Source organism: Streptomyces sp. R-74717, assembly GCF_047305335.1.
GTDB classification, from domain to species: Bacteria; Actinomycetota; Actinomycetes; order Streptomycetales; family Streptomycetaceae; genus Streptomyces; species Streptomyces atratus.
The window spans coordinates 9,097,861-9,326,958 of the sequence record NZ_CP102361.1 but is presented as its reverse complement, the minus strand read 5'-3'; the positions used below and the strand labels follow the sequence as shown (position 1 = coordinate 9,326,958).

Genomic DNA, 229,098 nt, shown 5'->3' with positions numbered 1-229,098 from the left:
CTGGCCCTGCGGGCGCTCCTGGAGCGGGCGACGGCCGACAGGCTCCCGGAGGCGGAGCCGGCTGCGGTCCTTCTTTCCGGCGGAATCGACAGCTCCCTCGTCACCGCGCTGGCGGCGAAACTCCACAGCCATCCGGTACACACGTACTCGATCAGCTTCGGCGACGAACTCCCCAACGAGCTGGGCTACTCGGGCCTGGTGGCCGCCCACTGCCATACCCGCCACCGGGTCCTGAACGTGTCGGGAAAGACGGTCGCCTCACGGCTCGCGGAGGCGGCTGCGCTCCTGGACAGTCCGGTGGGCGATCCGTTGACGGTCCCGAACCTGTTGCTCGCGGAGGCCGTGGCGGCGGACGGCTCCTCGGTGGTACTCAACGGCGAGGGAGGCGACCCCGTGTTCGGCGGCCCGAAGAACCTCCCGATGCTGGTGCAGGAGATGCACCGTGAACCGGGGGCGCCCTGGGACGAGGACCGGGCGACGGCGTATCTGCGCTCGTACCGCAAGTGCTGGACAGACCTCCCGACGCTACTGACCGCGCAGACGCTCGACGCGCTGCGGGACGCCCCGCGCCCCCAGCGGTTCGTGGAGCCGTATCTGACTCCGGGCGCCGACAGCCCGCACCGCATGGGCCATCTCCTCAACCAGCTCCTGCACTGCAATCTGCGGACCAAGGGCGCGCACCACATCCTGACAAAGGTGGAGCGCCTGACGGCGTCGCAAGGCATCGAGGGCCGGGCGCCGCTCTTCGACCGGCGGGTCGTCGATCACGCGTTCGCGACGCCGCCGACGTACAAACTCCGTGGCTCGGCCGAAAAGTGGATCCTCAAGGAGGCCGTGCGCGACCTCCTCCCCGACACGGTCGTCGACCGCCCGAAGAGCGGGATGCGGGTGCCGGTGCAGCAGTGGCTGACGGGTCCTCTGCGCGATCTCGGGAACGATCTGCTGCTGAGCCGGCAGTCGGCCGGCCGAGGCCTGTTCCGCCCGGACACGGTCCGCACCTGGATGAAGGGCGAGGGCACGCTCCTGCCCCGTCAGGGCGGCAAGCTGTGGCTGGTGCTGACGCTGGAACTGTGGCTGCGATCGTACGCGTTGTGAGGAACGAGCAGCAGGAAGCGACGAGCGGGAAGCAACGATGAACACTGAACTCACCGACCCTCGCACGGGCCGTTCCCGCGGCACGGCGCCCGTCTCCCGCGAGCCCGAGGTGGCTGTGGCCGTGGCGGCGGCCCGTACGGCACTGGGCACGTGGAGCGCCCTGACCCCCAGGGACCGGGCGCGACGCCTGGACCGGCTGGCGACGCTGATCGAGGTCGGCGCGGCGGAGTACGCGGCTCGTGAGCGGGCCGGGACGGGCAAGCCGGATGCGGAGACGGCCGGCGAGATCGAGCAGGTGGCGGATCTGTTCCGCTTCTACGCGACGGCAGCACGGACCCGGACGGCCCCGGCGGCGGGCCGGCTGGTGTCCGGGCACGAGAGCTGGGTCCGCTGGGAGCCGATGGGCGTGGTCGGGGTGATCGTCCCCTGGAACTACCCGCTGATGATGGCGGCCTGGCGCTGCGCCCCGGCACTCGCCGCGGGCAACACGGTGGTGGTGAAGCCGGCGGAGACCACTCCGGACACTCTGGAACTGCTGGCGGAACACGCCGCGCGGACCCTGGGCGAGGGCGTGCTCCAGTCGCTTCCGGGAGACCGGCGGACGGGTCGGCTGCTGGTCGAGTCCCCGGTCGACATGGTCGCGTTCACAGGCAGCGGCCGGGCGGGCGTGGATGTGGCGGCGCGGGCGGGGACGCGCCGGATCAGCCTGGAGCTGGGCGGCAACGCCCCGGCCGTCGTTCTCCCGGACGCCCCGGCGGACACGTATGCGTCGCTCGCGGAAGCAGCCACGTACAACGCGGGCCAGAGCTGCGCGGCGCCGGCCCGGGTCATCACGCTCACGGAGAACTACGAGTCGACGGTGGCCCACCTGACCGAGGCGATGGGTGCCCGGCTGGCAGGCCGCGACTTCGGCCCGCTGAACAACCCGGACCAGGTGGCGCGTTACGACTCCCTGATCGCCTCCTCGTCGGCGAAGCGACAAGTGGCGGCGGACATCGCCGCCCCGCCCGGCGAGGAGAACGGCCACTGGCGCGCGGCACTTCTCCTTGCGGATCTCCCGCACGACGACCCGACGGTCACCGAGGAAGTCTTCGGCCCGCTCCTCACGGTCCAGCACGCGGACACCGTGGAGGCGGCTCTGGCCCTGGCGAACAGTGTCCCGCAGGCCCTGGCGGCCAGTGTCTGGACAACCGGTCTCGGCACGGGCCTCGATCTTGCGGCCCGCCTCGACGCGGGCGAGGCCTGGCTCAACTGCCATCTGGTGCAGACGGCGGAGCTCCCGCACGGCGGGCGTGGCTCGTCCGGCCACGGCACGGACCTGAGCGCGCTGGCACTCCAGGAGTACCAACGGCCCAAGACAGTGACGGTACGGCTGGCGCCCGGCATACGCGAGAGCTGAGGTGGAGGGCCACCGGACGACGGCGGGCGCGGGGCGTCGTATGTGATGCGGTCGTGGGCGGACATCTTGCGGTGTTTCAACGAACGGGTCCTTCAGTGATCGGTGGTGGAGTGGGATTGGCGGCGGTGCCTTCGGTGCTGAGCAGCGCGAGTGTCGAGGCGGGGCCGAGGCCCAGGGTCGTGCGGCGCTCGTCGGCGCGGTCGCCGGTGAGCGCGGCGCGGATCCCGGCCAGGGATGCGGCGCCGCAGGGACCGGAGGACACGCAGGGGCAGCGAGGTCACCGGCCGCACGAGAGCTGTCCTCGTCCGTGACGGCGATCGCGGGTGCGGTGCACCGCCCAGAACGCGCCCAACGCCTTGAACGCGGACAGGACCAGACGGGATGACTCGTCCTTGACGAAGACGCGAGCCACGCCCAACTCCACTGCGAAAGCGGGGAGTTCTTTCAGTGGAGTGGGAGCGTATCCGGGCAGGGATGTGTGGAAATATCGCACCTCGGAGGGTGGAGGGGCACAGGTCCAGGCCCGGGCGGCGGGGCGCGCGAACCACGGCAGCGTACGAAGGAGCGAAGGGTTCTCAGGCACACAACCAGCCTGTGACCTCACCCTCCCCTCGGTCCAGCGAATGTTTCCGACGCATATTCGTCAGAGAAGCCGACCAATGTATGGGCCGTCGACGCGGAAGACCGGTTCACCGATGTGCGATCTCCCCCGCGGACAGCGGGCTCGCAGCGTCTTCACCGCGGTGAGGCGCGGCCGCGGCGCGCACCCCGGAATCGAGGCCTGCCGACATGCCCTCCGGCAGGTGGTCACTGCGCGGACTGGCCGTGAAGCACACGTCGCGACCGGCTCCGTAGATTGCAGTTGACGCCCGGCATGGAGCGAACAGGCGCACGCGGCGCTGACGTCTGCCTGACTCGGTGACTACGTATACCCGCTGCCCGGATCCTGGTTTCCAGGTTCTGACCGAACGCGAGTGACGCCTGAAGTCGCTGCCGATGAGGGCCGGTTCAAATGACGTCGGGCCCAGGTAGGCCGCCGCGGGACGATGACGTAACCTCGGAGCCCGCTCAGCGGCTCTCTGCCGGAAGGGAGAAAGCTGCCGGGCACGTCGGGCAAACAGCCCTCGGGGGTCCCAGCGCCGCTGATACCCCGGTGAACAAGACGCGCAACTTACCGGCGTCCCGGGACTGCGGCGTCTGACGCCATTGCGTCAGGAGTTCTTCGAGCCGGTCGGCGCCCGTCGCCCCTGCAGCGGACCGGATCAGAATCGCGTCAAGGTCGCCGGGCCAGGCCCCCTACCCGCCGCTCACGGCCGATGCTGATCAGCGGCACCCGTCGCCCGGCCACGCAGGAAAGACCCGTGACCGGGTGCGAGTGCGGCGTGAGGAGGCGCGTGCCGTGACGGAATCGGACAGAAGACGGGGAAGGCTCAAGGTCTTCCTCGGGGCGGCCCCCGGCGTCGGCAAGACCTACCGGATGCTCGACGAGGGACACCGCAGAGCACAGCGGGGAACCGATGTCGTGGCGGCCTTCGTGGAATGCCATCAGAGACCGCTCACCGAGGAGCGGCTCGACGGCCTGGAGGTCCTCCCCCGTGTCGCACGCTCCCACCGGGGCGGAGAATTCAGCGAGATGGACCTCGACGCGGTCCTGCGCCGACGTCCTCAGGTGGCGCTCGTCGACGAACTCGCTCACACCAATGTGCCCGGCAGCCGGCACGCCAAGCGCTGGCAGGACATCGAGGAACTCCTCACCGCCGGCATCGATGTCGTCACCGCCGTCAGCATCCAGCACCTGGAGTCCCTCAACGACGTCGTCGAGAGGATCACCGATGTACCGCAGCGGGAGACCGTCCCCGACGAGGTGGTGCGCCGCGCCGGTCAGATCGAACTCGTCGACATGCCGGCCGAGGCGCTGCGCCGCCGGATGGCGCACGGGAACATCTACGCACCGGAGAAGATCGACGCCGCCCTGTCCAATTACTTCCGTCCCGGAAACCTCACCGCATTACGGGAGTTGGCCCTGCTGTGGGTGGCGGGACACGTCGACGAAGCGCTGCAGAAGTACCGCTTTGAACATGGCATAGAGCGCGTCTGGGAAACGCGCGAGCGGGTCGTGGTGGCGCTCACGGGTGGGGCCGAGGGCGAGACACTCATCCGCCGCGCGGCCCGGATCGCCGACCGTAGCGCAGGCGGTGACCTGCTGGCCGTGCACATCGTGCGCAGCGACGGTCTGACCGGCGGTGCCTCATCGGCTTCACTGGCCCGCCAACGGGCACTCGTCGAGAGCCTCGGTGGCAGCTATCACTCCGTCGTGGGCGACGACGTGGCCACTGCACTCACTGAGTTCGCACAGGCCGAGAACGCCACGCAGCTGGTACTGGGTACCAGCAGGCGGCGGCGCCTGGAGCGGCTCCTCACCGGCCGCGGCATCGGCGAAACGATCGTCGAACTGTCGCAGGACATCGACGTGCACATGGTCACCCACGAGCGTGCCGGCGGAGGTCGGCTCCTGCCCTCGCGGCGGCGCACCCTGCCGACCGCGCGGCTGATCGCGGGGCCGGTGTCGGGCCTGGTTCTTCCGGTGGCTCTGACGTTCCTGCTGGACAGCACCCGAGACAGCCTCAACCTGACGAGTGAGGCGCTGCTGTTCCTCGTGGTGGTGGTCGGGGTGGCCTGTGTCGGCGGAGTGGTGTCCGCGCTCGTCGCATCGGTGACGGCGTCCCTGCTGCTCAATTACTGGTTCATACCGCCGATCGGTGAGTTCACCATCTCCGAGCCCAACAACATCCTGGCGCTCCTGGTGTTCGCGATCGTCGCAGCCACCGTGGCCGCGATCGTCGACCGATCGCTGCGGCTGTCGCGCCGCGCCGCCCGGGCCACGGCCGAGGCGGAGACACTGTCCTCGCTGGCCGGGTCCATCGTCCGCGGGGACCAAGCGATCCCGGCGCTGCTCGAACGTACAAGAGAGACGTTCTCCATGACCTCCGCCGAGCTGCTCCCTCAGCCGGCGACGGACGACGACGCCATCCACGTACCCGTCGGTCCCGACGCCCATCTGGTACTGCGGGGCCGCAGCCTGCCCGCATCCGAGCTGCGTGTTCTGACGGCCTTCACCGCGCATGTCGCCGCGGCCCTCGAACGCGCACGCCTCGCCGAGGCCGCCGCCGAGATAGAACCCGTGAAGGCTGCCGACCGGATGCGTACAGCGCTGCTCGCCGCCGTCAGCCATGATCTGCGCACCCCGCTGGCGGCCGGCTGGGCCGCCATCAGCTCCCTGCGCAGCACCGAGGTCGACTTCAGCGACGAGGACCGGGCTGAGCTGCTGGCGACGGCCGAGGAGTCCATGGCCCGGCTGAACCGGCTGGTGGACAACCTTCTCGACATGAGCCGGCTCCAGGCGGGGGCCCTCACCCTGAATCTGAGGGCCACCACCCTCGACGAAGTGCTCCCGGCAGCTCTGGACTCGCTGCCCGGCGACCCGACGGACGTGAAGGTCCGGATCTCCGAGGACGTGCCCGCTGTTCTGGCAGATCCGCCCTTGTTGGAACGCATCATCGCCAATCTCGTCGGGAACGCGGTCCGTTACACCCCGCCGGACCGCTCGGTCGTGATCACCGCGAGCGCACTGGCCGAACGGGTCGAGTTCCGCGTCATCGACCGCGGACCCGGTCTGCCGGTCACCGACCGTGAGCAGGCCTTCGTGCCCTTCCAGAGACTGGGCGACACCGACAACACGACCGGGGTCGGGCTCGGCCTCGCGCTCGCCCGGGGCCTGGCCGAGGCGATGGGCGGCGCCCTTGCGCCGGAAGACACTCCCGGCGGGGGCCTGACCATGACTCTGTCGCTTCCCGCCGCCGTACGGAAGCTCTCGTGAAGCGCGTGCTCGTGGTCGACAACGAACCCAGGATGCTCAGTGTCCTGAGCACTGCGCTCCGGGCCCGCGGCTACTCGGTTTCCACCGCACCGGATGCCGGAACCGCCCTGCGCCTCGCCGCAGGGCGCCCGGTCGACGCGGTACTCCTCGACCTGGCCCTGCCCGACCTCGACGGCCTCGACGTCATCCGCTCCCTGCGGGCCTGGAGCTCGGTGCCCGAAGGCGGAACAGCCAACACTGGGCAGGCCGCGTGTGCGAGAGAGTAGCGCGCCACGGACGGGCGCAGCGCGCGGTGCAGCCATCGGCGCGATCCTGTGCCGACAGCCAGGAGGTCGTCGGCCCGGCCGGCGGTCTCCACCAGCGCCCGTCCCGGTGAACCACGCACGACCAGAGATTGCAACGGGACATCAGGACCGGCGCTGCCGAAAGCGGCGTCGAGCGCGATGAGCAGCTGCTCTCCCGTCGATCTGCGGCGCTCGGCCAGCTGCGGAGGGCAGGGCAAGCGGGGGGCGTTGCTCGCCGATCGCGCGTCGGCATCGAAGAAACAGCGCAGGTGAGGGTTGGCGGTCCCTTACGACCCGGGCAGCACGTCCTCTCGGCGCATCCCGTACGCCGGTCCGACTCGCCTGCCGGGTGTCAGCCGCCCTTCCACTCCGTGTTCTGTCGGTGAAGTGACGACAGGGCAATGCAGGCGGTCGGACCGGCCCGCCGGCCGACCGACCGACGCGAGAAGTCGTCGTCAGAATCGGTCCGGGAACTTGATGGCCAGCACCAGGTACCCCAGGAGGCTCACAGCGACAATCAGACCGATGATGTTCTCAGTGGTCACGGCTGCTCCCAAGGGACGGACGGCTGATGCAGGACATATCAGCTCCTTCACGGTCGGCGGTCGTCGGGAGCGATACGGACATGGGTGCGCGCGGTTCAGAGACCGACGTCGCGGCCGTTGATGTCGGCGAGGGATTCACGGCGGACCAGTAGCCGCGCACGGCCGTCTTGGACGGCGACCACCGGTGGGCGGCCGACCGCGTTGTAACTGGACGCCATGGAGAGGTGGTAGGCGCCCGCGACCGGAATGGCGACCAGGTCGCCCGGGCGGATGTCACCCGGCATGGCCACATCGGCGGCGAGCACATCGCCCGCCTCGCAATGCCGGCCGACGACGGTCGCCGTGCAGGGCTCGGCCGTCGAGCGACGGCCGATGAGCCGGGGGGCGTAGCGGACGCCGTACAACGCGGGCCGCGGGTTGTCGCTCATTCCGCCGTCCACGGCGACGAAGATCCGGTCTCCGGTGCTCTTGACGGCCAGCACCCGGTAGAGCGCCACGCCTGCGGGCCCGACCAGCGCACGGCCGGGCTCGACGGTGAGCCGGGGCACGGGGATGCCGGCCGTAGCGCAGCTCGTAGCCAGTTCGCGGCGGATGCGGGCACCGAGGGACGGTATGTCGAGCGCGGTCTCCCCCGGCCGGTAGGCGACCGCGTGCCCGCCGCCCAGGTCCAACTCCGGCAGGACGATTCCGTGCTGGTGGCGGATCTGGGCAAGCAGCCCGACCACCCGTCGCAGCGCAGTCAGGTAGGGCTTGACCGTGGTGATCTGCGAGCCGATGTGGCAGTGCAGTCCGACCAGTTCCAGTCGCGGCTGGTCGAGTATCCGGGCGATGGCGTGCTGGGCGCTCCCGTCGGTGATCGACAGCCCGAACTTCTGGTCGTCGGTGCCTGTGCGGATCGCGGCGTGGCTGCCCGCGCTCACGCCCGGAACCACGCGCACCAGCACCTTCTGGCGGCCGTCGGCCGGGATGAGCGCGGACAGCCGGGCGATCTCCCACGCGCTGTCGATGACGATCCGTCCGACGCCCAGGCGCAGTGCGGCGCTCAGGTCGTCCGGACTCTTGGCGTTGCCGTGCAGCACGATGCGCTCGGGCGGGAAGCCGGTGGTGACGGCGAGTTCCAGCTCGCCCGCGGAACAGACGTCCAGGCCGAGGCCCTCCTCCTGCACCCAGTGCAGGAGGGCGCGGCACAGGAACGCCTTCGCCGCGTAGACGACATCGGTGTCCGGGAAGGCCCGCAGATAGGTGCGGCAGCGTTCCCGCACCTCGCCCTCGTCGAGGAGATAGACCGGGTACCGAACCGCTCGGCCGCCTCGACGAGGGAGACGCCTCCCACCTCGACATCGCCGCGGGAGGCGAGCCGCGCCGAAGCGGGCCAGACGGACAGACTTGCGGCGTTGCTCGGCGGCACGGAGACTACGTGCGGCATGGTCGGTGCCGGCGCCGGAGCCGACAGGCCGGGCAGTGTTGTGGTCATGGTGTTCCCTCAGCCGATCAAGAGGTTGATGCAGGAGACAACAACTCTGTGCCGGTCGCACGGACAACATCGACCGCTCGCAGATCCCAGGCCGGCCGGTACGCGCGCTGCGGCGCAGGGACCGGACGGCGGGTGAACTTCACAGCGGGTGAGGCACTGGGCCCGGGGGCAGCGAGTAGCGGGTCGACGACGAGGCCGGCAACCCCCAAGGGCGCGACGAGGGCACGTACCGCCGGCGCGGAGAGCCGGATCCAGGTCTGCCGCTGTCCCAGAGTGAGGGTCAGTCGCCGCTCGTTGGTGAAGGCGACTGCGGTGCGGACGCCAAGGGGCGTACGGAAGAGGCGGGCACAGTAGCCTACGGGCCCCGGCCGGACCGGAATGAACAACGCTCCGGTCCGGTTCGATTGAAGGGGGTCGGGGTCCTCGGCACGCTGGTTGTCGTTCATGACACTCCTCATGGAGACGGGTACATCACCCCGGACTACTGGCAAGCCGGGGCGTACCAGTGACGCTATGCCCGCTGCTGCCGGGCCGGACGTCTCCGTTAGCGGCCCCTTGATCCCGCAGACCCGACCCTTGACGCGCGATTGACGACGGACACTCGTACGGCCCCGTTCGACGCTGTGCCGGACATCGCGGTCGGTCTGGCGGCGCAGGCCCGGCATTCGGTGGCGCACCTGCTGTTTCGTCCCCTGCCGGCGCCCTCGGCACTACCGGGGAGCGTGGGCGACAGGCACCATGGCGTCGGTGCTCCCGGAGCAAGGGCCGACAGGTCGTCATCCGCTGCGGCCAGGATGCTCCCCGATGCGTATGTCCACGTCGGGCTGTTTGAGGCAGCTCCAGAAGGCGTGGTCAGGTTCAGGGGACGGCCGCATGGGGCGCGGGTGGCCCGCGGTGCAGGCCGGCCAGGTCACGGCGTGGCCCGTCACGTCTCACCGCTCCTCCAGGACGAGATCCTGCACCTGGTCGGCGAGCCATCGGGGGGCCTCATTGCGGCCTGTCTGCGGGCCGGATGTACGTCTACCCCTCCCGGGCCGGGCCGTCGCAGCCCGGGCCCGGGAACTGAAGGTGATCGCCCTCACCGACGACGACCACCTGGCACAGATCCACCACACCGCCCGGCTGGCCGAGACCGCCACCAGCCCGCACATCGTGATCGACCATGTGTGTCGGCAGCTCGTGGGACTGCTCAGGTTGAGTGGCTGCCGCTTCGAGTACGGCACCCTCGTCGGACGGCCGCCCCGTCTGGAGGAGGAGGGCACCATTGCCTGGGACCACCGGCGCTGGAACGCCGACCGCGAAGGTCTGCCCCGCGAGGAGTTGGAACTGCGGGTCTTCCACAACGGACGCTTCCACGGCCGGTTCATGCTCCGGCCCGCGCCCGGGGCGGCACCCCCACTCGCCGCGCGTCTGGTCGCGGTGACCCTGGCCAACCTGGTCGGGGCGGAACTCGGCACGGCCGGCCACGCCCACGCTCGACGGCACGGAGCCGCGGGCCGAGCCGATGTCCCTGCTGCGGGTCAGCCCGCACTGCTGACGCCCAGCCACAACTCGTTGGACGCCGACCGCAAGAGGCGACGACCAGAAGCGCTCCAGATCTGTCATCGGCCCGCAATCGCGACAACGAGCAGCGTCACCGAGAGCAGCACGACGAGGGCGCCCCCGGCGATGAATGCGCGTTCAGGACCCAAGCGTTCCCGCCCGTGGACGACGACGTTTCGCGGGTCGGCCGGATCGTAGGAGACAAGTACGTTGTCACCGTCCTTGAACGGGCGCCGCCGGGTGGGGGGAACGGGACAGACGACTTCCATCACCCTGTCGTTGTCCGTCACGAACTGGAGGAGCGGGTGCAGTGGGGCCGACTCCTCACGGACCTCTCCCGAGTGTCGCTTGACCAGCGCCTGGACACGCACGCCGGTCTCTCTCACCCGCCGTGCCTGACGCAAGCCATAGGCCCCCACAAGGACGGCGAGCATGCCGCCGAACGCGGCGATCCCCGTAAGTACGGCCACGGCCCCCACGTCCACGTCACACCCCCACGCCGGTGTATGTCTCGCCTCGGCCGCCCTCGCATCGGCACCCCCACATTCTGGTCACATCAGCCTGGCCAGATCGTGGTTGAGTTCGACGACATTGACGCGTTCCTGACCCAGAAAGCCGAGAACACGTCCCTGGACATGGTGGGCGACCAGCCTCTTGACCTCGGCGGGGGCGAGGTGGCGGGCCTTCGCGACGCGGTCGACCTGTTCGTAGGCGTACGCCGGGGAGATCGCCGGGTCGAGCCCGGAGCCGCTGGCGGTGACGGCGTCCGCGGGGACGGACGCGGGCGGGACCCCGTCGAAGGCGGCGACGGCGGCACGGCGGTCCCTGACGGTCTTGATCAGGTCGGTGTTGTTCGGGCCCAGATTGGAGGCGCCGGAGATCACGGGGTCGTAGCCGCCGGCGGACGGGCGAGGCTGGAACCACTTGGGGTCGGGGCGCAGCGGCTCCTTCGCGTCCTGGGGATTCTTCTTCGGCAGGGCGAAGTTCTGGCCGATCAGACTGGAGGCCACCGGCGTGCCGTTCGTCGTCAGCAGGGAGCCGTTGGCCTGGTAGGAGAGACCGGCCTGGGCGATGCCGGTGACGAGCAGTGGATAGGCGATGCCGGTGATCACGGTGAACGCCAGCAGCATCCGCAAGGCGGTCAGATGGTGCTGGAGTACGGGGGGAAGGTGGGTGCGCACCGTGGGATCGCCTTCTTCTCTCTCGGGCCGTCTGTCAGCGCAGGCCGGGGATGAACTGAATGAAGAGGTCGAGCAGCTTGATGCCCACAAAGGGCAGTACCAGCCCGCCGAGCCCGTACATCCAGATGTTGCGGCTGAGCAGTGTCGCGGCGGAGGACGGCCGGTAGCGCACGCCGCGCAGCGCGAGCGGGATCAGCGCGATGATGATCAGCGCGTTGAAGACGATCGCGGAGGCGATCGCCGAGGTCGGGCTGTGCAGGCGCATGATGTTGAGCTTGTCCAGGCCCGGGTAGACCATCGCGAACATCGCCGGGATGATCGCGAAGTACTTCGCGACGTCGTTGGCGATCGAGAAGGTCGTCAGCGCGCCGCGGGTCATCAGCAGCTGCTTGCCGATCTCGACGATCTCGATGAGCTTGGTCGGGTTGGAGTCCAGGTCCACCATGTTCCCGGCCTCCTTGGCGGCCGAGGTACCGGTGTTCATCGCCACGCCGACGTCCGCCTGGGCCAGCGCGGGCGCGTCGTTCGTGCCGTCGCCGGTCATCGCGACCAGCTTGCCGCCCTGTTGTTCGCGGCAGATCAGGGTCATCTTGTCCTCGGGGGTGGCCTCGGCCAGGAAGTCGTCCACCCCTGCTTCCTGGGCGATGGCGCGCGCGGTAAGCGGGTTGTCGCCGGTGATCATGACGGTTTTGATGCCCATGCGGCGCAGTTCGTCGAAGCGTTCGCGCATGCCTTCCTTGACGACGTCCTTGAGGTGGATGACGCCGAGGACGCGGGCGCCGGGCGCGTCGCCGTGCCGGGTCACCTCGCCGACGACCAGCGGGGTGCCGCCGCTCGCGGAGATGCCGTCGACGATGGCGCCGACCTCTGCCGTGGGGTGGCCGCCGTTGTCACGGACCCAACGCATCACTGCCGTCGCCGCTCCCTTGCGCAAAGACAGGTTCTCCGGAGGATCGTTGAGGTCGACACCGCTCATCCGGCTCTGAGCGGTGAAGGGTACGAACTGTGCCTGGGCCAGTTCTCCTTCACTGCGTCCGCGCAGCGCGTACTGCTGCTTGGCGAGGACGACGATCGAGCGACCCTCGGGCGTCTCGTCGGCGATCGACGACAGCTGGGAGGCGTCCGCGAGCTCCTCGACACTCACCCCGTCCACCGGCAGGAACTCGGCGGCCTGGCGGTTGCCGAGGGTGATGGTGCCGGTCTTGTCGAGCAGGAGGGTATTGACGTCGCCCGCGGCCTCCACCGCGCGCCCGGACATCGCCAGCACGTTGCGCTGCACGAGCCGGTCCATGCCCGCGATGCCGATCGCCGACAGCAGCGCGCCGATCGTCGTGGGGATCAGGGCCACCACGAGGGCGACGAGGATGACGATGGGCTGCTCGGCCCCCGCGAAGATGGCGAAGGGCTGCAGAGTCGCCACCGCGACCAGAAAGATGATCGTGAGGGATGCCAGCAGGATGTTGAGCGCGATCTCGTTCGGCGTCTTCTGCCGCGCGGCCCCCTCCACGAGGGCGATCATCCGGTCGATAAAGGTCTCCCCCGGCTTCGAGGTGATTTTCACGACGATCCGGTCCGAGAGCACCTTGGTGCCTCCGGTGACCGCCGACCGGTCGCCGCCCGACTCACGGATCACCGGCGCGGACTCGCCCGTGATGGCCGATTCGTCGACGCTCGCGATGCCCTCGACCACATCGCCGTCGCCGGGGATGGTCTGCCCGGCCTCGACGACGACGTGATCGCCCAGACGGAGGCCGACGCCCGGAACCTCCTCCTCTGCGACGTCGGTCGCGCCGGGCCGCCAGCCGCTGAGACGGCGGGCCATTGTCGTCGTCTTGGAGCGGCGCAGAGTCTCCGCCTGGGCCTTGCCGCGCCCCTCGGCCACGGCTTCGGCAAGATTGGCGAAGACCGACGTCAGCCAGAGCCATGCCGTGATCACCCAGGCGAAGACACTGGGCGCCCTGATGGCCGACAGCGTGGTCAGCACCGCCCCGACCTCCACCACGAACATGACGGGGTTGTGGACCATCGAGCGCGGATCCAGCTTGCGCAGGGCGTCGGGGAAGGACGTCAGAAGCTGCTTGGGATCGAGCAGTCCGCCCGAGACCCGGTGCTGCTGACGCCCGGCGCGCGGCGGGGTGGGAGCGGGATTGGTGGTCGTGGACATCAGCGCAGACCCTCCGCGAGGGGGCCGAGTGCGAGCGCGGGAAAGTACGTCAGACCGACAACGATGAGGATCACTCCGGTCAACAGCCCGACGAACTGCGGCCGGTGAGTGGGCAGGGTGCCCGCGGTGACCGGAACGGGCTGCTGCCCGGCGAGCGAGCCGGCGAGCGCGAGGACGAACACCATCGGCAGGAACCGGCCGACCAGCATGACCACACCGAGTGTGGTGTTGTACCAGACGGTATTCACGCTCAACCCCGCGAACGCCGAGCCGTTGTTGTTCGCAGCCGACGCGAAGGCGTACAGGACCTCGGAGAATCCGTGCGGCCCGGGATTGAGCATGGCGGCCCTCTCCCCCGGGAGTGCCATCGCCAGCCCCGCACCGACCAGCGCGAGTGCGGGCGTGGTCAGGATGTAGAGCGAGGCGAACTTCATCTCCCGGCCCCGGAGCTTCTTGCCCAGGTACTCGGGCGTACGGCCGACCATCAGTCCAGCGACGAAGACCGCGACGATCGCCAGGATCAGGATCCCGTAGAGCCCGGAGCCGGTGCCGCCGGGCGCGATCTCCCCCAGCATCATGTTGAAGATCGTCATTCCGCCGCCGCCCGGCGTGTACGAGTCGTGGAAGGAGTTGACCGCTCCGCACGACGTAAGGGTGGTGGACACGGCGAACAGAGCCGAGGCCCAGATCCCGAACCGCGTCTCCTTGCCCTCCATCATTCCGCCGGCCGCGTGACCGGCCGTGCTGCTGACGCTGTGCAGTTCGTTGGCGGTCACGACGGCGACCGATGCGCCCCAGATCAATGCCATCACGGCAACAATCGCGTAGCCCTGTCGGTTGTCGCCGACCATCGTCCCGAAGGTCCGCGGCAGCGAGAACGCGATGACCAGCAGAAGGTAGATCTCGATCAGGTTGGTGAAGGCGTTGGGGTTCTCGAAGGGGTGCGCGGAATTCGCGTTGTAGAAACCACCGCCGTTGGTGCCAAGCTCCTTGATGGCCTCCTGGGAGGCGACGGGGCCCCCGGTCACCCCCTGGTGCCCGCCTGCGATGGTGGTGATGTCGTGGATTCCATGGAAATTCTGAACGGAACCGGCGGCCACCAGAACGATCGCGAAGACGAACGCAAGGGGCAACAGAACGCGAAGCACAATCCGTGTCAGGTCCACCCAGAAATTCCCGACGCGATCGGTCTTCTTCCTGCTGAAGCCCCGGATCAGCGCGGCCACGACGGCAATACCCACGGCCGCGGAGACGAAGTTCTGCACCGCGAGGCCCGCCATCTGGACCAGATGGCCCATGGTCGACTCGCCGGAATACGACTGCCAGTTGGTATTGGTGACGAAGGATGCCGCGGTGTTGAACGACTGGTCCGTGGTGACCGGCTTCATTCCCAGGGACAGCAGGAGATGGTTCTGCAGGCGCAGAAATGCGTACAGGAACAGTACCGACACTGCGGAGAAGGCCAGGATGCTGCGCAGGTAGACCGACCACTTCTGGTCGGCGTCGCCGTTCACTCCGCCTGCCCGGTAGATCAGGCGTTCGGCCCGCCAATGGCGATCGGTGGTCAGGACGCGGGCCATGTAGCCGCCCAGCGGGCGAAACGAGAGACCTAGCGCGACCACCAGGGCGAGTACCTGGAGCCATCCCGCGAGGGTGTCGTTCATCCGGGCTTACTCCTAGAACTTCTCGGGGAAGATCAGGCAGATGACCAGGTAGATCACGAGGCACGCGGCAACGATCAAGCCGACGATGTTTTCCACGCTCACAGGCGTCCGACCCCCTTGGCGGCCAGGCCGATGAGGACGAACACCACTACCGTGAGGCCGATGGACGCGACGTCCGGCATGCGCGAGGCACCCCGCAGAGTCATCAGGGGCAGGCTTGTTCAGCCCTCCCGGTTGGAATAGGGGGGTTGATCTGGAATACGAGGTTGAATCGTTTCTGACGCTATATCAGTTGACTTCGAGAATGCCCTGCCGCCCTGTGCGCCGATGGGATGACGGTGGAGTGCGGGGATTCACTCGACGCGGCCCGATGTCGCGCTGCCGCCGGGCGCGGAACTGGGAAGAGTGAGCATCGCCGAGAAGGCGGGGCCCTCAGTGGTCGTCTCCAGGGTCCCGTCCATGGCCTCGGCCAAGTCGCGCGACAGCCGCAGAGCCAGGCTGTCGGCCCTGGTACCCGGAGCCCCGGAGGCCGCAGCGCCCAGTTCCGGACCTCGGACGGGCACGCCGTCCTCCACCCGAATCCTCACGCGGCCGGCCCGGACCTCGGCGGTGAAGACGGGGGGCCGGTCCGGCGGACTGTGACGCAATGCGTCGGCCCCCAGGGCGGTCAGGGCGCGGGTGAGGAGAGCAGCGTCCGCGATCACATCGGGCAGCTGTTCCGGCAGATGTAGAACGATCGAATGGCCGCCGGGCCCGAGGTCGTCCAAGGCAGCGCCCAGCACCTCGTTGAGGTCGACCGGGCGGAGGTAGAGATCGAGTGCCCCGGCGTGCAGACGACTCACATCGTCGAGATCGGTGACCAACTGCGCCGCACGGTGCACCGCCGCGCGGGCAGCGTCCAACAACTGCGCCTCCTCCCGGGCAGGCGCGCCGGCGCGTCGACGCCGCAAGCGCACGAGCGCCGCTTCAGCGGTGTGCAGCGGAGCACGCAGATCGCGGCCTGCCGCGAGAAGCAGGGATGCCCGGGTGCGTTCGGCGTCGGCGAAGGTGTCCGTGCCGCCGGAACGCCCGGCGATCCGCCCTCGGGCATGGGCCAGCCCCAATTCGGCGGCGCATGCGGCGAGGACGCGCTGGTCCTCCGTGCTCAGTCCCGAGCCGCGAGCAGCCAGCGTGAGATTTTCGTCGACGGGGCTTTCCACATCCGCCTCGTAGGGCTTCTCCGGCGGCCGCTCCCCGGCGCTGGCGACCACGTACCAGCGGGGCACGGGGGATGCCTCCGGATCCCTTTCGAGCAGGCTGATCGCACTGAGGCCGAAGTTCTCCCGGATCTGCTCCACCAGTGCCGTCAGATCCTGGCCACGCATCATGGCTGCGGCCAGGCGGCTCAACGCCCTCGCCTCCGATGTCGCGCGTACGGCCTGGTACGTACGCTGTGCAGCCGTTCCCGCTGCCGTGCCGACGAGAGCGGCTGTGGCGATGAAGACCACGAGCGCGGTGATCTCGTCCGGTCGCTCAATGGCCAGCGAGTGCACCGGTGCGGTGAAGTAGTAATCGGCGAGCAGTGCTGCGGCAACCGCGGCGAACAGCGCCGGGTGGAGCCCGCCGACCAGGGCGACCACGACGACGGCGAGCAGATAGATCACCAGGTCGCTGGAGAGGTCGAGATGGCCACGCAACGCGGTCAGCAGGAGCGTCAGTACGGGCAGCAGCATCACGGCGCCGGCCAGCGCGGCCCAGTACCGTCTTGGGCCCGTGCCACGGATCGGATGCGGAATCCTCACCACAGCAGACCCTGCTGCCTCCCTATGGGTGACGATGTGCGCGTCAATGGGGCCGGACCCCTTGATCGTCCGCTCTCCCACACCCGCTCTCAGGAGGGAGGCGAGACGACCGTGCCGACTCGCGCCCAGCACGATCTGGGTGACGTTCTCCGCCTCGGCGAACTGGAGCAAGGCGTCGACAATGTCCTCGCCGGAGGTCTGGTGGTAGGTGCCGCCGAGCGATTCCACAAGGGTGCGCTGGGTGTCCAGTGCCGCCGGGTCGTCACGGGTGAGCCCGTCCTCCGGGACCACGTGGAGGGCCAGCAATTCGGTGCCGGGGGTACGAGCGCTGATCCGCGCGGCACGGCGGATGAGGGTCGCGCCCTCCGGCCCGCCGCTCAGGGACACCAGGATGCGCTCCCGGGTCTCCCAGGGAGCGACGATGCCGTGTTCCGCGCGGTAGCGCTGCAGCCCCTCCTCCACCCGGTCGGCGAGCCACAGCAGGGCGATTTCGCGCAGGGCGGTGAGGTTGCCGACCCGGAAGTAGTGGGTGAGGGCGGACTCGATGCGGTCCGGCGGATAGATGTCGCCATGGACCATGCGGCGGCGGAGCACCTCCGGTGGCAGGTCGACCAGTTCGATCTGGTCGGCCCGGCGGGCCACCTCGTCGGGCAGGGTCTCCCGCTGAGCGACCCCCGTGATCTGCCGTACCACGTCGTTGAGGGATTCCAGGTGCTGGACGTTGAGCGTGGTGACGACGTCGATGCCGGCGGCCAGGAGCTCCTCCACGTCCTGCCATCGCTTGGCGTTGCGCGTCCCCGGAACGTTGGAGTGGGCCAGCTCGTCGACCAGCGTGACCTGGGGACTGCGGGCCAGCACCGCGTCGAGATCCATCTCGGTGAAGAGCGCACCGCGGTGGCTCAACGTACGCCGGGCAATCGTCTCCAGACCGTCGGCCATGGCCGCTGTCGGCCGACGCCCATGCGGCTCGACGAAGCCGACGACCACATCCGCGCCCCGTGAACGCAGCCGCTGCCCCTCGGCAAGCATCGTGTACGTCTTCCCGACCCCGGGGGCGGCCCCGAGGTAGATCCGCAACCGTCCACGTGCCACCGGCGGACTCCTGCCCAGGTCACCCCCATGTCGTGCTCACGCCCTTCCATGGTGCGCCCCTCACAGCCGTTCCACTCGACGACACCGGCCCGGAGCCCTCAAGGGCACCCGCGGGGTGTATCGCGTCCTCGGCGGACTGCGATGACTCGTGCAGGCCGCACAGGCGAGATCCAGTCCTCGGATCTCAGATCCTGCCGCCAGGATGCTTGCCGCGAGCGACGCCGGTGGTGATTCTCGGACATCAACGGTGCCCGGTGAGCCATTCGTTGCTCAGCTACTGGAGCCGCCATTCATCGGGAGCAGCGAGCCGGCCCAGCGGGGCGATGTCGCTGAGGCCCTTGTGCGGGTCGTCGTCAGCGAGTCGGGTGAAAATGCCCGCGCCGCCCGTGGGCCCTGAGGCCAGCGAATTCACGGTGACCTCGGTGCAGCGTTCTCATGCGCCGGAGGACGGTCGTGGTGGGCGAGCGGACACGTTTCTCCTCGGTGCGGGGCAGCCCTCGGCTGTGGATCACTCCTTGCGTACGCTGATGCGGCCGTCTCCTTGATGGCCGGAACCGTTCGCTTCGCCATACGCCAGGAGCACACCGATGGCCACCCCCGCCCACGTTCCTACGAGTCGCCTGCGCGCGTGGATGCTGGAGGGCTTGTCCGACATGGCCGGGCACCAGCAGGGGCCGCATGCCAAGCCTGTGCCCGCACACAAGGGGCAGCGGTGGTGGCGGGTGATGTGCCTGACCGGCGTCGACTACTTCTCCACGCTGGGCTATCAGCCGGGCATCGCCGCCCTTGCGGCCGGGCTGCTGTCCCCCGTGGCCACCATCGTGCTCGTGATCGTCACTCTGGCGGGCGCGCTGCCGGTCTACCGGCGGGTAGCCGAGGAGAGCCCGCGGGGCGAGGGATCGATCGCGATGCTGGAGCGGCTGCTGTCGTTCTGGAAGGGCAAGCTGTTCGTCCTGACGCTGCTCGGCTTCGCTGCCACGGACTTCCTGATCACCATCACGCTGTCGGCGGCGGACGCCTCCACCCACCTGGTGGAGAACCCACACCTGACCGATGCGCTGCACGACAAGCAGATGCTGATCACGTTGCTGCTGGTCGCACTGCTCGGGGCGGTGTTCCTCAAGGGCTTCCTGGAGGCCATCGGCGTCGCCGTCGTCCTGGTCGGGATCTACCTGACCCTCAACGTCGTCGTCGTGGTGGTGGGGCTGTGGCACGTCGCCACCGCCGCTCACGTGGTCACCGACTGGACCGACGCCCTGACCACCGAGCACGGCAACGTGCTCGCCATGGTCGGCGTCGCGCTGCTGGTCTTCCCGAAGCTGGCCCTCGGCCTGTCCGGCTTCGAGACCGGCGTGGCGGTCATGCCGCACGTCCAGGGCGACCCCGACGACACCGAGGAGAAGCCCACCGGCCGTATCCGGGGTACGAAGAAGCTGCTGACCACCGCCGCGGTGATCATGAGCGTGTTCCTGGTCGCCACCAGTTTCATCACCACCGTGCTCATCCCGGAGAAGGAGTTCGAGTCGGGCGGCCGGGCCAACGGCCGCGCACTCGCGTATCTGGCGCACGAGTACCTCGGAAACGTCTTCGGCACGGTCTACGACGTCTCCACCATCGCCATCCTGTGGTTCGCCGGCGCCTCCGCCATGGCCGGCCTGCTCAACCTGATGCCCCGCTACCTGCCCCGGTACGGCATGGCCCCGCACTGGGCGCGCGCCGTGCGCCCGATGGTGATCGTGTTCACCCTGGTGGCATTCCTGGTCACATGGATCTTCGACGCCGACGTCGACGCCCAGGGTGGCGCCTACGCCACCGGCGTCCTCGTGCTGATCAGCTCCGCCGCCATCGCCGTCACCATCGCCGCGCGCAAGGCCGGCCAGCGCCACTGGACCATCGCCTTTGCCGTCATCTCGGCGATCTTCCTCTACACCACCGTGGTGAACGTCATCGAGCGCCCGGACGGCGTGAAGATCGGTGCCTGCTTCATCGCCGGGATCATCCTCGTCTCACTGCTTTCACGGCTCGCTCGCGCCTTCGAGCTGCGGGTCACCAACGTGACCATGGACGACGTGGCGGAGCGTTTCGTGCGGGACGTCGCCAGTCGCAGGATCCGGTTCATCGCCAATGAGCCCGACAACCGTGACATCGCCGAGTACCGCGACAAGATCGAGCAGATCCGTCATGACAACGACGTCCCGGCCCAGGAGGACTTCGTCTTCGTCGAGGTCACAGTGCTCGACCCCTCGGAGTTCGAAGCGGGCCTGAACGTACACGGCGAAGTCCTGCACGGCCGCTACCGCGTCCTGACCCTGGAGAGTTCCTCCGTCCCCAACGCCCTGGCTGCCCTGCTCCTGCACGTCCGCGACACCACCGGCTGCACGCCGCACATCTACTTCGAATGGACCGAGGGCAACCCCTTCACCAACTTCCTGCGCTTCTTCCTCTTCGGCCAGGGCGAGGTAGCCCCCGTCACCCGCGAGGTCCTCCGCGAGGCCGAACCCGACCGGGCCCGCCGCCCCCGTGTCCACGTCGGATGAGCCCGGCGAGCGCTGCGCGGCAAGGCGGACCGGGCCTTCGACGCACCGGAGCCACCACCCGGAGCGCGGTCACCGCTCAGTGTCCAGCACCTGCCGCATCCGCGATGTCTCCGGTGTTCGCAGTCGATCAGGTTCTCGCACGTGTCGATCCGCACCGAGGTGAACGCCTCGATCTGCGCGGGCATTCACACCCACATGGGCCCTGTGCCAGTCGTGCTGGATCGCCCCTTGGTAGTGCACGGGCCTCCCGTGCGGGACCAGCAGAGCCGCCGTGACCTGACCGCCCAGCATTCCGGCCATGCTGCCGAAACCGACGACGGCCGACACCACTGCGCGTGTGGCCACGGGCACACGGTCGGGAAGCACCGCGGCGAGGATCCCGCCGGCGCCGGTCACCGACACCTTCGCGACTCACCAGGCCACGCTGATCGTAAGCACGGCGTCGGCCATCGCCGTGGCCAACAGCGCGAGTGCGCCGATGAACGCTCCAGCCAGCAGGTAGGGGGCCCGCTTACCGAGCCGGCTGCGCGTGCGGTCCGAGAAAGCCCCCAAGCGGGCTGGGCGAGGGTCGATGTCTTCCAGGTGGCGAGCCAGCAGAACGGTCGGGACCGAGCCCCAGACGAGGAACCCCCCGAACTGCGCGAGGCCGAGCGAACTGGCAAGCCTGCGGTCCACCCGCGGCTTCGGCGCGGACGCGGTGGCTTCGATGGCGGGTGATGGGTGCGACATGGGCGTCCCTCTCCGTCAGCGGCGGGAGTGCCATCCGTGATGGGACGTGGTTTCTACCACGAAGTTGACCGACTGGTAACAATTGTTGGCCAGGCGGTTACAAAGTCAGGACTGCTAGCCTCAAGATCTGGAAATCGGGGGATCCACGGGAAGGGCGGCACCGGTGCCACACATCAGCGGCACACCGAACCGCAGGGGTATCCAACGCCGTGAGCAGATCCTGGACGCGGCTCAGGACGAGTTCGGCGATGTCGGCTTCGGTGCCACCACGCTGAGGTCTCTGGCCAAGCGTCTCGGTATGACGCATGCGGGGATCTTGCGGCATTACTCCTCGAAGGAGGACGTTCTTCTCGCGCTCCTTCGGCGGACGGACGCCCGTGCCCCCCTTCCGACGCCGGCCGCGGGGGCTGCCCCGCGCGTGGTGCTGGAGGAGCTGGCCGCCGACGCACTGCACGGCGACCGGAGCCTGGGCCGGCTGTATCTGAAGCTGCTCGGGGAGGCACGCTCAGCCGATCATGCCGCCCGCTCCTACGTCCGGGAGCGGCTGCGGGCCAGGGAGGAACTGTTCACGGCAGCCGGGCTCGGGCGGGCGTCCGAGCCCGGCGCGGCCTTGGACGGCCTTCAGGTACTCCACGCCTATCTTCCCGAGCGGGTCTCGCCCGCTGACGTGGTGCGGATCCATGGCGATCTACTGGACCGCATGGCACCGACGACTCCCGATCCGGCCGCTTGGATCCCCCGGGCCGGCATCGCGCCTACGGCACCGTCGCAAGGGGCAGCGGCGCGGACGCAGGGCCTGGACCGGGTGGACGAGATCCTGGACGCAGCGGCTCTGGCGTTCGCCCGGCACGGCTACCACGGCACGAGCCTTCGCTCCGTCGCCGCGAGCCTGGACCTGGCCCACGGCACGCTGTTGTACTACTTCGACTCCAAGGAAGCCCTTCTGGGTGCGGTCCTCAACCGTTTCGGCCGCGAGGCGGACAAGGCATACATCACGCCCGTCACGGCGTACGACAAGGTGGCAAACGTCTACCGGCGGGCCGCATACAACGAGACCGTTCCCGAGCCGGTTTCCCTCTACTCCGCGCTCCTGTGCGAGGCGACCAGCCCCGGCCACCCCGCACACACCTACTTCGCCGACCGGTACACGCGCGTGCTGGACACCCTCACCGCCGAACTCCGCTCGCTCCAGAGGCAGGGCTTCGTCCGCGGGGACGCGGACCTGGCGACGGAGGCCGCGTGGTTCACCGCCCTGTGGGACGGACTCCAGCTCCACACGCCGTACACGGGCGAGGGGCATATCCCGCAGACGCTCCTGCACGCGCTGAACGATCTCATCGCCGACAGCGTCTCGCCCGGCGACCGCTCAGCCTTGCTCACCGTCGGCACCTGACCAAGGTGCCGACGACAGAGGCTGTCGCCGAGGCGGCAAACGGCGCCCGGACCTGAGGCTTCTGCGCGGCGATGCCGTCAGTCCGGCCGGCCGGTTTCGAGCCGGGCCAGCGGGCTCCAGGACAAAGACGTCTTGATGCCGGACAGCGGCCCAGCTGTGGATCCCCGGTCAGGTAGGGAATCCCCGGCTGTGGGCGCTGCCTCGCTATGGTTGCGGCGCAGACGGGGAGCCTGCGTTGGGGGAAGCCTGTTCTACCCCTCAATGCCGGCGAAAGGCCGACGGATCCCACGTGAATCCCGAGGCGCCCTCGCCTGCGCTCCCGCCAGTCAGTCAGAATTGAGGACCGACGGCCCATCCTGGTGCGTGCCGTACTGTCAGGCGACGCGGAGGATGCTCTTGCCGTGGGTCGCACCCGCGGCGAGCCGCACCCGCCACGCGACAGTCCCGCCCAGCGCCTGGCCCCCCGGCCGCCGCACGTGGGGAAGCCCCAACGCATCCGCGCGCTCACTGCCGCCATCCGGCACAACGATCGGCTTCCACAGCTGTGCCGGGATCAGGGGAGGGAGGGCGCTGTTTCGGCACAGTGGCCGCCTGTGCGTGGGTCAGGATGTCGTCTCGTGGCTGAGCTGGCGCTCGAGGCTGTGTGTCAGGTGCTCCGCCATGGCTTCCGCGGCGCGATCGGCCTTTCTGCGCAGAATGGCGCGTACGACTCGTTCGTGTTCCGCCAGCGTCGGGTCCTCGGTCATATTGACGTTGGTGAGCCGAAAGACGTGCAGATGCGAGTGGAGCCGCTCCACCGCGTCCGCGAGCAACGGCCGATGCGATGCCTGGGCGATTGCGTCGTGGAACCGCTGGTCCAGAGCGGCGAAGTCACGGTAGTCCGCGTACCGGCCGGTCGGCCCCGGATGCGCCCGCATCTCCTCCACGATCCGTTCGATGGCGTCGAGCTGTTCCTCGGTCGCGTTGGTCGCGGCCAGCGCTGTGGCCCTCGGTTCCAGCAGCAGACGCATCTCGAAGAGTTCTTCAAGCCCCTGGCGGGTCAGCAACTCGGTCGCGCGGTATCCCGAAAGAGATCGCTTCACCACCAGACCGTCGGCCTCGAGCCGGGCCAGGGCTTCGCGCACCGGCGTCGGCGACACGCCGAGGGTACGCGAGAGGGCTTCGATGCCGACCCGGGCACCTGGTGCGATCTCGTGGTCCATGACCCTGGCCTTGACGTCCTCGTAGACGCTGTCCGAGAGCACCTGCCGGGCAGGAGGCGAGCCCTGTTTCCCGCTCGGCTCCCCGGCGTTGCCTGCGGAACGGTCGGGCGGCGGCATCCACTCTCCTGCTGCTCGAGGCTTGTCGGGACACTCGCAGTTTAGCGAGGTGACGACGGAGCCCGGGATTGGTCCGTTGATCCAGCCCTGGTCGCGTACGGCCGGGTCCCGCACATGGTGGTGAGCGTCAACGACGATCGGTACGGTCATATGGCGCTCCCTGTACGCGGTTCGCCGCAGCTCCGGTCGGGCGACGGGCTCAGCGGGAGCGGTACGTTCGCGGGGAGCAGCCCGTCGGCGCGAAGGTCCTCCCACAGAGAGGCCGGCAGGGAGCGCTGGAACTGCCCCACCGCATCCTCCACCTCCTGTGCGCTGCGCAGGCCGAGCAGCACGGACGCGACGGCTCGGTGGGGTGGCCCAGGGGAAAGCGTGCCGCGACCGCCCGAAGGGGTACCCCGTGCCTCTCGCAGACCCGCTGCAGGGACAGCGCACGCTCCAGCATGTCCGGCGCGGCCGCCCGGTAGCCGTAGGTCGCTCCCCGTCCGGGCGCTGCGAGCAGTCCTGAATTGAAGACGCCTCCTGCCACCACCGAGACGCCCCGCTCTGCGGCGAGCGGCAGCAGTTCCTGGAGACCACTCTGCTCCAGGAGTGTGTAGCAACCGGCGAGCAGCACGACGTCGATGTCGGTCTCCCGTACGAAGCGGGCCGGCACGGAGGGCTGGTTCATGCCCAGCCCGATGGCCTTCCCGCTGAGAGGCCCGGCACGCTCGCCTTGGAAGAGTGGCCGTCCCGGATCACCACGGGGTCGCCGAAGCGCTCATGGAAGTGGAGGTACGCAGCGGAGAAGTCGGGACCGGGGCTCATCGCGTCCGGGCAGTCCAGCCTCCGGGAGGTCGGGAGGCGGATGCCGCAGGTGTCCGCAGCGACGACCCGCGCGGTGGTGTCCGAAGGCAAGGCGATTCCTGTTCGGTAGGGCGTACGGGAAGAGACGCAGAGTCCGGTCGATCACTCCATGAAGAACACCTGCTCCATCGATGCCCACCGCTCTCCGGGCGCCGCCTCCTCGACGGGCTCCTGGCACGGGTCGGTGAGCCGCCACCAGGCTTGCGTCGCCCTGTCCGCGGCCATGAGGGCGAGGTCGGCGGCCAGATCGTTGCCGTGGTACTCGAAGTAGCTGAACAGCCTGTCACCGAGAAAGTGGATCGAGTAGTTCGCGATGTGACAGGCCCGTAGCCGGTCCAGCACCGGCTGCGGAACATCGCGGTGCAGCTCGCGGTATGCGTCGAGCTTCTCCGGGCGGACCCGGATCACCTGTGCCACACGCTTCATCCGGCATCCTCCGTCACGGTCACGGCGGAGATCGCGCGGTCGTGGATGATGCGGATGATCCGGCCGCTCATCCCTTCGTAGTCGCGGTCGTTGGCGACCTCCCCGCGGATGCGGTGATCGGCCATCACGATGACACGGTCCGCCAGTGTGATCATCTCCGCCAGGTCGCTGCTGATCAGCAGGATGGGCAGGCCATCGCGAGCCAGCTCCCACAAGAGCTCGTGAAAGGAGTGCTTGGTACGGACATCGACGCCCACGGTCGGCTCGTCGACGATGAGCAGGCGGGTGTCGGCTGCGAGCCACTTCGCCAGACTCACCTTCTGCTGGTTGCCTCCGGACAGTTCGCCGGCGTTCTGCCCGAGCCCGGAAATGCGGATGCCCAGGCGCTCGACCAGAGCCTGCGCCACATCCCGCTCCTCGCGGGCGGAGACGAATCCGAGGGCCTTGGCAAGTCTCGTCCACACCGTCACAGTGATGTTCCGCTGGATGGGCTGCTCCAGGAAGACGCCCTCCTCCTTGCGGTTCTCGGTCAGGTAGCCGATGCCGAACCGGTGGAGCGCCTGGCGCGGCGACCTGATCCGGGCCGGCTTGCCGTGCACCCGGATCTCACCGCTGGTACACCGGTCCAGGCCCAGCACCGCCCTCACGAGTTCGCTGCGTCCGGCGCCGACCAGACCGTACAGACCGACGATCTCACCGGGACGCACATCCAACGAGATGTCCTCGTGTCCGTCGGCGGTGGAGAGCCGGTCGAGCGAGAGCACCGGGGCGGCGGTGGTATCGACGGCACGGGGCTCCATGTCCGTCGCGGCATGGGCCCGGCCCACCATCAGGCTGACCACGTCGTCGTACGTGTGATCCGGGAGCGGCGAGGACTCGAGGACGGACCTGCCGTCGCGAAGCACGGTGACGGTGTCGCAGATGGCGAAGACCTCTTCGAGTTTGTGGCTCACGAAGACGACGCAGGTGCCCCTGGCCGTCAGCCGCCGAATCACGTCGAACAGCCGCTCCGCCTCCTGCGGGGAGAGTGAAGCGGTCGGCTCGTCGAGGAGCAGCACCTTGCTCTCGGTGTGGAGCGCCTTCGCGATCTCCACCAACTGCTGTTGTGCCACCGATAGTTCACGGACAGGCCGGTGTGGATCGATGTCCACGCCCAGTTCCGCCAGGCAGCCCAGTGCGGGGGCCGTCATCGCGTCATGGTCGACGATCCCGCGGCGCGAGGGAGGGCTCTGCAGCGTGATGTTCTCCGCGACCGAGAAGCCGGGGATGAGATTGCGCTCCTGGTGGACGACACCGATGCCGGTACGGGTCGCCTCCAGCGGAGAGCGCAGCTGGACCTCCTTGCCGAGCCAGGTCAGACGGCCGCCGTCGGGGGTGTGCACACCGGTCAGCACCTTGATCAGGGTGGACTTGCCTGCGCCGTTCTCACCCAGCAGGGCGTGTACCGAGCCCGCCGTCAGGCGTAGTCCGACGCTGTCCAGAGCCCGTACTCCGGGAAAGACTTTGACGATGTCCTGGCATTCGAGAAGGACGTCGCTCATCGCGCACCTCCCGCGGTCGGCAGGGCGCCGCCCGTCTCGCGGCCGGTGTCCACGGGAGACGGTGGGATGTCAACGGGCGCCGGTGGGATACGCCCTTGTGCCTTGCCCCTCTTCTCAAGATGCGTCTGGTGCATTCGCCCACCGACCACGGTGCCCAGTACAACCAGGCCGATGAGGAAGTTCACCCAGCTCGGGTCGAGCGAGAACTGGGCCCGCGCAGCGTCGATCAGCCGCATCACAAAGGCCGCAAGCACCGTGCCGAACACCGCGACGGAGCCGCCGTTGAGAGCGACACCGCCGATGATGGGCGCGGCGAAACTCGGCAGCAGCCAGTCGCCGCCGACGCTGCGGTTGACACCCGGCAGTGAGGCTGTCGCAGTCAGCGCGGCCACGCCGACCAGCAGGCCCGACACGGTGTGGGCGAGCACGATCTGCCGGTCGGTGGAGATGCCGGACAGTCTGGCCGCCAGCGGGTTGCCGCCGGCAGCAAGCAGGCGACGTCCCGCGGTGGTGCGGTACATGAACGCTGCGAGCAGGGCAGCCGAGGCCAGCGCGACGAGAAACACCAGCGGAGTGTTCAACGGAGCTGCTCTGCCGAGGTCCTTGAGGGTCTCGGAATAACCGTCGACCGTGCGGGTGCCGGCCAGTCGGTACTGGGCCCCCAGCAGGATCGTCATCGTGCCGAGCGTGACGATGAAGCCGTTGATCCGCGTCGCCACGATGAACAGGCCGGTCGCCAGGCCGATGACCGTCGCCGTCAGCACGCCCACCGTCGCGGCGATCGGCGCCGGCACACCGCTGTCGGCCATCAGCACGCCCATCAGACAAGCGCTGAAGCCGCCCAGGGCACCGACCGCGAGGTTGAGCTGTCCCACACACAACGCGACCATCTGGGCGAGGCCGATCAGGATCGGCGTGGCCAGGTACTGCAGGAAGGTACGCACGGAAGGGCCGTCGAAGAAGGAACCCGAGGAGGCCACGCCCAGGGCGATGTACCCGGCCAGCACGACGCAGAGCAGAGTCATCGTCGTCGAGCGGGAGAACTGACGCAGGGCCGCGCCGGTCCGGGCTCCCCCATCGTTGATCTTGATCATGTGGAGCGCACCACCTTGCGATAGGACACGACAGTGCGCACGCGGTCGGCCGACAGGGCCAGCAGCAGAACGCAGCCGAGGTAGATGTTCAGGCTCTCGAGGCCGACACCCAGCAGGTCGAGGCCCTTGCGGATCACGCCGACCAGGGAGGTTCCCAGCAGAGCGCCGATCACCGAGACGACGCCGCCGGTGAGCAGGGTCCCACCGAGCACCGCGCCGAGGAACGACGGCAGCATGAAGTCGTCACCGATGGACGCGCGGAATGTTCCGGTGCCGACGGCGGCCATGAAGCCGGCGAGCGCGGCGAGCATTCCCGATATGGCGTGCGCGAGGATGACGCGACGGCTCGTGGGAATGCCGGACAGTTCAGCCGCCGCCGGGTTGGCACCGGTAAGCAGCAGTTCCCGGCCGAGACGGGTGCAGCCGTACAGGAAGCCGAGGCCGGCCAGCGCCAGCACGGTGAACTGAATCATCTGCGGCACGGCGGGAGAGCCGCACACCGGGCCGACGCAGATGTCGGCCAGCGAGTAGGAGCGCAGTTCGGCCAGCCCCGGCGGCCTGGTGGTGAACGCCGCGTTCTCCGTCAGAGCCGAGTACAGCAGCGAGACCAGACCCAGCAGCGCGAAGTCCATGGCCAGGGTCACCACGAAAGAGCTCACACCGGTGCGGGCGATGATCCAGCCGGTCAGGGCGCCGATGGCGGCTCCGGCGAAGAGGCACAGCAGCAGGCCGAGTGGCAGCGAGAGGCCCAGCCGGTCGTAGCCGAGCCCCGCGAACAGGGCTCCGAAAGCGGCCATGCGGCCGACGGCGAGGTTCATGTGCCCGACGGAAAGGACCACCATTTGGGCCAGGGCGACCACGGTCAGGGTCGCGATGTCCCGCAGCAGTGGGAAGAGGACGAGCCGCTCGTCCAGGAAGGCGGGACGCAGCACGCCGAACAGAGCGCACAGGATGACGATGAGCACGAGCAGACCAAGCCGTTGGTTCACCCGGAACGGCGGCTTGTGCGCCGAGCGCGGCGCGGTTGGCGGCGCAGTGGTGTCCACGTCGTCGTCGGGCGGAGCCATGGGTGGCTTCACGACACCCTCCTGTTGTCGATGGAGTCCATGTCCCAGTCGATGCCGATGCCCGGCTCGTCGGGTGCGACGGCCATGCCGTCGCGGACCGTCAGTTCGGTCCGCGTCACGGCGCGCAGCTGCGGGATGTACTCGACGAACTTTCCGTTGGGTACCGCGGCAACAAGACTCACGTGCAGTTCCATCAGGAAGTGCGGGCACACCATGACGTTGTGGCTTTCCGACATGTGAGCGACCTTCAGCCACGGCGTGATCCCGCCGATTCGAGCGGCGTCCACCTGCACGATGGACGCGGCCCCGGTCTCGAGGTAGTTGCGGAACTGCATGATCGAGTACATGGATTCACCGACGGCTATCGGAATCCTCGTTGCGCGCGCCAGGCGGGCGTGGCCGCTGATGTCGTCGGCCGGCATGGGCTCCTCGAGCCAGTACGGGTCATAGGGCTCCAGAGCGGACGCCAGTTGGAGGGCCGAGGAGACGGTCTGTGACTGGTTGGCATCGGTCATGATGTGCAACGACGGGCCCACGGCCTCGCGCACGGCGCGCAGTCGCTCGGCGTCCTCGGAGACGTGCGGCTTGCCCACCTTGATCTTGACGCCCGCCCATCCGGCCTGCTGTGCCTGAAGCGCCGACTCGACCAGGTCGTCGGTGCTCAGGTGGAGCCAACCGCCCTCGGTGTCGTACACCGGCACCTCGCGGCGATGGCCGCCCGCCAGCCGCCACAGCGGTTCGCCCGCGCGCTTGCAGCGCAGGTCCCACAGGGCCGTGTCCACGGCGGCGAGCGCCAGGGAGGTAATGGCTCCGGTGGTGGTCGCCCTGGTCGTGGCGAACAGCCGTTGCCACAGCGCCTCGACGTTGCGGGCGTCCTCACCTGCGAGGAGGGGCAGCAAATGCTCCCGCAGCAGGTTCAGGACGGATGTTCCCCCGGTGCCGATCGTGTAGGCGTAGCCGGTTCCCTGGAGACCATCCGCCGTTGTGATCTCTACCAGGATCGTCTCCTGCTTGACGAAGGCCTGCACAGCGTCGGTGCGGTCCTTCTCGACGGCGATATCGGCCAGCAGGGCCGTGGCGGTCGTGATGATGCTCATCGTGCGAGGTCCGATTTCTGTAGTGCGTGCGGCAGATGTCAGTTGCAGTCGAGGAGCTCTTCGGCGAACTCCTTCTTGAGCTGCTCGGTCTTCGCCTTCCGGTCCTTGTCGTAGTCGCCGGCATTGGCCTTGGTGACGACGAAGGAGCCGGAGTCCACGATCTGCCCGGGGTTGCGCATGGTGCACTGTCCGGTCTGCAGCAGTGCCAGCGCCCACGCTCCGACATCGGCCTGGCCCACCGGGTTCTGCACCACGGTCGCGGCGACCGAGCCCTGCCCGATCGAGTTGAGGATCTTGGCATCGTCGTCTATGGCGACGACCTTTGCCGCCGAACCCGTGCTCTTGACCGCGTCGGCGGCGGCCACCGCCGGGTTGTAGGCGGTGGCGACGATGCCCTGGATCTGGTTGCCCTTGGCCGCGAGCAGGTCCGAGACCGCCTTCTGCGCGGTCTGGAGGTCCTTGTCGATGTCAGTGATGGTCTGGAGCAGTTTGATCTTGCCGCCCGACTCGGCCACCGCCTTGGCGACGCCCTTGATCCGCAACTGTGTGTTCGCGTCGACGTTGTTGCCGGTGAGGTGCACCAGCGTTCCCTTGCCGCCCATGGCGTCGACGGCAGCGCGGGCCGCCTTGTACGCGGCGAGCTCGACGTCCGTCGACAGGCAGAAGTCGGCCTCGTTCTTGCCACCGGCCGGACATGAGCCCAGCGAGGCCACCGTGAGACCCTGCGACTTGAGGTCCGCGAAGGTGGTGTTGATGTCGGTCGGCGAGACCCCGAACACGCCGAAAGCGTTGTAACCGCGCGCGGCGAGCGTGGACAGCAGGTTGTTCTGCTTCTGCTGGTCCCACTCGGCGGTCTCGTCGAAGGTCACACCTCCGAGGCGGTACGTCTTCCGGGCGATGGCCCCTGCCGTCTTCCAGGGTTGGAAGTAGGGGTGGGCGCCACCGGGCACGAGTGCCACCCTGGTACCGGATCCGTCGGCGAGCTCGGCTGTACCGGCACCGGCCTTGACAGAGGCTCGGGTCCCGTCGCCAGTGGGCTCGTCCGAGGTCTTCACGGTGCACGCAACGGAGCTCGCCGTCAGAACAACGACGGCGAGAACGCCCGGCAGAACAGTTCTGGTCCGGAGACGCATCTTCTCCACCCCCTGATAATCAAATAGGAAATTTATGAGGGTGATGGTTGACCAGCGATGGTGCCCAGTCAAGACCCGTGGCGCGATTCATCTCCCGGATGAGCCTTGGCGCCGATGGAGGGGAGGTGGGGCCAGGAACCCTCAAGTCGCAAAACCCCAGGTTGAATGCTGATTCTCTGGAGTGGACGCGACGGGCGGCCGCGGCTCGGTGCTGTCTGTAGAGGGCCTACAGGTCAGACACATCGCTTGGCCGGGCAGGGGCAAGATCATATAGGAAATCCTGTCGAAGTCATTGACAGGACGTGCCCATGCCACTGCACTTCTGCCAGACGCCGCCTCAAGGCCCCCGGTACCGCCGCCCAGAAGGAGCCGCACGCCCATGTCCCGTCGCACACCTTCCCAGCCCCCCGCCGAAGAAGCGGGCGGTATGTCGCGTCGCGGCGTACTGCGCACGGCGGCATCGCTGGGTACTCTCTTCGCGCTGTCCTCGCTGCCGGAGTTCACCACGAACGCTGCCGCGGTGACGCGGCCGGCAGAGCTGTCGCTGGTGCCGGAACGCGACGCAATGTTGCTCTGGTACACCAAGCCGGGCGCGGAGAACCGGAGCATCGAGGAAGGACTGCCGATCGGGAACGGTCGGCTGGGTGCTCTCGTCACCGGCGCCCCGTCCCGTGACGCGTTGATCCTGGCGGATGCGACGCTGTGGACCGGTCATGCCAACGCCGCGCTGCAGTCGGACGGGCAGTTCCCGTACGACACGGGGGACTTCGGTACGTTCGGGATGCTGGCCAAGGCCTTTCTCGAGATTCCGGCACACACGGTCGGCGCCGTCAGCGGTTACCGCCGCACGCTGGACATGAGCAACGGCCTGGTGACCGCGTCCTACCGGCTCGGTGGTGTGACGTACCGGCGTGAGGTGTTCGCCAGCCATCCGGACGACGTGATCGTTGTGCGGCTGTCGCAGAGCGGCGGCGGCTTCTACACCGGGTCCATGACACTGTCGGGGACCCGCGGCGAGACCGTGACGGTGGATGCGGTTGCCGCGGAGGCGTCGTTCTCGGCGGCGCTGCCGAACGACCTGAAGTACGCGACGGTCGTGAAAGCTGTCGGCAAGGACGGCACCGTCTCGGCGGCCGGTACGGAGGTGACGTTCAGCAACTGCACCGAGGTGCTGCTGATCATCTCGGGTGGCACCAACTACAAGGCCGACGCGTCCCAGTTGTACAAGGACACCTCGCTCGTGCCCCTGGACACGGCACGGGCCAAGGCGTCGGCGGCGGCTGTCGCCGGCACGGCGTTGCTGGCCACGCATGTATCCGATTTTCGGCGCCTCCAACAGCACATGACGGTGAACCTGGGCACGTCGTCAGCCGCGCAGCGAGCGATGGACACGCCTGCTCGGCTTGCTGCCCGCGCGGCGGCCGGTTCCGCACCGGACCCGGAGCTGGAGGCGACCTACCTGCAGTTCGGCCGCTATCTGACGATCTGCGGCTCCCGCAGCAGTCTCCCCACCAACCTTCAGGGCTTGTGGATCGACAGCAACACTCCGTCCTGGATGAGCGACTACCACAGCGACATCAACGTCCAGATGAACTACTGGCTGCCGGACCGGGCGGGCCTGTCCGGGTGCTTCGACGCGTTCACCGACTACTGCGTTGCTCAGCTGCCCGGCTGGCAGGCCGCTACCAAGAACCTCTTCCAGGACTCCCGCAACCGATTCCGCAACACCTCCGGCAAGGTGGCCGGCTGGACCCTGGCGATTTCCACGAACATCTGGGGCGGAAACGGCTGGTGGTGGCACCCGGCGGGCAACGCATGGGTGTGCAACTCCCTCTACGAGCACTACGAGTACACCCAGGACACGGCCCACCTGGCCAGGATCTACCCCCTGCTCAAGGGCGCCTGTGAGTTCTGGGAGTCGCGGTTGATCACCATGGCCGTGTCCGACCCCGCGACCGGCGGCACGCGACAGGTCCTCGTCGACGATCACGACTGGTCTCCCGAGCACGGACCCGAGAACGCCCGGGGCATCACCTACGCCCAGGAGCTGGTCTGGCAGCTGTTCCAGAACTACCGGTCCACCGCGGCTCTACTGGGCAAGGACTCCGCCTACGCCTCCACCGTCTCCGCGCTTCAGGACCGGCTGTACATGCCCGAGGTCAGCGCCACCAGTGGCCGGCTCGAGGAGTGGATGAGCGACGACAACCTCGGCGAGACCACCCACCGCCACCTGTCACCGCTCATCGGCCTCTTCCCCGGTGACCGCATCGCCGTCGAGCACTCGCCGACGGCCCTCGTCTCGGGCGCCACCAAGCTGCTGGAGGCACGCGGCATGGCCAGCTTCGGCTGGGGAAGTGCCTGGCGGGCCATGTGCTGGGCGAAGCTGAAGCATCCGGACAAGGCATACCAGCTCGTCCTCGACGTGCTGAAGCCGTCGGTGAACTTCAGCCACGGCAGCGCGATCAACATGTTCAACATGTACAGCTTCGGCAGCAGTTCTGTCTTCCAGATCGATGGCAACTACGGCACACCAGTGGCGATGATCCAGATGCTGGTGCAGTCCCGTCCCGGACGGGTGGAGCTGCTGCCGGCCCTGCCGCGGGCCTGGGCCGCCGCCGGGTCCGTCACGGGAATCGGGGTGCGCGGCGGCTTCATGCTCGACATGCAATGGAAGAACGGCCAGGTCACCCGCGCGACCCTGCGGGGAGCCGCGGGCAGGTCCACCGTGGTCGTCTTCGGTGACTGGAGCAGCCGTATCACGATCCCCTCCGCCGGATCCGTGGCGGTCGCGCCGCCTGCCCAGCACACCGTCTTCCAACTGGTCAACCGCAAGACGGGCAAGGCGGTCGACGTCTCGGGTGCCTCCACCACCAGCGGCACCGGCCTGATCCAGTACACCCGGAGCTCGGCCGTGAACCAGCAGTTCCGGTTCATCCCCGTCGGCGAGGGACTGTACGAGATCTACACCATCCACGGCAGCACACCCCTGGTCTGGTCCGTCTCGGGCGGCACCGCGGCGGCCGGCGCAAAGATCGTCCAATGGACGCCCGAACACGGCACCAGTCAGCAGTGGAAGATCACCGACGCCGGCGACGGCTGCGTCACCATCACCTGCTCCCGCAGCGGCCTGGTTCTCGGCGTCACCGGGGATTCCACGGCCGACGGCGCGACGGTCGAGCAGCAGGCGGCCAACGGGGGAAAGGGCCAGCAATGGCGCCGTATAGGCAGGTGACCCGCAAGGAACGAGCCGGTGACCACCGTTCCGACTTGTATCGGAGCACAGGGGCGGGTCTGTCAGGCGCGCGGTGGTGGCCGTGATCAGGCGCAGGGGCGTGTTCGAGGTGAACGAGGCGTACCAACACGAGCTGTAGCAGTCCTCTCCGCCCAAGCCGGCGATCCACGGCCGAGCCCGGAGGGATCGGGCCGAATCCAGGCCCGTCGTGCCCAGCCCCCGCACCTGTTGGCGGCAAGTTCCGGCTCGGCATCGTGACCCTTGTCCTTCTCGGAAACGCCCTTCTGCGGGAGGGGCTCGGCGATGGCCATTCTGCAGGCCGGTGGCCATCACCTTGGTACTCGCACCGGGCATTCACCCCGGCCTGCACGGCTGGAAGTAGTGGTGTGCGCCTCCCGGCACAAGGGCGACCTCGGCGCCCTCGACATCACCCGACTCGGCTTCCCCACCGCTGGGTTCGCTCGTGGAGGCGACGGTGGGGCGTCGGACCGTTCACCCGAGCTCTTCAGGGTGCAGGCCGACGAAGCCGTGGCGAGGACCGGCACGGCGAGGACGCAACGAAGCAGGCGTCCGGAAAGAGCTGCTTCATCGCTGAACCACGCTGCAAATTAGATAGGATTTCTCACGCAGATGCCGTGTTGACTCGATCCCTGCGTCAAGGGTCTGAGCGTCACCGATGGCGAATGAACCGGCTCCAGCACCCCAGATTGCGTATGCGAGAGGCGATCCAGGCCTCCGACTCACTGTCTACAGATTTACAAGAGTGCATAGTTGTCCAGTTTTGAGGGGCTTCAAGTGCATGGGGACAGAGCCGCCCAGGCCACCTTGCGGCGAGCTCGGGCCACGTCGGAGCGGGGGCTGTCGCACCCGTTGACTTCCTTGCGGCGACCTCAGAATCATATAGATATCCCTATCAGGAGGTAGGCGTGACACGTTCCTTCAAGACGTTACTGGTCAGCGTTCTGACTGCGGTGAGTTTGTTGACCGCAGGGGTCTTCAGTGCTGCTGCCACAACGCAGAACGATCCCCCGCCGGCCGGCAGCGAGCCGCGAAACCTCGCCTTCGGTGCCCCCGCGACGCAGAGCAGCACCGCGTACGGCGGGGCGGCCGAGCGGGCCACGGACGGCAACCACAACGGCGCTTACGGAGCGAACTCGATTTCGCACACGGCGCTGGAGACACAGCCCTGGTGGCAGACCGATCTCGGTAAGTCGCGGAAGCTCAACAAGGTGGTCGTGTGGAATCGCTCCGACTGCTGCACCGACCGGTTGTCGAACTTCTGGGTGTTGGTGTCCGACAAGCCCATCAAGGCTGGAGGGCTCGACGAGGCTCGCGCACAGGAGGGCGTGAGCTCATGGAAGGTGGGCACGATGAACGGCCCGTCGGCCGACGTCACACTCAACCGTCCGGCCCGCTACGTACGCGTACAGCTCGAGGGCACCGACTACCTTGCGCTTGCCGAGGTCCAGGCGTTCGGCAACCAGGTGATCACGCCGTCCAAGGGGGCACAGGAGTGGGTGCAGCGCAATAACTTCGGCATGTTCATGCACTTCAACATGTCGACGTATGACAACACACAGTGGGCGGACCCCAACGCTTCGCCGGCCAAGTTCAACCCCACCGACCTGGACCCCGATCAGTGGGCGAAGTCCATGAAGTCGGCCGGCATGAAGTTCGGTGTACTCACCGCCAAGCATCACGACGGATTCAGCCTGTGGGACACGGCCTACTCCGATCACGACATCGCGGGCAGCCCATACCGGGGCGGCAAGGGCGACATCGTCCGCGAGTACGTCGACGCCATGCACGCCAATGGTCTGAAAGTGGGTCTGTACTTCTCCATCTGGGACCGGCACAACGGCAACAGCAGCGAGCTGATCGAGAACCAGTTGCGTGAGCTGCTCACCGAGTACGGCCAGATCGACTATCTGTGGTTCGACGGCTGGGGCTGGCAGGTTCCGTACTCCGAGGTTCCCTACCAGCCTGTACGGAACGTGATCCATGAGGTTTCGCCGCACACCGTCGTGGCCAACAACGACCACCTGGGCACGCTGCAGACGACGGACGTCATCGTCTACGAGGTTCCCGTCCAAGGCATGCCTCCGGCCACCAATGCGCGTCCCACCGACAGCAGCGACACACTGGACACGAACCGCACCTGGTTCCACACCACATCCACAGGGCAACCGCGTTCGGCCCAGGAGATCGTCGACAACCTGCACAAGGCCAATGCCGGCAACTCCCTCTTCCTGCTGAACGTCGGTCCTGACCTCAGCGGTCGGATACCCCAGAACTACGTCGACCGGCTGAAGGAGATCGGCAGTCTGCAGTAGCCGATGCCAGCAAGGACTCCCTCTGCGGTCAATGCCCGGGAGAGTCGCCGGCCGTGGGCTTGGAGTGCGTGACTCCGGGCCCACAGCGCATCGTCAGGCGCACGGTTACCGCTCTCGCGCCATCCGGCCTGCCGGAGCAGGTCGCCCCCGCCCGGTTTCGGACCGGACGGGGGCGCCTTTGTCGTACGCGGACGTCACGGAACTCACAGAGCCACGGACATCACGGAGCGAAGAGGTGCCCTGCGGCGACCGCCGAGGCCACCGTTCCTCCGGCCACCACAGCCGAGGCCGCGAGCAGTGGAACCCTCGGCGTCCACGTCCGCAGCGTCCGGGAGCGGGAGACACGGTCCAGCAGTGCGTCCCGGCCACGCAGCACGATCAGGCCGACGCCGGTGAGTGTCAGCGCCATGCCGAGGCCGAAGGCGACGACCATCGCGAGAGCGATGCCGACCTTGCCGGTCAGCAGGCCGGTGAGCAGGACGAGGAAGGCGGACGGCGAAGGCAGCAGCCCGCCCGACGCGCCGAGTAGCACGAGGCCTCGCCAGGTGAGGAGGGACGGGGCATCCGGGATGTGATGGCTGTGCCCGTGATCGTGGCCGTGGTCATGCCTGTGGTCATGCCCGTGCTCGTGATCGTGATCAGGCCCGTGATGGGGTTGGTGGTGCCTCCGGTGGCGCAGATGCCTCCGCAGCAGGCTCACCCCCACCCCGGCCACCACCAGCGCCGCGATCAGCTGGAGCCACCCCGTCAGCGCCGCTATGTCCGGCGTGCTGTTCGCCGCCAGCCACCAGCCGACCGCCAGGGCGGCGACCGAGAACGTGTGCATCACGGCGACGATCCCGCCCAGCCACACCGCGTCGCGCGGCCTGCCCCTGCCGCCCACCAGATACCCGGCGGCCAGCGACTTCCCGTGCCCCGGCGCGCAGGCGTGGAGCGCGCCCACGGCCGCGGCCACGAGCAGAGCCAGCGGGAGGGCCGAGCCGTGGTCCAGCAGTGACGTCAGGTCGGTTGTCCAGGCCCCCCACCCCGAAGCGGCCGGTGAGGCCACGGCGGTCCCCGCGGCAACCGGTTTCAGGGTCAGCGTCCGCGTCGGCTCCTGTGCCGTGTGCAGCCCGCCGGAGCCCGTGCCTGTCACCGACAGTGTCCGGTACGCCGGGTCGACGTCCGTCAGCGCCGTAACCGTCAGTTCGATGCGGTCCACCTGCCGAGGGCAGACGAAGCGAAGCTTCACGCCGTCCGCCCGGTCCACACGGCACGGGCGGCCGTCCTGGCGTACGACGATGTGCGAGCGCAGATAGCCTGCCTCGTCGCCGCCGGACTCGTTCTTCAGGACGGCGATGTCGTCCCTCTGCGCGGACCAGGTCGCGTCGACGGCGGTGCCCGCCGCCTCGATCTTCACGACGGGAGGGGTTCCGAAGGGGTGCGCCTGCGCCGTCCCCGCGCTGCCCAGGAGCAGCGCGAGGACGGCGGCCAGCAGGAGCAGCACCCCGTTGCGAGGTGATCGCACGGTGGTGCCTCCCCTCTACTTCCGGCGTGCGGCGAGAGCGTGGACTGTGCCGTCGTCCGTGAGGGCGAAGACCCAGTCACCGCTCACGGAGAGGGCCGAGGCCACTCCCGCGCCGAGGTCGTACGAGGCGGCCTGCTTCCCGCTTGCCCGGTCCAGGACGAGCAGGCGACCGTCCCACGTCCCGACGTACACATGGGACTTCGTCACCAGCGGGTGCATCGTCGGCGAACCGGCACCCGCCGAACAGCCCATGGCGACCCGCCACTTGTCGTCCAGCGGGCTCTCCCCCGCCAGATAGCCGGACTTGGTCTCCCACACCGGCTTCGACGGATCGGTCGCGCTCGTGTCATAGGCGCGTACGACACCGTCCCGGCCCGCGACATAGGCGATGTCGCCCCACACGGCCGGACTGGTGAGCGGAGCGCGCCCCGGCTCGCAGGTGCTGCCGCCGCCCAGCTTGGACTCCCAGGTCACCGCGCCCGTCTTCGGGTCGTGCCCGCGGACGCCGTACGCCGTGAACGTCACCAGCTTCGCCTCGCCCGTGGCCGGGTCGGTCAGGACGGGCGAGGAGTGGCTGTCGATGTCGCCCGCGGTGTCCTTCACCCACAGCTGGGTGCAGGTCGCGAGGTCCATGGCGATGACGGTGTTGCTCGACATGGAGTGCAGGTAGGCGGTGTTGGAGCCGGGTTCACGGATCACCGTGCTGTGTGCCTGTCCCCAGGAGAACGCGGCGCCGAAGCCGCCGGGCAGCATCCCTCCGGTCGCGGCGTCCCGGCAGCGGACCGTGTAGGCGTCCTGGTAGACGGCGACCGAGCGGTGGTCCGTGCCCGCCAGCGCGAAGACGCTGACCGGTCCGCCGGCGCGGCCGTAGCGGCGCACGGTGTCCCCGTGGGTCTCCTCGCGGTCGATCGACTGCCAGACGATGCGGCCGCTCGCCGCGTCGAGCGCGTAGATCCGGCCGACGCCGGTGGTCAGATAGACCTTGCCGCCGTGGAGCGTCGGCGCCGACTCGGCGTCGCCGTCCAGGTACGTACGCCACAGCTCACGCCCGGAGGCGATGTCGTACGCGAGCATCATGCTGTACGGGGAGTCGAAGGCGCGGGACGAGACGATGAGCTTGCCGTCCGCAACCACCGAGCCGTTGAGGTTGAACTGCTCGCCGGTGTGGCGCGCCCACTTGAGGTCGAGCTGCGCGCCCGGCTCGTCGCCGCTCGCGGACCGCCCGGCCTCGTCGCCGCCCTGCCGCAGCCAGTCCTGCCCGGTCCTGGGCTTCGCGAGCTCGGAGTCGCGCACGATCTCGAAGGTGTTCTTCACAACGGGGAACTGCTTGCCCCGGGTGTCGTACGCGACCGACTCGGCGGTGTACGTGCCGGGCCGCAGCCCGTGCAGTGTGCCGCTCGCGCGCGTCCAGGCGCCGCGTGCGTCGGGGCAGGGCTCCGGCGTGCCGCCGGGCGGGGTGTAGCAGTTCTCGATGCCGGGGCGGGACGCCCCCTTGTCGAAGCGCACGTCCTGACGCTTCACCAGGTGCCCTCGGCTGTTGCGGACGGTCAGCACCGCCTTGGCGGGCGTGCGGCCGTCGTCCTCCGCGTACACCTCGACGGGCACTGCGGCCTTGGCGCCGTGCACGCTGCCCTGCGCGGGGCTGACCAGCGCGGCGTCGTCATCGATGGTGAACTGCCGGTGGATGCCGGTCACATGGCCGGTGTCCTCGTTGCGCGGCGTGCGCGGATCGTCCGTGATCGCGCTGAAGTCGAGGACCTTGTAGTCGGGACGGGCACCGTCGATCCCGTACGTGCCCTGGTTGTTGATTTCGACGGACCGTTTGAAGGCGCCGCGCCGGAACTCGGCCTGCTGGTTGTGACCGGCGGCGACCATCCGTACGTCGTACTTGGCGAGCTCGTCGATCGTCGGCTGCATACCGGCGCCCGGGCCCCACTGGGTGAACAGGGAGCGGTGGGCGAAGACGAACACCTGCTTGCCGACCGCATGCAGGGCGAGGTCCTGGCGCAGCCACTCCAGCTGCGACTTCAGCCCGCTCGCGTCGTAGTTGTCCTCGAGGACGACGATGTGGCGGCCGTTACGGTCGAAGCTGTACCACTCGGGGGCGAGGTTGCGGCGGTAGTACTCCATGCTGCCGGCGTATCCCTGGGAGGTCGCCGTGCCGCCGAAGTCATGGTTGCCCATCACCGGATAGAAGGGGTGACCGAGCCGCCCCTCCTCGAGGCCCGTGCTGAACATGTCGTACCCGCCCTGGCGGCGCGGCTCGGCCGCGTAGTCCGTCACGGTCAGGTCACCGGTCGCGATCTGCATCGTCGCGCCGTCGACCTCGGACATCGCCTGGACCTGGCCGGTCCACTGGGGCAGGGCGCCCCGGGCCTGGGCGTCGGAGGTGTTGCTGACCTCGGGGTCGGAGTTCATGACCCACTTCTCGGTGGGGTTCGAGGCGTTGCGGTCGGGTACGAGCGCGAAGTCGACGTCCCTGCCGCCGGTCTCGGGGACCTTGTGGAAGAACTGCGGGATGTAGTCCTTGCGCAGCGCCGGCGTGTATCCGTCGGGCGAGACGATGCTGACGAGGTCGGTCTCGCGCCGCTTCGGGTCGATCTGCAGGCTGTACGAACCGTCCGCGCCGGTCGTGGTCCACACGGCACCGTCGGTGACGTCGATGCCGGGCATGGGCTGCTCGCCCTTGTCCCGCTCGCCGTTGCCGTTGCGGTCCTTGAAGACGGTGCCCTCGACGGTGACGGTGTCGACCGGATCCGCGCTGTCGTCGGCGAAGGCCGCCTGGGGCGCGAGGAAGGACAGTGCGACGGCTCCGGCGGTCGCCAGCTGCCAGCGCCGCCGGGTGCGGCGCAGTCCGCGGACGAGGGGCGGCAGTCGCCAGGCGGCGAGCAACAGAACGACACCGGCGGCCGTGACGAGCGCGACGGTGAGCCAGGGGAACGACGGCAGGGCGTGCGCGCCGCGGACGTCGACGAGCGGGGTGGCAGCAGAGGCGTCGACCGCCGTGCCGTCGAATTCGACGACGACCTGGGTCAGTCCGCCCTTGTCGATGAGCGGGCTCAGGTCGAGCGCGTCGACGTGACAGCTCCACGCCAGCTCGATGACGACACCGCCGGGCACGCCGCCGTTGTCGCCGGGTACGCCCGAGCCGGTGGCCGGGCAGGGGGCCGAGAGCAGCCCGGCCGCCCAGGCGCCGGCCTGCTCGGGAGCCACGACGGCGTTGTGCACGATGAGGCGGCCGCTGGTGACGTTGTCACCGGGCGCGACCACGAGTTCCGCATGCTCGCGCGTGACATGCGCGGACGCGGCCTGGGCGCCGATGCCCAGCACGAGAAACAGCAGCGCGAGGGCGAGCCCGGCTGCTCTGCATATGTGTTTCATAAAGCGGACGTTAATGATCCGCTGTTCGGTTACCGGTCGGTCCTGGGCGACTTCACAAAGCCGCCCGGAAGTGTTCAGCGTCCCGTTCATGGCTGTTGGGTCACGCGGGGCTCTTGAGGCATGCCATCGGCGCGCGCCGTCCGCGGACCGCGCGCACGGGCGCCGGCCAACCGGAATTCGCTGGATCAGTACGGCCCGCACTGGGCCGGTTCCTTCACGGTGACGGGCAACGGCTGCCGACGCAGCGTCCTCGACCTGCTCAACGCCGCCCAGGACAGCTGGCGCGGGCCGTGCGTCGCGCGCATGCCACCGCACCACCGTTGCGCGAGCACGGCATCGGGGAGCCTGGGATTGCCCCGTATCCGCAGGCAGTTCACGGGCGCTGGCGTCGCGGCAGCGATACGGCTGCCCCGTGCATGTGAAGGGCCGTTTCGCGCAGTACGCGGCGCGACGCGGCTGAGGCGTCGCGCGCGACGCCCGTACCGTGGCTGCACCACGACACGCGCTCAGGTTGACCGACACACGGCACAGCGACCGACGGACGGGATCGAGGACTGAGGAGCGTCAGGCGATCGGCGGCCCGTGGGGCGCGGAAATGACTCAAGGGGGCGACCATCGCTCGGCCCCGGCCGCGCTGGTGCCGGCCTCCCCCCGCGCTGGCCCACGCCGCTCCGTCACCGCATCGCCGGCCGGCTCGACGCCGCAACCGCGAACTGCGCCGAAGCACAAACAGCATTCGACGAATGCCTCGACTTCCCGGCCGACTGCCGGCAAGCTCCCGACCCCGTCCGGCGCCCCTTCGACCAGGCGTTCTTCGACAAGATCTGCACCACCAACACCGACGGCGTCCCGCACAGAGAAAGCCGGTCCCTTCGCCGTCCTCCTCAACGAGGAGAACGGCGAAGCGCCCGGCGCTACGTAACGACGACCAGCCCCGGACTCAAACACCCGACCGCATACGAGCAGACGCGGGTTTGACCATGAAGCGTTGGGTGGGGCCGACCGGATTCGAACCGGCGTCTTCCTACATGCCGTGAAGGCGCGACGACCACTGCGCTACAGCCCCACCCTGCTCGTGATCCTAGAAGCCGTCTGCGCTCCGTGCTTCCGGATTATCCGAGGGGGTGTTCTCTGACCAGCGGCTTGGCTCGCCGGGGCGCGGACCAGCATGCCGCTGAGGATCGGCGGCCGGCGCCTGTGCGCTCAGCGCGCGACTGAACAGGGCAGCATGCGGCGGCTCCGGGCTCCGGGTCTTCTGCCCGGAGTCCTGTCGGCGGTCTGCACGCCGCGGCCCGTGGCCCGTCGATGGGGCCGATCGGGATGTGCCAGGCCCCCGGAGTGGATATCCGGGGGCCTGGCGGTGCCTGTCGCCGGATCAGGCGGCGGTGATGTTCTCCGCCTGCGGGCCCTTCTGGCCCTGGGTGATGTCGAAGGTGACGGCCTGGCCTTCCTGGAGCTCACGGAAGCCGGTGGAGTTGATGTTGGAGTAGTGCGCGAAGACGTCGGGGCCGCCGCCGTCCTGAGCGATGAAGCCGAAGCCCTTTTCCGAGTTGAACCACTTGACGGTTCCGCTGGCCATGCCGGTGCCTCTCAGTCGATAGTCGGATCCGCACCGCGCGGACCCGGAGGTGATCGCCCTGGTTCTCAGGCACTGCACAGCAAAGTGCCCGCGCCGGAGCGCGGGCAGGTACTGCGAACCACGACATCTGCCGGTGACACTACATGGCGAGACCGCCCATCACCAGAGAGCAATGAGTCATCAGCGATCCTGAGTTCAGAATGTCCGCCGACAGTCACGAAGTATTCCGGGCCCTGCCCGCGCACATGAAAAGTCGCGCGGCAGGAACGGGCTTGCTCCGAGCCGGAGGCCATTCCGGTGCCAGGTTCGTGTTGACCCCCTGCTACGCCTCGGTCGGCTCGTGGAGTGATGCGTCGGCCGGCCCCTGACAGAAGCCGGTGAACCGCACTTTCAGGCCCTCTCGCTGTGGGGAACAGCAGAAGGGGCCGGCTGATGCTGCTGCCTCGGGTGGGAGTGGGGCGAGCCGGACCATGCGCCAAGGGTCGTTGTCGCGGCGGGCCCGGATCGTCACGGCGTCGCCGTCGCGGCTGGCCCGGACGGTGATGTGATGTCCGTTCCAGTCGGGCACGGGGGCCAGGGACCAGTCGGATTGGCCGCGGGTGACGACGGCGCCGAGGTGTGGGACGCCGTCCGTCATTTCCACGCCGGCCTTGATCCACGTCTGCTCGTCCACACGGACCATGAGGCCGGCTTGGTCGTAGAGGGTTTCGAAGTCGGCGACGAAGGTCACTTCGATGGCACTGGTGTCCGGCAGGGTGGTCAGCAGCGCGTGCCCGTCGTCCCGAATGAAGCCGTAACTGGTGGTGCGCCAGAAGTCACTGCGGTTCCGGGTGGTGACCAGCAGTCCGGCACTGTCGCTGACGGCGTCCAGGGGAGGGTTGAGCCAGGTCGCGTCGTCCCAGCCAATGGTGTGCTGGTTGCTCATGTGTCTGCTCCGTTGTGCGGGCGAGGCGGTCAGCCGGTGTTCTGCGGCGGCGAGGAGCGCGGCCGCCCGGTACCAGGCCGCGTACGCGGAGGACTCGTCGCAGCAGCCGGCACATGGGCCGTGCGGTCGATCCCGCCGGGTACCGGCAAGGACACAGCCACTGCCGGATCCTGCGCGTGAGAACACGCCGACTGCCGGTCGGTGAGGTCGTGCTGCTCAGGGGTGCATCCTCGCACCCCTGAGGACTTTGTCCACCACATTGCGCGGTCCGTAGACGGCCATCCCCACCAGATCGAGCTGGTCCTTGCCCACGGCCCGTACAGCTGCCCGGTTGTCCCGGTCGTTGCCTGTGCTGAACAGATCCGAGATGAACACGGCTCTCGGCAGCGAGCGGGACAGCGCACGACCGTGCGCAGTGGTCAGCGTCTCCTTCGTCCCCTGGAAGACCAGTACGGGCTGGCGGAACATCGGCAGATACGTAGTGTCGTCGGCGTCCATGTACGGCTCGCCGATCACCTCCGGGGATGCCGTGCCGAGCCCGCTGACCACGAAGGCGGTCACATTCAGCCGCTGCCAGGGCTCCAGGTCGTCGCGCAGCAGTACGGCGATCTTCGTGTCGAAGCGGACAGCCACGCTCTCATCGCCCGCACCGGTCTCGCCCCGGACCCCGGTCTCCGTCTCGGTCTCATCCTTGGTTCTCATGCTTCGAGACTCCAGGGTTCTGCCTTCTCCGTCTTGTACGTTCTTTGCATGATGCCCCGGCAGGAAATCTCCGCTTGGCGCCCGCCGGTCACGGGTGTCGTGGAGGTCTTCCACGCCCACTTCACCGAGCACGCGTACCCCATGCACGTCCACGACGCCTGGACCCTGCTGATTGTCGACGACGGCGCGGTCCGCTACGACCTGGACCGCCACGAGCGCGCCACCCCGAACGACACCGTGAGCCTGCTCCCGCCGCAGGTCCCGCACAACGGCTCACCTGCCACCCCTCACGGCTTCCGCAAGCGCGTTCTCTATCTCGACATGTCGCAGCTGGACGAGCGCTTCATCGGTCCGGCGGTGGACGGCCCGGACCTCACCGATTACGTCCTGCGCAGACGCGTCGGACAGCTGCACACAGCCCTCACCGACCGGGGCGACGAGTTCGAGGCGGAGAGCCGTCTGGCCCTCATCAGCGAGCGCCTGCGCGAGCACCTGCGCCCCAGGCTGGCCGTCGGCAGAGCGGGGCCCGACCGCGGTGTCGCCCAGGACCTGCGCGACCTCCTCGACGAGCGATTGCTCGAAGCCATCACCCTGGCCGAAGCCGCACGCCTGGTCCACGCCCACCCCACACATCTCGTGCGTGCCTTCAGCGCCGCCTTCGGCATCGCACCCCACCAGTACATGACGTCCCGCCGCGTCGACCTGGCCCGCCGTCTGCTGCTCGACGGGCAGGCGCCGGGCAAGGTAGCAACCGCCACCGGCTTCTACGACCAGTCCCACCTCACCCGGCACTTCAAGCGGGTCTTGGGCATCACCCCAGGCCAGTACGCCCATACCGGGGCAGCCAGTTGAGCAGGGGCCGCCCGCACGGGCCTTGGCCCCGGATCTTGGACACCCGAGACGTGGATCTTGATGATCTGAGAACGGACATGTCGTGCCGGCGGAGCCGCTTACGCCGCTGAAGGCGGACAACGTGGCCTGCGCAAGAAGGTTTACGAGTTGGAGGAGGAACGTCGCGAGTACGGCGAGCGCGTCATCCACAGGAAGACTGGCCGGGCCATGCGCCAGGTCGGCCTGGCCGGTCTGCGGCTGCGGCGCAGGCACCGCACTACCGTCGCAGACCGGCCACCCATGCCTTTCACAGCACCGTTACCGTTGCCGTGATTCGGCTCCGGCTCCTCTCGTAACCCGTAGGACAGCCCTCAGGCCTTCGGCTGGGTGAAGCGGATGCTGTTGCCGAAGGGGTCGCGAAGGCCACAGTCGGTTCCGTACGGACGATCGGTGGGCTCCTCGGTGAACTCGACGCCCCGGCCCACCAGCGTCTCGTACGTCTTGCGGCAGTCGTCCGTGCTGAAGATGAGCGAGCCGCCCATCACTCCCTTGGTCACCAGCTCGCGGACCTGCTGCGCCGTCTCCTCGGACATCGCCGGGGCACCCGGCCTCTCCAGCAGGATCTGGCGCTCCGGGTGACCCGGGACGCTGACGGTCAGCCAGCGCATGAAGCCCAGATCGACGTCGGCGCTGACCTCCAGACCAAGCTTTCCGACGTAGAAGTCAAGGGCCTCGTCCTGGTCGAGGACGTATATCTGCGAGTGCGTAATGGCGTTGAACATGCGCATCACGCTACCGGGCGAGCCGGACGAAAACTTATCCAAAACTGCTCGATGGACGGACGGTGCGGGCAGTGCGGACGCTCAAGGACTCGGCCGCATCCACGCCATCGTGAAGCACGTCGGTACGCTCGTGGCCGCCGCTTCCTTACGGTACGTCCTCGGTGACCGGCCGACGATGTCGCGGAATGTGCGGCTGAAGGTTCCCGGGCTGCCGAAGCCGACTTGGAAGCAGATGTCCGTCACACTCCGGTCGGTCTCCCGCAACAGGAACATCGCACGCTCGACACGGCGACGCTGCAGGTAGCGGTGCGGCGTCTCGCCGAACGTGGCCCGGAAGGTGCGCGTGAAGTGCGCCTGGGACACATGGGCGATCCGGGCCAGGGCCGGGACGTCCAGCGGCTGCGCGTAGGCGCGGTCCATCGCATCCCGCGCCCGAAGCATGCGGCGGTTGGTCTCCTCTGCTGCGCGGCTCACGGCGCCATCACACCACGGCTCACCGCCGTTCCCACAGCTCATCCGCCACGATCCACGACGGCATCCCCACACCGGACGGAACGCTCGACGCCCCTGCCGGACATGGCCATCATGGCCGATCCACCTCATGGTGTCAGCCGTTGTATGCCTCAACGCACAAGCTCGGGATCTTCTCCCTTGGGCAATTCGCGCATGCTTCGAAGCGGTGACAGGAGGTACGGGATAATGCTCAACGTCATGCCGGCGGCACCGATCCACAATGTAGCTTTTGCTCCGAACACAGCGCCCGAAGCTCCCCCCAGAAGCCCGCCGAGCGGAATACCGCCCCAGGACACGAACCGGGCTGTCGCGCTCATCCGGCCCAAGAGCCGATCTGGTGTGAGGGTCTGTTGGAAGCTTGATTGAGCCACAAAGCGGATGACTCCGCCCAGAGAGAGGGACGCGAGTCCGAGCGCAGCCACATACACGCTCCGCCCCGGATGCACCAACGGCATCAGGACTGTCAGCGGACAGGTGACAAGTGGTGCGAGCCAGATGACCCGACCCTGCCCGACCCGCTTCGAGACCCGGGTTGCCGACAGCGCGCCCAGCAGGGCACCACAGCCCATTCCCGACAGAATGAGGCCGATGCCGAAGGACTCGAGGTTCATCTCCCTCTCCAAGAAGACCAGCAACATGGTTTGATACATGACCAGGAAGAGGTTGAATATCGCATCCCCCAGGATGATTGCACGCAGGACGGGATGCTTGAGAACAAATTTCAACCCCTCTTTGATCTCTCGGAACAGTTGAGGGTGCTCACTCGACTCCGGCTTCTGTTCGCATTTGCGGATACCGGTCGCGAGCAGACCCGACATCGCCATCCCGACCGAACTCACCAAAAGCGTTACAGGGGCTCCGAGCCAGCCGACGAGCGGCCCTGCCATCACTGGTCCACTGATACTGGTTACCGAGCGTATCGCCGAGAGTTTTGAGTTTCCTTCAACGAGATTGCCGCGTCCCACCAGGTGCGGCAGATAACTCACGTACGCGACCTCGAAGAAGACTGTCAGCACTCCATGAACCAACGCGACTGCGTAGAGCCACCAGATCGTCAGAAACTCCGACCACCACGCCACCGGTATCGTCAAGAGGGCCACCGCCCTCGCGAGATCGGTGCTGATCATCACTGATCGTTTCTGTATACGGTCCACCCACGCGCCTGCCGGTAGTCCGACCAGGAGTGAGCCTGCCGTGGTCATGGCGGCCAGTAATCCAACCTGGAACTCGTCAGCATTCAATGCCACGATCGCAACGAGAGGCAAAGCAAGAAATATTACGCGATCGCCCAACTGACCGAGCGCGGTGGCGGCAAACAGCCGCCCGAAGTCCGGATCGCGCAGGAGCCCGAGTCGGAAGCGTATTGACATTCGAGTCACCTACTGTCGAATTTGAAATGTGGCTCCACTGGCTTCAACGGCTACGGCTGGTCGACCACGAACTCGTAGGCCACTTCCCGGCGCACGTCCGGAATGACGATGTCGGCGGTTTCCACCGGACGTCCGCCGGTGTCGTAGATGGTCCGCTCGATCTGGAGCACCAGGTCCCCGACGCTGATCCCCAGTAGGTTCGCCTGTGCCTGGGTGGCACGAGCCGGGCGCGGCAGCTCGACCACGGTCTCGATGTCCACGCCGATGGAGCGCATGCGCTCAACCACCCCCTTTCCCGCGAGGGGGCCCGTCTCGGGCAGTACGATCGGCGTTCCGTCCGTGATGGCCATCGGCTCCCAGGATTCGGAGAGCTGGACGGGTTGGCCGTCGGCAAGGAACTCGTAGTGCGTGTTGACGCAGAGGTCTCCGGGGCTGATGGCGAGCCGCTCGGCGATTGCCTCAGGAGCGGGGACCCGCGTCTGGCTGTGCGAATCCCAGGCGCTGGCCTTGCCCCGCTCCTTCATACCGGCGAGGGAGGGGGAGCCGTCCCGGCGTTCGCGTTGCCGCGAGCGGACCATCCGCAGGCGCTCGCGCGGCATGCGGACGTAGGTGCCCGAACCCGCGCGTCCTTCGAGGAGGCCCTTGATGATCAAGCGGTCCATGGCCCTCTGCGTGACGTTGCGCCCGACCCCGTACTCCTCGGCGAGCTGCGCCCGGGACGGCAGGCGCTCCCCGATCTCCCACTCTCCGGCGAGAATCCGTGCGCGCAGTGCGTCGGCTACTGCAAGGTACGGCGCCTCTCGGGGCATTGGTGACCCTCCGGTTGCTCTGCTGCGCGGCAGCTGGTGATTCCAGGCGGCGTTGGCAAGCTACTGCACCAGGTGAAAGCTGCTGGAGTAGAAATACGCTCGGTGCTCAAGCGGCTGCGGAGGTTCGTGTGAACCCAGTTGCTGCCGCTGCTCGACGCGATCCCGCCGGTTCGCGGCCGAGTCGGGCATCCCCGCCAGAGACCGGAGTGGAAGCGCCGCTCGTGCGGCGCCGGAGCCCACGGCCCGCGGGTCTACGACTGGGCCCGCGCGGAGCACCGCCCCTGGCACGGGCCCGACCGAGCGCACCGGGTCCTGGCCCGCCGGAGCATCATCTGCCCCCACGAGATCGCCCACCGCATCGCCTATGCCCCGCCCCTGGCCAATGCCCCCTTTGACGCGCCCCCGGCGGCGTGCTGGTTGTCAATCGGTCGACCGGGAGATGGGCTCGGGGCGCTCCGCGGCCCAGGAGGCGAGGATGCGTAGGCCGTCTGGGAGGGGGTGCCGGGTTTGGCGGTACAGACGACGAGTTGCGGGTCGGGGTCGGTGACGCAGGTGAGGGCTTCCCAGTCGAGCATCAGCTCGCCGGCGACGGGTAGTGCAGGACCTTGTTGCCCCTGCTTCGGGTGGCGATGTGGTGGTCTCCCCACCAACGGCGGAAGTCGTCGTCCCTCATGGACAGTTCACCGACGAGGTCGGCCATGCGCTCAGAGGTCTTTTTCTCCCGGTGTTTCATCCCGTGGATTGCGTTTCGTCCTGGGATGAAACACCGGGAGAAAAAGACCTCTTATACGACGGCAACGCGCTCACCACGGACGATCCCCCTCCAGCGTGATCAACTTCGAGGATCCTCCCACGCCGCCCGCCAACGTGACAGTGCCTCAGAGACTGTGGTTCCCCACAGGAGGCATGGGGCCGGGGGTGCTGGACGCCGACGCTTGTGCCCCGCACGGTCGCGCGCGTCCCACCGCGCCGCTCCTGCCTTCGGCGCCCCGCACTCACGTAGAGGACAGGAACTGGCGGCCGATGGTTGTGCCGAGTGAAGAACTTGAAGCCAACTGCATCCCCATCCTCGACAAGGTAACCAGGTGCGCGAGCCGTTGCGCTTCCCAGTCTTCGAGGCTTCTGGCCGGCAGAACTTCAGGTGGTGCCCATCCATTCATGGCATAGGCAAGCCCGGCGGCGTCACCGAACGCCTTCGATGTTCCCGCCGCGGTGTGGGGTCGGACAGTGCCCGCGGCGTCGCCGAGCAACACCGCGTGATCGGCGACCATGCGGTAGGGCGAGAGATCAAATACTGGCTGCATGAAGACATGGGACAGGCGCACGAGGGCGGCGAACTGCGGCGGGAGCGAGTCGGCCGCCAGGGCGAAGAGCTCAGCGGTGATCTCCGGCGTCAACTCGCCCGGCGGAAGAAAATTGGCGAATCTCTTTCCGGAACTACCGGTGAGGAGTCTCGGGAGATTTTTCTGGGCTGTATTCACGTACCATACCCAATTGACGCGTCGTGAACCTTCCTCACACTCTCCGTTGGGGCCCGGTACCAGATAGCAAAGCAGCTGCATGCCGCTCGCGCCGAAGAACGTGAATCGGCCCGAGAGAAGTTCAAGAAGATCGTCGGGAAGATCGGACTCGGGTTCCAGCCCGCGCCACGCGACATAGCCGGCGTAGGTGGTTTCAGTAGAAGGATCGAGCAGTGTGCGTGTGGCGGAGCCGATCCCGTCGGCGCCGACGAGGAAGTTGCCATGTGCGGTATACCCGTTGGCAAAGGTGGCTGTGACGTCGTGACCTTCGACTTGTACGCTCTTGAGGGAACTGTCCAGGCGGTAGCACACGTTCGTGAGTGGCTCCCGTAGTGCGCGGTAGAGAGTGTCCCATGCGGTCATCAATTGCGGGGCGACGTAGCGTGTGGCTTTGCCATGGATATGTAGTTGCTGGCGTTCGTACAGTTCCACGCTCACCGATCGCGCCGTTACTCCCAGACGGGTCAACAGCGCCTCGACCTCCGGCTGCATGACGATTCCGGCGCCGCGGGGTTGTGTCCTGCCGGCGGAACGCTCGTACACGGCGACCTCCGCGCCGATGGACCGCAGTTCGTGTGCGGCCGCCAAGCCGCCGACGGATCCGCCGATGACCAGTGCCTTGAACGCGGTCTTCTCACGCATGGTAAACACCAGATCCCTCTGAATCGTGCCAAGTTCGGTAGACAGGGCGGGCGGTCACCTCAGGGGACGGGAACAGCGTCGCTGGGGTGCCGTTCGGAATGAATGGGGCCGTCGATTACCGAAAGCGCTCGCCCGCTGCGGCCGTGCCGTACGGCGATGAGCTCGGCCGCGATGGACACGGCGGTCTCCTGCGGCGTGGACGCGCCCAGGTCGAGGCCCATGGGCGAACGCAACCTGGCCAGTGCGGCGGGTGGCACACCGGCCTCACGAAGGTCTCGGACGCGAGCCGCCTGCGTTCGACGGGAGCCGAGTGCACCCACGTAGGCAAACGGTCTGCGCAGTGCCTCGACGAGCAGGGGCACATCGAACTTCGGGTCGTGGGTCATGACGCACACCACTGTTCGGCGATCGGTTTCCGCGGCCGCCAGGTATCTGTGTGGCCAGTCGACCACCACTTCGTGGGCGGAAGGGAATCGCTCCGGCGTGGTGAAAGTCGGGCGTGCGTCGCACACCGTGACGCGGTACCCGAGAAACGCCGCGATCTCGGCCACAGCGGCGGCGTGGTCATTGGCGCCGAAAACCAGCAGCCGAGGGCGGGGCGACCATGACTCGATCAGAACACGGGTCTCCCGTGGATCAGTGGAGTCGCCCGTGCCGTACACCCCCACCCTGGTGTCGTCGAGGCCCAGCATCATGCGGGCATCGGCCAAAACAACGTCATCCAGGCCTGGTTGTCCGGTATTCCCCAGGTGCCGGTCTTCCAGCAATACGATCGTTCGTCCAATCTGGCCGTCGGCACCGGTCATCACCCGTGCCACGACGGCCGGCCGCTCGGCTCCCACAGCCCGGTGCCCGGCAGCAAGGACACGAGCCGTTTCCCCCTCCACAGCCTGCACGAAGACATCGATCTCTCCCCCGCAGGTCAGTCCGGCGGCGAACGCGTCGTCGTCGGAGTATCCGAAGCTTGCGAGCTGCGGCTGCCCCGAGGACAGCGTCTCTCGCGCCAGTTCGTACACCGCTCCTTCGACGCAGCCTCCCGAGACACTGCCCACAACCGTGCCATCGGCGTGCACACACAGGGCCGCCCCCGGCTGCAAGGGCGCGCTGCCTCGTACAGACACGACGCTGGCGACGGCGTAGGGGGCACCGGACGCGTGCCACTCGAGCAGACGTGGGGCCAGTTGTCGCATGGAAGTTCTCCCGATGGGCTGTCAGGTTCGGGCAGTTAGCTCGGCGGTGGGCGTCAGGCCCAGGAACACGCGGCCGTTGGCTTCGAGCGTCGCGGCGTCGATTCCGTTGTCCAGGAGGAAGCCGACAGGGTCCGGCTGGGCCATCTCGAAGGGGTAGTCGCTTCCGCACAGGATCCGGTCCGGCGAGGCGTGGGAGCGGAGCAGCCTCAGTACCTCGGGGTCATGGGTGATCGTGTCGAAGTAGAGCTGAGTGAACGATTCGGCCGGCGGGCGGCTGCTTCCCTGACGTACATCGTCGCGTGATCGCCACCCGTGTCCCCACCGCCCGATCAGGGACGGCGAGCAGCCTCCGCCGTGGACGAAGCAGATCCGCAGGTTCGGCAGTTCCTCCATGACGCCGTCCAGGAGCACCGACGCCACGGCGGTCGTGGTCTCCACCGGGTTGCCAATCAGGTTGACCAGATAGTGGTGCTCCCACTCGGGCCGCGGCAACTGCATGGGGTGGACCAGCACGGCGAGACCGAGCTCCGCGGCGACAGCGAGCACCTCGCGCATGACGCCGTCGCCGTAGGACCTGCCCTGCACGAGAGGCGGGACGGCGACGCCGGCGACGCCCTCCGTCTTCGCCAGTCGCGTCAGCTCCCGTCGGGCGGCATCCACGTCGTCCAGGCGCACCAGTCCGAGTCCGACGAGTGTTCCGTCGGTGGTGGCCACGGCCTGGGCGAGCTGTTCGTTGTAGGAGGCGATGTAGTCGTCCGCCTCGGCGGGCGCGTGGACGGGGAAGGCGAAGGGTGGTGCCGAGATGACGCGGGTACCGACGCCGGCCTTCACGGTGTCGGCGACGATGGTTTCGATGTCGGTCATCGCCGCGGTCGGGAACGTCAACCGGATGTCTCCGAGGAAGAGTTCACCGTCGCGGTCATTCATGCCTCCGAGCGGATTCCCCGGCGGCAGGGCTAGCAGTTCGCGCGGCAGCCAGTGCGCGTGGACATCGATGATTCCCGCGCGAATGTCACCGGTTACAGCCATCTTCTTCTCCTCGACCGTCCTCCACGGGGGACGGCTGATCACGGGTGCCGCGGTCTCCCGCGGCACGCGGAGTTGTCAGGTAGTGGTTCGCTGCTGCTCCTTTGGCAGCGCGAGTGATCGCGCGTCGGATGGGTTCGTAGCCGGTGCACCGGCAGATGTTCGAACCGACCAGACCTTCGACGCGCTCCGGATCGTCACCGATGGTGGGGTCGGACTCCAGCGCCCCGGCGGCCACCATGAGGAAACCCGGTGTGCAGAAGCCGCACTGCAGGGCATGTTCCGCGGAAAAGGCCCGCTGGAGCGGATGTGGCTCGCCGTCGGGTCCCGAGAGCCCTTCCACGGTGCGCACCGAACTGCCTTCGCACTGCACGGCGAACATGAGGCATGATCGGACGGCCTCCCCGTCCACCAGCACGGTGCACGCCCCGCAGATCCCGTGTTCGCAACCGAGGTGCGTGCCCGTGAGGCCGCAGTCCTCCCGCAGCACGTCGGCGAGGATGCGCCGTGGCTCCACGTCGAGTGGGTAGTCCTGGCCGTTCACGGTGAGGGTGATCTTCATCAGTGGCCTTCCTTGAGCGCGGCCACCCGCGATCGTTGGTCTGCGGCCGCTTCGCTCAGCGTTCTGCCGACCAGGACCGCGATGGCTTGCCGCTTGTACTCGACATCGGCGAACGGCTCGGCCAAGGGCGCGGCGTCCTGTTCCGCGGCGATCCGGCCGGCCTGAGCGAACGGGTGGTTGTCGGGAAGCCGGTACCCCGTCGGGGGTGAGCCGACCTCGGCGCCGATCAGCGTTTGCTCGGCGGCGCGGGCCCGCACGGGCCTGTCGGCTGAGTTGACCAGTCCGATCCTCGCCTCGCTGATCACCCCGTCCCGCACGGTCAACGTCGCCGCGACGGCCACCTGGGCGAAGCAGAAGTGCGTGCGCCGGTGCTCGATGAAACCGACCCCGGTGTCGTCGCCGAGCAACGGGAGGCGCACAGAGGTGATGAGTTCCTGCGGTCGGCGCGCGGTCTGGTACGGACCGTGGAAGTAGTCACCGGCCGCGACTTCGCGCACCCCCTCGGGGCCCCGCAGTTCGACGACGGCATCAAGGGCGACGCCGATGGCACACCACTCCGAGGCGGGGTGTGCCCAGCCGAAGCTGCCCGCCATGGTTCCGCGGGAGCGGATGGGCGGATGGGCGATGTTGACGACGGCGCGGGAGAGCAGTGTGCCGAGCGGGCCCGGGACAGCCTCTGCCGACTCGAAGACCCGGTGGCGGATCAGGGCGCCGACGCGCAGCGTGCTGTCGTCCACGCCCATGTGGTCGAGCTCGGCGATGCGATTGATGTCGACCACCAGTTCTGGGCGGATGCGCTGAAGGTGCATCTCCAGGATGAGGCTCTGTCCGCCGGCGAGCACCTGGGCCTTCCGCCCGGCGTCGCCGAGTGCGTCAACGGCCTCCTGCACCGTGCGCGGCACGACGTAGTCGAAGGCAGCGGGCTTCACCGGACCTCCCCCTCGAATTTCGGGGCGTGGGCCGCTCGCCACACCACGTCCGGGGTGAGCGGCATCTGCAGTAGGTCGGGGTCGGCGATGTGCAGCGCGTCGGCCACGGCGTTGACGATCGCGGCCGGAGTCCCGATACAGCCCGACTCTCCCGCCCCTTTCGCGCCCAGTGGCGTGCTGGGACTGGGTGTGCAGGTGTCTTTGAGCTCGATGGGCGGGACCTCGGTGTACGTCGGCAGCAGATAGTCCAGCAGGCCGTTGGCCAGCGCGGGCACGCCGTTTTCGTCGAACGTGAGGCCTTCGTACAGCGCCTGGCCAATGCCCTGCAGGGCCGACCCGAAGGCCTGCCCGTGCACCACCATGGGGTTGAGTACCACTCCGCAGTCGTCCACCGCCACCACCTGCAGTACGTTCACGGTGCCCAGTTCCGGATCGACCTCGGTCACGGCGGCGTGGGCACCGAACGGGAATGCCATGCCCGACTCGAACCGGTCGTCCACCCGCAGCGGCCCGGTGGCCTTCACCAGTTCACCCAGGTCCATGGCCGCCGAGCCGTCGCTGGCGGCATGCACCGCGCCGTCGGACCAGGCCACCTCGTCCACCGGCATCTCCCACAGCGTCGCCGCCCGCCCCCGGGCCTCCTCGATGAGGAGGGTCGAGGCGTGCTGCAACAGCGCCCCCACCACCTGTGCCGAACGGCTTGCGAAGGAGCCCAGTCCTTCGGGCTGTTCGTCCGTGTCTCCCTCCACGAGCCGCACCCGCCCCTCGTCCACGCCGAGGGACTTGGCGACCAGTGCGGGGAAGACCGTCTCGTGGCCCTGGCCGCTGGGGGCCGCGCCGCACCGGGCAGTGACGGTGCCGTCCTCGTATACCTCGATGCTGCCGAACTCGTGCAGTCCGCCCGGTTCACCTCCGGAGCGTTCCACGTAACAGGACAGGCCGATCCCCAGCGGCAGGGCGTCCGGGTCGCTGCGGCGCCGGGCCTGTTCGGCACGCCACTTGTCGTAGTCGAGCGTCTCAAGGGCCAGGTCGAGGGCGGCGGCGTAGTTCCCGCTGTCGTAGCGCCGGCCGGTGGGTGTGTCGTACGGGAAGGCCTCGGGCGGGATGAAATTGCGTCGCCGCAGTTCGGCCGGGTCCATGCCCAGTCGGCGGGCCAGTACGTCCATCGACCGTTCGAGCGCGATCGCCGCTTCGGGCCGACCGGCGCCCCGATAGGGGTACGTCAGCATCGTGTTGGTGAGCACGGAACGGAGGGTCGCATGGACGCGGGGAGTGGTGTACGGACCCGTCGCCATCCAGGCCGTCTGCATCGGCAGCCCGACCCCGAGGTGCGGATAGGCACCGACGTCGGCATCAATCTTCAACTCGTAGGCGAGCAGCCGTCCTTCGGCGTCGGCGGCGAGCCGGACCTGCTGGTCCTGCCCCCGGCCCCGGGTCGCGACCAGCATGGACTCCAGACGGTCCTCGATCCATCGGACGGGCCGTCCGAGCTTCACCGCCAAATAGGCGACCACGACGAACTCCGGGAACGCCGCGCTCTTCGACCCGAAGGCGCCCCCGGTGTCCGGCACCACCACGCGCACCCGGTCGACCGACCAACCGAGCAGTGCGGCCAGTTCCCGGCGCAGCCGATGGGGCATCTGGTGCCCCGCCCAAACCGTCAGCCGGTCTCCCTCGGGCACGGCGAGGATCGTCCTGCACTCCATGGGACTGGGCATCAGTAGTTGCTGGCGGTACCGGCCCTCCACCACAGCCGCCGCCTCCTGCCAGACGGAGTCCTCGATCGGCTCGCCGGTTTCCCCCTGCAGAGCGATGTTGCTCAGGCCGTCGAAAAGACGAACAGAGTCGCCCGATGCGGCGGACGTCGTCACCACCGCAGGCAGCGGATCGATCCGGAAGGTGACCTCGGCAGCCCCGTCCTCGGCCCGGTAGCGGTCCTCGCCCAATACCACTGCCAGCGCCTCGCCCGGGTACCGAACCCGGTCCTTCACGAGCGCCGGCCACTCTCGGCCCGCCACGGCCTCCTCCGTGGACAGCTTCGCAAGCAACGTGTGCGGCACCGGAGGCAGGTCTTGCAGGTGGACGGCCGCCTGCACGCACGGGGGCATCTCCGCGAGGTCCGCAGCAGACCAGACCCCCACCACGCCGGGCACCTCCCGCGCGGCGGCGCAATCCAGCTCACGCAGCGTGCCGTGGGCAACTTTGCTTCTCACGAACACAGCGTCCAGGCAACCCGGCACTTCGATATCGGCGACGTAGCGACCTCGGCCGGTGAGCAGCCGTTTGTCCTCGCGCCTTGTCCATTGCTCCACGACTACACCTCTGCTGCTCCACGACCACACCTCTGCGCATTGCGTGTTGTTGCGGGGATCCACCACGTGTTCGCCATACGCATAGGGGATGCGTCAGATCGAGTAAGAACCGAAGCTCGTCCCCGGTCGATCTCCTTGACGACCTGGGACATGTGCGAGCGCCACTGCCATCGCGACTCGCACTTTGACTGACGAAATGAACATAGCCGCCCGAAGGCGCGCACGCAGAGCAGCACAGAGGCTGTGCGCTGCGGGAACAGACCTTGTGCACTGTGGTGCACGGGCGGCGGATCGTGCCGGTGATCCTCACTTCGGGCGTTTGGAGTGCGTCTTCCGCAAACATCCGGGGCCCGGATCGCATCCTTTATTCGCCGGTATTCATGCTGGTTCGGTGCGTACCTGGCGGCAATGCCCGCCATCGCGCACTGGAGGACTTTGACCGCTCGCTGAATGTGGAATCGCAGGGCGTCTGCTGTGATTCCCCTGGCCTTTTATCTACCCTTTCATCTCTGGCAGAGATGACCGTTATCACAGGCTGGCTTTGTTCACTTCCAGCGACAGCGTTTGTCGATCTGTTTCAGCAGCAGTTGGTGCTCGGCGTCGCGGTGGGTGTTCACGAGAAATGAAATGACGGCACTGCGGCTTGGCGTGTCGGCGTACAGGTCAACTTGCCCAACCGATTACGGCTGAACGTGCTGTGTGCGCCCCAATGCGTCGGCGGTTGTCCGGACGACAGTGGTGGGAAGAGGTGCCCCTTCACGTCCGTACTCCGGTGGTACTCACCACCGCAGTCACACTCGTAGGTTCCACTGCCCGGAACCACTTCGGCCGGATGCCGCGACACCCTGTCCTCACTCGCGCCTTCCTGCCCACGACGATGGCGGCCGGACCGCGACCGGGTAATCCACCTGCCGAGGGTTTGCTCGGGCGATGCCGGCACAGGATGCAACGGGCAGACACGCCCCGGCATACGAGCGGGGCGGGCTTGAGCTGTGGGGATAGCAGTGGGTGACTGTTCGAGATGCGTGGGTGCCGGGGCGCTGTTTCGCTGATGAGGCCCGCTCTTCCCGACAGATCCAGGAGTGATCATGAGCGTTGCAGGTGAATCCGGCCGTGCCCAGCAGATGCGTGCCAAGGCGCAGGAGATGAAGGACGAGGCCGCACGCACCTCGGACCCGAAGGAGCGTAAGCGGCTGACGGACCAGGCCCGCCGACTGCAGGAGCAGAGCGAGCAGGAGGGCCGCGGCGGCAACCAGAACATGGACCCCATGTAACCGGCCCCGCTAAACACACCGGCCGGTGTTCTCCGGCGCTCTGATCGCCGGAGAACACCGGCCGGACCATGTGTCACTGTGAACGATCTGACCTGCCGGAGCGCTACGGTTCGTCGAAAGGCAGCGCACGAGCGGCGTCGCAGTTCTGGTACGCGCTGTCGTCGCCATGAAGTTGGCGAGCGTTCCGTTGCTCGTACGCCAAGAGGTGGTCACCGCAAGATCCGGTGACCACCTCCGGCGCGTGGCGGATTTTACTCGCAGGTGCCCGCGAACGTCCCGCGCGTCACCACGTCCGTCGCAGCGGCCGTGGTGTCCAGCCAGACGATCCGCTGTCCGTCACCGAGCGACGGGGCCAGCTGCGAACCGGAGGAGCAGGAAGCGAGGCTGAAGTTGTTCAGCCCGGCCAGCACGTCCGCCGTCGTGGAGACCTTTACCTTGGTCGGACCGTTCCAGGCGCCGAGAACGCCCCAGATGTCGTACGTCGAGTAGGCGAAGTACTCGTCGCTGACCGAGAACTGAGCGACGTACAGACTCTTCGGGTAGGTCAGGCTCTTCATCTGGGTCACGTCTGCGGCCGGCGTCGATCCGATGGTGGTGCTCGGGATCAGGAACCCGCCGCTGATGCGGTAGAAGACGCGGTCCGAGGTGAGCTGGATGTCCGAGATGCTGTTGAACAGGAAGCCGGGGATCCGCTTGTTCTGGGTCGTCCCTGTGGCGATGTCGTAGACGTACAGGTACGTCCCGTCGCCGCTGGCCCAGGCGATGGTGCCATTCTTCATGGCGAGGCGCGAGGCCTTGGTGCCGGCGTCGGGCGTCACGTTGACCGTCGTGCCGTCGGCCTTCAGGAGCATGACGTCCTGCTCGCCGTCGGCAGTGGTGCTGATGTAGGCGAGGGCGCCGTTCTCGGTGACCGGCTCGGTCTCGTCGGCGTCCGGGGTGTCGACCAGCTTCTTGATCGCGCCTTGACCCTTCTCTCCGGCCTGGTAGATGCCGACACCGGCGGCGGAGATCCGGGTGAAGACGACACGCTCGTCGTCGAGGGACGGGTCCATCAGGTAGGCGTCCGACTGCGCCAGCTCGTGCTGGGGCTTCTTGCCGAAGCGGCCGACCGTGATACCGAAGGCGGCGCTGCCCTGGCCCCAGGCGATCGCGTCACCGTGGCCAACGGCGTAGACATCGCCACTGATCAGGGCGGCCTGCTCGTCGATGCCGCTGTAGACCTCGTAGGCGGGCAGGACATCGGCGCCGATGGTGGTGCCGTCGTGGGTGCCGGACTTCTGCTCCCAGCCCCGCTCGATGCCGTGGTCGTCGAAGGCCCGGCCGATGGCGTCGAGGTCGGCCGCGGCGACCTTCAGGGACTTCGCGGCCAGGGTAACCGCGTTGCGCATGTCGGTGAAGCCGGACAGCGGGGTGAGGAGTTCTGGGCCGCCCGGTACATGATGCGGTCGGCGGGGCCGGCGTCGATGTTCTTGCGGATGTCCCACAGCGCGCCACCGACGATGGTGGAGTTGGAGTGCACGCCGCCGTTGTCGATGTCGAGCGTGATGGGCTCGTAGTCCGTCTGCGCGTTGCGGCCGTCGTCGAGGTCGCGCAGCGCGCACTCCTCCAGCGGCTTCGTGCCGTTGCAGAGGTATTCACCGATGAGGCCGGACGTCGGGTCGCTCATCGTGACGCCCTTGTCGGCGGTCTCCATGGCGTTGCCGAAGTAGTCGGAGATCGCCTCGTTGAGGGCGCCCGACTGGTTCAGGTAGATGAGCCCGGCGGAGTGCTCGGTGACGCCGTGGGTCATCTCGTGGCCGACCACGTCCAGGCCCACGGACAGCGGCACGCCTTCCATGTGGCCGTAGACCATCTTGGAGCCGTCCCAGAAGGCGTTGGCGTAGTCCTTGCCGTTGTTCGCGACGTTGACGACGGAATAGATCGTGCCGCCCTTGCCGTCGACACCGTCACGGCCGAGCTTGTCCTTGAGGTATTCGTAGACCTTCGCGGCGTTCAGGTGTGCGTCGACTGCGCCGGAGGACGTGTTGGTGGCTTCGAACCGGTCGTTCGCGGAGGTAGCCAGGGGAATGTCCTCGGTGACCGGACCGCCCGCCACGAGCGAGTAGCTCTTGCGCTGGGCGTCATACGTGCGTATCTGGCCGCCGGTCCGCGCGTACATGTCCCGGGTGGAGTCGACGAGCGTGTAAGACCCGCCCGCCTCCTTGTTGATGTCCAGCTCCGCCTCGGAGCCGTCCACGCGCGCACCCCTGCCCTTGGCCGGCGCGGCGTCCGCGGCGTCGATGTTGTTGTATGAGAGGGCGATGCCGCCGATGTTGGCGTCGGCGTACACCTCCTGGCGCACCAGGCTGCCGTCGGCCTGGGCACCCGTGACGGTGAAGTGCCAGACCAGCTTGCCGCCTCGGGCGTCCGGCAGGACGCTCAGACCGTGCCCCTCGGTCTTGGCGTCCTTGACCCGCGACAGCTTTCCGTCGAGGGAGAACATCCGCTTCTCGGCGGTGGCCTCGGAAACGCTCGGCGTGGCGGAGACCGACAGGTCCGTGTACAGGGTGCCTGTGGCGGAGGTGACGCTCTGACCGCCGTCCGCCGCCTCGGTCTGCACGGCGTACTCGGCGCCGAAGACCGGCACCCCGTTGCGCTTCTGCTGGAAGCGGACGGACGACTGCTTGCCGTCCTAGGTGGCCATGGTCGCGGCTGTTCCGGGACGCTCCAGCCAGTCGCGCTCGACGACGCCCCGGATGGCGACCCCGCGCCGCATCAGTACGTCTTCGATCTCGTCGTGGTTGTCCTCGAAGGTGATCAACGCGTGATAATCACGCAGCGGAATCATGCTGCATACCTCGATGGTGGCCTGATCCTGCATCAGCAGCAGCCTGCGCCGGATCGCTGCCGCCCCCGACAGCACCTCGATGGGCGCTCCCGAGGCGTGGGCCTGAGCGGAACGGTGCCGTTCGGCCAGGGTCGTCACGAGCGACTCGACGCGATGCAAGGCCGCCCGACGGGATTCGCAGCAACGGGCCGAGAGCGAGCACGGGCGAGGAGGCCCGATGGCGCAGAACGGCGCCGCCGGCAGGCCGGGCGCTGGCGAGACCGCGTTCCACCAGGACATCGAGGGCACGCGCGACCTCCTCGACGCGCCCCGTCGACTCGCCCGCGAGCGAGGCGGGTTCACTGTCGGGCCGGTCGACAAGGAGCCGGTACACGGCGTCCTCCAACGGCTCCAGACCGAGGAACGTGAGCAGGGATACCTCTGCCGCATCCAGCACGACGCCGGACGGGCGAGGGCCTTCGGCGCTCAGTGCCGTCCCTCGACGCAGCCGCACCCGGAACGACCGGACGCCCGCACCGGACACACGCCGCGACACCGGAGTGCCCCGGCCCCTGCCGCACCGTCCACCACTGGACCGCCCCCTTGCCGTTGCACCGCCATTACCCAGATGAACACATTTTATCCGGCTGACCGCGTGCGATGGTGCAGCACAGCAACACAGCGGGCCGGCCGTGGTGTTGTCCGAAGAGTCTGGCGAGCCCGGACGCCACGTCGAAGCGCGCCACGATCAGTGACGTGCGGCGGCTGGAGCCCTCCTCCTCCGGGCACAGCAGGCGGGTACGGCCAGGAACGACGTCACGATTCTCGACCTCCTCGACCTGGCCAACGGAGTCGCGGGCGGCACTGAGCAGGGGGCAGAAACGGAGCGACGGGCCGGCCACCTGCTCGACGTCATGGTCACCGGCGTACGCCCCGCGTCGCCAGCACCTGGGCTGCGTCAAAACAGACGTGACGACGGTCCGGCCCATGACCGGCGGGCATCCCGGACGCTGCGGGAGGCTGGGACACCCGATCAGAGCATCGGTGAACTGGTGAAATTCGAGGTGTCACCGCCAGTCGTACGGGCCGTCCATGGTGACAGGCTCCACCATCGAGTCAACCGGGAGGGACGGATAACCGATGGCGCAGGACGTACAGGAAGCCGCGTCGGCCGAGCCGGTGGCCACCAAGCGCATCAGTGCCGGTGTGAGGCTCATGGGCTGGCTGACAACCACGGACCACAAGGTCATCGGCAATCTCTACATGGTCACCGCGTTCGGGTTCTTCCTGCTGGCCGGAGTGATGGCCATGCTCATACGAGCGGAGCTGGCCCGGCCAGGACTTCAGATCGTCAGCGCAGAACAGTACAACCAGCTGTTCACCATCCACGGCACCATCATGATGCTGCTGTTCGCCACGCCAATGTTCGGCGGCTTCGCGAACGCCATCATGCCGCTTCAGATCGGCGCGCCCGACGTCGCTTTCCCCCGCCTCAACGCGCTCACCTACTGGCTCTTCCTCTTCGGCGGAATCATCGTGGTGTCCGGCTTCGTGGTGCCCGGCGGCGCGGCACACTTCGGCTGGTTCGCCTACGCTCCGCTGAACAGTGCCGTCTTCTCGCCCGGTGCCGGCGGAGACCTCTGGACCATGGGCCTGGTGCTGTCGGGGATCAGTACGACCCTGGCATCAGTCAATTTCATCACTACGATCGTCTGTCTGCGCGCCCCGGGTATGACCATGTTCCGGATGCCGATCTTCACCTGGAACATTCTGTTTACCTCGATCCTCGCACTGCTCGCGTTTCCGGTGCTCGCTGCCACCCTGCTCGCCCTCGAGGCCGACCGGAAGTTCGGGGCGCATGTTTTCGACTCCGCGAATGGCGGGGCGCTGCTGTGGCAGCACCTGTTCTGGTTCTTCGGCCATCCCGAGGTCTACATTGTCGCGTTGCCCTTCTTCGGAGTGGTGAGCGAGATCATTCCGACGTTCAGCCGGAAGCCGATGTTCGGGTATTTCGGAATGGTGATGGCAACGATCAGCATCACCATGCTCTCGGCGGTTGTCTGGGCCCACCACATGTTCGTGACGGGAGCCGTTCTCCTGCCCTTCTTCTCCGCCATGTCGTTCATCATCGCCGTGCCCACCGGTGTCAAGTTCTTCAACTGGATCGGCACCATGTGGCACGGCAGTCTCTCCTTCGAGACACCCATGCTCTGGGCGATCGGCTTCCTCGTGACTTTTCTCCTCGGCGGCCTCAGTGGAGTGCTGATCGCCTCACCGCCGCTGGACTTCCATCTCACCGATTCGTACTTCATCGTCGCCCACCTCCATTACGTGCTCTTCGGAACAGTGGTCTTCGCGATGTTCGGCGGCTTCTACTTCTGGTGGCCCAAGTTGACCGGACGTATGCTGGACGAACGCATCGGACGTCTTCATTTCTGGACCTTGTTCGTCGGCTTTCAGCTGACCTTCCTGGTACAGCACTGGCTGGGTGAGGCCGGAATGCCCAGGCGTTACGCCGACTATCTCGCGGTGGACGGCTTCACCGTGCTCAATACGATCTCGTCCGTCGGCTCCTTTCTGCTGGGCCTGTCGACACTGCCATTCCTGTACAACGTGTGGCACACCAGCCGTTTCGCGCCGAAGGTCGAGGTGGACGACCCGTGGGGGTTCGGCCGTTCCCTGGAGTGGGCGACCTCCTGCCCGCCACCGAGGCACAATTTCCGGGCTTTGCCTCGCGTACGTTCCGACTCGCCGGCCTTCGACCTGCACCACCCCCTCGCGCCGGAGAAGCCGGGCCTCGGCCGAGGCGGGTCCCACTCCACATCGGGCGCCGCAGAGGAGTCGGGCGAATGAAGACCGAGGCCGTTCTCTTCGCCGGAGTCGTGGGGTTCTTTCTCGTGACCGATGTTCTCTACGCCGTGTGGTCCCGGGACCCGACAGGCACGACGGCTCTTACCATCTCGTTCCTCATGGCGTCGCTGGTCACGTTCTTCTTCGCCACCAACTACCGGAGGAAGGGACTGCGCCCCGAGGACCGCGGGGACGGGCACATCCATGAGCGGTCCGGTCCGGTGGACTTCTTTTCCCCGCACAGCATCTGGCCGTCGCTGACAGCCACGGGGATGGCCGTGCTCGCTCTCGGTGTGGTGTTCGGTCTGTGGCTCTTCCTGATCGGGCTGGGCGTGGTCCTGTCAGGGGTGTTCGGAATGGTCTTCCAATACGCGCGCGCCCAGGACTGAGGACGGTTCTCAGTCCTCTGGCTCGCGGACCGGCTCCGGCGGCGCGGTCCGCTCGGCGATCCGGGACCGTTGCTCGTCCGTGGCGGGCAGTTCCACACGGTCCCCGTAGTACCAGCCGCTCAGTACGGACCGAAGCCGTCGCCGACGCGAGATCGGGCCCTCCGCGGGGAGCTCCAGGGGCGTCGGGACATCACGCATCAGGATGCGGTAGCGGGCTGTCGGGCTCAGGCCGCGGTGGCTCTCCGAGAGGTCGCCGTTCATCGACTGGGTCACCTGGCCGGTCTCCTCACCTTCGGTCAGTCGGCGGCGGTCCCGCATCTGAAGGGCCAGGCAGAGGCGTTTGGTCAGCGCGAAGGCCAGGAGCGGACCGGTGATCAGCGCAATTCTGAGGATCCAGGTCATGGCCTCGACCGAAACCCTGAACGAGAAGGCGACGACGTCGTTGCCGCCGGCGACCAGGAGAACGGCGTAGAAGACGATGGCCGCCGCACCGAGCCCCGTACGGGTCGGCCGGTTGCGCGGCCGATCGCACAGATGGTGTTCCCTGCGGTCGCCCGTCACCCATTTCTCGAAGAAGGGATAGAGGAACAGCACTGTGAAGACCACGCCTGGCAGCACGATCGCCGGAATGAACACATTCCACATGATGGTGTGGCCCGCGATGTCGGTCTCCCATGGCGGCATCAGCCGGAGCGCGCCCTCCAGGAACCCGACATACCAGTCCGGCTGTGCGTTACCGGAAACCTGGTCGCCGCGGTAGGGGCCGTAGTTCCATACGGGGTTGATCTGGGCGAGGGCGCCCAACAAGGTCAGTACGCCGAACACCATGAGGAAGAAACCTGTGGTCTTCGCGGTGAAGTGAGGAAACGCCGGTGACCCGACGGCGTTCTCATTGGTCTTCCCCTGACCTGCCCAGTGCGTGTGTTTGAGGTAGACCACCAGGATGAGATGAGCGGTGATCAGCGCCACGATCAGGCCGGGCACGAGCAGGACATGCACGGGATACAGACGGGGGATCACGTCATTGCCCGGAAACTGTCCGCCGAAGACGAACAGCTCCAAATACGTTCCGACGACAGGGATCGACCCCACAATGGTGGCCGCCGTCCTCAGGCCCGTACCGGACAGCAGGTCGTCGGGCAGCGAGTAGCCCGCGAATCCCTCGAGGAGCGCGAGTACGAACAGTGTCACGCCCACGATCCAGTTGGCCTCCCGCGGTTTGCGGAAGGCGCCGGTGAAGAAGATCCGCAGCATATGGACGGCGATCGCGGCGACGAACACCAGTGCCGCCCAGTGGTGGACCTGACGGATCAGCAGGCCCCCGCGCACGGCGAAGCTGATATCGAGGGTGGTGGTGTAGGCCTGCGTCATCCTCACGCCCCGAAGGGGCGCATAGGAACCGGTGTAGACGCTCTCCATCATGCTCGGGTCGAAGAACAGCGTGAGGTACACGCCGGTGAGGAGCAGGACCACAAAGGAGTAGAGGGCGATCTCGCCGAGGAGAAAAGACCAGTGGTCGGGAAAGGCCTTGCGCAGCAACTGCCTGGCCGGCTCGCTGATGGGCAGGCGCGCATCCATCGCACCGTATCCACTGACCGCCGCCTGCCCGGCCCGGGCCTTCAGCTGCGCCTTACGCCTCCGCAGGGGCATGCACCACTCTCCCGTCGGTCTTCCTTCCACCCCCCGCACCCATTGTCACGGTTCGCCCTTTATGGGTAACGCATTACTCGAAGGGACTACGCAGAATCGCGGGATCGGCACCTGATCGGCCGACTTGGTCCTGACGTGCAGGGTGGAGCCGGGCTGGTGCGTCGGGCCCGCCCGCGAGCGATGTGCGGGATCCCGCCGACGCAAGGGGTGATGCGCGTTGCCCCGTCGCCCTCGACGGCATGACTCCGTTCACCCAACCGGCGATCTCCACAGGCAGTTGGCGGAACTCTGAAACGTCGGCGACTTCCTCCTCAGCCGGCCGTCTCCGCGCACATCCGGTCCGCGTCATACCCCCCACGACGGGAACCCTCAGAGCCCCGGCGCCCACGGCCGCCACACCGCCGGTCTTCCGCGAGCGGGATGCGAGGTGTGCGCCACCGGCGTGCAGTGACCCGCAGTCCGTCCGATTCCGGATTACCCATGCGAGGCGCCAGGCCGCAGCCCGTCGGCGCGGCGACTGCACGGCCGCCCCACACGTAATGAAGATCGCCACGAGATCGACGCCGAGCCGTCGCGCATCCGCCATCGGCCGGCGCCGTCGCCGCGGACCTGCGGCGCACCGAACCGCGAGCCATACGCAAGGAAGCCGACCTCCTGGCCCACGCCGTCGGCGTGGCCGCCGTCAGCCGACCCGGGACACACAGGGACAGGGGACGATCTGTCCCCCTGTCCCGCCGTCCATGTCCGATACGGGTACCGGCGAATTCCGCGTACCGCTCGCCAACGGCAGAGGGCTGTCGAGCGGGACATCCCAGAGCTGCCCGAACTCATCCTGCACAACAGCCCCATCCACCGCTGGATCCGTCCGGTCTGCGCGGTCGCGCGGGGCAAGCCCGCATGCGACTGTGAAGGACTGCGCCTGATGACTTGCCAGCACGTCGAGCACATGCACTCCAACGCACCCGTCCACACCTGGCCGATCGGCTGACCAGTCCCCCGCCGAGGCGTCAGGCGCGCGCCTTACGGGCCGACATCCATGCGTAGACCAGGACACCCGCGAAGAGAAACAGCACGCCCTGGTAAACGGCTGCGTAGCCGGAGCCCGCCAGGAGCCACATGGAGAATCCAAAGGCGGCGAGCGCGAGCACGGCGTCACGGGCGAGGCGAGCCGGGCGGACCCGGTCACGCTGTCCCGAGACGAGGAAGTACAGCTGGGCCGCCGTCGTCAGAAGGTACGGGACGGTCGCGGTGAAGGTCGTGACCAGCACCAGGATCTCGAACACCCGGGCCGTCCCGGCCATGTAGTTGTAGACAGTCAGCAGCGAGGCGAGCACAACCGTGACAGTCACGCCGAAGGTCGACACGCCACGCCGCTTCACCGCGAAGCGCGCCGGAAACAGGCCGTCGCGGGCGGCGGCGTACGCGGTCTGGGCGCTCAGCAGCGTCCAGCCGTTGAGCGCGCCCACGATCGACACCAGCGCCGCGCAGGCGACCGCCGTGCCGCCCCATGTGCCGCCGAACATGGCGTTGACGGCGTCGGTGAAGGGGGCGCTGGAGGTGAGCAGCTTGTCGTGCGCGACGGTACCGAAGACGGCGAGTGTGCCCAGCAGGTACACCAGCGCCGCGCCGAGCGTGCCGAGGACGGTCGCCCGCCCGACGTTGCGCCGCGGGTTACGCACCTCACCCGCGCTGACCGCCGCCGACTCGACGCCGAGGTAGCTGAAGAGCAGGATCGCGGCGGACGCGGAGACCGCGCCGAGGGCGCCACCGTCCGTGGCCTGGAAGGGACCGAGGTTGTCCGGGTCGAAGAAGAACAGCCCGCCGATCGCGACCAGCAGCAAAGGAACGAACTTCAGCACGGTGGAGACGAGCTGCACCGCGCCGACGTAACGGGTCCCCGCGAGGTTGGCGAGAGCCGGCAGCCACTGCACGACGAGTGCGGCGGTCATCATCAGCCACGGCGAGCCGTGCAGGGGCAGCAGCACGTCCAGGTAGCCCACGGCGGTGACGGCGAGCGCCGCGTTGCTCACCCAGGAGGTGATCCAGTACGACCAGGCGGCCAGGAAGCCCGCGAAATCGCCGAAGGCCTCGCGCACGTAGACGTACGGCCCGCCGGTGCGCGGGTCGCGCTGTGCGAGCCGCCCGAAGACGAGCGCGAGCGCGATGGCGCCGACGGTGAGCACGCCGAAGGCGACGAGGCTGATGGTGCCGTACGGGGCGACGGACACCGGGAGCAGAAAGATGCCGCCGCCGATGATGTTGCCCATGACCAGTGCGGTGGCGACCGGAAGCCCGAAACGCCGGGCGTGCCGACTGCCCCCTTCCCGCTCCGGGGACGGAAGGTGCTCCGTCCGGGCTGCGCCGGGACCTTGGGCCGGAGCGGGGCCGTCCGGGGCCGGAGCCGATGGCGAGACGGTTCCGGTGTCGTGCATGGGGTGGTGCGCCTTTCATCGTGCTGGGTACCGTCGTCTGCTCCGCGAGGCAGCGCCACGGCCCCCGGCCCGTGCAGCGGCGGCCCAGCGTGCGGGCGCACGCCTGCTGCGGAAACCGCCGGGGGAAGCTTCCATGCTCGGTTATCGGACACCGCACAACAAATCGCCGGTGAATGTTCACCGAGGTACTGGCCGCGACCGAAAATCGGACGGAACTGAGCCCGCGCGACCGCGCATCCTTCTCCGCACCGCCGGAATGAATCGCACCAAGGAGCTGCGATCGGCGCGCACGCTGGTCGAGCACCGTATTCCCGTAGCCGCCGAGGCACTGGCGTCATCTGCCACCGACCTGCGTTCCCTGGGCGAGGCGCCTGCAGCGTTCTGGCCCCCGGGGACGACCGGCAGCCGACTCGCGGGCCTCCGGCGGTGACTCCGGACGGGCCGCCCCAGCAGAACCGGTTCGAGGCTCCGTGTCGAGAGCTCGGTGTCAGGCGTCTTCACGGTAGAGGTCGCAGAGCAGGGCGACGGCGGCGTGCGTAGCAGGGTGGGGGTCATGCCGGCGCCAGATGAGGTGGACGGGCACGGGGTCGGCGTCACGCAGGGGCCGGTAGGTGATGCCGTCACGGCGGTACTGGGTGGCGGTGGCCTGTGGCGTGACGCCGACGCAACGGCCGGTGGCGATGGCGGCCAGCCAGTCGTCGATGTCCTGGGTGTACTCCACGACGGGGCGGAAACCTTCGGGCCACAGGTCCAGGGTGGTTGTGCCGGTGCGGCGGTCGACGACGAGGGTGCGCTCGCGGATTTCCCCGAGCCGGACACTGCGACGCCTGGCCCATGGGTCGTCTGAGGCCAGGGCCACACAGCGGCGCTCCTGGCCGACAAGGGCGTGGGCATAACAGCGGGTGTCGATGACGGTGCGGACGACGGCCAGGTCGCACAGGCCCTCGGCCAGGCCACCGGTAGGGGTGTTGTGGCGGATCAGGTGCAGTTCGACATCGGGGCGGCGGTCGTGCCAGCGCCGCTGGAACTCGGTGGTGTGGCGGCCCATTGCCGACCATGCGTGGCCGACGCGCAGGCGGGTGTGGCCAGTGGTGGCCAGGCGCACCAGTTCATCGGCGCCGGCGAGCAGGTGGCGGGCGCCGGCAAGTACCTGTACGCCGGCGGTGGTGGGGGTGACCGTACGGCTGGTGCGGTGCAGCAGCCGTACGCCGAGGATTCGCTCCAGCGCAATCAGGGTGCGGGAGACCGCGGCCTGGGAGACACCGAGCTCGATCGCTGCATCGGTGAAGCTGCCTGTGTCGACGATGGTGACCAGGCAGCGCAGGTGCCGCAGCTCAAGCGCCGTTCGACCATCCATGCGCCAAGTGTATAGATGGTGCGTCCAATGCATTTTGCGTATGCATCGCCGCGGCAGATGGTCGTGTCATGACAACCGATGCTCGTACGGAAATGACAGCCGGGGCCGTACCTCCGATGGCCCCGCCCCGGCTGTCCGGGATCGCCCTGATGCTGGGAAGCGGTCTGTCCAATCAGGTCGGAGCGTCGGTGGCCGCCCTAGCCTTCCCGGTCCTTGGACCGGTAGGCGTTGTGGCGGTGCGCCAGTGGGTGGCCGCCGCAGTGCTGCTGGGCGCGGGCCGGCCGAAGCTGCGGTCATTCACCACCGCGCAATGGCGGCCTGTGCTGGGCCTGGCGGCGGTGTTCGCCGCCATGAACCTCACGTTGTACATGGCGATCGACCGGATCGGTCTCGGTCTCGCGGTCACCTTGGAGTTCCTCGGCCCGCTCACCGTGGCACTGGCCGGCTCCCGCCGCCGTACCAATCTGGTCTGCGCCCTCGCCGTCGCCGCGGCCGTGGTGGTCCTCACGCGCCCCCGGCCGAGCACCGACTACCTCGGCATAGGTCTGGCCCTGCTCGCCGCCGTCTGCTGGGGCTGTTACATCCTGCTCAACCGCACCGTGGGCGAGCGCCTGCCAGGTCTGCAGGGCTCGGCCGCGGCCGCGGCCGTCTCCGGCCTGCTCTACCTGCCAGTAGGCGTCGCAGTCCTGTGGCTCCACCGCCCCACGGCCCCTGCTCTGCTGTGCGCGCTGACCGCCGGAGTGCTGTCCTCCGCCGTGCCGTTCCTGGCTGACCTGCTCGCGCTGCGCCGGATCCCGGCCCACTTTTTCGGGATCTTCATGAGCGTCAACCCGGTGTCCGCCGCCCTGGTCGGCCTGCTCGTGCTGGGCCAGCACATCGACATGGCATCGTGGCTGGCCATCGCCGTGATCGTGACCGCCAACGCCCTCGCCGTGGGCACAGTCGCTCAGCACCCCAAGGAGAAGGAGGCCCCATAAAGGTACTCACCGATCACCCCCACCCGGAGCCTGCCTCGTTCAACGCCGCCATCAAGGACACCACCATCGGGGGCCGAGGATTCCGAGAAAATAGAACTCGTCCACCGCCGGCTGGCCGACGAAGTGGTCGACACCACCATCGGCATCAAGGTCGTCGGCGGCCTTTTCGAAAGGCGAACCCGCATCGTCCAAGTCGACCAGGATGGCGCACCGCCCGCTCGCGCCCGTGGCCACGGCGGCCGCCCCGAGCGCGACTCTGGGACATGAAACCCAGCCCGCCTGTCAGTCGGCTTCAACGGTGAGCGTCCGGTGCAGTGCGGCGAGGCCCTCGGTGTAGATGCCGTGGAACAGGGCGATGGCCTCGTCGTCGCTGATGGCGTTTGGAATGAAGGTGCCGGACCACTCCACGCGGGCCGTGTCCTGTCCGGGCACGTCGTGCACGGTGAGGGTGGAGCGGTATCCGATGACAGGGAAGCGGGCCCGGAGGATGGAGCAGCTGTAGGTGCGGGCCTCGTCGTCGAAGGATTCGAGACGCTCGACGATGACGCCGCCGCCTTCGTTGGCAAGGGTGCGGACTCGTCCGCCCTCGCTGAGTTCGCTGGTGGGGATGTAGGGCAGCCAGTCGGGAAGCGAGTCGAAGCCGCCGATGAGCTGCCGGATGCGGTCAGGCGATACGGGAATGTCGATGGATGCGGTGGTTGTGGCCACGGGATTCTCCTGGAGAACTGATTCAGGGGAAGAAGTCAGGCGGCGGGTACGGGCGCGGAGTCTGCGATCAGCTTCTCCTCGCGCAGGGCCGTCCAGAAGGCAGCCGGGATCGTCTCGTCGAGAGCCGCGAGGTCTTCCGCGATGCGGCTGGGCTTCCTGGCGCCGGGGACCGCAGCAGCCGTCGCCGGGTGGGCAAGGGAGAACTGCAGTGCGGCAGCCCTGACCTCGATCCCGTGTCGCTCGGCGAGTGCCTGGAAGACGACCTGACGAACTGTTCCCTCCGGGGTGCCGAGCGACGCCTCGGCGAGCTTGAAGAGGATGTTCTCCTTGCCCGACACCTTCTTGAACGCGTTGATCAGCTGCTCGGTGACCTTCTTCTCCGCCCGCGCCCCGATCCGGTGCACTGTGGAGATCAGCAGTTCCACCAGCGTGTCGGTGATCTCCCGCTCCCGCTCGTGCAGCAGGGCGGCCAGCAAGGTCACCCGCAGCGGCACCGGGTGCGTCCGCAGGTGGGAAGGCAATTCCACTGCGGCCCGCGCCCGCCAGCCAGCCACGACCTTCGGCGCGACGTCGATGAACAGATCTGGCGGCAGACCGATCGCCCGCACCGCCAGGAGCTTGTCGATCTCGGTGAGCATCGTCTCCAGGCTCACGTTGCCCGGCGCTTCCTTGATCTTCCCCAGCACCGGCAGCGCATCCACGCCCTCTGTGCCACCGCCGGTTCCGGCGGCGTCGTCCTGGTCGGTGCCGGCGGTCACCAGAGCCACCAGCCGCTCGATACTCTCCGCGGTCAGCCGCGAGGAGATCTGCGCGGTCAGCGACTCCTCGGCCGACCTCAGGGCGGCCGGCAGCCGGGGCGAGCCGGTCTCACCGGCCCGCCGTGGGCGGCTCAATGCTCTCCTCGCGACAGCGGGCCAACAGTTCCACCCGGACCGGCTCGGGCCTGCGTTCCTTGTGCGCGACGTGCTCGGCCAGATACGCCGTCAGCTTCTCCGCGTCCGCGACGCTGCACTCACGGAAACCGAGGTGTCCCCGGATCTGCGCGCGGTGGTACTCGACCGTACGGCCCGTCCAGTCGTAGGAATCCAGCTCCGAGGCGGGAACCTGCACCTGCCGGGCGACGAACTCCACGGCCTCACCGGGCAGCTCTGCCCGATTCCGGGGAAACCGGCCGTACTGCGTGTAAAACTTCAGCACACGGCGAAGCCCAGTCGCGTCACACCGCGCTTGCCGGAGACGAGCCCCTGCTCGTCCTTCAGCAGCGTCCAGTGCTCGACTAACTCGTCCAGGTCCAACGGGGTACGGGCCACAGTTGTCGATCGTCCTCGCGGGGCTTCACACACCGCAGCCGTACGGCCCCGAGCTCACCCACACGGGTGACGCCCTCGCAAGATCACCGCCGTTTGAGGCTGGTGACAGGTTCTTACCGGCACCCCCGGTTCGGTGGAACCACCGGTAGGAGAGGCCATCCGGTCGCCCCGTCCGGGACTTCAGGAACGGAAGCCGATAACGCCAAAGCCCGGCCGTCCCACCGCGTGCCGCATCCAGCCGAGACACTGCATAACGGCCTCCACAACTTCAGGCTCCAGCGGTGGCGCCTGGCCCGACTCGTCGACCGCCCGCTTGGTGGCCTCGAACTGCTCCAGCGCCTGTGCGATGTGATCGGGCGTCCACTCACCGCAGCCCGGTATGAATGTGTACGGCAGAGGATCGGGCAGGTCGCTGTAGCTGAAGGCCTCGACAGACACGGCGGTGACGTCCAGAGCATTCAGGCCCTCGTCGACCACCGACAGCCAGTCACCCCGGTGCGGCGTAAAACAGTTGTTGTCCAGGAACGAGCCGGTGAGCGAGCACAGCCGCTTGTAGGCGTAGCCGTACTGGAAGGCGTGGTCCTTGTTCTCGTTGAAGGGCCCGCCGTTGATGACCGCGCGCAGTGCCTCGTATGCCGTGGGGGCGCCTTCCTCGATTGCGTGGCTGAAATAGTCGTCGTCGCGTGCCAGGTCGTCCCCGAAGCTGTTGCGGATCACCTCCAGCAACTGGTCATCGCGGGATCCGACCAAGGCACGCGTAGCGGCCACGTCGAGCAGGTAGACGCTCAGAGAAGAACTCATGGGACGAACCTAAGGGAAGCCTCTGACACTGCTACGCGCGGCCGCTGACGGGCGCAGGGACCACGGCATCGCAGCTCGGCAACGCCGACCAGGCTGAACGGTGGGGCCAACCCGCTACCCGAGCGTATGACGGCCCTATGTCACGGTCGACTCAGGCGTCTGCCGGGTGCAGTCCAAACTCGTTCACCTCACGCAGCTTCCACGTGTAGCCGACCTTGCGTTTCACGACTGCCTCCGGTTCTGGCTCTCCAGAGCGGCGGCGACGGTGCTGTCGAGGTGTCGCCGCAAAGTGCGGGTGCGGAAGTCCGAGCTGACACAGGTGTAGATCGAGGTTGTGCTCGCGTGGTCGTGGCCGACTTGTTCTTGGACGAACCGCGGGTCCCAACCGTCCTCGGTCAGATGCGTGACGTAGGACCTGCGGAAGGAGTGGAAGTCCAACCCTTCGTCCAAGCCCAGGGCCTGACGGTAGGCGATGAAGCGGGAGTTGAGTCGCTGACAGCCGATGCGCAGCCCGCGCTCCGAGGGCCAAGCCGCGGGGTTGCCCTCGGCACCGAACAGCGGTCGGACCTCGGTGAACCACTCGTCCAGGACGTCGGGAGTCCAGTCCCACACGGTCAGCACGGAACGGCGCTTGGGAGGTGAGCCCTTCTTGGCCTTGCCGAAGCGGACCCGGCATAGGCCGAATTCGCCGGACTCGGCTCCGTGCGGGTTGCGGCCGAAGTCGGCGGCGTCCAGCATCCGCGTCTCATTCCGCCGTGTGCCGAAGGCGTACGCGGTCTTGAACAGGGTCGCGTCACGGAAGGCTGGAAGCCAGCCCTTGCGGCCGAAGGCCCGGATGCGGGCGACCTCGTCGTCGCAGTGGGCGAAGAAGGCGTGCAGCTCAGCCTTGGTGAAGGCCCGCTTCTTCGCGTCGGCCTCGTTGTCCTGGACGTGGACGGCGGTGTTCCACTCGTGCACGACCTGGATCGGGTGGGAACCGAACCGCTCTTCGCAGGTGGTGGCCCACTCGTAGAGGGGATCGGTGGCGAAGTGGCAGAAGGCGCGGACGGCTTCGGAGTACGAGCGGATCGTCGATCGCTTCAGGTCACGCAGTGAGCGCAGGTCACCAAGCCATTCGTCGACCATCGCCGGTGTCCACTGCCACGGGAAGGCGTTCACGTAGGCGGCGAACGCCTTCACCGTGTTCTCCCGGCCCTCGACCGTTGAGCGGGCCAGGTTCCGCGCGAGCTGCTGGTTGGCGAATCCGCCCGACATCGCTGTGAACACCTGCTCTTCCGGCCGCAGCAGCGCGACCCCATCTGCCAGGTGCAGCGTCGCCGCCCCCGGCGCGGTCCCTCTGAACCTCACCTGCTACCACTCTCCGTCACTCGCATCTGATGCGAGGAAACTGCATCAGATGCGAGCCGGAGCTGAAACCGCAGGCCATCCACCCCCCACGAGTGACAAGGGCTCGCCACCGCCCCTCACCAAGCACTACGGTCACAGTCCACCCAGACGTCCGACGCCGCTGGTCAGCTGCATAGCCGCACATCGCATCGGACACGACGCGCATACCGTCGCCAGTTCGCATCCGATGCAGTTGGCGGCGCTTGGAACATCGGAACGAAAACCGGCGCTAAGGATCTGTCGGCCCTGATGGGCGGCTGACGGGGCGTCGGCCGTGGGACCGGTCTGAAGTTGTCCCGCAGATAGCGCCCTATTATCTGCGGGACGGCCGATCCCGACCTGCGGGAACGGCTCGGAGGCCGTGCGTGAAGCGGCCCCGTTATCTGCGGCAAGAGGGGAAGCGGTGCCGACACTCGTACGACTGCCCGCCGGGAAGGGGCGGGGCTGACCGTACGGAGCGCGGCGGACGCGTTCCTCGATTCGCTCGGCAACGCGAACACGGTCCGCAACTACGGGATCGGGGTCGGCAAGACCGCCGAACAGCTCGGAGGCCCGCCCGCTCGCTCGCCACGATCGCGGACGACGAGATCGGCGGCGCCCTCGAACAACTGTGGGGCGAAGCGGCGGTCAACACCTGGAACGCCCGCCGGGCGTCGGTGCTGTCGTGGCTGGGCTGGTGCAGCGAGCACGGGTACGACGGCCCGAAGGTGCCGGCGTTCGCGAACCAGATGACCCCGCCGGACTCCGAGACCCCGGCCCGCTCGAAGATGGCCATCGACCGGCTGATCGCCCGCCGCGACGTCCACCTCCGGGAGAAGACTCTGTGGCGGATGCTGTACGAGACCTGCGGGCGGTCGGAGGAGATCCTCGGCGTCAACATTGAGGAGCTGGACCTCGCGGGGCGACGCCCCGGTGAAGGCCAAGGGCGCGAAGCCGCGCACCCGCCGCCGCGGCGCGATGCGCGAGGACTTCGTGCTGGAGACCGTCTACTGGGACGCGGGCACCGCCCGACTGCTGCCCCGCCTGCTCACGGGCCGTACGCGCGGGCCGGTGTTCGTCACCCACCGCAGGCCGGGCCCCGGCAAAGTCGTCAGCCCGCGCGACGTGTGCCCCGACACCGGGCTGGTCCGGCTGTCATACGGGCAGGCCCGCATGCTGCTGGACGAGCACACCGCCCTCGGCGGCGAGAGCGGCACCGGCTGGGACCTCCATGAGTGGAGACATTCCGGGCTCACGCACCTCGGCGAGGGCGGGGCGAGCCTGCTGATGCTGATGGCGAAGTCCCGGCACAAGAAGCCGGAGAACGTACGGCGCTACTTCCATCCCTCGGCGGAGGCGATCGCCGAGGTCACCAGCCTGCTCGCGCCGGGTGGCAGCAGGCGCTGAGGGCGATCACGGCCGCTACTGGTACCCGGGTGTGTCGTTGACAGGGGGTCCATCATCTGCTCGGAGGCATCTGATGACCAATCCGTTCAGTTCCTGGGTAGGCACGCTGGCGCCCAGGGTGGGGATTCCGGTGTCGATCCTGGTCCAGTCCGCTGTGGCGGGGACCGTCGAGGATCTGATCACCGAGCATGCCGACGACCTGTTCGCGGTCCTCGAAGCGCGTGGAGAGGCGGCCTGGAAGGAGGGGTGCCGGTAAGAACCGTGTCGCCGATCCTGCTGGTTAATTCCATGCTGGCTACGTAGGTGACAACGGAGAGCGTTTGTCGACAGATGTGGAGAGCGGCTGCTGAGCCCGAGGCGCCAAAATGTTGCCGAGTTTTGAGAGCGCCCGTGCGTCGTGTCGCCCTGAACACCTGCTCGCGGCGACGGGGGAAGCCTGAAATGGGGGATCGCGGGGCCGGGTGGGTTGGCTGTCAGTCCCCGGCCCTAGAGTCCGATGCATGATCCGTCGCACCCCTGCCCGCCCCGTGGACGTGGAAAAGCTCTTCCCTGAGCTGGCCCCCTTCCGCCGTGAGTCCGTCCGCCTTCACCCGCGCGCCGGCTCTCCTTCCTGCTACGACAGTTCCGTTGGAGGGCCACTGCTGTGGCCTGTGGCAGAGCCATGGCCGGTCTGCATAGAGGAGCACTTCGACCCCGACACCGTGAGCGAGCTCCAGGCTGCCGTGCCCATGGTTCCCATCGTCCAGGTCCGCCAGGCCGACGCACCCGGAGTCCCCTTCCCAGAGGGAACCGACCTGCTGCAGGTGCTGTGGTGCCCTTATGCTCACGGCGAGTACTGCTACCCCCTGCCGCAGGTGCACTGGAGGGACTCTGGTGCCATCAAAGACATACTGCCGACTCCGGAGCCGGTGGAAGCCCTCCCGAAGGACTGGTATCCGGACCCGTGTGTGGTCCACCCGGAGCAGGTGACCGAGTACCCCAGCTGGGACCTTTCCCGGGACACGCATGACGCGTTGCAGGCCCGTTTCGAGGAGTTGAAGGCAACGACCGGCCTGTACTACTCGTATCACTTGGCTGAGGCGCCCGGGATCAAGCTGGGCGGCTACCCTGGCTGGACACAGGAACCCTGCTGGCCCGACTGCGAAGCCTGCGGTGGCCGCATGGAGCACTTGCTGACCGTCGCGAGCGAGGAATTCGACGGAGAGTCCTGGCGTACGTGGCTGCCGGTGGAGGACAGAACCGACAGCGGTTGGACAGAAGCCGCGGACAATCCCGCGGGCCTGTGCCTCGGCGACGTCGGAGGCGTGTACATCTTCGAGTGCCGAACCTGCCCGGACCGCCCCATCGGGCACTGGTTCGACTGCTCGTGACTGGCAGAGGACCGCAACCAGGCGCCCGCCCCCACACACTGCGGTCTCCGTACCGACGGACGGTATAACAACTCGACAAAGTCAAGCATCAGGACGCTCTTAAAAGTCACGGACATCGACATCCAGCGGGACATGGTGCTCTCGTCACTCACCGACACCCGCTCTCGGCTATCACCAACATAGCCATCCGTGCCGTCCGGTGTGATGGCTCGTTGGCCAGGGTGGCGACCGTTTTGCCGTTCCGGTTGCGGGCGGGGTGCTGGATGTCGATGCAGTCGCAGCCTTGGCCGCAGGTGCCGGAGCTGACCGCGCAGGTGGCTCGCGCGGTCGCAGCCCGTGGGCCGTATCCGCTGGCGATGCGGGTCCGCGATGAGCTGGGCGAGCTGTTCCCGGACACCGCGTTCGCCGAGGCGTTCGCAGAGCAGGGGCGGCCGGGCTGGTCGCCGGGCCAGCTCGCTCTGGTGACGGTGCTGCAGTTCGTAGAGAATCTCACCGACCGCGCGGCGGCGCATCGCGTCCGCTACGGCATGGACTTCAAGTACGCGCTGGGCCTGGAGCTGGACGATCCCGGCGTTCGACGCCTCGGTCCTGTCGGAGTTCCGCGCCCGTCTGGTGGAGCACAGCCTGGAGGAGAAGGCACTCGAACTCCTGCTGTCCTCGCTGAGGGACCGGGGCCTGGTGAAGGCCGGTGGCAAGCAGCGCACCGACTCCACCCGGGTCTTGGCCGCGGTCCGGGACCTGAACCGGCTGGAGCCGGCCGGGGAGACGCTGCGGGCCGCGCTGGAGGCTCTGGCCTGTGCCGCCCCAAACTGGCTGGCCGATGCGGTGCCGGTTCGGGAGTGGGCCGAACGGTACGGGCCGCGAACCGACTCGTGGCACCCGCCCGCCTCGAAGACCAAGCGCGCGGAGATGGCCCTGGTCTACGGCCGGGACGGATTCGCACTCCTGGAGGCGGTCCACTCGCCGGCCGCGCCGGTGTGGCTGCGCGATCTGCCGGCGTTACGGGTTCTGCGCACGGTGTGGATGCAGAACTACCACCGCACCGTCACCGCAGCAGGGACGGAGGTGAAGCGGCGGGATAGCGAGGATCTCCCGCCCGGCAGGCTCCGCCTCGCCTCTCCCTACGACACCGACGCACGCTACGGCCTCAAGCAAGGCTCCTGGTGGACCGGGTACAAGGTCCACATCAGCGAGACCTGCGACGATCTGGTGCCTGAGCGGGCCGACGGCGAACCCGCGCCCCGGATCGTCATCAACATCGCCACCACCGACGCCACGGTCACCGACGCGGAGATGACCGAACCGATCCACCAGATGCTGGCCGCCCGTGACCTGTTGCCGGCCGAGCACTTCCTCGACTCCGGCTACCCGTCGGCCGAACTCATCGTCGCAGTGAAACGCAACTTCGGCGTCGCCCTGGTCACCCCAGTGCTGCTGAACAGCTCGCCCCAGGCCCGCGCCGGTGCCGGATTCGATCGGACGGCCTTCACCATCGACTGGGACAAGCGCCAGGCCGTCTGCCCGCGCGGGAGCACCAGCACCTGGTGGAGCCCCGCCAGCCAGCGCGGGACGCCGGCCATCGTCGTCAAGTTCGACAAGCAGACCTGCCAGGCCTGCCCCGTCCGTGACCAGTGCACCCGCTCCAGGACCGGAGGCCGCTCGCTCTCCCTCCAGCCTCGCGAACGGCAAGAAGCCCTCGACCAGGCCCGCGCCGAACAGAGCCAGCGAGCAGTGGCGCACCAAATACGGCACCCGCGCCGGCATCGAAGGCACCATCCACCAGGCCGTCGCGGTCACCGGCATGAGACGCGCCCGCTACCGCGGCCTGCCCAAGACACACCTCGAACACGCCTTCTCCGCGGTCGCGCTGAACCTGCTCCGTCTCGACGCCTGGTGGAACGGCCACCCGCTCGACCGCACCCGGACCGGGCACCTCGCCCGCCTCGACCTCTCCCTCGCCGCATAACCCGGAATTGGCCAGCAGGATCGGTGACTCGGGTCTTATCGGCACCCCGAGACCCCGCGAGTTCACGAAAACTGAAGGAGTTTCAGAGGGAACCCGCGGGTCCGTTGTCCCGGTGTTAGGGGATTCACCCGTGCGTTCGTGGTGAAGTCGCGGGCTCATGAGGACCTCTCAAAACGACCAGGGTTGCGTCATTTCCCCACTTGTTCCGGTGTTCAACGCACTGGAGAATTCCACCGAGCATCGCGTGCAGGGGCTCAGGCGGTGCCCTCGTCCGGCTTGTCGAGGAGGGCCGACTCCTCCTCGGTCAGGCGCAGGCTTCCGGCGGCGATGTTCTCTGCGAGGTGTGCCGGGTTCGTGGTGCCGGGAATGGCCAGCACGTGCGGACCGCGGTGGAGGGTCCAGGCGAGCCGTACCTGGGCCGGCGTCGCATTGTGGGCGCGGGCGACGGAGTGGACGCGCGCGTCGTGCTCCTGGACTGCGGCTGCCTCGCGCCGCAGTCCGGAGACGGCGAAGTACGGGACGAAGGCGATGCCCTGCTCCCGGCACAGGTCCACCAGCCCGCTCTCGTCGGCGCGGCGCCAGTCCAGTCCGTAGGAGTTCTGCACGCAGACCACGGGCGCGATCATCAGGGCTTCGGCCACATGCTTCGGGCGGATGTTCGAGAGCCCGAGGTGCCGGATCAGGCCCGCCTGGCGCAGCTCGGCGAGGGCGCCGAAGTGCTCGGTGATCGAGGCCGTATCGGGGCCGTTGCGGCGCAGGTTCACCACGTCCAGGTGGTCTCGGCCGAGCTGGCGCAGGTTCTCCTCGACCTGGCCGCGCAGCTGGTCGGGGCGGGCCATAGTCAGCCACTCGCCGGAGGGATCGCGCGCCGGGCCGACCTTGGTCACCACGACCACGTCGCCGTACCAGGATGAGAGGGCGCGGTTGATCAGCTCGTTCGCGGACCGCAGTGGCGAGAAGTAGAAGGCGGCCGTGTCGATGTGGTTGACACCCTGCTCGAACGCGCTGTGCAGCAGGCCGACGGCGACATCGCGGTCGATCGGCGTGCCGTCGGAGTTCCCCATCATGCCGTTGCCCGTCAGCCGCATCGCGCCGTAGCCGATGCGATTCACCTCCAGGTCCCCGAGCTTCCAGGTCCCTGCTGCCGTCGCTGCGCTCACCGTGCTCCTTCGCCCGTCGGTTCGTCAGGTCCTGGAGTATGGGGCCGTCACGGTGTGCTGCGACAGGTCAACGGGCTGGGCGAAACGTCACATCCCTATCGGGAACTAACCATCGCTGGAAAGCCGTTGGACCTGTCGAGAGGGCGTCGGTCAGGACGAAGTTTCAGGCCTTGTGCTGCTGTCCTGGCGAGGCGGCAGACGATGGTGGCTGCGTTCAGCGCGGCCGGGCAAGGCGATCACCACCCCGCCGGTCGGATGCGGCTCAGACCAGAGAGACGGAACGCGGCCTGCCCGCGAGCAGAGGGTGGGGAATCGAGGCAAGCAGGTCTGTCCCGTGCCTGAGTACAGGGTGGGGATTTTCAAATAGCCCCATCAGGGCTGGTCTCCAGAGGCCGTTCCAGGAGATCGCGGGCAGAGTTCGCGTAGCGGATCGCGGTCTTTTCGTCCAGGCCGAACAGCGGCGGATGGAGCCAGCCGGAGGCCGGCCGGTGGGCAGGGGCCGGGTCGGGGTGGCGTGGGCGGCCCCTGCGTCGGCCCTGCTTGCCTCTCGGAGGGCCGGGCTGCCGCGGGCGGTGAAGGTTGGTGAAGAACAGCTGATGGTGCCGAATCCTCTCCAAGTAGGCTGCCAACACGGTGACTTGGTCCTTGGCGTCCTGGCTCACCTGATGCCAGCACAGACGGCAGTACCCCTTCTTCAACCGCACTATTCGATGGCAGCCGCTGCACTCGGCGGGTTCGTCGTTGCGGCGGAAACTCTGGCAGGCGCCACAGGTGCGGCCGGGCAGCACGCCCCAGCCGAAGCAGGTCGGACAGCTGGCTGGCGGTTTGCACTCGCCCGCCGGCAGAACGTAAGCCATCACGTCGGCGGCAGGGATCGGCCGTCCCGGCGCCCCGGCACCACCACCGGGGCCGCACCGGCAGCAGCGGCGGCCTGCTGGCCGGCCTCCCCACCGGGACGCTGAACTTTCTCCGGCTCAGGGATCAGCAGGTCGCCGATCTCACAGCCGAGCACGACGCAGATGACGTCCAGGTCGTCGAGTTTGAGGGAGACCGGCCGGCCCGACCACAGCCCAGACATCTTCCCGGCTGAGATCACCAACCCGTGCTCGGCCAGGCTCCGCTGGAGTTCGGACGCCTTCCAGATACCCTTGTTCTCGGCCGTCAGCCGCAGATTCCACCTCATTGGATCAGCCCTTGCAGCCGCTTCGCGGCCCGCTCGGCCCCGGCAACCCAGGCGTCCTCGACCCGGGTGCGCTGGACATGGACGTATCGCATCGTCGTAGCGATCCACGAATGTCCTAAAACCCCCTGGATTGAGATGAGATCGAGACCGTTCTCATAGAGCTGGGACGCGCAGAAGTGCCGCAGGACATGCGGGGTGAGCAGGTCCGTCCAGCCCGGCAGATGGGCCTTGACCGCGTCGGCGAGGCCGTTGCGCAAGGCGTCGTCGCCGACCCGGCGGGCGGTTCCGTCGGCGTTCTTGCGCTCAGAGGGGAACAGCGGGGCGCCGGGGCGGGTGTGGTCGTCGTCGAACTGGCCCCAGACGTCCTCAATGAACCACCGCAGGGTGCGGTCCGCCCCGTTGATCAGCGGCACCATCCGCTCGCGTGGCCCGAAGCCGCGGGCACCCTTGCCGTGGCGGACGTGGAGCTTGCCGAACCGGCCCAGGTTCCACTTGATGTCCGACAGGTCGAGCTTGCGGGCCTCGCTCACCCGCAGCCCCACCTCGGACATCAGCTTTGAGGCGGCATAGTTCCGAGCGGTCGGGGCGAACTTCCGGCACGTGGCCAGCCCGCCAGCCCAGCCGGTGAACAACTGCCGGGCCTCCGGCTCGGTCGGCGGGATCCGCAGCTGGGCATCCTTGGAGCCGCGAGGCCGGTTCATCTCGTCGATCGGGCACCCGACCACGCGCCCGGTCATCCGGTGGATCTCGATCTTGTACCGCAGCTCCAGGAACAGGAAGTACGTGCTCAGCGCCTGCGAGCGAGCCAGTCGGGTGCCGCTGGGCGAGCCTCGCAGCACCTTCCCGAAATACGCGTCGGCGTCGGCTGACTCCATCTCCCACAGTGGCCGCCGAACCAGGACCGGATCTGCTCCAGGCGCCCGACGTCCCCGCGGCTCGTGCCGTCCCCAGCCCGGCCGAGGCTCGTGCGAGGACGGACCCGGCCAGCACATCGGTCTCGAACTGCTCCAGTTCCTCCGTCGAGACCGGCGCCCGGATCTCGCGCAGGTCCCATACGACCGCCAACGCCAACCCGAGCCTCCTCGCCTTCAGCCCGACTGCACACCAGTCGGGCACGGTGAGAACGCTTCAAGAATCCCGAAGTTACGTCACTCGATGACGAGACACCTGGACGTGGAAGAACCCCCTGGCCACGGGGGCGGGGACGCAGCGGAGGTCAGAGGAACTCACGGGATGTCGCACAAACACAAGGCGTTCGGCGGGAACGTGCAGTTCCTGTCCGCCCCGGACGGCACCCCGCTGTGGGTCTCCGAGGTCGAACCCGGCTCCACCACCGACATCACCGCCGCCCGCATCCACGCCCTGCCCGCACTATGCAAAGCCGCAGCCGGCGGCCTGCCCACCCTGGCCGACAAGGGCTGCATCGGTGCCGGGATCGGCATCCTCGTCCCGGTCCGGCGCCCGAAGAACCGCTCCGAGCGGGCCTGTACGCGGACACGCAAACCACGAACAGCCTGATCAGAGGCATGCGTGCACTCGGCGAACGCGCCGCTGCCGAACTCACGCAGCGCTGGCGGCCCCTGCAGCACGTCACCATCAGCCCCAGCCGGATCGGCGACATCGCTCGCGCCGCCCTTGTCCTCAACGGAATTGGGAAATGATCACCGCTGAGAAAACGTCACTCAAACCTCGACGTTCCGGGGAGGAGATCAGCAGAAGGCGGTCGACGTCCTTGAACGCGGTACGCAGGGTGTCCGGGGCGTCGTAGTCACCGAAGCGTATCCGGACCCCGCGGGAGGCAAGGTGCGCGGTGCGGTCCGAGGTGCGCACGGCGACAACCACGTGGTCGGCGGGGCACCGGGCCGGCAGCTGGTCGATGACCAGGACGCATCACGTCCTTCCGCCCCGACAAGCCGGCATCTGAACGCTGCGCCTTCGATCCGCGGCAGCCACCCGCTGTTTCCGATCGACGAAACCGGTTGTCAGCCGGCACCTGTCCAGTGTTCTGCGGCCGAGTGGATCCGTCAGTCGCAGGAGCCCGCACGCTGTGGTGGCCACGGTCGATGAACAGCATCTCCAAGGCCCCGTGCCTTCAGGTCGAGTTCACCGAGATCGACTACATCGAACTCGTCTTGCGACCTCCGCCCCGAGGTGCGGGCTACCTGACATCCTTGTGCCAGCATGCCGTTGCCACGAAGAAGTTCATGCTGATGAAGACGGAGCCCTTGAAGGACTGGTCGGAGCAGAATCGTGATTAGCACTTCCACGAAGCGATGCGCAGCGGATGGGCACGCTTGCGTCCGCCTGCCCTGACATTTCTCCTGACGGGCCTGGTAACGGAAGAGGCCCCTCTCGCCAGGAAGGACATGACGCAGTTTGTATGCAGTTCGTCAAACCCGGACGGGGACCTGAGCCTCTCCTGTTGGGAGGACCCCTCGACTTTGGACGAGGACGAGCAGGCCGAAGTATCCCGGCAGATGGCCGATGCAACCCGATATGCCGCGCACTACGGACTGCTTCCACTCCAAACCAACGACGACGTAATCACACTCTTGGTGGCGGCCAACGTCATCCACGAGATCCCCGACGCGGATGGTGTGCTGCGCCTGCACCCTGCGCACCCCTTGCCCGCGCCATCGACGGGGACCCACACGACGCCCGCCAGGCCGTCCAACTGCTTCTGAACGAAGGCGACTTCACCACCAGTCTCGACATCACGGACCTGCCCCCGCACAAGGTGTTCCGCTTGCGGTGCGACTGGACACAGTTCGACACCACCCACATCCGTATCCAAGGAATGACTGACGAAGGGCAAATGCAAGTCACCCTCCCGACCGACTTCCTGGGCCCAGAGGACGAGCCTGCACCCCGGGAGTAGCGCACCACCAGGTCGCGACGTGTGGTCCGGGCCGGGACGCACATGCCCAGACGATACGGCTGGCGTGGCATGCCCCGGGTACGCGCGGGACGATCGATGGACATGTGGGAGGTCTGCCGGTCCAGCCCGCCCCAGGGGTGCGCGAAGGATGCTCAAGCCGTCCGGCCATCAGCTGCATCGGCTTCCGCCGACCAACCATGCGGTGAGTGGATCCGCCCCACCAGCAGCAAAACCACCAGAACTACGACCTGGCCATACACCTGACAAAGCCCTGGTCTGTCCGGCAGGCCGCGGACACATCAAAAAAATGAGCTGATCCCTCAGCTTCCCAGCACTGCTTGCATCACACGCTTGGCGATCGGTCCGCCCAGCCGTCCGCCCGAGATGTCCGAGCGGGAGATGTCCATGTCCGTCGGGTCGATGAAGACCGCAACCGCCACCGACGCACCGTCGGCCTTCTTGCCGTACGAGACGAACCAGCCGTACGGCACCTCGTCATTCACGTTCACACCGCGCTGCGCCGTGCCGGTCTTGCCACCGACCGTGACACCGTCGATCAGGGCACGTTGGGCGCTGCCCTCCTTGGCGGTGAATTCCATCATTTCCTGGACCTTCTTCGCCGTCTCCTCGGAGACGGCCTGGCTCTTGAGCTTCGGTTCGTGCCTCTCCAGGGTCGACAGGTCGGGGCCGCGCAGCTCTTCGACGATGTACGGCTGCATCAGTTTGCCGTCGTTGGCGAGGGCGGCGGTCACCATGGCCATCTGCATCGGGGTGCTGGTGAGGCTGCCCTGGCCCATACCCGTCAGCGCGGTCCCGGGCTTGTCCAGTTGGCTCGGGTAGAGGCTTTTGGTGGCGAGCATGTCGCCGAACTCGTCGGAGTAGACATCGGCGTTGAAGCCGAACTTCTCCGCTGTCTCGCGCATCTTGTCCGCGCCGACCTTCGAGGCCGCGTCGAGGAAGACGTTGTTGCAGGAGTACTGCATGGCGGTCTTCATGGACGCCTTGTTGCAGACCGCGTCGCCGGCTTCACTGCTGATCTTGTTCGAGGAGAGTGGCAGAGGGTACGGGGAAACGGCCTCGGACGCCGCGTCGACGTCGGTGACCACGCCGTTCTCCAGAGCGGCTGCCGCCGTGAGGATCTTGAAGGTGGAGCCGGGCGGGAAGGTCTCGCGCAGCGGACGGTTGGCCAGGGGCTTACTCTTGTCGTCGACGAGGTCCTGGAACCTGTCGCCCTCCTTGAACGAATTCCCGGCGAAGACGGACGGGTCGTAGGAAGGGGTGGAGACCAGCGCGAGGACCTTTCCGGTGCGCGGGTCGAGGGCGACGACCGCGCCGCGGGCACCGAGGTCGGTCAGCCCCTTGTAGCCCGCCTTCTGCGCCTTCGGGTCGATCGTAGTGATCACATCGCCGCCGCGGCGCTGCTCGCCGGTGAGAACGTCTTTGGCGTGCCGGAAGGCAAACCGGTCGTCCTGGCCGCTGAGCACGCTGTCGTACGTCTTCTCCAGCAGGGACATGCCCTGTGCCTGTGAGGCGTACCCGGTTACCGGAGCGTACATCGCGCCCTGCTTGAAGGTCCGCTGGTACTTGAAGTCCGTGCCCGAGACCGCCTTCGAACCGGTAATCGGGTCACCGCCCACGATGATGTCGCCGCGCGGGCTGGCGAACTGAGCGATCTTCACCCGGCGATTGTGCTCGTCAGTGGCAAGAGCATCGCTCTGGAAATACTGGAGCCAGTTCGCCCGGAGCAGCAAGGCCAGCACCAGCAGCCCACAGAAGACGGCTATGTGCCGCAACGGCCTGTTCATCGTTCTCCCGCTTCCCGAACCATTTGATCTTCAGTTATGGAGATGCACCTGCGGGCCGCGTGGTTGCACTGAGGCACCTCCGCTGCTCGTGTCCCCGGACCACGCGGCTCCGGCAGCTCCGTAATGCGCCGACCGCTGCAAAGGACGTTCCAGAGGCAATCCGGCATCAGGCGTCGAGACCGAACTGCTCGGAGTTCACCGGCCGGAAACCCTGTTCGTCGAGGAGACGGTGGTCCTGGCCGGCCGGGGGGACGTGACGGCGGTCGTCGCCCGGCAGCTGACCGTAGACTTGGCCCGGCTGCGGCCGGACCTGGGCCGCGTGCCGGACCGCGTCGGGCCGGCTGCGGCACCGGTCGCCGCCGACGGCGGATCCGCTGCGCGGGCCTTAGCCCCGCCGAGATCAGGCGCCGGCCAGCAGCACCTCCAGCGCCACAGCCGTATCAGGATGGCGACCGGCCAGTGCCGCGCCTGACGGGCCGGGGTCCACCGTCTCCCACGTCCCGTCACAGCCCAGCAGGCTCGCCACCGCGTCGCACGCCGCGGGATGGGCAGCGAGCAGCGTGCAACCGCGGCTGGCGTCCGCGCGCCGCGCCGTATGCACGGCTTCCAGCTGCGCCCGCCACGGCGGTACCCACTCGTCCAGCGCTGCGAGCCGGCCGGGGAAGATCCGCCCGGCCTCACGGATCAGCAGCGGGGCCAGCTCGGCGCCGCCCGATCGCAGGGTGGTGATCAGGGTCGGCAGCCAAGGCAGGAGCACCGGGTCCGGCAGCCGTCCGAACGCGTTCGAGACTGCCTCCACCACAAAGTCGGTGAGGCCCGGGACGGGCTCCAGGGCGTGTACGAAGCCGCTGAGGTAGCGCGGATAGGCAGGTACCACCAAGGGGTTGCCGAGCAGTTCGTCGCACCTGGCCCGAAGGTCCGCGCGAGAGAGGTGCCCGAGCTGTACCTGAGCCGCCCACAGCAGCGCCGTCTTCGACGGGTCCTGTGGATGCGACTGGACGACGGCCAGCTCGAGTTGGGCCCGGTCGCAGCCCAGTGACAGCGCCAGACTCTCCATGCTGAACAGGAAGCCCAGCATCGCCGCCACTTGGCGGACTGTGGCGTCGTCGTCGGTGAACGCCGTCGGCAGCAGGGTGCAGTAGTGCGCGTATCCGGTCTTGACGAAGGACTCGATCCACGGCGGCAACACCGGCTCGCTGGTGCGGTAGTACGCCAGCAACCGCCGCACCCGGCGCAGCACCTCCGGTGCTCCGTCCACGCTGCGTTCGGCCGACAGTACCTCCAGGGCGCGTGTGCCCAGCTCGTCGGCGAGGCGGCGGCTGCACAGGTACAGCGTCGCGTCCTCGACGGCTTCCAGGACGGTTGCCGCGGTGGCGTGCGGGCCGTACGCCGTACGGCGCAGTCGCTGCTCCAGGACCTGCTCGATGCTGACGCCCTCGTAGCCGAGCTCGATGAGCGCACGTTGATGAGTGCCCAGCGCCAGGTCCCACGACTCCTGAATCGGCCGCTCCCCCAGTCTCCGCTCGCCCGTGATCGGCCGAGCCGCGCCCTGCGGCATCAGGAAGCGCAGCATCCACAGCACGTCGGAACACCGCTCCAGTTCCGGCTCGGAGGCGATATCCAGCAGCGCCCGTTGCACGCCGCGCTGCTGGAGCTTCAGGTTCAAGGGCGCGAGCCGGTCGTGCACGTCGCGGGCCAGGGGTGGCAGCGCGTCGTAGCCGACCTGGCCGACCCGGTCGCCGCCCATCATGATCTCCACGAGGCGGCGTACGTCGCGCCGGCCGGGCACGGTGTCCTTCTCGATGCAGGTGATGGCCGCATCCTGGAAGTCGTACGGCGTGGGCCTGGCCCGGTCACGCATCCCGGCCAGCAGGATCGACGTCTCGAACACCGCGATGGCATCGGCGGTGGAGGCGAGGTAGCCGCCTCGGCGCGCGGCGCGCACGATCTCCACCGACCAGCCGAGAAGTTCGGTCTCGTCCAGCCGGTCCAGGACGGGCGGTTGCTGAAGGAAGCCGGTCAGCTTGTCCGAGGGCTCGACCGCCGGTACGAGAGCCGCCGCGGCCGCGGACTTCTTGGCCCTCGTTTTCTTCGCACCCGCCTGTCCCGCCAGGCGGTACGGCTCCACGCGCGTGCGCCTGACGTTCTTCGCCCAGACCGTCGCGGCGATCGAAACCGAGCCGGCGGCCAGGCCGAACTGTGCCTCGATCGCCGCGTGGCTGGACGGAATCAAGCCGTGCTGCCACTTGGTGGCGCTCCGCGGGCTGATCTCGAAGGTGTCGGTGCCGTGGACGCCGAACTCACCGACGCGACTGGCCGCGTGGAAGGCGCCGCAGATGTAGAGGCAGTCCGCAGGATCGGTGCCGGTCGCGGACAGGTGCTCGCGCATCCTGGTCCACATGTAGCGCTCCCGGTCCTCGTCCACGTGCACCCGATGGGGGTCGCCGGGTGCGAGGCGCCGGAAGAGGCTGCCGATCAGCAGCATGACCTGGCGGTAGGTGTCGTGGTCGCTGTCGCCGAGCGGCAGTTCGACATACTGGTGCCACCATTCCGACCAGTGCCGCACCCTGCCGTGGCGCAGCAGGTGTTCCTCCAGTTCGGCGAAGCGCGGCCGCAGGTCGCCGATCTCCACGCCGACCGCGTCGCCGTGCAGCGCTGCCTCCTCCTCGGCGTGCGGTGCGTCCGGATCGGCTGGGTCGTCGGCGTGCGTTTCGCGCGCGTCCCACTGAAAGACGTGGTCCGAGGAACGGTCGACGAGGACCAGTTCTACGCCCGGCGTGTCCAGTGCGTAGGCGATCGCCTGGTATTCGGCCGAAGCCTCGGTGATCGGTGCGACCACCGACAGCGGGGACCACTCGGCCGGGAAGCCGTCGACCTCGGTCGCGAACGCCTGGAGGGCCACCGGGAGCTTGCAGTTGCGCAGTTCGGTCAGGAGCGGCGCCATGTCCTCGCACAGCTCCAGGTACACGACCTTCGGTTGTTTCTCGCGCAGGCGGCGGGCCATCGCAACCGCTGAGGCGGGCGAGTGGTGGCAGACCGGGAAGATCTCCAGTGGCTCACTCACCGCGCGATCGACGTCGTCGACGATTCCGAGGAGGATGCCCTGCAGGGCGTCGGGTCCGTCGGCGAACGTCGCGGCGGCCTCCTGCAGCTGCCCGCGCAGTGCTTCGAAGGGCCCCTCGTGCGTGCTGCTCATGACAGGGTGGCGATCGCGTCGCGGCCGCCCTCCAGGAATTCCGGCCAGGATCCGCCCTCTTCCGTACTGCGCGGCTCGACGACGCCGTGCAGGTACTTGTTGAGGATGGCAAGGTCCTCGGGCTCGCGCCGGGCCAGCGACCCGACGAGCGAGGAAGCCAGCGTACGGGCGGTCAGGGCGCGCTCGCCGAAGAAGTTGCTGTGCAGGATCGCGTCCTCGAGCACGCCGATCTGTTCGGCGGAGGACAGCGCGGACTCCAGTTTCTCGTCGTCGCTGCCGGCCGCGGCCGCCGAGGCGCGCAGGTCGGCGAAGCTCTGCAGCAGCACGTCGAGCAGCGTCGGCGGCACGTCCAGCTCGATCTGGTGGCGACGCAGCAGTTCCTCAGTGCGGAAGCGGACGATCTCCGCCTCGCTCTTCTTGTTCGTCACCACCGGGATACGGACGAAGTTGAAGCGGCGCTTGAGCGCCGAGGACAGGTCGTTGACGCCCCGGTCACGGCTGTTGGCGGTGGCGATGACCGAGAAGCCGGGCTTGGCGAACACGATGTTGTCGCTGTCCAGTTCCGGGACCGAGATGTACTTCTCGGACAGGATCGAGATCAGCGCGTCCTGGACGTCGCTGGTGGAGCGGGTGAGTTCTTCGAAACGGCCTATCGCGCCGGCCTCCATCGCGGTCATGATCGGCGAGGGAATCATCGACTCCCGCGACTGGCCCTTGGCGATGACCATGGACACGTTCCAGGAGTACTTGATGTGGTCCTCGGTGGTGCCGGCTGTGCCCTGCACGACCAGCGTGGAGTTGCGGGAGATCGCGGCGGACAGCAGCTCGGCCAGCCAGCTCTTGCCGGTGCCGGGGTCGCCGATGAGCAGAAGCCCGCGGTCGGAGGCCAGCGTGACGATGGAGCGCTCGACGAAACTGCGGTCGCCGTACCACTTCTGCGGGATTTCCCGGTCCAGGCCGTCGGAGCGCTCGGAGCCCAGGATGAACAGGCGGACCATCTTCGGGGACAGACGCCAGGAGAAGGGCTTGGGGTTGTCGTCGATGGACTCCAGCCAGTCCAGTTCCTCGGCGTACTTGATCTCGGCAGGGGCGCGCAACAAGTCGGACATAACAGGGCCTTTCTAAGCGAGAAACGTCTTGAGCTCGTGGACGAGCTTGCGGATGTGGCCCGAGAGCACCGGCGTGCCGAGGGCCTTGAAGCGTTCACGGAACCAGGGGTTGACCTCCTGGCGGCCGGAGCTGGTGACCGAACCGACGGGGATGAACTTCACTCCGGAGCGGTGGACGGCCTCGATGCCCTCGAACAGCGGCTGGGAGCGATCGAACTCGTAGAAGTCGGAGATCCACACCATCACGGTGTCTTTGGGGTCGGTGATCTTCGGACGGGCCATGGCCATCGCGACGGGACCGTCGTTGCCGCCGCCGAGGTTGGTGCGTAGCAGGGCCTCGAACGGGTCGTTCACCCAGGGCGTCAGGTCAATGGCACGCGTGTCGTACGCAATCAGGTGGACGTCCACCTTCGGCAGCCCGGCGAAGATCGACGCCAGGATGGTGCAGTTCACCATCGAGTCGACCATCGAGCCCGACTGGTCCACGACGACGATCAGCCGCTGGGGCGTCGTCCTGCGGGCGGTGTGCCGGTAGTAGAGGCGGTCGACGTACAGCCGCTCCTCCTCCGGGCTCCAGTTGGTGAGGTTCTTCCAGATCGTGCGGTCGAGGTCGAGGTTGCGGAACACCCGCTTGGGCGGGACGGAGCGGTCCAGGGCGCCTACCGTGGCTTTTTCCACCTGGGTGCGCAGCACTTCGGCGACCTCGTCGACGAAACGGCGAATCAGGGCCCTGGCGTTGGCCAGGGCAACGCCCGAGAGGTTGCTCTTGTCCCGCAGCAGCTGTTCGATCAGTGACATGCTCGGGGTCAGCTGCGCGGAGAGCTTGGGGTCGGCCAGCACTTCGCGCAGGTGCATCCGCTTGACGAGGTCGGCCTCGATGGCGCCGAGTTCCGGACCTATTGTTGGAATCAACCGGCCGAGATCGGGCGTCGTGCCCAGGCCGCCGATGCCGGTCGGGCTGACGCCCGGTCCTGCGGCGCCTCTCCCGGCCCCACCGCCGGCGCGGCCGCCACGCAGCTCGCCGGGCTTGCAGCCCAGCGCACGCTCCAGCCAGCCGGCGTCGGACTGCCAGCGCGCCAGCTGTCCAGCGGTGACCGTGCCGGAGCCGGGGGCGAAGACATTGAGCAGCACCTTCGACACCAGTGCCGCGCGCCGTACTTCGGCGGCCCGGTCGCGTGCACCTTCGTCGTCGGGCTCGGGCGCCATCAGACCGTCGAACTCGGCAGCCAGCCCCGGGTGGCGCTGCACGATCGAGTCGACGGATGCCTGCGGGTCCAGCAGCGCGGACGGCAGACCGAGTTCATCGACGACGGCGAGGCTCGCCGATTCCAGCGAGGCCTGCTCCTCGTGGTCGAAGAGGCGGGCGAGGAGGCGCCAGTACAGGACCTGACGGCGGTTGTCGTGGGAGTCCGCCTCCGGACTCTGTGAGGTCGCGTACCCGGCCGGTTGTTCGGTCGTGTGCTCCGTCATTTCCGCAGCAACCTCCCCGCGCGCTCCCGCAGCACGGCCACGGCGTCGGTGGCGGCCTTCTCGGCCTTGACACCGGCCTTGTCGGTCGTTCCCCCGGCCCATCCCCCGGCGTGGATCGCAACAGCCTTCTTCCGTACGGTCGTCTCGACGGCCAGAGGCTGGACGCGATAGGTCCCGGCGTCCCAGCGGAGCAGCCCGATGCAGGCACCGGACGCCGCGACGGCGTCGGGTGTGAGCGGTCCGGCGGTCGGAATGCGGTCGGTGTCGACAGCGAGAGGGTGTCCGGCGACGGTGAACGTCAGTGTGTCGTCGTCCTTCTGGGCGGTGTAGCCCTCCAGGAACACGGGTACGGCGATGCGCGCCGGGTGCCGGTCCAGGGGTGCGGTCGCCGCGTCGGTGGCAGTGGGCAGGGCAACGCGGGCAGTCGCGAAGGCGTCGGCGGGCTCGCTCGGGCGCGCATGCTCGTCGCTCCAGACCAGGTCGCCCTCGGCGGTGACCGGCATGCCGACGAGATCCATTGAGCGGCCCTCGCCGGCGGCCGCCAGAAGCGACATGTGGGGGCGAAGCAGCTGCCAGACGCCGGCTCCGACGACCGTGTCGGGCTTCGGCACCGACACGCCGGCACGCATCAGGCGGGGCGCGGCGCCGTCCGCGGGCTCGAACACCGCGTGGACCTGGGCCTGTGCAGCGGTCGCGTGTTCCTGCAAGTCGACGCCGAGGGGCAGCAGGCGGCCGGTGGCCGTACCGGTCATGGGCACGTCGGCCGCACCGGGCAGCGTCAGCAGCATCGCACGCGACCACAGGTCGGCCCAGCGGCGTGCCGGGATCCTCTCCAGGGCCGCGCCCGGGCAGGATGCAGCGAGTTCGGCGGAGAAACCGTCGAGGAGCGTCGCCAGGCGGCGCAGGGCCCGGTCCGGAAGCATCACGGAGACGACTTGCGCCGACCCGGAGACCACGTCGTGGTCGATGCCCTGCCACCCGGAGCGCGCCAGATCCGACAGCCAGGAGCGGGCGGCGGCGAGCAGGTTCGCCGCTTGCTGCCCGCCGGGCGCCGGGACGGTCTCCTCGCTGCCGGGCCGGCCGGTCGCCTCCTCGACGCGGGTCATCAATGCGTCGTGGACGGAGCCGAGCAGTGCAGTACGGGCAGCGGCGAGGGCGACGAAGTGGTCTTCACTCGCGGCTCCGTCTGCCGCCTTCTCGGCCGCCTCGGCGACTCTGGCGGCCAGCGGCGTCCCCTCGACGGCGCGGGCGAGCTCTGTCAGGCCGGCGGCCTGGGCCGGTTGGGGACGGAGCAGGCCGGCGGCGAGAGCCCGGTCAAAGGCGTCGACGGCCGTCAGGGCTTCGTCGAGCCCGGCAATGGTTTCGCAGAGCAGGTCGGCGCGCATCATGCCACCGCCCTGGTCGGCGGGAACCACTGCATCTCCGGCAACGGTGCGGTGTTCGGGGCGAGTTCCAGGTAGGCCAGGTGACGCAGGAACCTGCTGAAGACCGGTGCGGCAGCCTTGGTGTCCCCCTGCGGTGGACGTGTGTTGCTCATGTCGGCGGCGATGGTCTGCGCGCTCGGTTCCCCGTCCACGATCTCGACCCTCAGGTAGCGGGCGACGCGCTCGGCGCCGTACTGCAGCACCGCCTCGTTGATCAGGGCCCGGATGTGATTGCAGAACGAGCCCCGTGCGCCGCCGCAGGGCCGGTTGTTGTTGGTGCTGCAAGCGAACGCGTAAGTGCCGGCCGCAACCGACGAGACGTAGACCCGCTCAATGTCCGAGCCGCTGGACACCACGCCCTGCAAGCGTCCGTCGGCCAGCTCCACGAACGGAACCTTGGCAAGCTTGCGCGGCCGTGCGGGCGCTATCACCCGTGCTGTGCTCGACCTCTCCCAGTCTGACAACGCACCATCTCCTATGCACCAAGAGGACTTCCGCGCCACAACGGCGGGACACGACTGAACCTACTTGCGACCACTGACAACGCCGATCGCAGACGCACAGCCGCGTCACGCACCGCTCCCGGAACTGGCAACAAGGCCACGGAATGAGGCGGATATCCGGTGGTGGTTCTCCGGGTACGGACAGGAGGTGACCGGGATCCGACGGCGGGAACCGATGACGACAGCACAGGTTGGCAGTTCCTGTGCGCGCCGCGTCGTGAACCGAAACCCGGATGGCCGCCTCCTGCCGACTCGGCGGTCAGCGCTGAACCTGTCTCCGGAATCTCGGCGTGCGCTCCACACGCCCCTGCGACGGGGATGTCGGCACGCCCAAGCCGCGAAGACCACTACCGACCTCGACCACATGCGAAACCAAAGCATGGCTGGCCGCCGGCGCTGGCACGTGCGCTGGGCCCCGCCGCACGCCTCCTGGCTCAACCAGGTCGAACTGCTCTTTTCCGCATTGGCCCGCCGGTCCTGCGGCACGGAGACTTCGCCGGCCGTGACGACCTCATCGACGTAGATGGACACCTACGTGATCGCGCACGACACCGTCGCCAAGCCCTACCGCTGGACCTACGGGGAACTCCTGCCAAAGCCGCATGAAACCCGCAGCAGTCGGTCGGAATCCGCACCGTGCGCTGAAGGATTCGAGGTGCGGCTCGTAGGCGACGTTGACGAATCCAACCAGCTGACCTCCGCGGCGCGCGGCGGTCCAAGCGAGGTCACAGGCCGGCAGAGGTGCGAAGGAGCCGGCCTGTGACCCGGCCAAGAGGCGCTGAACAACTCGTTGAGCTCGTCATCCGTAAGCATGGGACGCACCGCCAACACTCGTGAAGCAGACGCCGGCGACGTCGTAGAGCCGACGTTGCGGTAACTCCCGCAGATCGGGCCGGGCGTGGCCTGGAATTCCTTCTCGCAGCGGAAGCGCCGGCGGTGCTTCACGATGTCGTCGCCCGGCTTGACCACGGTGTCGGCACTTCCGCGCCGCGGGCAGTGCGCCGGGGGCGACGGCCCGCTCGGGCGCACGATCCTCAGACCGTGAACGAGGGGTGCCGGAATGCACCGAGTGGAACGCTCTGCGGGAACGCCGTTGGGTACGGCAGAGTGTGAACATGGGCACCGACACGCTGACGACTGGCTGATCACAGGATTCGCATTCGGGAGTACCGACCGCTCTGACCAGCCGCTCACACCACTCCGCCGAAGGCCGGATCACCAGCCAGGCCCTGCCGCTACCCCGCCCGCCAACCCAAGCACTCATCCACCAAATGAAGCCCTTGATCAATCACAAATACGAACCGAGTAACTGAGTTGGCAGGTTTCGTCAGTTGTTACGCTCAGCCCCCAGCTGACCAGGCGGTTGTCTCGTACTGACCGTGCTCCAGGAAGTACCGCATCTCCTCCGGCGTGCCGTCGACTGCATCCTCTGCGGGTCTGTCAAACGCACGGCCCTGTCTCACATTCGGTGGTGACGGAGGGTGAAATCAGCCGAGGAGGATGCGGTGACGGAGGAAGTCGAATCCTGCTCTGCCGTACACCTGCCTCGCAATCAGCTTCGTTTTGGCGTTCACACCCTCGGTCGGACCGTTGTTGTACGGAAGCGTGAGCCCCGCCACGGCCGCGTCGTGGTCTTGCTCGAGGCCGGTGAGGAAGGGTGCCAGCTCGGGTAGCTGGCCTTCCGGACGTCGGCGATCCAGGCGTCGAGGTCGCCTCCGCAGCGCTCGCCCATGAGCTGGGCGAAGTCGTGCACGAGTTGGGCCAGGGCGGTCATCTCGGGGCAGGCCGCGATGAGTTCACCCAGATGCTTACGCCGCCTGTCGGACAGATTCCCGGGCCGGCTCGCGATCCAGGAGGTGAGGCGGCGCGGGGAGGACATGATCCGGTCGCTCTCGTGGCGGCCCTGGTCGAGGTACTTGTGCAGGAGGTTGAGACCGCAGGTGCAGCCGAGAGCACGCATCTTCTCGAAGAGGTGCTCGACCGGGACCCCAGACTCCTCGGTACGGATCCAGCTCATGACAGGCCACACCGTCCGGCAAGGCGAACGTTGGTTGATGCGGCAATAGCACAGACGATCGCCACGTTCTGCGTCCCTGGCAGCGATCTCGCTGACGGCCTCCTGCGCCACACGCCAACTGCTTGACAACGACGATTGGGAAAAAGTCACAACAACAGTGCCTGAGCGGTTCAGTTGGCCACAACGGCCAACTGAACCGCTCAGATGCTTGTCGTCATTCCTCACACGCGGGTGCAGGGCTGCGAGGTCCCTACGCCCGCATCGAGCGAGGCGTCAACGCCTCAGCACTCACGCAGACCGGGGGCGGGATCCTGGCCCGTGCTCACGTCCACCGCCGGAACATTGCCCCACGCGCCGTTGTCGAGCTGCGTCCAGTACCAGATGTCGTTACCTCCCGGGTGGGGGTCGCCATGTCCCCAGCACTGGAACCAGCTGAAGGTACCGACAAGTGTGCCGCGAGTGGCGGAACGGTAGGAGCGGTCGGCGTACCCCTTCGCCCCTGCCTTGTTACCGCAGTACAGCCTGCCGTCGGAGCGAACCCCGCACTCGGCGGCATGGGCGGCGTTGGGTACGGACAGCGCAAGCAGGGCGCCTACGGCGAAAGCGCTCAGGACGGCGGTCATGCGTCGAGTAATCATGATCGACTTAACGGTCAAAGCGGAACGAAGTCACGCCGACCTGTGCAGACATCACCCCAAGGCGCGCCGGGGAACACAGACGTCGCACATCGGACTGAGCGTCGAGCACCCGGCCGACCAACTGAACTCTGAGTGGCCAACCGTCGCGCGAAGAACTCCTCACAGAATGATCCTGGAGGCCGGTGCTGTTGTTCGCCGGTGCTACGACGTCGGGCCTGCCGCAAAGTATGCCGGTCGCTTCGGGGATGCCGAGTTGGCGATGCAGCCCGGCGCCGGGCACTGTTCCTGGCTCGACGATCCCGTGTGGTTCACGCGGACACTGCGGCGTTTCCCGGCTGACGGCGTCGAGGAGCGGCGTCGCGGCCGCCGTCGCCCCGTCGCTGCGGATCGTGCCGGCCACGGCGGTCGCTCGTGCGCGGGTCTCAGGGGTCAGGGCCGTCCTGAGCGCGGCCGACAGGGACTCGACGGTCGGAGCCGGACCGTCGCGTGCCGCACCGATGCCCAGGTCGGCCACCCGCCTGGCGAAATACGGCTGGTCCCCGCTTGGGGTACCACCACCTCAGGCACGCCGGCCCAGGTGGCCGTCGTCGTCGTACCCGCGCCGCCGTGCATGACAGCGGCCGACCGGCGGAACTGTGCCTGATGGTTGACCTCACCGACGACGAAGCACTCGTCCTGGTCGTCGATCAGGGCCAGGTCGGCCCAGCCGCGGGAGACGACCGCGCGGCGGCCCTGCGCTCGGATCGCCTTGATGGCCACCCGGCAACGTCCTCCGGATCTCGCATGGGAATGCTGCCGAAGCCCACGTACACCGGTGGTGTGCCGGCATCCAGAAACGCCACCAACTCTGCGGGTAGCGGGCGTTCGTCCGGCAGGACCGACGCGCCGGTCTGCACCACGCCGAGGTCCGCCGACTGCTGCCACGGGGCCAGGCTCGGGTCCGTGGCCAGCCACGGGTGGTCGGTGAGGACGTGGTCGCGGACGTTGTCCAATGGCGGCAGGCCGATCGACGCCCGGTGGGTGTTGATCGCCTCGCCGAACACCGCGTGCGCGTCCTGGGCGTCCCGGCCCCACAACACTCGGTTGTGCATACGCTGAGACTGGCAAGGAGTGAGTGCTCCCCTTGCCCTTTATCGTCCGCAGCGGACGGGCAACCTCCTCGCGAAGCCGCGGCTCGCCGCGTACGGCGGTGGTGTCGGCCCAGGAGGATCTCCCATGCGCCACGCGCCGCCTCAAGAACTCCTGTCGCAGTGAGTTCGGGCGTCGTCGGCAGATCAGTACGCATCCCAGGGTGAGGAACGCTTCGTGGATGTCGTCGCGTCTCTCCCAGCGGACCCGCGTGCTGCGGAACCAGTGCAGGCGAGCGAACGCCCGCTCCGCAACCCAGCGTTGGGTGCCCGGGCCGGAACCATGCTCGGCGCCTTCGATCCACACTGCGTGGGCTTCGTGGCTGCGCGTACCGCTCCCCCGCCGCCGGGGCGGCTGAGACCCACACGCGCAGCCCGCCCCGAATCGCGGAGAAGGGGCGTGGAGCAGACGCACGGCGAGGCCGGCGCCCAGTGGGGTTGGTCCCAGGCACCGGCCCATCGCCACCCGGAGGGCTACTCGATGACGAGCTCGACCGGGATGTTGCCGCGGGTCGCGTTGGAGTAGGGGCAGACCTGGTGGGCCTGCTCGACCAGCTTGCGGCCGGTGGCCTCGTCGACGGCCTCGGGCAGCTCCACGCGCAGCGTGACCGCGAGACCGAATCCCTCAGCCTGCTTGCCGATTCTGACCTCACCGGTCACGGCGGCGTCACTGACGTCGATCTTGGCCTGACGGCCGACGAGCCCCAGAGCACTGGCGAAGCAGGCGGCATAACCGGCGGCGAACAGCTGCTCCGGGTTTGTTCCCTGGCCGCTGCCGCCCATCTCCACCGGGATGGCCAGCTGCAGATCCAGCTTGCCGTCGGGGGTGACGGCGCGGCCCTCGCGGCCGTGGGTGGCGGTGGCGACGGCGGTGTAGAGCGCTTCCATGAAAGCGATTTCCTCTCGAAAGTCATGTCCCAGCGGCACTGTCCCGGCCGCTTCCACTCCAGGAAAGCACACAATTAAATTGTGCACAATCTAATGGTGCGCAGGGTTATGCTGGATTCATGACCTCCATGTCCAGCCCGAGCCTCGAGGCCCCGTCCGAGGCCGACTACCTGCGCCTCGACCAGCAGATCTGCTTTTCCTTGAACGCCGCGTCCCGCGCCTTCGGCAGCGTCTACCGCGTACTCCTCAAGGACCTCGGGCTCACCTATCCCCAGTACCTGGTGATGCTGGCACTCTGGGAGCACGGTGCGCTGCCGGTGAAGACGCTGGGAGAGCACCTGCGGCTCGACTCCGGCACGCTGTCACCGCTGCTGAAGCGGTTGGAGGCGGCGGGCCAGGTACGGCGCGAGCGCAGCGCCCAGGACGAGCGGTCGGTGCACATCCACCTCACGGACGAGGGCACGGCACTGCGCGAGCGGGCGCTGGCCGTGCCACGCCGGATCGCCGCGGCAACCGGCTTCGACCTCGACGAGATCAGCAACCTGCGAGCCCGCCTCAACCGACTCACGACAGCCCTGGACACGGCAGCACTGGAGGAGAACCCGAACTGCGCCGACGCGGTGTCCGAGAAGTAGCGTCGCTCGCCAGACGTGGGCGGTTCTGCAGAGGGTCGCGGGAAGCTGGGAAGGCGTCCCGACTGCCCCGCCGACGAACAGACCGTCGCCAACGCCTTCCACGCCGACGGCACTTGATCCTCCAAGCGAGGGCCCTCGAAGAGCTGGGTCTTGTAATCGATGGCGGTGCCGGCGCCCAGACCGGTGACGAAGTCGATGTCGCGGGAGGACGCGATTGCGGTGAGCCCCGCGCCCAGGGCAGCGGCGATCTGTACGGCGAACGGGCCGACCCCTCCGGCGCCACCCTGGATGCGCATTCACCATCCCTACGACGGTGGTGCCGGCGTCTTTCTCTCTGCTTCTGAAGGACGGGACCGGATTCGCAACGGCACGCCGACTGGCTCTCCAGCCATCCGTTCGGTCTCTGACGACTCTCCGAACGATCATCGCCCTTGCCCATGTACCGGTCCCCGGTTCAGACGACCACCCGTCGAAAGCAGATGAACACCGCGGCTTCCCCGACGAAGGCGTGGAAGTGTCCGAGCTCACCGAAGGGCAATGGCGACGACATCCAGCGGCAAAAAAGGGGTGCCTTAAAGGAGCAGGCGGAGCAAATGCGCGCAGGCGCCCTGTTCGCTCGGATGGCGGGCGATGACCTCGTACGTACCCCGTTCGTACACACCGGTCTCCCACGCCCCGTCGGACGCCTGTCGCAAGAACAGAAAGTCCGTGGGGGTGGGGACCGGTTCGTGAACGCCCTCGATGCGGTAGTAGCCGTCGGCCACTCCCGCCTCGCTCAGCACCGCGTGCAGTTCCCGGCGTTCCACGCTGAATCTACGCGGCGGCGGACTTGAGGTAGTCATGCTCCAGCAGCCACTTGACGTTCAGCCGCTGCCCCTGGCCCGGGTCGAGGAAGACCGCGTCGAGCTTGATCTGCTGACCACCCCCCGGCTGCTCGAACCACGGGGCGATACTGCCCTGCCAAACCCAGAAAGGCTTGGCCACCTTGTAGACGCGGTAGTCGCAAGCGACTTCTGCTTCACGGGTGTTGAGGTTCTGCGGTGGCAGCGCGCGCTCTGCGTAGGCGTCACCAGCGGGTGCCAGGTAGCTGCCGTACTCAGAACCGAAGCGGTCCAGACGCTGGCCCGTGCGCAGCTTGGTCGGTTCCTTGTCGATCTGGCCGTTGACCTGACCGAAGCCGTCGTTGGGCGGGTACTTCCAGCTGCCGGAGTCGGCGGGCCCTTCCCAGTACTTCTTCAGAAAGGCCTGCGGGGACAGGACTCCGGTGCGCTTGTACCCGTTCAGAAGCGGGCCCACAGGGGCCAGTCGCCTGTTCGGGAGCCACTTGGGGCCGAGCCGGGCGTCACCGCGGAACTCACCTGTGCAGGGATCGTGCTGGACTACGGACGCAGGCGTCCAGCCCTCCGGCTTCGCTGAGGCGCTCGCGGCGGGGGCCGTGACCAGCCCGGCAGTGATGCCAAGCACAGCAAGTACGTTGCGCATGCGGTTCATTCAGAAGTCCCCTCGGGTGCTGTTGATCAATTACGTAGCTGACAAAGAGTAGCCTTCCACTTACTCAGAGCGTCCATCCTGTGCCTTTTTTGGACACGAACAGCGCAGCATCCCGGCCTGGTTCTGTTCGGGGCGGCCGGATGCAGAGACGTCTGACGCGCACGGTGTCAGTGGCGTTGGCGATGCCTCCGGCGCGAACGGCTTTCTCGATTCCCTCGGGCGTGAGCCGTGCGGGCTGCGGGCATTCCGGGGCCGTCGCCATGCCCGAAGGGCAGATCGCGACCGTCACGCTTCACGCCTGATCAGCCACCCGAGTGGCTCTGAGCGTCGCCATCCGCTGACACCCGACTCCGCGGCACCAATGTGGCGCCAACGCGGTCCAGCATGCGACGAGGTCCGGAACAGGCGTCGCCGCAAAGCCCGTCCGGACCTCGTGGCGTGCTTTCAGGCAGCCGCGGAACCGCCGCTGTACCCACGGTGTTTGGCCGGGCGGCAGCGGCGCGTGTAGTAGGCATAGGTCAGCACCAGGACGAGCGGACCCCACAGCATCCCGGGGGCGATGCAGAGGCGGGCCAGTGTCTGCCAGCCGCCACTGCTGTACCCGGCGGCGTCACCCACACCGAACCAGCTCAGCAGCACGGGTGCCCAGAACGCGGTCGCGCCCAGGCCGCCGAGGGTGGCGGGGATGATCGCCGCAAAGGGAGCGATCCGCTTCCCGCCGATGAACGGCAGCCATGCGGGGGCGACCTCGCCCCATCCCCGCACCAATCCGAAGGACAGCAGCGCCAACCCCTCCGTGATCAAGCTGAGCCCGAAGACGTAGGGGACGGACACCCACAACGACGACGGCATCGCACCGTCCACGTCCAGCCCCATCTCGAAGCCGAAGGCGAACGGCAACCGCCACAGGCACTGGGGCAGCAGTAGCAAAGGGATCGCATGGGCGGTGATGGAAGCCCATTGTGGGACCGGCCGTTCGGTGCCGTGCGCAGTCGTGGTCGGGCGAGGTTCGTCGATCGCTGTCATGGCATCAGCCTCTTCGGTCCTCGGCGGCTGGCCATCCTCCCCGAGGTGGTACCGCCGTCTGCACGGGGGAGCCTTGAGTCAGCCTTCGGGATGATGCGTCGGCGGGAGGAGGCGCGCGGTCCCCCTGCCGTGTTCACTCCGGGCTCGGAGCCAGGCGCGTACGGCAGTGCGAAGCCGACGGTCCGGGCGACGCCACGGAGCGGCGGTGATCCGCGGAGGAGGGCGTCGCCGGTGTCCGACGCTCAGGGCCTCTCGGGTGGCTGATCAGGCGTGAAGCGTGACGGTCGCGATCTGCCCTCCGGGCATGGCGACGGCCCCGGAATGATCACGCGGTGTATGCCAGTGCGACACCAACCGTCGGCGGAGCCGGCGCCGAGATGTGATTTCGCTGGTCTGCACTCACCAATCAGGACACCGTCCAAGTCGACTTCCCGGCATGGATGGCTACCAGTCCGCCACGGAATCGGTTCGGAACGCTGGTGGGGCGGCGAAGGTCATCACCTGCAGTGCGGCCGCGCCCGACGCCATCCACGCCGAATGGGACCAGCCGGCGGGCATTCCCAACACCTCGTGCGGTGTCGACCCGAGCAGCAACCGGGTATCCGTCGATATATACGACGGTGCGCCCACCGCCGATCAGGTGCCCGGATCGAAAGAGCCGCCGCTGCCCACGGAGACGCGGTGCGGCGATCCTCATCGGCAGTCGGTTGCCCTCCCGCGCATGGCAACCGCCTAGTGCAGCCTCCAGGTGAACTTGCCGCCACCCACCCACCGAACCTCGCCCGGGTCGTCGAGATCGTGGACCCTGATGCCTGCGGCCGAGGCGGCGTGGAGCACATCCGTCATCGATGTTGCGGCGCTGACGACCTCCCCGTCGATCTCCACAAGGCGGAAGGGCGGATCACCTGGCCGGACTCCCAGCACGGTGATCCGAGGCGTCGAGATACGAGGGCTCGCACTTTCGGTCATGCGCAGATCCGTTCCACGCCACGGTCGGCAGTATGCCCGGCGGCAGGATAGGTAACGTGACTCCACGTGACATCACCCCCGCGGCCGATCCGGCTGCCCGTCGGAGGGCAGATCCGCCGGCAGCAGTCCGCAACCGGGCCCAGCAGCACGCATCAAGACCTGCTATCTATTCACCTGTCCCGGAACGCTGCCGGGACAGCGGGGCAGGCCGGTCACAGCAAGGAACTCGGTGCGCGATCGGGCGTCGGTGCAACAGGCCCCAAAGGGTGGAGGTCATGGTGGTGGTGCCGCTGGCCTGGACGCCGCGCAGGGGCATGCAGGCGTGCTCGGCTTGGATCACGACACCGACACCTTTAGGTCCCACTGGGGCTGGAACTGATTGCTCCAGCCTTTGACCACTCAGTGCCTGCCGAGTTCGGGGACCGATTGAGCGAGGTCTGCTCAAAGCCGGCGGCCGGGCCCCCACGGACTCCGCCCAGCTGAATAACGTCGAAGCGTTGAGCCCTTCGGCCTCGTACGCAGGGAAGTCGCCATCGGGCCGTGCGAGCGGCGGCGTCTCGGCCCGCGGGGTTCGGTCCGTCGGTCTCCGTGCCTCCTTGGACAGGTGTCCTGCATCGAGTGATTGCCGGAAATCACTCGGCGTGCTGCTGGGATGCCGACAGGACACACGGCGGCGAGCACTTCGGCGCGTCATGGAGAAGCCAGACCATCGTCAGGGGAAACTTTCGCCATGACCAATGCGATGAAAGCAGTCCTTGAGGGCGGCCCCGACGATCTCCCTGAGCGGATCGTTTCCGTCACTACGCCCGGAGTCGACCTCAAGATCCCGTTCCGTGGTGGATACGAGCATTTCAAGGCGACGACACGTCACCAGGAAACTGACGAGGGCCAATTGCCTGTCTACGAATGGTGGGAACGCACGGAAGTCCCAGGATGAGGGTTGTCCCGTAACTGCCCTGGGCGTTCCGTCCTGCCGCAGCCTGAGCGTTCTCGTTGTCGGCTGCCTTGCCGAGCCGGGATGCCATCGCCGGTCCCGGCCTTTCACGGGCAGCCCGGCTCCCCACAAGCGACGAGTCGACACGCCCGCGGGCGCGCGCTTGCCATGTCGCCGACGGCGTCGTAGCTCACGTACTCGGAACCGCAGAAGCAGTACGCGCCGGCGCGCCACGCCACAGCCGCGTCGACACGCGCGGCATGCCTCCCGCCACCTGACACCTCAAATGCCGTGGAGACCGGGCAGAGCTCGTGGGTCGAGCTGCCTGCTCCTCCCCCAGTCCGCTGACCTCCAGCACGTCATCACGCGACACGCACAGGCAAGCGCACGCGGCAGGGCACGAGCATCTCCAAGCAGCACCAGATTCCCGCACACCCCGTCCCGCCGACGTCCCACGGACTGTTCGACACGCGTTCGGGGAACGTCACTCGTTCATCGCTGTCCCACGGTGCTGCTCCCAGAAGCAGCACAGGACATCCGAGAGCCCTCGCCAGGAGGGACAGCAGGGGAGCTGAGATCAATGGCCAGGAGCGCACCGACAGCACGCCCGGTCTGCCTGATGTGTCGCCGCTCGCGTCAGCCCAAGGGTGTCCGGCAGTCCGTGCGGCCGACGCGAGCGCGCGTCAAAAGGGCGGCCGACGGGACTGGTCGAGTGGGACCGGCCGGCGGGTGCGAGTCAGCGAGGTGCTGGGGTGCGGGCTGCGGGCTGCGGGCTGCCGTCACGCGAAAGGGGCTTGCCCAGCAGTCACGCGCTACAGCGGCTGGCGACATCCGCCAGGCGCCGGAGCTCGGCGGCAGAGAGTTTCGGCTTCCCGCCGGACCGGCCGGTCGACGTCGCATCCATAGCCACGGGCGAATTCGGCCAAGTGCCGGGAAGGCACCCGGTCGGCCATCTCGGCAGGGGTGGCTGTACGTGCCTCGACTCGTCATCGCGCACTTCACCCTGATAGCGGAAGCGCTCACCCACACACCCCTGCGGCAGTCGGCATGAGTACCGGCACGCTCGCCTGTCTGCACTAACCCGGGGCGCGCAGCGAACCTCCCACCGCGAAGCTGTGGGCATACGCGTTCCCGCCGTCCCCTCGGCGAAAGACAAAGAAGGTTTTCCCGTGCGTCTGTACCGGATCGCACTGTGGGTCACGGCCCCTGTGGCCGTTCCCCTCATGGCGGCACCGCCCGGAGTGACGACGGCCCATGCCGTCGGCACGACACCGGAAGGCCCCCTTGCCGTATGGCGGGCCGAAGCAGTTCCGGATTCGGCTGTCGAATCCGGGCTGCCGTTCCCGGCCCTCGGCGCGAGGTCAGTGGCATTCCCCCGAGCGGCGCCTCGGCCCGCTGTCGTGTTGCGTACCCAGTGGCGGGCCGACGAGACCAAGCGCGACCCACATGCCCATTACGCGCAAAGAGTGACGGCGGTCTTCATCCATCACACCGACACCCCCAACGGCTACGACTGCGCCGACGTCCCGCGTACCCTGCGCAATCTGTATACGGGCCAGACCCGTGACCGGAGATGGGGAGACCTCGGCTACAACTTCCTGGTCGACAAATGCGGCACCATCTACGAAGGCCGCGCCGGCGGTACCGACCGCCCCGTCGTCGGCTCCCACACCCTCGGGTTCAACCAGGGCACCACGGGGGTTGCGGCGATCGGCACCTTCGGACGAGGCACTCCCGTACCCGCAGCCATGGAGCACGCGATCGCAGCCCTCGCCGCCTGGAAGCTCGGCTTGAACGGCATCGACCCCACCAGCAAGGTGCGGCTCACGTCCACGAACGACAAGAGCCGCTACACCAAGGGAACTTCGGCCGAATTCGACGCTATCTCCGGCCATCGCGACGGCTATGCCACCGACTGCCCCGGAGATGCACTGTTCGCGCGACTCCCCGCAATCCGAAAGATTGCTGCCGGCCTCCAGGGCAAGACCCCACGAGCACCCTCTGGTGTCGCCCTGCCCGCGGGCTTGCGGAGCCTCCAACAAACCAATCATTGACGCCCCAGCAGGACAATTAAACCTGGGGCGTATCCCCCCTTGGCATCGCAGACAACTCGGCCGGGGCGAACGAGCCCGGGGCGGCTATGCGGCCGCCCTCATTCCGAAGCGGACGCAGCACTCCATGTTGGGGTTCAGATCTCACGGGCAGCCCTGCACATCGATCCGGGCAACTTGCGGATCCCTTTGACCGCCTCTCACACGGACGTGCGGCCCAGGCTCCGGTTTTCGCCTGCGCCTTTCACTCCTGTCGACGAGTCGTGACGTAACGGTTGAGTGGGCCACGAGCTCGTGGGCGGCGGCGCGGGCGCCGCCCGGACCCTCGTCACGTTCCTACAGTTTCGAATCCCGGTCGACCACCTTCAGAACAGGCCGTCGCAACGAATCGGGAGCTGAGGCTCACGGCCCATGGCTCCGAGGCGTACGCCGCGCAAGAGGGCCGTCCCCCCGAAGCGAAGACTCTGACTCTGAAGGAGACGCACCGATGGTTACCAGCGACCTTGTTCTCGTCACGGGAGCCGGTGGCGGCACAGGCGGTGTGAGCCGCACCGTCCTCGACTTGCTCCTGGCCCAAGGAGTGTCGGTACGCGCGATGGTGCACCGCAACCACCACCGCGCGGATGAACTGCGCGCACTCGGCGCCGAGGTAGTCGTCGGCGACCTCACCCGGCCCGCCGATGTCACGGACGCCCTCGACGGTGCCGGCCGGATGTACTTCAGCATGAGCGTGTCGCCGGACTACCTGCTGGCGGCGACCGTGGTGGCCACCGTCGCACGCGAGCACGGCGATCTCGACTGCTTGGTGGACGTGTCGCAGATGACGGTGGCCCAGATGACCGCCACCAGTACCACCGAGTCCCACCAGCAGCGGCTGCACTGGCTCTCCGAGCAGGTGCTCAACTGGTCGGGCCTGCCAGTGGTACACGTGCGGCCCACGATGTTCCTCGACAACCCGCTCTTCACCACGCTCGCCGCGCACTCGATCCGGGAGAACGGCACGCTCGCCCTGCCGTTCGGCACCGGCCGCACGTCACCGGTGTCGGCGGGCGACGTGGCACGGGTGGTCGCGACCATGCTGCACGACCCGGCCCCGCACCTGGGTCATGTCTACGAGTTGACCGGGCCGCGCACGCTGGACATGAACGGCGTAGCAGAGGAGTTCTCCCGGGCGCTGGGCCGCCCGGTGTCCTATGCGGACGTCCCGCTGGACCAGCGGATCACTGCGGTGCTCGCAAAGGCAGGACTTTCGCCGCACGCCGAGCAGCACATCGAGACCATGGCCCGGTTGCACCAGAAGAACCGTTACGACCGCACGACCCACGATGTCGAACGCATCACCGGTCAACCGGCACAGACGATCGAGTCGTTCGTCGCCGCGCGCCGGGACTTCTACCTCGGCTGAGCCGACCCCGGGCCCGTGGAGCGAGCCGACGGAATCGCCGTCCGTGCGGACACGCCTCACAGACAGCTCGACGAATGCCCCCAAAAAAGAAGGGTGGGGCCCCATGACAGAGACACGCGTGCTTCCGGTCCCGCCGTGTCCGCCGCGGACGTGCCCCCCGCTCGACGCCTTTCTGCCCAGCCACGACCATCACGGCGACGACCTGGACACCGCCGGACGCGCTCTGCCGCCGACCGCGGACATCGTTTTCACGACTCCCGTCGACATCCGTAAGCTCGGGGGCAGCGCCCGCGGCCTGGCCCCGGAGTCGACCACTCAACTCTCAGCCCCGGGCCGCGCCACGATCGATGTCACCGCTATCCCCGCCGCCACGGCTCGCCCCTGTGCCGACCGCTCGCCGGGGCCGTGACCGTCTCCGCGCACCCATGCGGGGCGACTTTCGACAAGAGCATGGGCGTCGGGCCTCGTGTCCGACACCGGCCTCTGCCGGGATATGCGCTCCCCCAGCGGGCCAGGGTCATCAGTGCGGGATGCAGCCGCCGTCCGTGCTCCGTAAGCTGGTGGACGGCGTCGGGGCGGCCGGACTTCACGCCTGCCCGCTACACGCAGCAAATCCGCGCCGCGATCGCGGCGGCCATCGACATCGACAGCTGGCCTTGACTCTCGGCGTCACGCCGGGCGCCGGACCGGCTGCTCAGCGACGCAGCGCTACTGATGCCCCTGACACGGAGCCGCTCATGACCACACCGCGGGACCTGTTGATCGCCGCCATGGACATGGCGGCCAGTCGCCCTCTGGAGCGAGGCAATCTGTCGCTTGCGCTCGCTGGAGCCGAGGTGATCGACCTCCTGAGCGCCCAGGCCGTCAGACTGGACGGCGACCAGATCGTGCCGAGCCACCCACCGGCAATGGCTGATCGCCTGTTGGATGAGGCCGCGTCGGCGCTCGTCCAGCAAGCGCCGTACGAGTCGCTCGAGGACTGGCTGTGGCGCAGAGGCCGCGGCCTGTCCACGGCCTATCTGGACGCCCTTGAGGCGGAAGGACAGCTCACTCGGCAACGCCGCCCCCGCTGGATGCCCTCCCGAGCCAGTCGGCTGGTGCTGGTCGATTCACCCGCTCGCCGCGAGGCGGCCGACCGCTGGACATCGGATGAGCCCGTACTCGCCGCCCTCGCAGCGGCCATCGGAATCCGTGACAAGCCAATTGGCGACTCCCCGAGCGTGGCCGACGAAGCGGTGGCTACGGTGCTCGCCGCCGTTGATGACGCATTGAGGGATCTGGAGTTCCAACGGCAACGGCGAGCCCTCGACGAGGCGGCCTTCGACAACGTCTGGCGAGGCGAATAACGAAGGCACCGCGCGATGTCGCAGGCTGTCTGGGGACGGCGCCCGGACGTATCACGTCGGTCGGCGGCACCACCGGCCGGTCCAGCTCATCCGGCACCAGCAAACTGTTTACTCACCATGTGCTCCTCGTACTGAAGCAGGAGGAGCCATCTGGGAACTCGGAATCCGGCTGGCCCTAGGGCTGAGTGACAGCGGGCAGTCCCCGGCGGCGCGGAGCACCCCGGAGACACATCACGGCCGGTGAAGTGCGTGTTTCACCGGCCGTGGTGTGTCCGTGGGCACAGCCCGGAACGGTCAGGCCCGGGTGGCTCAGATCGTGTCGTACCGCCTGCCCGGGCTCGGGAACAGGTCCATCCCCGACGGGCACTCCTCGGCCGTCTTCGTCAGGCCGAGCACCTTGCTCACGCCGCTGCCCCCACCGCAGGGGACTTCCTCGGCCGAGTCGTCCATGCAGTCGCCCTTCACCAACTGTCCGCCGCCGGCGCCGGCATCACCGGGGTGGTCGCCGGACAGATTGCGGCCGCAGATGGTCTTGCTGGGGATACCGTCACCGGCACCGCCGGAGCCGAGGGAGACCTTCACCGAGATGATCACATCCGTCCCGCGATGGGCACTGAATGGACTCGGAGAAGAAGGCACCGTCCTTGACTTCGGGAGCCTTGATCGTCGCCTTGGGTTCGTCGCAGTCGACACCCTGGTAGTCGTCCTTCGACTCGCTGTGGTCAGGCCTGGCACAGTCACCGACCTTCCAGCCCCTGGCCTCGTGACCATCACTGAATAACTGGCTGCAGGCAGTGGTGGCTCACTTCGCCACCCTGCCGCGCCTGGTGCGTCTCGCGTCGAGGAGCGCGCGGACGCGTGGACTGGCCGGAAGGATCACGCGCGCGGCAGGGCACCACGGCTGCGACGATCTGCCGGCGGACTGCGCCGGAGCGGTCGCGGACTTCCGTGAGCTTCTGGACCGGCACCTGCGGTCACGGCCGGCGCCGACTACCTTGGGGCCTTCATCGCTCTGCTCGTGGTCGAGGAGCAGTGCTGTGCCAGTGTGTTCAGCATCGCGGGCGAATACACGTCCGCGAACCTCCCCGTTCTGCGGTAAGCCACGGCCCTCACCGGCCGATGACTTCCGCGGCTGGGACGGAACGCTGACCTGGCGTTCCCTTGAACGCGACCTGACCATCTCGGCGGAGCACCGCCCCCCGGGGTCACGTCCGTCTGACCTGGGGCATTCACGACCGGCTGCCCTCCGAGGAATGGCACTTCAAGACCACCACGGTGCACGCGGCAGGCAAGGACGTGCGAAACCTCGCCACGGATATACACACGTTCCTCGCGGGCGTCGAACACTGAGTGTCACAGTGGCTGAGTGAAGCGCTCACCGGCCGGCTACGGCGCTCTCCGCGCAGTTCCGGAGCCTTGCAGGCTGATCGGCGGTTGCGGCGCTGCCTCCGGCTGCACGGTGGGGTCGCCATCGCAGTCGGGTAAGTGACTCAAGGATCTCACTGACGGTGCAGACCGCAGGGCGACCCAGGAAGCCGACTGGCAACTTCCCGTCACTCAGCGCCCACGCCGTCCACGTTCCACTCCGGCGGCAGGGCCTCTTCGCAGAAGACGCAGACGAAGTCCTCCTCCCGCACGATGTTGAGCTGTCGGCAGGACGGACAACGCCGGAACAATACCTCGTGGGTAAAGCCGGGCGGGCCAGCGATCCCGGCCCGCTCCAGAGCCTCGGCGACGGCCGGCCACGAGCTGATGTCCGGGCAGTAGCCGGTCGACTGGTTGCTGATCTCGTCGACCGCCCACCGCCCGGAATCCTCACGGAAGCTCACTTCACCGGCACTCAGCACCGCTTCTCCGCCACCACATGCCACGTGCTCGCTGCGCCGCGGCGCCAAGCGCAGGATCCCGGCGGCGTCTACGACGAAGGTGAACGGTTCAGCAAGCTCCTCCACCGTCCGCTCCGAGGCCCATGCGTCGAAGTCCGCCGACGCGCGCATGCTCCGGCCCTCGCCTCCGTTCCGGACCAGTGCTTTCAAGTCTGCAGGTCCCACATATCGATAGCTCCGCCCCCGTGTGTTCATGCTGGCCAACCTAGCCACACTCCGAGACCAGGGCGTGGATGAGGCGGAGTCCTGGCAGGGCCGGCGGAGGCACTGGCGATTCCCAGCAGCGTCGACGGAGCCGTGACCCACCGCATTTCCGGGGCCGGGACTCACTCGCTGCTCATCCGGAGGAGACGGCGGGGTCGCCTCCAGACAGAACGCGACTGCCGACAGGACTTTCGCCCGCAACAGAGGAAGGGCCGCTGCAACGCTCTGCGACTCCGGCTTCAGGCCGTCTGCCGCGCCGGTGCCACGTTGTGCCGCCCGGTCGCAGGGTCCTGCCGGCAAAGGAAGGCCGTGTACGGTGCGCGGCTGTTCCGGCTGGGCTGGCAGCACCTCGCCGTCCGGCTCTACTATGGCCTGGCAGAAGAATCCAGACTGGAACCCCGGCCCGATTCCGGCGGGCCGGGGTTCTGCGTCAGGCGAGTGAATCGATCACCGGCCTTTGTAGTGGTGCTCGGTTACCGGCCACCGTGATGGTGCTCGATCACCGGTCTCAGTCGTCGCCGCCGAAGTCGCCGCCGCCGAAGTCGTCGCCGCCGAAGTCGTCGCCGCCGTAGCCGCCGCCGTGGTGGCGCTCGATCACTCGGAAGCTGCCCACGACTCCGTTGTGGACCTTCACGCCGCCCCGGACACGGCCCGGGTGGACGCCGTCGCTGGAGCTCCAGGGACCGACGGTCGCCAGCGGGGCGCCGTTGTCGCAGGTCGCGCCACGGAAGACCTCGACGGTCCGGCGGCTGTCGTTGCGGATGTTGAGGGTCTTGGAACCGAGACCGCTGACCACCGTGATGCAGCCGCCGCCTTCGGCGGTGTAGGTGCGCTCGTTGATGTGGATGCGGCCCCTGAAGTGTTCCCGGTGACCCTTGTTCTCGTAGCCACCACCCTTGTTCTCGTAGCCACCACCACCCTTGCCCTCGTTGCCCTTGCCCTCGCCGCCCTTGCCGGCGTCGCCGCCTTCGAGGGCCGAAACGGGGGCGGCCTGCTGGACGACCGGGGCTGCCTGGGCCGGCTCGGAGGAGGCGGCCGAGGCGTAGGTGATGCCGGTGGCGGCCAGGGCCGCGGCGGCCGCGAGAGCGGCGGTAACGACGGTGGAACGCGTAACCATGTCACTTCTCCTGTCTCAGAGAGGCCGGCTGAGCAGCTGGCCCGTGATTGAACGTACTAACGGCCCCCATAGCTGTCATATCGGACACGTTGAAAGGGTTGAGGCCGGAGCGCCAATCGGGGTACACGAGACACCCATATGCTATTTCCATTTAATCTGATGAAACATCAATTGCTCCCATATATGGGCTAGTTGATGCGCCGTTAGCCTGTCCGGGCGACTTATTGATGCCCGCTCACCCTTTGGTGACAGCGTGTCTTTGTTGACACGGCCCGGGCCGGAGGTAGATGCCGTCGTCCTGAATGCCCGTCATTCATGGTCTCACCTGCCCTGACCTGCAGTGACCGTCCGTCGAGCCATTGTCGGCCACGGCGTGCAGCCGGTCGAGGCGGAGGGGCGCCGTGCGGCCCGGCTCCGGGCCTCCCGGATGTACCCGTGATCGTGCTCACCGTCCTGGGGCACGACGACACCCAGGCCCCGCTGTGGTCCGCGCAGACACTGCGCCAGATCAACGAAGCCAAGACCACACTGCACGCGCAGCCGGCTGTGTCAGTCCCGCACGGTGGGCGCCGGATCCTCGACGACGCCGGGCGCAGCCGACGCCACAGGGAGCGCCAGGACTTCGTTGCTCCAGGCGATCAATGACCTGCCGGGCAAGACCGCGTGACGGCTGATGGGCGCCGGCCCGCCCCTGTCCCTCCTCGTCATCGCCGAGCTCAACCACGTCCGGGGTGCAGCCCTGCCGGGCGCACTGCTGGGCGTCCTCCATCGCCACTCGGAGTCACAGATCCAGCCCTGTGGTATTGCGGCGTGCTCCTCGAACGGGACGCGCAGGGTGTTGAGTTCAGGCTGTTCCTGAACCCAGTACAGCCTGGTCGCGGAGACATCGCCCGGTGGGCACCACAACAGCATTACGCCTCCCCGTGCCCGCCACCCGTCCTTCGCCGTCATCTCTCGGCTGCAACGCTGTTCTCCCGGGCGACCCAGCAGTCGAAGTCCTCCACCAGGGGCCAGGTCGACCGGCTTGAGTCGAATCTGTGCCCGCTCATCCATCCACCGGATTTCGAAGTCGGCCACTGTCCCCTCGGCCGGCCATCGGGTGGAGGCCGGGCGATGTCCGGGATGCTGTCCGTGCTCGCCGAGCTCCAGCGCGAGCTGATCGTGGCGAAGGAGTGCACCGTCCGACCGAACGCGTGGAACTGCCAGTCGGCACCGGCATCGGTGAGTTCCGCCGCCGGCGCGACAACGTCTTCCGATGGCGCGAACGGGTCGTCCCAGCCGTGGTACACCGCGACCCTGCAGTCGATCTTCCGCGGAGTCAGTCCTGGCGGCGGGGTCAGCATGCCGTGGAAGGCGGCTGTCCCCGTAACGGGTGCACCTGTCCGGGCCACGTCGAGCACGCATAGTCCGCCGAAGCAGAACCCGATGGCCGCGATGCGGGAGACGTCCACCTCGGGCAGCCCTGCGATGGTGGCGACCACGGCGGACAACCGTTCCACCAGCATGTCAGTGTCCTCCAGGAACGGCCGCATCAGCGCGTCGAATTCCTGTCGCGAGGAGCCGCTGACGCCCTTCCTGGAATGGAGAGATCCATGACGAACGCCTGGTATCCCCCGGGGCAGTACGCGTTCGGACATCTCGGCGAGTACGTCGCTGCGGCCCTCCGCCCCGTGGCACACCATGACCGTCGGTACGGACCGGGGAGAGGGCCTCCCAGCGGAAAATGGGGCGTCCGACGCCGGCCCCTGGAGCGGGGGCCGGGCCGGGCCCGTCCGTCAGCCGACGTTCACATCGACGCAGGCATAGAAGGCGTTGGCGGTGTCCGCGATGTTCCGGATCGCGAGGGCCTTCTGCTTGCCCGTCAGGCCGAAGTTCACCTGGTGGGTGACTGTGGCACCGGGCTGCGCACCATTGTCGTTGAATTCGGCGATCTTCTGACCGCCGGCGAAGTACTGCCACGTGGTTGTGGCGTGCCGGGCTGTCAGCAATGCCGCGTAGTTAAGCGGTTCCGGGCGCTTGCAAGGGGTGTTGACCTGCGGACTCGCCGGATGGTCGAGGCGATGTCGCCCAGGCGGAGACCAGTTCGTACGTGTCCTTGGCGGTTCTGCGGAGCATGCCGTCCTTCACCCACGTCGAGAGCTGCGTCCATAGGCTTTTGATGTTGGGGCAGTTGATTGCTTGAGCGATCTCGTGGGATCGCCACGGGCGGTCCGGGGCGGTCCGCAGGAGATCCAGGACGAGGGTCTTGCGGCCCGGATTAACGGGAGGCCGGTCGGGCTCGGGTGGCGGCAGGACGGCCTGGTGGACCGCGATGTCCAGCGAGACGATGTCCTGGCTGACGGCGGGGCGGGGGTCAGCGGAGTTGCCGGGGTAGCGCGTCATGGGGCACTTCACCTTGCGGGCGCTGACGCGTGCGCGCCGAGGCGGCAGTAGATCAGAGAGCACGGCGTGCCCGATCAGCCCCGGGTCGTCGATGCGGTCAAGGGCCGGCAGGATGCCTCGCGTCGATGTCACCTGGTCACGGGCGGTTTCGAGGGCGACGGTGAAACTGGCGCGGTCGGGGTCGATGCCGGGAACTGACTCGACGGCTTCCGTCATCGCCCGTCGGAGGGCCTGATAGGCAGTCAGGATCGCCCAGAGTTCCTGTTCGAGGCCGAAGGGGTCGCAGGAACGCAGAACTCGACCGCGCAGGAGCGTGTGCCGAAGTGCGTAGAAGGCCGACTCGATCTCCCAGCGTTCGTGGTAGAGCCGTACGAGCGCGGCGGCCGGGTCGCTATGGGGGTCGAGCAGGGTGGTGGCCAGGCGGTAGCGGTCGTGGATGCGCTGGCCGTCGCGGGTGGTCACGGTGATGTCCGCTTCGATGACCCGGAGCTGGAGCCCGCCGAGGCGGGTGAGGTAGGAGCCGTCAGGCAGGACGGCGATCACAGCGGGCTTGCGGTTCGAACCGAGGCGGGCCAGGAGCTGGGCACCGGTCTTGGCCACGGCTGTATAGAAGTTGTTGCCGTCGAAGCCCCGGTCGACCAACAGGAGCATCGTCGGAGTCAGCAGGTGCATGAGCCGGGCGGCATGGGTCGACTCCCCGGTGCTGGTGGGGCCGAAGACCGCGCCGAGCAGGCCACGCGTCCCCGTCTCGACCAGGGCGGTCAGCCGCAGGGCGGGATAGCCCGAGATGCCCCAGCGGTGCTTCGACTTGCCGAACAGGTTCCGGATACGCGGCTGGTCAGGGGCCTTGAGCGAGCTGCATCCGTCGAAGGCGACCGTCCGCCATGAGCGGTAGCACGTGCCGTGGGTCCCAGGGCGGGCGAGCGGCCCGGACACCGCTTCGAACAGCGCCTTCAACGGTGCCGGCCCCAGGCGGCGACGCAGGTCGCGCAAGGCCTTCTCGGAGGGACGGTGCAGCGTGAGTCCGTGCAGACCCGCGGTGAGCTTGCCCCACACCCGCATGTATCCCAGCGACGGGAACAGCGCCAGCGCGAGGAGGAAGTAGATGCCGACCCGGGAGGGAAGATGCCGCAGGCGGCGATGCCCTGATCTGGTCTCTTCCAATACGGCGTCGGCGAGCTCGAAGGGGACGTGCTGAGTCAGCTCGCCGAGGTGTCCCGGTGCGAAGGGTCCGGCAGCGCAGGTGATGGCATGGGTGAGCGTGGTGGTGGCACACTGATCGGGCAACGGGACCTCTCGTGCAGGAAGACCTTGGACGGCTTCTCTGCTTTACCGGAGGTCCCGTTCTCATGTCTGGTGAATCCGCAGGTCAACACCCCTTGCAGGCGCCCGGAACCGCTTAACTACGCGGCATTGGGGCTGTCAGGACCCATTGGAAGGACGTGGTCCGGCTCACGGGGGTGGCCTTCCACCCCTTGGAGTCGTCGTCGAGTTCGGCGAACCGGCTGTTGCCACAGCTGCAGCTGGTCAGTCCCTTGGGACCTTCCACGCTCTGCGGCTCGTATTTGATGTCACCGCAGCTCACGGTCCCGGCGGCACATTGAGCCCGGCGGCTTGGAGGTGGCGAGATGTATCCGTGGGCGCCGGCGGAACCGGCCGGAAGGCTCAGGGCCAGTACGGGTGCGAGTGGGGCACCGATGGCTGCGGCCGTCTTCCTTTTCGCGTGCATGCTTCTTCTTCACATGAGGCGTCGCTGCACACGGTCAGGCTATGGGGGCCCGGCAGTGGCAGGCCGGCCTCTCCACTGTGGGGGCCAAGAGGCGCGAAGGGCGCGGCAAGATCCACCGCCACGTATGCCCTGAAGTTGCAGGCGTCCGGAAGGTGGCCTTGCACTTGGACTGGACCATACCCACCGACGCGTCCACGTCAAGGGTGCCGAATTCGGCCGGAGTTGACGACGCAAGCGACTTCCGGTCAGCGCTCACCGGGCCCAACTGGCCATACCCTCGGGGTTCACGCCGAGATCACATGCGACAGGAGAGATCATGACCGCACGTCCCCCCGTTCCGCCGTTCACGCGCGAGTCGGCGGTCGAGAAGGTCAGGCTGGCCGAGGACGCCTGGAACTCCCGGACGCCCGAGAAGGTGGCACTCGCCTACACCGAGGACTCCCGGTGGCGAAATCGCGCCGAATGGGTTACCGGGCGCGACGAAATCGTCGCCTTCCTGGCCCGGAAATGGGCCAGGGAGCTCGACTACCGGCTCATCAAGGAGCTCTGGGCATTCGACGGCAACCGGATCGCGGTGCGGTTCGCGTACGAGTGCCATGACGACTCGGGCAACTGGTACCGCTCGTACGGCAACGAGAACTGGGAGTTCGACGCGAACGGGCTCATGAGTGCCCGGCACGCGTCCATCAACGACGTGCCGATCCGGGAATCCGACAGGAAGTACCACTGGCCGCTGGGCCGCCGGCCGGACGGTCACCCCGGACTGAGCGACCTCGCCCTCTGACGAGCCGACCAGGCGGGGCAGTCGGCCGCAGGCGGCAGTAAAAAGCCACGGACGGCAGAAAGGGGCGGCCGTTGCGGGATATGCGCGCACTCCATCGGGCGCCCCTTCCCGCCGTTGTGGCGCGATTCAGCCTGCGTCCGGAGCCGGAACAAGGCCGTCCTTGACCAGCCCCTCCAGGACCGCCGCACCCAGGGCCTGCACCGCGGACTGCGGGCGGACCATCACCGTGAACTCCTTGATCAGGCCCGCCTCGTCGAACTGCAGCAGGTCGATGCCATGTATCTGCTTGCCGTTCACATTCGCCCGGAAGAGCAGAATCTCGGACGGGACCTGCACCCCGTCCGTGCTGATCTCGGCCGATCCGTCGAAGTGGCCGATGTAGCGGAATCCCTCGAACGTACGCAGCAGGACCCCGAACAGCCCAAGCACCATGGGCCGCCCTTCGAACGGAGTGAACTTCACCGGGCTGTAGAGCCGAACGTCCTCGGTGAACAGGCCGCCCAGTGCGGCGAGATCGCGCTTTTCGACGGCGGCGCGGAAACGGTCCGCGGTCTCGGCAGACATCATCAGCCTCCATAATCAAGAATCTGACTACTCAACTTTATGAGTATCATGAAGGGGCAGGCAGCGAAAAGGGAAGGGGCGGGGCCATGGCCTTGCGGCATGCGGTGCTGGCGGCACTGCTGGACGGGGAGTACAGCGGGTATCAGCTGGCCAAGGTGTTCGATGTCGGCGTGGCGAACTTCTGGCACGCACTGCCTCAGCAGCTGTACGCCGAACTGGCCAAGCTGGAGAAGGACGGGCTGGTCGCCGGCCGGCAGGTGGTGCAGGAGACCCGGCCCAACAAGCGGCTGTTCCATGTCACCGACGCCGGGATGGCCGAGCTGGAGCAATTCGCCGCGGCCAGTGCGAAGCCGGGGTTCATCCGCGATGACCTGGTCGTCAAGGTCCAGGCCTCCGATCACATCGGAAGCGGTCCGGTCATCGATCAGCTGGACGAACGGGCGGCCGCCGCCTCGGCCAAGGTCGAGCTCTTCGGCAACCTGCTGCGGCAACTGCGCGGCGAGATGGACGAGGACGAGTTTCTGCTCAGGGGCGAGCGAATCGGACCATATCTGACCTGTCTGCGGGGCCTCGCCTTCGAGGAGGAGAACAGGGACTGGTGCCTCCGGATCGCCGCCCTCCTGCGCCGACGACAGGCTGTCGCAACGAAGAGCGACGGCGCCTAGCCGGTACCAGGCTGTTCCGACCCCACCGCTTGTCCGTCGTTACGTCGGTGGACGGCGCACTCTCCGGCCTCGCCGTGCCGGAATCACGGCGCCTCCGAGACGGCGATCCATGCCCTGCAGGCCGCCATCGACGACCTGCGACATCCGTCGGCGACCGGCGTCCAGCTGCATATCGGCGGCACAAGCGGAAGCTGGTACGGCACTTCTGGGGTCGCCGACCAGCGCAGCGGAAGGACGATCCGGCCCGGCGATCGGGTCCGGATCGGCAAGGCGTTCTTCGCGACCGTCGTCCTGCAACTCGTCCATGAGCACCGGGTCGAGCCGCCCACACCTGTTCAGCTCTTCCTCCCCGGGCTGCTTCCTGCCGAATATCCGGATATCCGCATCTCTCACCTGCTGATGCACACCAGCGGTCTGCCGAGCGAGAGCGGACCCGATGTCATCGACACGAGCACGCCTGAGCTGATCCTGGCCCACCGATACGACCGCCGGACACCGGACCGGCTCCTGGCGACCGTCACCCGGACGAAGCGGCTGAAGCCGCACTCCGCGTCCTCGTCGCTGCAGGTCCTCTGGTACCTGCTGACGGTGCCAGAGCGCGCTGCCCCGATGAACCAGCTGTCTCAACTGATGGGGTCCTCCACCGCCCGGACCACCAAGGTCGTCGACCGGCTCTGCGAGGCGGGCCTGCTGGAGCGGCGGGCCTCGTGCTCCGACCACAGAGTGACCTGTGCCGCCCTGACTCCCGTCGGACTGTCCGCCGCGGCCGACGCCTCCTCGGCGCTGGCTGCCGCCCTGCGTCGTCGCGTGGCGGCAGCAGGAGTCGGCACGGATCGTTTCGCCGCCCTCGCGGCGGACATCGCCCTGCTAGACCCGGCACCGGGACCGCGCACCGCGGGCCCCGGGCCTGACTGCCCCGGCGTCTGAGCGGCTACCGGGCCCTGGCTCTCTCAGTGGCGCATCACCACCCCGTCACAGCGTCGATCCGCTCGCGCAACAGGTCGGCGTGGCCGATGTGGCGCGCGTACTCCGAGATCATGTGGACGTGGACCATGCGCAGTGAGTACACCTCGTCGGCATGGGTGAAGGTGTCGTCCAACGAGGCATCGGCAACGATTTCGTCCGCCAGTCGGCATTCCTCGACGAGGCGCGCGTAGTCCTCGGCAGCGCGGGCCGGGTCCAGGTCCTCGAAGTCCGCGTCCTTGCCCTTCTCGGGGTCGTACATGGGGTCGAGCATCTGACCGGCGAACCGCTGCCGGAACCAAACGCGTTCGACCTTCGCCATGTGGCGGATCAGTCCGAGAAGTGTGAGATTCGACGGCGATACCGTCTGTTCGGCGAGCTGCGCCCCGTTCAGGCCGGCGCACTTGTGCAACAGGGTGCTGCGGAACCAGGCGAGATAGCCCGTGAGCATCTCCCGCTCACCGGCCACGAGTGAACCGGGCGTGCGTTTCACATCAGGTGCTGTCCATGTCATCCCATGATCTTGCCTTGTGCGCGCCGGATCGGGACAGGGTTTTCACATGCCGTCCGTGGGCTCCGTCGGCCAGGTGGTCGTGGTGGATGTGGTGATGCCGACGGCCACTCCGAGCACCAGGAACAGGACGAGCAGCCCTTCCCCGCCCCGCTCGTCGGCGAGTGATTTGTACGCCGTCGGCGCATACGGCGTCACCCCACGTCGGGCCGGAAGGGAGCGGCCAGCAATCGGCCACGGGCCGATCGGGTGTCCCGGCCCAGGTCCAGGAGCTCCGGCGGAAGGAAGCTCGGGGCCTGGGCCGGCCGCCCGGTTGGCGAGCAGACATGCGAGCAGGCCCGCGAGCAGACCACGCGAGAATCGTCTCCGTGCACCCGCACGCGCCGACTCAGGCGCTCCCGACAGTCGTGCCGCGTGCGCCGGACCGGCCCGCCCCCGGGGGTTCTAGGAGGTTTCTGCGCAGCGCAGCCACCAATTCCTCGTCAGCACCCAGGAGTTCGGCGGTGTATTCGCGGACGGAGCCGTGGGTCGCGGCGAGATCCGCCAGGAACAACCGCATGATGTCGGCGGGCGCCCGGCCGTAACCGGGCCAGACCGGGTCCTGGTCGGCGTGGTCCGCCCGCCAGTCGGCCAGGAGCCGTTCGGTGGCGAGCTCGGTGAGGGTGAAGTCGGCGACGATGTCGCCCTCGGCCACACCGAGCAGGGACAGAACGAGTGCGGCAAGCAGCCCGGTGCGGTCCTTGCCCGATGCGCAGTGGAAGACGACGGGGCCGCTGTCCTCGGCCGCGAGTACGTCCAGGGCCCGGCGGAGCTCGGCAACTCCGTCGTGGGCGACCTCCGTGTACCGGTCCGCCAGGAAGCGTCCGGTCTCCACATCCGGGCCCAGTGCAGCCTGGTCGTAGGGCCGGTGCTCGATGCTGAGGTGGTGGTAGCGCAGCCCCGGTGCGTCGGGCACTCGCCCCTTGGCTGTGATCTCCCAGTCGTAACGCAGGTCGATGACCGTGCGGACGCCGAGGGTCAGGAAACGGTCCCAGTCCTCGCCCCGGAGCTTGCCCAGCGAGTCGGATCGGTAGAGCCTTCCCCAGCGGACCGGGCGGCCTCCGTACCCCCGATATCCGGCCACGTCACGGAAGTTGTGCAGTCGTTCGAACGCTATGTGTCTGTTCACAATACAGAACTTTAAGGTCATGTCACCGTGCACGACGGCGCAGTGCCGGCGCTCGGCCCTGGCCGGCTCGCCGCGCCGTACCGGCTGCGAGTCGGCGCCTTCGGAGGGGCTGAGCCGAGAATGCAGGCGTGTCTACTCCTACCCTCCTCACCGGACGCGATCCACGGGACGAATGGGCCCTGCTGCTTCTGTCGGCCGCTTCCGGGGCTGCCGACGCGTTCGTCTTCATCTGTGTCGGTCAGGTCTTCGCCGGTGTGATGACCGGGAATCTGGTACTGCTGGGTGCTTCCGCCGCCGGTGTCGGGGAGCACGGGGTGGCCCTGCGTGTGATCAACGCACTCGTTTCGTACAGCTTCGGGGTCATGTGCGGTGCGTGGATGAGCGAGCGGCTGCGGTGGCCTCTGCCGGTGATGCTGCTGATCGAGGTGGCACTGCTGGCGGCGGCGGCTGTGCTGTGGGCGCTGGACCTGATCACCTCCGACGGCGACCGGCTGGGGCTGCTGGTGCTCATTGCCGTGGCCATGGGGATTCAGGGCCGTATCCGCGCGACGCCCACCAATTACTTCACAGGCACGCTCACGTCCCTCGTCAGCCGCATGACGCTGCGGTCGCGCAACCAGGGGGACGGCTGGGTGGCCGGCTGATCGCGGTCGTGGCAGGGGCGGCAGTGACCGCGCTGGCGGTACGGTTCTGGCCGGGTGCCGCAGCTACGGTGGCCGTGGCGCCCGCAGTGGGTGCGCTGCTGATCGAGTCGGTGCACAGGAGACTCTCCCGGGGCTGACCGCGCCCACCCACGGGGTAAAGGGAAGCCCCGGCCGGATCGGGGGAATCCAGCCGGGGCGGCTCACGTGTGGGCGCGATGCGCGACATCCACATATAGGTGAACGATAAACCATCGCGCCCCGTTCCCGAGAATCTGCACCCCGGACTGTGATTCACGGCACGAAAGCGGGTCTTCCGGGTACGGATCAGCTGCCGGCGGGCGCCTGGCTGCCATAGCGGCGGTTGAACTGTTCGATACGGCCGGCCACGTCCAGCACCCGCTTGGTCCCGGTGTAGAACGGGTGACTCGCCGACGAGGTCTCCACGTCGATGACGGGATAGCTCCGGCCGTCCTCCCAGGTCACCCGCTCATCCGCGTCCGCGGTCGAACGGGTCAGGAAGGCAACCCCCGCCGCACGGTCACGGAAGACCACCGGACGGGAGACGGGGTGAATACGGGACTTCATGGACGTTCCTTCCTTGCCACTACAGGGGGGTGGATGGGATCAGGGGTCCGACGCGGGTGCGGCGGTCAGCGTTCCTCACGGAAGAGGACGTGCTGCCCCACAACGGGGTCGAACTTGCGCAGAACCAGCCGGTCGGGATTGTTCCGGCGGTTCTTGCGCGTCACGTAGCTCTGCCCCGTTCCGGCCGTCGACCGGAGCGTCACGACGGGGCGGGTCTCACTGCGCGCCATGGACGCCTCCACTCTCTTGCGTCGACCTCCACCCCCCTTGTGGGAATGGGTGTCGTTTTCGTTCTGCTGCTGTAACGCGAGAAGGTCCAGCCGCATTCCCGCCCACAAATCGCTTCGCCCCCGCCACGGCGAGCCCCCTCGCATATGCCCCGCTCCGGCCGGGCGCGCCGCCCGGGAAACGGCGAGCGCGGGCGCGCAACCGTCTGCGCGCGCCGGGCGACTTGCGTCAACGTCCGTCGACAGCATGACTGTTCGACGGAGTGGCGCCCAGCGCAGCCTGCGGCATATGTCAGAAGCAACAACGCATCGAGTGTTGCCAAATCCCTTACGGGGTCCCGCAGCCTGTGCAACAGTCGTCCACGGTCCACCTTTCAGACCTGGTCGTGCCGCGCCTGTATCGGAGTACGAGATGCCGTCCCATCTGTCCGCGGACCGCCCCGCCCCACAGCCACCCGAGCGCGATGCCGTCGATGCGTTGATCAACCGGACCCGTCGGTTGCGTGGCGACGTGGATGCCGTGCGGCGGGACGCGGTGCTGATCGACGAGGAAGACCACGAGATGCGCTGGCAGCGCGCACTCTGTGATCTGGCGGTCCACCACCTCGACGATCTCGGCGCGCAGCTGGGACAGCTCAGGGAAGGCCTTGCGCCGGAGACCTCGGAACAGCCCACCGGGACTTCGACGCAGGACACCGCGGAGGAGACCTTCGACGAGCCGCGGCCCGGTTCGCTGATCGGCCGGGTGGGCAGCGCCGAGTGGAATCTGCTGACCGACGAGGTCACCTGGTCCGAGGAGCTGTTCCAGATCTTCGGCAGGTCCCCCGATGCGGGACCTCTCTCGCTGGACGACCTCCCGTCCATGCTTCTTCCCGAGGACCAGCCACTGCTCACCGCACTGGTTACCGACTGTCTGGTCGACGGAAAGCCGATAGACGGCGAATTCCGCATCCTGCGGACCGACCGCCGGATGCGCACGCTCCACATGATGGGCGAGCCCGTCCTCGACTCGGACGGGTGCACGGCCTCCATGTGGGCGGTTCTGCGCGATATCAGCGAACTGCGGCGCAGCCAGCAAGTGGTGCGCACGACCCGGGACTCGCTAAGGCGCCGGCAGCACATGGCGCGGACCGAACATCGGATGGCCGTCGAGCTTCAGGAGGCCGTGCTTCCCCCGTGGCGGGGCTCACTACGGCTTCCTTCGCAGGGAGCGGGCGCGCTGGACATCGCGGCCCACTACCTTCCGTCGGAGTCGAGTTCCCTGATCGGCGGTGACTGGTACGACGCGCTGGAGCTGCCGGACGGCAGGACCGTCCTCACGGTCGGCGATCTGACCGGCCACGGCATCCAGGCCACCTCGGCCATGGCGATGCTGCTGGGCGCGCTGCGCGGGATGGCCGTGGCCGGCATCGAGCCCGGGGCCCTCATGGGGCATCTCAATCAGCTACTGGAATCCTCTGTCCAGCCCGCTCTCGGCAGTGCGGTGTGCTGCCGTTTCGATCCGGCCACCGGCACCCTCGCCTGGTCACAGGCGGGGCACCCCGCACCGCTGCTGTTCCGCAACGGAGAGGGGCGTCCGCTGCCGCCACCGGACGGCGTCCTGCTCGGCGCGGCTTCCGGGGTCGCGTACGAGCAGGACGAAGTACACCTGCTGCCCGGTGATGTGCTGATACTGCACACCGACGGGCTGAACCGTCACAGCGACCGGGGTGCAGGCCCGGACGCGCTGCTTGCCCTCGCCCCGCACTTCGCGCAGGCCCGTACGGCACAGGAGTGCGTACGGACGGTCGTCGCGGAGTTCGGTGGCACCGAGCGCCCGGACGACGCGTGCGTGCTGATCGCCCGCATCGGGGCGTAGGGCACGGCGACCCGCGCGCGGACACGCGGCACACCGGACACGGCGTGGTACGCAGGAAGGCGAACCACCTACGGGTGCGGTGCTCGGACAACCGGTGGCCGGACTGTGGTCGGTCGGACAGTTGATGGTCGGGGTGTCCTCACTGCGGTGCCCGCATGTCAGATCTCCGACGAGCGCCTTGGCTGCTTGATGATGGAGCTCTGCGGCAGGGCGAGCTCGATCTCCTCGCGCAGGTCCTCGATCTTCGCGTAGCCCGCGAACCGGCCCGTCAGCCGGTACATCTCGCGCAGCCGGTCCCAGGTGCGGTGCGAGGAGGTCTCCCCCATCGTCACCAGGGCGAGCCGCGCATAGCGGTCGGCCTGCTCGGGATCGTCGGCGATGAAGCACGCCGAGGCGAGTGAGATGTAGTCGAAGATCTTGGACCGCTGGCGCCCGTTGGCCCGAAGCTCCAGTGCCTGCTTGGCGTGGCGCTGAGCCACGATCGCCACCGACGGGTCGTGTTCAGCGAGCGTACGGAACGCCAGGGCCTGCATGCCGTGCAGATCCGCCTCGTCGAACAGCTGCATCCAACTGGGCGGCGGCACATCGCTCTTGTCCGATACGAAGAGCTCCTCGGCCTTGCCGAGGGTCCGGCGCATGGCCTGGCCGCGGCCCATGGATGCCTGCGCCCAGGCCTCGATGGTGTGCAGCATGGCCTGGGTTCGCGGCAGCACCATGTCTCCGGAGCCGGACTTGGCGAGCTTCATCAGGTCCAGGGCGTCGTCGGGACGGCCCAGGTGGACCATCTGACGGGCCGCCCTGGAGAGCGCTTCGCCCGCGCGCGGGCGGTCGCCGCCCTCGCGCGCCGCGTGGGCGGCGATGACGAAGTACTTCTGGGCGGTCGGTTCGAGACCGATGTCGTGAGACATCCATCCCGCGAGCACGGCGAGATTGGCCGCGACACCCCAGAGGCGGCGCTGCAGATGTTCGGGGTGACGGAAGGCGAGCATGCCGCCCACCTCGTTGAGCTGCCCCACCACGGCCTTGCGCTGGAGTCCGCCGCCCCGGGACGCGTCCCAGGCGCGGAACACCTCGACGGACCGTTCTAGCGCCTCGATCTCCTCCGACCCGATGGGCGCGGCCTCGTACCGGTCGAAACCGGCTGGGTCCGCGTACAGAGGGTCGTCGATCCTTGGAGCATCGGCCGCCAGCACAGGGTCGGTGTGCAGCCAGTCGTGCATGGGGCCGGTGATGGTCGATCCTGCGGCGAGCGCGGCGCCCGCGCTCACCAAGCCGCGTCGGTTGAGCATGAGGTCCATTCCCGTGAATTCGGTGAGGACCGCTGCCGTCCGCTCGGGCGCCCACGGCAGTCCGTCGGGATTGTGCTGCTTCCCGACCTCCCGCTGTTTCCCCACACGCCCGCGTCGGCCGAACCCGAGGTCCTCGATGGTCACGACACGACCGAGCCGCTCGGTGAACAGGGCAGCCAGCACTTTGGGCACGGGATCGCGGGGGGACTCCCCCATATCGATCCAACGCCTCACCCGCGAGGTGTCGGTGGCCAGCTGCGGATGGCCCATGGCCGCCGCCTGCCGGTTCACCATTCTCGCGAGTTCGCCCTTGGACCAGCCGGCAAGGCCGAACAGGTCGGACAGGCGGGTGTTGGGTTCTCCGGTCACTTCAAGCCCCCAGGTTCTCGGCTGAGTTGACAGTAACCCCCTGTCAGATGCGTTGCGACTATTCGCCAGGGTTCGCCAGGGTGCGCCAGATGGTCTGCTACCCGCGGTCCGGTGTCAGGTAGGAAAGCGCCACCCCGCCCGGCAGCCCTAGGTACTCCCCAGGGTGCCGAACGGCCGCCGGCCGGGGCGGTGCACGCAACTTGTCGGCGCACGAAGGGATCTGTCTCGCCCATGTACACAGCATCGTCCTCCGTGACCGCCCCGCCCCGGCCGCTTCGTCCCCTGGGGGCGGGCGGCGGGCCGTACCTCGCACCGCATGCCGCGCCGCCGGTACCCGGCACGGTTCGGCCGCGGCGGCCGGCGGGGCTGGGCGGCCCGCCGCTCAGCGGGCGGCTGGACCTGTCCGGCCCGCAGGGCGCTCAGCTGAGGATGGTGATCGCCTCGGTGCACCGGATCTGCCCGGAGTTCAATCCGGTCCAGGTGCTGCGCCGCAGCGGCCGTTCGGTGCTCCTGGTCGGCTCCACCGGTCGCACCACTGCGGTCGCCAAGTGTTTACTGGACCACTCCCCCGCATGGTCGGAGCGGTTCCGTCACGAAATAGCTGCATATCGTGCGTTCGTCCGGCACCGCCCGCCGGTGCGGGTGCCTCGGCTCATCGCGGCCGACCCGGAGAACTGCACTCTGGTGATCGAGCGGATGCCCGGCCGGGTGGCTGCACTGACCCGGCACCCGTCGGAGGCGCCACCGCGTGCGGATGTGCGGGCCGCGCTCGGCGCGGTCAGCCGGGTCAATGCCTGGCGGCCGGCTCCGGGGCTCTTCGACGCGCCGCTGGACTACGCCTCGCGCATCGCCCGCTATCACGAGCTGGGGCTGTTCACCGACCGTGATCTGGGCGATCTGCAGAAGCTGCTGCACGGTCTCGCGCATGCGGGCGCCCGTCAGGGCATGGGGCAGTTCTGTCACGGCGACGCGCTGCTCTCCAACATCCTGCTGTCGCCGACGGGTCCGGTGCTGGTGGACTGGGAACACGCGGGCTGGTATCTGCCGGGCTACGACCTGGCGACGCTCTGGGCGGTCCTGGGCGACGCACCGGCCGCGCGGCGTCAGATCAGCCAGCTGGCGCAGGCTGCGGGGCCTGCGGCGCGCGATGCGTTCCTGGTGAACCTGATGCTGGTGCTGACTCGGGAGATCCGTACGTACGAGACGGCTGTCCAGCGGGCCATGCGGGAGCCGGCGCCCGCGGGAACCGGTCAGGACCGGCCGGGTGTGCTCTCGTCGAGCGAGGAGCAGCGGCTGCTGCTGCGCCGGCTGCACGACGACTGCGCTATGGCCCGCCGGGCCGTGCGAGCCGCGGTCGGCACTCGCTGACCCTGCCCCGGGGGACGCACGCTGCGGGTCCGGTGCCGACACACCGGGCCCGCAGCGCGCTGTTGTGTTGTTCCCTGCGGCGGGTGGGCCGTCGGTCAGGGGCTCTTGAAGTCGACTGCGTCCACGTCGAACGAATTGTCCTGCGGGGACGTGAAGACGAGATACAGCTTGTGGGTGCCCTTCAGTTCCTGGACGGGCACGGCCGGGGTTGCCTGATAGTTGTCCCAGCCACCTGTGTTGGAGACCGGGGTGGTGGCGAGCAGCGGACCGTCGGGGGCGTCCGCGCGCAGTTCGATGGCGCCGACCCCGTACGGTGAGGAAAGCCGGTAGCTGACCGTGCCGATGCCTTCGACGCTCATCGGATCGAAGGCGACCCAGTCGCCGTTGGAGACGTCTCCGATCCGTTTGCCGTTCTCGGCGCCTTCCTGGGCGACGATCCGCGTGCCGGACTGGGCGTCGTAGTACTCCGCCTGCTTGTGCTTCGGCTGGAGGACGGCGCGACCGTAACCGGTGAGGGCGGAGACACCGTCGCCGCCCTTGTCTGTGTACTTGGCGTTGAGTACGTAGGTGAGGTCCGCGCCTTCGGGGTGGCCGCCAAGGTCTCCCGTGTCCACGGTGCCTTCACAGCCGGGGATGTCGGTGGTGGGGTGCTCGTGGTCGTCGTGTCCCAGTGCCGGGTTGACGGTGACCTTGGAACAGTCGACCGGGCCGTCCTCGGGATCGGTGACCGTGACCTTGTACGGGATCTTGTCGCCGAACTCGATGAGTTTGCCGCTGACCGGGAAGTCGATGGTCACCTTGGGGGCGGTGTTGCCGGCGGTGACGGGGATGTTGGCGTAGCCGGACTTGCCGGTGGAGTCGGTGACTTTGAGCTGGGCCGCGAAGTCGCCCTTGACCGTGTAGGTGTGGCTGGGGTTCGCGTCGGTGGAGTCGTAGGTACCGTCGCCGTCGAAGTCCCAGGCGTAGCTGAGCGTGTCGCCGTCGGGGTCGTTGCTGCCCTCGCTGGAGAAGTCGACCTTCAGCGGTACGGGGCCGTCGGTGGCGGAGGCGGCGGCCTTGGCGACCGGCGCACGCTGTCCCTGTGCGTAGTCGATGCGGTAGAGCCCGGAGTCGTTGTTGCCGCCGCCGAAGGAGCTGCCCCATTCGAGGACGTACAGCGATCCGTCGGGGCCGAACGTCATGTCCATCGGCTTGTTGAATTTCTGTGAGGAGAGGAAGTCATTGATCTTCAGGAGCTTCTGGTCCTGGTCGAAGCGGACTTCCTTGACGTAGTTGCGCGACCACTCGTAGAAGAAGCTCGCGCCCTCGAAGTAGGCGGGGAACTTCGTCATGGACGGGTTCGTGCTGTCGTAGTGGTAGACGGGCCCGCTCATCGGGGCCGAGCCGCCACTGCCGACCTCGGGAAATTCCTTGGATTCGCCGTAGCCGTACCAGATCTCCGGCTGCTGGATCGGCGGGAGTTCGGTCAGACCGGTGTTGTTGGGCGAGGGGTTGACCGGGTTGGCGCAGTCGAACTTGGGGCCGACTTCCTTGGTGTCCGGGTTGTAGGGGGCATAGGCCTGGTTGTTGCCGTGGCAGAACGGCCAGCCGAAGTTGCCGGCCTTCTTGATGACGTTGTACTCGACGAGGCCTTCGGGCCCACGGTCGGTGGTGGGCAGTCCGCGGTCGGGGCCGTAGTCGGAGGCGTGGACGTAGCCGGTCTTGGGGTCGACGGTGAAGCGGAACGGATTACGGAAGCCCATCGCGTAGATTTCGGGGCGGGTCTTGGCCGTTCCCGGGGCGAAGAGGTTGCCCTTGGGAATGGTGTAGCCGCCGGAGTTCTTCGGCTTGATGCGCAGGATCTTCCCGCGCAGGTCGTTGGTATTGCCCGCGGTTCGGGCGGCGTCCAGCATCTGCTTGCCCGCGCGCCAGTCGAGCGGGGCATAACCCTGCCAGTTCGGGTCGAGGTTGGGCGGAGTGTCGTCGCCGACACCGAGGTAGAGCGTGCGGTCGGGGCCGAACTCGACGGCGCCTCCGGTGTGTCCGGGCTCCGGGAAAGTGCGGTCGCGGTAGGCGGGGACATCGATGAGCTTCTTCTCGCTGGTGAGTTCGAGAGTGGTGCCCTTGACCGTGAAGCGGGAGAGCCGGTTGACATCCTCGGTGGCACCTGCGGGGGCGTAGTAGAGGTAGATCCAGTGGTTCTTCTTGAAGTCCGGGTCGAGTTCCATGCCGACCAGGCCGTCCTCGCCGCCGGTGTAGACATCCAGCTTCCCGGCGGTGGTGGTGGCGTGGGTCGCCGGGTCGTAGATGTTCACCTCGCCGCTGCGCTGGATGTAGAAGACGCGGCCGTCCTTGGCGACATCGAGCTCCATCGGGTCGGCCGTGTTGTCGTCGAGGGTGACCTTCTCGTAGCCGCTCCAGACGGTGCCGCCGCAGTCGCCGGGCTTGTTGCCCGCGGCCCACTTGACGCCGCCGATGACATGGGTACGGAAGGCCGCTTCGCTGTACGAGGCCGTGTCGTGGCCCATGGCGGTTGCCCAGACCCTGCCGCCCTCGGTGTTGCGGCACCAGGAGATGGGGTGGTCGGCACCCATGGCGGATCCGCCGGGGTTGTACGTGGTTTCGTCGGCGGTCACCAGGACGTGGACGTCGCCGCGGGGGTTCTTGTCGAAGTTGTACCACTCCTCGGGGCGCTCCCAGCGTTCCGGGAGTCCTGCGGTGGAGGGGTGGACGCGGTCGGCGACCTTGGCGGTGCCCTGGAGGACTCCGGGTGAGTGGGCGGGCATGTGGACGCCGCCATTGATGGCCTCGTCCCACCAGGGGAAGGAGTCCTCGATCCCCATGTCGAGGGTGTTGTGGATGGCGACGACGCCGCCGCCGTTGCGTACGTACGTCTGCATCGCTTCGCGCTGGGCGTCGGTGTCCCAGACCATGCCGGAGTTCTGCAGCATGACGATGACGTCGAAGTCCTTGAGCAACGCGTCGTCGAAGACAGCGGGGTCGGCGGTCTCGACGAGTTCGAAGTTGTTGGCGACCGCCTCTTCCTTGAACATCTGGATTCCGGCGGGAATGGAGGCGTGCACATAGCCGACGGCGCGGGTGAAGAGCAGGGCACGGAAGGCGGGGGCCTCACCGGTGGTGGCTGCGGTCGCGGGCAGCGCGGTCAGCGCGAGGAGCAGTGCGCTCACCAACGCGATGAACGTATGGCGTATGTCACGAGCATGACAGTCCCGTTGACGGCTCACGAGCGGGTCCTCTCTGCGGGTCGTGGACGAGCGGGGGTCAGGGGGTGGTTTCGAGGGCGCGGCGCAGAAACGCCAGGCCGTCGGTCGCGATGGTGTCCTGGGTGTCGGCGAGCGGCCGCCAGACGGAAGCGGCGACCGCTATGGCGTCGTTGTGCGCGGTGAACGACTCGATGCAGAGCGGACCGCGGTAGCCGCTCATGGTGAGTGCGGTCAGGAAGCCGGGCCAGTCGAGGGAGTCGGCGCCGGGGGTGCCCCGGTCGTTGGCGCACACCTGGACATGGACGATGCGGCCGGCAGCACGGCGTACGGCGTCGGGCAGGGAGCGTTCCTCGATGTTCTGGTGGTACACGTCGAGCGCGAGGCCGATGGTGTCCTCGGGTAGCCCGGTCAGTGCCGCGAGGGTCTGGTCGACGGTGTTGAGGAGGCTTGTCTCGTACCGGTTGAGGGGCTCCACGGCGATGCGCACACCGGTGGCGCGTGCGTGATCGACGACCGGGGCGAGGTTCTCCCGTAACTCTTCGTACGCCGCGGCGCGTTCGGCGCGGTCCATTCGCCAGGTGCGGCCGACCGCCGTGTACACGGGTCCCGCGACGGTGGGGGCGTTCACAGCCTGGGCTGCGTCGATGCAGCGACGCAAGTAGTCCTGGGTGACCCGGACGGTCTGCGGATCGGTGCGGACGAGGTTGCGGTCGGGCGGCATGACGGCGATCACGGCGGCGACTGCGAGACCGGATGCGTCGAGGAGTTTGCCGACTGATGCGGGTGCCCAGTCCCGTTCGTTCTCCAGCGGGATCTCGACGCAGTCGAAGCCCCACGCGGACAGGCGCGGCAGAGCGTCACCGAGCGCTTCGTATGTCACCGGCGAGTGCCAGATCCACGGATTCACTCCGAGCGGGAACGCGGCGGCACTCACTTCTTGCCTCCCCACTTCTCCGGGAAGCCGGGGAGGTTCTCGCAGCCGCACATCGCGTAGTGGAGTGGTGGCATGCCTGGCTTGAGGTACTGGTCGAGGGTGTCCTGGGTGACGGTGGGCTGCGGAAGCTTCCACTCCTTCGGGACCTGCTCCCCCTTGAGGATCTTCAGCGCGGCGATGACGGGCGTACGCCACTGGAAAGTGGGGTACGACGGGGCGATCGCGGTGAGCTTCTTCTCCTTCCATACCTGGAGGAAATCCTGCTGGTCCTCACCGGTGATCGGCGGCACGTCCTTGCCGGCGTCCTCGAAGGCTTCGACGGCGGCGACCGAGGTCGCGCCGGAGTCCATCCAGACGCCGTCGATGTCGCCGTTGCGGGTGATCGCGTCGGTGACGATCGCCTTGGTCTTGGCCGGGTCGCCGTCGGTGAACTTCACGTCCACGACGTCGAGTCCGCTCTTGTCGAGCGCAACCTTCGCCGCCGACCAGCGGGTCTCCAGCACATCGACGCCGGGGGAGATCCGCAGGGCGAGAATCTTCCCCTTGGGCTTCACCTTCCCGACGAGGAAGTCGGCGGCGACCGCCCCGTAACCGTAACCGCCGATCGGGTTGATGAAGGTGACGGCGCAGTCCGTCTCGACGCCCCGGTCGAAGACGATCACGGGCACCTTTGCGCAGGCTTGCTCGACGGCAGGGGTGAGGGTGGCCGTGGTGTTCGGAGAGACGATCAGGACGTCACAGCCCTGACCGGCGAGCTCCTGGATGTCGGAAATCTGCTTGTCGTCCTTGCCCTGCGCGTCGAGCACGGTGAAGTCGGTGATCTCCTTGTGGAGTCCGACCTCGGCCTGCATGTTCTTCAGGCCGACCTGGCGCCAGGGGTTGAAGACTCCGGCGTTGGACAGACAGAGGTGGATTCCGCCGGAGCCCTTCTTCTTGTACTGCGTGGTGTCGACGAGCTGCGGCTGGAGCATCTGCTCCCACGGCTTGCCTGCGGGGCCCTGCGGGGACTCCTTGGCGAGGGCGAGCTGGCGGTCGTATTCGGCCCGGTCGAAGAACTTCGACTGCCGGCCGGTACCCGGGGCGCCCGCGGTGCCGCTCGCTGCTCCGGCAGGCGCGTCGGGCGGGGCGTCGCTCGTGCAGCCGGCGAGCAGGGCCGCGCCGAGCAGAGCGGCGAGGGGCACGAGGGCGTGTCGGATCTTTCGCGTGCTCATGAGGATTTCGCTCCCGAGGGCTCGGTGCCGCGGCGGCGCAACCGGGACCAGTCGGCTGCGCCGAGGGCGACGGCTGCGATGACAATGACGCCTTGCACGGTCGATTCCAGGGCGCCTGAGACGCCCTGGAGATTGAGCAGGGTGAACAGCGCCTGGAGCGAGAAGGCTCCGGCCATCGCCGCGACGACGGAGCCGCGCCCGCCGCCGAGCACCACGCCGCCCAGGACGACGGCGGTGATCGCCTCGAACTCGTAGCCACGGCCGGCCTGCGCCGAGACTCCGGAGAAGCCACCGACGAGAACGGCGGCGAGTGCGGCCGCGACGCCGGAGAGGATGAAGGCGATGGTGCGGGCGCGCGCGACCCGGACTCCGGCCAGGCTCGCGGCGCGTTCGCTGTCGCCGGTGGCGAGCAGCGTGCGGCCGAAGTCGGAACGCATCAGGCGTACGGCGAGGAGACCCGCAACGACGCACACGAGGACGGCCCAGGGCAGCCAGCCGAACGCGGTGCCGCGCCCGAGCCGGCGAAATACCGCGGGCAGCGCGCCGTGCGGCGAACCGCCGGTCCAGAAGAAGACGGCACCTTCGAGGATCAGCATCATGCCGAGCGTCGTGATGAACGACGGCACGCGCAGCAGGGTGGTGATCAGTCCGCTGACGAGACCGGCAAGGGCTCCGGCCAGCAACAGGATCACAGTGACGAGCAGCCAGGGTGCGCCCGGGAACGAGCCGTACAGTTCGGCGGCGACCACCACCCCGGCAGTGACGATCGCTCCGACGGACAGGTCGAACTCTCCGCACACGATGACCAGATACTGACCTGCGGCGAGAATGACGAGAGGTGCGGCGCGCTTGATGAAGGAGAGGAAGCGGTCGGGTTCGTAGAAGCCCGGGTCGGTGAGGGCCAGCGCGGCGAGGAGAGCGGCGAGCAGGATGTAGACGGGTGTGCCGGTGGTGAGGGCACTCAGGACGCGGCGGCCGGCGGGTGCCTGTGCACTGGTCATGCGGTCCTCTCCTGCTCGGTGCGGCGGCCCCGTGCGTATAGGGCGACCGCCGCGATGATGACGACGCCGCGGACGACGTTCTTGAAGAACGGATCGACGGCGAGCTGGTTGAAGACGCTGTCGAGCACGGCGAGGACAAGGACTCCGCCGAGGGTGCCCGACACTCCCCCGCGGCCCCCGGCGAGCGCGGTGCCGCCGAGAACGACGGCGGCTATGGACTCCAGGTCGTAGCGGGCCTCCGTGCCGGCCCAAGGAGCTCCGGCGCCGAGCCGGGCGGCGAGGAAGAGCGCCGCGGCGCCGACACAGAGTGAGCACAGGACATGGGCGGTGATGACGGTGCGTCGGGTGCGGACCCCGGAGAGCCGGGCCGCGTGCTCGTCACCGCCGGTTGCGTACATGTGGTGGCCGAGCCGGCTGTGACGGGTGATGAGCCAGAGGACTGCCGCGACCGCGAGAAGCAGGAAGAGGGAGACGGGAACCGGCCCGATTCGGTCGTAGCCGAGGTGCTGGAAGGAAGCGGGGACCCTGCCCGCTGGGCCGGTGTAATTGTCCTCGATCCAGCCGCGCAGTATGAAGGCGGTGCCGAGGGTGGCTATGAACGCGTTGACCTTGAGGCCGGTGACGATCAGTCCATTGGCCAGGCCGACGGCGGCGCAGAGGGCGAGGACGGCAAGGATCGCCACGGGGACGCTGCCGCTCTCCATCGTTTCCGCGGCGACGAGGGTGCCCAGACTGATGAGGTAGGCGACGGACAGGTCGAGTGATCCGGTGAGAATGACGGCGGACTGGCCGACGGCGACGAGACCGAGGGCGACGCAGTTCTGCAGGATCGTCACCACGTTGGTGACGGTGAGGAAGTCCCCACCGCGGGCGGCGACGACGATCCAGCCGAGAACGGTGACAGCGAGGGCAGCGAGCCAGACCCCGGTTACGGGGCCGGTGAGGCGCAGCTCGGCAGTCCGTCCCGGGCCGCTGCGGGACCGGGTCTTCAGGTCGGGCCGGAGTGCGGTCATGCAGTTCCCTCCCGCGCACGGTCGCCGCCGGTGGCGACGCGCATGACGGCTTCTTCCGTGGCTCCGGCGGGAAGTTCACCGGCGAGGCGGCCTTCCGACATGACGAGGATGCGGTCACTCATGCCGATCAGCTCGGGCAGTTCGGAGGAGATGATCAGTACGGCGAGGCCCTCGCGTGCCAGTTCCCGTACGAGGGTGTGGATGGCTGCCTTGGCGCCGACGTCGACGCCGCGGGTCGGTTCGTCGAAGAGAAGCACTCGGGGACGGGCAGCGAGCCATTTGGCGATGACGACCTTCTGCTGATTGCCGCCGGACAGATACTGGACCTGCTGGTCCTCGCCGTGGGCCTGCAGGTGTACGCGTTCCAGCAGCGCGGTCACCTCGCGGCCCGCGGGCGGTCTGCTGCGGGCGGGCACGGCCCGGGTCACGAGCAGCATGTTGTCGGTCACGGACTGACGCAGGGCGAGGCCCTCGGCCTTGCGGTCCTCGGTGACCAGGGCGATTCCGGCCCGGACGGCGTCCCGGGGGCGGGACGGGCGCAGTGGTTTTCCGTCGACGGTCATGGTGCCCGTGGTGAAGGGGGCGACGCCGAAGAGGGCACGGGCGAGGGAGGTGCGACCGGAGCCCTGGAGACCGGCGACGCCGACGACCTCACCGGCCCGCAGAGTCAGATCGATGCCGGAGATGCGGGCGTTGCCGCCACTGCTGACGGTGAGCCTCTCCGCGCCCGCCTCGCCCGGGCGGGCGCGGGGTGGGTAGTAGGCGCCGAGTTCCCGCCCGACCATGGCGCGTACGACCGTGTCGGCGTCGGTGTCGCGGGTGTTGAGCGTGGCGATGTGGCGGCCGTCCTTGAGGACCGTGATGCGCTGCGAGAGATCGAAGACCTCACGGAACCGGTGCGAGATGTAGAGGATGCCGAGCCCACGGGCGGCCAGTCGGCGTACCAGGGAGGCGAGCTGTTCGGCCTCGTGATCGGCGAGCGCGGCGGTGGGTTCGTCCATCACCAGGATCCGGACGTCGGAGGCGAGGGCCTTGACGATCTCGACGGTCTGCCGGCGTGCGACGGACAGTTCGTGGACGGGGGTCCGCGGGGTGATACCGGTCTCGTCCATCTCGGCGAGGAGTTCGGCGGTACGCCGCTCCATGGCACGCCGGTCGACGAGTCCGTACCGGGTCGGTTCACGGCCGAGGAAGACGTTCTCGGCGACGGTGCGGTGCGGGAGCAGGGCAAACTCCTGGTGGATGATGCCGATCCCGGCGGCTTGGGCCTGCGCCGGATGGCTGAAGGAGTACGCGGTTCCGTCGATGGTGAGGGTCCCCTCGTCGGGTAAGTGCTCGCCCGCGAGGATCTTCATCAGTGTTGACTTTCCTGCGCCGTTCTCCCCCACCAGGGCATGTACTTCTCCGGCTTCGAGGTCGAGCCCCACCTCTTGGAGCACACGCACCCCAAGGAAGCTCTTGGACACACCGTGCATCGTCAGCATCGAATGGCTCCTCGCTCAGCGGCCTGCAGAGCAGAGTCGTGACATGCCTTAGGACTGTCAAGGGCTCAAGCACCTTTGTTTTCAACCGACTTGGAGCAGGCTTATGCCGATAGTCGAACAGAGAATGCCTTGTGAGCAGCGAAAGTCGTCCTTAGGGTGACTGTCATGTCTTCGCCGTCGGATCGCACAACCGCTGCCGCCTCGCACTCGCCGGGCGAGGTGCTCGCGCTGATCAGTTCAGGGGCGGTGGCGACCCGTGCCGATATCGCCCGGATCACCGGCATGGCCCGTTCGACGGTCTCCCAGCGGGTGGACGCGCTGATCGCACACGGCCTCGTGGACGAGGACGCCGACGGAGGTTCCACCGGCGGCCGCCCGCCGCGCCGACTGGCGCTGCGCACCCGTGAACACGCGGTGGCCGGGGTGGATCTGGGAGCCTCGCACTGCAGGGTGGCACTGATGGACATCGGCGGCGCCACCCTGGCAGTGCAGGAGGAACCGCTGTCGATCGGTGACGGACCGGACTCCGTACTGCGGCACGTGGAGCGGACCGTGCGCACCCTGCTCGACGAGGTGCACCGGAAGCCTGAAACGCTGCGGTCCATCGGCGTCGGAGTACCGGGCCCGGTGGAGTTCTCCACCGGCCGTCCTGTCGATCCGCCGATCATGCCGGGCTGGCACCAGTACCCGATCCCGGAGTTCTTCGCCGCCCGGTTCGGTGTGCGGGCGCTCGTCGACAACGATGTGAACGTGATGGCGCTGGCCGAGCAGCGCCGCGCCTTCCCGGACTGCCGCTACCTGTTGTACATCAAGGTCGGTACGGGGATCGGCTGCGGGATCGTCGCCGACGGCCAACTGCACCGGGGTGCACAGGGCTGCGCCGGCGACATCGGACATATCCGGGTCGCGGACCTCGACGATCCGTGTCGGTGCGGCAATTCGGGCTGCCTGGAGGCCGTCGCGGGCGGTGCGTCACTGGCGGCGAAACTGGTCGGCCTGGGACTGGACGCGACATCGGGCAGCGATGTGGTGCGGCTGGTGCAGTCCGGGAACCGGGACGCCGTAAGGATGGTGCGCGAGGCGGGGAGGGCGGTCGGCGAGGTACTCGCCGGTCTGGTGAACTTCTTCAACCCGGACACGGTGGTAATGGGGGGCGCACTGGCCGCCGTCCACGACCAGTTGCTCGCGGGGGTACGCGAGGCGGTCTACCGGCGCTCGCATCCGCTGGCCACGCAATTGCTGCGGATCGAGCCGAGCCGTACGGGTGAGAATGCGGCCGCGGTGGGGGCGGGCATCCTCGCGATCGAGCATGCGCTCTCTCCCGCGCAGGTGAACCGCCAGGTCGCGGGCTGACAGAGGCCGGGCAGCCGGGTCGGCGACCGAACGGCCTCAAGTGCCTCTCCGTGCACGGATACCGTGCACGGAGGGGCACGAGTCACGCGGTCACGCGGCCACGCGGCCACGCGGTCACGCGGTCACGCGGTCACGCGGTCACGCGGTCACGCGGTCACGCGGGAATCATCAGGTCCCACCGGGCCTCGAACAGTGCGCACCGGTACTCCGCCCAACTCCCGTCGCTGACGCCCGCATCCCCGGCCGCGACGCACTCCTGCTGGGTCCCGTACGAGCCGGCAAACTCCCAGCCCTGCACCCCGACCTCGGAGACGGCAGCGGCCGAGGCAGTCGCGACGGTGACTGCGGCGCCGGCGCCAGTGAGTGCGAGTGCCATGGCAACGCCCATGGCCGCTGTGGTGGCGGTCCTGGTCAGCTTGTACACGAAGGCCTCCTCTTCGTTGTTCGGATGCACTCAATCTCTGGTGCTGCTGCGACGACTCCCCCCGCGGTCTCAGCGCGTCCGCACGATGTCCACGTCGGATCCCTTCGCAAAGGCGACCCGGTGGCCGATCTGCACCGTCACGTACTTCTCCTTGCCGCGGAAGTACGAGTGGTCGAGCGGGTACGAGGCGTCGACCGTCGGGGCGTAGTAGAAGCCCGTGGGTGCCTCACCGCCGCCGGGATAGGACTGACCGGCCTTGATGGTGTACTGCAGCGGCGAGCCCACCCGCTGGTCCCCGAAGTCCGCGGGGTACTCGGACTTCTGCGGGTACGCCACCCCGTACACCGGCACCTCCGTACGGCCCGCCTTCGGCTTGACCACGTAGCCCGAGGTGGGCGTGGTGGTCCGGGTGTGGGCCGGGGTCCGGAACCAGGCCTTCTGGCCGTACCACCAGATCGCCGTCCAGCCGGGGGCGTGGTCCGCGACGACGGCCTGCTGGGTGGCGCTGATCTTGCTGCCCCAGTCGGCGGCGCAGTTCGTGCCGGGCGAGCCGTCGGTGTGCAGGCCGGGGTCGGAGAAGAGCGGTGCGTCGGTGGACGGTGCGGTGTGGAGCGGGACGGCGCTGGAGGCCTGGACCGGCAGGTCGACGCCCTTTTCGCAGTCGCGGAACGCCTGCTTGTTCTTGTTGAAGTCCGGGTTGACGGTGATGAGTTCACTGCTCTTGGGGGCGCTCGGCACGGTGGGCTTTCCGAGCAGCGCCATGAAGTGGTTCCAGTCCCAGTAAGTGCCCGGATCCCAGTGCATGTTCTTGGTGCCGGACGCGCTGGTGGGCGGCACACCGTCGTGGCCGATGATGTGCTGGCGGTCGAGCGGGATGTCGTACTTGGCGGCGAGGTAGCGCACCAGCTTGGCGGTCGAGCGGTACATCTCGGGGGTGTACCACTTGGCGCCCTCGACGGCGACGCCCTCCTGCTCGATGCCGATGGAGTGGCTGTTGACGTACCAGTTGCCCGCCTGCCAGGCGACATCCTTGCCCTTGACCATCTGGGTGACATGACCGTCGCCGGAGCGCACCACATAGTGGGCGGAGGTCTGCTTCAGCGGGTTCTGGAAGATCTTCAGGGTGGTGTCGAAGTCTTCCTCGGTGTCATGCAGAACAATGAATCTGATCTTGTTGGTGTGCGGCCGGTCCGAGGTGTCGTAGTTCCCGTACGTCTCCTTGTCGGCCGGGTCACCCGTCTGCTGGTAGGCCGCCGGTACCCAGTCGCATTCGAGGCCGCGCGGGCATTCCGGCCGCACCCCGTCCGCACCGGCCTGCGCCGCGGGACTGAGCAGCGCCATGCTCAGTGCGCCGACCGTGGTCAACGCAAGTGCGAGTCCGGTCCTCTGCTTGGACGTCATGACAACCCTTCTTGGAGCCGTACGTGATGGAGCCGTGCGTGATCCGATCTCGCTGTTCCGTTGCGCGCACACTCTCTGACCTGAGGTGATAGCGCGTCAAGAGTTCAGTGGCGGTCACAGGTCAAGCCAGTGGACCAGACCACTGACAGGGTGTCTGACCTGCGGTCGGAAAGAATCAACTGGTGGCTGACGGTGCCTCGTTACCTGGGTTCTACGGAGCGGCCGGCCGACCGGCGACATGCGCTCGCACACCACGAACGAGCGTACTTTTTATGTGATTAATCCCGGATGTGCGTGCCCCGAACGGCCGAAGGGTAGTGCTCGCGCGGACACGACCGGTCCGTGCGACCTACGCACGGAGACATCGGAAAGGCCGGACGCACATGGCTCAGCCCTTCACCCTGCCGGACTTCTACGTTCCATATCCGGCGCGGCTCAACGCCCATGTCGAGGAGGCGCGACAGCACACCAAGAAGTGGGCGCGCAGCATAGGGATGCTGGAGGGTTCGGGTATCTGGGAGGAGAAGGACCTCGACTCCCACGACTACGCGCTGCTGTGTGCGTACACCCACCCCGACTGCTCGTCCGAGGCCCTCTCGCTGGTCACCGACTGGTACGTGTGGGTCTTCTTCTTCGACGACCATTTCCTGGAGCTGTTCAAGCGCACCCCCGACCGTGAGGGCGGCAAGCGGTATCTGGACAGGTTGCCGGCGTTCATGCCGATGGACCGTGGGGCTGAAATGCCGGAGCCGACGAATCCGGTCGAGGCGGGGCTGGCAGATCTGTGGGCGCGGACGGTGCCGAACATGTCCGACGCCTGGCGGGTCCGGTTCGCCGAGGCGACGAAGAACCTGCTCAATGAGTCGCTTTGGGAGCTTGCCAACATCAACGAGGGGCGTATCGCGAACCCCGTCGAGTACATCGAGATGCGCCGCAAGGTGGGCGGTGCCCCGTGGTCGGCGGGTCTCGTGGAGTACACGGCGGGCGCGGAGGTTCCCGATTCGGTGGCCGACGAGCGTGCGCTGCAGGTGCTGCGGGATGCCTTCTCCGACGGCGTACATCTGCGCAATGACCTCTTCTCGTACCAGCGGGAGGTCGAGGACGAGGGTGAGAACAGCAATGGCGTGCTGGTCCTTGAGCACTTCCTCGGCTGCTCCACCCAGGAGGCCGCCGATGCGGTGAACGATCTGCTGACGTCGCGGCTGCAGCAGTTCGAGAACACGGCGCTCACCGAACTCGGTCCGCTCTGCGCGGAGAAGGGGCTGGACCCGGCGGACACAACGGCGGTTCTGGCGTACGTCAAGGGGCTGCAGGACTGGCAGTCGGGTGGTCATGAGTGGCACATGCGCTCCAGTCGCTACATGAACGACGGCGGCGCCGGTGAGGCCACGCTCGGCTTCGGTATGGCCGCGGCGTCGATCCGGTTCACCCCCCGCTCGGAGACGGCCCGGCTGCGCAGCCACTCCCATATGCCGTACCAGCATGTCGGCCCGTCCCTGCTGCCCGACTTCGAGTTGCCGTTCGGTACGACGCTCAGCCCGCACCTGGACGGGGCGCGGGTACGCATCGTCGAATGGGCGAACCGTATGGGGATCCTGGAGGCACAACCGGGGGTGCCGGGTTCACACATCTGGGACGAGGAGCGGCTCGTCGCGATCGACCTGCCGCTGTGTGCGGCAGGTCTGCACCCGGATGCGACGCCGGAGGAGCTGGATCTGTCCTCCCAGTGGCTGACGTGGGGGACGTACGGCGACGACTGGTTCCCGGTGGTGCACGGGCGGGCTCGTGACCTGGCGGGGGCCAGGCTCGCCAATGAGCGTCTGTCGCTGTTCATGCCCCTGGACGGGTCCGGGACGCCCGAGCCGGTCAACGCTCTGGAGCGGGGGCTCGCCGATCTCTGGGCGAAGACCTCGGCCCCGATGGACGCGAGCGGGCGCCGCGCCTTCCGGACAGCGGTCGAGGACATGACCGCAAGCTGGGTGTGGGAACTGGCGAACCAGGTGCAGAACCGCATTCCGGACCCGGTGGACTACATCGAGATGCGACGGAAGACCTTCGGTTCGGATCTCACGATGAGTCTGTGCCGGCTGGGGCACGGCAGGAAGGTGCCGGCGGAGATCTACCACAGCGGTCCGCTGCGCTCGCTGGAGAACGCGGCGTCGGACTACGCGTGTCTGCTCAACGACCTGTTCTCGTACCAGAAGGAGATCGAGTACGAGGGTGAGGTGCACAACGGCGTCCTGGTGGTGCAGAACTTCTTCGGGGTGGACTATCCGACCGGGGTGGCGATCGTGCACGACCTGATGAAATCGCGGCTGCGGCAGTTCCTGCACGTCGCCGAGCATGAACTCCCGGTGCTGTACGACGACTTCGGGCTGGACGTGGAGGCGAGGGAGACCCTGGCCGGGTACGTGCAGGAGCTCAAGCACTGGATCGCGGGCATCCTGATCTGGCACCGGGACTGCCGGCGCTACCGCGAGCAGGATCTGCGGCGGGGCACCGGCGCCCCGTGGCACCTCAGCGGTCCCACGGGGCTCGGTGTCTCGGCGGCGCGGGTGACCGCGCTGTTCGCTCAGCACTCGGCCACCAGCGTGTAGCGCCCGCCCGCACGCGCCTTGAAGACCTTCTCGCCGCTCGCGAACGGCGAGCTGCGGACGGTCACTTCGCGGTTGCGGCTCGCCGTGATCACCACACGGCGGGCCTGCCCCGCGGCCCATTCGATGTCGACGGTGAAGCCGCCTCGGGCGCGCAGCCCGCGCCCGCGGTCTTGAACATTTCCTTCGCCGTCTTCCGGCCGGGGGTGCGCATCGCTTCGATGTAGCGGTCGTACGGTGCGGTGGTCTCGGCGAGGTTGGTAACCTCCGCGAGCCAGTAGTTCATCTGCAGATTGATTGCGCCGAGGGCACCACCGCCGATGGGCAGCGACTCGCGCTCCCGACCCGCGGCAGGGATGTTGTACCGGAGCGTCGGTTCCGCCGATTTCTTCGAGTACGCGGAGCCTTCGCCTGCTTTGATTCATCGGAGGTACTGGCGGCCGCCACCGCGCCGAAAAGGGCAGGGATTCCCAGCGCCAGAAAGCTGGTTGCGCCTATCGCTGTCTTCACTGTGGCGCGTCGTGTCATCCCGAACGTCATGCGGCCGACGGCAAAGGTCCGATGAATGCCCCGACGAGACGGTATGAAAAAGCGGCCCCTTGGTCAGAGGCCGCCACCACTTGGACAGATGGGTTATACATGCGCCCGCAGCCATCCGATGCGCACGGGCGGCCGACGAAGGGACGGTTTCAGCCCTGCTGGAACAGCTCGGCGGGCAGAGGCTTCAGCAGGGTGTACAGGTCGTCGGTGATCGGCCGGTCCCAGCTGGCGATGGTGACGAGCACGCCGTCGCTGCGGTCGAACTGGACGCAGGAGATCCGGCTCTCGGAGAGCTTGACGCGGCGGACGATCAGCAGGTTGTCGCCCTGCATCACGGGCATGTCCTCGGTGCCGGTGACCTCGACCGGCTCGTCGTTCTCGAGCGCGAGCAGCAGCTGGGCGACCTCGAACGGAACCTGGCCCTCCTCGGTCTCACGGGCGGGCGAGCCCTCCGGGAGATTGCCGATGATCATCGCGGGGCCGCGGCCGCCGAACAGGTCGTAGCGCAGAAAGACGCCCTGACAGCTCCCGTCGGGCGCAGGCAGCAGACCGGCACCGAGGTTTCCGGGCCAGTCCCCCGGGTCCATGGCCAGGACGTCGAAGTCGGGGCCCGCGGGTGTGGCGGCGCTACGGCGGCGGAGGAAGGACATGCAGACATGTTACGTGTCCGGGCTCACGTTGCGGAGCCGGGTCTGCGCCGGCCGGGGCACAGCCGGGTCCGCGGCTCGGGCTCCGGCGGGTCCGATGGCCGCACTCCGGCGGTTCTGCGGCCCGTGCTCCAACAGCTCCCCGGCCCTGCCCCTAGCCGGATTCCGCGGCCAGTGCCTTCAGCACGTCGACGGCCTCGGCGGCCCGGTCGTAGGGAACGAACAAGTGGTCGTGGTGGAAGCCGGCCACCACATTGCAGCTCAGCCCGGCATCGGTGAGCGCCAGGGACACTGCGGCGGTGAGCCCCACCGCGTCCAGCGCGGAGCGGACACGCAGGGTGATCCAGCCCGCCACGTAGTCGTATCGCAGCCCGGCGGATACGGCTTCCGTCTCCGGCAGCACCAAGGTGAGCCCTTCGGGCTCGGTGACCGTGACGACCGGATTGACGCCTTCGGGCATCGCTCCGTCGGGCACGGTGACAAAGACATGGCGTCCCGGGTTCAGCTCCGGCCGCATGCCGCTCAGCAGGGTTCGAAGATCGCGCTCACCTGTCACGATCACCACGCTACGTGGTGCGGTGGCGCTCGTGGTGACGTGCGACCCGGGCGCGGTTTCCGCAGGACGGCTTGCACCACTCCTGGCGGGGATGCCTCTTGATGGAAGTAGCGCACGCAGCGTGGGGCGTGGCAGGCACGCAGGGCCGTGCGGTCCGGTCCGGCGAGGAAGCCGATGGCCGCGCGGGCAAGGGCGGCGGGCAGGGCGATCCCTTTCGCCGTTCCGTCGGCCGGGTGGTCATGGACGACAGGATCGCAGTCCTGCGCCCAGTCGAGGCGTGGCACGGTCGGGACTGCGGCAGCGGCGGCGTTGAGCCGGCGGAGCGCCTCTTCGAAGGGCAGCAGCCGTCCGGCGTCGGCGCCGCTCGGCTCGCCGGGGCGGACCGCGTACGCGAAGAGCGCCCGAACGGCGGCGCGCAGCGACCGTACGGCTTCGAGGCTCTGTTCGTCGGCCGTCCAGCTTTCGCCACCCGACGTGTCGCCGAGCAGACCGCGCCGTTCGCGCACCCCCTGGGTCAGCCCGTCCGGGGTGTCGAGGTCGTCGGCGACACCTCCCCGCTCGTCGTGGCGGATGGTGAGGGCGAGGTCGAGCGCAAGCCGGGTGTCGGACACAGAGCTGGTAGCTTCGACTGAGACCGTTAAACACAGGGAGGCTCGGCATGACCGAGCTGCTTCAGTTGCTGCGCGACATCGAGGTGTTCCGGGGCGAGCTGCCCCTGTTCGGTCCTCGAACCGCGCCGGAGACTCCTGCCGAGCTCTTCACCGAATGGCTGTTGCACGCCCTGGAGTCAAGGGCGCGGGAGCCGCACGCGATGACCCTGTCGACGGCGCGTGCGGACGGGACTCCGACCGCCCGCACCCTGATCCTCAAGAACGTCTCCGAGCAGGACCGGCAGTTCGCCTCGGACGCGGGCGGAGCGAAGGGCCGCGATCTCACGGAACGCCCCTTTGCCGCGGTCACCTTCTACTGGTCTCCCCCTGGCCCGGCAGGTCCGGGTGCGCGGGCCCGTGGTCGCGGAGAGTGCCGAGCAGAGCGCGGCGGACTTCCTGGCCCGGGGTGCGGGGACCAGGGCCGAATCGCTGCTCGGGCGGCAGAGCAGTCCGCTCGGCGACCTCGCGGAGCGCGACGCGGCGGTACGGAAATCGCCGGCGCGCCTGGAGCGGGAGCCGGATCTCGTTCCGCCGGGCTGGACGCTGCACACGGTGCGCCCGCAGAGTGTGGAGTTCCGGCAAGGCGACAAGCAACGCAGGCACACACGGCTCAACTACCGTTTCGCTGACGACAGTTGGGTGCGCGAGCTGCTGCGGCCCTGAAGAGGGGCGCCGGGCGTTCGACGCTCAGGTGAGGTCGAACTCGCCGTCGCGGGCGTTCACCACGAACGCGCGCCATTCGGCCGGGGTGAAGATCAGCGACGGGCTGCCGGGCTTTCCGGCGTTGCGCATCGCGATGAATCCTTCGACAAAGGCGATCTGGACATCGCCCGCGCCCTGACTGCCCGACCGCCAGTCCGCGTTGCTGAGATCGAGGTCCGGCTTGTCCCAGCCCGCAATGGGCTGCCGGCTGGTGGTGCTCTCCGTCACGTCGGCTCCTCCCGCTTGTCGTCCCGGGCCAAAGCCTAGCCACCGACGGCGGCCTGGGACAGGCCGCGGGCAGGGCTTCCACCGGTCCGGGACGGACCGCGGTCAGCGGGTGGGAGGCTCGGCTCCGACCAGCCACATGGAGAAGAACTGCGCCCCGCCGCCGTACGCATGGCCGAGCGCCTTTCGCGCCCCCGCCACCTGGTGCTCGCCCGCCTGTCCCCGTACCTGCAACGCGGCTTCGGCGAAGCGGATCATGCCGGAGGCGCCGATGGGATTGGTGGAGAGCACCCCACCCGAGGGGTTCACGGGCAGATCTCCGTCGAGTTCGGTGACGCCGGACTCGGTGAGCTTCCAGCCCTCGCCCTCGTCGGCGAAGCCGAGGTTCTCCAGCCACATCGGTTCGTACCAGGAGAACGGCACATACATCTCGACGGCGTCGATCTCCCTTCGGGGGTCGCCGATCCCCGCCTGCCGGTACACATCGGCGGCGCAGTCCTTGCCCGCCTGTGGCGAGACGAAGTCCTTGCCGGCGAAGAGCGTCGGTTCACTGCGCATCGCACCGCCGTGCACCCAGGCGGGCCGATGCGGCGAACGGTCCGCACCGGCACGGTCGGTGAGGATCATCGCGCAGGCCCCGTCGGAGGACGGGCAGGTCTCCGAGTAGCGGATCGGGTCCCAGAGCATCGGTGCGGACTGGACCTTCTCCAGGGTGATGTCCGGGTCATGGATGTGCGCGTACGGATTCTTGAGCGCATTGCGACGGTCCTTGTACGCGACGAGGGAGCCGACCACTTCCGGCGCTCCGGTACGGCGCATGTAGGCCCGGACGTGCGGGGCGAAGAAGCCGCCCGCGCCCGCCAGCAGCGGCTGCTGGAACGGGATGGGAAGCGACAGGCCCCACATGGCGTTGGACTCCGACTGCTTCTCGAAGGCGAGCGTGAGGACGGTACGGTGCACCCTCGCAGAGACCAGATTGGCGGCGACGAGTGCGGTGGAGCCGCCGACCGAGCCCGCGGTGTGCACTCTGAGCATCGGTTTGCCGACCGCGCCGAGGGCGTCGGCGAGATAGAGCTCCGGCATCATCAGGCCCTCGAAGAAGTCGGGTGCCTTGCCGATGACGACGGCGTCGATGTCCGCCCAGGTCAGTCCCGCGTCCTCCAGCGCACGGACGGCGGCCTCGCGGACGAGTCCGGCGATGGAGACGTCCCGGCGGGCGGAGACGTGCTTGGTCTGGCCGATGCCGACGACGGCCACGGGCTCCTTAGGCATGAGCACTCTCCCCTTCGAGGACGGCGACCAGGTTCTGTTGCAGGCAGGGACCGGAGGTGGCATGGGCGAGTGCCCGGTCGGACTCCCCGCGGTGGATACGGGCCGCGGCCTCGCCGAGGCGGATCAGCCCGGCGGCCATGACGGGGTTGGCGGCGAGCGCACCGCCGGACGGGTTGACGGTGACGCTGCCGTCGAGCCCGAGCGCCTTGCGCAGCACCACCTCCTGGGAGGTGAACGGGGCGTGCAACTCGGCGGTGTCCACGGGCCGTTCGAAGACCCCGGCGTGTTCGGCAGCGAGCCTGGTGGACGGCGATTCGGTCAGCCTCCGGACCCCGAGACTGTGGGGCTCGATGCGGTGGTCGATGCCGCGGATCCAGGCGGGACGGGGGCACAGGGCCCGTGCGGTGTCACCGGCGGCGAGGATCACAGCGGCCGCACCGTCTCCTACCGGCGGGCAGTCACCGGTCCGCAGCGGCTGTACGACGTATTCGCCGGCCGGGACCGGGCCGGCGATCTGGGCGTGCGGGTTGTCCGCGGCGGCGGCGCGGCTGCGGGTGGCGATCGCGGCGAGGGCGGCCTCATCGGTGTCGCCCGCGTCGATCAGCGCCTGCGCCTGAAGTGCGGCAAGTGCGACGGAGTCCGTCCAGAGAGGGCCGACGTAGTACGGGTCGAGCTGTCGGGTGAGAACGTCGCGCACCTCACCGGGCGAGGACTTTCCGTAGGAGTAGACGAGTGCGGTGTCGGCCTCGCCCGTCTGGATCTTCACCCATGCCTCGTACAGCGCCCAGGCGCCGTCCATCTCCACATGGGACTCGGAGATCGGCGGGTGGGCGCCGACGCCGTCGAGGGCCATGGTGAAGGAGAAGGCGCGGCCGGCGAGGTAGTCGCTGGATCCCGAGCAGGTGAAGCCGATGTCGCGTGCCCTGAGGCCGGTCGCGTCGAGGACCTGGTGCAGGACCGGCATGAGCATTTCGACTTCGGAGAGTTCGTCGGTGCGCCGCAGATGATCCGTCTGCGCGAAGGCGACGATCGCTACGTCTCGCATCTACAGCAGCTCCTTGTACGCGTCGTAGTCGGCGTCCGGCTCTCCGGTGGGCCGGTAGTGGTCGGGGTGGCGGCCGCCCTCGGTCCAGACGGGCTCGACCCGCAGACCCATCCGCACCTGGTCGTACGGGATGCCGCCGATCCGCCCGTGCAGGGCGAGGTCGGCGCCGTCGAGGGCGATGTGGGCGTAGACGTACGGGACCTCGATGGCGTCGTTCATGGCGTTCTTGGCCTTGATGTTGACGATGCAGTACGTGGTGACGGTGCCGCGCGGGCCGACCTCGACCTGTTCGGCGGTGGCGACGCCGCAGGTGGGGCAGGCGCCGCGGGGCGGGACGTACACCTTGCGGCAGGACGGGCAGCGCTCGCCGACGGTGCGCTGGTCGGAGAGGGCATTGAGGTACGCGCTCTGGGCGCGGCCGGGGGTGTACGTGTAGTCGAGGCGGGCCGGGGTGACGATGCCGGTGACGGGGTCGGCGAACTCGCCACTGTGCGGAGTGCTTTGGGCCATCGCCTCGCCCTCGTACGGTTCGAAGCAGGCGATGTCCGTGATGGCACCGGTGCGCTGCGGGGCCCAGCGGATCCGGACCCGCATACCGGTGTTCACGGTTTCGGGTCCTGGCGCGTCGAGGACGTGGAGCAGGGCTGTGTCGGCCCCGTCCAGCTCGACCAGCACCCAGGCGAACGGGGTGGCCAGGGGCTGGTCGCGGCGCGGGGCCGGGTTCCAGGCCCAGGTGGTGACGGTGCCGGTGGTGGCGACCTCGGTCAGTTCGCGCAGTTCCTCGGCGGTGACAGGGTCGTACTCGACGGGCGGGACCATGACCTTTCCGTCGCCGGTCCGCACGCCGAGCACGGTCCGTTCGCGCAGCCCGGTGAGGAAGGCGCTCTGGACCGGGCCGAGAGAGCGGGTGAAGGGGAACTCGACCACCAGCGGTGCGCTGAGGACGTCGGGCACGGTTGTCTCCTTGGCTTCAGGCGCGCCGGTAGACGGGCGGGCGCTTCTCGGCGAAGGCGCGGGCGCCTTCCTTGGCGTCGGCGGTCGCAAAGACCGGCCAGCCGCGCTTCAGTTCGGCGGCGAGCCCATCGGTCTCGGTCATTTCGGCGGTCTCGTACACAGAGGCCTTGACAGCCTCGACAGCGAGCGGGCCGCAGGCATTGATCCGCTCGGCGACGTCGAGGGCCTGTTCCAGTGCGGTGCCGTCGGGGACGACTCTGCCGATCAGCCCGATGCGGGCCGCTTCGTCGGCGCTGTACGGGCGTCCGGTGAGGAGCATTTCGAGGGCGTGGGTGTGGGCGATCTGGCGGGGCAGCCGTACCGTCGAGCCGCCGATGGGGAACAGTCCGCGCTTGACCTCGAAGAGCCCGAAGGTGGCGCTCGCACCGGCGATACGGATGTCGGTGCCCTGCAGGATCTCGGTTCCGCCCGCCACGCAGTGGCCCTCGACGGCGGCGATGACCGGTTTGCGGGGGCGATGATGGCGCAGCATCGCCTTCCAGTGCAGATCGGGGTCGGCGGTCATCCGGTCGCGGTACTGCTCGCCATCCATCCCCTTGCCCGCCAGGGCTTTGAGGTCCATGCCGGCACAGAAGCAGCCGCCCGCGCCGGTGAGGACCACCGAGCGAACGGTGTCGTCCTCGTCCGCCGCCAGCCAGCCGTCGTACAGCCCGACCAGCATCGGCAGCGAGAGTGCGTTCTTCGCCTCCGGCCTGTTCAAGGTGAGCACCAGCGTGGCGCCCTCGCGCTGCACGGTGAGGTGTTCCGTACCACCCATTGCCTGCCTCCCGTCTCAAGACCTAGAACAGGTTGCAGTAGGTGGGGGTCCAGTTCAATAGTTTTCTGACAGTCAGTCAGATTTCTTCGACGGCCCCCCTTCCCACTTGTGCCTCCCAGCGCTCTAATGACCGCCGAGCCAGTCAGCATCCGGGGTCAGGAGGAACGGTGGAGTACAACCTTGCCGACCTGTTCGAGTCGGTCGTCGACGCGGTCCCGGAACGCGAGGCGCTCGTGTACCTCGATCACCCCGGTACGGGTGCGGAGCGCCGGCTGACGTACACGGAGCTGGACGCGGCCGCCAATCGCATCGCCCACCATCTGATCGAGGCGGGCATCGCCCCCGGCGAGCATCTGGGGCTGCACCTGTACAACGGAGTCGAGTACCTCCAGACGGTGCTGGCCTGCCTCAAGGCCCGTATCGTCCCCGTCAATGTCAACTATCGATATGTGGAAGAGGAGTTGGCCTACCTCTACCGTGATGCGGATCTGGCGGCGCTGGTCTTCGACGCCGAGTTCGACGACCGGGTCTCGGCTGCGACACCGAAGGCCCCGACTCTCCGTCACCTGATCCGGGTGGGGGCACCGGTGGCGGGCGTCCGCGGGCCGGACGCGGTGGCGTTCACGGACGCCGAGGCGGCCGGGAGCCCGGAGCGCGGCTTCGCGCCGCGGTCGGCCGACGACCAGTTCATCATCTACACCGGTGGCACGACCGGAATGCCCAAGGGTGTGATGTGGCGTCAGGAGGACCTCTTCTTCTCCGGCCTCGGCGGTGGTGCGCCGACCGGTGAGCCGGTGAAGACCCCGCAGGAGCTGGCCGAGCGGGTGGCCGCGGGCGGTGACGGGATCACCTTCTTCCCCACTCCCCCACTGATGCACGGCACCTCGACGCTCACCGCGTTCATCGGATTCAACTTCGGGCAGCGGGTCGTACTCCACCGCAAGTTCGTACCCCAGGAGGTGCTCCGTACGATCGAGAAGGAGAAGGTCACCAGCGTGTCCCTGGTGGGCGATGCGATGCTGCGGCCGTTGATCGACGCACTGAAGGGACCGCTGAAGGGCACCGACTGTTCGTCGATGTTCTCCATCTCCAGCTCGGGTGCGATCATGTCGGACTCGGTGCGTGCGGAGTTCCAGGCGCTGGTGCCGACAGTGATGCTGCTGAACAACTTCGGCTCGTCGGAGTCCGGGTTCAACGGTACGGCGACGGCCGATTCGGGCCCGGAGAAGGGGTTCCGGCTCCAGGTCAACTCCCGTACAGCGGTGGTCGATCCGGCGACGTACGAGCCGGTTGCTCCGGGCGAGCCGGGGCGGATCGCCCAGCGCGGCCATGTGCCGCTCGGGTACTACAACGACCCGCAGAAGACCGCGGAGACGTTCTTCCGCAGGGGCGACGAGCGCTGGGTCCTGCTCGGTGACATGGCGACCGTTGACGCGGACGGCATCGTCACGGTCCTCGGCCGGGGTTCGCAGTGCATCAACACCGGGGGCGAGAAGGTGTATCCCGAAGAGGTCGAGCAGGCGCTGAAGGCCCATCCGGATGTGTACGACGCGCTGGTCACCGGGGTGCCCGACGAACGGTGGGGCAATCATGTCGCGGCGGTGGTGCAGCTGCGCGAAGGGGCGGCCGAGCCCTCGCTCGACGACGTCCAGGCGCACTGCAGAACCCGTCTGGCCGGCTACAAGATCCCCCGCCGCCTGGTGATCAGCCCACGAATCCAGCGCTCACCGAGCGGCAAGGCCGACTACCGGTGGGCCCGCTCGGTCGTCGCCCCCCGGCGCGGGCCCGAGGGCTGAGACCGGGAACCGAGGACCGAAAGTCACCCGGATGGCTCCCGGCCCGGTGCACCCGAGGAACACCTGCACGGGCTCCGGCCCGGATCACCCGAGTGCGCCGTCGCGCGTCGGCTCCGCACACCGGGCGGCGGCCCCGGACTGAGCCATTCGGGGACACCGTGTACCCGACCGCTCACCCTATGTGGCAATGGGGGGAAATCGCCCATAGCGTCGGCTCATGAGGAAACGACACATCATGAGCCTTGTCTCTGTCGCGGTCGTCTCGGCCGCGGGACTCGTCGTCTCGGCCGCGGTATTCGGGACGGCAGTTCCGTCCACCACCGTCGCGAGCCCGCGTGTGGTGCACCCCGGCGGGTCGATCCAGAAGGCGGTGAACGCCGCCAAGCCGGGCGACACGGTCGTCGTCATGCCCGGCACGTACCGCGAGACCGTCCTGATCGACAAGAAGGGCCTGACCCTGCGCGGCCTCGGCGGCCGAACCGTCATCAAGCCCCCGACGGGCAAGACGCAGTCCACCGACGCCTGCGCGAAGGCCGGCAGCGGCATCTGCGTCCTGGGCAAGAAGGGCCGGACCGTCGACGGTGTGAGCATCGATTCGCTCACCGTCTCCGGATTCAAGAAGAACGGTGTCTGGGCCTCCTGGACGGACCAGCTGACCGTCCGGCGCGTGACCTCCGAGCACAACGGTGTCTGGGGCATCGCCCAGGAGCGCTCCACCCGCGGCCGGTTCACGGGCAACACCGCCCGCGCCAACGGCGACGCGGGCCTCTTCGTCGCGAACACCGTGGACGAGGAGGGCGGCGCCACCGACACCCGCGGCACCGAGATCCAGGACAACACGCTGGCGGACAACCGGATCGGTTTCACCGCCAGGCGCGTGAGAAACCTGTCGGTCCACGACAACACCTTCACCGGCAACTGCAGCGGTGCCTTCATCGTGGGCGACGAGGGCAAGCCGCAGGCCGGAGCCATGACGATCCAGTCCAACCAGATCACCGACAACAACAAGTACTGCGCCAAGACCGAACGCCTGCCCGCCATCCAGGGTTCCGGCATCGTGCTCACCGGCGCCGCGGACACCCAGGTCCGCTCGAACACGATCAGCAACAACGTGGGCGCCACGCCGCTCTCCGGCGGCGTCGTGCTGTTCAAGAGCTTCGTGGGCACGAAGAACACCGGCCACACCATCAGCGCCAATGTCGCACTCGGCAACAAGCCGGCCGACCTGGCCAACGGCGACACCGGCAAGCACAACACCTTCGTCGCCAACGTCTGCAAGAAGTCCACACCGGCCGGGATGTGCTGACCGGTGCACCCCCGCACTAGGAGAAGCGAAACAGCATGACCACTGTGAGTCCCACCCCCACACCGCCCCCCGTACACGCCGCCCTCCCGCACCCCGTCACACCCCCTCAGCCGGCCATGCAACTGCGCGAGATCGTCTTCGGGGCGGCCCGCGCGGCCGCCGTGCGCGCCGCGGCCCGGCTGGGTGTCGCCGACGCGCTGGGCGAGACGCCCGCGACCGCACAGGAGCTCGCGACGCTGGTGAAGACCGAGCCGGTGCCCCTGCGCCGGCTGCTGCGCGCGCTGTCCTGCTACGGGATCTTCGCCGAGACCCCGGACGGGTGCTTCACCCACACCGAGATGTCCCGCCTGCTGCGCGAGGACGACCCGAACAGCCTGCGCAACATCTCCCTGTGGTGCACCGAGCCCTGGACCTGGGACGTCTGGCCGCGCCTCGACGAGGCGGTGCGCACCGGCAAGAGCGTCTTCGCGGACGTGCACGGCAAGGGGTTCTTCGACTACCTCCACCAGGACGCCCACGAGTCGGCCCAGATCTTCAACCGGGCCATGACCACCTCCAGCATGCAGTCCGCGCTGGATGTCGCCGAACTCCTCGACCTCACCGGGGTGTCCGCGGTCGCCGACATCGGCGGCGGCCAGGGACACGTGCTGGCCAGCCTGCTGGAGAAGCACCCATCGCTCCGCGGTACCCTGATGGACCTGCCGGGCGTGGTGGCACGTGCCGACGCCCGGCTGCGGGACGAGGGGCCGCTTGTCGACCGGACCCGTATCGTGGCCGGGGACTGCCGCGAGGCCATCCCCGTCAAGGCCGATCTCTACATCATCAAGAACATCCTGGAGTGGGACGACGACAGCACGCGCAGGACGTTGCGCAATGTCGTCGCGGCAGCCCGCCCCGGAGCCAGGGTCGTCGTCATCGAGAACCTCGTCGACGACACCCCGTCGATGCGGTTCACCACCGCGATGGACCTGCTGCTGCTCCTCAATGTCGGCGGTGCGAAGCACACGAGGGAGAGCCTGGTGACCCGGATCTCGGATGCCGGTCTGCTGATCGACAGGGTCGTCCCGGTCAACCCCTACCTCCACGCGTTCGAATGCGTGGTCCCCGACTGATCTCCCTCCCCGGCGAACCTCCCCGGGAACAACGGAAGTCGCCCCGGGTCCGGCCAGTCGGCCGGACCCGGGGCGACTTCCCGTCTCAAGCGGTGGTGCCGCGCTCCCACCGGTAGAACTCGTGGGCCATGGCGTCCTTGGGGCTGCGCCAGGTCTTCGGGTCGTACGCGCTCACATATGCGGTGAGCTTGTCGCTGATGTCCTTGAACGCCGGGTGCTCCGTCACCTTGGCGATCTCGGGACCCGGCGGACGGTCCGATTCGATCAGGTGCAGATAGACGTCGCCGAACTGGAAGAGCTTGCGCCTGGTGACGCCGACGAGGTGCGGCAGTTCAGTGCTGTCGGAGGCGGCGAACAGCTCGGCGATGTCCGGCGCCGAACCCGGCGCCATCCGGGCGACGATCAGAGCGTGGTGCATCGTGGGATGCCTTTCTGGTTCCCGGCCCGGCCGCCCGGCCGTGCGGCCGGGCGGCGAGTCGTGGGCGGACGGCTGGTCAGCCGGCAGAGACCGAGGCGGTACGGCGCTCCCGGGCGCGCTGCTCGATCTTGTCCCGGATGAGCTCCATCTGGACCTTGGAGTTGCGGTTGATGTTGTCGGTCATCCACGCGTCGTCGACGGGTGCGTCGGGCCGCATCGCGAATTCCTGGGACCAGCGCATCTTCGTACCGCCGGGGACCTCCGAGTACTCCCACCGGATGTTCATGTGCTGGAACGGGCCCGGCTCGACACGGCGGGCGCGGACCGTGCGTGCGGCGCGGTCGACGGTCCGTTCGGAGACCCAACTCCAGACCTTGTCGTTCTCGTCGGGGTGCATGGTCAGGCGGAACGTCGTGCTGTCGCCGTCCCGTTCGATGACTTCGACCGCGGCGTACTCACTGAACAGCCGCGGCCAGTTCTCCAGATCATTCGTCACGTCCCAGACGAGGTCCAGGGGGGCGGCGATGGTGATCTCGTTCTCCGTGTGTCCGGACACTTCAGGCTCCAGTCATGAGGGTGGTGTTGACGAGGTCGAGGAATTCCTGGGGGGTCTTGCAGCGGTCGGCATCTGCCGGCAGCGCCCTGCCGTGCCGGTTCTCCAGCACGCCCACGATGCCGAGAAGGCCGAGCGAGTCGAGGCCGAACTCGTCGAAGGCGGACCCGGGGCGCTTCTCCATGTCCCGCGGGTCGACGGTGAGTCCGGCGCCCTTCTTCATCAGGACGGCGAGTTCCGTGTAGGTCAGTCGATCGGTCATGAGGACTTCTCCTTACTCACACTTGGATGTCGGTGGGGCGCCGCAGCACCATCGCCGCGTTCGAGCCCATGAGCCCGCGGCTGAGCACGAGCGCCGTCCGCAGTTCCGCGGGGCGCGCCTGGCCGGTGACCACATCGAGGTCGTGGCACACGTCGAAGACGTTCGGGGTGGGCGGTATCAGCGCGTTCTCCATGGAGAGCACGGCGGCGGCCGCATCCAGCACCGGTGCGCCGCAGTAGGCGCGCCCGATGCCGCTCTTGGGCGCCGTCACCGGTACCTGTCGGCCGTGCGCACCGAGTGCGTCCGCGATCGCGAGCGCCTCGGCGCGGTCGGCCGCCGGTACGCCGAGGGCGTCCGCGAAGACGACGTCGATCTCGTCCGGCGCGCAGTCGGCCTCCCGCAGGGCGCCGATGATCGCCTGGGCGAGGCCCTCCCGGGACTCCTCCCACCGGGCCGCCCCGGTGAACGTGGCGGCGTGCCCGGCGATTTCGGCCCGGACACGGGCCCCGCGCCGACGGGCCGACTGCTCCTCCTCGACCACCAGCATGGCACCGCCCTCGGCCGGCACGAAGCCGCAGGCGTCCGAGGTGAACGGCCGGTAGGCGCGGGCGGGGTCGTCACGGGTGCTCAGGTCCTCGTACCCGAGCTGGCAGACGACCGAGTAGGGCGCCAGCGGTGCCTCGGCCGCGCCGACCACCACCGCTTCGGTACCGCGGCGGATCGAACGGGCGGCATGCGCCAGCGCATCCAGACCGCCCGCTTCGTCGCTGGCCACGACCGCGCACGGCCCCTTGAAGCCGCCACGGATCGAGATCTGGCCGGTGCTGGCGGCGTAGAACCAGGCGATGGACTGGTACGGACCCACGTAGGTGGATCCCTGTCCCCACAGCCGTTGGAGTTCCCGCTGGCCGAATTCGCCGCCACCGGACCCGGCAGCGGTCACCACGCCGACGTCGAAGGGTGAATCCTCGTAGTCGGCGCGGCCCAGCCTGGCGTCGTCCAGCGCGATGTCCGCGGCGGCCATCGCGAAATGCGTGAACCGGTCGGTCTGGACGATGAAGCGCTCTTCGATCAGCTCCGCCGCTTCGAAGCCCCGCACCTCGCCCGCGACCCGCAGCGGAAGCTGCTCGCACCCCTCGCGGGTGACCCGGTCGAGGACGCTGATCCCTTCGTGCGTCCTCTTCCAGAAGGCCTCGGTGTTGGTGCCGTTGGGGGCGACGACACCGATACCGGTGACGACGGTGCGCCGCGCTTTACGGGTTTTCATGGTGTCCTCCCACCTGTTCTCGTCAGGGCCACCGCGGATTGGAAGCCGCCGAACCCGCTGCCGACCGAGAGGACGCTGCGCAGCTTCAGGGGACGTGCGGTGCGCGGCACGTAGTCGAGGTCACACTCCGGGTCCGGGCTCTCGTAGTTCGCCGTCGGCGGCACCGTCTGGTGGACCAGGGCGAGTACGCAGGCGGCGATCTCTATGGCCCCGATCGCCCCCAGCGAGTGGCCGACCATGGACTTGATCGAGCTCATCGGTACGTCGTAGGCGTGCGCGCCCAGTGCCCGCTTCACGGCGGCCGTCTCGTGCCGGTCGTTCTGCTTTGTGCCCGAGCCGTGCGCGTTGACGTAGTCGATCTGCGAGCCGTCCATGCGGGCGTGGTCGAGGGCCCGGTTGATCGCCTCGGCCATCTCCAGCCCTTCGGGGGTCAGCCCGGTCATGTGGTAGGCGTTCCCGAAGGTGGCGTAGCCCGCGATCTCGCAGTACACGGTCGCGCCACGGGCCCGGGCGTGCTCCAGCTCCTCCAGCACGAGCACCGCTCCGCCCTCGCCCATGACGAAGCCGTCACGGCGGGAGTCGAACGGCCGGGAGGCGTGTTCGGGGTCGTCGTTGTTCGCCGAGGTGGCCTTGATCGCGTCGAAACACGCCACCGTGATCGGGGTGATCGGTGAGTCGGACGCCCCGGCGATGCAGACGTCGACGCGGCCCTCCTCGATGGAGTGGAAGGCGTACCCGATCGCGTCGAGACCGGAGGTGCACCCCGTGGAGACGGTCTGCACCGGGCCGTGCGCGCCGACCTGTTCGGCCACCGCCGAGGCGAGGGAACTGGGCGAGAAGGCCCGCTCCAGATGCGGACCGGCCGGCCGGTGGTCGACATCCCAGCGGGCGCCACTGCCGCTGACGGCAACATAGTCGTGCTCCAGTCGGGTGGTGCCGCCGACCGCGGTGCCCAGCGACACACCCATCCGCCAGGGGTCCACCTTCTCCGGGTCGAGCCCCGCGTCACCGAGTGCCTCCCTGGCGGCAACCATCGCGAACTGGACGTACCGGTCCGACCTGGCGACCTGGTCCGCGTCCAGTCCGTGCGCCGCCGGGTCGAAGTCGCACTCGGCGGCGATGCGGGAGCGGAAACCGGCCGGGTCGAAAAGCGTGATGCCCCGGGTGGCGGTGCGTCCGTTCGCGAGGAGGTCCCAGAAGGCCGGTGCGCCGATGCCGCCGGGGGCCACGACGCCGACACCGGTGACCCCCACGCGGCGGGTCATGAGGCGGCCTCCGTTCGTTCCGGCGGCGCGATGCCCTCGCCGGACTCCGTGTGCTCCGTGTCGACGTGGCCGAGTTCCGGGCGCGGGGCGAGGGGGCCGAGGTGGAAGACCATGCGTGCCTCGACGTCGCCCACGTTTCGGAATCGGTGGCGTACATGGGGAGGGATCAGCAGGCCCTGGTCGGGCCGCATCCGGTGCGGTTCACCGTCCAGATCCACCTCCAGGAGACCGTTCACGACGTACACGAACTCCTCGGAGTACGGGTGGTAGTGCTCGCCGATGCGGTCGCCGGGCTGAACGATGGCCAGCCCCATGAAACCGCTGGTGGCTCCCACGGCCGTCGGCGTGAGCATGGCGCGAAGGTCGCCTCCGCGCCTGCGGTTGGGCTGCGTCTCGCTGAGGTCCACGATGCGTGGCCGGTGCATGGTCATGACTGCTTTCCTCCTGGCGCATTGCGCGTTGTGATGACGGGTTGAGCGAGAACCCCCCAGGGTGCGGATGCGCGATTCAGGACTCCATGGCCTGCCGATCCGTGATCAGGGTCATCTCGGACTCCGTCAGGAAGTGCGGGATGTCCTGCTCGGTCGCGGGTACGGCATTCGCGCCGCCGTCGAGGAGGCGTCCGAGCCTGGCCACCTTGCCGGGGCCGTCGATGCCGACCACCTGGGCCGGCTGCGCGTCGATCGGTCCGACCGCTTCGAGGAGGCGGACGACGACGTCGTCGCGTTGGAAGATGGTGCTGCTGTCAATGATGCTCGCCGGGTCGTCGGCCGCCTCCTCGTCATGGCCGGCGAGCAGCCGGGCGAGTGCCATGCCGCAACCCTCCTTGGCCTGGTAGAAGAGTGCGTGCCGGCGGATGTCCTCGGCCTTGTGCCGGCCCGCGGTCACGTGGTGGACGGTCGGGAGCGCCGCTCGGGTGAAGAACATCCGGGCGGAGTCCGGATCGCTGAGGTCCCGGTCCTGTTCCAGGTACGGGTTGATGGCCTCTTCGACGGCCCTGACCTCGGGTGCCCGGGCGACGTGCCGCAGGGCCGCGAGGAGGTCGCCCTCGACCTCGACCGCCCGTACGACGCGGTTTCCGTGCATGAACAGCGAGGTGCGGCGCAGCCGGGTTACATCGTCGACACGAGCCTTCGGGGACTCGTAATCGGCCAGGATCTTCGCCACGATGTCCTCTGTGCCCGACTTGACGGTGAAGGTGAGCGCGTGGCGCACCACCCCGTCGCCCAGCCGGGGTGACGCCTGCAGGCGGCCCTTGGCCGCCTCGGGCGCCAGCTCGAACGCCTTGCCGGTCTCCCGCAGCACGCTGAAGCGCAGCGAACGGGTGTCGCGTACACAGCTGTGCAGCGGCTGGACCGTCGCGACGTGCTCCTCACTGTTCACCCAGGCGAGGAACGGCGGTGCGCTCTCCCACTCGCTGGTGATCAGCCACTGGGAGGGGTTCTCGATGGACTGGCACAGCTGATCGCTGATGTGCCCGGGGACGGATGCCACCTGATTGCGCAGGTGCTCATACGCCTCCAGGAACTGCTTCTGGGCCCCGTCGTAGAGGTCCAGCAGCAGAACGACACGCAGCCTGGAACCGTCGAAGGCGGACTGGGAGATCCGTTCCGAGAGGGTGGTGGTCATCTTTCGATCTCCTTCGAGACAGTTTCGTGGTCAGGCCGGATGGCATGCCGTCAACCGTCGGTTGGCGAGTGGATTCGGAGCGGGGACTCTCCCGGCGGACGTCGTCGGTCCGCCCCCGTGACCGCGGGCATCGTCTCCGTGACCGATCGTGAAACGCTGGTCCGGGTGGCGCGAGATTTATGAACCGTTCAGGTGAGCGACCGTCCGAACCGCTCCGACAAGGGCATTGAACAATGCATCCGAACGGCGTCCGAGCTGGAGCAACTGATGAACGAGAACGTCGACCTTCGCGTACCGGTCCTCATCGTGGGCGGCTCCCTGGTGGGCCTGTCCGCCTCACTTTTCCTCGGCCGGCTCGGCATCGAGCATCTGCTGGTCGAGAAGCACCGATACACCTCGACACATCCTCGCGGACGCGGCAACAACGTGCGCACGATGGAGGTCTTCCGCACGGCGGGTGCCGAGCCGGGCATCCGGGAGGCGGCCTCGGTCCTCGCCGACAACCACGGCATTCTGCAAGCCGGCTCGCTCACCGGGGACGACCAGGAGTGGCTGTTCAAGGAGATCGACCCGGGTGGCGGACTCGCCCGCTTCAGCCCGGCCGGCTGGTGTCTGTGCAGCCAGAACGATCTGGAACCCGTGCTGGTGAAACTGGCCCGTGAACAGGGCGGGGACCTGCGGTTCTCCACCGAGATGCAGAGTTTCGACCAGGACGGGTCGGGAGTGGACGCGACGCTCAAGAACCGGGAGACCGGAGAGCACATCAGTGTGCGCGCGGACTACCTCATCGCGGCCGACGGTCCGCGCAGCCCCATCCGTGAGCAGCTGCACATCGACCGGACCGGGCCCGGTGATCTCTTCCACAACGTGAGCATCACCTTCCGCTCCCGGCAGCTCGCCGATGTAGTGGGTGACCGACGCTTCATCGTCTGCTATCTGACCAACCCCGCAGCGGACGGGGCCCTGTTGCCGGTGGACAACAAGGAGGATTGGGTGTTCCACGCGCCGTGGCAGCCCCAACTGGGCGAAACCCTGGAGGACTTCACCGACGAGCGGTGTGCCGAGCACATCCGTACGGCGGTCGGCGCTGTGGACATCGACATCGAGATCACCGGGAAGGCCCCGTGGCACGCGGCGGAGCGGGTCGCGGAGCGGTACGCGTCCGGCAGGGTCTTCCTCGCCGGGGACTCGGCCCATGAGATGTCCCCGACCGGGGCGTTCGGCTCCAACACCGGCATCCAGGACGCGCACAACCTGGCCTGGAAGCTCGCCACGGTACTCAGGGGCAAGGCGGGCCCGGGTCTGCTGGACACATACGAGGCGGAGCGGCTGCCGGTGGCTCAGGCGACGAGCGCGCGGGCCTCGGCGCGTTCCAGCGAGCACAGCCACCCGGGATACGCGGCGGCACCGGGCGTGGGCGGCGGGAAGCAGGGCGGCATGCTCACCGTGGCACTGGGCTACCGCTACGTCCGCGGCGCCGTGCTGGGTGCCGATCCGCAGCAGCCCGTGGTGCCGCAGGGAATGCAGTTGAACGGTCAACCCGGCAGCCGCGCCCCGCATCTGTGGGTCCGTCAGACCGGTGATCGCAAGTCCACTCTGGATCTGTACGAGCGCACCCTGGTGCTGCTCACCGATGGTGAGGACGTGACGTGGCGGCGGGCGGCGGCGCGGGTCGCCGACCGCCTTTCGGTACAGCTCCAGGCGTACGGCATCGGCCCGGGCGCCGATCTGGAGCCGGAGAACGGGGCCGACTGGGCCGAGATCCACGGCACGACGCCCGAAGGCGCCGTGCTGGTGCGTCCCGACGGCTTCGTGGCCTGGCGGTCGACGGGTTCCGTGGCCGACGCCGAGGCCACCCTCCACGAGGTCCTGACCACCCTGCTGCACCGGACCTGACCCTGTCGGTGAGCGCCCCGGGCGTCAGACCAGACCGAACGACCGCAACTCCGCGAGGAATTCGTCCGGCCTCTCGGTGTGGACTAGGTGTCCGGCCTCGATGGTGACGAAGCGGCCACGGGGTATCCGTCCCGCCATCCAGACCAGCCTGTCCTGGGCGATCTGGCTGGCGGGGCCGCCGCCGATGACGAGGGTCGGGGCGGTGATCTCGCCGAGGCGTTCCCGACCGGCCGGGTCCGGTTCGTTCAGCTGGGCGTTGGTCGACGGCACCACGGGCCAGTCGAAGCCCAGTTCCTCGTCGGGTCGTTCGACGTGGCCTCGCGGCGGGTCGAGCGGGAACGGCGGCGGGACCTCCTCCAGGACGAGCCGGCCGATCAGTCCGGGCTCCCGCTCGGCGAGCAGATAGGCGGCAGCGGCGCCCATGGAGTGTCCGACCACGGTGGCGCCCGCCAGGTTGCGGGCCTCCAGGAAGGCGTGCAGATCGTCCCGGAACAGCTCGAAGGAGTAGCGGCCGGGCCAGTCGCTGAGGCCGTGCCCACGGAAGTCGAATGCGTACAACCGGTGTTCGTCGGCCAGGCGTTCGGCGATCTCGGTCCAGGTCCTGCTGTCGCCGCCGCGACCGTGGACGAGTACCACGGGCGGCGCCGACGGATCCCCCCATACCCGGTAGGCGAGCCGTGTGCCACCGGCCTGCACGCTGAGCACTTCCGGATCAAGGAAGGCGTTGACCGTACGGACGAAGGCACCCGGATCGTCCAGCCATGGGAAGTGCGCCGCGCCGCGCTGCACGGCGAACTCGGCGTTCGGGAAGAGCGCCACCAGTTCGGCGGCGCGGTCGGGTGTCGGCCCTCCGTCGTACTCCCCCGCGAGGACGAGGACCGGTGCGGTCACGTGCTCCAGCGCGGCGGCGGTGGCGGCCGGATCGAAGACACCGTCCTGGTAATAGGTCTGTGCGGCCTCGGAGTTGGTCTGTCCCGGTGCGGCGGCGGCATGGGCCCTGGCCGTGTCGTCCCATCGTCCGTAGCCGAACGGCTCTATGACGGAGCGGACTTCACTCATCTCGCGCCCCGACCAGACCGTCTCCAGCGCGGCCAGTCCGGCCACGTACCACGGTTCGTCCTGGCGCAGTTCACTGGCATCGCGCCAGTCCTGGTCGGTGACGTCGATGCCGACGGCCCGGGTACCCGGTGTGATGAGCGTGAGCGTACGCAGCCGCTTCGGGTGCCGGGCGGCATAGAGTTCGGCCAGGTTGGCGGACGCGGAGTGGGCAAGCAGGTCGATGTGTTCGTGGCCGAGGTGTTCGCGTAGGGCCTCGACGTCGTCGACCAGGCGGTCGCAGCGGTACGTCGACGGGTCGTCCGGTACCGCGGAGTCCCCGGTGCCGCGCAGATCGAGCACCACGAGCTGCCGGTGGGCCGAGAGTCCGCCGAGGTCACCCAGGTACGCGCCGGCACGCATCGGTCCACCGGGCAGACAGATGAGCGGTGCGCCCGATCCCAGGAGGCGGTAGGCGAGTTCGGTCCCGTCGTATGCGTGGAAGATCGGCATGTACGCCATCCAAACAGGGCCGTCCGGACGACGCAGCCGTGTTCGGTGTGAGCGTATCCGCGAGAGGTGGCACAGGCGCAGCGTGGCGACAGCGATGAAGGGGCCGGACGCAGATGAGCTGTGTCGCCCCTCTTGCCATGTGGCGGAACATCCTGAATTACTGCTACCGAAAGATCGACCGAATGATCGGTCGCCTGCACGGAAGAGGGAGATCCGGATGACGGCTCTGCTGGACGCGGCGGAACGACTGGGCCGCGACGAGCTGGAGGCACTCCAGCTGGAGCGGTTGCGGGCCACCCTGCGCCACGCGTACGAGAACGTCGGCCACTACCGGGCCGCGTTCGACAAGGCCGGGCTGCACCCGGACGACTGCCGTACGCTCGCCGATCTCGCCCGCTTCCCCTTCACGACCAAGGCGGATCTGCGGGACAACTACCCCTTCGGCATGTTCGCCGTCCCCGAGGACCGCGTACGGAGGATCCATGCGTCCAGCGGGACGACGGGCCGTCCCACCGTCGTCGGTTACACCCAGCGGGACCTGGATACCTGGGCGGACGTGGTCGCCCGCTCGATCCGGGCCGCCGGCGGCCGTCCCGGACACAAGGTGCATGTGGCGTACGGATACGGGCTGTTCACCGGCGGTCTGGGGGCGCACTACGGGGCGGAACGGCTCGGCTGTACGGTCATCCCGGCGTCCGGTGGCATGACGGCCCGCCAGGTCCAGCTGATCCAGGACTTCCGGCCCGAGATCATCATGGTGACGCCGTCGTACATGCTGACGCTCCTCGACGAGTTCGAGCGGCAGGGCGTCGACCCGCGGACGACCTCCCTGAAGGTCGGGATCTTCGGTGCCGAGCCGTGGACGGAGGAGATGCGGCGCGAGATCGAGGAGCGGTTCGCGATCGACGCGGTCGACATCTACGGTCTTTCGGAGGTGATGGGGCCCGGTGTCGCGCAGGAGTGCGTGGAGGCCAAGGACGGGCTGCACATCTGGGAGGACCACTTCTATCCGGAGGTCGTCGATCCGTTCACCGGCCAGGTGCTGCCTCCGGGTGAGGAGGGCGAGCTGGTCTTCACCTCGCTCACCAAGGAGGCCATGCCGGTGATCCGCTATCGGACGAGGGATCTGACCCGGCTGCTGCCGGGCACGGCGCGGGTGTTCCGGCGGATGGAGAAGGTGACCGGGCGCAGCGACGATCTGGTGATCCTGCGCGGGGTGAATCTCTTCCCGACCCAGATCGAGGAGATCGTGCTGCGTACGCCGGGGGTGGCGCCGCACTTCCAGCTGCGGCTGACCCGCGAGGGCCGCCTCGACGCACTGACCGTACGGGCGGAGGCACGGGCCGAGGCGACACCGGAGCAGCGGATGGCCGCCGCGGAGTCGATCACGGCGGCCGTCAAGGACGGGATCGGGGTGTCGGTCGGGGTCGAGATCGTCGATCCCGAGACGCTGGAGAGGTCGGTCGGCAAGTTCAGGCGGATCGTGGACGAGCGCGGGGGGCGTTAGGCCTCCTCTTTGGGACCTTTCCGGGCTCGCGTTCGGGCCTTTCCGGGTTCGTGCGGCCGTTCGCTCCAGTCGTGTGCTTCCACTGGGAGCCTGCGGCTGCGGGCTCCTCAGCCTTGCGAACCGGCGATGGTGCAGGCGAGCTCGCCGTCCCGGGCGTCGCAGACGACTGTGTCGCCGGGGTTGAGCGTCCCGTCGAGCAGCATGTTCGACAGCCGGTTGTCCAGCTCGGACTGAATCGTGCGGCGCAGCGGCCGGGCGCCGAACTCGGGCTGGTAGCCGAGGTTGGCCAGCAACTCCGCGGCCGTCTCGGTGACTTCCAGATTGATCTTCTGCGCGTGCAGTCTGCGGCGGCTGCGCTCCAGCAGCAGGTCGACGATCCGGATCAGGTCCTTCCGGGTCAGGGCGTGGAAGACGACGATCTCATCGATCCTGTTGAGGAATTCGGGCCGGAAATGCGCCCGCAGCTCGGCCATGAGGTCGTCCCTGATCTCGTCCACCGAGCCCGGGTGGTCCAGGATGTGCTTCGACGCGATGTTGCTGGTCATGATGATCACGGTGTTGCGGAAGTCGACCGTGCGGCCCTGCGCGTCCGTCAGCCGCCCGTCGTCCATGACCTGGAGCAGCAGATTGAAGACGTCCGGGTGGGCCTTCTCCACCTCGTCGAAGAGCAGGACGCTGTAGGGTTTGCGGCGTACCGCCTCGGTGAGCTGTCCGGCCTCCTCGTAGCCTACGTATCCGGGCGGGGATCCGACGAGCCGGGAGACGGTGTGCTTCTCCTGGAACTCACTCATGTCGAAGCGGACCATCCGGTCCTCCTCGCCGAACAGCAACTCCGCGACTGCCTTCGCGAGTTCGGTCTTGCCGACGCCGGTGGGACCGAGGAAGAGGAAGCTGCCGGTGGGACGGCCGGGGTCGCCCATGCCCGCCCGGCCACGACGCACGGCCTGGGCCACGGCAGTGACCGCCTCGTCCTGGCCGATCACACGCTTGTGGAGCGCCTCTTCGAGTTTCATCAGCCGCTCGCGCTCGGTCTCGGTGAGCTGTGAGACGGGGATACCGGTGCGCCTGGACAGCACTTCGGCAATGTCCTCGGCAGTGACGTCGCCGACCTCGGCCCGTTCCCCGCCGAGATCGGCGAGCCGGCGCTCCGTCTCCTGGATGCGCGATTTGAGCTCGGCCGCGCGCTCGAAGTCCTCGTTGCTGACTGCTTGGTCCTTCTCCCGGTTCAGCATGGTGAGCCGGTCCTGGAGGTCGGCGGCCTCGGTGCTGCCGCCCACACCGCGCAGCGCCACCCGCGCCCCCGCCTGGTCGATGAGGTCGATGGCCTTGTCGGGCAGGAAACGGTCGGTGACGTAACGGTCGGACAGCGCGGCTGCGGCATCGATGGCCTCGTCGGTGATACGCACCTGGTGATGCGCCTCGTACGAGTCGCGCAGCCCGCGCAGGATCTCGACGGTCTCGTCCACGGTCGGCTCGCGCACCACCACGGGCTGGAAGCGGCGTTCGAGGGCGGCGTCCTTCTCGATGTTCTTGCGGTACTCGTCGATGGTGGTCGCGCCGACGAGACTGAGATCTCCGCGGGCCAGCGCGGGCTTGAGAATGTTCCCGGCGTCCATGGCGCCTTCGCCCCCGCTCCCGGCGCCGACCATGGTGTGCAGTTCGTCGATGAACAGGACGATGTTTTCTCCGCAGCGGTGACCTCGTCGATCACCTTCTTGAGCCGCTCCTCGAATTCGCCGCGGTACTTGGAGCCTGCCACGAGTGCGGCCATGTCGAGTGAGACGACCCGCCTGTCCTGCAGGGCCTTGGGCACGTCACCGGAGACGATCCGCTGTGCCAGCCCCTCCACGATGGCGGTCTTGCCGACGCCGGGATCGCCGATGAGCACGGGATTGTTCTTGGACCGGCGGGAGAGGATCTCCACGGTCTGCTCGATCTCGTCGGCCCGGCCGACCACAGGATCGAGCCGGCCGCTGCGGGCCTCCTCGGTCAGGTCTCGCCCATAGTCGTCAAGGGTCGGGGTGCTGGTGTGCCCGCCGGCCGCGGGCTGCCGGCCGCCGAACGCCTCGCGCAACGTCTGCGGGGAAGTCCCCTCGGAGCGCAGCATCTGCGCGGCACCGAAACTCGGGTCCTCCAGCAGCGCGCTGAGGATGTGCTCGGGGCCGATGTACGAAGCGCCGCTTGCCTGGGACCGGGCGTGAGCGGCCAGCAGAGCCCGCTTCGCGGCAGGCGTCAGGGCGGGCTCCCCGTTCCCGCTGCCCGAAGGCAGCACCTCCTGCAGCTCTGCCGCCAGCTTGTCCGGATCGACGCCGGCCTGTTCCAGGATGCCGCGGGCCGGCGCCACCTGGGTGGCGGCCCACAGCAGATGTTCGGTGTCCAGGTCGGATCCGTCCTCGGCGGCACGGCCGCCTGCAGCCGCCAGCAGCTCGTGCGAGGAGTCGCTGAGGAGGCGGCCGATGGGCACGCGTTGCACGGCCGGCGGAGAGGCCGCCGGGCTCATACCGAAGAAACGGTTGAAGAGGTCGGAAAACGGGTCATCCGACCCGAAGGGAGAAGTCGTCACAGTGATCACCCGATCCGGCGCGGGCTCCGCACGACCGCGCGCCCCCTGCTGTCGTCGCTTGCCCGAACACACCCAGTCTTCGCCACGACGGGCCATCATGCGACCGGAGGAAATCAGGCAGGCTCAGCGGCCCTGCGCGAACCGGTCGCGCAGCTCCCGCTTGAGGATCTTGCCGCTCGCATTGCGCGGCAGCTCCTCCACGAAGAGGACCTTCTTCGGGGCCTTGAAATGAGCGAGCCGCTCACGGGCGTGGTCGATGAGTTCGGACTGCGTCGCTTCATCGCGCAGGACGACGACGGCGGTGACGGCCTCGATCCAGCGGTCGTCGGGCAACCCGACGACCGCGACCTCGGCAACGGCGGGATGGGTGTAGAGGGCGTCCTCGACCTGACGGGAGGCGACGAGGACACCGCCGGAATTGATGACGTCCTTCACCCGGTCGACGACCGTGAAGAAGCCCTCCGCGTCACGCACGGCGAGGTCGCCGGAGTGGAACCAGCCGTCGCGGAAGGCTTCCGCGGTCTCCTCGGGCTTGTCCCAGTAGCCCTCGCACAACTGGGGCGAGCGGTAGACCACTTCACCCGCCGTGCCGTCGGGGACCTCCTTGCCGTCCTCGTCCACGACCCGGGCCTCGACGAAGAGGACGGGCCTGCCGCAGGAGTCCATCCGGCCCTCGTGCTCGTCCGGTCCGAGGACGGTGGCGAGCGGGCCGATCTCGCTCTGTCCGAAGCAGTTGTAGAAGGCGAGCGCGGGCAGCCGGTCGCGGAGCCGTTCCAGTACGGGTACGGGCATGATCGACGCGCCGTAGTACGCCTTGCGCAGCCCGCCGAGTTCGCGCGTGGTGAAGCCGGGGTGCTGGGAGATGCCGATCCAGACGGTCGGCGGGGCGAAGACGCTGCCGGCCTGCCCCGTCTCGACGAGGTCGAAGATCCGGTTCACATCGGGTGCGTCGAGGATGATGTTCTCTGCACCGACCGCGAGGTAGGGCAGCAGGAACACATGCATCTGCGCGGAGTGGTAGAGCGGCAGTGAGTGGACCGGCCGGTCGGTGGCGCGCAGATCGAGCGCGGTGATCGCGCTGACGTACTCGTGGACGAGCGCGCCGTGGGTCATCATCGCGCCCTTGGGGAGTGCGGTGGTGCCCGAGGTGTAGAGCAGCTGGACGAGGTCTCCCGCGGCCGGTTCGCGCTCCGGGGTGAAAGGACGCGGGGTGGCGGTGGCGTCGAGGAGGGAGTCCGGCGTGTCACGCAGCGCGCGTACGGAGAACGCGGCCGGAATCCGGTCGGCGAGGTCCGCGTCGGTGAGGACGAGCGCGCTTCCGGACTGGTCGAGGATGTACGTGAGGTCGTCACCGGCGAGGTTCTGATTGACCGGCACATGGACCAGGCCCGCGCGGGCACAGGCGAGGTAGCCGATCAGATACGCGTCGGAGTTGTGCGCGTAGGTGGCGACCCGGTCGCCGGGGTGCAGCCCGTGCTCGCCGGTGAGGACCGCCGCCGCGGTACTGACGGCCGTGTCGAGTTCCGCGTAGGTCCAGGACCTCTCCGCGTACCGCAGGGCGGTGCTCGCGGGGGTACGCCGGGCGCTGCGGGCCACGACGCCGTCGACTGTGCTGCTCCGTACACCTGTCATGGCGTGATCCTGTGCGGCCGGAACCCGGTGGTCAAGGGGTCGGATACCGGTCGGGATGTTGACAGGGGTGCGGGGGTGCCGGCTGAGTGGCGCGCGGCGACTCGAACCCTCGGGTAACCGCCTTTCGCGCACGCACAGTTGGGAGGACCAATGCCTCTCCGTAACCGTCTCAGACTTCTTGCGATATCCGGTCTCGCGCTGTTCACCGTATCGGCATCGCTGCCGCCCGCCGCGGCCGACGGCTCGCGCACACAACGTCCGTCGGGCGGTGGGCTGTCCGCCGTGATCCGGTACACCGAGTACGGCATCCCGCACATCGTGGCGAAGGACTACGCGAACCTGGGTTTCGGCAATGGCTGGGCACAGGCCGCCGACCAGGTGTGCACGGACCCGGCATCAGCGGCCAGCCACCGGCAGGCCACGACGGTGTCGGCCCGTCCGGCCCGGGAAGTGCGGCCGCGACCATCGCGTCAACGGCTTCGTCGCTGCCCAGTACGGTTACGGCGCGCATCCGCCAGTTCTGGCGTGGCGCCTGGTCGTGCACCTCGTTCTTGGCCTCCGCCGTCCGCCTCGCGGCGGCCTTCTGCTGGTCGCGGCTGGCATCCCTGCCGACCAGATCGAGGACCTACTGATGGCGGCGCGAGAACGCACTGCGCAGGTCCCCGTCGACACCGACGAGCTCCCACGCCCCCGTGGTCTCACTCCGGGCGAACCGCGCACCGTGGCACTCGATCAGACGGGCTCGCAGCCGGGCCTCGGCAATCTCGTTGATCAGGTGCGCAGGCCGGAGCAGGTCCCCCGCCCCGGCCGCGGTGGTGCGCCATTTCCCGTCCTCGCAGTGCACCATGTGCGCGATGTTGACGTGGACGTGCAGATGCGGGTCGCCGGGGGATGCGTCCACCGGGCGGGCCGAGCGGTGCAATGTTGTCCAGCCGAGCAGCCCCGACGTGGCCACCCGCTCGGCTCGCTGTCCGTCCCCGTGGTGACCGGCCATGCCGTAGGCCGTCCACTCTTCCAGGGCCCCGACCGCCTCGGTCACCGAGGCCATCCACTCGTCCTCGATCGCCGCAACCAGTTCCTCGCCGGCGAGCGCGTACCCGGTGCTGATGGATTTCGGAATATCGAGAGAAAGGTCGACACCACGCAGTCCGACATCGACGTGATGGTTCCTCCACCGATTTGCCTCGGCGATCACATCGCCACCGTAGAGGTGCTCGACGGAGAGTCCTGCGGCCGCTGCCACGCCAACGTTCCCTCGTTGTCGTCCGCCACGGAGAAGTCAGTGGAGTCTGCTACTGGGTGTCAGTGGTCTTGCCATGAGGGGTGTCAGTAGGGGCTGGCGTCGTCGGAGTCCGTGAGGCGGAGGCCGTACCGGACGTCGTCGGCCAGGACGGCGGTCCCGCCCTCTGCGCGGACCAGGAGCCCGGCATCGAGCAGGCCTGTGACGGTGACCGCCTACTTTTCGCCGGGCGTGTGCCGACGCGTGACCCGACGGCACGCCAGGAATGCGATCGCGACGACCACCAGGTACAGCGGTACGAGCAGCACCGCGTCACCGGACGCCTGCTCCACCGTCACGCCCGCGTCGCGGTCCTCGCCCTGCAGCATGATGCGGTTCACGGTCAGGACGGTCAGGTGCGTGCCGATCGCCGCCCACAGCGGGGCGTGACCCACGGCCGCACGGGCGGCGATCAGGGTCAGGCTGAAGACCGTCAGGAGGATGAGGTAGTCCACCGGGTGCTGCCCCTCCGGGGCGATGCCGATGTGGCCCGGCTCGTCACCGGCCAGCCGGGCGATGCCAACCGTCACCAGCGTCGAGGTGCCCGGTACGAGCAGGAAGACCGCCGTGGTGCCGAGCGCCGCCAGTGCGGGCCCGAACCGTCTGCGCAGCGATGTCCACGTGTAGCCGCGCAGCGTCGTCTCCTCGGGCAAGGCTTCAAGCAGGAACGCGACGACGCCGTTGGTGACGAGAAAGCCAACCAGGGTGACGAGGTCCAGCTGCTGCCAGACGAGTAACCCCACGGCCGTGCCCGCGCCCAGGACCAGCGCCGCTGCCGCGGTCGTCACCCCAACGCCGGTGAGGAACGCCCGTAGGCTCGCGCCCGGACTGCCGAAGCCGACCGTCCGGGGGTGTGACAGACGCAGGACGAACGGCACGGCCACGACGGTGACGAGGGCCGCAGCGATCAGCCGGGCGGCCAAGCCACTGGCTCCGGTGGCGTCCGCCAGTACGGGTCCGAGGCCGTTGCCGACACCGAGCGCCACCGCCATGATCAGGCCGCCGGCCAACGCGCGGCCCATGGCCCTGGCGGCCGTGGGCGCGGGTGAGGGTGCGGGTTGTCGTATGTGTAGCTCGGTCATAGCGCTCCTGGTGACGGTAGGGCCGACTCCTATCGACAACCCCGTGTGCTTTCCAGGCTCGCCCGACCACTAGTCAGAAGCGTCGTGCGCGCGGACGACCCCCCTGTACATCCTTCGGCGCAGTGGACGATAGGCGTCGACTGGTCGTTGGCCACCGGCTCCGGGTCCGGGAACACCCAGAGGCCAGCTGACGCACCCGTGCAGGTCAGGGATATCCGTTGTTTTTGCGGCGATTACTACGGGAACCGCCGAAGGCAGCGCGGTAGCCGACGAATTCGGTCGAGCCGATGCCCACACAGGCGTTGAACAAGGCGGAAGAAACGCCCAGAACCGTTATCTGGCCCACGTTCTGACCGGTATGCATCGCGCTGCTGGCACAACCCTGCCGACCGGACGGGGCGTGGGAGAGCGACAGTACGGTGAGCGAAGAAGCGAGCAGGCCCATGCCGACGGCCGCGACGACCATCGCCGATGCGGCAAGGGGCGCGGGCATCGCGGGAAGCATCCCCACGGCGGCGACCACGACCGCCACCGCCAGCGCACGAGGACATGCCAATCGCTTTCGGGCTGCCGCGCGCCCCGGGCACAGACCGGCGACGCATCAGGGCCCCTGGCCGACACTACTGATTCAAGCGGGCATGCTGCGAAGCTCCTCGCGCGTACAGCGTTGTCCCGCGGTTCGGAACGGACCACAGGTTACGCAGAGGCGTAAGGAGCGGCGGAGCCCAGGATGTCGAGGCTGTCGAGGGGGCGGTCCTGATGGGTGACCAACGTGGTCAGGGCGTCGGCCCAAAGGGCGACGAGCAGGTTCAGGCGGGGCTGTCGCACCAGGTTTCGTGGTGCCTTGGCACGCAGCCGGTAACGCCCTTCGGCGCCGCTCAGCGAGCAGTGGACCGCGTGTGCGACCAGGTAGGTCCACGACCGGAGGAGCCAGCCGTCCGGTACCGCAGGCGGACCCGCGCAGTCGAAGACGAACGCCGGGCGGGGCCGCGTGGGGCGGCCGTGGGGATGGCGGTGCTCCTGGCGCCCGCGGGCCAGGACCTCCGCCACCGTGACGGACGGGCCGAGATCGAGTGAGTCCGCGACGAGACACGGCCGTGACCAGGCCGCGGTGCTGTCCGCTCCGGCGCAGCCGTTGTCGATGAGAACCGCGAGGTCGGCGCTCGGGCGCATGTCCGGGGCACGGAGCATGACATGCAGAGCGAGGTGGGCGGCTGCGGCGGGTGAGCGGATGACCGCGTGATCGAAGAGCTCGGACGGGAGATGGTACGCAGCCGACACCGCGGGCTCGGGGGACGGAATGCCGGGAATCAGGGCGTTGCTGTCGTCCACCCCGGCAGAAGGTGTCGGCGAGGTGTGCCGGAGTCGGTCCAGTGGGCCGCCCGGCAGCCTTCGGGCGATGTCCGCGAACAGGCGGGTGATCGCCGCCGAGCCTGCCGTGTCGACGCTGCCGACGATGCGCAGTTCCGGGCCGTCCCAGTCCACGCTGACCTCGGCTCGCAGACCGCTCGCCGTCATCCCCCGGTCTCCAAAGGTGGTGCGGTGCCACTGGGCCGTTGTCGGCGTGCCTGGCGGTGCGGGTGGGGCGTGCACGGCTCCCAGGGCCTCTCGGACCGCGTCGCGCAGGTCGGCGGGTCCTGCGGCGGGTATGTGAACCCGGGCCTCCAAGGACCGGGGGTTTCCCGGAGGTGTGCCGGTGTCGGTCATGGGCGGTGCTCCTCGGTGTGAGGCGGTCGTCTCATCGGTGTCGGACAGTGATGCCGCTGCCATGGCCCACCGGGTCCCCGACGTGGATCGGGCCGCCGTGGACGATTTCGGCGCGCAGACCCCCTCGGTGGAGGAGACCGCGCACCAGACCGGGCCGGGTCAGCTGTTCGAGACGTACACAGGGTTCGCTCAGCCGAAGCCCACGGAGCGTGGCCCCGCCGACTTGAAACTCGGTTCCCACCAACGGATTGAGCCGTATGCCCTGGCATACGACGTTGCGCCTGCACTGCGCGGGGGACAGCTCGATGCCGGTGTCTTGGGCAAGTGCCTCCAGGGCTTCGAGCTCGATCAGGGTGACGTCGCAGACGCCGGTCGCACGGCCTGTACCCCGCTGCCCCGGACGCGGCCCGGCCCCTGCCCAGTAGTTGCGGTCGCCCTCCAGGCCGCGTCCCGCGACAGCACGGGCCAGCGTGACAACAAACGTGGGGGCACCGGCGGCAGGAGCCAGATGCATGGAGACGACCCGTCCGCGCTCCACGATGTGACCTCCTTCTGAGAGACCTGACGTACTACGGAGTGTGCTTCGGCACGCTCGGAGCCGACGGGGACAGGAAGTTGTCGTGTATCGCCTGAAGCGAGCGGAAGCAGTCCACGTCCAGTTCTTCCAAGGGGAGCTCGCGGCCCACGAGGTCTTCCAGCAGCAGGATGAACTCCATGAAACCGAGGGAGTCGATGATCCGGTTCTCGATCAGGTCGAGATCGGCCGGGATCACCCCGGTCTCCGGGTTCCTGGCCCGCAGCCAGTCGGTCACCGGTTTGAGCGCGTCTTCCATGGCCCACCTTCCGTGGATGTGTCGCGGCACTGGCCGGCCGCCTCGTAGGTGCGGCGGAATTGTTCGACGAGGACGGCGGCCGGGTGCTGTCCGGCGACCCTGGAACAGGATCGGCCGCAATACATGGCCATCTCCTCGATACGGCCCACCGTTGCCGCCACCGGGACGGCCGCGCTGTAGCGGGGGACGGGCAGCCGTCTGCCCCCCGCCCCGGTCGTCGCGATGAAAGTCGCAGGGTGCCGGGGCGCCTGCCCCGTCAGGGAGTTCCCCAGTACGCGGTGCGGCCGGGCGGGCCAGCCGATGTCGAATCGTGTGGTGACGAGGGTGTCGTCCGCCGACGCGTCGACCACACGCTGTTTGTAGTAGGGATGGGCGGCGGACTCCACCGTGGGGATGAAGAGAGTTCCGGCCATGGCCCCGTCCGCGCCCTGTGCCAGAACCCGCACCAGATCGGTACCGGTCGCGACGCCGCCCGCCACCGCCAGCACGGCGTCGGGGTACCGGGCGCGTACCTCATGCAGCAAGCGCGCCGCGGGCAGTTCACCGAGAAGGTGCCCGCCTGCCTCCGTGCCCTGGAGGACAAGGACCCGTGCTCCCAGCCGGAGGGCCGCGTACGCGTCGTGCAGCGTGCCGACCTGGACCACCAGAACACGGCCCGCCCGTACGACGTCGTGCACCGCGTCGGCGTCCGGTAGTCCGAAGCTGGTGACGAAGGCACGCCCGGGCAGCTGGTCCAGAGCGGCGCGGAGCTGGGCCCGGCAGAGGGCGGGGCCGGTCACCTCGGGGATGACGTTCACGCCGAAGGGGCGGGAGGTCGAGGTGACGACGGCTCGTACCAGTTCACGTACCCGTTCCGGAGGCTCCTTGTAGAGCGCCAGGGCTCCTCCCGCCCCGGCCCGGGAGACCGCGGCGCACAATTCGGGCCCCGCGATGCCTCCCATACCTGCCTGAAGCAGCGGGAGGTCGAGGCCGAGGGCGAGCTGAAGCCGGTTCATTCCGCTTCGCCGGCCTTCCGTACGGCCACGGTCGCGGCGCGGAGGTCGCCGTCGAAGCGTTCATTCAGTACATGCACCCAGCGTTCCAGCCCGAACGCGACACAGCCGGTGAACGCGGGCTTTTCCGCGTAGGCGATGGAGCGGCGTTCCCCGAAGAAGTTGCGGTGGTTGTTCATAGAGGCCACAGCGGTGCCGTCGGTGTGCACGTATTCGTCCTTGCCCGGCGCGAGCAGCTGCATGACGGTGCGCGCGCCCGCCTTCTCGAAGAAGGGATCGGTCGCCGGCTGTCGGGAGAGGGGGAGGCCTAGGTCGGCGGCGAAGGCGGCGAGCCGCACATGGTGGTGTTCGAGGTGGTCGCGGACCTGCTCGGCGGAGCCGATGCAGATGATCTCCCGCATGGTGAAGCCCCAGAGCCTGCGCAGTCCGTCGTAGTGGTCTTCGTGACGGAAGCACTGGGCGACCGTACTCACCCGCAGGGGGGTTTCCGTCATGGTTCCGGAGAAGTGCAGAAAGCAGCCGTAGCAGGCGGCGGAGGGCAACAGGTGGTCGGCGTCCGCGAGGTCCCGCGCGGGCACGGGACCGTCGGCGGCACCGCGGCTGTGGGCGTCGAGCCGGTCGGGCCGGATGCGGGAGACGGGGCTGCCCAGGTGCGGGAAGTTGCGGAAGTAGTCGAAGGTGCGGAGGTCGTCGGCGTTGAGCAGAGGCGGGAACGTCATCCGCGTGGCTCCCGCCCGGGTCCCCCAGTCCGTGAACACATCGTCCAGGGCGTGCAGCAGTATGGTCGCGGACTCTCCGAAGGAAGCGAGTCCGTCGCACACGGTCCAGGGGCCGGTGCGGGCTGCGGAGTCAGTACCCGGCATCGAGTACTCCGATCCGGGTGAGGAAGTCCGTGGTCTTGCGCAGCACCCGGGCATGGGCTGCCTGCCGGGCGGGGTGGGCGAGCAGTCGCTGTCGGAGCGCGTATCCGTCCGCGAGGCCCGCGTCGCGGTAGACCGCGGGGTTGTAGAACGACTCCATGCTGGTGGTGATGTAGCGGCCGACGTAGGCGCTGGTCTCGCGCCGGGTCCGTTCGTCGATGCCGGCCGCCAGGAGCCGGTCCCAGAGCAGCCGCACCAGTCGTCGCCCGAACGCGATGTGGCGGGATTCGTCCTGGTGGTGGAGGCGGATGGTCGTGTGCAGCCGTTCGTCGGCCGCGAGCCGGACGTTGTAGTGGTCGACTATCTGCTCGAAGACCAGAACGCGGACGAACACCAGGAAGTTCTCGATCGCCGAGTCCCGTGGGGTTTCAGGCAGTTTCAGCTTCTTGTCGGGGTAGATCTTGTCGGCGTACTTGAGGCAGAACGTGGCGAAGAACCACATGTGGTCGTTCTCCTCGCCGATGAAGTGGTGGAAGAACTCCGAGGGTGTCTCGAAGCCGGGCGTGTGGATCCGCCGCATGACCTCGATGAGCAACTCCCTGATGCCGTGCACGTTCAGGCTGTAGAAGTGGACGCTCTCCCAGCGGCTCAGGCGGTTCAGTTGCTCCGAGGTCAGGGTCTGCATCGTTTCGGTGCCGTGGACCGTCAGCAGTTCCGGGGACATCCAGAAGTCGTCGGTGGGAATCGCCTTGGGCCAGTCGAAGGTGGTGTACGGGTTGTAGTAGTCCGCAGTCGCCTTGTCGGAGAGCCGTTCCAGGAGCGCACGGAACTCGGCGGTGTCATCGGGAACGGGTGGGCGCACGTCGTGTTCCTGTCGGGTCAGGCCCTCCACCGGATCCCCTCCAGCAGCGCCTTGTGGAGTTCGGGATTGGAGGCGGCCACGCAGGAGCGCTGGTTGTCGACGCTCAGGTCGGTCAGCGCGGTGTTCCCGAGCGGCTCGCCGTAGCCGTCGGTGATGACGGCACCGGCCTGCTCGGCGAGAAAGACCGCAGCGGCGATGTCGTAGGGGAACAGATGGAGCACGCGTCCGTTGCCGACCCGCTCGAACTCGGGGAGGAGCCCGGGGTCGTCGCGCAGCAGCCGGTTGCCGATGTCGACGTACGCGTCGAGCTGGCCGGTGAGCAGCCGGGAGATGGAGTACGTGGCGCTGTTGAAGACGAACACGCCACCGGTGTTCGCGGATCGGTCGATGAGGTGGCCGTAGGCGTCGGTCATCAGATGCGCGGGATGGCCGTTGAATTCGAGGGACCAGAACATGCGGGAGAGGTCGGTGGTCGTGGTCAGGGACGGTACGGGGCGGTCGTAGCCGTGGGCGGTCACCGCGTCCGCGCCGCGCTCCCCGTAGAGGTAGGCCCCTGTCCTCATCTCCATCAGCAGTGCGTGTTCCACATCCGCGATGCGGGGGCGGTCGGACATCCGGGCCACGGCCACGGAAACGGTGGCCGATTCGAGTCCCGCGACGGCGGGCCTGGTGCCGTCGATGGGGTCCACGACGAGCAGGTACTCGGGTGCGGCGCCGTGGAGTTGCAGTCCACGGTCCTCGGAGTAGACGGCGACCGGTACGCCGCCGTCGACGACGTGCTTCCAGACGGCGGCCTCCGCCACGTCGTCGAGGCCGAACTGCGCGTCGCCACCGGGTGAATGACCTCGCACGAGCCGGCTGTCGAGCCGGTTCTGCGCGGCCAGTACCTCGTCGCGCACCGATGAGGCCAGCTGTACGACGTAGTCCTTCATGCTGTCTCCGTGGTGAAGAGTGCGTCGAGCCGGTCGCAGAGCAGGTCGGCTTCGGCTCGGGTGATGACGAGCGGCGGCCGGATCTTGATGACGTTGCCCCGGCCGTAGCGTGAGGTCCGCAGGATCAGGCCGTGTTCCATCCCACGCCGTGCCAGGGCCTGTGCCCGGTCGCTGTGGGGGTGGCCGTCCTCGTCACCGATCTCGATGCCGATCATCAGACCGAGGCCGCGCACGTCCACGATGGACGGGTGGGCCGTGGCGAGCCCCCGCAGCCGGTCCATGATGTGTGCACCCACCGCTCGTACGTTCTCCAGGAAGCCGGGGCGGCCGATGACGTCGAGGGTCGTCGCTGCGGCTGCCGCCGCCAGGATGTTTCCGCCGTAGGTGAACGAGTGGTGGTCGCTGCCGAGCCCGGACATCCGTTCGTCGGCGATGATGGCGGCGACCTGCGCGCCGGAGCCGCCCAGCCCCTTGCCGGTGGTCAGGATGTCGGGGCGAACGCCGTAGTGCTCGGCTGCGAACATCCGGCCGACCCGGCCGATGCCCGTCTGTATCTCGTCGAAGATCAGCGCGATGCCCCGCTCGTCGCAGAGGGTGCGCAGCGCGGCGAGATATCCGTCGGGCGGCACTATGTTCCCGCCGCTGCCCGAGATCGGTTCCACGACGACACAGGCGACGCTGCCCGAACTGGCGTGGTCGAGGAAGTCGTTGACTCGCTCGACACAGAGCAGTCCACAGCTGTCGGGGGTCTGCCGGTAGAAGCAGCGCAGGCAGTAGGGGTCGGGGACCTGGACCACTCCGGGCATCAGATGCGGGAAGGGTGCCTTGCGGAAGGACTCACCCGACATGGTGGTCGTCATCATGGTCTGGCCGTGATGACTGCGGAAGAGGGTGATGACATCGCGCCGCCCGGTGCTGATCTGGGCCATCTTGACCGCGCCCTCGTTGGCGGTGGACCCGCCCGAAACCTTGAGGTGCACCTTGGTGAGGTTCTCGGGACTGACCTCGACCAGGCGTCGCACCAGGTCGTTGACCGGCTTGGTCTGGAAGGTCGACGTCGCGTGCACCAGCCGTTCGACCTGGTCGCGCATCGCCTTGACCACTTCGGGGTGACTGTAGCCGAGGCTGAGATTGAAGGTGCCGGACGCGCAGTCGATGTATTGATTCCCGTCCGCGTCGTACAGATGGATCCCTTCGCCGTGATCCATCAGGTAGTCGCTGACCGGGTAGTAGATCAATTCTTGGGCGTGCGTCAAGTCGACCATGTGTCTCCTGCTGCTCACGACGTGGAATTTCGACGTGCCCGGCAAGTGCCATTTGGCGGGGGCCGTTCCATCCGCACGGAACAACCCCCACGAATCACGGTTTCCCGTGCGGAGGGAATCCCGGTGCTGGAATTTCAGATGTCCAGCACGAAGGTGAACGCGGCATCCCAGCCGTCCGCGGTCCGACGGACATCCATCAGACACTCCGGCCGGAAATACTTGTCCAGGTGATTGCGCCGTTCGTCCGGGAAGTACAGCATCGTGGTCAGTACCTCACCGCCCGGGGGCTGCACCTTGACGTGCACGTGGCGCGTGCGGCCCGGGTACACGGCGGGCAGCACCGTCTCCAGCCGCCAGTTCCCGTCGCTGTCGGCGAACAGGTGGCCCCGGAGCCGGAACCCCTCCTCGTCGTAGACGCCCTCGTCCCCGACCTGCCAGAAGTCGAGGAGCACGCCGCCGACGGGCTTGCCTTCGGGGGTGACGATGCTGCCGTGGAGCAGCAGGGGCGTGCCGCCCTCCACATCGCCTCTGAAGTCGGGCTTGTGCGGGGTGTCGGGCTTGTAGAAGGGCCCTTCCTTCTGCTCCGGAGTGGGCGGGGTTCCATTGCATCTGACCATTGGCGTCGGCGTCAGCTTCCCGTCGCCGGCTTCCGAAATCCCTTCCCCGGAAGTGGAGCGCAAGACGCTTTCCGGCCTCGTGTTGTCCACTGCGAAATTCTCCCTTGTTCAAGGATCTTTCGACTCACGGAAGCATAACGGCCCGACTTTGCACTGACCAGAACGTATCAGCCTGTTAAGGAGTGCTTATTGGCCAAGAACATCGGGGATCCGTCTTCTGATCTTCGCGTTCCTGACCGCGGAATTACCGAAGGCATTGGAGTAAGGCATTTTCACCGTACGGAAAGTGACGGTGTGCCAGAGGGTTATGAGGAGTGGGACGGAAGAGACGGACGGGCACGCGTGAGGAGGCGTATGTGAAGGGAATCGGGCGGAGACTGACGGCTGGGCCCGATGCCTTCGGGGTGTCCGTGACTCCTGCCCCGGATCGCGGGATCCGGGACGGCGGACGGCGGACGGCGGACGGCGGACGGCGGAGCCTCGTACCGTCTGCCTTCGGTGCCCGCTGCGCTGCCACGCCTGCCTGGTGGTGCGCGAGCTCCGGCGCTGTGGCCGGGCGGTACGGCGAAGAACCGCACCATGGAGCTCAGCCGGTACGCTCCGTCGCCGGCCCCGGTTCGTCCGACAAGTGGCGGAGCAACACCGCCCGTGCCCCGGCGAAACAGTCGGCGTCGGGCGGCGCGGTCAGGATGTCCGCCAGGGTGAACAGGTCCAAGGTCCGGCTGAGTTCACGCCAGTCGCTCGGCAGAAGACCACCCGCGTCCCTGTAGCCGGACACGAACCCGTCCACGAAAGAGGGCGGATACAGATGGGCGAAGCGCAGCATATTGCCGATGTCGTATAGGGGCGAGCCACTGAACGCTTGTTCCCAGTCCAGCACGGCCGCCACGTCCCACCGGCCACGCTCCCGTGAGACCAGCACATTCTTGGGGTTGAAATCGCAGTGGACCAGTCGGCTGTGCCCGCTCACATCGGCGACCCGGTGCCCGGTCCGCGTGGCGAGCCCGCGCAACGCGTCGGCCTCTTCGGACGTCAAGGCGTTGCCGTCGCCGGTGGTGGCCAGGCATCGCTCGACGAAACCGGGCAGGTCGGCCGCCTCGTCACCCGCCTCGGCCGGCACGAGGGTGGCGTCGTGGAAGGGGCCCGGCCGGGGCAGACGTACCGCCGCGATCCGGGCCAGGACCCCGCCCACCGCGCAGCCGAGCCCGGCCGCCTCGGCTGCGGTCGGCTCCTCGGCGAGCGCCTGTCCGAGGGGGATGCCGTCGGCGAACCGGTAGACCAGCGTGGGCCTGCCCGTAGCGTTCCCGTACGGATCGGACGCGACGACGTCGACCACCGGAACGGTCGGCGCCGCCCGCTCCAGTACGGCCGACTCCACGGCGCAGGTGTTGCGGTGCATCCGGGTCCCGCTGGATCGGTAGCGACGGAGAACGTACCGCTCCCCCTGTCGTGTCGTCACCAGACACATGTCGTTGGTGAACCCGCCGGGCAACGGGCTCACCCCCGTCAGACTCAGGCCGGGCAACGCCCGTTCCATCAGCCACGCACGGGTCGCGGTGTCGAGGCCGGCATGGTCACCGTTCGTCATGACGGCCACCCTTCCCGTTCGCGGCCCAGCTCACGCGGTCCCTGCCGCCAACGGTGGTACGTCTGTGCCCGAGCCGTCCGCGGACGGTCGCGCCGTCCCGTCGCGGGCCGCGTGACGTGCTTCCTCGGCGGCCCGCTCGGCCAGCACCAGACCTCCCGCCGGTCCGGCGAGCGGGCCGAGGGCGGCAGGGACCACGAAGTCGTCGGCGGCATGCTCGGGCAGGCCTGGATAGCCGGCCAGCGACCGGGCGAGTTCCGCGCGCAACAGGGGGAAGAGGCCGGGCAGTACGGCCATCCCGCCCCCGATCACGATGCGTTCGGGCGCGGTGGTGTAGATGATGTCGCGCAGCCCGGAGGCGAGGTAGACCGCCTGCATTTGCAGGGCGCGTCGAAGCACTTCACCAGTCAGCTCCTCCGCCGGTCGTCCCCAGCGGGCGGCGACGGCCTCGCCGCCCGCCATGCCTTCCCAGCAGTCCGCGTGGAAGGGGCAGGATCCCGGGAAGTCGTCCCCCGGTATCCTGGGGACGCCGAGATGCCCCATCTCCGTGTGGACCAGTCCGTTGATGACGCGTCCCCCGATCACCGCCCCGCCGCCGATGCCGGTGCCGACTGTCAGGTACACATAGGTGTTCCTGCCCCGCGCGGCACCCCAGCGGCCCTCGCCGAGCGCCGCGCCGTTGACATCGGTATCGATGGCGACCGGCACACGGAGCGCCGCCGCGACCGTTCCCGCGACGTCCACTCCGGACCACCCGGGCTTCGGCGTCGCTGCAAGGCGTCCGTAGCCGGGATGCGAGCGGCGCAGTTCGAGAGGGCCGAACGACGCGATGCCCACGGCCTCCAACGGCCCCTTCACCGCGGCCTCCTCGAAGAAGGCGACTGCTCTGGCCAGCGTCGGTTCCGGCTCTCCTGTGGGGAAGCGGATCTCGTCCTCGATCCGGTCGGGCGCCGATCCGACCAGGCAGACGAACTTCGTCCCGCCGGACTCGATCGAGCCCAGCCGCGGCCCGTTCACGCGCCCACCGGCCAGCCGTCCGCGCCGGCCGGGCCGGTGTCGGAGCGGATGACAACCTTCATGGCGTCGTACCGACTGCCCGTCCCGTCGCGGCCGACCCCGCCCAGCGCGCCGAGCGCGTCCTCGTACGCCTCCAGTGGGAATTCGTGCGTCACCAGGCGTTCCAGTCCCAGACCGCCCGCCAGGTCGACGGCCACGGGGAAGGTGTCCCCGCGGAAGTCACCGGCACCGATCAGCCGGATACCGCGATTGGTCAGCCGGAGCGGCCGCAGCGGCACGCTGTAGCTGTCGTCGAAGCCCATGAGGACGACCCGGCCGCCGTCGTCGATCAGGCGCAGGGCATCCTCCAGACCGCTCCCTGTGGTGTCGAACACGACGCCGGGCCGTTCGCCTCCGGACGCCTTCACAAGGGCCTCGGCCGCGTCCGTTCGGGACACGTCCACCACTTGCTCGAACAAGCCGCGCGCTGTGGACAGCCGGTAATCGTCCGTCTCGGCCACGATGACGCACCGCGCCGTCCGGGCGGCGACCAGTGCGACGAGCACGCCGATCGGTCCCGCGCCCAGTACTGCCACGGTGTCGTCGACCGTCAGATCGACCGCTTGAAGGTTGTTGAGGACACAGGCGAGCGGTTCGATGAGTACCGCGCTGCGGAAGGGCATCCCGTCGGGAACGCGCCGTACGAACCGCTCCGGGAGCACCACGCCGTCGGCGTATGTCCCGTCACGGTCCACGCCGACCTCCGTCCCCGCCTTGTTCCGGCAGAAGTTCGTCGCCCCGCGCACGCACGGCGCACACCAACCGCAGTACAGCGTCGGGTTGACCACCACTCGGTCCCCGACGGCGAGCGACCGCACCCCGGCACCCACCTCCCGGACCAGACCGACCGACTCATGGCCGAGCACCACACCCGGCCTTGCCGGGAAGCGACCGAGGAGAATCTTGCGGTCGGTCCCGCAGATCCCGGTGCCGACAACCTTCACCACTACGTCGTCGTCAGCGCCGATGCGTGGCGCCGGACGCTCTTGCAGCTCGACGGACCCGGGCCCCAGGTAGACAAGTGCGCGCACAGGTACCTCCCTCTCGGTGTGCGGCAGCGAGTGCTGCCGGCGCCGTGCAAGGCGAAGCTGTGTTCGACCATCGACGTTAGCGCAGGGCCACCTGCTGGGAAACGGCGCTTCTGAGCCGTTGGGTGCGCCCGCCTCGACCCTGTCGGGCGCAGACGCTTCCCCCCCGTTCCCGTCGAGAATTTCGGCTATGACATACCGTCAGAACGTCACGCGGGGGGGAAGGATTATTTCATCGGTGACTGTCCGTCAGAATTCCACGCGAAGGTCAGTTCGCGGGGTGGTGCCATCCGCGGGCTCGCCCCAACGCGGTCTCCTCCGGACATGGCTCGGAGGAACGCGGCCAGGACGGCCGCCGTGACCGAGGCGGATGCGCTGCCCACCGCGGTGGTCAGGGCCCTGGCGTGGCGCGGGACGAACGAAGGGGCGCGAGTGGTCGCGGACTCCGGCGGCAAGGACTGCCCGCCGCCTCGGCCGACCGGGAGCGTTCGGCGGGCAACGGGCTTCGGACGGTGGTTCACAGTGCCCGCTGGTGGCCCTCCCAGTACGGATCACGCAGCCGCCTCTTGTACAGCTTTCCGTTGGGATCGCGGGGCATCTCCTCGATGAAGTCGATACTCCTGGGGCGCTTGTACCCGGCCAGATGGTGTTCGCAGTGGCGCAGGATCTCGGCGGCCAGCGCTTCCCCCGCCCCGTGTGACCCGGCCGGTTCGACGACCGCCTTGACCTCCTCGCCCCAGTCGGGATGCGGAATGCCGAACACGGCCACGTCGGCGACCGCAGGGTGGCCGAGGAGGACACTCTCGATCTCGGCGGGGTAGATGTTGACACCACCGGAGATGATCATGTCGATCTTGCGGTCGCGGAGGAAGAGGTAGCCGTCCTCGTCGAGGATGCCGAGGTCGCCGACGGTGAAGAAGTCGCCGATGCGGTTCTTCCTCGTCTTGGTCTCGTCCTTGTGGTAGCTGAAGCCGCCGGTGTTCATCTTCATGTAGACGGTGCCGAGCTCGCCGGGCGGCAGGCGGTTGCCGTCGTCGTCGAAGACGGCGAGTTCGCTGATCGGCCAGGCCCTGCCGACCGTGCCCGGTTTCTTCAGCCAGTCCTCGGCGGTGGCGAATGCGCCGCCGCCCTCGCTGGCCGCGTAGTACTCCTCGACGCACCGCCCCCACCAGTCGATCATGGCCCGTTTGACGTGGTCGGGGCAGGGTGCTGCGCCGTGGATGGCGTGGCGCATGGCCGTGACCTCGTATCCCCGCTTCACCTCGTCGGGGAGGGCGAGGAGGCGGTGGAACTGGGTCGGGACCATGTGCGTGTGGGTGCAGCGGTGGGTGTCGATGAGACGCAGCATCTCTTCGGGCGTCCACTTGTCCATCACGACCAGCGGGTGCCCGATGTGCAGGGACGCTCCCGCGAACTGGAGGACGGCCGTGTGGTAGAGCGGCGAGCAGACGAGATGGACGTTGCCGTCGAAGGGTTTGATGCCGAAGATGCCGAGGAATCCGCCGAGGTGGCTCTCCTCGGGGAGCTTGCCGGGGAGTGGACGGCGGATGCCGCGCGGACGGCCGGTGGTACCCGAGGTGTAGTTCATGACCCAGCCGAGGGTGCGGGCCTCGGGGGGTGCGTCGGACTGCCCTTCGAGTAGTTCGGCGTACGGACGGAAGCCGTCGACCGGGCCTACGGCATAGCGGTGGCCGGCCGGAAGCTTGGCCTCGTCCGCGGCCGCGGTCGCCGCCTGGGCGAACCGCTCGTGGGCGATGAGCACCTTGGCTCCGGAGTCGGCGACGATCCAGGCGATCTCGGGGCCGACGAAGTGGTGGTTGACGGGTACGAGATAGAAGCCGGCCTGGGAGGCGGCGAGGTAGGCGGTGAAGAACTCGACACCGTTGGGCAGGACGACCGCGAAGGCGTCGCCCCGTCGGAGCCCGGCCGCGCGCAGCCCGTGGACCAGGCGGTTGGCTGCGGCGTGCAGCCGGCCCGCCGTCCAGCTCTCGCCGTCGGGTGCGATCAGAACCGTACGGCCGGGATCGGCGGTGGCCTGGGCCCAGAAGCCGTTGGGCGGCCGGTTCATGAGGCGCTCCGTCCGGCGATGCGGTTGATCCGGTCCACGGCGCGCTCGAAGCCGCGGGTCAGATCGTCGAAGACGGCCTGAACGCTGCGTTCGCTGTTCATCCGGCCGACGATCTGACCGACGGGGGTGCCGAGCAGCGCACCGGTCTCGTACTTCTGTATGCGGGAGACGGCTTCGGCGACCAGCAGCCCCTGGAGCGGCATGGGCAGGGTGCCGGGACCCGACGGGTCGTCCCAGGCGTCGGTCCATTCGGTACGGAGCTGACGTGCGGGTTTGCCGGTGAGCGCGCGGGAGCGGACGGTGTCGCCGGAGCCCGCGGCAAGAAGTTTGCGGGTCAGCGCGCGGGAGTGGAGGTCCGCCTCTTCCGTGGTCAGCCAGAGGGAGCCGAGCCACACGCCCTGGGCGCCCAGGGCGAGTCCGGCGGCGATCTGCTCGCCGCTGCCGATGCCGCCGGCGGCGAGGACGGGGAGCGGCCCCACGGCGTCGACCACGTCCGGGACCAGGACCATGGAGGCGATCTCACCGGTGTGGCCGCCCGCCTCGTATCCCTGGGCGACGACGATGTCGATGCCCGCGTCCGCGTGGTGGCGGGCGTGTCTGGCACTTCCGGCGAGCGCGGCGACGAGAACGTCCTGGTCGTGGGCGCGTCGGACGACGTCGGCGGGCGGCGACCCGAGGGCGTTGGCGAGGAGTTTGATGGGGTAGTCGAAGGCGACGTCGAGCTGGTTGCGGGCGACTTCCTCCATCCATCCGGTGATGCGCCAGCCGGACGCCTCGCCCTCGGCGAGTTCGGGTACGCCGTGCTTGGCCAGGGTGTCCTGGACGAACTGGCGGTGTCCGGCCGGGATCATCGCCTCGACGTCGGCCTCGGTCACCCCCTCCACCTTCTTCGCGGGCATGACGACGTCGAGACCGTACGGCTTGCCGTCGGTGTGCTCCTGCATCCAGTCCAGGTCGCGTGCGAGGTCGTCGGGGGCGGTGTAGCGGACCGCGCCGAGTACGCCGAATCCGCCGGCCCGGGTGATGGCCGCGGCCACCGCGGGGAACGGCGTGAAGCCGAAGATGGCGTGCTCGACTCCCAGTTTCTTGCTCAGCTCCGTCTCCATGGGGCGCAGGATGCCGCAGTCGGACATCCGAGGGAAGAGATTTTCTGATGCAGTGTCAGATTCTTTGTGACGCCGGGGGCCTCCGCGACAGCAGCGGTGACAGTAATCTCTGCGGCGGCAGGAAGTTTCATCGTCGGACGAAATTTCGAAAGTTACTTTCGCGCAGCAGGAAGGGGTTCCGGATGACCGAGGACGCGGCCGGCAGAGGGATCAGCCGACGCAGGCTGGGCGGTGGGATGCTGGCCCTGGGCGGAGCACTCGCCCTGGCGCCGATTCCGTTCGCGGAACGGGCGTCGGCCATGGAGTCGGAGGCGGGGTCGTCGGGTATGCACGCAGGGATCGGGACGAGCGCGGCATCCAAACAGGCCCGGCCCACGCTGCGGCGCGGATCCGCCGCCCGCGCCGGGTTGTTGCAGGGGCCTTTGGACCAATTGGTCGTCGATGCGGAGAAGTTCCTCTCCAACTCCCCCAAACACCCTTGGTACGCGGGTGCGGTACTGCTCGCCGGGCGGGGTGGCACGGTGGCACTGCACCACCCGATCGGCAAGGCCGTGCGCTACGCGGCGTACGACGAGAAGACCGACACGGGGGTGGAGTTCCCGCCCGACCAGCAGATCGCCATGGCCGAGGACACGGTCTTCGACCTGGCTTCGGTGTCGAAGCTGTTCACCTCGATCCTGGCCGTGCAGCAGATCGAGCGCGGAACGCTGGAGCTGGAGGCGAAGGTTGCCTCGTATCTGCCCGATTTCGCCGGTGGCGGCAAGCAGGACATCACGATCCGTCAGTTGCTCACGCATACGTCGGGCTTCCGTGCCTGGATTCCGCTGTACAAGGCACCTACGCGGGAGGGGAAGCTGGAGCTGCTCTGGAACGAGGTGCCTGCCAACCCGCCCGGCACGGTCTACCTCTACTCCGACCTCAATCTGATCTCGCTGCAACTGGTCCTGGAGAAGATCACCGGCCGCACGGAGGATGTCCTGCTCCGTGAGCAGATCACTGCTCCGCTCGGTATGCACCGCACTCGGTACAACCCGCCGGCCTCCTGGAGGCCGAAGATCGCCGCAACCGAGGATGCCCGGCTCCCCTGGTCCGGCCTCGACCGCGGGCTGGTCTGGGGCGAGGTGCACGACGAGAACGCGTACAGTCTGGACGGCGTGGCGGGCCACGCCGGAGTGTTCTCCTGCGCCTGGGACCTCGCGATCCTCGCCCGTACCCTGCTCAACGGCGGGATCTACGGCCGCGCGAGGATTCTCTCCGCAGAATCGGTGGACCTGTTGTTCACGGACTTCAACACCGCGTTCCCCGGCGATGCGCACGGACTCGGCTTCGAGCTCTACCAGCACTGGTACATGGGGGCTATGGCAACCCCTCGCACCGCGGGCCACACCGGTTTCACCGGCACCAGTCTGGTCCTGGACCCCACGACGGACTCATTCCTGATCGTCCTCGGCAACTCGGTGCATCCGGTGCGCAGTTGGCGCTCCGGCAGCGCGCCGCGCGTCGCCACCGCCAACCAGATGGCGCGCGCCGTCGCGGTCCGTCCCGCCCGGGGGCGTACGGCATGGTTCTCGGGACTGGCGAGCGGCACCGGCGCCACGCTCACGCTGCCCGCGCTGCGTCTCGCGTCGTCGCGGGCCCGGCTGAGCTCGGCCCTCTGGTGGGACACCGAGCCCGGGTCCGATTTCCTCTCCCTGGAGGCGTCGGCGGACGCAGGGGCGACCTGGCAGGCGGTGCCGTTCACCACCGTACCGATGGCCGGTCAGCACCACCCGGATCCCGAACCGCATCCGACGGGCTCGGTCTCCGGCTGGTCCGGCCGGGTCTGGCACCGTCTCGACGCGGACCTCGCCGCATGGCGCGGCAAGGAGGTGCGGCTGCGGTGGCGGTACGTCACGGATCAGCGGTACGTCGGGCGCGGGGTGTACGTCGACGCCGTCCGGGTCGAGGACGGCAACCGGACGGTCTTCGACGAGAGCCGGTCCGGGGATGCCGCGGGCATCGAGGCGCAGGGATGGGCGGCTTCAGCGGACTGAGGCGGGGCGGGGCGGACTGAGGCGGCCGTCGAGCCATTGGCCGGCCGTGCCGGGGAAGGGCCGTCCCCCTTCCCCGGCACGGTCACAGCAGCTGGACGGCGAGTGCCGTGATGAGGGCGCTGGAGACCAGGGCGGTGACGAGCTGCCCTCGGCTGCTCGTCACCGCCCGGCCGAGCAGCGCTCCCCCACCGGCGAGCAGCAGCTGCCAACTGGCCGACGCCACAAAGGCGGCCAGTACGAACACAGCCCGCTCCAGGTGGTCGGCGTCGGCGGTGGTACGGCTGCCGAGCACGAGCGCCGCGAAGTAGACGACAGTGGCGGGGTTCATCATGGTCATCCCGAGCAGCATCAGGTAGGACCGTGCCGGACTGACGGGGTCCGACCCGATCCGGGCCACTGTCCGCCGCCCCCGGTACCGTACGATCGCCACCGTACCGCCGCGGACCGCCAGCGTGATCAGCACCAGTGCCGACGCCCATCGCAGGGCCGGCATGACCGGCGTGAGCACATGCGTGAGCGAGGAACTCCCCACCACCGCGACAACCGCGTAGAGACCGTCGGCGGTTGCGACACCCAGGGCCGCACAGGCCCCCGTCCTCAGGGACGTCCGGGCGGTGAGGCCCACCAAGTAGGTCCCGACCGCCCCCACCGGTATGGCAATGCCGTACCCGGCCAGAAGTCCCGCGACCAGGACGGCGATCATGCGCGTTCGGGAGTCGGTCTCCGCAGTCGGCCGGGCTGCTGCTGACCACTCACCGAGCGGGCGGCGGAGTTCGGCGACAGTAGGGCGGTGATCGATTCCATGGGCAGATGGTGGGGCCGGCGCGGCACCGTGGGCAAGGCATTTTTCGTGGCATCGGACCGTCCGGGGCCGGCGGTGCGGCGTCGGCACCCCCTTCCACGGGGCGGGTTCCCACGACGGAGAATGCTCCGATGACCACATCTCCGCAGAACTGGACACGCGCCGAGCGACTTGATGCCGACCGGGTGACAGAGACCCTGTACGCCGAGGCAGGAGTCCGGCTGGTGGTGGAGGGACCCTGTCCGGGAGGGGAGGTCGGTGCCGCGTACGTGCGGTGGCCCGACGGCCATCGGTCCGTTCTGAAGTGGCGGCCGGATACGCGGCTCAAGGATCTGCGGGCAGGACCGTTGGCGGTGTGCGAAGTACTGCACGCGCAGGCGTATCCCTGCCCGTCGACGGAGTTGGCCGTCCAGGTGGATCACGCGGTCGTTCTGGTCCAGGAGTGCCTGCCGGGCACGCCGGTGAAGTGTCTGGACCACCATGGCCTGGATCAGGCGCTGGCCCTCAACAAGTCGCAGGCAGGGCTGTTGGCCGGACGTACGGATGTCCCGTTGATGAACCTGTATCTGCTCGACGACGGCCCCGGCTACTGTCTTCACGGGCCACTGCGTCGGCACAGCCGGCGCAGTGGTGCCCTGGAGCACCGGGTCAAGTCGGTCGGGGCCGATCACCCACACCAACTGCCCGGGCACGACGTCGTGCACCACGACTTTCACCACGGCAACCTGCTCGCCCTCGACGGTTCGGTCACCGGCGTCATCGACTGGGACGGCGCCGGCCGGGGCGACCGCCGTTTCGACCTGGTCACTTTGCGCTTCGGGCTGCATGCGAACGAGCAGGCCCCGGGCGTCACGAGCCGCCTCGACGACATTCTGGACGGCCTGCCCGACGATGTCCTGCGTCCCTCCTGGGCGCATATGAGTCTGCGCATGGCCGACTGGGCCATCAGACACTTCGCGCCGGGCGACGTCGAGCACTGGATCGACCTGGCCGAGCAACGCGTGTGATGAGCGCAGGGCACGTGAGCGGCGACGGAGCTGTGCTGGACGAAGCGTTGCAGATGCCGGCAGGGGGATGACCTTCTGCGGTCAGCGGACTGGCACGAAATGAGACCCGGCGCGACCGGCTGGGACTACCAGTACCACCTCTCCACCGCCCCGGGCACCGAGCCGGCCGGGGTGGTCCCAGGAGCCGCGGAGGGCGGACTGCCCCGGGTGCGGGCGGCCGTACACGCACCGCTTCGACTGCTTCCGGGAGCAGGATAGGGTGCCCGCCGGGCGACCACAGGAGGAAGATGAAAGCCGCGGTTGAACTATCGAAAACTCCCTTAAAACCACTGCAAGTTGCCGCATTCCGGCGATTCGTCCTCGCCAATCTCATCTCGGCGACCGGGTCCGCGATGGCTCCCCTCGCCCTCGCCTATGCGGTGATCGGACAGGGCGGCGGAGCCGGGTCCCTCGGCGTCGTGCTGGCCACCAACTCCGTACCGACGATCGTCCTCACCGTCGCGGGCGGCGTCCTCGCGGATCGTCTGTCGCGCAGCCGGATTCTGTTTCTGAGCAATCTCCTGTCCGCGGCCGCGCAGGGGGTGCTCGCCGTGCTGGTGGCCACGCATCATGCGACGACCGCTTCGATCGCCGCGTGCGGCTTCGCGTCGGGGGTCGCCGTGGCCTTCACCGCGCCGGCCGCGATCGGTGTGGTGGGGCAACTCGTCGCGGCGGAGCACCTGCAGCAGGCCAATGCGCTGGTCCGGCTTCCGAACAATGCCGTCAAGGTGCTCGGCCCCGTCGTCGGAGGTCTGATCGTCGCGGTCGGCGGCCCGGCGTGGGCCCTGTCGTGGGATGCGCTCACCTTCCTGGTCGCAGCGCTCCTGCTGCTCGGCCTGCGGCTGGGCACGCCGGTCACGACGGGCAGTGCCCTGGCCGACCTGCGGGCGGGCTGGTCCGGCTTCCGCTCCCGCACCTGGCTGTGGACGTACACCGCCGCCGGAACGGTCGTGGTCGCCGCGTGGCTGGCCTGCTTTCAGCTCCTCGGCCCGGTCGTCGCCGCCGAGCACTACTCGGGGGCGCGTTTCTGGGGGCTCGTCCAGGGCGCGTTCGCGTTCGGGCTGCTTGTGGGGACGGTGGTGTGCCTGCGCTGGAAGCCCCACCGTCTGCTGGCCGTTGCCGTCGTCACCGGCTCCGGGCTCTGTCTGCCACCGGCGGCATTGGGAATGGGCCTGGACCTGCCCTGGGTGCTGCTCAGTGCCGTGCTCGCGGGCGTGGGGCTGGATGTCGCCATCGTGGCGTGGAACACCGTGCTCCAACAGCACGTGCCCCAGGAGGAGCTGGGCCGCATGAGCTCGTTCAACGGTGTCGGGGAGCGTATCGCCATCCCGCTCGGCTACCTCATCACCGCACTCGCCGCACATGCCTGGGCCGATCGGACCGTGCTCCTGGTCTGTGCCGGTGCCATCGTGGCCACCACGGTCCTCAACCTCTGTGTACGGGACGTGTACCGCGTCAATCGCATCTGAGCGTACGGGCGTGCACTCGCTGCTGCTCCAGCAGGTGCTGGCCGAACCGGCATGGGCATGGAGGCTTTCGGGTGAGGACCGGCGCGGCCTGACCGCGCTGTTCCGGTCCAACGTCAACCCGTACGGAACCTTCCGCCTGGACATGGACAAGCGGCTCGACCTGGCGCCGGCCGCTGCCGTGCCGAATCGGTGGTTGTGGGCCGTTTGGCCGTCACGCAGTGCCTGTTGATCACGGTCCAGGTCAGGGAGACCGCTGGTGCACAGGTCGCGTGAAGTGTTGTGCGAGAGAATCCGGCAGGCCCACCGAGAGCAGAGGCTGTCGGGCCGGGAGCTGGCCGCGAAGTTCAAGGTGTCACGACGCACGGTGCGGCACGCGCTCGAGTCGCCGGTGCCGCCGAAGCGGAAGTCGCCACCGCCGCGGCCCAGCGTGCTGGAGCCGGTGAAGGTCTTCATCGACGCGATGCTGCGTGAGGATCTGGACGCTCCTCCGAAGCAGCGGCACACGATCGTGCGGATCATGGAGCGTCTCACAGCGGAACACGACTTCGAGCTGGCCCGTCACAACACAGTCTGGGAGTGCGTCAGCAAGCGGCGGCCACAGATCAAGGCGGAGGCTCTGGAGGGCCGCCGGCATCTGGAGGGTGTGGCGCCGCAGGCGAAACGGCCGGGCGAGGAGGCGGAGGTCGACTTCGCGGACTTCTGGCTGGACCTGGCCGGGCAGCGCCGCAAGTGCGTCCTGTTTACGCTGCGATTGTCCTACAGCGGCAAGGCTGTGCGCCGCGTCTATGCGACGGCCTCGCAGGAGTCCTTCCTGGAAGGGCATGTGGAGGCCTTCACAGTGCTGGGCGGGGTGCCGTCGGTGCACATCCGCTACGACAACCTTCGGCCCGCGGTCAAGCAGGTGCTGTTCAGACGCTCGCGGCTGGAGTCGACCAGGTGGGCGTCGTTCAAGTCGTGGTACCAGTTCTCAGCGTTCTACTGCGCTCCGGGCGAGGCCGGCGCGCATGAGAAGGGCGGCGTGGAGCACGAGGGCGGACGGTTCCGCAGGAAGCACCTGGTCCCGCCGCCGCAGGTCGATTCGCTGGCGGAGCTGAACGAGCGCCTGGCTGCGATCGACGTCGCGGAGGACGCCCGGCACGTCCACGGTCGGCCGACCTCGATCGGGTTCGGCTTCGAGGCTGAGCGCGACCGCCTCCGCCCGCTGCCTGGGGACGACTTCGACTGCGGCATCGACCTGACACCCCAGGTCGCTCGCAACGGCCGGATCACGGTGCGCCAGGGCTACTACTCGGTGCCGGCGAAGTTCATCGGGACCAAGGTGAGGGTCAAGCTGCGGGGGAACGAGCTGTGGGTGTTCGACGGCCGCCAGGTGGTGGCGCGCCACCCGCGCCTGACGCGCCGTTACACCTACCACGACATCCTGGATCACTACCTGGAGATCCTGCTGGTCAAGCCGGGCGCGTTCGCCGGCGCTTCCGGGCTCGCGCAGGCCCGCGCGGAGGGCGGGTTCACGAAGGTCCATGAGGCGTTCTGGGCCGCGGCCAAGCACAAGGCCGGGGACCGGGACGGCACCCGGATGCTGATCGAGGTCCTGCTCCTGCACCGCCAGCTGCCCGCCGACGCCTTGGTGGCGGCAATGGAGACGTGTCTGCGGATCGGCTCGGTCTCCACCGACCTGGTGGCGATCGAGGCACGCAAGGCGATGGAGGGCACCGACGCCGAGGACGCCGAACTCCTCACCTCAGACCCGCCCGCACCGACAGCGCCGACCAGGCTGGGGCCGGGCCCCGCCACGCCTCACCGGCGCTGCCGCACTCCTGTGTGGCGAGCGCAGGCGTCGGTCGGGACCTGGGCGTCGGCGCCCTATGCCGTCCGGCCCGCCACCCGCTGCCCGGCTCCGCTCGCCCCGGGGACCGTGGCGGCCACGCCGACCGGGGCCGTCGACTCCCGTACGACCAGTCTCGGCCGGATGAGCAGCGACCGTCCCGCCGCAGGCGCGGAGTCGATCCGCGCCCGCAACTGCTGGAACGTCTCCGCGGCCATCTCCGGCAGCGGCTGGCGGACCGTGGTGAGCGGGGGCTCGAAGAGGTCGGCGAGGAGGATGTCGTCGAAGCCGACCACGGAGACGTCCTGCCCCGCGCTGCGTCCGGCGTCCTTGGCGCCCCGGCAGATCCCGATCGCGCACATGTCGTTGATGGCGACGAACGCGGTGGGCGGGCGCGGTCCGCCGAGGAGTTCCCTGGCGGCGTTCCGCCCCAGTTCGGCGGCGTCCTTGTCACCGAACTCGGCGGTGTCGGCGCCGGGCCAGACGATCGCGTCGGCCGGGTCGAGACCGGCCGACTCCAGGGCGGCCCGGAAGCCGCGCAGCCGTTCACGGCGGTTGACGCTGTTGACCGAGCCGGAGACGAACGCCAGTCGGCGGTGGCCGAGTTCGATCAGATGACGGGTGGCGAGCTCGGCACCCATCGCGTTGTCGACGCTGATGGAGGCCAGCGACGGCGGGTCGCCCGCCTGTGCGGTGCGGTCGAAGGCGACCATCTTCAGTCCGCGACTGAGCAGCGGTGTCACATGGTCGAGCGAGGGAAGCGAGGAGCAGAGCACCACTCCGCTGACCCCGTCCGCGAGCAGCTCCTCGCCGTACTTGAGCTCGCGGGCCGGATCGCGCTCGCTGTTGCAGAGCAGTACGTGATAGCCCTCGGCGAGCGCGATGGCCTCCAACTCACGGGCGAGCGCCCCCCAGAACGGGTTGGCGACGGACGGCACGATGAGACCGATGACCTTGATGCGGCCCGTTCGCAGCATCCGGGCCGCGCGGTTGGGCCGGTAGCTGAGCTGCTCGATCACCTGCTCCACGCGGGCCAGCGTGGCCGCCTGCATACGGTCCGTACGCCCGTTGAGGACGTTGGAGACCGTACTCGCGGAGACCCCCGCGGCCTCCGCGACCTGATGGATCGTTACCCCGCCCATGCCACCTCCGGTTCGGAACGCGTCTGACCCTACCAGTGTATCGATTTACTTGATCCCGTTCACCGGTACACCAGTTAACATCCCTGAAAATTCATGCGCATCAGCTGTTGACGTCTCTCTCGAGGCGTTCCTAGCATCAGTGCATCGATTTACCAGCGCTTCTCAGCCATGGCCGGGATGCCATCGCTGGATCGATCCACCGCCTCCACCTCAAAAGGGGTGTCCCATGGAACTCAAAAGACGGTCGCTGCTTGCTGCCATCGGTGCCGGCACCGCTGCCGCCGCCCTCAGCGGGTGCGGCACCGGCACTTCGGCGGCCGGCTCCGCCGACGGCCCCGCCGAAGGTGAGATCACGCTGCTCACCCCGATCTACGAAGGCGCCGACGGCAAGACGCTGTTGGAGAAGGAGATACTCGGCGGGTTCCGGAAGAAGTATCCGGACGTCAAGGTGAACGTGGACTACACCACGTACGAACAGCTCAACGAGAAGATCACCACGGGGCTCGCGGGCGGTCTGCTGCCCGACGTGCTGATGATGGGCGTGGGCTGGATCCCGCCGTTCGCCGCGAAGAAAGCGATCGCCGAGCTGCCCGAGAAGTTCGCCACCGCACACGACTACGAGAAGCGGGTCCTGGAGCCGTCCCGGTACGACGGCAAGCTGTACGCGCTGCCGGTCGTCCTCGACACCCGCATCGTCGTCTACCGCAAGGACCACTTCGCCGAGGCCGGCATCAAGAAGACTCCTGCGAACTGGGCCGAACTGCGCGCCGTGGCCAAGCAGCTGACCAAGGACGGCCGGATCGGTTTCGACCCGTTCTCCATCCATCTGCGCCAGTGCTGGGAGACCTTCCTCTTCGCCAACGGCGGCCAGCTGTTCAGCGCGGACGGCAAGAAGGTGCTGTTCACCGACGCCCGCGGGGTCGAGGCGCTGCAGTTCTTCAAGGACCTGATCAAGGACGGCTCCGCCGACTACGCCAAGAAGACGGACCTCGGGGCCCCGACCAACGTACAGACCGGCAAGGCGTCGATGATGATGACGTCCAGTGCGCTGTGGAGGCAGGTCGGGGAACAGAATCCGGAACTCCTCAAGGAAGACAAGCTCGGGGCGTTCATCCTCGCCAACCGCAAGCCCGCGATGCTCCAGGGCGGCACCCTTGTCACCCAGTCCGCCAGTTCCAAGCACCCGGCGGCGGCCCGTGCGCTCGTCGAGTACCTCGCGACGCCCGAGTCGATCCTCGGTGCGGCCAAGCAGCGAGGTTCGGTTCCCGGGCTGAAGGATCTCAGCGACTCCAGCTATGTGAAGGAGAACAAGTTCGTCGATCTCTCCCTGCAGAGCATGGGTGACGCGTGTTCGGAGGGCGGCACCGCTGCCTGGATGGAGATCCGCGAAAAGATCAAGCCCACGCTGGAGCCCGCCATCGTGGGCAACCAGTCGGCGAAGGACGCCATCGCGGAACTCGGCCGGCTAGCCGAAGCCGCCATCGGCCGGATGTAAGGACCCGTCACTGTGGGAGCGACATCCGTATTGAAGGCGAGGCCCGTGCGGCCGCCTTCCCCGACCGAGCACACGGTCGCGAAGAAGCGCACCGGCCGGGCACCCACCGGCCCGGGGCGCCGCAGGCAACGCGCCGGCATGCTGATGGTGGCGCCCGCGCTGTTGCATGCCTCGCTCTGGATCGGCCTGCCGGTCGTCGCGTCGGTGGTTCTGGCCTTCACGAAGTACGACGTGCTGACGGCGCCGCAGTTCGTGGGCCTGGACAACTTCCGGGACATGCTGGACGACGCGGTGTTCCGCAAGTCCATCGTCAACACCGTCGTCTACACCTTCTTCACCGTGCCGTTCGGCATGCTGCTGGGGCTGCTCGTGGCCCTGGCGCTGCACACCGGGCTGAAGGCGCGGGGCATCTTCCGTACCGCGGTCTTCATTCCCCAGGTGACGGCGACCGTCGCGATCGCCCTGGTCTGGCTGTGGATCTACAACCCCGGCAACGGGCTGCTGAACACACTTCTGTCGTTCCTCGGGATCCAAGGCCCGGCCTGGCTGTCGTCGACGTCGTGGGCGATGCCTTCGGTGATCCTGGTCGGCATCTGGCAGGGCATCGGCATGAAGATGCTCATCTACTTGGCCGCGCTGCAGTCCCTGCCGAAGGAGCTGTACGAGGCGGCTTCGGTGGACGGTGCGTCCAAGGTGCGGCAGTTCTTCTCGATTACCCTGCCGCTGCTGAAGCCCGCGACGTTCTTCGTGCTCATCACGTCGATGATCAGCGCGTTCCAGTCGTTCGACCAGATCTACATCCTGACCGACGGCGGCCCGGCCAACAGCACCACGATGATGACGTTCGAGATCTACAAGTCCGCCTTCCGGGAGTTCCGCATCGGCTACGCCTCCGCGCAGTCACTGGTGCTGTTCGTGCTGCTGATGGGCTTCACCCTGGTCAACCGGCGGATCATGGGAGGCACCCGTGGCCACAACTGAGCTTCACAGGCCCGGGGTTGTGGAGAAGGCCCGGCCCCGGACGAAGGGCAAGCCGCTCTCCGTCGGCCGGATCGCGCTCTATCTGACGCTCACCGTCGTCTCACTGCTGATGGTGGCCCCGTTCGTCTGGATGGTGCTCACCTCGCTCAAGACGCCGGTCGAGATCGCCTCGCAGGACGCCGGACTGCTCCCGGAACACTGGGATTTCGGAAACTATGTCGACGCACTGAAGGCGGCGCCGTTCGCGACGTACGCACGCAACAGCTTCATCATCGCGTTCAGCCACACCGTCATCAATGTGCTGGTGGCGTCGATGGCCGGATACGCGCTGGCGCGGATCAGGTTCCGGGGCAGCGAGGTCATCTTCTACGCCTTCATCGCCGCACTGATGATCCCTACCTACACCAAGGTGCTGCCCGAGTTCCTGATCGTCCGCTTCATGCCGCTGGCCGGCGGGAACGACATCTTCGGCCAGGGCGGAAGCGGCTGGCTGGACTCCTGGTGGGCGCTCATCATTCCCGGCGCCGTCACCCCGTTCGCCGTCTTCCTCTTCCGCCAGTTCTATCTGGACCTTCCGGTGGAACTGGAGGAGGCGGCCAGGCTCGACGGTCTGGGCGAGTTCCGGATCTACGCCCGGATCATGACGCCGCAGGTCAAGCCCGCGCTCACCACCGTGGCGCTGCTGACCTTCGAGTCGTCGTGGAACAACTTCCTCTGGCCCCTGCTGGTGACCCGGACGGACAGCCTGCGGGTGATCCAGGTCGGGCTCTCCGTCTTCAAGACGGAGAACGGCCCCCAGTGGCACTTCCTGATGGCCGGCACCACGCTGGCCACCCTTCCCATGGTCGTTCTCTTCCTCATCGGCCAGCGCTATTTCGTGCAGGGCTTCGCAACTGCCGGTCTCAAGTGACCGGTTCCGGCCCCGAGCGGCCGGTCATCGAAAGGTTTTCACTTCATGTCTGCTGATCTCAACGGCTCCCGCGCACTGGTGACAGGGGCGGGCCACGGAATCGGCCGCGCCATCGCCGTCGCTCTTGCCGAGGCCGGCGCCGATGTCGCCGTCCACTACCACTCCTCCGCCGACGAGGCCGCGAAGACGGTCTCCGCGATCGAGGCACTGGGCCGCAGGGCGAAGGCGTTCAAGGCCGATGTCACCGTGACGGGCGATGTGGACCGGCTCGTCGAGGAGGCGACCGGCTTCCTCGGCGGCCTGGACGTCCTGGTCTGCAACGCGGGCCATCTGGTCGGCCGGGCCACGATCGCCGAGATGTCCGACGACCACTTCGAACAGGTCATCTCCACCAATCTGACGTCGACTTTCCGCACCGTGCGGGCCGCACTGCCGCAGCTGACGCAGTCGTCGGCCGGGCGCATCATCACCATGTCCTCGCTGGCCGCGCACAACGGCGGCGGCCCCGGTTCGGTCGCCTACGCGGCGGCCAAGGCCGGTGTCCGCGGCTTCACCAAGGGCCTGGCCAAGGAGCTCGGCGGCACAGGCATCACGGTCAACACCGTGGCGCCCGGCTTCATCAAGGGCACCGCCTTCCACGACACATTCACCGCGCCCGAGGCGCAACAGGCGATGGAGGCGGGCATCCCGGTCGGCCGGGCCGGCACCCCGGAGGATGTCGCAGCGGCGGTCGTGCATCTGGCGTCGCCGTCGTCCGGCTTCCTCACCGCCACCACGGTGGACATCGACGGTGGCGTGTGGCCGCGTTGAGGCACATCGCCCGGGAGCGGGGCGGCTGGTGGCACGCGTACGTCTGCCCGGCGCACGGTGTGGAACTCGACCACGGTGATCTGCTCGCCGGGGTCTTCCCGGCGGGCGGTGCGCGGTGTGCGTACGGCTGCCGGGTGGACGACGAGGCGGTGCGCGGCGCCTGGCTGGTGCTGTCGCACCAGGCGTGGGCGCGGCACCTGCGGGTGCTCGCCCACCGGGGCGAGCGTGCTCAGGCGGTAGAGCGGCTCGTCGAATACGCCGGTCTGTACGCCGAGCTCGCCACCGAGCGGCACGGCGAAGCACAGACCTGGATGCTGCGCGGGCGGCTCTTCCATCAGGCGCTGACCGACGCCATCTGGGCGGTCAACATCGGGCACACCGTGATCACGCTCGCCGAGGAATCCACGGAACATCTGGCGGCGGTGCTGCCGCTCCTCGACGACCTGGAGCGGGCTGCGCTGGACGCCCGGGACGTGCTGACCGGTCAGGGCCACCTCGCCTCCAACTACACCGCGTGGCTCAACGCCGCCGGTGTGGCGGCGAGTCGGGGCGCCGCGGCGGCCCGTGGCCAGGAGTGGGACGGCGCGAAGCAGTGGCTGGAGGGCGAGCACGGGCTGTATGCGCATCTGCGGGTCGCGGTCGCCGACGACGGGTGGGAGTGGGAGGGCAGCACCTACTACCACGGGTTCGTGCTGCGGGCCGCGCTGCTGGCGCTGCGCTGCACCGACCCCGCGGCCGTTCCGTCCGATGTGCTGGACGTACTGGCCGGGATGACGGACGTACTGACGACGATCGCCACACCGGGCGGCATCCTTCCGGCACTGCACGACGGCCCGTATCTGCGCCGTCCACTCGCTCTGGAATGGCTCGAACTGGCAGCACTGGCCCAGCAGTTGTTCCCCTCCCCCGCCCTCGACTCGGTGGCCGGGCGGGCCCGCGACGAGCTCGGGGCCCACGACGACGGACTCGACCGCGAGCTGGGCGGCTGGTTCGCCGGGCCACCGCTGCCGAAGCGTCCCGCGCCCGGTCCGCTCACGGTGTTCCCGACGGCCGGCTATGCGGTGCTGCACCACGCGGGCGTCCACGCACTGCTGGACTTCGGTCCGCACGGCGGCTCGCACGGGCACCGCGACAAACTGTCGCTGTATCTGTACGGGGACACCACCCCGTGGCAACCCGACCCCGGTCAAGTGCCTTACGCCCACGCCGAGTTCCGTGATCTGTATGCATCGACCGAGGCGCACCCCGCCTTCCGGGTGGACTACGCGGAACAGGCCGAGTGCACCGGGAAGCTGCTCGGCTCGGACGGCTCCTGCGTCACGGCCGAGGTGACGACGGCGTACGAAGGTGTGCGTGCGGTGCGGCAGGTCGCACTCGGCGACAGCTATCTGGTCGACCTGCTGACCGTGACAGCCGAGGACGAGCGGCAGCTCACCGCGCAGCTGCGTCCCGGTGTCGCGCTGGACATCCAGCTCCAGGCCGCGGGTCCGGTGCGCACCACCTGGTACGGCGACGAGACCCTGCACGGCTGGCACACCCACACCCCCGGCGCGGCCGTGCGTCCGGTCACCCGGCCGGGCCCCGGTCCGGCCGACGATCCGCAGTGCATGCGTACCCGGGTCGACTTCACCGCGAAGTCGGACCGGATCACCTTCGCCTCGGTGTATCAGGCGGCGTCGGCGGGCCCTGCCGTCACCGGCGTACAGCTGGACGGTGACGGACTGCTGACGGTCGCGCTGACCGACGGCAGCACCGCACGGTTCCGGACGGAGGACTGACCTTTGTTGCTCTCGGCGACCCCGCCGCCCGGTCCGCGCCTCGCGCAGGAGGTGCGTTTGTACGAGGAGGCCGCCCGCCACCGCGGGCTGACCCCGCCCCGTACGCACCCCCTGGCCAGCATCACCTGGCTGGGCCCGGCCGCCTCCAACCCGGCGCTGGCCTACCGGGTCGGCGGCGACCCGGCCCATCTGGCGGAGAGCCGCCGCTGGATCGAGGCCGCGGTGCGGCTGCCGCACTGGGGCAAGGCCCATATGCCGGACCACGATCTGGACGCAGGCTGGCTGCTGCACCATCTGTCGCTCGCGTACCGGTGGATCGGCGACGATCTGCCGGACGGGGTGCGGGCGCTGCTGCGGTACAAGCTGCTGCTCCAGGGGCGACGGATGTACGAGTTCGCGGTGGCGAGCGAGGGCGGCTGGTGGTCGTCGTCGTACTGGCAGAACCACAACTGGATCTGTTACGCGGGTCTGGCGACGGCCGGATATGTGCTGGGCAAGGAGGAGTGGACCGAGCGTGCCAAGGACAACCTCGGCACAGTCCTCGATCTGATGCCCGAGGACGGGTCGCACGCCGAAGGTGTCGTGTACTGGCGCTACGGCGTGCCCTTCCTCGCCATCCATCTGGATCTCCTCCAGGAGGCGGAGGGCATCGACTGGTGGGGGCGGGGCGGTTTCCTCTCCCGCACCTTCCGCTACCGGCTGCACCAGACCGCCCCCGGCTTCGCGTTCAATGTCGACCACGGCGACTGCCACGACCGGCGCAGCGGGCACAGCGCCGGTCTGTACTACCGTCTCGCGGCCCAGTACGGCATCCCGGAGGCACAGTGGATGGGCGATCTCGCCTCGGGTGAACTGCTGTGGCAGGAAGCCGCGGAGAGCGGGGTGCGGCCCGGGATTCTGCCGGAGGCCTACCTCGAATACCTCTGGTACGACCCGTCCGTGGCCGGCGCCCGCCCCACCGAGACCAGGGCCTTCTTCCCGGATCTCGGTCTGCTCGCGGCCCGTACCGGCTGGGACGACGACGCCACGCTCGTCTCGTTCAAGGCAAGTCCCGGAGGTGGCCACCAGGCGTGGGAGACGTCGGCGAAGCACCGGGCCGAGCGGGGCTGGGAGACCCTCAACCAGGGGCACCACCACCCCGATTCGGGCTCGTTCGTGCTGGTCTCGCAGGGTGCGTTCCTCGCGGTCGACGAGGGCTACAGCAACCGCAAGCGGGCCGCGCACCACAACCTGCTGCTGGTGGACGGTCAGGGGTACGCGGACGAGGACCGCTACCACGTCTACAAGGACATCCCGTACGAGCGGCAGGCCCGGCAGCGTGATGTGCTCGCCGCCCACGACTGCGGCTGGGCGCATGCCACGGCGGAGATCGGGGCGATGTACGACCCCGGGCTCGGGGTGCGGCGGCTGGACCGGACACTGGTGTTCACCCCGTCGGGGCGGCTCGTGCTGCTGGACCTCGCCGAGGCGGACGCGGAGCGGGAATGGACGTTCCTGCTCCAGACCGACCGGCCGACCGAGCCGCAGCCGGACGGCAGCCGGCTGATCCGGTCCGGGGCGGCCTCGGCGCTGGTGCGGCAGTTCGCGCCGCTCGACGGCTCCGTAGTCTCCGGGGCCACGGAAGTCGAGGCCAATCCGACGTCGAGTACGCCGGAGCTGCGCCTCACCCGCACGCTGCACACGCTGCGTTCGACGACCGCGCGGACGTCGAACGGTCTCTTCCTCACCGCGATCACACCGGGCGGCGGACCGGTCGTCGCCGAGCGGGTCGTATGCGCGGAGGGCGAGGGCGTCGCCTTCGGCGAGGAGACCGTGCTTCTCTCCCCCGTCGCCCGTCGCATCCGTACCACCGCCGTCTCGGCCGATGCGGCGGCGGTACTGCTGGGCGGCGACAACTGCGCCCCGTATGTGGTGGCGGCCACCCGGCTGGAACTGGACGGCCGCGTGCTGCTCGATGTCCCGGAGCCGTACACAGGAAAGGTCGGCTGATCATGCAGGCAACCCTCTCGTCCGGCTGGCCGACGCTGCTGCGGCGGCTGGAGTTCGTGGCCTACCCGGCCGCCGCCGGGGCCGCGTTCACCGTGCTGTCGCTCGGTGTCGTGACCTGGCTTCCCGCGCTCGCCACGATGGGGCACGCCCTGCAGCGATGGCGGGCGGAGGGTGACAGCCGCTGCTTCACCAACGCGTTCAGCGCCTTCCCGCAGTACTGGCGAGCCCTGTGGCGCCATTCCCTGGCGTCCACCGCGGCGGGGATCGTCCTGACCGCCGACATCCTCTATCTGCTGGGCCGTCCGGAGCCGTGGACGTTCGTACTGCTCGCCGCGCAGGTGGGCATCGCGGCCGCTCTGGTCATCCATCACGTGGCGCTCGCGGCCGAGGCGGGCCGGTCACCGCACGGGACGGTCCGCACCTGGTCGCGCGGTGCGCTGGCCCTCGGCTTCGGGTCCGCGGCCCGTGGCACCGCACTGCTCGGCGCGGTGATCTCCGCCGCGCTGCTCTCCCTTGTCATACCACTGGGGCCCCTGCTCCTCGGCCCCAGCATCCCCGTACTACTCGCTCTGTCCTTCGCAGACCCCAGGAGGCACACCCCATGAGCCGTGTACTACGCACCACTCTCGTCGCCGCGCTTGCCGCAGGCGCCCCGCTCGTCCTTCCCCCGACGTCCGTGGCCGCCGAAGCCGCCACCGCGTACTACGTGTCGCCGTCCGGCAGCGACTCCAACGCCGGTACGTCGGCAAGCGCCCCGCTCGCCACGATCCAGAAGGCGGTCGACCTGGCACCGACGGGCTCGGTCGTGAACCTCGCCGCCGGCACCTACAAGCAGGACGTGGTGACCAAGCGCGCCGGAGTCACCATCACCGGCCCGTCGAACGCCGTGGTCAAGGGGGCCGGCGACGCCCGGATCATTCAGGTGCAGCACGACTCGACGACGCTCAGCGGATTCACCGTGGACGGGCTGCACGGGTCGTCCACCGATGTGTCGGGGTACCGCCTCAAGCTCATCTATGTCATGAGCACAACTCCCGGCAATGGTGTGGGCGGTCTGCGGATCACCGGGATGACGCTGAAGAACGCCGCGGACGAATGCCTGCGGGTGCGCTATCTGGTGACCGGCGCCGACATCTCCGACAACACGATCACCAACTGCGGGGTCAATGACTTCAAGTTCGGCGGCGGCGGCAAGAACGGCGAGGGCATCTACCTCGGTACGGCCCCCGAGCAGCAGGGGGCGAACGGCGCCCCGGACGCGGCCCCCGACATCAGCAAGAACAACCGCATCCACCACAACACCATCGTCACCCAGGGCAATGAGTGCGTCGATGTGAAGGAGAACTCGACCAACAACTACGTCGAGTACAACGACTGCAGCGGTCAGAAGGACTCCAGCTCCGGCGGTCTGGACGCGCGCGGCAGCGGCAACATCTTCCGCTACAACACCATTCACGACAATGTCGGCGCGGGCATCCGGCTCGGCGGAGACACCGCGACCGACGGCATCGACACCAGTGTCTACGGCAACACCATCACCGGTAACGCGGGCGGCGGCATCAAGTTCATGCGCACGCCGCAGGGTCCGGTGTGCACCAACACGATGAGCGGCAACACCGGTGGCGATTCGGTCGGCACCTACGGCAGCGAGTACACGCCGACCGGTGCGTGCCCCCAGTGAGCGGGCGGGGACCCGCGAGACGCGGGGTACTGACGGCGGCGGCCGGGCTGGCGGCGGTAGCCGCGACGGCGCCGAGGGCCGCACAGGCCGCCGAGGCGTCGAACAGCGGCATGGACCGGTCGCGCTGGACGACGTCCTGGGCGACCGCGCAGACCGCGCCGACCGCCACCGACACGGTGGCGAGCGCCGGTCTGACCGACGGCACGTTCACCGCCAACGTCCGGCTGTCGGCGGGCGGAACGGTCCGGCTGCGCTACGGGCACGCCTTCGGCACGGTTCCGGTCCTGATCGGCCCTGTGACGGCGGGCGGCCGGCCGGTGACGTTCGGTGGGCGGCGGCAGGCGTGGATCGCTGCGGGCGCCTCGCTGACCAGTGACCCGGTCGCCGGTCTGCGTACCACCGAAGCGGCGGCTCTGGCGGTGGAGACCCGGCTCCCCGGCCCCACGGGACCGCTGTCCTTCCACCGCAACACCCATGCCTCGCACACCGTCGACGGCGTGCGCACCACATCGGTGTTCCTGCTGACAGGTGTCGAGGTGACGGGTGCGCACGGGCCGGTGATCGCGGTGCTCGGCGACTCCATAGCGGAGGGCGTCGGCACACCCGACGACGCCGATCTGCGCTGGCCCGACCAACTGGCCAGGCGCCTTCCTGGTTCGGCCGTCGCCAATCTCGGCATCAGCGGCAACCGGGTACTGCTGGACGACGCCCGGTTCGGGCCGAGCGGACAGGCACGCTTCGACCGCGATGTGCTGTCGCTTCCGGGGCTGCGGACCGTACTCGTCCATCTCGGTGTCAACGACCTCCAGCAGCCGCCGAGCCAGACCGATCCGGCGCGGGTCCTTGCCGGGTACCGACAGCTGGTGCTTCGAGCCCGTAACGCCGGGCTGCGGGTCGTCGGCGCGACCATCACCCCGTTCGGGGGCTGGACCCGCTGGACGCCGGAGCTGGAAGCGGTACGGCAGCAGGTCAACGCGGCGGTCCGGACCGGACGGGTCTTCGACGCCGTCGCCGACTTCGACGCGGCACTGCACGACCCCGAACAACCGTCGCGGATGCTGCACGCGTACGACAGCGGCGACGGACTGCACCCCAACCCCGCCGGTCATGCCGCGCTGGCCGCGGCCGTCGACCGCCGACACCTTCTGTGAGGGCCGCATCATGAACCCAGGCACCACTCCGGGCGCCACCCGGCGCACCGTTCTCGCCGGGGCGGCGGCGCTCGGCGCAGCCGCCGCCCTGCCGATCACACTCACCGCGGCCACCGCGCACGCGGCGGCCAGGAACGCCGTCGTCGATGACGCCGCCTCCCTGCGCACCCGCTGGCACACCCTGCTCACCGGCGGCCCGGGTCTCGACCTGACGGACCCGCAGATCGCCGCGGCCGTGGCCAGGATCGGCAAGGCCGCCACCACCTCGGCGAAGGGCCTCGACCCGACCCGTACCGACGGGCTGTTCCCCGATCTGACCAGCACCACTCTCTCCAACCACGTCACGACATCGTTCAAGCGGCTCGCCACGGTCGCGACCGCGTGGGCCGTGCCCGGCACCCCTCAGTACGGTGACACCGCGCTGCGCGATCTGCTGCTGGCGGGCATCGACTGGATGCTGACCAACCGGTACGGCCCCGGCCACACCCGGTTCGACAACGACTGGGACTGGGAGATCGGCTCCGCGCTCGCCCTCAACGACGCGTCCGTGCTGCTGTACGGCGCGCTCGGGACGGAGCGTCTGGGCCGGATCAACACCGCTGTCCGGCACTACACGCCCGACCCGAACCTCTGGCGGGCCGACCGGCAGATCGCGACCGGCGCCAACCGGGTGTGGATCTCCACCGTCGTCGCCGTCAACGCCGTGCTCAGCGACAGCGGCGACGATCTGGCCCGGGTCCGTGACGCTCTTTCGGACGTCGAGGGTTCGGGTGCCAACAGTGTCCTCGCCTTCAACGACGAGGGCGCGGCGGCGGAGGGTACCGGCGAGGGCTTCTACTCCGACGGTTCGTTCCTCCAGCACTACAAGCACCCGTACAACGGGGGGTACGGCAAGGAGCTGCTGAACAACCTCTCCCGGCTGCTGAACCTGCTCGCGGGTACGGCGTGGACGGTCACCGACCCCGATCTCGACAACGTCCGCAGCTGGATCGACGACGGCTTCGACCCGCTGCTGGCGCGCGGCGATGTGATGGCATCGGTGTGCGGGCGCGAGATAGCCCGCCCCAGCAAGCAGGGCCATGTCTCGGCGCAGACGGTCATCGAGGCGGTGGTGCGACTGATCCCGAGCTTCCCCGGCGAGACGGCCGACCGGTTCACCGCCCTGGTCAAGCAGTGGATCGCCGAGGACACCTACCGGGACTTCCTGGCCGTCACCGACCTCGCCTCGCTCGTCGCCGCCCGGCAGGTCATCGCTTCCCCGGTCCCTGCGCGTGGTCCGCTCGTCGCGCACAAGCAGCACCCGCGGATGGACAAGGCGGCCCACCACCGGCCCTCCTTCGCGGTGGGAATCTCCGCGTACTCGTCCCGGATCTACAACTACGAGTCGATCCAGAACGAGAATCTGCACGCCTGGCACCTGTCCGACGGCATGGTCCTGCTCTACACCGACGACCTCGGGCACTACAGCGAGGACTACTGGCCGACCGTCGACCCGACCCGGCTGCCCGGCACCACCGTCGTCGCCGGCCGGCCCGCGGACGCGGCGGGACAGCGCACCACCAGTACGGCTGACTGGGCGGGCGGCACCGCACTGCCCGGGACGACACTCGGTGCATACGGCATGGAGCTGCGCGCGTACGGAAGTTCGCTGCACGGGCTGAAGAGCTGGTTCTGCCTGGACGATGTGATCGCCTGTGTCGGCTCGGGCATCACCTCCGACGCGGGCACGGCCGAGACGGTCGTGGAGAACCGGAAGCTCCGCGACCCGAAGGCGGCCCTGCTCGTCAACGGCACGGCCGCGCCCACGGCCGCCGGCTGGTCGGCAGAGCTCGACCAGGTGCGGTGGCTGCATGTCGCCGGGACCGGCGGCTACATCTTCCCCGAGCCCGCCACGCTCCACGGCCTGCGTGAGGACCGCACCGCGACCTGGCGCGAGATCAACCTCAAGTACGGCACGGACACCCCGGTCACCCGCCCGTATCTGACGCTGTGGCAGGACCACGGCACCGCACCGAGCGGGGCGGGCTACTTCTGGCTGCAGGCCCCGGCGGCCTCCGCCGAGCGTACGAAGCAGTGGTCGTCCGCGCCTCCGGTGAAGCTGATCGCCCGCTCCACCGCCGTGCATGCGGTACGCCGCTGCGCGGACGGACTGGTCGCCGCGAACTTCTGGACCGCGGGCACCGCGCAGAACCTGGCATCGGACGGTCCCGCCTCGGTGCTCGTACGACCGGACGGAAAGACGGTGAAGGTGTCACTGTCCGACCCGACGCAGCTGCGGTCCTCGGTGGTCCTGGACCTGGCGCAGCGCGGTCTGGCCGTCGTCTGTGCCGATCCGGGTGTCAGCGCCGTCCCCACCGGCAACGGCATCCGGATCACCGCCGAGACCGCTGAACGCCACGGTGCAACCCTCAACCTCACCCTGAAGAGGAGCTAGACCCTTGCTGTTCGACATGGATCTGGACCGGCTGCGCGACTACCGGCCGGAACCGGAGGAGCCGGCCGACTTCGACGCCTTCTGGGAGAAGACGCTCACCGAGACGGTCCGCCACCCCCTGGACGCCGAGTTCGTCCCGTACGACGCCGGGTTCGCGACCGTCGATGTACTCGATGTGACGTTCCGCGGCTGGGGCGGGCAGCCCGTGAAGGCATGGCTGATGCTGCCGAAGGCACGCTCGGGTCCGCTGCCCGCCGTGGTGCAGTACATCGGCTACAACGGCGGCCGGGGCATTCCGTACTCCTGGCTGACCTGGAGCGCACTCGGCTACGCGCATCTGGTCATGGACAACCGGGGCCAGGGCGGCGGCGGCAAGAACACCGCGGACACCCCTGACATCGGCCCCGACGGGCACGGCTCGTCCTCGCCCGGCTTCCTGACCCGCGGCATCGAGGACCCGTACCGCCACTACTACCGGCGGCTGATCACGGACGCGGTGCGGGCGGTGGACGCGGCGAAGGCCCATGAGGCGGTGGACTCGTCCCGGGTCGCGGTGCTCGGGGGCAGCCAGGGCGGTGGGCTCGCCCTGGCCGTCGCCGGGCTGCGGGACGACATCGTGGCGGCCGTCGCCGATGTGCCGTTCCTCTGCCACTACCGGCGAGCCTCGCAGATCACGGACGCCGGACCGTACGCGGAGATCGCCCGCTGGCTGTCCGGGCACCGCTTCCGGATCGACGAGGCGATGGAGACCCTGTCCTACTTCGACGGGGTCAACTTCGCGGCACGGGCGAACGCCCCGGCGTGGTTCTCGGTCGGTCTGATGGACAGGATCTGCCCGTCGTCCACGGTGTTCGCCGCGTATCACCGCTATGCGGGTCCGGCCGAGATCGAGGTGTTCACGTACAACGGGCACGAGGGCGGCGCGGAGTACGACCTGCCGCGCAAGCTCGGCGCGCTGCGCGGCGTCTTCGGTCGATAGCCCAGCCCGGTCACCGGCCCAGCGCCGCCATCGCGGCGTTGTGGCCGGGAACCCCGCTGACCCCACCGCCGCGTACGGCGCCCGCCCCGCACAGCAGCACATTGGCGTGCGCCGTCTCCACACCCCACCGGCCGGTGGATTCGGTGGCGTACGGGAAGGCGAGGTCCCGGTGGAAGATGTGGCCGCCGGGCAGCCGCAGATCCTGTTCGAGGTCGAGCGGTGTCCTGGCCTCGATGCACAGCTCGCCGTTCTCGTCGCGTGCCAGGCAGTCGGTGATCGGCTCGTCCAGGTGCGCGTCGAGTTCGGCGAGCGTGGCCGTCAGCAGCTCGGTGCGCGTCGCCGCGTTGTCGGCGGCGAAGAGCCGGGCGGGCGTGTGCAGTCCGAAGAGGGTGAGGGTCTGGTAGCCGCGGGCGGCGAGGTCGGGGCCGAGGATCGACGGGTCGGTCAGCGAGTGGCAGTAGATCTCGGACGGCGGGGCGGCGGGCAGCCGGCCCGCCGCCGCGTCCCGGTAGGCGTCGGCGAGCTGCCCGTACCCCTCGGCGATGTGGAACGTGCCGGCGAAGGCCTCGCGCGGGTCGACCGAGCGGTCACGCAGTCGGGGCAGCCGGGTGAGCAGCATGTTCACCTTCAGCTGCGCGCCCTCCGCCGGGGTGGGCGGCTCGTCCCCGAGGAGGACTGCGAGCGCCTGCGGCGAGGCGTTGACGAGGACCTTGCGGGCCGTGACGACGTGTTCCGCCTCGGGAGAGCGGACGGTGATCTCGGCCCGTGTTCCGTCGGTCTCGATACGGGTCGCCTCGTGCCGTACGCGGATCTGAGCGCCGGCCTCGCGGGCGGCACGGGCGAGGGCGTCGGTGAGCGCGCCCATGCCGCCGACCGGGACGTCCCAGTCGCCGGTACCGCCGCCGATGACGTGGTAGAGGAAGCAGCGGTTCTGGAGCAGGGACGGATCGTGCGCATCGGCGAAGGTGCCGATCAGGGCATCGGTGAGAACGACTCCGCGTACGAGGTCGTCATGGAAGTTCTTCTCGACGGCGACACCGATGGGCTCCTCGAAGAGTGTCCGCCAGGCCGTCGTGTCACCGATCCGCTCACACAGCGCGTCCCGCGTCGGCAGAGGTTCGGTGAGTGTCGGAAAGGCCCGCTCGGCGACGCGTCGCGTCATGCCGTAGAAGCGCTGCCACGCCTCGTACTCCCGGTCCGAGCCGGTGAGTGCGGCGAAGGATTCCCGGGTGCGGTCCCCGCCGACGAGCAGCCCGGTGGCGCGGCCGCCGCGCACGGTCGGGGTGTACGAGGAGACGGTCCGCTTGCGTACGGCGAAGTCCAGGCCGAGATCGCGGACGATCTTCTGCGGCAGCAGGGACACGAGGTACGAGTAGCGCGACAGCCGGGCGTCGACCCCGTCGAAGGGGCGGGCCGAAACGGCCGCTCCGCCGGTGGTGGCGAGGCGTTCCAGGACCAGGACGGACTGCCCGGCGCGGGCGAGGTAGGCGGCGGCGACCAGACCGTTGTGGCCGCCGCCCACGATCACTGCGTCATAGCTGTCGGGTGCGGGCATGACCCTTCGTAGCACGGGACGATCACCCCTGACCAGAGGCTGTGGCGTCCGGTCGGTGCGACGGCGCTCCCCGCCCGCGGCGCAGCGCCGCGACCCTGCGGTACAGCTCCACGGCCTCCGGTCCCCGGCCGAGCTGCTCCAGGCAGTGTGCCTCGTCGTTGCGGGCGGCGAGGGTGTCGGGGTGGTCGGCGCCCAGGACCCGTTCGCGGGCCGCGGCGACCTGGCGGTAGACGGCGAGGGCGTCGGCCCAGCGGCCGAGCCAGCCGAGGCCGACGGCGACCTCGCGGCGGCTGACGAGGGTATCGGGGTGGTCGGGGCCCAGGACCCGTTCGCGGACCGCGCACACGTCGCGCGCCTCGGCGAGCGCTTCCTCCCAGCGGGCGAGGCGGCCCAGATTGACGCACAGGCCGTGGCGGGCACGGAGGGTCTCGGGGTCGGCGGGACCGCCCACTCCGGTCCGGTCGTCGACGAGGGCGCGGTAGAGCTCCAGGGCCTCCGCGCTGCGCCCCAGGCGGCCGAGGCTGATGCCGACCTCGTAGCGGGCGGAGAGCGTGTCGGGATGGTCGGCGCCGAGCGACCTCGACCGGGCCTGGGCGACTTCGCGGTAGGTCTGCAGGGCCTCCGTCCAGCGTCCCAGCCGGCCGAGCGTGTACGCCACTTCGTAGAGCGTGACCAGGGTGTCGGGGTGGTCGGCACCGAGCAGGCGGGAACGGGCCGACGCCACGTCCCTGGCCATCCGGTACGAGTCCTCCAGGCGTCCGAGCCTGCTGAGGTTGAAGGCGAGGTTGTGGCGGCAGCGCAGGGTGTCGGGGTGGTCGGGGCCCATCGACCGTTCCCTGGAGGCGAGGACCGTCGCGTACACCTGATGGGCCTCGAAGTGCCGGCCGAGCTGGCCCAGGACGTACGCCATCTCCTGGCGGGCCGCGAGGGTCTCCGGGTGGTCGGGTCCCAGGGTGCGTTCGCGCCCCTGGGCGACGCGGCCGAACTCCCGCAGGGCGTCCGACGCGCGCCCGGTGCGGCTGAGGGTGAAGCCGACCTCGTACCGGCTGGAGAGGGTGTCGGGGTGGTCGCGGCCGAGGGCGTGCTCGCGTTCGGCGGCGACCGCACGGTGCACTTCGCCGGCCTCCTCCCAGTGGCCGAGCCTGCCGAGGTTGAGGCCCGCGCTGTGCCGGTTGGCGAGGATGGAGAGCAGTTCCGGCGATGGGGTCGGCCGCTCGGCCCTGACCTGTGGCAGTTCTCCGGTGAGGTATCGCATGTCGGTGCCGGTGGTCCACTCGCCGGTGAGGTCCGCCAAGTGGTCGGGCGGCGCGAGCCCGAGGGCGCCGGACGCCTTGTGTCCGGTGGTCATGCCGCGGGTCCAGGCCGGCAGCTCCTGCCCGGGCCGCACGACGGGAACGGGCGGCGCGAGCCGTACCTGTCCCGAAGGCTGGAGCTGCGGCTGCTCGCCGGTGCGGCCGACCGCGATCCGCTGGCGCAGGTCGCCCGCGTCGACGGGCCGCTCCTCCGGGGTCTTGGCCAGCAGTTCCAGGACGACGCGGTCGAAGAATCCGGGGAGTTCGGCCCGGTGGGTGCGCAGTGGCTCGGGCTGGGTGTCACGGTGTCCGACGAGCACGGCCCAGGCGTCTTCGAGGTCGAACGGCGGTGCTCCGGTGGCGATCTCGTACAGGACGCAGCCCAGTGAGTAGAGGTCGCTGCGGTGGTCGACATGGCCACCGCTGATCTGCTCGGGCGACATGTAGTGCGGGGTGCCCATGGCGATGCCCGTACCGGTGAGGCGGGAGGTGAAGCCGATGTCGTGGCCGAGCCTGGCGATGCCGAAGTCGCAGATCTTCACCGTGCCGTCGGCCAGCCGCATGATGTTGGCGGGCTTGAGGTCGCGGTGCACGATCCCCTGCTGGTGGGTGTAGCCGAGGGCGTCGGCGACCTGTTCGGCGATGTCGACGATGTCGGGCACCGGCAGCGGATGCTGCTTGTTGTCCTCCAGGAGCTGGCTGAGGTTACGGCCGTCGAGGAGTTCCATCACCAGGTACAGAACGCCCTCGTGCTCACCGAAGTCGTGGACGACGGTGACGCCGCGGTGCTGGAGCGCGGCGGCGACACGGGCCTCGCGGCGGAAGCGTTCGCGCAGGATGCGGGTGAAGGACTGGTCGTGCTGGGGCCCCATCGGCTTGAGGCATTTGACGGCCACGTGGCGGCCGAGCGACTCGTCGCGAGCGCGCCACACCTCGCCCATGCCTCCGCGCCCGATCAGATCGAGCAGTCGGTACCGGCTCTGGATCAGCCTGGTGTCCGCCATCGCCTGCTGTCGCCCCCGTCGCTTCGCCTAGCTCTGTGCCCTCCCCGGCCCGTCCAGTATGGCGGCCTGGCTGCGCAGTTTGTACGGGGTGGGGCGGCTGCCGGGACCGAGTCGGGCCATCGCGTTCAGAATGTGACCGGGCGGGAGTTGCCAGCGGAGCCGGGAGGGAATGCAGCGCAGGGCGGTTCCGGCGGTGCGCAGGCGGCGGTCGACGCTGCGCACGGGTCCCACGGGTCTGCCGTAGAGCTCATGGGCGTACGGGGGCAGTGACTGGTAGGCGAGTGCCGCGACGTGCCGCCACACCAGTGCGCGCGCCGGTACGAGCAGCGGATGAACGGGTGGACGGCGCAGGAAGTCGTCCACGTCCAACGCCTCCGGGGATGCAGCGAGTTGTGGCCGCACCCGTTCGAAGTAGGCGGCGAGCTGTGCGGTGGTGGCCGGCACGTCGGCGGGGTCGAGGCCGACGAGACGCGCGCTGTGGCGGTGCTCGTCGATGTAGCGGTCGGCCTGGGCGTCGGTGAGCGGGAAGCCGGAGCGGCGTTCGACCTGGAGGTAGGAGTCGACCTCGGCGCAGTGCACCCACAGCAGCATCTCGGGATCGTCGACGCCGTACCTCTCCCCGGTCACCGGGTCGGTGACCTCGAGGAGCCGGTGGATCCTGCGGACCCTGGCTCCCGCCTTCTCGGCCGCTTCGGTGGTGCCGTACGTGATCGTGCCGACGAAGCCGGCCGTACGCATCAGCCGCCCCCAGGCGTCCTTGCGGAAGTCGGAGTTCTGCATGACGCCGCGTACGGCGCGCGGGTGCAGCGCCTGGAGGTAGAGCGCACGCACTCCGGCGACCCACATCATCGGGTCGCCATGCATCTGCCAGGTGACGGATTCGGGCCCGAAGAGCCCCGGGTCGGCGTCCATCATGTCCGCTCGCACCTCCCGCTCGGCGGCGTACATACGTATGCCGTATGCACCCACAGGATGCGCTGTGACCGGGCTGAAGCTCCAGCCCCGTCCCGCCCGGTCACACCGTCTGCACAGCCGGCTGCCCGGGCCTGCGGCACCTGAACGACGTCCTCAACGACGTCCTCAAGGAGAAAACCGCCGTCGCCCTGACCGCCCCGGCCTGAGACCGGGACGCCGGACAAGGACCGCTCACCGCCGTACGCGCGGCATGCCCAGGCCGATCCACGAGATGATCTCCCGCTGGATCTCATTGTTGCCGCCACCGAAGGTGAAGATGACCGCGGACCGGTATCCGCGTTCGAGTTCGCCGTGCAGTACGGCGCCCGCCGACCCTTCCTTCAGCGGTCCCGCCGAGCCGACGACCTCCATCAGCCAGGCGTAGGCGTCGCGGCGTGCCTCGGAGCCGTAGACCTTGACGGCGGAGGCGTCCTGCGGGGTGAGGGTTCCGTTCTGGACCGCGGACACCATCTGCCAGTTGAGGAGTTTCATGGCGTCGAGCCTGGTGTGGGTGCGGGCCAGGAGGGCGCGGACCCAGCCGAGGTCGATGACGCGGCGGCCGTCGGTGAGCCGGGTGTCCGCCGCCCAGTGCTGGACGTTGTGGAGGGCGCGGATGGCCATGGTGCCGTGGGCGGCGAGGGTGACGCGTTCATGGTTGAGCTGGTTGGTGATGAGCCGCCAGCCCTTGTTCTCGTCGCCGACGCGGCGGGAGACGGGGACGCGGATGTTCTCGTAGTAGCTGGCGGTGGTGTCGTGCGAGGCGAGGGTGTTGATGATGGTGCAGGAATAGCCGGGGTCGCTCGTCGGGACGAGGAGCATGGTGATGCCCTTGTGGGGCGGGGCGTCCGGGTCGGTGCGGACGGCGAGCCAGACCCAGTCGGCTGTGTCGCCGTTGGTCGTCCAGATCTTCTGCCCGTTGACGACATAGTCGTCGCCGTCGCGCACGGCCCGGGTCTTGAGCGCGGCGAGGTCTGTGCCCGCGTCGGGTTCGCTGTATCCGATCGCGAAGTCGATCTCGCCGGCGAGGACCTTCGGCAGGAAGTAGTCCTTCTGTTCGTCGGTACCGAACTGCATGATCGTCGGGCCGACGGTGTTGAGGGCCATCAGCGGCAGCGGAACGCCCGCCTGGGCGGCCTCGTCGAAGAAGATGAACTGTTCCATCGGGGACAGGCCGCGTCCGCCGTACTCCGTCGGCCAGCCGACGCCGAGCCAGCCGTCGGTACCGAGGCGCCGGATCGTCTCGCGGTAGAAGTTCTTCTGGGAGGAGGGGTCGGCGTAGCGCGCGTAGGCGTTGTCGGGCACCAGTCCGGCGAAGTACGTACGCAGTTCGGCGCGCAACTGCTGCTGTTCAGGCGTGTATTCGAGGTGCACGGCCCCTCCAGGAGTCTCGCGGTCGCGTCGCCCGTGTGCGGCGGCGCACACAGTAGAACGTGTTGCAAGAATCCGGAAGGGCCAGGACGTCTCCGCGGGCGTCAGCGCTTGACGGCGCGCAGGACGACGAACTTCGGGTCGCCCGCGACCGTGGTGCAGTTGCCGAAGATCCGGCGCAGCTGGGTGTGGTAGCCGAGATGCCGGTTGCCGACGACCCACAGCTCACCCCCCTGCCGCAGTGCGGCGCGCGCCCCGTGGAACATGTTGCGGGCCGTTGCGTCGGTGGTGGCCTGGTGGGAGTGGAACGGCGGGTTGTTGAGCACCAGGTCCGCACTGGCGGGCGGCAGCTGTGCCGGCCCGTCGCCGACCATGAAGTCGGCCTTGGCGTCCGGGCCGGTGTTGGCCCGGAAGGTCTCCTCGGCGGAGGCGACCGCCTGGTACGACTCGTCGATGAAGGTGACCGTCGCTTCGGGATTGGCGAGCGCGGCGGACAGCCCGACGACGCCGTTTCCGCAGCCGAGGTCGACCACCCGGTCGGGGCCGCTGCGCGCGGGGAGATGGCCGAGGAAGAAGCGGGTGCCGATGTCGAGGCGCTCGGCGCAGAAGATCCCGGCATGGTTGGTGACCGTCCGGCCGGAGACCGGACCGACGCCCTCGGGCAGGTCGTAGCGGTACGGCCAGGGGCTCGGCGTACGGGTCAGGGCCGGGTCCGGGGTACAGAAGATGAGCCGGGCCTTCTTGACCGCGAGGGAGGTACGGGTCGGGCCGATGATCCGCTCGAAGAGTTTGAGAGTGGAGGTGTGGATCTCCTTGACCATGCCGGTGCCGATGACGACGGTGCCCGCATGGACGGCCGGCGCGAGCCGGTGGAGCTGGTCCTCCAGGAGCGCGAGGCTCTTCGGGACACGTACCAGCAGGACGTCGATACGGTCCGGCGGTGTGTCCCTGGCCGACAGGAGGCGTACGGCATCCGCGTCCACGCCGTTGCGGTCCAGATTCGCCAGGGTCGCGCGCTGCGCCAGGTAGGAGTCGGTGATCTGCACGGGGCGGTGCCCGGCGAGCACGGTGCTCAGGGCGCCCCAGCGGTCGCCCACCACGACCACAGCGCCCGACAGGTCGACCGGTTCCGACTCGTCGGTTCCCTCCAGCCGCCGCAGCAGATACTCATCGGCAGCGTCCCAGGCACGGAACGGGTCGCGCGGGTCCTCGGGGAAGCGGGCGAGGTCGTACCCGGCCCCTGACGTAGTCAAACGGTTCATTGTGCACCCAGGCTAGCCGAGCTGCGGGGAGCGCCCGCACACTCCCCGCGCCGGCCGCCGGGCCATGCACTACGGCAGCACCTTGTCGATCGCCGACCGGCCCTCCCGGGCGAGCCTTCGCTCCGCCCACTGAAGATTCTTCGGAGTCAGGTCCCGCCCGGAGGCGAGCACCAGGTCCTCTGCCGACGGATTGTCGCTTCCGCCGGTGTGCAAGAGGCTGTCGGGAGTCACTCCCCGAGCTGCGGATACGGATTCGGGCTCGTCGCTCATGCCGCCTCCTCGTCCTTTCGGTCATTCTCACCCCGTGCCCGGCCCGCCGCATCCGATGCCTCCCCGATCCGACCCCGGCGCCACGGAAAAGCGCTCACTTGACCTGCACATGATAGGTACACGGCGTTCACACCATGGTCACGGTGCGTGTGGAAGGCTCCCGCTGACCACGTACCACACGACCGCTGCGGCGCCGCCCCCACCTTGTGACGGCTTCGTGGTGCCCGCATTTTCGGAGAGGACACCCCACATGTCCCGTCGTCACCTTCGTTACCGGCGCCCCCTGCTGGCGACCCTTGCCGCGTTCGCGGTACTCGCCGGCACCGCGGCCGCCGCGCCCGCCGCCACACCCCAGGCCGCGCCGGTCGCCGCGACACCGCTCGGCGCTCTCGACGACACGTACTACCAGGACGCGCTCGGCAAGTCCGGAACCGCACTCAAGAGCGCTCTGCACACGATCATCAGCAGCCAGACCAAGATCTCCTACAGCCAGGTCTGGGACGCACTCAAGAAGACGGACGAGGACCCCGCCAACCCCTCGAACGTGATCCTCCTCTACTCCGGGCGCTCCGAGCCCAAGAGCGACAACGGCGGCTCGGTCGGCCAGTGGAACCGCGAGCACGTCTGGGCCAAGTCCCACGGCGACTTCGGCACCGCCACCGGCCCCGGCACCGACATCCACCACCTGCGCCCGGAGGATGTCACGGTCAATTCCATCCGCGGCAACAAGGACTTCGACAACGGCGGCAGCGCGGTCAGCGGCGCACCGGGCAGCTACACCGACAGCGACTCCTTCGAACCGCGCGACGCGGTCAAGGGCGATGTGGCCCGCATGATCCTCTACATGGCGGTGCGTTACGAGGGCGACGACGCCTTCCCCGACCTCGAACCCAACGACCGTGTGTCCAACGGCTCCGCACCGTACATCGGCCGCCTCTCGGCACTGAAGGCGTGGAGCCAGGAGGACCCGCCGGACAGCTTCGAGAAGCGGCGCAACGACGTCATATTCGACCAGTACCAGCACAACCGGAACCCGTTTGTCGATCACCCGGAATGGGTCGAGTCCATCTGGTAGAGGGACAGACCCGGCCGGCTCCTTCCCCGTTTCAGTCGGCCAGGCCGCTCGCGCACCAGGCCACGGCCTCCTCACGGGAGTCGAAGGGCCGAAGGGCCGTGCGTTCGTCCTGCTCCCCGGTGGCGGGGAGCAGGACGAGGTGGCCCGCCGGGTCGGCCACGGCGGTGCGCACGCCGCCTTTCACGAGCCGGCCGAGTCCGCTCCGCAGCACCGCCCGGGCCACCGAGTCGATGTCGGTCACCTGCCGCAGATCCAGCACCGCGGCCCCCGTCTCCTGCGGTCGCGCCTCGTCCAGGGCATAAAGCACACGTTCGGTCGCGGTGAAGTCGAGAGCACCCTGGGCGGCGACGACCGCGACCCGTTCACGCCGGGCGCGCTCCCACGGCCCGGCGCGGGCGGACGGCAGATCGTCGGCGGTCGTGACCAGAGTGACGGTGGATCCGGCCAATGCCGGATTGTGCATCAGATGGAGGCCGAGCCGCTCCGACAGGGCCCCGAGCGCGGCGCGCCCCCGAACGGAGGTGCCGGCCGGATCCAGCAGCGGGCTGTACGTCGCCAGTCCGAATCTGGCAGGGCCCGAGGCGATCAGTCCGCCGGACACACCGCTCTTCGCCGGCAGCCCCACCCGTAGCAGCCAGTCGCCCGAGACGTCGTACATGCCGCAGGTCGCCATCACCGCCAGCACCTGGGCCGCGACCGGCTCCGGGACCACCTCGACGCCGGTGAGCGGGTTGACGCCACCGTGCGCGAGGGTCGCGGCCATCGCGGCGAGGTCCAGCGTGGTGACCCGTACCGCGCACTGTCTGAAGTACGTCTCCATCGCCGCCACCGGGTCGACGGGCAGCGGTCCGGCGCTGCGGATCAGATAGGCGAGGGCGCGGTTCCGGTCGCCGGTGACGGACTCGGAGGCGTACACCTGCTCGTCGACATCCAGCCGCCGTCCGGCGAACCGGCTCAGGCAGTCGAGGATGCGGCCGAATCTGGGGGCGTCGGGGGTGTCCGGGATCAGCGCGGTGGTGACGATGGCGCCCGCATTGACCATGGCGTTGTCGGGCCGCCCTGTGACCGGTTCCAGACTGATGGCGTTGAAAGCCTCGCCGCTGGGCTCGGCGTTCACCCAGCGCCCCACCTCGTCGAGCCCGAGGACGGACAGGGCGAGGGCGTAGACGAAGGGTTTCGACACGGACTGCATGGTGAACGGGGCGTCGGCGTCACCTGTGCTGTAGCGGTGACCGTCCATGCTGATCAGCGCCAGTCCGAACGCATCCGGTTCGGCCAGCGCCAGTTGCGGGATGTAGTCGGCGAGTTGACCGTCCCGCAGCCCGGCGAAGCGCGTGTGCAGTTCGCGCAGGGCATCGGTGACGGCTTCGGCGGCGTTGCTCACCCGGCCCGGCCGTCAGCTGCGCTCGGCCTGGGCGATCCGGGGGAATGTCTTGACGCCGGCCGCCTTGCGGCTGTTGGCGTGCTGACTGCCGGTCCGGCCGGGCGGGACGTCCGCGAAGCCGAGCACCACGGAGTCGAGCACCTTCTCGGACGAGTCGACGAACTCCACCTTGACGGCGTAGAAGGCGGCCTTGTCCGTGCGGTTGGTGACGCGGACGAGGGCGCTGCGGAACTGCTCGGACTTCACGACCGGAAGCCCCGTCACCGAGACGTCCTTGACCGCGTTGCCCCGTCCCTTGACGCCTGCGAGCTGCTTGGCGGCCTGCTGCCGGTTGCGCTCGGCGGCGGCGGAGACCGAGGCCGCGAATTCCTGCTGGGTACGCGGACTGGCGCTCGCGGACCGGGTCATGGCCGGTTCCGGGGACACCGTACGGGTGCTCCTGGCCGTGCCCTGCGAGGAGGTATCGGAGCCGCCGCAGGCGGCGGTACCGGCGATGATCGACACGGCCAGCACGGCTGGGGTCAGGGTGCGGGCTGCGCGGCCGCCGAGGGCGTGCCGCAAGGGGCTGGTCGGGTTCACGGACGCTCCGTCTGCTCGGAAGGGCGTAAGGGAGAGGGAGAGGTATGGAGAGATGAGGAAATGGGGGTGAGGCAGAGACGGTGCGGGGAACCCGGACGGCCGGGCTCCCCGGTCGGTCAGGCCGCGTCCTCGCCGAAGATCTCGCGCAACCGCGCCTCGCTCTGCGTGTCCAGGTTGCTGTGGAGCAGTTCGGCGCCGCCGCCGGGCAGGGCGTCGCTGATCCGGTCGGGCACCTCGTTCATGGTCAGCAGGAACAGGGCCGAAGTCCCGGGCGTCACCTTCTCCTTGACCTCGGCGATGAAGTCGTCGTCGATGCCGACATCGGCCAGCTTGCCGCCCAGCGCCCCGGCCGCCGCACCGATCGCGGCGCCCAGCAGCGGCATCAGGAAGATCAGCCCGAAGAGCATTCCCCAGAACGTGCCGCTCAGTGCGCCGGCACCGACGAGGTCGATCAACTGCTTGGTCCTGGGCTTCGCCCGGTCGGCGGGCCAGCTGACCACGGCCGCGTCGAGGATCTTGATCAGCCCCTGCTTCTGGAGGGACTTGAGCGTGGTCTCCGCGTTCTCCGCACCCTCGGCCGACTGGAACTTCCACACGGTGAGCGTGGACATCGCGCGTACCTCCTGAGACCGACTATGAAGAACTCGCTCATATTAGGATCAAAAGGTATGAATTGACTCGTCGAATACACCCGCTTCACTCGGGAGCGGATGCCAGCCGAAGCCCTGGGAGACAACGATGGATGCGGACGCCCTGACCGTCGGCCTGTTGCAGGAACTGCGGGCGGCCAAGACCTATCCGGCCCTGTCCCTGACCATGCCGACGCACCGCCGCGCTCCGGACAACGCCCAGGACCCCGTTCGGCTGCGCAACCTGGCGTCCGAGGCCGTCAGCCGGCTGGAAGCGGATCCCGCGGTCACCCGCGAGGCCCGGAACGCCATCAAGGAACAGCTCGACCGGGCGGTCGACGAGGTGGACCCCCGCCGGGCCCTGGACGCCCTGATCGTCCTCGCCACCGCCGACGAGCACCAGATCTGGCAGCTTCCCCGTACTGCACCCGAGCGGGTGGTCCTCAGCGACACCTATCTGACCCGCAACCTGGTCGCAGCGAAGGCCCAGGCCCAGCCGTTCTGGGCGCTCACCGTGTCGGCCGAGCACGCCGCCCTGTGGAGCGGCACGGCGGACGCCCTGCACGAGGAGCAGACCGGCGGATTCCCGCTGACGGCTCCGAGGGAGGCACCGAACCCGCAGCGCGAGGAGCGGATCGGCGACACCCCGAGCACCTTCAGCGACGAGGAGACGCGCAACTTCCTGCGCACCGTCGACGAGAAGCTGCGCGCGGTACTGGCCACGGACCCGCGCCCGCTGTATCTGATCGGCCTCGCCCCCGCGCTCGCCCTGCTGGACGAGGTCGGCGAGAGCGCCAAGTCGGCCGTGGGCCGGGTCACCAAGGGTGTACCGGCCGACATGACACCGGCCGGCCTGCTCAAGGAGCTGCGGCCGGCGCTCGCCGAGCGGCAGCAGCGGTTCGCGGCGGAGATCGACGGCAGACTGGACGAAGCGCGTGGCCGCCGTGCCTTTGCAGGTGGTCTCGACGAGGTGTGGGCCGCGGTACGGGAGGGCCGCGCCGGACTGGTCGCGGTGGAGGAGCACTTCCAGCAGACGGTACGGGTGACGGACGAGCACCTCGAACCGGTGAGCGGTGGAGCCGCGGACCTCACGGACGGCTCGGTCCGAGAGGACATCGTCGACGAGCTCGTCGAGGCGGCACTGGACAGCGGCACCGACGTGGTCTTTCTCGCGGACGACTCGCTCGCGGAGTACGGACGGATCGCGGCGGCCCTGCGCTACTGAACAGCAGGGCAGCACGCTACGCCGCATCGGGTACGCGGCAGGCATGCGGGCTCCGGGGGCCGCTGGGACACTGAGGAAGGGCCCGATCGAGCCCCGGGCCCGAGTCCTGGGGCAGATCCCAGGGAGAGGAGCGCGCCATGCCACGCGGATCCAACGCCAAACGGGAACGGCAGTACGAACACATCAAGGAGAGCGCACAGGAGCGCGGGGTCAGCGAGGAACGGGCCGAGGAGATCGCGGCCCGTACGGTCAACAAGGAGCGCGCCCGCGCCGGCGAGTCGAGGACCGCGAGCCGTACCTCCATCGAGGACATGTCGCCCTCGCGGCGCGGCGGTCTGCGCTCCCACAGCGGAGCCGAGGGGCCTACTCGCGACCAGCTCTACGAAGAGGCGAAGAGGAAGAACGTCCACGGACGGTCCCACATGACGAAGGCCCAGCTGGCAAAGGCTGTCGGCCGCTGAGCCCACGTCGCAGGAACCCGGGGCGGTGTCAGCCGCTCCAGGTCCAGTCGGCCACCTCGGGCAGGTCCGTGCCGTGTTCACGGATCCAGGCGTGGTGGCGGGTACGGACATCCGCCATCGCCTGACGTACCGCCACGGCACGGACGCCGAGGCCGGGCACCCGATCGATGGCATCCATGACCAGCCGGTAGCGGTCCAGGTCATTGCGCACCACCATGTCGAAGGGCGTGGTGGTGGTGCCCTCCTCCTTGTAGCCCCGCACATGCAGATGGGCATGGCCGGCCCGCCGGTAGGCCAGCCGGTGGATCAGCCACGGGTAGCCGTGGTAGGCGAAGATCACCGGGGTGTTCCTGGTGAACACCGCGTCGTACTCGGAGTCCGGCATGCCGTGCGGGTGCTCCCCGTGGGGCAGCAGCCGCGTCATGTCGACCACATTGACCACCCGTACCGCCAGTTCCGGCAGATGCCTGCGCAGCAGATCGGCTGCCGCCAGAGTCTCCAGCGTGGGTACGTCACCGGCGCAGGCGAGCACCACGTCGGGTTCGCGGCTGCCGTCCTCCGTGCCCGCCCACTCCCACACACCTGCTCCGCGGGCGCAGTGCGCCCGGGCCTCGTCCATGGTGAGCCAGTCGAAGCTCGGCTGTTTGCCCGCCACGATCACATTCACGTAGTCCCGGCTGCGCAGCGCATGGTCGGCGACGGAGAGCAGGGTGTTGGTGTCCGGCGGCAGGTAGACCCGTACGGCTTCGGGGCTCTTGTTGAGGATGTGGTCGACGAAGCCCGGGTCCTGGTGGGAGAACCCGTTGTGGTCCTGGCGCCAGACGTGCGAGGTGAGCAGATAGTTGAGCGAGGCGATGGGGCGGCGCCAGGCCAGCCGGCGGGACGTCCTGAGCCATTTGATGTGCTGGTTGACCATCGAGTCGACGATGTGGGCGAACGCCTCGTAGCAGGAGAAGAGGCCGTGCCGGCCGGTGAGGAGGTACCCCTCCAGCCAGCCCTGGCACAGATGCTCGGAGAGCACCTCCATGACGCGTCCGTCGCGGGAGAGGTGCTCGTCGGTCGGCAGGATCCGCTCCTGCCATGCCTTGCCGGTGGACTCGTAGATGGCGTCGAGTCGGTTCGACGCGGTTTCGTCGGGGCCCACGACCCGGAAGTCTCGGCGTTCGGAGGTGGCGGCCATGACGGCCTCCAGCAGGCCGCCGAGCACCCGCGTCGGCTCGTGCAGCACGGTGCCGGGCTTGTCGACCTCGACGGCGTGGTCGTCCAGCGGCGGGATGGGCAGATCGCGCAGGAGCAGACCGCCGTTGGCGTACGGGGTCGCGCCGAGCCGGGCGGTGCCTTCGGGCACGCAGTCGAGCACCTGGGCAGTGGGGCGCCCCGATGTGTCGAAGAGTTCCTCCGGCCGGTAGGAGCGCATCCACGCCTCCAGCTGGCGCAGATGTTCGGGGTTGTCCCGGACGCCGGGCAGCGGGACCTGATGGGCGCGCCAGGTGCCCTCGACGGGCACCCCGTCGACCTCGGCCGGTCCGGTCCAGCCCTTGGGGGTGCGCAGCACGATCACCGGCCAGTGCGGGCGCTCGGTGTCGCCGCCGGTACGGGCGGCGGCCTGGAGCTCCCGGATGCGGTCGACGGCCCGGTCCATCGCGGCGGCCATCGCCCGGTGGACGGTGAGGGGATCGTCGCCGCCGACATACAGGGGGTCGTGCCCGTAGCCGCGCAGGAGGGCGTCGAGTTCCGGCTCGGGGAGGCGGGCGAGAACGGTCGGGTTGGCGATCTTGTAGCCGTTGAGGTGGAGGATCGGGAGGACGGCTCCGTCGTGCACCGGGTCGAGGAATTTGTTGGAGTGCCAGGACGCGGCGAGCGGTCCGGTCTCGGCCTCTCCGTCGCCGATGACGCAGGTGACGAGCAGGTCCGGGTGGTCGAGGGCGGCACCGTAGGCGTGGGTGAGGGCGTAGCCGAGTTCGCCGCCCTCGTGAATGGAGCCGGGAGTCTCCGGTGCCACATGACTGGGCACCCCGCCGGGGAAGGAGAACTGTTTGAACAGCTGCCCCATGCCCTGGGCGTCACGGCTGACGTCGGGGTACGTCTCCGAGTAGCTGCCCTCCAGCCAGGAGTTGGCGAGGACGGCGGGTCCGCCGTGGCCGGGGCCCCAGACGCACAGGCCCTGGATGCCGCGGGACTTGATGACGCGGTTGAGATGGGTGTGGACCAGGTTCAGTCCGGGTGAAGTGCCCCAGTGGCCGAGCAGGCGCGGCTTGATGTGCTCCCGGGTGAGCGGCCGGGTCAGGAGCGGGTTGGCCATCAGATAGATCTGGCCCACGGCCAGATAGTTGGCGGCCCGCCAGTGCGCGTCGAGGGTTGCGATCTCTTCGTCGGAGGGGCCGGGCGTCACTGCCGGGTGGGCGGCATGACTCATGTTGTGTCTCCTAGGACGTGGCGCCGACGGGCTCGGGGCCGTACCAGACCGTGGTCGCGTTGCAGAATTCGCGGATGCCGTGCCCGGCGAGTTCACGTCCGTAGCCGGAGCGCTTCACGCCGCCGAAGGGCAGCGCGGGATGGGACGCCGTCATGCCGTTGAAGAAGACACCACCCGCCTCCAGATCGCGCACACAGCGACGGGCCTCGTCCGCGTCGCGGGTCCATACGTTGGAGCTGAGGCCGAAGGGGCTGTCGTTGGCGAGCGCCACGGCTTCGTCCAGCCCTTCGACGCGGTAGAGCGTGGCGACGGGGCCGAAGGTCTCCTCTCGGTGGATGCGCATGCCGGTCGTGATCCCGGTGAGGACGGTGGGGGCGTAGAACCACCCCCGCTCCAGCTCGGGACCCAGGCCGTCGGGCCGGCCGCCTCCGCAGAGCACGCTCGCGCCCTGCCGTACCGCGTCGTCCACCAGCTCCTCCAGGTCGGCGCGGCCCTGTTCGCTGGAGAGCGGTCCGACGTCGGTGGATTCCTGCAGCGGGTCGCCGACCGTCAGATCGCGCATGCCCACGGTGAACCGCTCGGCGAACTCGTCGTACACCTCTGTGTGCACGATGAACCGTTTGGCGGCGATGCAGGACTGGCCGTTGTTCTGCACCCGGGCGGTCACGGCGGTACGGGCGGCCCTGGCGACGTCCGCCGACGGCATGACGAGATACGGGTCGCTGCCGCCCAGTTCCAGCACGGTGTGCTTCACCTCGTCGCCGGCGATCGACGCGACCGAGCGGCCGGCTCGCTGCCGGTGAGGGTGGCGGCGGCGACCCGGCGGTCGCGGAGGATCGACTCGACCGCTCCGGATCCCACCAGCAGAGTCTGGAAGCATCCCGCGGGGAATCCGGCGCGGCGGAACAGGCCTTCCAGATACATCGCCGTCTGCGGGACGTTCGACGCGTGCTTGAGCAGGCCGACGTTCCCGGCCATCAGCGCGGGGGCGGCAAATCGTACGACCTGCCAGAGCGGGAAGTTCCACGGCATCACGGCAAGGACGGCGCCCAGCGGGCGGTAGTGGACGTAGGCCCTGGAGGCACCGGAGTCCTGCACATCGTCCGGCGGCGGATGCTCGTCCGCGAGGAGTTCTTCGGCGTGGGCCGCGTACCAGCGCATCGCCTTCGCACACTTGGCGGCCTCCGCTCGGGCCGCCTTGACGGGTTTGCCCATTTCGGTGGTCATGGTGCGCGCGATGTCCTGTACGTCCTCGTCCAGAAGACCGGCGGCCAGGTTCAGCAGGCCGGCCCGCTCGTTAAATCCGGTGGTGCGGTACTGCCGGAACGCGGTGTCGGCGGCGTCGAGCTTCTGCTCGATCTCCGCCTCTCCCAGTGCGTCGAACGTTCTGAGCGTCTCGCCGTTCGCGGGGTTGACCGTCGCGATGGGCATGACTGTGGCCTCCTTGCCTCGGTACTTCGACCGTGCAGCGCCGCGCGCCGTGCCGCAACGCGGGCCCTGCCGCGCGGACACCCGACCGGCGCGGACCATGCGTGCGGTGCGCACGCCGTCCGCGCCGGGAGGTGAAGCGTTCAGCGGGTACGGAAGCAGGCAGTACCGGTCCTGGTGGCGCGACTCAGACGAGAACGGGGGCGGAGTCGGACGCCGTCGTGGTTTCGGGAACGGGATCCGCAACGGCGACGGGCGGACGACGGAACTCGCCCACACCGGGCAGTGGCGGCAGCGGCACCAGGTCGACGGTGCGCGGCTCCTTCGCGTACCGGGTGAACCAGACGACTTTGCCGTCGGCCGTGCGGCAGGTGCCCCAGCTGTCGCTCAGGGCCATGACGCGGCTGAGACCACCGCCGCCGCTGCTGAGCAGCCGCGGCATCTCGGAGCCGTTGTCGGCGACAGAGACCGTGAGATGCCGCCCGGACCAGCGGATTTCGACGACACAGTTGTTGTCGTCACCGACATGCCGGTGGACATTGGTCAGCAGCTCCTCCACACCGCGGCACACCGGCCGGATATGAAGTTCGAGACTCCAATGGCGGAGGTGCGCGGCGATGATCCGCCGCAGCTGCGATACACGCTCTGCCGAAACCTGGAGTTCGACCAGATAGTGCCGGTCGAATTGAACGGTCATTGTCGAGGCTCCTCACATCGAGGCCCACTGACTTCGCCCCATTGAACCAACGACCCCCCACATACGAAGAGTGAGCAGATATGACTTCTGGGTCACTCAACAGGGTGACCCTGCAGAGCCGGTTGCGCAACACAGGGGCCGACGGGTCTGCCGTACAGCAAGCATCTGCCCAGGTCAGAGCAGATACGGCAGCAGCGTGTCCGGGGTGAGAGGAAGGCTGCGCAGCCGGACGCCGGTGGCGTGCCGGACAGCGTTGCCGACGGCCGCCGCGGCGCCGACGATGCCGATCTCGCCGATGCCCTTGCTGCCCATCGGGTTGAGATGCGGGTCGTCCTCGTCGATCCAGTGCACCTCGATCTCCGGTACGTCGGCGCAGACCGGCACATGGTAGGAGGCGAGATCGCTCTCGGTGAAGTCGCCGAAGACGGGGTCCATGGTGCTGCCCTCGGTCAGGGCCATACCGATTCCCATGGTCATACCTCCGATGAACTGGGAGCGTGCGGTACGGGGGTTGAGGATGTGCCCGGCGGCGAAGACACCGAGCATCTGGCGCACCCGTACTTCTCCGGTGCGGGAGTCGACAGCGACCTCGGCGAATTGCGCGCCGAACGCGTGCCGTGCGTACGGAGACTCCTCGGAGGTCTCCTGCTCGGTGTCCGCGAAGATCGTCAGTCCCTCGGCGGGAAGGGGGCCGGTGCGCTCGCGCAACTGCCGCAGAAGGGCGGTGGACGCCTTGTGCACGGACCAGCCCCAGGAGGCCGTGCCCGAGGAGCCGCCGGCCAGCGGGGCGTCGGGCAGTTCGCTGCTGCCGATGTCGATCCGGACGTTCTCCACCGGGGTGTCCAGTACGGAGGCCGCGATCTGCGCGAGTACGGTGCGGGCGCCGGTGCCGATGTCGGTGGCGTTGACCTGGACGCGGTACGAGCCGTCGGGGGCCGCGTGCGCCGAGGCGCTGGAGCCGAAGAGGTACACGGGAAACGTGGCGGACGCGACGCCCGTACCGACCAGCAGCGGACCCTCTTCACGGACCGCGGGGCGCGGATCGCGGTCGTACCAGCCGAAGCGTGCGGCACCCTCCTCCAGACAGGCGGCGAGGCCCCGGCTGCTGAACGGGCGGCCGGAGTCGGGTTCGTCGACCGGATCGTTGCGCAGGCGCAGTTCGACGGGGTCCATGCCGAGTGCGGCGGCGAGTTCGTCCATGGCGGACTCCAGCGCGTACAGGCCCGGGGCCTCGCCCGGTGCGCGCATCCAGGAGGGGCTCGGCACATCCAGGGCGGTCACACGATGGGTGGTACGGCTGTGAGCCGACCCGTACATGATGCGGGTCGGGACGGCCGCCTGCTCCACGAACTCCTTGATGGTGGAGGTCTGGGTGATCACCTCGTGGGAGACCGAGGTCAGGGTGCCGTCGAGTTCGGCACCGAGCCGGAGGCGCTGCACGGTGGGCGAGCGGTGGCCGACCACGGCAGCCAACTGCCGCCTGGGCAGAACGACCTTGACGGGGCGTCCGGTGTGGCGCGCGGCCATGGCCGCCAGGACGGTCTGCGGGCGTGTCGTGCCTTTGCAGCCGAAGCCGCCCCCGACGTGTTCGGCGACCACGGTGATCTGCTGCGGCCGGAGCCCGAAGGCGGCGGCGAGGCTCTCACGGACCGCGGTGGACCCCTGATTCGAGTCGTAAACGTGCAGATGCCCGTCCTGCGTCCACTGCGCGGTGGAGGCGTGCGGCTCCATGGGGTGGTTGTGCAGGGCGCCGATGGTGTAAGTGGCGTCGACCTGTACGGGTGCCCTGGCGAAGGCCCGGTCGACGTCCCCGCGTTCGCGGACGGCGGGGTACTCGCCGTTGACGGTCTCCGGCGTGTACAGGCCGGGGTGGTCCTCGGACAGGAGGACATCGTGCTCGGCGGTTTCGTACGCGATCTGCAGCGCCTCGGCCCCGGCACGGGCCTGGTCGAGCGTGTCGGCCACCACGAGCGCGACGTGCCAGCCCCGGTGCGGGACCCGGTCGTCCTGGAGGACGGCGAGGATCGGGTCGTCGGGCTGCTTCAGCCGCGGGGCGTTGTCGTGGCTGAGGACTGCGTGCACGCCCGGCAGGGCCAGCGCCTCGTCGGTGTGGACGGCGCTGACGCGGCCGCGGGCGATGGTGGCGGGGACGGGCCAGCCGTACAGACAGCCCGGCGGGGTGTGCTCGGCGGCGTAACGGGCGGCGCCCGTGACCTTGTCCCGGCCCTCGCGACGTGCGGCGGGGGTGCCCAGTGGTGGAGGGGCCTGGCTCATGACGGGTCCTCACGTCTGCGGGTCGGCGTTTGTGCGGTTGCTCAGCTGTCGGCGGCGAGTTCGGCCAGCGCGTCGACGGCCAGACTGCGGGCGAGGCCCACCTTGAACGCGTTGTCGCGCAGCGGCCGGGCCGCGGCGAGTTCGGCGTCCACGGCCCGTTCGAAGGTCTCGTCGGTCGCGGGTGCGCCCCGGAGTGCGCCTTCTGCAACGTGTGCGCGCCAGGGCCGGTGGGCCAGCCCGCCGAAGGCCAGCGCCGCATGCTCGATCCGGCTGTCGCGGACGCTCAGTACCGCGGCGACGGACACGAGGGCGAACGCGAACGAGGCGCGGTCGCGGGCCTTTCGGTAGAGGGAACCGGCGCCGTCCGGGCGCGGCGGCAGGACCACCTCGGTGATGAGCTCGCCGGCCCGGATCTCGGTGTCCCGGTGGGGGGTGTCGCCCGGCAGCCGGTGGAATTCGGTGGCGGGTACGGTGCGTTCGCCGTCCGGCCCGTGCAGTTGGACGGTGGCGTCGAGCGCGGACAGGGCCACGGCCATGTCGGACGGGTGCGTGGCGACGCAGTGCTCGGAGTGGCCGAGTACGGCGAGATCGCGGTGGGCGCCTTCGAGGGCGGGGCAGCCGGTGCCGGGTTCCCGCTTGTTGCACGGCTTGGAGGTGTCCTGGAAGTAGGGGCACCGGGTGCGCTGCAGCAGGTTGCCGCCGGTCGTGGCGGTGTTGCGGAGCTGCCCGGATGCGCCGGACAGCAGTGCCTGCGACAGGACGGGGTAGCGGGTGCGTACGACGGGATGGGCGGCCAGGTCGCTGTTGCGTACGGTCGCGCCGATGCGCAGTCCGCCGTTGTCGGTGTCGCCCACCTGGTCCAGGGGCAGTCGGCTGATGTCGATGAGCAGGTCGGGGGTTTCCACTCCGAGCTTCATCAGGTCGACGAGGTTGGTGCCGCCGCCGAGGAATCCGGCGCCGGGGTGGGCGGCGCTCTCACGGACCGCTTCGGCGGTG

At 68.6% G+C, this 229,098-nt stretch carries 196 protein-coding genes, 1 tRNA gene and 24 pseudogenes (2 of these 221 cut by a window edge); 74 read left to right on the top strand and 147 right to left on the bottom strand.

Translation table 11 applies throughout. The annotated features are described in order from the left end of the window. Both NRF20_RS42150 and NRF20_RS42145 read left to right on the top strand, forming a co-directional pair. Positions 1-1,095, top strand: the 3' portion of a protein-coding gene (locus NRF20_RS42150; RefSeq protein ID WP_398629272.1) for an asparagine synthetase B family protein. 681 nt of this gene lie to the left of the window's left edge; the window shows 1,095 of its 1,776 coding nt (coding positions 682-1,776); the start codon falls outside the window, past its left edge; the stop codon is at positions 1,093-1,095. A 37-nt stretch (positions 1,096-1,132) separates the two neighbouring features. Next, complete coding sequence (locus tag NRF20_RS42145) at positions 1,133-2,494, top strand: aldehyde dehydrogenase family protein (RefSeq protein ID WP_398629273.1); 1,362 nt, start codon at positions 1,133-1,135, stop codon at positions 2,492-2,494. Positions 2,495-2,570: 76 nt separating this feature from the next. On the opposite strand, the gene NRF20_RS42140 is transcribed toward NRF20_RS42145, so the two are convergent. Beyond that, positions 2,571-2,756: a hypothetical protein gene (locus NRF20_RS42140; RefSeq protein ID WP_398629274.1), complete on the bottom strand. Its 186-nt coding sequence runs from the start codon at positions 2,754-2,756 to the stop codon at positions 2,571-2,573. Between the two features lie 15 nt (positions 2,757-2,771). Beyond that, positions 2,772-2,906: a hypothetical protein gene (locus NRF20_RS42135; protein ID WP_398629275.1), complete on the bottom strand. Its 135-nt coding sequence runs from the start codon at positions 2,904-2,906 to the stop codon at positions 2,772-2,774. Between the two features lie 987 nt (positions 2,907-3,893). Here NRF20_RS42135 and NRF20_RS42130 point away from each other — a divergent pair. Both NRF20_RS42130 and NRF20_RS42125 read left to right on the top strand, forming a co-directional pair. Then, positions 3,894-6,371 carry an ATP-binding protein gene (locus NRF20_RS42130; protein ID WP_398629276.1) on the top strand — a complete coding sequence of 826 codons (2,478 nt, stop codon included), beginning with the start codon at positions 3,894-3,896 and terminating at the stop codon, positions 6,369-6,371. Continuing rightward, positions 6,368-6,637: a response regulator gene (locus tag NRF20_RS42125; protein WP_398629277.1), complete on the top strand. Its 270-nt coding sequence runs from the start codon at positions 6,368-6,370 to the stop codon at positions 6,635-6,637. The genes NRF20_RS42130 and NRF20_RS42125 overlap by 4 nt, the downstream gene beginning before the upstream one ends. Before the next feature lie 17 nt (positions 6,638-6,654). Here NRF20_RS42125 and NRF20_RS42120 read toward each other — a convergent pair. From NRF20_RS42120 to NRF20_RS42065, 12 genes and pseudogenes are all read right to left on the bottom strand, one after another. Further along, positions 6,655-6,771 (bottom strand): annotated as a pseudogene (locus NRF20_RS42120) (universal stress protein); the annotation flags it as partial. A 339-nt stretch (positions 6,772-7,110) separates the two neighbouring features. Next, the gene (gene kdpF / locus NRF20_RS42115) at positions 7,111-7,200 is read right to left on the bottom strand and encodes a K(+)-transporting ATPase subunit F (protein ID WP_189280790.1); all 90 of its coding nucleotides are present in this window, start codon (positions 7,198-7,200) and stop codon (positions 7,111-7,113) included. Between the two features lie 95 nt (positions 7,201-7,295). Then, positions 7,296-8,626: pseudogene (gene lysA / locus NRF20_RS42110) on the bottom strand (diaminopimelate decarboxylase). A 65-nt stretch (positions 8,627-8,691) separates the two neighbouring features. Next, positions 8,692-9,120, bottom strand: coding sequence for an SAV_915 family protein (locus NRF20_RS42105; protein ID WP_413754266.1), 429 nt, complete (start codon positions 9,118-9,120; stop codon positions 8,692-8,694). 574 nt (positions 9,121-9,694) lie between these two features. Further along, complete coding sequence (locus NRF20_RS42100) at positions 9,695-10,279, bottom strand: hypothetical protein (protein WP_398629279.1); 585 nt, start codon at positions 10,277-10,279, stop codon at positions 9,695-9,697. After that, complete coding sequence (locus NRF20_RS42095) at positions 10,276-10,650, bottom strand: DUF3592 domain-containing protein (protein ID WP_413754678.1); 375 nt, start codon at positions 10,648-10,650, stop codon at positions 10,276-10,278. The genes NRF20_RS42100 and NRF20_RS42095 overlap by 4 nt, the downstream gene beginning before the upstream one ends. A 117-nt stretch (positions 10,651-10,767) precedes the next feature. Further along, on the bottom strand, positions 10,768-11,397 hold the full coding sequence (kdpC, locus tag NRF20_RS42090) for a potassium-transporting ATPase subunit KdpC (protein ID WP_398629280.1): 630 nt from the start codon (positions 11,395-11,397) through the stop codon (positions 10,768-10,770). A gap of 34 nt (positions 11,398-11,431) precedes the next feature. Further along, positions 11,432-13,561: a potassium-transporting ATPase subunit KdpB gene (kdpB, locus tag NRF20_RS42085; RefSeq protein ID WP_398629281.1), complete on the bottom strand. Its 2,130-nt coding sequence runs from the start codon at positions 13,559-13,561 to the stop codon at positions 11,432-11,434. Beyond that, on the bottom strand, positions 13,561-15,225 hold the full coding sequence (kdpA, locus tag NRF20_RS42080; protein ID WP_398629282.1) for a potassium-transporting ATPase subunit KdpA: 1,665 nt from the start codon (positions 15,223-15,225) through the stop codon (positions 13,561-13,563). The genes kdpB and kdpA overlap by 1 nt, the downstream gene beginning before the upstream one ends. 12 nt (positions 15,226-15,237) lie before the next feature. Next, a complete protein-coding gene (kdpF, locus tag NRF20_RS42075; RefSeq protein ID WP_093898595.1) occupies positions 15,238-15,327 on the bottom strand; it encodes a K(+)-transporting ATPase subunit F in 90 nt (29 codons plus the stop codon). Between the two features lie 251 nt (positions 15,328-15,578). Beyond that, positions 15,579-18,098 carry a DUF4118 domain-containing protein gene (locus NRF20_RS42070; protein ID WP_398629283.1) on the bottom strand — a complete coding sequence of 840 codons (2,520 nt, stop codon included), beginning with the start codon at positions 18,096-18,098 and terminating at the stop codon, positions 15,579-15,581. A gap of 274 nt (positions 18,099-18,372) precedes the next feature. Beyond that, the gene (locus tag NRF20_RS42065; RefSeq protein WP_398629284.1) at positions 18,373-18,510 is read right to left on the bottom strand and encodes a hypothetical protein; all 138 of its coding nucleotides are present in this window, start codon (positions 18,508-18,510) and stop codon (positions 18,373-18,375) included. 175 nt (positions 18,511-18,685) lie between these two features. On the opposite strand from NRF20_RS42065, the gene NRF20_RS42060 reads away from it, so the two are divergent. After that, on the top strand, positions 18,686-20,635 hold the full coding sequence (locus NRF20_RS42060; RefSeq protein ID WP_398629285.1) for an amino acid transporter: 1,950 nt from the start codon (positions 18,686-18,688) through the stop codon (positions 20,633-20,635). A gap of 411 nt (positions 20,636-21,046) precedes the next feature. Here the strand turns inward: NRF20_RS42060 and NRF20_RS42055 are convergent, their stop codons facing one another. Continuing rightward, complete coding sequence (locus NRF20_RS42055; protein ID WP_398629286.1) at positions 21,047-21,364, bottom strand: hypothetical protein; 318 nt, start codon at positions 21,362-21,364, stop codon at positions 21,047-21,049. A gap of 163 nt (positions 21,365-21,527) precedes the next feature. On the opposite strand from NRF20_RS42055, the gene NRF20_RS42050 reads away from it, so the two are divergent. Then, positions 21,528-22,757 (top strand): TetR/AcrR family transcriptional regulator, encoded by a 1,230-nt coding sequence (locus tag NRF20_RS42050; protein ID WP_398629287.1) that lies wholly within the window; start codon positions 21,528-21,530, stop codon positions 22,755-22,757. A 602-nt stretch (positions 22,758-23,359) separates the two neighbouring features. Here the strand turns inward: NRF20_RS42050 and NRF20_RS42045 are convergent. The 9 genes and pseudogenes from NRF20_RS42045 to NRF20_RS42005 all read right to left on the bottom strand — a co-directional run bounded on the left by NRF20_RS42045 (position 23,360) and on the right by NRF20_RS42005 (position 31,277). Then, entirely contained in the window at positions 23,360-24,076 is a 717-nt protein-coding gene (locus tag NRF20_RS42045) for a GntR family transcriptional regulator (protein ID WP_398629288.1), read from the bottom strand. A 146-nt stretch (positions 24,077-24,222) separates the two neighbouring features. Beyond that, positions 24,223-24,758: pseudogene (locus NRF20_RS42040) on the bottom strand (aldo/keto reductase); the annotation flags it as partial. After that, positions 24,740-24,970 (bottom strand): hypothetical protein, encoded by a 231-nt coding sequence (locus NRF20_RS42035; RefSeq protein ID WP_398629289.1) that lies wholly within the window; start codon positions 24,968-24,970, stop codon positions 24,740-24,742. The pseudogene NRF20_RS42040 and the gene NRF20_RS42035, both read right to left, overlap by 19 nt. A 51-nt stretch (positions 24,971-25,021) precedes the next feature. Further along, entirely contained in the window at positions 25,022-25,345 is a 324-nt protein-coding gene (locus NRF20_RS42030) for an L-rhamnose mutarotase (RefSeq protein WP_398629290.1), read from the bottom strand. Further along, positions 25,342-26,886, bottom strand: a complete 1,545-nt coding sequence (locus NRF20_RS42025; protein WP_398629291.1) for a sugar ABC transporter ATP-binding protein — start codon at positions 26,884-26,886, stop codon at positions 25,342-25,344. Before NRF20_RS42025 ends, NRF20_RS42030 begins: the two co-directional genes overlap by 4 nt. Next, the gene (locus tag NRF20_RS42020) at positions 26,883-27,980 is read right to left on the bottom strand and encodes an ABC transporter permease (protein WP_398629292.1); all 1,098 of its coding nucleotides are present in this window, start codon (positions 27,978-27,980) and stop codon (positions 26,883-26,885) included. The genes NRF20_RS42025 and NRF20_RS42020 overlap by 4 nt, the downstream gene beginning before the upstream one ends. After that, the gene (locus NRF20_RS42015) at positions 27,977-29,047 is read right to left on the bottom strand and encodes an ABC transporter permease (protein ID WP_398629498.1); all 1,071 of its coding nucleotides are present in this window, start codon (positions 29,045-29,047) and stop codon (positions 27,977-27,979) included. The genes NRF20_RS42020 and NRF20_RS42015 overlap by 4 nt, the downstream gene beginning before the upstream one ends. Before the next feature lie 8 nt (positions 29,048-29,055). Next, positions 29,056-30,144, bottom strand: a complete 1,089-nt coding sequence (locus NRF20_RS42010; protein ID WP_398629293.1) for a mandelate racemase/muconate lactonizing enzyme family protein — start codon at positions 30,142-30,144, stop codon at positions 29,056-29,058. A gap of 38 nt (positions 30,145-30,182) precedes the next feature. Then, the gene (locus NRF20_RS42005) at positions 30,183-31,277 is read right to left on the bottom strand and encodes a sugar ABC transporter substrate-binding protein (RefSeq protein WP_398629294.1); all 1,095 of its coding nucleotides are present in this window, start codon (positions 31,275-31,277) and stop codon (positions 30,183-30,185) included. Positions 31,278-31,656: 379 nt separating this feature from the next. Here NRF20_RS42005 and NRF20_RS42000 point away from each other — a divergent pair, with 379 nt between their 5' ends. Next, on the top strand, positions 31,657-34,509 hold the full coding sequence (locus NRF20_RS42000) for a glycosyl hydrolase family 95 catalytic domain-containing protein (protein ID WP_398629295.1): 2,853 nt from the start codon (positions 31,657-31,659) through the stop codon (positions 34,507-34,509). A gap of 926 nt (positions 34,510-35,435) precedes the next feature. Beyond that, positions 35,436-36,842, top strand: a complete 1,407-nt coding sequence (locus NRF20_RS41995; protein WP_398629296.1) for an alpha-L-fucosidase — start codon at positions 35,436-35,438, stop codon at positions 36,840-36,842. A gap of 220 nt (positions 36,843-37,062) precedes the next feature. Here the strand turns inward: NRF20_RS41995 and NRF20_RS41990 are convergent, their stop codons facing one another. The 6 genes from NRF20_RS41990 to NRF20_RS41965 form a co-directional block, all read right to left on the bottom strand. Then, positions 37,063-38,349 carry a hypothetical protein gene (locus tag NRF20_RS41990; RefSeq protein ID WP_413754265.1) on the bottom strand — a complete coding sequence of 429 codons (1,287 nt, stop codon included), beginning with the start codon at positions 38,347-38,349 and terminating at the stop codon, positions 37,063-37,065. Positions 38,350-38,364: 15 nt separating this feature from the next. Further along, positions 38,365-41,730, bottom strand: coding sequence for a PQQ-binding-like beta-propeller repeat protein (locus NRF20_RS41985; protein ID WP_398629298.1), 3,366 nt, complete (start codon positions 41,728-41,730; stop codon positions 38,365-38,367). A 993-nt stretch (positions 41,731-42,723) separates the two neighbouring features. After that, a tRNA-Ala gene (locus NRF20_RS41980) sits at positions 42,724-42,796 on the bottom strand. A 309-nt stretch (positions 42,797-43,105) separates the two neighbouring features. After that, on the bottom strand, positions 43,106-43,309 hold the full coding sequence (locus NRF20_RS41975; protein ID WP_015613078.1) for a cold-shock protein: 204 nt from the start codon (positions 43,307-43,309) through the stop codon (positions 43,106-43,108). Between the two features lie 322 nt (positions 43,310-43,631). After that, positions 43,632-44,234 carry a DUF1349 domain-containing protein gene (locus NRF20_RS41970; RefSeq protein WP_398629299.1) on the bottom strand — a complete coding sequence of 201 codons (603 nt, stop codon included), beginning with the start codon at positions 44,232-44,234 and terminating at the stop codon, positions 43,632-43,634. A gap of 216 nt (positions 44,235-44,450) precedes the next feature. After that, positions 44,451-44,936, bottom strand: coding sequence for a DUF2000 family protein (locus NRF20_RS41965; RefSeq protein ID WP_398629300.1), 486 nt, complete (start codon positions 44,934-44,936; stop codon positions 44,451-44,453). A gap of 48 nt (positions 44,937-44,984) precedes the next feature. Between NRF20_RS41965 and NRF20_RS41960 the strand changes: the two genes are divergently transcribed. Further along, positions 44,985-45,788: an AraC family transcriptional regulator gene (locus NRF20_RS41960; protein WP_398629301.1), complete on the top strand. Its 804-nt coding sequence runs from the start codon at positions 44,985-44,987 to the stop codon at positions 45,786-45,788. A gap of 350 nt (positions 45,789-46,138) precedes the next feature. Here the strand turns inward: NRF20_RS41960 and NRF20_RS41955 are convergent, their stop codons facing one another. The 4 genes from NRF20_RS41955 to NRF20_RS41940 all read right to left on the bottom strand — a co-directional run bounded on the left by NRF20_RS41955 (position 46,139) and on the right by NRF20_RS41940 (position 49,241). After that, positions 46,139-46,549 (bottom strand): VOC family protein, encoded by a 411-nt coding sequence (locus NRF20_RS41955; protein WP_398629302.1) that lies wholly within the window; start codon positions 46,547-46,549, stop codon positions 46,139-46,141. Between the two features lie 81 nt (positions 46,550-46,630). Further along, on the bottom strand, positions 46,631-47,023 hold the full coding sequence (locus NRF20_RS41950) for a helix-turn-helix domain-containing protein (RefSeq protein WP_398629303.1): 393 nt from the start codon (positions 47,021-47,023) through the stop codon (positions 46,631-46,633). A 149-nt stretch (positions 47,024-47,172) separates the two neighbouring features. Beyond that, positions 47,173-48,432 (bottom strand): MFS transporter, encoded by a 1,260-nt coding sequence (locus tag NRF20_RS41945; protein WP_398629304.1) that lies wholly within the window; start codon positions 48,430-48,432, stop codon positions 47,173-47,175. Between the two features lie 50 nt (positions 48,433-48,482). Beyond that, positions 48,483-49,241, bottom strand: coding sequence for a GntR family transcriptional regulator (locus tag NRF20_RS41940; protein ID WP_398629305.1), 759 nt, complete (start codon positions 49,239-49,241; stop codon positions 48,483-48,485). A gap of 183 nt (positions 49,242-49,424) precedes the next feature. Here NRF20_RS41940 and NRF20_RS41935 point away from each other — a divergent pair. Next, positions 49,425-49,613, top strand: a pseudogene (locus NRF20_RS41935) (IS701 family transposase); the annotation flags it as partial. A gap of 48 nt (positions 49,614-49,661) precedes the next feature. On the opposite strand, the pseudogene NRF20_RS41930 reads toward NRF20_RS41935, so the two are convergent. The 8 genes and pseudogenes from NRF20_RS41930 to NRF20_RS41895 all read right to left on the bottom strand — a co-directional run. Beyond that, positions 49,662-49,944: pseudogene (locus NRF20_RS41930) on the bottom strand (transcriptional regulator); the annotation flags it as partial. Positions 49,945-50,236: 292 nt separating this feature from the next. Further along, on the bottom strand, positions 50,237-51,403 hold the full coding sequence (locus NRF20_RS41925) for an FAD-dependent monooxygenase (RefSeq protein ID WP_413754264.1): 1,167 nt from the start codon (positions 51,401-51,403) through the stop codon (positions 50,237-50,239). A 59-nt stretch (positions 51,404-51,462) separates the two neighbouring features. After that, positions 51,463-52,209 (bottom strand): XdhC family protein, encoded by a 747-nt coding sequence (locus tag NRF20_RS41920; RefSeq protein ID WP_413754677.1) that lies wholly within the window; start codon positions 52,207-52,209, stop codon positions 51,463-51,465. A gap of 162 nt (positions 52,210-52,371) precedes the next feature. Then, positions 52,372-52,593, bottom strand: a pseudogene (locus NRF20_RS41915) (XdhC family protein); the annotation flags it as partial. A gap of 21 nt (positions 52,594-52,614) precedes the next feature. Then, on the bottom strand, positions 52,615-53,622 hold the full coding sequence (locus NRF20_RS41910) for an amidohydrolase family protein (protein ID WP_398629308.1): 1,008 nt from the start codon (positions 53,620-53,622) through the stop codon (positions 52,615-52,617). Then, a complete protein-coding gene (locus NRF20_RS41905; RefSeq protein ID WP_398629309.1) occupies positions 53,606-54,181 on the bottom strand; it encodes a (2Fe-2S)-binding protein in 576 nt (191 codons plus the stop codon). Before NRF20_RS41905 ends, NRF20_RS41910 begins: the two co-directional genes overlap by 17 nt. Further along, positions 54,181-55,110 carry an FAD binding domain-containing protein gene (locus NRF20_RS41900; protein WP_413754263.1) on the bottom strand — a complete coding sequence of 310 codons (930 nt, stop codon included), beginning with the start codon at positions 55,108-55,110 and terminating at the stop codon, positions 54,181-54,183. Before NRF20_RS41900 ends, NRF20_RS41905 begins: the two co-directional genes overlap by 1 nt. Then, positions 55,107-57,323 (bottom strand): xanthine dehydrogenase family protein molybdopterin-binding subunit, encoded by a 2,217-nt coding sequence (locus tag NRF20_RS41895; RefSeq protein WP_398629311.1) that lies wholly within the window; start codon positions 57,321-57,323, stop codon positions 55,107-55,109. Before NRF20_RS41895 ends, NRF20_RS41900 begins: the two co-directional genes overlap by 4 nt. Positions 57,324-57,694: 371 nt before the next feature. Here NRF20_RS41895 and NRF20_RS41890 point away from each other — a divergent pair, with 371 nt between their 5' ends. Both NRF20_RS41890 and NRF20_RS41885 read left to right on the top strand, forming a co-directional pair. Continuing rightward, positions 57,695-58,048, top strand: coding sequence for a hypothetical protein (locus tag NRF20_RS41890; RefSeq protein ID WP_398629312.1), 354 nt, complete (start codon positions 57,695-57,697; stop codon positions 58,046-58,048). Between the two features lie 462 nt (positions 58,049-58,510). Then, positions 58,511-58,696: a DUF6381 family protein gene (locus tag NRF20_RS41885; protein ID WP_398629313.1), complete on the top strand. Its 186-nt coding sequence runs from the start codon at positions 58,511-58,513 to the stop codon at positions 58,694-58,696. 251 nt (positions 58,697-58,947) lie between these two features. On the opposite strand, the gene NRF20_RS41880 is transcribed toward NRF20_RS41885, so the two are convergent. From NRF20_RS41880 to NRF20_RS41865, 4 genes and pseudogenes are all read right to left on the bottom strand, one after another. After that, positions 58,948-60,084, bottom strand: coding sequence for a hypothetical protein (locus NRF20_RS41880; protein ID WP_398629314.1), 1,137 nt, complete (start codon positions 60,082-60,084; stop codon positions 58,948-58,950). Continuing rightward, on the bottom strand, positions 60,048-61,178 hold the full coding sequence (locus tag NRF20_RS41875) for a M4 family metallopeptidase (protein WP_398629499.1): 1,131 nt from the start codon (positions 61,176-61,178) through the stop codon (positions 60,048-60,050). The genes NRF20_RS41880 and NRF20_RS41875 overlap by 37 nt, the downstream gene beginning before the upstream one ends. A 90-nt stretch (positions 61,179-61,268) precedes the next feature. Continuing rightward, positions 61,269-61,346 (bottom strand): annotated as a pseudogene (locus tag NRF20_RS41870) (hypothetical protein); the annotation flags it as partial. 21 nt (positions 61,347-61,367) lie between these two features. Then, on the bottom strand, positions 61,368-61,661 hold the full coding sequence (locus NRF20_RS41865; RefSeq protein WP_398629315.1) for a hypothetical protein: 294 nt from the start codon (positions 61,659-61,661) through the stop codon (positions 61,368-61,370). Positions 61,662-62,272: 611 nt separating this feature from the next. Here NRF20_RS41865 and NRF20_RS41860 point away from each other — a divergent pair. The 3 genes and pseudogenes from NRF20_RS41860 to NRF20_RS41850 form a co-directional block, all read left to right on the top strand. Further along, positions 62,273-62,425: pseudogene (locus NRF20_RS41860) on the top strand (TetR/AcrR family transcriptional regulator); the annotation flags it as partial. 292 nt (positions 62,426-62,717) lie between these two features. Continuing rightward, positions 62,718-64,355, top strand: a complete 1,638-nt coding sequence (gene ctaD, locus NRF20_RS41855) for a cytochrome c oxidase subunit I (RefSeq protein WP_398629500.1) — start codon at positions 62,718-62,720, stop codon at positions 64,353-64,355. Further along, positions 64,352-64,741 carry a cytochrome c oxidase subunit 4 gene (locus tag NRF20_RS41850; protein ID WP_398629316.1) on the top strand — a complete coding sequence of 130 codons (390 nt, stop codon included), beginning with the start codon at positions 64,352-64,354 and terminating at the stop codon, positions 64,739-64,741. Before ctaD ends, NRF20_RS41850 begins: the two co-directional genes overlap by 4 nt. A 9-nt stretch (positions 64,742-64,750) precedes the next feature. On the opposite strand, the gene NRF20_RS41845 is transcribed toward NRF20_RS41850, so the two are convergent. From NRF20_RS41845 to NRF20_RS41835, 3 genes are all read right to left on the bottom strand, one after another. Further along, positions 64,751-66,391 (bottom strand): cytochrome bc complex cytochrome b subunit, encoded by a 1,641-nt coding sequence (locus tag NRF20_RS41845; protein ID WP_398629317.1) that lies wholly within the window; start codon positions 66,389-66,391, stop codon positions 64,751-64,753. A gap of 1,007 nt (positions 66,392-67,398) precedes the next feature. Further along, a complete protein-coding gene (locus NRF20_RS41840) occupies positions 67,399-68,823 on the bottom strand; it encodes an amino acid permease (RefSeq protein ID WP_398629318.1) in 1,425 nt (474 codons plus the stop codon). Positions 68,824-69,310: 487 nt separating this feature from the next. Beyond that, the gene (locus NRF20_RS41835; protein WP_398629319.1) at positions 69,311-70,180 is read right to left on the bottom strand and encodes a LysR family transcriptional regulator; all 870 of its coding nucleotides are present in this window, start codon (positions 70,178-70,180) and stop codon (positions 69,311-69,313) included. A gap of 149 nt (positions 70,181-70,329) precedes the next feature. Here NRF20_RS41835 and NRF20_RS41830 point away from each other — a divergent pair, with 149 nt between their 5' ends. Then, entirely contained in the window at positions 70,330-71,157 is an 828-nt protein-coding gene (locus tag NRF20_RS41830) for an EamA family transporter (protein ID WP_398629501.1), read from the top strand. Between the two features lie 51 nt (positions 71,158-71,208). Here the strand turns inward: NRF20_RS41830 and NRF20_RS41825 are convergent, their stop codons facing one another. The 6 genes from NRF20_RS41825 to NRF20_RS41800 form a co-directional block, all read right to left on the bottom strand. Continuing rightward, positions 71,209-71,349, bottom strand: a complete 141-nt coding sequence (locus tag NRF20_RS41825; RefSeq protein WP_398629320.1) for a hypothetical protein — start codon at positions 71,347-71,349, stop codon at positions 71,209-71,211. 90 nt (positions 71,350-71,439) lie between these two features. Then, a complete protein-coding gene (locus NRF20_RS41820) occupies positions 71,440-71,865 on the bottom strand; it encodes an SRPBCC family protein (protein WP_398629321.1) in 426 nt (141 codons plus the stop codon). Positions 71,866-71,900: 35 nt separating this feature from the next. Beyond that, a complete protein-coding gene (locus NRF20_RS41815) occupies positions 71,901-72,758 on the bottom strand; it encodes an aldo/keto reductase (protein WP_413754262.1) in 858 nt (285 codons plus the stop codon). Next, positions 72,733-73,062, bottom strand: a complete 330-nt coding sequence (locus NRF20_RS41810) for a DUF4158 domain-containing protein (RefSeq protein WP_398629323.1) — start codon at positions 73,060-73,062, stop codon at positions 72,733-72,735. Before NRF20_RS41810 ends, NRF20_RS41815 begins: the two co-directional genes overlap by 26 nt. Before the next feature lie 293 nt (positions 73,063-73,355). Further along, on the bottom strand, positions 73,356-73,976 hold the full coding sequence (locus NRF20_RS41805) for a hypothetical protein (RefSeq protein WP_413754261.1): 621 nt from the start codon (positions 73,974-73,976) through the stop codon (positions 73,356-73,358). A 222-nt stretch (positions 73,977-74,198) separates the two neighbouring features. Beyond that, entirely contained in the window at positions 74,199-75,323 is a 1,125-nt protein-coding gene (locus NRF20_RS41800) for a tyrosine-type recombinase/integrase (RefSeq protein ID WP_413754260.1), read from the bottom strand. A gap of 442 nt (positions 75,324-75,765) precedes the next feature. On the opposite strand from NRF20_RS41800, the pseudogene NRF20_RS41795 reads away from it, so the two are divergent. From NRF20_RS41795 to NRF20_RS41770, 6 genes and pseudogenes are all read left to right on the top strand, one after another. Beyond that, a pseudogene (locus NRF20_RS41795) lies at positions 75,766-76,748 on the top strand (tyrosine-type recombinase/integrase). 73 nt (positions 76,749-76,821) lie between these two features. Continuing rightward, the gene (locus tag NRF20_RS41790) at positions 76,822-77,004 is read left to right on the top strand and encodes a hypothetical protein (RefSeq protein ID WP_413754259.1); all 183 of its coding nucleotides are present in this window, start codon (positions 76,822-76,824) and stop codon (positions 77,002-77,004) included. A gap of 244 nt (positions 77,005-77,248) precedes the next feature. Continuing rightward, positions 77,249-78,118, top strand: coding sequence for a DUF1963 domain-containing protein (locus NRF20_RS41785; RefSeq protein ID WP_398629327.1), 870 nt, complete (start codon positions 77,249-77,251; stop codon positions 78,116-78,118). A 263-nt stretch (positions 78,119-78,381) separates the two neighbouring features. Continuing rightward, entirely contained in the window at positions 78,382-79,200 is an 819-nt protein-coding gene (locus NRF20_RS41780; RefSeq protein WP_413754258.1) for a transposase, read from the top strand. Beyond that, a pseudogene (locus NRF20_RS41775) lies at positions 79,142-79,804 on the top strand (transposase); the annotation flags it as partial. The gene NRF20_RS41780 and the pseudogene NRF20_RS41775, both read left to right, overlap by 59 nt. Positions 79,805-79,919: 115 nt before the next feature. Then, a complete protein-coding gene (locus tag NRF20_RS41770; RefSeq protein WP_413754676.1) occupies positions 79,920-80,084 on the top strand; it encodes a hypothetical protein in 165 nt (54 codons plus the stop codon). 254 nt (positions 80,085-80,338) lie between these two features. Here the strand turns inward: NRF20_RS41770 and NRF20_RS41765 are convergent, their stop codons facing one another. The 3 genes from NRF20_RS41765 to NRF20_RS41755 all read right to left on the bottom strand — a co-directional run bounded on the left by NRF20_RS41765 (position 80,339) and on the right by NRF20_RS41755 (position 83,302). Further along, positions 80,339-81,244, bottom strand: a complete 906-nt coding sequence (locus tag NRF20_RS41765; RefSeq protein WP_398629329.1) for an oxidoreductase — start codon at positions 81,242-81,244, stop codon at positions 80,339-80,341. Between the two features lie 856 nt (positions 81,245-82,100). Continuing rightward, positions 82,101-82,427 (bottom strand): helix-turn-helix domain-containing protein, encoded by a 327-nt coding sequence (locus NRF20_RS41760; protein WP_398629330.1) that lies wholly within the window; start codon positions 82,425-82,427, stop codon positions 82,101-82,103. After that, positions 82,424-83,302 (bottom strand): tyrosine-type recombinase/integrase, encoded by an 879-nt coding sequence (locus NRF20_RS41755; protein WP_398629331.1) that lies wholly within the window; start codon positions 83,300-83,302, stop codon positions 82,424-82,426. Before NRF20_RS41755 ends, NRF20_RS41760 begins: the two co-directional genes overlap by 4 nt. Before the next feature lie 358 nt (positions 83,303-83,660). Between NRF20_RS41755 and NRF20_RS41750 the strand changes: the two genes are divergently transcribed. The 5 genes from NRF20_RS41750 to NRF20_RS41730 all read left to right on the top strand — a co-directional run bounded on the left by NRF20_RS41750 (position 83,661) and on the right by NRF20_RS41730 (position 85,305). Then, the gene (locus NRF20_RS41750; RefSeq protein ID WP_398629332.1) at positions 83,661-83,945 is read left to right on the top strand and encodes a transposase family protein; all 285 of its coding nucleotides are present in this window, start codon (positions 83,661-83,663) and stop codon (positions 83,943-83,945) included. 8 nt (positions 83,946-83,953) lie between these two features. Then, positions 83,954-84,088 (top strand): hypothetical protein, encoded by a 135-nt coding sequence (locus tag NRF20_RS41745; RefSeq protein WP_398629333.1) that lies wholly within the window; start codon positions 83,954-83,956, stop codon positions 84,086-84,088. 402 nt (positions 84,089-84,490) lie between these two features. Next, on the top strand, positions 84,491-84,685 hold the full coding sequence (locus NRF20_RS41740) for a hypothetical protein (RefSeq protein WP_398629334.1): 195 nt from the start codon (positions 84,491-84,493) through the stop codon (positions 84,683-84,685). A gap of 15 nt (positions 84,686-84,700) precedes the next feature. Next, entirely contained in the window at positions 84,701-85,111 is a 411-nt protein-coding gene (locus NRF20_RS41735; protein ID WP_398629335.1) for a DUF6042 family protein, read from the top strand. Continuing rightward, complete coding sequence (locus NRF20_RS41730) at positions 85,063-85,305, top strand: DUF6042 family protein (RefSeq protein WP_413754675.1); 243 nt, start codon at positions 85,063-85,065, stop codon at positions 85,303-85,305. The genes NRF20_RS41735 and NRF20_RS41730 overlap by 49 nt, the downstream gene beginning before the upstream one ends. A gap of 320 nt (positions 85,306-85,625) precedes the next feature. Here the strand turns inward: NRF20_RS41730 and NRF20_RS41725 are convergent, their stop codons facing one another. From NRF20_RS41725 to NRF20_RS41680, 10 genes and pseudogenes are all read right to left on the bottom strand, one after another. Further along, the gene (locus tag NRF20_RS41725; protein WP_398629336.1) at positions 85,626-87,110 is read right to left on the bottom strand and encodes a peptidoglycan D,D-transpeptidase FtsI family protein; all 1,485 of its coding nucleotides are present in this window, start codon (positions 87,108-87,110) and stop codon (positions 85,626-85,628) included. Positions 87,111-87,510: 400 nt separating this feature from the next. After that, entirely contained in the window at positions 87,511-90,306 is a 2,796-nt protein-coding gene (locus NRF20_RS41720) for a hypothetical protein (protein WP_413754257.1), read from the bottom strand. After that, positions 90,303-91,415, bottom strand: coding sequence for an ATP-binding protein (locus NRF20_RS41715; protein WP_413754256.1), 1,113 nt, complete (start codon positions 91,413-91,415; stop codon positions 90,303-90,305). The genes NRF20_RS41720 and NRF20_RS41715 overlap by 4 nt, the downstream gene beginning before the upstream one ends. 12 nt (positions 91,416-91,427) lie before the next feature. Next, positions 91,428-92,885 carry a VWA domain-containing protein gene (locus tag NRF20_RS41710; protein ID WP_398629338.1) on the bottom strand — a complete coding sequence of 486 codons (1,458 nt, stop codon included), beginning with the start codon at positions 92,883-92,885 and terminating at the stop codon, positions 91,428-91,430. Continuing rightward, a complete protein-coding gene (locus NRF20_RS41705; protein WP_398629339.1) occupies positions 92,882-94,300 on the bottom strand; it encodes a hypothetical protein in 1,419 nt (472 codons plus the stop codon). The genes NRF20_RS41710 and NRF20_RS41705 overlap by 4 nt, the downstream gene beginning before the upstream one ends. Beyond that, positions 94,270-94,773, bottom strand: coding sequence for a hypothetical protein (locus tag NRF20_RS41700; RefSeq protein WP_398629340.1), 504 nt, complete (start codon positions 94,771-94,773; stop codon positions 94,270-94,272). Before NRF20_RS41700 ends, NRF20_RS41705 begins: the two co-directional genes overlap by 31 nt. 1,526 nt (positions 94,774-96,299) lie before the next feature. Beyond that, positions 96,300-96,476 (bottom strand): transposase, encoded by a 177-nt coding sequence (locus NRF20_RS41695; RefSeq protein ID WP_413754674.1) that lies wholly within the window; start codon positions 96,474-96,476, stop codon positions 96,300-96,302. Positions 96,477-97,110: 634 nt separating this feature from the next. Then, positions 97,111-97,452 (bottom strand): hypothetical protein, encoded by a 342-nt coding sequence (locus NRF20_RS41690; protein WP_398629342.1) that lies wholly within the window; start codon positions 97,450-97,452, stop codon positions 97,111-97,113. A gap of 343 nt (positions 97,453-97,795) precedes the next feature. Beyond that, positions 97,796-98,552: pseudogene (locus NRF20_RS41685) on the bottom strand (glycosyltransferase); the annotation flags it as partial. 516 nt (positions 98,553-99,068) lie between these two features. Then, on the bottom strand, positions 99,069-99,482 hold the full coding sequence (locus tag NRF20_RS41680; RefSeq protein WP_398629343.1) for an organic hydroperoxide resistance protein: 414 nt from the start codon (positions 99,480-99,482) through the stop codon (positions 99,069-99,071). Between the two features lie 119 nt (positions 99,483-99,601). On the opposite strand from NRF20_RS41680, the gene NRF20_RS41675 reads away from it, so the two are divergent. Next, positions 99,602-100,117, top strand: coding sequence for a MarR family winged helix-turn-helix transcriptional regulator (locus NRF20_RS41675; protein WP_413754255.1), 516 nt, complete (start codon positions 99,602-99,604; stop codon positions 100,115-100,117). Positions 100,118-100,689: 572 nt separating this feature from the next. On the opposite strand, the gene NRF20_RS41670 is transcribed toward NRF20_RS41675, so the two are convergent. The 3 genes from NRF20_RS41670 to NRF20_RS41660 form a co-directional block, all read right to left on the bottom strand. Next, entirely contained in the window at positions 100,690-100,923 is a 234-nt protein-coding gene (locus NRF20_RS41670) for a hypothetical protein (protein ID WP_398629345.1), read from the bottom strand. Between the two features lie 7 nt (positions 100,924-100,930). Next, positions 100,931-101,608 carry a TNT domain-containing protein gene (locus NRF20_RS41665; RefSeq protein ID WP_266364908.1) on the bottom strand — a complete coding sequence of 226 codons (678 nt, stop codon included), beginning with the start codon at positions 101,606-101,608 and terminating at the stop codon, positions 100,931-100,933. A 444-nt stretch (positions 101,609-102,052) separates the two neighbouring features. Next, the gene (locus NRF20_RS41660) at positions 102,053-102,634 is read right to left on the bottom strand and encodes a hypothetical protein (RefSeq protein WP_398629347.1); all 582 of its coding nucleotides are present in this window, start codon (positions 102,632-102,634) and stop codon (positions 102,053-102,055) included. 436 nt (positions 102,635-103,070) lie between these two features. Here NRF20_RS41660 and NRF20_RS41655 point away from each other — a divergent pair, with 436 nt between their 5' ends. Next, positions 103,071-103,370 (top strand): hypothetical protein, encoded by a 300-nt coding sequence (locus tag NRF20_RS41655; protein WP_266364904.1) that lies wholly within the window; start codon positions 103,071-103,073, stop codon positions 103,368-103,370. Here the strand turns inward: NRF20_RS41655 and NRF20_RS41650 are convergent. Together NRF20_RS41650 and NRF20_RS41645 are read right to left on the bottom strand one after the other, a co-directional pair. Next, positions 103,367-103,603 carry a hypothetical protein gene (locus NRF20_RS41650; protein WP_398629348.1) on the bottom strand — a complete coding sequence of 79 codons (237 nt, stop codon included), beginning with the start codon at positions 103,601-103,603 and terminating at the stop codon, positions 103,367-103,369. The genes NRF20_RS41655 and NRF20_RS41650 overlap by 4 nt on opposite strands. A gap of 162 nt (positions 103,604-103,765) precedes the next feature. Continuing rightward, positions 103,766-103,964: pseudogene (locus NRF20_RS41645) on the bottom strand (GTP cyclohydrolase I); the annotation flags it as partial. Positions 103,965-104,333: 369 nt separating this feature from the next. Here NRF20_RS41645 and NRF20_RS41640 point away from each other — a divergent pair. The 5 genes from NRF20_RS41640 (at position 104,334) to NRF20_RS41620 (ending at position 109,339) form a co-directional block, all read left to right on the top strand. Then, positions 104,334-104,540 carry a DUF5988 family protein gene (locus NRF20_RS41640; RefSeq protein ID WP_093897961.1) on the top strand — a complete coding sequence of 69 codons (207 nt, stop codon included), beginning with the start codon at positions 104,334-104,336 and terminating at the stop codon, positions 104,538-104,540. Positions 104,541-105,706: 1,166 nt separating this feature from the next. Then, the gene (locus NRF20_RS41635) at positions 105,707-106,591 is read left to right on the top strand and encodes a peptidoglycan recognition protein (RefSeq protein ID WP_398629349.1); all 885 of its coding nucleotides are present in this window, start codon (positions 105,707-105,709) and stop codon (positions 106,589-106,591) included. Positions 106,592-107,075: 484 nt separating this feature from the next. Beyond that, complete coding sequence (locus NRF20_RS41630; protein ID WP_413754254.1) at positions 107,076-107,993, top strand: NAD(P)H-binding protein; 918 nt, start codon at positions 107,076-107,078, stop codon at positions 107,991-107,993. A gap of 103 nt (positions 107,994-108,096) precedes the next feature. Next, entirely contained in the window at positions 108,097-108,402 is a 306-nt protein-coding gene (locus tag NRF20_RS41625) for a hypothetical protein (RefSeq protein WP_398629351.1), read from the top strand. A gap of 328 nt (positions 108,403-108,730) precedes the next feature. Beyond that, positions 108,731-109,339: a GOLPH3/VPS74 family protein gene (locus NRF20_RS41620; RefSeq protein WP_413754253.1), complete on the top strand. Its 609-nt coding sequence runs from the start codon at positions 108,731-108,733 to the stop codon at positions 109,337-109,339. 309 nt (positions 109,340-109,648) lie between these two features. Here NRF20_RS41620 and NRF20_RS41615 read toward each other — a convergent pair whose 3' ends face one another. Beyond that, a complete protein-coding gene (locus tag NRF20_RS41615; protein WP_413754252.1) occupies positions 109,649-109,933 on the bottom strand; it encodes a hypothetical protein in 285 nt (94 codons plus the stop codon). Positions 109,934-110,133: 200 nt separating this feature from the next. Between NRF20_RS41615 and NRF20_RS41610 the strand changes: the two are divergent. Next, positions 110,134-110,502: pseudogene (locus tag NRF20_RS41610) on the top strand (hypothetical protein); the annotation flags it as partial. A gap of 52 nt (positions 110,503-110,554) precedes the next feature. After that, positions 110,555-110,689, top strand: coding sequence for a DUF6228 family protein (locus NRF20_RS41605; protein ID WP_413754673.1), 135 nt, complete (start codon positions 110,555-110,557; stop codon positions 110,687-110,689). Positions 110,690-110,892: 203 nt separating this feature from the next. Here NRF20_RS41605 and NRF20_RS41600 read toward each other — a convergent pair whose 3' ends face one another. Further along, entirely contained in the window at positions 110,893-111,420 is a 528-nt protein-coding gene (locus NRF20_RS41600; RefSeq protein ID WP_398629506.1) for a hypothetical protein, read from the bottom strand. 517 nt (positions 111,421-111,937) lie between these two features. Beyond that, entirely contained in the window at positions 111,938-112,546 is a 609-nt protein-coding gene (locus NRF20_RS41595) for a hypothetical protein (RefSeq protein WP_398629353.1), read from the bottom strand. A gap of 435 nt (positions 112,547-112,981) precedes the next feature. Between NRF20_RS41595 and NRF20_RS41590 the strand changes: the two genes are divergently transcribed. After that, on the top strand, positions 112,982-113,191 hold the full coding sequence (locus NRF20_RS41590; RefSeq protein WP_398629354.1) for a hypothetical protein: 210 nt from the start codon (positions 112,982-112,984) through the stop codon (positions 113,189-113,191). A 302-nt stretch (positions 113,192-113,493) separates the two neighbouring features. Here the strand turns inward: NRF20_RS41590 and NRF20_RS41585 are convergent. From NRF20_RS41585 to NRF20_RS41570, 4 pseudogenes are all read right to left on the bottom strand, one after another. Continuing rightward, positions 113,494-114,240: pseudogene (locus NRF20_RS41585) on the bottom strand (dienelactone hydrolase family protein); the annotation flags it as partial. An 81-nt stretch (positions 114,241-114,321) separates the two neighbouring features. After that, positions 114,322-114,531, bottom strand: a pseudogene (locus tag NRF20_RS41580) (chitin-binding protein); the annotation flags it as partial. Positions 114,532-114,555: 24 nt separating this feature from the next. Continuing rightward, positions 114,556-116,215, bottom strand: a pseudogene (locus tag NRF20_RS41575) (IS4 family transposase); the annotation flags it as partial. A gap of 130 nt (positions 116,216-116,345) precedes the next feature. Further along, positions 116,346-116,657 (bottom strand): annotated as a pseudogene (locus NRF20_RS41570) (lytic polysaccharide monooxygenase); the annotation flags it as partial. 316 nt (positions 116,658-116,973) lie between these two features. Here NRF20_RS41570 and NRF20_RS41565 point away from each other — a divergent pair. After that, positions 116,974-117,441: a nuclear transport factor 2 family protein gene (locus NRF20_RS41565; protein ID WP_266364884.1), complete on the top strand. Its 468-nt coding sequence runs from the start codon at positions 116,974-116,976 to the stop codon at positions 117,439-117,441. A 126-nt stretch (positions 117,442-117,567) separates the two neighbouring features. Here the strand turns inward: NRF20_RS41565 and NRF20_RS41560 are convergent, their stop codons facing one another. After that, on the bottom strand, positions 117,568-118,008 hold the full coding sequence (locus tag NRF20_RS41560; protein WP_413754251.1) for a nuclear transport factor 2 family protein: 441 nt from the start codon (positions 118,006-118,008) through the stop codon (positions 117,568-117,570). A gap of 83 nt (positions 118,009-118,091) precedes the next feature. Here NRF20_RS41560 and NRF20_RS41555 point away from each other — a divergent pair, with 83 nt between their 5' ends. Both NRF20_RS41555 and NRF20_RS41550 read left to right on the top strand, forming a co-directional pair. After that, positions 118,092-118,670 carry a PadR family transcriptional regulator gene (locus NRF20_RS41555; RefSeq protein ID WP_413754250.1) on the top strand — a complete coding sequence of 193 codons (579 nt, stop codon included), beginning with the start codon at positions 118,092-118,094 and terminating at the stop codon, positions 118,668-118,670. 105 nt (positions 118,671-118,775) lie between these two features. Beyond that, positions 118,776-119,597, top strand: a complete 822-nt coding sequence (locus tag NRF20_RS41550; protein WP_413754672.1) for a serine hydrolase — start codon at positions 118,776-118,778, stop codon at positions 119,595-119,597. 34 nt (positions 119,598-119,631) lie between these two features. Here NRF20_RS41550 and NRF20_RS41545 read toward each other — a convergent pair whose 3' ends face one another. The 3 genes from NRF20_RS41545 to NRF20_RS41535 all read right to left on the bottom strand — a co-directional run bounded on the left by NRF20_RS41545 (position 119,632) and on the right by NRF20_RS41535 (position 121,312). After that, a complete protein-coding gene (locus NRF20_RS41545; protein ID WP_413754249.1) occupies positions 119,632-120,147 on the bottom strand; it encodes a DinB family protein in 516 nt (171 codons plus the stop codon). 42 nt (positions 120,148-120,189) lie between these two features. Next, on the bottom strand, positions 120,190-120,342 hold the full coding sequence (locus NRF20_RS41540) for a hypothetical protein (protein WP_413754248.1): 153 nt from the start codon (positions 120,340-120,342) through the stop codon (positions 120,190-120,192). Positions 120,343-120,532: 190 nt separating this feature from the next. After that, positions 120,533-121,312, bottom strand: coding sequence for a tyrosine-protein phosphatase (locus NRF20_RS41535; protein ID WP_413754247.1), 780 nt, complete (start codon positions 121,310-121,312; stop codon positions 120,533-120,535). Between the two features lie 128 nt (positions 121,313-121,440). On the opposite strand from NRF20_RS41535, the gene NRF20_RS41530 reads away from it, so the two are divergent. Both NRF20_RS41530 and NRF20_RS41525 read left to right on the top strand, forming a co-directional pair. Further along, positions 121,441-121,956, top strand: a complete 516-nt coding sequence (locus tag NRF20_RS41530) for a YoaK family protein (RefSeq protein ID WP_413754246.1) — start codon at positions 121,441-121,443, stop codon at positions 121,954-121,956. Between the two features lie 8 nt (positions 121,957-121,964). Next, positions 121,965-122,093, top strand: coding sequence for a hypothetical protein (locus NRF20_RS41525; protein WP_413754245.1), 129 nt, complete (start codon positions 121,965-121,967; stop codon positions 122,091-122,093). Positions 122,094-122,280: 187 nt separating this feature from the next. Here NRF20_RS41525 and NRF20_RS41520 read toward each other — a convergent pair whose 3' ends face one another. Together NRF20_RS41520 and rpmG are read right to left on the bottom strand one after the other, a co-directional pair. Continuing rightward, positions 122,281-122,541 (bottom strand): type B 50S ribosomal protein L31, encoded by a 261-nt coding sequence (locus NRF20_RS41520; protein WP_398629361.1) that lies wholly within the window; start codon positions 122,539-122,541, stop codon positions 122,281-122,283. A gap of 65 nt (positions 122,542-122,606) precedes the next feature. Next, the gene (rpmG, locus tag NRF20_RS41515; RefSeq protein ID WP_093897938.1) at positions 122,607-122,771 is read right to left on the bottom strand and encodes a 50S ribosomal protein L33; all 165 of its coding nucleotides are present in this window, start codon (positions 122,769-122,771) and stop codon (positions 122,607-122,609) included. Positions 122,772-123,180: 409 nt separating this feature from the next. On the opposite strand from rpmG, the gene NRF20_RS41510 reads away from it, so the two are divergent. Then, positions 123,181-124,626, top strand: coding sequence for a PP2C family protein-serine/threonine phosphatase (locus NRF20_RS41510; protein WP_398629362.1), 1,446 nt, complete (start codon positions 123,181-123,183; stop codon positions 124,624-124,626). A gap of 158 nt (positions 124,627-124,784) precedes the next feature. Here the strand turns inward: NRF20_RS41510 and NRF20_RS41505 are convergent, their stop codons facing one another. Beyond that, the gene (locus tag NRF20_RS41505) at positions 124,785-126,284 is read right to left on the bottom strand and encodes a hypothetical protein (protein WP_398629363.1); all 1,500 of its coding nucleotides are present in this window, start codon (positions 126,282-126,284) and stop codon (positions 124,785-124,787) included. Positions 126,285-126,515: 231 nt separating this feature from the next. Here NRF20_RS41505 and NRF20_RS41500 point away from each other — a divergent pair, with 231 nt between their 5' ends. Next, the gene (locus tag NRF20_RS41500) at positions 126,516-127,652 is read left to right on the top strand and encodes a phosphotransferase (protein WP_398629364.1); all 1,137 of its coding nucleotides are present in this window, start codon (positions 126,516-126,518) and stop codon (positions 127,650-127,652) included. 95 nt (positions 127,653-127,747) lie between these two features. Here NRF20_RS41500 and NRF20_RS41495 read toward each other — a convergent pair whose 3' ends face one another. The 6 genes from NRF20_RS41495 to NRF20_RS41470 form a co-directional block, all read right to left on the bottom strand. Beyond that, positions 127,748-130,828 (bottom strand): ThuA domain-containing protein, encoded by a 3,081-nt coding sequence (locus tag NRF20_RS41495; RefSeq protein WP_413754671.1) that lies wholly within the window; start codon positions 130,826-130,828, stop codon positions 127,748-127,750. An 85-nt stretch (positions 130,829-130,913) separates the two neighbouring features. Further along, positions 130,914-131,789: a sugar phosphate isomerase/epimerase family protein gene (locus NRF20_RS41490; protein ID WP_398629366.1), complete on the bottom strand. Its 876-nt coding sequence runs from the start codon at positions 131,787-131,789 to the stop codon at positions 130,914-130,916. After that, a complete protein-coding gene (locus NRF20_RS41485; RefSeq protein WP_413754244.1) occupies positions 131,786-133,000 on the bottom strand; it encodes an ABC transporter substrate-binding protein in 1,215 nt (404 codons plus the stop codon). The genes NRF20_RS41490 and NRF20_RS41485 overlap by 4 nt, the downstream gene beginning before the upstream one ends. Continuing rightward, positions 132,997-134,001, bottom strand: coding sequence for an ABC transporter permease (locus NRF20_RS41480; protein ID WP_266364851.1), 1,005 nt, complete (start codon positions 133,999-134,001; stop codon positions 132,997-132,999). The genes NRF20_RS41485 and NRF20_RS41480 overlap by 4 nt, the downstream gene beginning before the upstream one ends. Further along, positions 133,998-135,014, bottom strand: coding sequence for an ABC transporter permease (locus NRF20_RS41475; protein ID WP_398629368.1), 1,017 nt, complete (start codon positions 135,012-135,014; stop codon positions 133,998-134,000). Before NRF20_RS41475 ends, NRF20_RS41480 begins: the two co-directional genes overlap by 4 nt. Continuing rightward, entirely contained in the window at positions 135,011-136,498 is a 1,488-nt protein-coding gene (locus NRF20_RS41470) for a sugar ABC transporter ATP-binding protein (RefSeq protein ID WP_398629369.1), read from the bottom strand. The genes NRF20_RS41475 and NRF20_RS41470 overlap by 4 nt, the downstream gene beginning before the upstream one ends. A 165-nt stretch (positions 136,499-136,663) precedes the next feature. Between NRF20_RS41470 and NRF20_RS41465 the strand changes: the two genes are divergently transcribed. Beyond that, positions 136,664-137,851: an ROK family protein gene (locus NRF20_RS41465; RefSeq protein ID WP_398629370.1), complete on the top strand. Its 1,188-nt coding sequence runs from the start codon at positions 136,664-136,666 to the stop codon at positions 137,849-137,851. 154 nt (positions 137,852-138,005) lie between these two features. Here the strand turns inward: NRF20_RS41465 and NRF20_RS41460 are convergent, their stop codons facing one another. Next, the gene (locus NRF20_RS41460; RefSeq protein ID WP_398629371.1) at positions 138,006-138,275 is read right to left on the bottom strand and encodes a hypothetical protein; all 270 of its coding nucleotides are present in this window, start codon (positions 138,273-138,275) and stop codon (positions 138,006-138,008) included. A gap of 69 nt (positions 138,276-138,344) precedes the next feature. Next, positions 138,345-139,676: an N-acetylmuramoyl-L-alanine amidase gene (locus NRF20_RS41455; protein ID WP_413754243.1), complete on the bottom strand. Its 1,332-nt coding sequence runs from the start codon at positions 139,674-139,676 to the stop codon at positions 138,345-138,347. Positions 139,677-140,059: 383 nt separating this feature from the next. Between NRF20_RS41455 and NRF20_RS41450 the strand changes: the two genes are divergently transcribed. Next, the gene (locus NRF20_RS41450; RefSeq protein ID WP_413754242.1) at positions 140,060-142,273 is read left to right on the top strand and encodes a terpene synthase family protein; all 2,214 of its coding nucleotides are present in this window, start codon (positions 140,060-140,062) and stop codon (positions 142,271-142,273) included. Between the two features lie 160 nt (positions 142,274-142,433). Here the strand turns inward: NRF20_RS41450 and NRF20_RS41445 are convergent. From NRF20_RS41445 to NRF20_RS41430, 4 genes and pseudogenes are all read right to left on the bottom strand, one after another. After that, positions 142,434-142,568 (bottom strand): annotated as a pseudogene (locus NRF20_RS41445) (glycosyl hydrolase family 95 catalytic domain-containing protein); the annotation flags it as partial. Positions 142,569-142,959: 391 nt separating this feature from the next. Beyond that, positions 142,960-143,460 (bottom strand): hypothetical protein, encoded by a 501-nt coding sequence (locus tag NRF20_RS41440; RefSeq protein WP_018550733.1) that lies wholly within the window; start codon positions 143,458-143,460, stop codon positions 142,960-142,962. 151 nt (positions 143,461-143,611) lie between these two features. Beyond that, complete coding sequence (locus NRF20_RS41435; protein ID WP_413754241.1) at positions 143,612-144,013, bottom strand: ACT domain-containing protein; 402 nt, start codon at positions 144,011-144,013, stop codon at positions 143,612-143,614. Between the two features lie 10 nt (positions 144,014-144,023). After that, positions 144,024-144,624 (bottom strand): annotated as a pseudogene (locus NRF20_RS41430) (CGNR zinc finger domain-containing protein). A 47-nt stretch (positions 144,625-144,671) separates the two neighbouring features. Between NRF20_RS41430 and NRF20_RS41425 the strand changes: the two are divergent. Beyond that, positions 144,672-144,974: pseudogene (locus NRF20_RS41425) on the top strand (pyridoxamine 5'-phosphate oxidase family protein); the annotation flags it as partial. Positions 144,975-145,020: 46 nt separating this feature from the next. Continuing rightward, positions 145,021-145,326, top strand: coding sequence for a pyridoxine 5'-phosphate oxidase C-terminal domain-containing protein (locus NRF20_RS41420; protein ID WP_398629375.1), 306 nt, complete (start codon positions 145,021-145,023; stop codon positions 145,324-145,326). 24 nt (positions 145,327-145,350) lie between these two features. On the opposite strand, the gene NRF20_RS41415 is transcribed toward NRF20_RS41420, so the two are convergent. The 5 genes from NRF20_RS41415 to NRF20_RS41395 all read right to left on the bottom strand — a co-directional run bounded on the left by NRF20_RS41415 (position 145,351) and on the right by NRF20_RS41395 (position 149,678). After that, on the bottom strand, positions 145,351-145,593 hold the full coding sequence (locus NRF20_RS41415) for a DUF397 domain-containing protein (RefSeq protein WP_398629376.1): 243 nt from the start codon (positions 145,591-145,593) through the stop codon (positions 145,351-145,353). 102 nt (positions 145,594-145,695) lie between these two features. Further along, positions 145,696-146,862 (bottom strand): thiolase domain-containing protein, encoded by a 1,167-nt coding sequence (locus NRF20_RS41410; RefSeq protein WP_398629377.1) that lies wholly within the window; start codon positions 146,860-146,862, stop codon positions 145,696-145,698. After that, positions 146,855-147,907: a thiolase domain-containing protein gene (locus NRF20_RS41405; RefSeq protein WP_413754240.1), complete on the bottom strand. Its 1,053-nt coding sequence runs from the start codon at positions 147,905-147,907 to the stop codon at positions 146,855-146,857. Before NRF20_RS41405 ends, NRF20_RS41410 begins: the two co-directional genes overlap by 8 nt. After that, entirely contained in the window at positions 147,908-148,861 is a 954-nt protein-coding gene (locus NRF20_RS41400; protein ID WP_413754239.1) for a Zn-ribbon domain-containing OB-fold protein, read from the bottom strand. Between the two features lie 16 nt (positions 148,862-148,877). Next, the gene (locus NRF20_RS41395) at positions 148,878-149,678 is read right to left on the bottom strand and encodes a crotonase/enoyl-CoA hydratase family protein (RefSeq protein WP_413754238.1); all 801 of its coding nucleotides are present in this window, start codon (positions 149,676-149,678) and stop codon (positions 148,878-148,880) included. Between the two features lie 167 nt (positions 149,679-149,845). On the opposite strand from NRF20_RS41395, the gene NRF20_RS41390 reads away from it, so the two are divergent. From NRF20_RS41390 to NRF20_RS41380, 3 genes are all read left to right on the top strand, one after another. After that, positions 149,846-151,474, top strand: a complete 1,629-nt coding sequence (locus NRF20_RS41390; protein WP_413754237.1) for an acyl-CoA synthetase — start codon at positions 149,846-149,848, stop codon at positions 151,472-151,474. Between the two features lie 217 nt (positions 151,475-151,691). Then, the gene (locus NRF20_RS41385; protein ID WP_413754236.1) at positions 151,692-152,780 is read left to right on the top strand and encodes a nitrous oxide reductase family maturation protein NosD; all 1,089 of its coding nucleotides are present in this window, start codon (positions 151,692-151,694) and stop codon (positions 152,778-152,780) included. 35 nt (positions 152,781-152,815) lie between these two features. Continuing rightward, complete coding sequence (locus NRF20_RS41380; RefSeq protein WP_413754235.1) at positions 152,816-153,892, top strand: methyltransferase; 1,077 nt, start codon at positions 152,816-152,818, stop codon at positions 153,890-153,892. An 85-nt stretch (positions 153,893-153,977) separates the two neighbouring features. Here NRF20_RS41380 and NRF20_RS41375 read toward each other — a convergent pair whose 3' ends face one another. The 7 genes from NRF20_RS41375 to NRF20_RS41345 form a co-directional block, all read right to left on the bottom strand. Then, positions 153,978-154,310, bottom strand: coding sequence for a TcmI family type II polyketide cyclase (locus NRF20_RS41375; RefSeq protein WP_266364819.1), 333 nt, complete (start codon positions 154,308-154,310; stop codon positions 153,978-153,980). A 76-nt stretch (positions 154,311-154,386) separates the two neighbouring features. After that, the gene (locus NRF20_RS41370; protein ID WP_114242774.1) at positions 154,387-154,866 is read right to left on the bottom strand and encodes an SRPBCC family protein; all 480 of its coding nucleotides are present in this window, start codon (positions 154,864-154,866) and stop codon (positions 154,387-154,389) included. Between the two features lies 1 nt (position 154,867). Beyond that, the gene (locus NRF20_RS41365; protein WP_093897914.1) at positions 154,868-155,125 is read right to left on the bottom strand and encodes an acyl carrier protein; all 258 of its coding nucleotides are present in this window, start codon (positions 155,123-155,125) and stop codon (positions 154,868-154,870) included. Positions 155,126-155,141: 16 nt separating this feature from the next. After that, the gene (locus NRF20_RS41360) at positions 155,142-156,392 is read right to left on the bottom strand and encodes a ketosynthase chain-length factor (RefSeq protein WP_266364817.1); all 1,251 of its coding nucleotides are present in this window, start codon (positions 156,390-156,392) and stop codon (positions 155,142-155,144) included. Beyond that, a complete protein-coding gene (locus NRF20_RS41355; RefSeq protein ID WP_093897912.1) occupies positions 156,389-157,657 on the bottom strand; it encodes a beta-ketoacyl-[acyl-carrier-protein] synthase family protein in 1,269 nt (422 codons plus the stop codon). Before NRF20_RS41355 ends, NRF20_RS41360 begins: the two co-directional genes overlap by 4 nt. Further along, positions 157,654-158,088, bottom strand: a complete 435-nt coding sequence (locus NRF20_RS41350; protein ID WP_266364815.1) for a cupin domain-containing protein — start codon at positions 158,086-158,088, stop codon at positions 157,654-157,656. Before NRF20_RS41350 ends, NRF20_RS41355 begins: the two co-directional genes overlap by 4 nt. 76 nt (positions 158,089-158,164) lie before the next feature. Further along, positions 158,165-159,286 (bottom strand): SchA/CurD-like domain-containing protein, encoded by a 1,122-nt coding sequence (locus NRF20_RS41345; RefSeq protein ID WP_398629383.1) that lies wholly within the window; start codon positions 159,284-159,286, stop codon positions 158,165-158,167. A 267-nt stretch (positions 159,287-159,553) separates the two neighbouring features. On the opposite strand from NRF20_RS41345, the gene NRF20_RS41340 reads away from it, so the two are divergent. After that, positions 159,554-161,182 carry an FAD-dependent oxidoreductase gene (locus NRF20_RS41340; RefSeq protein ID WP_413754234.1) on the top strand — a complete coding sequence of 543 codons (1,629 nt, stop codon included), beginning with the start codon at positions 159,554-159,556 and terminating at the stop codon, positions 161,180-161,182. A 24-nt stretch (positions 161,183-161,206) separates the two neighbouring features. Here NRF20_RS41340 and NRF20_RS41335 read toward each other — a convergent pair whose 3' ends face one another. Beyond that, a complete protein-coding gene (locus tag NRF20_RS41335; RefSeq protein ID WP_413754233.1) occupies positions 161,207-162,730 on the bottom strand; it encodes an alpha/beta fold hydrolase in 1,524 nt (507 codons plus the stop codon). Between the two features lie 217 nt (positions 162,731-162,947). Between NRF20_RS41335 and paaK the strand changes: the two genes are divergently transcribed. Continuing rightward, entirely contained in the window at positions 162,948-164,237 is a 1,290-nt protein-coding gene (gene paaK, locus NRF20_RS41330; RefSeq protein WP_398629385.1) for a phenylacetate--CoA ligase PaaK, read from the top strand. 107 nt (positions 164,238-164,344) lie between these two features. Here the strand turns inward: paaK and NRF20_RS41325 are convergent. Together NRF20_RS41325 and NRF20_RS41320 are read right to left on the bottom strand one after the other, a co-directional pair. Next, positions 164,345-166,800, bottom strand: a pseudogene (locus NRF20_RS41325) (ATP-dependent Clp protease ATP-binding subunit). Between the two features lie 123 nt (positions 166,801-166,923). After that, the gene (locus NRF20_RS41320) at positions 166,924-168,432 is read right to left on the bottom strand and encodes an acyl-CoA synthetase (protein ID WP_398629386.1); all 1,509 of its coding nucleotides are present in this window, start codon (positions 168,430-168,432) and stop codon (positions 166,924-166,926) included. A gap of 150 nt (positions 168,433-168,582) precedes the next feature. Between NRF20_RS41320 and NRF20_RS41315 the strand changes: the two are divergent. Beyond that, a pseudogene (locus NRF20_RS41315) lies at positions 168,583-168,819 on the top strand (penicillin acylase family protein); the annotation flags it as partial. Between the two features lie 238 nt (positions 168,820-169,057). Here the strand turns inward: NRF20_RS41315 and NRF20_RS41310 are convergent. The 17 genes from NRF20_RS41310 to NRF20_RS41230 form a co-directional block, all read right to left on the bottom strand. Next, complete coding sequence (locus tag NRF20_RS41310; protein WP_413754232.1) at positions 169,058-169,675, bottom strand: relaxase domain-containing protein; 618 nt, start codon at positions 169,673-169,675, stop codon at positions 169,058-169,060. A gap of 212 nt (positions 169,676-169,887) precedes the next feature. After that, positions 169,888-170,793: a type II CAAX prenyl endopeptidase Rce1 family protein gene (locus NRF20_RS41305; protein ID WP_413754231.1), complete on the bottom strand. Its 906-nt coding sequence runs from the start codon at positions 170,791-170,793 to the stop codon at positions 169,888-169,890. A 205-nt stretch (positions 170,794-170,998) separates the two neighbouring features. Further along, positions 170,999-171,316, bottom strand: coding sequence for a hypothetical protein (locus NRF20_RS41300; RefSeq protein ID WP_398629388.1), 318 nt, complete (start codon positions 171,314-171,316; stop codon positions 170,999-171,001). 173 nt (positions 171,317-171,489) lie between these two features. Continuing rightward, on the bottom strand, positions 171,490-172,500 hold the full coding sequence (locus NRF20_RS41295; protein ID WP_413754230.1) for a hypothetical protein: 1,011 nt from the start codon (positions 172,498-172,500) through the stop codon (positions 171,490-171,492). Positions 172,501-172,531: 31 nt separating this feature from the next. After that, a complete protein-coding gene (locus tag NRF20_RS41290; RefSeq protein WP_413754229.1) occupies positions 172,532-173,038 on the bottom strand; it encodes an MOSC domain-containing protein in 507 nt (168 codons plus the stop codon). A gap of 31 nt (positions 173,039-173,069) precedes the next feature. Then, a complete protein-coding gene (locus NRF20_RS41285) occupies positions 173,070-173,333 on the bottom strand; it encodes an acyl carrier protein (RefSeq protein WP_413754228.1) in 264 nt (87 codons plus the stop codon). Continuing rightward, entirely contained in the window at positions 173,309-174,328 is a 1,020-nt protein-coding gene (locus NRF20_RS41280) for an NAD(P)H-dependent flavin oxidoreductase (RefSeq protein WP_398629391.1), read from the bottom strand. The genes NRF20_RS41285 and NRF20_RS41280 overlap by 25 nt, the downstream gene beginning before the upstream one ends. After that, positions 174,325-175,188, bottom strand: coding sequence for an aminoacyl--tRNA ligase-related protein (locus NRF20_RS41275; RefSeq protein WP_413754227.1), 864 nt, complete (start codon positions 175,186-175,188; stop codon positions 174,325-174,327). Before NRF20_RS41275 ends, NRF20_RS41280 begins: the two co-directional genes overlap by 4 nt. After that, positions 175,175-176,047 (bottom strand): diiron oxygenase, encoded by an 873-nt coding sequence (locus NRF20_RS41270; protein WP_413754226.1) that lies wholly within the window; start codon positions 176,045-176,047, stop codon positions 175,175-175,177. Before NRF20_RS41270 ends, NRF20_RS41275 begins: the two co-directional genes overlap by 14 nt. 17 nt (positions 176,048-176,064) lie before the next feature. Next, positions 176,065-176,979, bottom strand: coding sequence for an inositol monophosphatase family protein (locus NRF20_RS41265; protein ID WP_413754225.1), 915 nt, complete (start codon positions 176,977-176,979; stop codon positions 176,065-176,067). After that, a complete protein-coding gene (locus NRF20_RS41260; protein ID WP_413754224.1) occupies positions 176,976-178,244 on the bottom strand; it encodes an aspartate aminotransferase family protein in 1,269 nt (422 codons plus the stop codon). Before NRF20_RS41260 ends, NRF20_RS41265 begins: the two co-directional genes overlap by 4 nt. A 134-nt stretch (positions 178,245-178,378) precedes the next feature. Next, positions 178,379-178,861 (bottom strand): hypothetical protein, encoded by a 483-nt coding sequence (locus NRF20_RS41255; protein ID WP_398629396.1) that lies wholly within the window; start codon positions 178,859-178,861, stop codon positions 178,379-178,381. A gap of 586 nt (positions 178,862-179,447) precedes the next feature. Further along, complete coding sequence (locus NRF20_RS41250) at positions 179,448-180,449, bottom strand: phosphotransferase family protein (RefSeq protein ID WP_413754223.1); 1,002 nt, start codon at positions 180,447-180,449, stop codon at positions 179,448-179,450. A gap of 30 nt (positions 180,450-180,479) precedes the next feature. Next, positions 180,480-181,463 (bottom strand): ROK family protein, encoded by a 984-nt coding sequence (locus NRF20_RS41245; protein WP_413754222.1) that lies wholly within the window; start codon positions 181,461-181,463, stop codon positions 180,480-180,482. Then, positions 181,460-182,533: a zinc-dependent alcohol dehydrogenase gene (locus NRF20_RS41240; RefSeq protein WP_413754221.1), complete on the bottom strand. Its 1,074-nt coding sequence runs from the start codon at positions 182,531-182,533 to the stop codon at positions 181,460-181,462. Before NRF20_RS41240 ends, NRF20_RS41245 begins: the two co-directional genes overlap by 4 nt. Positions 182,534-183,047: 514 nt before the next feature. Then, a complete protein-coding gene (locus tag NRF20_RS41235; RefSeq protein ID WP_413754220.1) occupies positions 183,048-184,598 on the bottom strand; it encodes an acyl-CoA synthetase in 1,551 nt (516 codons plus the stop codon). Next, entirely contained in the window at positions 184,595-185,704 is a 1,110-nt protein-coding gene (locus NRF20_RS41230) for an NAD(P)H-dependent flavin oxidoreductase (RefSeq protein WP_413754219.1), read from the bottom strand. Before NRF20_RS41230 ends, NRF20_RS41235 begins: the two co-directional genes overlap by 4 nt. A gap of 182 nt (positions 185,705-185,886) precedes the next feature. Here NRF20_RS41230 and NRF20_RS41225 point away from each other — a divergent pair, with 182 nt between their 5' ends. Continuing rightward, entirely contained in the window at positions 185,887-187,737 is a 1,851-nt protein-coding gene (locus tag NRF20_RS41225) for a serine hydrolase (protein ID WP_398629402.1), read from the top strand. 82 nt (positions 187,738-187,819) lie between these two features. Here the strand turns inward: NRF20_RS41225 and NRF20_RS41220 are convergent, their stop codons facing one another. Continuing rightward, positions 187,820-188,440 (bottom strand): LysE family transporter, encoded by a 621-nt coding sequence (locus tag NRF20_RS41220; RefSeq protein ID WP_413754218.1) that lies wholly within the window; start codon positions 188,438-188,440, stop codon positions 187,820-187,822. A 230-nt stretch (positions 188,441-188,670) separates the two neighbouring features. Between NRF20_RS41220 and NRF20_RS41215 the strand changes: the two genes are divergently transcribed. From NRF20_RS41215 to istA, 5 genes and pseudogenes are all read left to right on the top strand, one after another. Continuing rightward, positions 188,671-189,546 carry a phosphotransferase gene (locus NRF20_RS41215; RefSeq protein ID WP_398629404.1) on the top strand — a complete coding sequence of 292 codons (876 nt, stop codon included), beginning with the start codon at positions 188,671-188,673 and terminating at the stop codon, positions 189,544-189,546. A gap of 99 nt (positions 189,547-189,645) precedes the next feature. Beyond that, a complete protein-coding gene (locus NRF20_RS41210; RefSeq protein ID WP_413754217.1) occupies positions 189,646-189,804 on the top strand; it encodes a hypothetical protein in 159 nt (52 codons plus the stop codon). Between the two features lie 29 nt (positions 189,805-189,833). After that, positions 189,834-191,054, top strand: coding sequence for an MFS transporter (locus tag NRF20_RS41205; protein WP_398629405.1), 1,221 nt, complete (start codon positions 189,834-189,836; stop codon positions 191,052-191,054). A 10-nt stretch (positions 191,055-191,064) separates the two neighbouring features. Further along, entirely contained in the window at positions 191,065-191,283 is a 219-nt protein-coding gene (locus NRF20_RS41200) for a hypothetical protein (protein ID WP_398629406.1), read from the top strand. Between the two features lie 27 nt (positions 191,284-191,310). After that, a pseudogene (gene istA, locus NRF20_RS41195) lies at positions 191,311-192,396 on the top strand (IS21 family transposase); the annotation flags it as partial. Positions 192,397-192,917: 521 nt separating this feature from the next. On the opposite strand, the gene NRF20_RS41190 reads toward istA, so the two are convergent. After that, a complete protein-coding gene (locus NRF20_RS41190; protein WP_398629407.1) occupies positions 192,918-194,021 on the bottom strand; it encodes a LacI family DNA-binding transcriptional regulator in 1,104 nt (367 codons plus the stop codon). Positions 194,022-194,247: 226 nt separating this feature from the next. On the opposite strand from NRF20_RS41190, the gene NRF20_RS41185 reads away from it, so the two are divergent. From NRF20_RS41185 to NRF20_RS41135, 11 genes are read left to right on the top strand one after another with little or no spacing between them, the layout of a single operon-like run. Beyond that, positions 194,248-195,516, top strand: coding sequence for an ABC transporter substrate-binding protein (locus NRF20_RS41185; protein ID WP_413754216.1), 1,269 nt, complete (start codon positions 194,248-194,250; stop codon positions 195,514-195,516). A gap of 45 nt (positions 195,517-195,561) precedes the next feature. Further along, a complete protein-coding gene (locus tag NRF20_RS41180; RefSeq protein ID WP_398629409.1) occupies positions 195,562-196,497 on the top strand; it encodes a carbohydrate ABC transporter permease in 936 nt (311 codons plus the stop codon). Then, a complete protein-coding gene (locus NRF20_RS41175) occupies positions 196,484-197,407 on the top strand; it encodes a carbohydrate ABC transporter permease (RefSeq protein WP_413754215.1) in 924 nt (307 codons plus the stop codon). Before NRF20_RS41180 ends, NRF20_RS41175 begins: the two co-directional genes overlap by 14 nt. 45 nt (positions 197,408-197,452) lie before the next feature. Then, positions 197,453-198,217: an SDR family NAD(P)-dependent oxidoreductase gene (locus tag NRF20_RS41170; protein ID WP_398629411.1), complete on the top strand. Its 765-nt coding sequence runs from the start codon at positions 197,453-197,455 to the stop codon at positions 198,215-198,217. After that, positions 198,205-199,995 (top strand): heparinase II/III family protein, encoded by a 1,791-nt coding sequence (locus NRF20_RS41165; RefSeq protein ID WP_413754214.1) that lies wholly within the window; start codon positions 198,205-198,207, stop codon positions 199,993-199,995. The genes NRF20_RS41170 and NRF20_RS41165 overlap by 13 nt, the downstream gene beginning before the upstream one ends. A gap of 51 nt (positions 199,996-200,046) precedes the next feature. Then, the gene (locus NRF20_RS41160) at positions 200,047-201,984 is read left to right on the top strand and encodes a hypothetical protein (RefSeq protein ID WP_398629413.1); all 1,938 of its coding nucleotides are present in this window, start codon (positions 200,047-200,049) and stop codon (positions 201,982-201,984) included. A 2-nt stretch (positions 201,985-201,986) separates the two neighbouring features. After that, positions 201,987-202,589 carry a DUF624 domain-containing protein gene (locus tag NRF20_RS41155; RefSeq protein ID WP_413754213.1) on the top strand — a complete coding sequence of 201 codons (603 nt, stop codon included), beginning with the start codon at positions 201,987-201,989 and terminating at the stop codon, positions 202,587-202,589. Then, a complete protein-coding gene (locus NRF20_RS41150; protein WP_398629415.1) occupies positions 202,586-203,665 on the top strand; it encodes a DUF1565 domain-containing protein in 1,080 nt (359 codons plus the stop codon). Before NRF20_RS41155 ends, NRF20_RS41150 begins: the two co-directional genes overlap by 4 nt. Further along, complete coding sequence (locus NRF20_RS41145) at positions 203,662-204,816, top strand: SGNH/GDSL hydrolase family protein (protein ID WP_413754212.1); 1,155 nt, start codon at positions 203,662-203,664, stop codon at positions 204,814-204,816. The genes NRF20_RS41150 and NRF20_RS41145 overlap by 4 nt, the downstream gene beginning before the upstream one ends. Positions 204,817-204,826: 10 nt before the next feature. Beyond that, entirely contained in the window at positions 204,827-207,250 is a 2,424-nt protein-coding gene (locus tag NRF20_RS41140) for a polysaccharide lyase 8 family protein (protein ID WP_413754211.1), read from the top strand. Between the two features lie 4 nt (positions 207,251-207,254). After that, positions 207,255-208,229 carry an acetylxylan esterase gene (locus NRF20_RS41135; protein ID WP_398629418.1) on the top strand — a complete coding sequence of 325 codons (975 nt, stop codon included), beginning with the start codon at positions 207,255-207,257 and terminating at the stop codon, positions 208,227-208,229. Positions 208,230-208,239: 10 nt separating this feature from the next. Here the strand turns inward: NRF20_RS41135 and NRF20_RS41130 are convergent, their stop codons facing one another. From NRF20_RS41130 to NRF20_RS41105, 6 genes are all read right to left on the bottom strand, one after another. After that, positions 208,240-209,784, bottom strand: coding sequence for a phytoene desaturase family protein (locus tag NRF20_RS41130; protein ID WP_413754210.1), 1,545 nt, complete (start codon positions 209,782-209,784; stop codon positions 208,240-208,242). Positions 209,785-209,806: 22 nt separating this feature from the next. Then, positions 209,807-212,080 (bottom strand): tetratricopeptide repeat protein, encoded by a 2,274-nt coding sequence (locus NRF20_RS41125; protein ID WP_413754209.1) that lies wholly within the window; start codon positions 212,078-212,080, stop codon positions 209,807-209,809. 27 nt (positions 212,081-212,107) lie between these two features. Next, entirely contained in the window at positions 212,108-212,995 is an 888-nt protein-coding gene (locus NRF20_RS41120; RefSeq protein WP_413754670.1) for an oxygenase MpaB family protein, read from the bottom strand. Between the two features lie 231 nt (positions 212,996-213,226). Further along, the gene (locus NRF20_RS41115) at positions 213,227-214,405 is read right to left on the bottom strand and encodes an acyl-CoA dehydrogenase family protein (RefSeq protein ID WP_266364727.1); all 1,179 of its coding nucleotides are present in this window, start codon (positions 214,403-214,405) and stop codon (positions 213,227-213,229) included. 101 nt (positions 214,406-214,506) lie between these two features. Beyond that, the gene (locus NRF20_RS41110) at positions 214,507-215,664 is read right to left on the bottom strand and encodes a methyltransferase (RefSeq protein WP_398629421.1); all 1,158 of its coding nucleotides are present in this window, start codon (positions 215,662-215,664) and stop codon (positions 214,507-214,509) included. Positions 215,665-215,733: 69 nt separating this feature from the next. Next, positions 215,734-215,934: a hypothetical protein gene (locus tag NRF20_RS41105; protein ID WP_398629422.1), complete on the bottom strand. Its 201-nt coding sequence runs from the start codon at positions 215,932-215,934 to the stop codon at positions 215,734-215,736. 250 nt (positions 215,935-216,184) lie between these two features. Between NRF20_RS41105 and NRF20_RS41100 the strand changes: the two genes are divergently transcribed. Then, on the top strand, positions 216,185-217,009 hold the full coding sequence (locus tag NRF20_RS41100; RefSeq protein WP_398629423.1) for an endonuclease I family protein: 825 nt from the start codon (positions 216,185-216,187) through the stop codon (positions 217,007-217,009). 31 nt (positions 217,010-217,040) lie between these two features. Here NRF20_RS41100 and glsA read toward each other — a convergent pair whose 3' ends face one another. The 3 genes from glsA to NRF20_RS41085 form a co-directional block, all read right to left on the bottom strand. Continuing rightward, entirely contained in the window at positions 217,041-218,393 is a 1,353-nt protein-coding gene (gene glsA / locus NRF20_RS41095) for a glutaminase A (RefSeq protein WP_398629424.1), read from the bottom strand. A 12-nt stretch (positions 218,394-218,405) separates the two neighbouring features. Next, entirely contained in the window at positions 218,406-218,972 is a 567-nt protein-coding gene (locus NRF20_RS41090) for a hypothetical protein (RefSeq protein ID WP_398629425.1), read from the bottom strand. 116 nt (positions 218,973-219,088) lie between these two features. After that, the gene (locus NRF20_RS41085; RefSeq protein ID WP_398629426.1) at positions 219,089-219,583 is read right to left on the bottom strand and encodes a DUF1269 domain-containing protein; all 495 of its coding nucleotides are present in this window, start codon (positions 219,581-219,583) and stop codon (positions 219,089-219,091) included. Positions 219,584-219,710: 127 nt separating this feature from the next. On the opposite strand from NRF20_RS41085, the gene NRF20_RS41080 reads away from it, so the two are divergent. Both NRF20_RS41080 and NRF20_RS41075 read left to right on the top strand, forming a co-directional pair. Continuing rightward, entirely contained in the window at positions 219,711-220,826 is a 1,116-nt protein-coding gene (locus NRF20_RS41080) for a chemotaxis protein (RefSeq protein WP_398629427.1), read from the top strand. A gap of 137 nt (positions 220,827-220,963) precedes the next feature. Further along, positions 220,964-221,287, top strand: coding sequence for a plasmid stabilization protein (locus NRF20_RS41075; RefSeq protein ID WP_398629428.1), 324 nt, complete (start codon positions 220,964-220,966; stop codon positions 221,285-221,287). Between the two features lie 28 nt (positions 221,288-221,315). Here NRF20_RS41075 and NRF20_RS41070 read toward each other — a convergent pair whose 3' ends face one another. The 5 genes and pseudogenes from NRF20_RS41070 to NRF20_RS41050 form a co-directional block, all read right to left on the bottom strand. After that, complete coding sequence (locus NRF20_RS41070; RefSeq protein ID WP_413754208.1) at positions 221,316-223,703, bottom strand: phosphoketolase; 2,388 nt, start codon at positions 223,701-223,703, stop codon at positions 221,316-221,318. 10 nt (positions 223,704-223,713) lie between these two features. Continuing rightward, positions 223,714-225,134: pseudogene (locus tag NRF20_RS41065) on the bottom strand (NADP-dependent succinic semialdehyde dehydrogenase). 184 nt (positions 225,135-225,318) lie between these two features. After that, positions 225,319-225,828 carry an ATP-binding protein gene (locus NRF20_RS41060; protein ID WP_266364703.1) on the bottom strand — a complete coding sequence of 170 codons (510 nt, stop codon included), beginning with the start codon at positions 225,826-225,828 and terminating at the stop codon, positions 225,319-225,321. Positions 225,829-226,002: 174 nt separating this feature from the next. Then, positions 226,003-228,102 carry a xanthine dehydrogenase family protein molybdopterin-binding subunit gene (locus tag NRF20_RS41055; protein WP_413754207.1) on the bottom strand — a complete coding sequence of 700 codons (2,100 nt, stop codon included), beginning with the start codon at positions 228,100-228,102 and terminating at the stop codon, positions 226,003-226,005. 41 nt (positions 228,103-228,143) lie between these two features. Then, positions 228,144-229,098: the 3' portion of an FAD binding domain-containing protein gene (locus tag NRF20_RS41050; RefSeq protein ID WP_413754206.1), read on the bottom strand. 32 nt of this gene lie beyond the right edge of the window; the window shows 955 of its 987 coding nt (coding positions 33-987); its start codon lies beyond the right edge, outside the window; the stop codon is at positions 228,144-228,146.

Excerpts from the sequence above, each read along its gene's own strand:
- NRF20_RS42145 (WP_398629273.1), top strand. The coding sequence starts at position 1,133 with ATGAACACTGAACTCACCGACCCTCGCACGGGCCGTTCCCGCGGCACG.
- NRF20_RS42105 (WP_413754266.1), bottom strand. The coding sequence starts at position 9,120 with ATGAACGACAACCAGCGTGCCGAGGACCCCGACCCCCTTCAATCGAAC.
- NRF20_RS42100 (WP_398629279.1), bottom strand. The coding sequence starts at position 10,279 with ATGACAGATCTGGAGCGCTTCTGGTCGTCGCCTCTTGCGGTCGGCGTC.
- NRF20_RS42095 (WP_413754678.1), bottom strand. The coding sequence starts at position 10,650 with ATGCTCGCCGTCCTTGTGGGGGCCTATGGCTTGCGTCAGGCACGGCGG.
- kdpB (WP_398629281.1), bottom strand. The coding sequence starts at position 13,561 with ATGTCCACGACCACCAATCCCGCTCCCACCCCGCCGCGCGCCGGGCGT.
- kdpA (WP_398629282.1), bottom strand. The coding sequence starts at position 15,225 with ATGAACGACACCCTCGCGGGATGGCTCCAGGTACTCGCCCTGGTGGTC.
- NRF20_RS42060 (WP_398629285.1), top strand. The coding sequence starts at position 18,686 with ATGGCCACCCCCGCCCACGTTCCTACGAGTCGCCTGCGCGCGTGGATG.
- NRF20_RS42055 (WP_398629286.1), bottom strand. The coding sequence starts at position 21,364 with ATGTCGCACCCATCACCCGCCATCGAAGCCACCGCGTCCGCGCCGAAG.
- NRF20_RS42045 (WP_398629288.1), bottom strand. The coding sequence starts at position 24,076 with ATGCCGCCGCCCGACCGTTCCGCAGGCAACGCCGGGGAGCCGAGCGGG.
- NRF20_RS42030 (WP_398629290.1), bottom strand. The coding sequence starts at position 25,345 with ATGAAGCGTGTGGCACAGGTGATCCGGGTCCGCCCGGAGAAGCTCGAC.
- NRF20_RS42025 (WP_398629291.1), bottom strand. The coding sequence starts at position 26,886 with ATGAGCGACGTCCTTCTCGAATGCCAGGACATCGTCAAAGTCTTTCCC.
- NRF20_RS42020 (WP_398629292.1), bottom strand. The coding sequence starts at position 27,980 with ATGATCAAGATCAACGATGGGGGAGCCCGGACCGGCGCGGCCCTGCGT.
- NRF20_RS42015 (WP_398629498.1), bottom strand. The coding sequence starts at position 29,047 with ATGGCTCCGCCCGACGACGACGTGGACACCACTGCGCCGCCAACCGCG.
- NRF20_RS42010 (WP_398629293.1), bottom strand. The coding sequence starts at position 30,144 with ATGAGCATCATCACGACCGCCACGGCCCTGCTGGCCGATATCGCCGTC.
- NRF20_RS42005 (WP_398629294.1), bottom strand. The coding sequence starts at position 31,277 with ATGCGTCTCCGGACCAGAACTGTTCTGCCGGGCGTTCTCGCCGTCGTT.
- NRF20_RS42000 (WP_398629295.1), top strand. The coding sequence starts at position 31,657 with ATGTCCCGTCGCACACCTTCCCAGCCCCCCGCCGAAGAAGCGGGCGGT.
- NRF20_RS41985 (WP_398629298.1), bottom strand. The coding sequence starts at position 41,730 with ATGAAACACATATGCAGAGCAGCCGGGCTCGCCCTCGCGCTGCTGTTT.
- NRF20_RS41975 (WP_015613078.1), bottom strand. The coding sequence starts at position 43,309 with ATGGCCAGCGGAACCGTCAAGTGGTTCAACTCGGAAAAGGGCTTCGGC.
- NRF20_RS41970 (WP_398629299.1), bottom strand. The coding sequence starts at position 44,234 with ATGAGCAACCAGCACACCATTGGCTGGGACGACGCGACCTGGCTCAAC.
- NRF20_RS41965 (WP_398629300.1), bottom strand. The coding sequence starts at position 44,936 with ATGAGAACCAAGGATGAGACCGAGACGGAGACCGGGGTCCGGGGCGAG.
- NRF20_RS41960 (WP_398629301.1), top strand. The coding sequence starts at position 44,985 with ATGATGCCCCGGCAGGAAATCTCCGCTTGGCGCCCGCCGGTCACGGGT.
- NRF20_RS41955 (WP_398629302.1), bottom strand. The coding sequence starts at position 46,549 with ATGTTCAACGCCATTACGCACTCGCAGATATACGTCCTCGACCAGGAC.
- NRF20_RS41945 (WP_398629304.1), bottom strand. The coding sequence starts at position 48,432 with ATGTCAATACGCTTCCGACTCGGGCTCCTGCGCGATCCGGACTTCGGG.
- NRF20_RS41940 (WP_398629305.1), bottom strand. The coding sequence starts at position 49,241 with ATGCCCCGAGAGGCGCCGTACCTTGCAGTAGCCGACGCACTGCGCGCA.
- NRF20_RS41925 (WP_413754264.1), bottom strand. The coding sequence starts at position 51,403 with ATGCGTGAGAAGACCGCGTTCAAGGCACTGGTCATCGGCGGATCCGTC.
- NRF20_RS41920 (WP_413754677.1), bottom strand. The coding sequence starts at position 52,209 with ATGACCGGTGCCGACGGCCAGATTGGACGAACGATCGTATTGCTGGAA.
- NRF20_RS41910 (WP_398629308.1), bottom strand. The coding sequence starts at position 53,622 with ATGGCTGTAACCGGTGACATTCGCGCGGGAATCATCGATGTCCACGCG.
- NRF20_RS41905 (WP_398629309.1), bottom strand. The coding sequence starts at position 54,181 with ATGAAGATCACCCTCACCGTGAACGGCCAGGACTACCCACTCGACGTG.
- NRF20_RS41885 (WP_398629313.1), top strand. The coding sequence starts at position 58,511 with ATGAGCGTTGCAGGTGAATCCGGCCGTGCCCAGCAGATGCGTGCCAAG.
- NRF20_RS41880 (WP_398629314.1), bottom strand. The coding sequence starts at position 60,084 with ATGCGCAACGCGGTTACCCTGGCCGCGAAGTCCCTGAAGGTCGCCGCG.
- NRF20_RS41875 (WP_398629499.1), bottom strand. The coding sequence starts at position 61,178 with ATGTTCTCCCTCGACGGAAAGCTGTCGCGGGTCAAGGACGCCAAGACC.
- ctaD (WP_398629500.1), top strand. The coding sequence starts at position 62,718 with ATGGGCTGGCTGACAACCACGGACCACAAGGTCATCGGCAATCTCTAC.
- NRF20_RS41850 (WP_398629316.1), top strand. The coding sequence starts at position 64,352 with ATGAAGACCGAGGCCGTTCTCTTCGCCGGAGTCGTGGGGTTCTTTCTC.
- NRF20_RS41845 (WP_398629317.1), bottom strand. The coding sequence starts at position 66,391 with ATGCCCCTGCGGAGGCGTAAGGCGCAGCTGAAGGCCCGGGCCGGGCAG.
- NRF20_RS41840 (WP_398629318.1), bottom strand. The coding sequence starts at position 68,823 with ATGCACGACACCGGAACCGTCTCGCCATCGGCTCCGGCCCCGGACGGC.
- NRF20_RS41835 (WP_398629319.1), bottom strand. The coding sequence starts at position 70,180 with ATGGATGGTCGAACGGCGCTTGAGCTGCGGCACCTGCGCTGCCTGGTC.
- NRF20_RS41830 (WP_398629501.1), top strand. The coding sequence starts at position 70,330 with ATGCTGGGAAGCGGTCTGTCCAATCAGGTCGGAGCGTCGGTGGCCGCC.
- NRF20_RS41805 (WP_413754261.1), bottom strand. The coding sequence starts at position 73,976 with ATGAGTTCTTCTCTGAGCGTCTACCTGCTCGACGTGGCCGCTACGCGT.
- NRF20_RS41790 (WP_413754259.1), top strand. The coding sequence starts at position 76,822 with ATGACCAATCCGTTCAGTTCCTGGGTAGGCACGCTGGCGCCCAGGGTG.
- NRF20_RS41785 (WP_398629327.1), top strand. The coding sequence starts at position 77,249 with ATGATCCGTCGCACCCCTGCCCGCCCCGTGGACGTGGAAAAGCTCTTC.
- NRF20_RS41780 (WP_413754258.1), top strand. The coding sequence starts at position 78,382 with ATGTCGATGCAGTCGCAGCCTTGGCCGCAGGTGCCGGAGCTGACCGCG.
- NRF20_RS41770 (WP_413754676.1), top strand. The coding sequence starts at position 79,920 with ATGAGACGCGCCCGCTACCGCGGCCTGCCCAAGACACACCTCGAACAC.
- NRF20_RS41760 (WP_398629330.1), bottom strand. The coding sequence starts at position 82,427 with ATGAGGTGGAATCTGCGGCTGACGGCCGAGAACAAGGGTATCTGGAAG.
- NRF20_RS41755 (WP_398629331.1), bottom strand. The coding sequence starts at position 83,302 with ATGGAGTCAGCCGACGCCGACGCGTATTTCGGGAAGGTGCTGCGAGGC.
- NRF20_RS41750 (WP_398629332.1), top strand. The coding sequence starts at position 83,661 with ATGTCGCACAAACACAAGGCGTTCGGCGGGAACGTGCAGTTCCTGTCC.
- NRF20_RS41745 (WP_398629333.1), top strand. The coding sequence starts at position 83,954 with ATGCGTGCACTCGGCGAACGCGCCGCTGCCGAACTCACGCAGCGCTGG.
- NRF20_RS41740 (WP_398629334.1), top strand. The coding sequence starts at position 84,491 with ATGAACAGCATCTCCAAGGCCCCGTGCCTTCAGGTCGAGTTCACCGAG.
- NRF20_RS41735 (WP_398629335.1), top strand. The coding sequence starts at position 84,701 with ATGCGCAGCGGATGGGCACGCTTGCGTCCGCCTGCCCTGACATTTCTC.
- NRF20_RS41725 (WP_398629336.1), bottom strand. The coding sequence starts at position 87,110 with ATGAACAGGCCGTTGCGGCACATAGCCGTCTTCTGTGGGCTGCTGGTG.
- NRF20_RS41720 (WP_413754257.1), bottom strand. The coding sequence starts at position 90,306 with ATGAGCAGCACGCACGAGGGGCCCTTCGAAGCACTGCGCGGGCAGCTG.
- NRF20_RS41715 (WP_413754256.1), bottom strand. The coding sequence starts at position 91,415 with ATGTCCGACTTGTTGCGCGCCCCTGCCGAGATCAAGTACGCCGAGGAA.
- NRF20_RS41710 (WP_398629338.1), bottom strand. The coding sequence starts at position 92,885 with ATGACGGAGCACACGACCGAACAACCGGCCGGGTACGCGACCTCACAG.
- NRF20_RS41690 (WP_398629342.1), bottom strand. The coding sequence starts at position 97,452 with ATGACCGCCGTCCTGAGCGCTTTCGCCGTAGGCGCCCTGCTTGCGCTG.
- NRF20_RS41680 (WP_398629343.1), bottom strand. The coding sequence starts at position 99,482 with ATGGAAGCGCTCTACACCGCCGTCGCCACCGCCACCCACGGCCGCGAG.
- NRF20_RS41675 (WP_413754255.1), top strand. The coding sequence starts at position 99,602 with ATGACCTCCATGTCCAGCCCGAGCCTCGAGGCCCCGTCCGAGGCCGAC.
- NRF20_RS41665 (WP_266364908.1), bottom strand. The coding sequence starts at position 101,608 with ATGAACCGCATGCGCAACGTACTTGCTGTGCTTGGCATCACTGCCGGG.
- NRF20_RS41660 (WP_398629347.1), bottom strand. The coding sequence starts at position 102,634 with ATGACAGCGATCGACGAACCTCGCCCGACCACGACTGCGCACGGCACC.
- NRF20_RS41655 (WP_266364904.1), top strand. The coding sequence starts at position 103,071 with ATGGATGGCTACCAGTCCGCCACGGAATCGGTTCGGAACGCTGGTGGG.
- NRF20_RS41650 (WP_398629348.1), bottom strand. The coding sequence starts at position 103,603 with ATGACCGAAAGTGCGAGCCCTCGTATCTCGACGCCTCGGATCACCGTG.
- NRF20_RS41640 (WP_093897961.1), top strand. The coding sequence starts at position 104,334 with ATGACCAATGCGATGAAAGCAGTCCTTGAGGGCGGCCCCGACGATCTC.
- NRF20_RS41630 (WP_413754254.1), top strand. The coding sequence starts at position 107,076 with ATGGTTACCAGCGACCTTGTTCTCGTCACGGGAGCCGGTGGCGGCACA.
- NRF20_RS41625 (WP_398629351.1), top strand. The coding sequence starts at position 108,097 with ATGACAGAGACACGCGTGCTTCCGGTCCCGCCGTGTCCGCCGCGGACG.
- NRF20_RS41620 (WP_413754253.1), top strand. The coding sequence starts at position 108,731 with ATGACCACACCGCGGGACCTGTTGATCGCCGCCATGGACATGGCGGCC.
- NRF20_RS41600 (WP_398629506.1), bottom strand. The coding sequence starts at position 111,420 with ATGAACACACGGGGGCGGAGCTATCGATATGTGGGACCTGCAGACTTG.
- NRF20_RS41595 (WP_398629353.1), bottom strand. The coding sequence starts at position 112,546 with ATGGTTACGCGTTCCACCGTCGTTACCGCCGCTCTCGCGGCCGCCGCG.
- NRF20_RS41565 (WP_266364884.1), top strand. The coding sequence starts at position 116,974 with ATGACCGCACGTCCCCCCGTTCCGCCGTTCACGCGCGAGTCGGCGGTC.
- NRF20_RS41560 (WP_413754251.1), bottom strand. The coding sequence starts at position 118,008 with ATGATGTCTGCCGAGACCGCGGACCGTTTCCGCGCCGCCGTCGAAAAG.
- NRF20_RS41555 (WP_413754250.1), top strand. The coding sequence starts at position 118,092 with ATGGCCTTGCGGCATGCGGTGCTGGCGGCACTGCTGGACGGGGAGTAC.
- NRF20_RS41545 (WP_413754249.1), bottom strand. The coding sequence starts at position 120,147 with ATGACATGGACAGCACCTGATGTGAAACGCACGCCCGGTTCACTCGTG.
- NRF20_RS41520 (WP_398629361.1), bottom strand. The coding sequence starts at position 122,541 with ATGAAGTCCCGTATTCACCCCGTCTCCCGTCCGGTGGTCTTCCGTGAC.
- rpmG (WP_093897938.1), bottom strand. The coding sequence starts at position 122,771 with ATGGCGCGCAGTGAGACCCGCCCCGTCGTGACGCTCCGGTCGACGGCC.
- NRF20_RS41510 (WP_398629362.1), top strand. The coding sequence starts at position 123,181 with ATGCCGTCCCATCTGTCCGCGGACCGCCCCGCCCCACAGCCACCCGAG.
- NRF20_RS41500 (WP_398629364.1), top strand. The coding sequence starts at position 126,516 with ATGTACACAGCATCGTCCTCCGTGACCGCCCCGCCCCGGCCGCTTCGT.
- NRF20_RS41485 (WP_413754244.1), bottom strand. The coding sequence starts at position 133,000 with ATGAGCACGCGAAAGATCCGACACGCCCTCGTGCCCCTCGCCGCTCTG.
- NRF20_RS41480 (WP_266364851.1), bottom strand. The coding sequence starts at position 134,001 with ATGACCAGTGCACAGGCACCCGCCGGCCGCCGCGTCCTGAGTGCCCTC.
- NRF20_RS41475 (WP_398629368.1), bottom strand. The coding sequence starts at position 135,014 with ATGACCGCACTCCGGCCCGACCTGAAGACCCGGTCCCGCAGCGGCCCG.
- NRF20_RS41470 (WP_398629369.1), bottom strand. The coding sequence starts at position 136,498 with ATGCTGACGATGCACGGTGTGTCCAAGAGCTTCCTTGGGGTGCGTGTG.
- NRF20_RS41465 (WP_398629370.1), top strand. The coding sequence starts at position 136,664 with ATGTCTTCGCCGTCGGATCGCACAACCGCTGCCGCCTCGCACTCGCCG.
- NRF20_RS41455 (WP_413754243.1), bottom strand. The coding sequence starts at position 139,676 with ATGACGTCCAAGCAGAGGACCGGACTCGCACTTGCGTTGACCACGGTC.
- NRF20_RS41450 (WP_413754242.1), top strand. The coding sequence starts at position 140,060 with ATGGCTCAGCCCTTCACCCTGCCGGACTTCTACGTTCCATATCCGGCG.
- NRF20_RS41440 (WP_018550733.1), bottom strand. The coding sequence starts at position 143,460 with ATGTCCTTCCTCCGCCGCCGTAGCGCCGCCACACCCGCGGGCCCCGAC.
- NRF20_RS41410 (WP_398629377.1), bottom strand. The coding sequence starts at position 146,862 with ATGCCTAAGGAGCCCGTGGCCGTCGTCGGCATCGGCCAGACCAAGCAC.
- NRF20_RS41405 (WP_413754240.1), bottom strand. The coding sequence starts at position 147,907 with ATGCGAGACGTAGCGATCGTCGCCTTCGCGCAGACGGATCATCTGCGG.
- NRF20_RS41395 (WP_413754238.1), bottom strand. The coding sequence starts at position 149,678 with ATGGGTGGTACGGAACACCTCACCGTGCAGCGCGAGGGCGCCACGCTG.
- NRF20_RS41385 (WP_413754236.1), top strand. The coding sequence starts at position 151,692 with ATGAGGAAACGACACATCATGAGCCTTGTCTCTGTCGCGGTCGTCTCG.
- NRF20_RS41380 (WP_413754235.1), top strand. The coding sequence starts at position 152,816 with ATGACCACTGTGAGTCCCACCCCCACACCGCCCCCCGTACACGCCGCC.
- NRF20_RS41375 (WP_266364819.1), bottom strand. The coding sequence starts at position 154,310 with ATGCACCACGCTCTGATCGTCGCCCGGATGGCGCCGGGTTCGGCGCCG.
- NRF20_RS41365 (WP_093897914.1), bottom strand. The coding sequence starts at position 155,125 with ATGACCGATCGACTGACCTACACGGAACTCGCCGTCCTGATGAAGAAG.
- NRF20_RS41360 (WP_266364817.1), bottom strand. The coding sequence starts at position 156,392 with ATGAAAACCCGTAAAGCGCGGCGCACCGTCGTCACCGGTATCGGTGTC.
- NRF20_RS41355 (WP_093897912.1), bottom strand. The coding sequence starts at position 157,657 with ATGACCCGCCGCGTGGGGGTCACCGGTGTCGGCGTCGTGGCCCCCGGC.
- NRF20_RS41350 (WP_266364815.1), bottom strand. The coding sequence starts at position 158,088 with ATGACCATGCACCGGCCACGCATCGTGGACCTCAGCGAGACGCAGCCC.
- NRF20_RS41345 (WP_398629383.1), bottom strand. The coding sequence starts at position 159,286 with ATGACCACCACCCTCTCGGAACGGATCTCCCAGTCCGCCTTCGACGGT.
- NRF20_RS41340 (WP_413754234.1), top strand. The coding sequence starts at position 159,554 with ATGAACGAGAACGTCGACCTTCGCGTACCGGTCCTCATCGTGGGCGGC.
- NRF20_RS41335 (WP_413754233.1), bottom strand. The coding sequence starts at position 162,730 with ATGCCGATCTTCCACGCATACGACGGGACCGAACTCGCCTACCGCCTC.
- paaK (WP_398629385.1), top strand. The coding sequence starts at position 162,948 with ATGACGGCTCTGCTGGACGCGGCGGAACGACTGGGCCGCGACGAGCTG.
- NRF20_RS41320 (WP_398629386.1), bottom strand. The coding sequence starts at position 168,432 with ATGACAGGTGTACGGAGCAGCACAGTCGACGGCGTCGTGGCCCGCAGC.
- NRF20_RS41305 (WP_413754231.1), bottom strand. The coding sequence starts at position 170,793 with ATGACCGAGCTACACATACGACAACCCGCACCCTCACCCGCGCCCACG.
- NRF20_RS41295 (WP_413754230.1), bottom strand. The coding sequence starts at position 172,500 with ATGACCGACACCGGCACACCTCCGGGAAACCCCCGGTCCTTGGAGGCC.
- NRF20_RS41285 (WP_413754228.1), bottom strand. The coding sequence starts at position 173,333 with ATGGAAGACGCGCTCAAACCGGTGACCGACTGGCTGCGGGCCAGGAAC.
- NRF20_RS41280 (WP_398629391.1), bottom strand. The coding sequence starts at position 174,328 with ATGAACCGGCTTCAGCTCGCCCTCGGCCTCGACCTCCCGCTGCTTCAG.
- NRF20_RS41275 (WP_413754227.1), bottom strand. The coding sequence starts at position 175,188 with ATGCCGGGTACTGACTCCGCAGCCCGCACCGGCCCCTGGACCGTGTGC.
- NRF20_RS41265 (WP_413754225.1), bottom strand. The coding sequence starts at position 176,979 with ATGAAGGACTACGTCGTACAGCTGGCCTCATCGGTGCGCGACGAGGTA.
- NRF20_RS41260 (WP_413754224.1), bottom strand. The coding sequence starts at position 178,244 with ATGGTCGACTTGACGCACGCCCAAGAATTGATCTACTACCCGGTCAGC.
- NRF20_RS41255 (WP_398629396.1), bottom strand. The coding sequence starts at position 178,861 with ATGGTCAGATGCAATGGAACCCCGCCCACTCCGGAGCAGAAGGAAGGG.
- NRF20_RS41250 (WP_413754223.1), bottom strand. The coding sequence starts at position 180,449 with ATGACGAACGGTGACCATGCCGGCCTCGACACCGCGACCCGTGCGTGG.
- NRF20_RS41235 (WP_413754220.1), bottom strand. The coding sequence starts at position 184,598 with ATGAACCGGCCGCCCAACGGCTTCTGGGCCCAGGCCACCGCCGATCCC.
- NRF20_RS41230 (WP_413754219.1), bottom strand. The coding sequence starts at position 185,704 with ATGGAGACGGAGCTGAGCAAGAAACTGGGAGTCGAGCACGCCATCTTC.
- NRF20_RS41225 (WP_398629402.1), top strand. The coding sequence starts at position 185,887 with ATGACCGAGGACGCGGCCGGCAGAGGGATCAGCCGACGCAGGCTGGGC.
- NRF20_RS41220 (WP_413754218.1), bottom strand. The coding sequence starts at position 188,440 with ATGATCGCCGTCCTGGTCGCGGGACTTCTGGCCGGGTACGGCATTGCC.
- NRF20_RS41215 (WP_398629404.1), top strand. The coding sequence starts at position 188,671 with ATGACCACATCTCCGCAGAACTGGACACGCGCCGAGCGACTTGATGCC.
- NRF20_RS41210 (WP_413754217.1), top strand. The coding sequence starts at position 189,646 with ATGAGACCCGGCGCGACCGGCTGGGACTACCAGTACCACCTCTCCACC.
- NRF20_RS41205 (WP_398629405.1), top strand. The coding sequence starts at position 189,834 with ATGAAAGCCGCGGTTGAACTATCGAAAACTCCCTTAAAACCACTGCAA.
- NRF20_RS41190 (WP_398629407.1), bottom strand. The coding sequence starts at position 194,021 with ATGGGCGGGGTAACGATCCATCAGGTCGCGGAGGCCGCGGGGGTCTCC.
- NRF20_RS41185 (WP_413754216.1), top strand. The coding sequence starts at position 194,248 with ATGGAACTCAAAAGACGGTCGCTGCTTGCTGCCATCGGTGCCGGCACC.
- NRF20_RS41170 (WP_398629411.1), top strand. The coding sequence starts at position 197,453 with ATGTCTGCTGATCTCAACGGCTCCCGCGCACTGGTGACAGGGGCGGGC.
- NRF20_RS41155 (WP_413754213.1), top strand. The coding sequence starts at position 201,987 with ATGCAGGCAACCCTCTCGTCCGGCTGGCCGACGCTGCTGCGGCGGCTG.
- NRF20_RS41150 (WP_398629415.1), top strand. The coding sequence starts at position 202,586 with ATGAGCCGTGTACTACGCACCACTCTCGTCGCCGCGCTTGCCGCAGGC.
- NRF20_RS41140 (WP_413754211.1), top strand. The coding sequence starts at position 204,827 with ATGAACCCAGGCACCACTCCGGGCGCCACCCGGCGCACCGTTCTCGCC.
- NRF20_RS41130 (WP_413754210.1), bottom strand. The coding sequence starts at position 209,784 with ATGCCCGCACCCGACAGCTATGACGCAGTGATCGTGGGCGGCGGCCAC.
- NRF20_RS41125 (WP_413754209.1), bottom strand. The coding sequence starts at position 212,080 with ATGGCGGACACCAGGCTGATCCAGAGCCGGTACCGACTGCTCGATCTG.
- NRF20_RS41120 (WP_413754670.1), bottom strand. The coding sequence starts at position 212,995 with ATGATGGACGCCGACCCGGGGCTCTTCGGGCCCGAATCCGTCACCTGG.
- NRF20_RS41110 (WP_398629421.1), bottom strand. The coding sequence starts at position 215,664 with ATGAACCGTTTGACTACGTCAGGGGCCGGGTACGACCTCGCCCGCTTC.
- NRF20_RS41105 (WP_398629422.1), bottom strand. The coding sequence starts at position 215,934 with ATGAGCGACGAGCCCGAATCCGTATCCGCAGCTCGGGGAGTGACTCCC.
- NRF20_RS41100 (WP_398629423.1), top strand. The coding sequence starts at position 216,185 with ATGTCCCGTCGTCACCTTCGTTACCGGCGCCCCCTGCTGGCGACCCTT.
- NRF20_RS41085 (WP_398629426.1), bottom strand. The coding sequence starts at position 219,583 with ATGTCCACGCTCACCGTGTGGAAGTTCCAGTCGGCCGAGGGTGCGGAG.
- NRF20_RS41080 (WP_398629427.1), top strand. The coding sequence starts at position 219,711 with ATGGATGCGGACGCCCTGACCGTCGGCCTGTTGCAGGAACTGCGGGCG.
- NRF20_RS41075 (WP_398629428.1), top strand. The coding sequence starts at position 220,964 with ATGCCACGCGGATCCAACGCCAAACGGGAACGGCAGTACGAACACATC.
- NRF20_RS41070 (WP_413754208.1), bottom strand. The coding sequence starts at position 223,703 with ATGAGTCATGCCGCCCACCCGGCAGTGACGCCCGGCCCCTCCGACGAA.
- NRF20_RS41060 (WP_266364703.1), bottom strand. The coding sequence starts at position 225,828 with ATGACCGTTCAATTCGACCGGCACTATCTGGTCGAACTCCAGGTTTCG.
- NRF20_RS41055 (WP_413754207.1), bottom strand. The coding sequence starts at position 228,102 with ATGAGCCAGGCCCCTCCACCACTGGGCACCCCCGCCGCACGTCGCGAG.